Annotated in this window: 218 protein-coding genes, 2 tRNA genes and 1 pseudogene (1 of these 221 only partly in view); 106 read left to right on the plus strand and 115 right to left on the minus strand. The window is 57.9% G+C overall.

Annotated features, from left to right (window positions below; genetic code table 11):
- Positions 1–52: 52 nt before the first annotated feature.
- Positions 53–1,351: an FAD-binding oxidoreductase gene (locus tag R2A130_RS09225; protein ID WP_009464801.1), complete on the minus strand. Its 1,299-nt coding sequence runs from the start codon at positions 1,349–1,351 to the stop codon at positions 53–55.
- A gap of 31 nt (positions 1,352–1,382) precedes the next feature.
- The gene (locus R2A130_RS09230) at positions 1,383–2,780 is read right to left on the minus strand and encodes a glutamine synthetase family protein (protein ID WP_009464802.1); all 1,398 of its coding nucleotides are present in this window, start codon (positions 2,778–2,780) and stop codon (positions 1,383–1,385) included.
- A gap of 176 nt (positions 2,781–2,956) precedes the next feature.
- Between R2A130_RS09230 and R2A130_RS09235 the strand changes: the two genes are divergently transcribed.
- The 3 genes from R2A130_RS09235 (at position 2,957) to R2A130_RS09245 (ending at position 7,422) form a co-directional block, all read left to right on the plus strand.
- Positions 2,957–5,086 carry an ATP-binding protein gene (locus R2A130_RS09235; RefSeq protein WP_009464803.1) on the plus strand — a complete coding sequence of 710 codons (2,130 nt, stop codon included), beginning with the start codon at positions 2,957–2,959 and terminating at the stop codon, positions 5,084–5,086.
- A 105-nt stretch (positions 5,087–5,191) separates the two neighbouring features.
- Entirely contained in the window at positions 5,192–5,911 is a 720-nt protein-coding gene (locus tag R2A130_RS09240; protein WP_009464804.1) for a glutathione S-transferase family protein, read from the plus strand.
- 98 nt (positions 5,912–6,009) lie between these two features.
- Positions 6,010–7,422 (plus strand): HD-GYP domain-containing protein, encoded by a 1,413-nt coding sequence (locus tag R2A130_RS09245; RefSeq protein WP_009464805.1) that lies wholly within the window; start codon positions 6,010–6,012, stop codon positions 7,420–7,422.
- Positions 7,423–7,435: 13 nt separating this feature from the next.
- Here R2A130_RS09245 and R2A130_RS09250 read toward each other — a convergent pair whose 3' ends face one another.
- The 3 genes from R2A130_RS09250 to R2A130_RS09260 form a co-directional block, all read right to left on the minus strand.
- Positions 7,436–8,335, minus strand: a complete 900-nt coding sequence (locus tag R2A130_RS09250; RefSeq protein ID WP_009464806.1) for a DMT family transporter — start codon at positions 8,333–8,335, stop codon at positions 7,436–7,438.
- Positions 8,336–8,398: 63 nt separating this feature from the next.
- On the minus strand, positions 8,399–8,935 hold the full coding sequence (locus tag R2A130_RS09255; protein ID WP_040305582.1) for a cytochrome b/b6 domain-containing protein: 537 nt from the start codon (positions 8,933–8,935) through the stop codon (positions 8,399–8,401).
- A 23-nt stretch (positions 8,936–8,958) separates the two neighbouring features.
- The gene (locus R2A130_RS09260) at positions 8,959–10,191 is read right to left on the minus strand and encodes a bifunctional alpha/beta hydrolase/OsmC family protein (protein ID WP_040305584.1); all 1,233 of its coding nucleotides are present in this window, start codon (positions 10,189–10,191) and stop codon (positions 8,959–8,961) included.
- Positions 10,192–10,476: 285 nt separating this feature from the next.
- On the opposite strand from R2A130_RS09260, the gene R2A130_RS18685 reads away from it, so the two are divergent.
- Both R2A130_RS18685 and R2A130_RS09265 read left to right on the plus strand, forming a co-directional pair.
- Positions 10,477–10,653, plus strand: a complete 177-nt coding sequence (locus R2A130_RS18685) for a hypothetical protein (protein WP_198008691.1) — start codon at positions 10,477–10,479, stop codon at positions 10,651–10,653.
- Positions 10,654–10,967: 314 nt separating this feature from the next.
- On the plus strand, positions 10,968–11,849 hold the full coding sequence (locus R2A130_RS09265; RefSeq protein WP_198008692.1) for a DUF930 domain-containing protein: 882 nt from the start codon (positions 10,968–10,970) through the stop codon (positions 11,847–11,849).
- Between the two features lie 125 nt (positions 11,850–11,974).
- Here the strand turns inward: R2A130_RS09265 and R2A130_RS18810 are convergent, their stop codons facing one another.
- The gene (locus R2A130_RS18810; RefSeq protein WP_009464811.1) at positions 11,975–12,163 is read right to left on the minus strand and encodes a hypothetical protein; all 189 of its coding nucleotides are present in this window, start codon (positions 12,161–12,163) and stop codon (positions 11,975–11,977) included.
- The gene (locus R2A130_RS18815) at positions 12,160–12,432 is read right to left on the minus strand and encodes a hypothetical protein (protein WP_009464812.1); all 273 of its coding nucleotides are present in this window, start codon (positions 12,430–12,432) and stop codon (positions 12,160–12,162) included. Before R2A130_RS18815 ends, R2A130_RS18810 begins: the two co-directional genes overlap by 4 nt.
- A 335-nt stretch (positions 12,433–12,767) precedes the next feature.
- On the opposite strand from R2A130_RS18815, the gene R2A130_RS18105 reads away from it, so the two are divergent.
- Complete coding sequence (locus R2A130_RS18105; protein WP_009464813.1) at positions 12,768–13,130, plus strand: TIGR03643 family protein; 363 nt, start codon at positions 12,768–12,770, stop codon at positions 13,128–13,130.
- A 270-nt stretch (positions 13,131–13,400) separates the two neighbouring features.
- Here R2A130_RS18105 and R2A130_RS09280 read toward each other — a convergent pair whose 3' ends face one another.
- Together R2A130_RS09280 and R2A130_RS09285 are read right to left on the minus strand one after the other, a co-directional pair.
- A complete protein-coding gene (locus tag R2A130_RS09280; RefSeq protein WP_009464814.1) occupies positions 13,401–14,993 on the minus strand; it encodes an isocitrate lyase in 1,593 nt (530 codons plus the stop codon).
- Positions 14,994–15,124: 131 nt separating this feature from the next.
- Positions 15,125–15,376 carry a hypothetical protein gene (locus tag R2A130_RS09285; RefSeq protein ID WP_009464816.1) on the minus strand — a complete coding sequence of 84 codons (252 nt, stop codon included), beginning with the start codon at positions 15,374–15,376 and terminating at the stop codon, positions 15,125–15,127.
- Between the two features lie 218 nt (positions 15,377–15,594).
- Here R2A130_RS09285 and R2A130_RS09290 point away from each other — a divergent pair, with 218 nt between their 5' ends.
- From R2A130_RS09290 to R2A130_RS09335, 10 genes are all read left to right on the plus strand, one after another.
- A complete protein-coding gene (locus R2A130_RS09290) occupies positions 15,595–17,133 on the plus strand; it encodes a short-chain fatty acyl-CoA regulator family protein (protein WP_009464817.1) in 1,539 nt (512 codons plus the stop codon).
- Positions 17,134–17,145: 12 nt separating this feature from the next.
- Positions 17,146–17,934: an SDR family oxidoreductase gene (locus tag R2A130_RS09295; protein ID WP_009464818.1), complete on the plus strand. Its 789-nt coding sequence runs from the start codon at positions 17,146–17,148 to the stop codon at positions 17,932–17,934.
- Positions 17,935–18,273: 339 nt separating this feature from the next.
- Positions 18,274–19,092, plus strand: a complete 819-nt coding sequence (locus R2A130_RS09300; RefSeq protein ID WP_040305689.1) for a lytic transglycosylase domain-containing protein — start codon at positions 18,274–18,276, stop codon at positions 19,090–19,092.
- 168 nt (positions 19,093–19,260) lie between these two features.
- On the plus strand, positions 19,261–20,640 hold the full coding sequence (locus R2A130_RS09305; RefSeq protein WP_009464820.1) for a glutamine synthetase family protein: 1,380 nt from the start codon (positions 19,261–19,263) through the stop codon (positions 20,638–20,640).
- 121 nt (positions 20,641–20,761) lie between these two features.
- Positions 20,762–21,853 (plus strand): polyamine ABC transporter substrate-binding protein, encoded by a 1,092-nt coding sequence (locus R2A130_RS09310; protein ID WP_009464821.1) that lies wholly within the window; start codon positions 20,762–20,764, stop codon positions 21,851–21,853.
- Between the two features lie 29 nt (positions 21,854–21,882).
- A complete protein-coding gene (locus tag R2A130_RS09315) occupies positions 21,883–23,037 on the plus strand; it encodes an ABC transporter ATP-binding protein (RefSeq protein WP_009757774.1) in 1,155 nt (384 codons plus the stop codon).
- Positions 23,038–23,053: 16 nt separating this feature from the next.
- Positions 23,054–23,956 (plus strand): ABC transporter permease, encoded by a 903-nt coding sequence (locus tag R2A130_RS09320; RefSeq protein WP_009757775.1) that lies wholly within the window; start codon positions 23,054–23,056, stop codon positions 23,954–23,956.
- A gap of 46 nt (positions 23,957–24,002) precedes the next feature.
- On the plus strand, positions 24,003–24,818 hold the full coding sequence (locus R2A130_RS09325) for an ABC transporter permease (RefSeq protein ID WP_009757776.1): 816 nt from the start codon (positions 24,003–24,005) through the stop codon (positions 24,816–24,818).
- Between the two features lie 58 nt (positions 24,819–24,876).
- A complete protein-coding gene (locus tag R2A130_RS09330) occupies positions 24,877–25,923 on the plus strand; it encodes an adenylate/guanylate cyclase domain-containing protein (protein ID WP_009757777.1) in 1,047 nt (348 codons plus the stop codon).
- Between the two features lie 19 nt (positions 25,924–25,942).
- Positions 25,943–26,155, plus strand: coding sequence for a hypothetical protein (locus tag R2A130_RS09335; RefSeq protein WP_040305588.1), 213 nt, complete (start codon positions 25,943–25,945; stop codon positions 26,153–26,155).
- 1 nt (position 26,156) lies between these two features.
- Here the strand turns inward: R2A130_RS09335 and R2A130_RS09340 are convergent, their stop codons facing one another.
- Positions 26,157–27,956, minus strand: coding sequence for an AsmA family protein (locus R2A130_RS09340; protein WP_040305590.1), 1,800 nt, complete (start codon positions 27,954–27,956; stop codon positions 26,157–26,159).
- A 232-nt stretch (positions 27,957–28,188) separates the two neighbouring features.
- Between R2A130_RS09340 and R2A130_RS09345 the strand changes: the two genes are divergently transcribed.
- Positions 28,189–30,120, plus strand: coding sequence for an acetoacetate--CoA ligase (locus R2A130_RS09345; RefSeq protein ID WP_040305692.1), 1,932 nt, complete (start codon positions 28,189–28,191; stop codon positions 30,118–30,120).
- 402 nt (positions 30,121–30,522) lie between these two features.
- On the opposite strand, the gene R2A130_RS09350 is transcribed toward R2A130_RS09345, so the two are convergent.
- A complete protein-coding gene (locus R2A130_RS09350; protein WP_009757781.1) occupies positions 30,523–34,494 on the minus strand; it encodes a HAMP domain-containing sensor histidine kinase in 3,972 nt (1,323 codons plus the stop codon).
- 294 nt (positions 34,495–34,788) lie between these two features.
- On the opposite strand from R2A130_RS09350, the gene R2A130_RS09355 reads away from it, so the two are divergent.
- Positions 34,789–34,864 (plus strand) — tRNA-His (locus R2A130_RS09355).
- A 42-nt stretch (positions 34,865–34,906) separates the two neighbouring features.
- On the opposite strand, the gene R2A130_RS09360 is transcribed toward R2A130_RS09355, so the two are convergent.
- The 3 genes from R2A130_RS09360 to R2A130_RS09370 form a co-directional block, all read right to left on the minus strand.
- Positions 34,907–35,458: a GGDEF domain-containing protein gene (locus tag R2A130_RS09360; protein WP_009757782.1), complete on the minus strand. Its 552-nt coding sequence runs from the start codon at positions 35,456–35,458 to the stop codon at positions 34,907–34,909.
- Between the two features lie 148 nt (positions 35,459–35,606).
- Positions 35,607–37,283, minus strand: coding sequence for an exodeoxyribonuclease VII large subunit (gene xseA / locus R2A130_RS09365; RefSeq protein ID WP_009757783.1), 1,677 nt, complete (start codon positions 37,281–37,283; stop codon positions 35,607–35,609).
- Positions 37,284–37,286: 3 nt separating this feature from the next.
- Complete coding sequence (locus R2A130_RS09370; RefSeq protein WP_009757784.1) at positions 37,287–38,246, minus strand: LysR substrate-binding domain-containing protein; 960 nt, start codon at positions 38,244–38,246, stop codon at positions 37,287–37,289.
- A 142-nt stretch (positions 38,247–38,388) separates the two neighbouring features.
- Here R2A130_RS09370 and R2A130_RS09375 point away from each other — a divergent pair, with 142 nt between their 5' ends.
- Positions 38,389–38,676, plus strand: coding sequence for a hypothetical protein (locus R2A130_RS09375; RefSeq protein ID WP_009757785.1), 288 nt, complete (start codon positions 38,389–38,391; stop codon positions 38,674–38,676).
- Positions 38,677–38,713: 37 nt separating this feature from the next.
- The gene (locus R2A130_RS09380; RefSeq protein ID WP_009757786.1) at positions 38,714–39,664 is read left to right on the plus strand and encodes a DMT family transporter; all 951 of its coding nucleotides are present in this window, start codon (positions 38,714–38,716) and stop codon (positions 39,662–39,664) included.
- A 204-nt stretch (positions 39,665–39,868) separates the two neighbouring features.
- On the opposite strand, the gene R2A130_RS09385 is transcribed toward R2A130_RS09380, so the two are convergent.
- A complete protein-coding gene (locus R2A130_RS09385) occupies positions 39,869–40,810 on the minus strand; it encodes a DUF937 domain-containing protein (protein ID WP_009757787.1) in 942 nt (313 codons plus the stop codon).
- Positions 40,811–40,913: 103 nt separating this feature from the next.
- Here R2A130_RS09385 and R2A130_RS09390 point away from each other — a divergent pair, with 103 nt between their 5' ends.
- Positions 40,914–41,297 (plus strand): hypothetical protein, encoded by a 384-nt coding sequence (locus R2A130_RS09390; RefSeq protein WP_009757788.1) that lies wholly within the window; start codon positions 40,914–40,916, stop codon positions 41,295–41,297.
- A 50-nt stretch (positions 41,298–41,347) separates the two neighbouring features.
- On the opposite strand, the gene R2A130_RS09395 is transcribed toward R2A130_RS09390, so the two are convergent.
- On the minus strand, positions 41,348–42,709 hold the full coding sequence (locus tag R2A130_RS09395; RefSeq protein WP_009757789.1) for a glutamate--cysteine ligase: 1,362 nt from the start codon (positions 42,707–42,709) through the stop codon (positions 41,348–41,350).
- 109 nt (positions 42,710–42,818) lie between these two features.
- On the minus strand, positions 42,819–43,556 hold the full coding sequence (locus tag R2A130_RS09400; RefSeq protein ID WP_040305696.1) for a 16S rRNA (uracil(1498)-N(3))-methyltransferase: 738 nt from the start codon (positions 43,554–43,556) through the stop codon (positions 42,819–42,821).
- Positions 43,557–43,778: 222 nt separating this feature from the next.
- Here R2A130_RS09400 and R2A130_RS09405 point away from each other — a divergent pair, with 222 nt between their 5' ends.
- From R2A130_RS09405 to glcF, 5 genes are all read left to right on the plus strand, one after another.
- Positions 43,779–44,516: a hypothetical protein gene (locus R2A130_RS09405; protein ID WP_009757791.1), complete on the plus strand. Its 738-nt coding sequence runs from the start codon at positions 43,779–43,781 to the stop codon at positions 44,514–44,516.
- Between the two features lie 181 nt (positions 44,517–44,697).
- Positions 44,698–45,855, plus strand: coding sequence for an alpha-hydroxy acid oxidase (locus R2A130_RS09410; RefSeq protein ID WP_009757793.1), 1,158 nt, complete (start codon positions 44,698–44,700; stop codon positions 45,853–45,855).
- Positions 45,856–45,952: 97 nt separating this feature from the next.
- Complete coding sequence (locus R2A130_RS09415) at positions 45,953–47,449, plus strand: FAD-linked oxidase C-terminal domain-containing protein (protein ID WP_009757794.1); 1,497 nt, start codon at positions 45,953–45,955, stop codon at positions 47,447–47,449.
- Positions 47,449–48,654, plus strand: a complete 1,206-nt coding sequence (locus R2A130_RS09420) for an FAD-binding protein (protein WP_009757795.1) — start codon at positions 47,449–47,451, stop codon at positions 48,652–48,654. Before R2A130_RS09415 ends, R2A130_RS09420 begins: the two co-directional genes overlap by 1 nt.
- Positions 48,655–48,658: 4 nt before the next feature.
- Positions 48,659–49,987, plus strand: a complete 1,329-nt coding sequence (gene glcF, locus R2A130_RS09425) for a glycolate oxidase subunit GlcF (RefSeq protein ID WP_009757796.1) — start codon at positions 48,659–48,661, stop codon at positions 49,985–49,987.
- 79 nt (positions 49,988–50,066) lie between these two features.
- On the opposite strand, the gene R2A130_RS09430 is transcribed toward glcF, so the two are convergent.
- The 3 genes from R2A130_RS09430 to R2A130_RS09440 all read right to left on the minus strand — a co-directional run bounded on the left by R2A130_RS09430 (position 50,067) and on the right by R2A130_RS09440 (position 52,665).
- Entirely contained in the window at positions 50,067–50,732 is a 666-nt protein-coding gene (locus tag R2A130_RS09430; protein ID WP_009757797.1) for an outer membrane protein, read from the minus strand.
- A 182-nt stretch (positions 50,733–50,914) separates the two neighbouring features.
- Positions 50,915–51,733: a L,D-transpeptidase gene (locus R2A130_RS09435; RefSeq protein WP_009757798.1), complete on the minus strand. Its 819-nt coding sequence runs from the start codon at positions 51,731–51,733 to the stop codon at positions 50,915–50,917.
- 188 nt (positions 51,734–51,921) lie between these two features.
- A complete protein-coding gene (locus tag R2A130_RS09440) occupies positions 51,922–52,665 on the minus strand; it encodes a DUF2927 domain-containing protein (RefSeq protein ID WP_040305592.1) in 744 nt (247 codons plus the stop codon).
- 108 nt (positions 52,666–52,773) lie between these two features.
- Here R2A130_RS09440 and R2A130_RS09445 point away from each other — a divergent pair, with 108 nt between their 5' ends.
- Positions 52,774–53,424 carry a DNA-3-methyladenine glycosylase I gene (locus R2A130_RS09445; RefSeq protein WP_009757800.1) on the plus strand — a complete coding sequence of 217 codons (651 nt, stop codon included), beginning with the start codon at positions 52,774–52,776 and terminating at the stop codon, positions 53,422–53,424.
- On the opposite strand, the gene hisG is transcribed toward R2A130_RS09445, so the two are convergent.
- The 5 genes from hisG to R2A130_RS18110 form a co-directional block, all read right to left on the minus strand.
- Positions 53,413–54,117 carry an ATP phosphoribosyltransferase gene (gene hisG / locus R2A130_RS09450; protein WP_009757801.1) on the minus strand — a complete coding sequence of 235 codons (705 nt, stop codon included), beginning with the start codon at positions 54,115–54,117 and terminating at the stop codon, positions 53,413–53,415. The genes R2A130_RS09445 and hisG overlap by 12 nt on opposite strands.
- A complete protein-coding gene (locus R2A130_RS09455; RefSeq protein ID WP_009757802.1) occupies positions 54,114–55,181 on the minus strand; it encodes an ATP phosphoribosyltransferase regulatory subunit in 1,068 nt (355 codons plus the stop codon). Before R2A130_RS09455 ends, hisG begins: the two co-directional genes overlap by 4 nt.
- 2 nt (positions 55,182–55,183) lie before the next feature.
- Positions 55,184–56,911 carry a HisS family protein gene (locus R2A130_RS09460; RefSeq protein ID WP_009757803.1) on the minus strand — a complete coding sequence of 576 codons (1,728 nt, stop codon included), beginning with the start codon at positions 56,909–56,911 and terminating at the stop codon, positions 55,184–55,186.
- Between the two features lie 89 nt (positions 56,912–57,000).
- Entirely contained in the window at positions 57,001–57,474 is a 474-nt protein-coding gene (locus R2A130_RS09465) for a DUF427 domain-containing protein (protein WP_009757804.1), read from the minus strand.
- Between the two features lie 74 nt (positions 57,475–57,548).
- A complete protein-coding gene (locus R2A130_RS18110; protein ID WP_009757805.1) occupies positions 57,549–57,716 on the minus strand; it encodes a CsbD family protein in 168 nt (55 codons plus the stop codon).
- A 164-nt stretch (positions 57,717–57,880) separates the two neighbouring features.
- Between R2A130_RS18110 and R2A130_RS09470 the strand changes: the two genes are divergently transcribed.
- Positions 57,881–59,116, plus strand: a complete 1,236-nt coding sequence (locus tag R2A130_RS09470; RefSeq protein WP_009757806.1) for a glycerophosphodiester phosphodiesterase family protein — start codon at positions 57,881–57,883, stop codon at positions 59,114–59,116.
- A gap of 58 nt (positions 59,117–59,174) precedes the next feature.
- On the opposite strand, the gene R2A130_RS09475 is transcribed toward R2A130_RS09470, so the two are convergent.
- The 3 genes from R2A130_RS09475 to groES all read right to left on the minus strand — a co-directional run bounded on the left by R2A130_RS09475 (position 59,175) and on the right by groES (position 62,092).
- Positions 59,175–59,702: a DUF2306 domain-containing protein gene (locus R2A130_RS09475; protein WP_050786109.1), complete on the minus strand. Its 528-nt coding sequence runs from the start codon at positions 59,700–59,702 to the stop codon at positions 59,175–59,177.
- Between the two features lie 362 nt (positions 59,703–60,064).
- On the minus strand, positions 60,065–61,714 hold the full coding sequence (gene groL / locus R2A130_RS09480) for a chaperonin GroEL (RefSeq protein WP_009757808.1): 1,650 nt from the start codon (positions 61,712–61,714) through the stop codon (positions 60,065–60,067).
- A gap of 81 nt (positions 61,715–61,795) precedes the next feature.
- Positions 61,796–62,092, minus strand: coding sequence for a co-chaperone GroES (gene groES, locus R2A130_RS09485; protein WP_009757809.1), 297 nt, complete (start codon positions 62,090–62,092; stop codon positions 61,796–61,798).
- Positions 62,093–62,286: 194 nt separating this feature from the next.
- Between groES and R2A130_RS09490 the strand changes: the two genes are divergently transcribed.
- Positions 62,287–64,572 carry a pilus assembly protein TadG-related protein gene (locus R2A130_RS09490; RefSeq protein WP_156798466.1) on the plus strand — a complete coding sequence of 762 codons (2,286 nt, stop codon included), beginning with the start codon at positions 62,287–62,289 and terminating at the stop codon, positions 64,570–64,572.
- 105 nt (positions 64,573–64,677) lie between these two features.
- Here the strand turns inward: R2A130_RS09490 and R2A130_RS09495 are convergent, their stop codons facing one another.
- Positions 64,678–65,964, minus strand: coding sequence for an EAL domain-containing protein (locus R2A130_RS09495; protein WP_040305593.1), 1,287 nt, complete (start codon positions 65,962–65,964; stop codon positions 64,678–64,680).
- Between the two features lie 282 nt (positions 65,965–66,246).
- On the opposite strand from R2A130_RS09495, the gene R2A130_RS09500 reads away from it, so the two are divergent.
- The 6 genes from R2A130_RS09500 (at position 66,247) to R2A130_RS09525 (ending at position 73,708) form a co-directional block, all read left to right on the plus strand.
- Positions 66,247–67,125 (plus strand): TIGR01459 family HAD-type hydrolase, encoded by an 879-nt coding sequence (locus R2A130_RS09500; protein WP_050786110.1) that lies wholly within the window; start codon positions 66,247–66,249, stop codon positions 67,123–67,125.
- Positions 67,126–67,128: 3 nt separating this feature from the next.
- Positions 67,129–68,115: a bifunctional riboflavin kinase/FAD synthetase gene (locus tag R2A130_RS09505; protein ID WP_009757814.1), complete on the plus strand. Its 987-nt coding sequence runs from the start codon at positions 67,129–67,131 to the stop codon at positions 68,113–68,115.
- Positions 68,115–68,852 carry an SDR family oxidoreductase gene (locus R2A130_RS09510; protein ID WP_009757815.1) on the plus strand — a complete coding sequence of 246 codons (738 nt, stop codon included), beginning with the start codon at positions 68,115–68,117 and terminating at the stop codon, positions 68,850–68,852. The genes R2A130_RS09505 and R2A130_RS09510 overlap by 1 nt, the downstream gene beginning before the upstream one ends.
- Complete coding sequence (locus R2A130_RS09515) at positions 68,849–69,610, plus strand: SDR family oxidoreductase (RefSeq protein WP_009757816.1); 762 nt, start codon at positions 68,849–68,851, stop codon at positions 69,608–69,610. Before R2A130_RS09510 ends, R2A130_RS09515 begins: the two co-directional genes overlap by 4 nt.
- Before the next feature lie 202 nt (positions 69,611–69,812).
- On the plus strand, positions 69,813–72,821 hold the full coding sequence (gene ileS, locus R2A130_RS09520) for an isoleucine--tRNA ligase (protein ID WP_009757818.1): 3,009 nt from the start codon (positions 69,813–69,815) through the stop codon (positions 72,819–72,821).
- A gap of 218 nt (positions 72,822–73,039) precedes the next feature.
- Complete coding sequence (locus R2A130_RS09525) at positions 73,040–73,708, plus strand: hypothetical protein (RefSeq protein ID WP_156798467.1); 669 nt, start codon at positions 73,040–73,042, stop codon at positions 73,706–73,708.
- 6 nt (positions 73,709–73,714) lie between these two features.
- On the opposite strand, the gene R2A130_RS09530 is transcribed toward R2A130_RS09525, so the two are convergent.
- Positions 73,715–74,176: a nucleoside deaminase gene (locus R2A130_RS09530; protein ID WP_009757821.1), complete on the minus strand. Its 462-nt coding sequence runs from the start codon at positions 74,174–74,176 to the stop codon at positions 73,715–73,717.
- Between the two features lie 46 nt (positions 74,177–74,222).
- On the opposite strand from R2A130_RS09530, the gene R2A130_RS09535 reads away from it, so the two are divergent.
- The 4 genes from R2A130_RS09535 to R2A130_RS09550 all read left to right on the plus strand — a co-directional run bounded on the left by R2A130_RS09535 (position 74,223) and on the right by R2A130_RS09550 (position 78,695).
- On the plus strand, positions 74,223–75,257 hold the full coding sequence (locus R2A130_RS09535) for a pseudouridine synthase (RefSeq protein WP_009757822.1): 1,035 nt from the start codon (positions 74,223–74,225) through the stop codon (positions 75,255–75,257).
- The gene (gene rsmD / locus R2A130_RS09540) at positions 75,238–75,795 is read left to right on the plus strand and encodes a 16S rRNA (guanine(966)-N(2))-methyltransferase RsmD (protein ID WP_050786136.1); all 558 of its coding nucleotides are present in this window, start codon (positions 75,238–75,240) and stop codon (positions 75,793–75,795) included. Before R2A130_RS09535 ends, rsmD begins: the two co-directional genes overlap by 20 nt.
- A gap of 148 nt (positions 75,796–75,943) precedes the next feature.
- On the plus strand, positions 75,944–77,356 hold the full coding sequence (locus tag R2A130_RS09545; RefSeq protein WP_009757824.1) for a pitrilysin family protein: 1,413 nt from the start codon (positions 75,944–75,946) through the stop codon (positions 77,354–77,356).
- 4 nt (positions 77,357–77,360) lie between these two features.
- Positions 77,361–78,695: a pitrilysin family protein gene (locus tag R2A130_RS09550; RefSeq protein WP_009757825.1), complete on the plus strand. Its 1,335-nt coding sequence runs from the start codon at positions 77,361–77,363 to the stop codon at positions 78,693–78,695.
- An 18-nt stretch (positions 78,696–78,713) separates the two neighbouring features.
- On the opposite strand, the gene R2A130_RS09555 is transcribed toward R2A130_RS09550, so the two are convergent.
- The 3 genes from R2A130_RS09555 to R2A130_RS09565 are packed head-to-tail and all read right to left on the minus strand — an operon-like array spanning position 78,714 to position 82,559.
- Positions 78,714–80,201 carry an MATE family efflux transporter gene (locus tag R2A130_RS09555; RefSeq protein ID WP_009757826.1) on the minus strand — a complete coding sequence of 496 codons (1,488 nt, stop codon included), beginning with the start codon at positions 80,199–80,201 and terminating at the stop codon, positions 78,714–78,716.
- A 30-nt stretch (positions 80,202–80,231) separates the two neighbouring features.
- Positions 80,232–80,669, minus strand: coding sequence for a VOC family protein (locus tag R2A130_RS09560; protein ID WP_009757827.1), 438 nt, complete (start codon positions 80,667–80,669; stop codon positions 80,232–80,234).
- 21 nt (positions 80,670–80,690) lie between these two features.
- Entirely contained in the window at positions 80,691–82,559 is a 1,869-nt protein-coding gene (locus tag R2A130_RS09565) for a monovalent cation:proton antiporter-2 (CPA2) family protein (RefSeq protein ID WP_009757828.1), read from the minus strand.
- A gap of 139 nt (positions 82,560–82,698) precedes the next feature.
- On the opposite strand from R2A130_RS09565, the gene R2A130_RS09570 reads away from it, so the two are divergent.
- From R2A130_RS09570 to lpxK, 5 genes are all read left to right on the plus strand, one after another.
- Positions 82,699–84,042, plus strand: a complete 1,344-nt coding sequence (locus R2A130_RS09570; protein ID WP_009757829.1) for a TldD/PmbA family protein — start codon at positions 82,699–82,701, stop codon at positions 84,040–84,042.
- A complete protein-coding gene (locus R2A130_RS09575) occupies positions 84,029–84,853 on the plus strand; it encodes a 3'(2'),5'-bisphosphate nucleotidase CysQ (protein WP_009757830.1) in 825 nt (274 codons plus the stop codon). Before R2A130_RS09570 ends, R2A130_RS09575 begins: the two co-directional genes overlap by 14 nt.
- Positions 84,854–84,905: 52 nt before the next feature.
- The gene (locus tag R2A130_RS09580; RefSeq protein WP_009757831.1) at positions 84,906–85,142 is read left to right on the plus strand and encodes a DUF4170 domain-containing protein; all 237 of its coding nucleotides are present in this window, start codon (positions 84,906–84,908) and stop codon (positions 85,140–85,142) included.
- A gap of 124 nt (positions 85,143–85,266) precedes the next feature.
- Positions 85,267–86,637, plus strand: coding sequence for a 3-deoxy-D-manno-octulosonic acid transferase (locus R2A130_RS09585; protein ID WP_009757832.1), 1,371 nt, complete (start codon positions 85,267–85,269; stop codon positions 86,635–86,637).
- Positions 86,634–87,695 carry a tetraacyldisaccharide 4'-kinase gene (gene lpxK, locus R2A130_RS09590; protein WP_009757833.1) on the plus strand — a complete coding sequence of 354 codons (1,062 nt, stop codon included), beginning with the start codon at positions 86,634–86,636 and terminating at the stop codon, positions 87,693–87,695. Before R2A130_RS09585 ends, lpxK begins: the two co-directional genes overlap by 4 nt.
- A gap of 6 nt (positions 87,696–87,701) precedes the next feature.
- Here the strand turns inward: lpxK and R2A130_RS09595 are convergent, their stop codons facing one another.
- Entirely contained in the window at positions 87,702–87,923 is a 222-nt protein-coding gene (locus R2A130_RS09595) for a DUF2093 domain-containing protein (RefSeq protein ID WP_009757834.1), read from the minus strand.
- Between the two features lie 183 nt (positions 87,924–88,106).
- Complete coding sequence (gene mutL, locus R2A130_RS09600; RefSeq protein WP_009757835.1) at positions 88,107–89,969, minus strand: DNA mismatch repair endonuclease MutL; 1,863 nt, start codon at positions 89,967–89,969, stop codon at positions 88,107–88,109.
- 128 nt (positions 89,970–90,097) lie between these two features.
- Here mutL and R2A130_RS09605 point away from each other — a divergent pair, with 128 nt between their 5' ends.
- The 3 genes from R2A130_RS09605 (at position 90,098) to R2A130_RS09615 (ending at position 92,713) form a co-directional block, all read left to right on the plus strand.
- Positions 90,098–91,189: an isocitrate/isopropylmalate dehydrogenase family protein gene (locus tag R2A130_RS09605; protein ID WP_009757837.1), complete on the plus strand. Its 1,092-nt coding sequence runs from the start codon at positions 90,098–90,100 to the stop codon at positions 91,187–91,189.
- 74 nt (positions 91,190–91,263) lie between these two features.
- The gene (locus R2A130_RS09610; RefSeq protein ID WP_009757838.1) at positions 91,264–91,857 is read left to right on the plus strand and encodes a sigma-70 family RNA polymerase sigma factor; all 594 of its coding nucleotides are present in this window, start codon (positions 91,264–91,266) and stop codon (positions 91,855–91,857) included.
- 52 nt (positions 91,858–91,909) lie between these two features.
- Positions 91,910–92,713 (plus strand): anti-sigma factor domain-containing protein, encoded by an 804-nt coding sequence (locus tag R2A130_RS09615; protein WP_009757839.1) that lies wholly within the window; start codon positions 91,910–91,912, stop codon positions 92,711–92,713.
- 193 nt (positions 92,714–92,906) lie between these two features.
- Here R2A130_RS09615 and msrB read toward each other — a convergent pair whose 3' ends face one another.
- The 3 genes from msrB to R2A130_RS09630 all read right to left on the minus strand — a co-directional run bounded on the left by msrB (position 92,907) and on the right by R2A130_RS09630 (position 94,763).
- Positions 92,907–93,452 carry a peptide-methionine (R)-S-oxide reductase MsrB gene (msrB, locus tag R2A130_RS09620; RefSeq protein ID WP_009757840.1) on the minus strand — a complete coding sequence of 182 codons (546 nt, stop codon included), beginning with the start codon at positions 93,450–93,452 and terminating at the stop codon, positions 92,907–92,909.
- Between the two features lie 219 nt (positions 93,453–93,671).
- Entirely contained in the window at positions 93,672–94,214 is a 543-nt protein-coding gene (locus tag R2A130_RS09625; protein ID WP_009757841.1) for a fasciclin domain-containing protein, read from the minus strand.
- Between the two features lie 144 nt (positions 94,215–94,358).
- Positions 94,359–94,763, minus strand: coding sequence for a DUF2177 family protein (locus R2A130_RS09630; RefSeq protein ID WP_009757842.1), 405 nt, complete (start codon positions 94,761–94,763; stop codon positions 94,359–94,361).
- 136 nt (positions 94,764–94,899) lie between these two features.
- Here R2A130_RS09630 and R2A130_RS09635 point away from each other — a divergent pair, with 136 nt between their 5' ends.
- The 5 genes from R2A130_RS09635 to R2A130_RS09655 are packed head-to-tail and all read left to right on the plus strand — an operon-like array spanning position 94,900 to position 100,388.
- A complete protein-coding gene (locus R2A130_RS09635; RefSeq protein WP_009757843.1) occupies positions 94,900–95,811 on the plus strand; it encodes a 3-keto-5-aminohexanoate cleavage protein in 912 nt (303 codons plus the stop codon).
- A complete protein-coding gene (locus tag R2A130_RS09640) occupies positions 95,811–96,992 on the plus strand; it encodes an acyl-CoA dehydrogenase family protein (protein WP_009757844.1) in 1,182 nt (393 codons plus the stop codon). Before R2A130_RS09635 ends, R2A130_RS09640 begins: the two co-directional genes overlap by 1 nt.
- Positions 96,993–96,995: 3 nt before the next feature.
- Entirely contained in the window at positions 96,996–97,370 is a 375-nt protein-coding gene (locus R2A130_RS09645; RefSeq protein ID WP_156798468.1) for a hypothetical protein, read from the plus strand.
- A 4-nt stretch (positions 97,371–97,374) separates the two neighbouring features.
- Entirely contained in the window at positions 97,375–99,582 is a 2,208-nt protein-coding gene (locus R2A130_RS18690) for an acetate--CoA ligase family protein (RefSeq protein WP_009757846.1), read from the plus strand.
- Positions 99,579–100,388 (plus strand): carnitinyl-CoA dehydratase, encoded by an 810-nt coding sequence (locus R2A130_RS09655; protein WP_009757847.1) that lies wholly within the window; start codon positions 99,579–99,581, stop codon positions 100,386–100,388. The genes R2A130_RS18690 and R2A130_RS09655 overlap by 4 nt, the downstream gene beginning before the upstream one ends.
- Before the next feature lie 184 nt (positions 100,389–100,572).
- On the opposite strand, the gene R2A130_RS09660 is transcribed toward R2A130_RS09655, so the two are convergent.
- Complete coding sequence (locus R2A130_RS09660; protein WP_009757848.1) at positions 100,573–101,316, minus strand: TVP38/TMEM64 family protein; 744 nt, start codon at positions 101,314–101,316, stop codon at positions 100,573–100,575.
- A 128-nt stretch (positions 101,317–101,444) separates the two neighbouring features.
- Entirely contained in the window at positions 101,445–102,623 is a 1,179-nt protein-coding gene (locus R2A130_RS09665) for an acetyl-CoA C-acyltransferase (protein ID WP_040305596.1), read from the minus strand.
- 99 nt (positions 102,624–102,722) lie between these two features.
- Here R2A130_RS09665 and R2A130_RS09670 point away from each other — a divergent pair, with 99 nt between their 5' ends.
- The 4 genes from R2A130_RS09670 to R2A130_RS09680 all read left to right on the plus strand — a co-directional run bounded on the left by R2A130_RS09670 (position 102,723) and on the right by R2A130_RS09680 (position 106,775).
- The gene (locus R2A130_RS09670) at positions 102,723–103,025 is read left to right on the plus strand and encodes an SCP2 sterol-binding domain-containing protein (RefSeq protein ID WP_009757850.1); all 303 of its coding nucleotides are present in this window, start codon (positions 102,723–102,725) and stop codon (positions 103,023–103,025) included.
- Between the two features lie 507 nt (positions 103,026–103,532).
- Entirely contained in the window at positions 103,533–103,775 is a 243-nt protein-coding gene (locus R2A130_RS18470) for a hypothetical protein (RefSeq protein ID WP_156798469.1), read from the plus strand.
- Between the two features lie 864 nt (positions 103,776–104,639).
- On the plus strand, positions 104,640–105,851 hold the full coding sequence (locus tag R2A130_RS09675; protein WP_156798497.1) for an Mrp/NBP35 family ATP-binding protein: 1,212 nt from the start codon (positions 104,640–104,642) through the stop codon (positions 105,849–105,851).
- A complete protein-coding gene (locus R2A130_RS09680; RefSeq protein WP_009757854.1) occupies positions 105,852–106,775 on the plus strand; it encodes an ornithine cyclodeaminase family protein in 924 nt (307 codons plus the stop codon).
- 167 nt (positions 106,776–106,942) lie between these two features.
- Here R2A130_RS09680 and hisD read toward each other — a convergent pair whose 3' ends face one another.
- On the minus strand, positions 106,943–108,274 hold the full coding sequence (gene hisD, locus R2A130_RS09685) for a histidinol dehydrogenase (RefSeq protein ID WP_009757855.1): 1,332 nt from the start codon (positions 108,272–108,274) through the stop codon (positions 106,943–106,945).
- A gap of 138 nt (positions 108,275–108,412) precedes the next feature.
- On the opposite strand from hisD, the gene ggt reads away from it, so the two are divergent.
- From ggt to R2A130_RS09720, 7 genes are all read left to right on the plus strand, one after another.
- Complete coding sequence (ggt, locus tag R2A130_RS09690; RefSeq protein WP_009757856.1) at positions 108,413–110,008, plus strand: gamma-glutamyltransferase; 1,596 nt, start codon at positions 108,413–108,415, stop codon at positions 110,006–110,008.
- On the plus strand, positions 110,008–111,444 hold the full coding sequence (xylB, locus tag R2A130_RS09695) for a xylulokinase (RefSeq protein WP_009757857.1): 1,437 nt from the start codon (positions 110,008–110,010) through the stop codon (positions 111,442–111,444). Before ggt ends, xylB begins: the two co-directional genes overlap by 1 nt.
- Positions 111,441–112,628: a kynureninase gene (gene kynU, locus R2A130_RS09700; RefSeq protein ID WP_009757858.1), complete on the plus strand. Its 1,188-nt coding sequence runs from the start codon at positions 111,441–111,443 to the stop codon at positions 112,626–112,628. Before xylB ends, kynU begins: the two co-directional genes overlap by 4 nt.
- A gap of 81 nt (positions 112,629–112,709) precedes the next feature.
- Positions 112,710–113,684: a hydroxymethylbilane synthase gene (hemC, locus tag R2A130_RS09705; protein WP_009757859.1), complete on the plus strand. Its 975-nt coding sequence runs from the start codon at positions 112,710–112,712 to the stop codon at positions 113,682–113,684.
- Entirely contained in the window at positions 113,681–115,102 is a 1,422-nt protein-coding gene (locus R2A130_RS09710) for a YdiU family protein (protein ID WP_009757860.1), read from the plus strand. Before hemC ends, R2A130_RS09710 begins: the two co-directional genes overlap by 4 nt.
- 31 nt (positions 115,103–115,133) lie before the next feature.
- The gene (locus tag R2A130_RS09715) at positions 115,134–118,340 is read left to right on the plus strand and encodes a reductive dehalogenase (RefSeq protein ID WP_009757861.1); all 3,207 of its coding nucleotides are present in this window, start codon (positions 115,134–115,136) and stop codon (positions 118,338–118,340) included.
- Positions 118,337–118,819 carry an ureidoglycolate lyase gene (locus tag R2A130_RS09720; protein ID WP_009757862.1) on the plus strand — a complete coding sequence of 161 codons (483 nt, stop codon included), beginning with the start codon at positions 118,337–118,339 and terminating at the stop codon, positions 118,817–118,819. Before R2A130_RS09715 ends, R2A130_RS09720 begins: the two co-directional genes overlap by 4 nt.
- Here R2A130_RS09720 and modC read toward each other — a convergent pair.
- Genes modC through iolE form a run of 4 tightly spaced genes read right to left on the minus strand, consistent with a single transcriptional unit; the run spans position 118,816 to position 122,282 of the window.
- Positions 118,816–119,904 carry a molybdenum ABC transporter ATP-binding protein gene (gene modC / locus R2A130_RS09725; RefSeq protein WP_040305598.1) on the minus strand — a complete coding sequence of 363 codons (1,089 nt, stop codon included), beginning with the start codon at positions 119,902–119,904 and terminating at the stop codon, positions 118,816–118,818. The genes R2A130_RS09720 and modC overlap by 4 nt on opposite strands.
- Entirely contained in the window at positions 119,901–120,599 is a 699-nt protein-coding gene (gene modB / locus R2A130_RS09730) for a molybdate ABC transporter permease subunit (protein ID WP_009757864.1), read from the minus strand. Before modB ends, modC begins: the two co-directional genes overlap by 4 nt.
- Position 120,600: 1 nt before the next feature.
- A complete protein-coding gene (gene modA / locus R2A130_RS09735; RefSeq protein ID WP_009757865.1) occupies positions 120,601–121,368 on the minus strand; it encodes a molybdate ABC transporter substrate-binding protein in 768 nt (255 codons plus the stop codon).
- A 5-nt stretch (positions 121,369–121,373) separates the two neighbouring features.
- On the minus strand, positions 121,374–122,282 hold the full coding sequence (gene iolE / locus R2A130_RS09740) for a myo-inosose-2 dehydratase (protein WP_009757866.1): 909 nt from the start codon (positions 122,280–122,282) through the stop codon (positions 121,374–121,376).
- A 124-nt stretch (positions 122,283–122,406) separates the two neighbouring features.
- Here iolE and iolG point away from each other — a divergent pair, with 124 nt between their 5' ends.
- From iolG to R2A130_RS09755, 3 genes are all read left to right on the plus strand, one after another.
- Positions 122,407–123,414: an inositol 2-dehydrogenase gene (gene iolG, locus R2A130_RS09745; protein ID WP_009757867.1), complete on the plus strand. Its 1,008-nt coding sequence runs from the start codon at positions 122,407–122,409 to the stop codon at positions 123,412–123,414.
- Between the two features lie 441 nt (positions 123,415–123,855).
- A complete protein-coding gene (locus R2A130_RS09750; RefSeq protein WP_009757868.1) occupies positions 123,856–124,569 on the plus strand; it encodes an HAD family phosphatase in 714 nt (237 codons plus the stop codon).
- Positions 124,570–124,761: 192 nt separating this feature from the next.
- Positions 124,762–125,061, plus strand: a complete 300-nt coding sequence (locus tag R2A130_RS09755) for a hypothetical protein (RefSeq protein ID WP_009757869.1) — start codon at positions 124,762–124,764, stop codon at positions 125,059–125,061.
- Positions 125,062–125,065: 4 nt separating this feature from the next.
- Here R2A130_RS09755 and R2A130_RS09760 read toward each other — a convergent pair whose 3' ends face one another.
- Both R2A130_RS09760 and R2A130_RS09765 read right to left on the minus strand, forming a co-directional pair.
- Complete coding sequence (locus R2A130_RS09760) at positions 125,066–126,718, minus strand: FAD-binding dehydrogenase (RefSeq protein WP_009757870.1); 1,653 nt, start codon at positions 126,716–126,718, stop codon at positions 125,066–125,068.
- The gene (locus R2A130_RS09765) at positions 126,711–127,598 is read right to left on the minus strand and encodes a bile acid:sodium symporter family protein (protein ID WP_009757871.1); all 888 of its coding nucleotides are present in this window, start codon (positions 127,596–127,598) and stop codon (positions 126,711–126,713) included. The genes R2A130_RS09760 and R2A130_RS09765 overlap by 8 nt, the downstream gene beginning before the upstream one ends.
- A 150-nt stretch (positions 127,599–127,748) precedes the next feature.
- Between R2A130_RS09765 and R2A130_RS09770 the strand changes: the two genes are divergently transcribed.
- Complete coding sequence (locus R2A130_RS09770; RefSeq protein WP_009757872.1) at positions 127,749–128,684, plus strand: carbohydrate kinase; 936 nt, start codon at positions 127,749–127,751, stop codon at positions 128,682–128,684.
- A 21-nt stretch (positions 128,685–128,705) separates the two neighbouring features.
- On the opposite strand, the gene R2A130_RS09775 is transcribed toward R2A130_RS09770, so the two are convergent.
- Positions 128,706–131,132 carry an EAL domain-containing protein gene (locus R2A130_RS09775; RefSeq protein ID WP_009757873.1) on the minus strand — a complete coding sequence of 809 codons (2,427 nt, stop codon included), beginning with the start codon at positions 131,130–131,132 and terminating at the stop codon, positions 128,706–128,708.
- A gap of 266 nt (positions 131,133–131,398) precedes the next feature.
- Between R2A130_RS09775 and R2A130_RS09780 the strand changes: the two genes are divergently transcribed.
- The 3 genes from R2A130_RS09780 (at position 131,399) to R2A130_RS09790 (ending at position 135,016) form a co-directional block, all read left to right on the plus strand.
- The gene (locus R2A130_RS09780) at positions 131,399–132,532 is read left to right on the plus strand and encodes a mandelate racemase/muconate lactonizing enzyme family protein (protein ID WP_009757875.1); all 1,134 of its coding nucleotides are present in this window, start codon (positions 131,399–131,401) and stop codon (positions 132,530–132,532) included.
- 156 nt (positions 132,533–132,688) lie between these two features.
- Positions 132,689–134,440 carry an iron ABC transporter permease gene (locus tag R2A130_RS09785; protein ID WP_009757876.1) on the plus strand — a complete coding sequence of 584 codons (1,752 nt, stop codon included), beginning with the start codon at positions 132,689–132,691 and terminating at the stop codon, positions 134,438–134,440.
- Between the two features lie 99 nt (positions 134,441–134,539).
- Positions 134,540–135,016 (plus strand): Rrf2 family transcriptional regulator, encoded by a 477-nt coding sequence (locus R2A130_RS09790; RefSeq protein WP_009757877.1) that lies wholly within the window; start codon positions 134,540–134,542, stop codon positions 135,014–135,016.
- Positions 135,017–135,707: 691 nt separating this feature from the next.
- Here the strand turns inward: R2A130_RS09790 and R2A130_RS09800 are convergent.
- Positions 135,708–136,382 (minus strand): type 1 glutamine amidotransferase domain-containing protein, encoded by a 675-nt coding sequence (locus tag R2A130_RS09800; RefSeq protein WP_009757879.1) that lies wholly within the window; start codon positions 136,380–136,382, stop codon positions 135,708–135,710.
- 405 nt (positions 136,383–136,787) lie between these two features.
- Here R2A130_RS09800 and R2A130_RS09805 point away from each other — a divergent pair, with 405 nt between their 5' ends.
- Complete coding sequence (locus R2A130_RS09805) at positions 136,788–137,567, plus strand: Crp/Fnr family transcriptional regulator (protein ID WP_198008695.1); 780 nt, start codon at positions 136,788–136,790, stop codon at positions 137,565–137,567.
- 106 nt (positions 137,568–137,673) lie between these two features.
- Positions 137,674–138,651 carry a PAS domain-containing protein gene (locus tag R2A130_RS09810; RefSeq protein WP_009757882.1) on the plus strand — a complete coding sequence of 326 codons (978 nt, stop codon included), beginning with the start codon at positions 137,674–137,676 and terminating at the stop codon, positions 138,649–138,651.
- A gap of 44 nt (positions 138,652–138,695) precedes the next feature.
- Here the strand turns inward: R2A130_RS09810 and R2A130_RS18475 are convergent, their stop codons facing one another.
- Complete coding sequence (locus R2A130_RS18475) at positions 138,696–139,133, minus strand: hypothetical protein (protein WP_156798470.1); 438 nt, start codon at positions 139,131–139,133, stop codon at positions 138,696–138,698.
- Positions 139,134–139,139: 6 nt separating this feature from the next.
- Here R2A130_RS18475 and R2A130_RS18480 point away from each other — a divergent pair, with 6 nt between their 5' ends.
- The 4 genes from R2A130_RS18480 to R2A130_RS09830 are packed head-to-tail and all read left to right on the plus strand — an operon-like array spanning position 139,140 to position 141,625.
- A complete protein-coding gene (locus R2A130_RS18480) occupies positions 139,140–139,340 on the plus strand; it encodes a hypothetical protein (RefSeq protein ID WP_156798471.1) in 201 nt (66 codons plus the stop codon).
- 26 nt (positions 139,341–139,366) lie between these two features.
- The gene (locus R2A130_RS09820) at positions 139,367–139,741 is read left to right on the plus strand and encodes a phage holin family protein (protein WP_009757885.1); all 375 of its coding nucleotides are present in this window, start codon (positions 139,367–139,369) and stop codon (positions 139,739–139,741) included.
- 1 nt (position 139,742) lies between these two features.
- The gene (locus R2A130_RS09825; RefSeq protein ID WP_009757886.1) at positions 139,743–140,648 is read left to right on the plus strand and encodes a DUF3618 domain-containing protein; all 906 of its coding nucleotides are present in this window, start codon (positions 139,743–139,745) and stop codon (positions 140,646–140,648) included.
- A 20-nt stretch (positions 140,649–140,668) separates the two neighbouring features.
- Positions 140,669–141,625: a YihY/virulence factor BrkB family protein gene (locus tag R2A130_RS09830; protein WP_009757887.1), complete on the plus strand. Its 957-nt coding sequence runs from the start codon at positions 140,669–140,671 to the stop codon at positions 141,623–141,625.
- 217 nt (positions 141,626–141,842) lie between these two features.
- Here R2A130_RS09830 and R2A130_RS09835 read toward each other — a convergent pair whose 3' ends face one another.
- The 9 genes from R2A130_RS09835 to R2A130_RS09880 form a co-directional block, all read right to left on the minus strand.
- Positions 141,843–142,904: an AI-2E family transporter gene (locus tag R2A130_RS09835; protein ID WP_009757888.1), complete on the minus strand. Its 1,062-nt coding sequence runs from the start codon at positions 142,902–142,904 to the stop codon at positions 141,843–141,845.
- 130 nt (positions 142,905–143,034) lie between these two features.
- Complete coding sequence (locus R2A130_RS09840) at positions 143,035–144,276, minus strand: endonuclease/exonuclease/phosphatase family protein (RefSeq protein ID WP_009757889.1); 1,242 nt, start codon at positions 144,274–144,276, stop codon at positions 143,035–143,037.
- A gap of 835 nt (positions 144,277–145,111) precedes the next feature.
- Positions 145,112–145,186, minus strand: a tRNA-Phe gene (locus R2A130_RS09850).
- A 173-nt stretch (positions 145,187–145,359) separates the two neighbouring features.
- The gene (locus R2A130_RS09855; RefSeq protein ID WP_009757891.1) at positions 145,360–145,548 is read right to left on the minus strand and encodes a DNA gyrase inhibitor YacG; all 189 of its coding nucleotides are present in this window, start codon (positions 145,546–145,548) and stop codon (positions 145,360–145,362) included.
- 8 nt (positions 145,549–145,556) lie between these two features.
- On the minus strand, positions 145,557–146,183 hold the full coding sequence (locus tag R2A130_RS09860) for a Maf-like protein (RefSeq protein ID WP_009757892.1): 627 nt from the start codon (positions 146,181–146,183) through the stop codon (positions 145,557–145,559).
- A gap of 60 nt (positions 146,184–146,243) precedes the next feature.
- Complete coding sequence (gene infA, locus R2A130_RS09865; protein WP_009757893.1) at positions 146,244–146,462, minus strand: translation initiation factor IF-1; 219 nt, start codon at positions 146,460–146,462, stop codon at positions 146,244–146,246.
- A gap of 152 nt (positions 146,463–146,614) precedes the next feature.
- Positions 146,615–147,085, minus strand: coding sequence for an arsenate reductase ArsC (locus R2A130_RS09870; RefSeq protein ID WP_009757894.1), 471 nt, complete (start codon positions 147,083–147,085; stop codon positions 146,615–146,617).
- Positions 147,086–147,087: 2 nt separating this feature from the next.
- Entirely contained in the window at positions 147,088–147,585 is a 498-nt protein-coding gene (locus tag R2A130_RS09875; protein WP_009757895.1) for a UPF0262 family protein, read from the minus strand.
- On the minus strand, positions 147,582–148,034 hold the full coding sequence (locus R2A130_RS09880; RefSeq protein WP_009757896.1) for a DUF2948 family protein: 453 nt from the start codon (positions 148,032–148,034) through the stop codon (positions 147,582–147,584). Before R2A130_RS09880 ends, R2A130_RS09875 begins: the two co-directional genes overlap by 4 nt.
- Before the next feature lie 242 nt (positions 148,035–148,276).
- On the opposite strand from R2A130_RS09880, the gene R2A130_RS17570 reads away from it, so the two are divergent.
- On the plus strand, positions 148,277–149,545 hold the full coding sequence (locus tag R2A130_RS17570; RefSeq protein ID WP_211098040.1) for a polysaccharide deacetylase family protein: 1,269 nt from the start codon (positions 148,277–148,279) through the stop codon (positions 149,543–149,545).
- A 25-nt stretch (positions 149,546–149,570) separates the two neighbouring features.
- Here R2A130_RS17570 and R2A130_RS09890 read toward each other — a convergent pair whose 3' ends face one another.
- The 7 genes from R2A130_RS09890 to R2A130_RS18115 all read right to left on the minus strand — a co-directional run bounded on the left by R2A130_RS09890 (position 149,571) and on the right by R2A130_RS18115 (position 155,624).
- The gene (locus R2A130_RS09890; RefSeq protein ID WP_009757898.1) at positions 149,571–150,602 is read right to left on the minus strand and encodes a peptidoglycan -binding protein; all 1,032 of its coding nucleotides are present in this window, start codon (positions 150,600–150,602) and stop codon (positions 149,571–149,573) included.
- A 3-nt stretch (positions 150,603–150,605) separates the two neighbouring features.
- The gene (locus R2A130_RS09895) at positions 150,606–151,640 is read right to left on the minus strand and encodes a MotA/TolQ/ExbB proton channel family protein (RefSeq protein WP_009757899.1); all 1,035 of its coding nucleotides are present in this window, start codon (positions 151,638–151,640) and stop codon (positions 150,606–150,608) included.
- A 128-nt stretch (positions 151,641–151,768) separates the two neighbouring features.
- Complete coding sequence (locus tag R2A130_RS09900) at positions 151,769–152,662, minus strand: inositol monophosphatase family protein (RefSeq protein WP_009757900.1); 894 nt, start codon at positions 152,660–152,662, stop codon at positions 151,769–151,771.
- 267 nt (positions 152,663–152,929) lie between these two features.
- The gene (efp, locus tag R2A130_RS09905; protein WP_009757901.1) at positions 152,930–153,496 is read right to left on the minus strand and encodes an elongation factor P; all 567 of its coding nucleotides are present in this window, start codon (positions 153,494–153,496) and stop codon (positions 152,930–152,932) included.
- 106 nt (positions 153,497–153,602) lie between these two features.
- Entirely contained in the window at positions 153,603–154,673 is a 1,071-nt protein-coding gene (locus R2A130_RS09910) for an SEL1-like repeat protein (RefSeq protein WP_198008698.1), read from the minus strand.
- Positions 154,636–155,310 carry a thiamine phosphate synthase gene (locus tag R2A130_RS09915; RefSeq protein ID WP_009757903.1) on the minus strand — a complete coding sequence of 225 codons (675 nt, stop codon included), beginning with the start codon at positions 155,308–155,310 and terminating at the stop codon, positions 154,636–154,638. Before R2A130_RS09915 ends, R2A130_RS09910 begins: the two co-directional genes overlap by 38 nt.
- Positions 155,311–155,453: 143 nt before the next feature.
- On the minus strand, positions 155,454–155,624 hold the full coding sequence (locus R2A130_RS18115; protein ID WP_009757904.1) for a YdcH family protein: 171 nt from the start codon (positions 155,622–155,624) through the stop codon (positions 155,454–155,456).
- A 196-nt stretch (positions 155,625–155,820) separates the two neighbouring features.
- Between R2A130_RS18115 and R2A130_RS09925 the strand changes: the two genes are divergently transcribed.
- From R2A130_RS09925 to R2A130_RS09950, 5 genes are all read left to right on the plus strand, one after another.
- Complete coding sequence (locus R2A130_RS09925) at positions 155,821–156,027, plus strand: YdcH family protein (RefSeq protein ID WP_009757905.1); 207 nt, start codon at positions 155,821–155,823, stop codon at positions 156,025–156,027.
- Complete coding sequence (purE, locus tag R2A130_RS09930) at positions 156,024–156,521, plus strand: 5-(carboxyamino)imidazole ribonucleotide mutase (RefSeq protein WP_009757906.1); 498 nt, start codon at positions 156,024–156,026, stop codon at positions 156,519–156,521. Before R2A130_RS09925 ends, purE begins: the two co-directional genes overlap by 4 nt.
- The gene (locus R2A130_RS09935) at positions 156,514–157,608 is read left to right on the plus strand and encodes a 5-(carboxyamino)imidazole ribonucleotide synthase (protein WP_009757907.1); all 1,095 of its coding nucleotides are present in this window, start codon (positions 156,514–156,516) and stop codon (positions 157,606–157,608) included. Before purE ends, R2A130_RS09935 begins: the two co-directional genes overlap by 8 nt.
- 205 nt (positions 157,609–157,813) lie before the next feature.
- The gene (gene rpsU / locus R2A130_RS09940; RefSeq protein ID WP_247869263.1) at positions 157,814–158,044 is read left to right on the plus strand and encodes a 30S ribosomal protein S21; all 231 of its coding nucleotides are present in this window, start codon (positions 157,814–157,816) and stop codon (positions 158,042–158,044) included.
- Positions 158,045–158,257: 213 nt separating this feature from the next.
- Positions 158,258–159,136, plus strand: coding sequence for a tetratricopeptide repeat protein (locus R2A130_RS09950; protein WP_009757911.1), 879 nt, complete (start codon positions 158,258–158,260; stop codon positions 159,134–159,136).
- Positions 159,137–159,406: 270 nt separating this feature from the next.
- Here R2A130_RS09950 and R2A130_RS09955 read toward each other — a convergent pair whose 3' ends face one another.
- From R2A130_RS09955 to R2A130_RS09965, 3 genes are all read right to left on the minus strand, one after another.
- Positions 159,407–159,631 carry an aa3-type cytochrome c oxidase subunit IV gene (locus R2A130_RS09955; RefSeq protein WP_009757912.1) on the minus strand — a complete coding sequence of 75 codons (225 nt, stop codon included), beginning with the start codon at positions 159,629–159,631 and terminating at the stop codon, positions 159,407–159,409.
- Positions 159,632–159,791: 160 nt separating this feature from the next.
- The gene (locus tag R2A130_RS09960; RefSeq protein WP_156798473.1) at positions 159,792–160,223 is read right to left on the minus strand and encodes a hypothetical protein; all 432 of its coding nucleotides are present in this window, start codon (positions 160,221–160,223) and stop codon (positions 159,792–159,794) included.
- 89 nt (positions 160,224–160,312) lie between these two features.
- Complete coding sequence (locus R2A130_RS09965) at positions 160,313–162,121, minus strand: M3 family oligoendopeptidase (RefSeq protein WP_009757914.1); 1,809 nt, start codon at positions 162,119–162,121, stop codon at positions 160,313–160,315.
- A gap of 196 nt (positions 162,122–162,317) precedes the next feature.
- Between R2A130_RS09965 and R2A130_RS09970 the strand changes: the two genes are divergently transcribed.
- Both R2A130_RS09970 and R2A130_RS17575 read left to right on the plus strand, forming a co-directional pair.
- Positions 162,318–163,844: a sigma-54 dependent transcriptional regulator gene (locus tag R2A130_RS09970; RefSeq protein ID WP_009757915.1), complete on the plus strand. Its 1,527-nt coding sequence runs from the start codon at positions 162,318–162,320 to the stop codon at positions 163,842–163,844.
- 371 nt (positions 163,845–164,215) lie between these two features.
- On the plus strand, positions 164,216–166,141 hold the full coding sequence (locus R2A130_RS17575) for a DUF882 domain-containing protein (protein WP_009757917.1): 1,926 nt from the start codon (positions 164,216–164,218) through the stop codon (positions 166,139–166,141).
- A gap of 65 nt (positions 166,142–166,206) precedes the next feature.
- On the opposite strand, the gene R2A130_RS09980 is transcribed toward R2A130_RS17575, so the two are convergent.
- Positions 166,207–166,725, minus strand: a complete 519-nt coding sequence (locus tag R2A130_RS09980) for a DUF1465 family protein (RefSeq protein ID WP_009757918.1) — start codon at positions 166,723–166,725, stop codon at positions 166,207–166,209.
- A gap of 292 nt (positions 166,726–167,017) precedes the next feature.
- On the minus strand, positions 167,018–167,209 hold the full coding sequence (locus R2A130_RS09985) for a DUF1192 domain-containing protein (RefSeq protein ID WP_009757919.1): 192 nt from the start codon (positions 167,207–167,209) through the stop codon (positions 167,018–167,020).
- 218 nt (positions 167,210–167,427) lie between these two features.
- On the opposite strand from R2A130_RS09985, the gene R2A130_RS09990 reads away from it, so the two are divergent.
- A complete protein-coding gene (locus R2A130_RS09990) occupies positions 167,428–168,123 on the plus strand; it encodes a DUF1013 domain-containing protein (protein ID WP_009757920.1) in 696 nt (231 codons plus the stop codon).
- A 112-nt stretch (positions 168,124–168,235) separates the two neighbouring features.
- On the opposite strand, the gene R2A130_RS09995 is transcribed toward R2A130_RS09990, so the two are convergent.
- From R2A130_RS09995 to R2A130_RS10090, 20 genes and pseudogenes are all read right to left on the minus strand, one after another.
- Entirely contained in the window at positions 168,236–169,033 is a 798-nt protein-coding gene (locus tag R2A130_RS09995; RefSeq protein ID WP_009757921.1) for an SDR family NAD(P)-dependent oxidoreductase, read from the minus strand.
- Positions 169,034–169,062: 29 nt separating this feature from the next.
- A complete protein-coding gene (locus R2A130_RS10000; protein WP_009757922.1) occupies positions 169,063–170,088 on the minus strand; it encodes an aldose epimerase family protein in 1,026 nt (341 codons plus the stop codon).
- The gene (locus R2A130_RS10005; RefSeq protein ID WP_009757923.1) at positions 170,085–170,981 is read right to left on the minus strand and encodes a PfkB family carbohydrate kinase; all 897 of its coding nucleotides are present in this window, start codon (positions 170,979–170,981) and stop codon (positions 170,085–170,087) included. Before R2A130_RS10005 ends, R2A130_RS10000 begins: the two co-directional genes overlap by 4 nt.
- Positions 170,982–170,984: 3 nt before the next feature.
- A pseudogene (locus R2A130_RS10010) lies at positions 170,985–171,686 on the minus strand (ABC transporter permease); the annotation flags it as partial.
- Positions 171,683–172,351 carry an ABC transporter permease gene (locus R2A130_RS10015; protein ID WP_083804299.1) on the minus strand — a complete coding sequence of 223 codons (669 nt, stop codon included), beginning with the start codon at positions 172,349–172,351 and terminating at the stop codon, positions 171,683–171,685. The pseudogene R2A130_RS10010 and the gene R2A130_RS10015, both read right to left, overlap by 4 nt.
- 170 nt (positions 172,352–172,521) lie before the next feature.
- On the minus strand, positions 172,522–173,289 hold the full coding sequence (locus R2A130_RS10020; protein WP_009757926.1) for a transporter substrate-binding domain-containing protein: 768 nt from the start codon (positions 173,287–173,289) through the stop codon (positions 172,522–172,524).
- Positions 173,290–173,313: 24 nt separating this feature from the next.
- Complete coding sequence (locus R2A130_RS10025) at positions 173,314–174,123, minus strand: ABC transporter ATP-binding protein (protein WP_009757927.1); 810 nt, start codon at positions 174,121–174,123, stop codon at positions 173,314–173,316.
- Between the two features lie 118 nt (positions 174,124–174,241).
- On the minus strand, positions 174,242–174,856 hold the full coding sequence (gene ureG, locus R2A130_RS10030) for an urease accessory protein UreG (protein WP_009757928.1): 615 nt from the start codon (positions 174,854–174,856) through the stop codon (positions 174,242–174,244).
- Positions 174,853–175,503, minus strand: coding sequence for an urease accessory protein UreF (locus R2A130_RS10035; protein WP_009757929.1), 651 nt, complete (start codon positions 175,501–175,503; stop codon positions 174,853–174,855). The genes ureG and R2A130_RS10035 overlap by 4 nt, the downstream gene beginning before the upstream one ends.
- On the minus strand, positions 175,496–175,951 hold the full coding sequence (locus tag R2A130_RS10040; RefSeq protein WP_009757930.1) for an urease accessory protein UreE: 456 nt from the start codon (positions 175,949–175,951) through the stop codon (positions 175,496–175,498). Before R2A130_RS10040 ends, R2A130_RS10035 begins: the two co-directional genes overlap by 8 nt.
- The gene (locus tag R2A130_RS10045; protein ID WP_009757931.1) at positions 175,948–176,244 is read right to left on the minus strand and encodes a putative quinol monooxygenase; all 297 of its coding nucleotides are present in this window, start codon (positions 176,242–176,244) and stop codon (positions 175,948–175,950) included. The genes R2A130_RS10040 and R2A130_RS10045 overlap by 4 nt, the downstream gene beginning before the upstream one ends.
- Positions 176,241–176,711: a hypothetical protein gene (locus tag R2A130_RS17580; RefSeq protein ID WP_009757932.1), complete on the minus strand. Its 471-nt coding sequence runs from the start codon at positions 176,709–176,711 to the stop codon at positions 176,241–176,243. The genes R2A130_RS10045 and R2A130_RS17580 overlap by 4 nt, the downstream gene beginning before the upstream one ends.
- 93 nt (positions 176,712–176,804) lie before the next feature.
- The gene (locus R2A130_RS10055) at positions 176,805–177,716 is read right to left on the minus strand and encodes a hypothetical protein (protein WP_009757933.1); all 912 of its coding nucleotides are present in this window, start codon (positions 177,714–177,716) and stop codon (positions 176,805–176,807) included.
- Positions 177,717–177,725: 9 nt separating this feature from the next.
- A complete protein-coding gene (gene ureC / locus R2A130_RS10060; protein WP_009757934.1) occupies positions 177,726–179,438 on the minus strand; it encodes an urease subunit alpha in 1,713 nt (570 codons plus the stop codon).
- A 25-nt stretch (positions 179,439–179,463) separates the two neighbouring features.
- The gene (locus R2A130_RS10065) at positions 179,464–180,318 is read right to left on the minus strand and encodes a 1-acyl-sn-glycerol-3-phosphate acyltransferase (RefSeq protein ID WP_050786116.1); all 855 of its coding nucleotides are present in this window, start codon (positions 180,316–180,318) and stop codon (positions 179,464–179,466) included.
- On the minus strand, positions 180,315–180,740 hold the full coding sequence (locus tag R2A130_RS10070; RefSeq protein WP_009757936.1) for a lysozyme inhibitor LprI family protein: 426 nt from the start codon (positions 180,738–180,740) through the stop codon (positions 180,315–180,317). Before R2A130_RS10070 ends, R2A130_RS10065 begins: the two co-directional genes overlap by 4 nt.
- A complete protein-coding gene (locus tag R2A130_RS10075) occupies positions 180,737–181,042 on the minus strand; it encodes an urease subunit beta (protein WP_009757937.1) in 306 nt (101 codons plus the stop codon). The genes R2A130_RS10070 and R2A130_RS10075 overlap by 4 nt, the downstream gene beginning before the upstream one ends.
- 40 nt (positions 181,043–181,082) lie before the next feature.
- Positions 181,083–181,514, minus strand: coding sequence for a hypothetical protein (locus tag R2A130_RS10080; protein WP_009757938.1), 432 nt, complete (start codon positions 181,512–181,514; stop codon positions 181,083–181,085).
- 23 nt (positions 181,515–181,537) lie between these two features.
- The gene (locus R2A130_RS10085; protein ID WP_009757939.1) at positions 181,538–181,840 is read right to left on the minus strand and encodes an urease subunit gamma; all 303 of its coding nucleotides are present in this window, start codon (positions 181,838–181,840) and stop codon (positions 181,538–181,540) included.
- Positions 181,841–181,874: 34 nt separating this feature from the next.
- Positions 181,875–182,714, minus strand: a complete 840-nt coding sequence (locus R2A130_RS10090; RefSeq protein ID WP_009757940.1) for an urease accessory protein UreD — start codon at positions 182,712–182,714, stop codon at positions 181,875–181,877.
- 81 nt (positions 182,715–182,795) lie between these two features.
- Here R2A130_RS10090 and R2A130_RS10095 point away from each other — a divergent pair, with 81 nt between their 5' ends.
- From R2A130_RS10095 to R2A130_RS10115, 5 genes are all read left to right on the plus strand, one after another.
- The gene (locus R2A130_RS10095) at positions 182,796–183,959 is read left to right on the plus strand and encodes a Gfo/Idh/MocA family protein (protein ID WP_009757941.1); all 1,164 of its coding nucleotides are present in this window, start codon (positions 182,796–182,798) and stop codon (positions 183,957–183,959) included.
- Between the two features lie 190 nt (positions 183,960–184,149).
- Positions 184,150–185,061: a sugar ABC transporter substrate-binding protein gene (locus R2A130_RS10100; protein ID WP_009757943.1), complete on the plus strand. Its 912-nt coding sequence runs from the start codon at positions 184,150–184,152 to the stop codon at positions 185,059–185,061.
- 201 nt (positions 185,062–185,262) lie between these two features.
- The gene (locus tag R2A130_RS10105) at positions 185,263–186,402 is read left to right on the plus strand and encodes an ABC transporter permease (protein WP_009757944.1); all 1,140 of its coding nucleotides are present in this window, start codon (positions 185,263–185,265) and stop codon (positions 186,400–186,402) included.
- Position 186,403: 1 nt separating this feature from the next.
- Entirely contained in the window at positions 186,404–187,183 is a 780-nt protein-coding gene (locus tag R2A130_RS10110; protein WP_009757945.1) for an ATP-binding cassette domain-containing protein, read from the plus strand.
- A 100-nt stretch (positions 187,184–187,283) separates the two neighbouring features.
- Positions 187,284–187,841 carry a hypothetical protein gene (locus R2A130_RS10115; RefSeq protein WP_040305608.1) on the plus strand — a complete coding sequence of 186 codons (558 nt, stop codon included), beginning with the start codon at positions 187,284–187,286 and terminating at the stop codon, positions 187,839–187,841.
- Between the two features lie 741 nt (positions 187,842–188,582).
- Here R2A130_RS10115 and R2A130_RS10120 read toward each other — a convergent pair.
- The 4 genes from R2A130_RS10120 to R2A130_RS10135 form a co-directional block, all read right to left on the minus strand.
- On the minus strand, positions 188,583–189,527 hold the full coding sequence (locus tag R2A130_RS10120; protein ID WP_009757946.1) for an ABC transporter substrate-binding protein: 945 nt from the start codon (positions 189,525–189,527) through the stop codon (positions 188,583–188,585).
- Positions 189,528–189,557: 30 nt separating this feature from the next.
- Positions 189,558–190,406, minus strand: coding sequence for an ABC transporter permease (locus R2A130_RS10125; protein WP_009757947.1), 849 nt, complete (start codon positions 190,404–190,406; stop codon positions 189,558–189,560).
- A 306-nt stretch (positions 190,407–190,712) separates the two neighbouring features.
- Complete coding sequence (locus R2A130_RS17585) at positions 190,713–192,554, minus strand: hypothetical protein (RefSeq protein WP_009757948.1); 1,842 nt, start codon at positions 192,552–192,554, stop codon at positions 190,713–190,715.
- 127 nt (positions 192,555–192,681) lie between these two features.
- The gene (locus R2A130_RS10135) at positions 192,682–193,977 is read right to left on the minus strand and encodes an adenylosuccinate synthase (protein ID WP_009757949.1); all 1,296 of its coding nucleotides are present in this window, start codon (positions 193,975–193,977) and stop codon (positions 192,682–192,684) included.
- Between the two features lie 191 nt (positions 193,978–194,168).
- Here R2A130_RS10135 and R2A130_RS10140 point away from each other — a divergent pair, with 191 nt between their 5' ends.
- Together R2A130_RS10140 and R2A130_RS10145 are read left to right on the plus strand one after the other, a co-directional pair.
- Positions 194,169–195,068: a DMT family transporter gene (locus R2A130_RS10140; protein WP_009757950.1), complete on the plus strand. Its 900-nt coding sequence runs from the start codon at positions 194,169–194,171 to the stop codon at positions 195,066–195,068.
- A gap of 55 nt (positions 195,069–195,123) precedes the next feature.
- Positions 195,124–196,248 carry a carboxylate-amine ligase gene (locus R2A130_RS10145; RefSeq protein WP_009757951.1) on the plus strand — a complete coding sequence of 375 codons (1,125 nt, stop codon included), beginning with the start codon at positions 195,124–195,126 and terminating at the stop codon, positions 196,246–196,248.
- Between the two features lie 247 nt (positions 196,249–196,495).
- Here R2A130_RS10145 and rpoH read toward each other — a convergent pair whose 3' ends face one another.
- Both rpoH and R2A130_RS10155 read right to left on the minus strand, forming a co-directional pair.
- The gene (gene rpoH, locus R2A130_RS10150; RefSeq protein WP_009757952.1) at positions 196,496–197,398 is read right to left on the minus strand and encodes an RNA polymerase sigma factor RpoH; all 903 of its coding nucleotides are present in this window, start codon (positions 197,396–197,398) and stop codon (positions 196,496–196,498) included.
- Between the two features lie 192 nt (positions 197,399–197,590).
- Positions 197,591–199,108 (minus strand): cryptochrome/photolyase family protein, encoded by a 1,518-nt coding sequence (locus R2A130_RS10155; RefSeq protein WP_009757953.1) that lies wholly within the window; start codon positions 199,106–199,108, stop codon positions 197,591–197,593.
- A 128-nt stretch (positions 199,109–199,236) separates the two neighbouring features.
- On the opposite strand from R2A130_RS10155, the gene R2A130_RS10160 reads away from it, so the two are divergent.
- On the plus strand, positions 199,237–200,409 hold the full coding sequence (locus R2A130_RS10160; protein WP_009757955.1) for a M20 aminoacylase family protein: 1,173 nt from the start codon (positions 199,237–199,239) through the stop codon (positions 200,407–200,409).
- Here R2A130_RS10160 and R2A130_RS10165 read toward each other — a convergent pair.
- Positions 200,406–200,762, minus strand: coding sequence for a hypothetical protein (locus tag R2A130_RS10165; RefSeq protein ID WP_009757956.1), 357 nt, complete (start codon positions 200,760–200,762; stop codon positions 200,406–200,408). The two genes, R2A130_RS10160 and R2A130_RS10165, sit on opposite strands and share 4 nt — an antisense overlap.
- An 87-nt stretch (positions 200,763–200,849) precedes the next feature.
- Here R2A130_RS10165 and R2A130_RS10170 point away from each other — a divergent pair, with 87 nt between their 5' ends.
- Entirely contained in the window at positions 200,850–201,845 is a 996-nt protein-coding gene (locus R2A130_RS10170) for an RluA family pseudouridine synthase (protein ID WP_040305750.1), read from the plus strand.
- A gap of 3 nt (positions 201,846–201,848) precedes the next feature.
- Here R2A130_RS10170 and R2A130_RS10175 read toward each other — a convergent pair whose 3' ends face one another.
- Together R2A130_RS10175 and R2A130_RS18820 are read right to left on the minus strand one after the other, a co-directional pair.
- Positions 201,849–202,520 carry a hypothetical protein gene (locus R2A130_RS10175; RefSeq protein WP_009757958.1) on the minus strand — a complete coding sequence of 224 codons (672 nt, stop codon included), beginning with the start codon at positions 202,518–202,520 and terminating at the stop codon, positions 201,849–201,851.
- A gap of 96 nt (positions 202,521–202,616) precedes the next feature.
- Complete coding sequence (locus R2A130_RS18820; protein WP_156798474.1) at positions 202,617–202,727, minus strand: ABC transporter; 111 nt, start codon at positions 202,725–202,727, stop codon at positions 202,617–202,619.
- Between the two features lie 233 nt (positions 202,728–202,960).
- On the opposite strand from R2A130_RS18820, the gene R2A130_RS10180 reads away from it, so the two are divergent.
- Positions 202,961–203,464, plus strand: coding sequence for a L,D-transpeptidase (locus R2A130_RS10180; RefSeq protein WP_009757961.1), 504 nt, complete (start codon positions 202,961–202,963; stop codon positions 203,462–203,464).
- 15 nt (positions 203,465–203,479) lie between these two features.
- Here the strand turns inward: R2A130_RS10180 and tolB are convergent, their stop codons facing one another.
- The 7 genes from tolB to ruvA form a co-directional block, all read right to left on the minus strand.
- Positions 203,480–204,745, minus strand: a complete 1,266-nt coding sequence (tolB, locus tag R2A130_RS10185) for a Tol-Pal system beta propeller repeat protein TolB (RefSeq protein WP_050786138.1) — start codon at positions 204,743–204,745, stop codon at positions 203,480–203,482.
- A gap of 144 nt (positions 204,746–204,889) precedes the next feature.
- A complete protein-coding gene (locus R2A130_RS10190) occupies positions 204,890–205,921 on the minus strand; it encodes a hypothetical protein (protein ID WP_009757963.1) in 1,032 nt (343 codons plus the stop codon).
- Between the two features lies 1 nt (position 205,922).
- On the minus strand, positions 205,923–206,372 hold the full coding sequence (gene tolR, locus R2A130_RS10195) for a protein TolR (protein ID WP_040305613.1): 450 nt from the start codon (positions 206,370–206,372) through the stop codon (positions 205,923–205,925).
- Between the two features lie 12 nt (positions 206,373–206,384).
- Entirely contained in the window at positions 206,385–207,182 is a 798-nt protein-coding gene (tolQ, locus tag R2A130_RS10200; RefSeq protein ID WP_009757965.1) for a protein TolQ, read from the minus strand.
- A 181-nt stretch (positions 207,183–207,363) separates the two neighbouring features.
- Positions 207,364–207,807 carry a YbgC/FadM family acyl-CoA thioesterase gene (locus R2A130_RS10205; RefSeq protein WP_009757966.1) on the minus strand — a complete coding sequence of 148 codons (444 nt, stop codon included), beginning with the start codon at positions 207,805–207,807 and terminating at the stop codon, positions 207,364–207,366.
- Positions 207,804–208,856, minus strand: coding sequence for a Holliday junction branch migration DNA helicase RuvB (gene ruvB, locus R2A130_RS10210; RefSeq protein ID WP_009757967.1), 1,053 nt, complete (start codon positions 208,854–208,856; stop codon positions 207,804–207,806). The genes R2A130_RS10205 and ruvB overlap by 4 nt, the downstream gene beginning before the upstream one ends.
- The gene (ruvA, locus tag R2A130_RS10215) at positions 208,853–209,470 is read right to left on the minus strand and encodes a Holliday junction branch migration protein RuvA (RefSeq protein WP_009757968.1); all 618 of its coding nucleotides are present in this window, start codon (positions 209,468–209,470) and stop codon (positions 208,853–208,855) included. Before ruvA ends, ruvB begins: the two co-directional genes overlap by 4 nt.
- A 205-nt stretch (positions 209,471–209,675) precedes the next feature.
- Here ruvA and R2A130_RS10220 point away from each other — a divergent pair, with 205 nt between their 5' ends.
- From R2A130_RS10220 to R2A130_RS10230, 3 genes are read left to right on the plus strand one after another with little or no spacing between them, the layout of a single operon-like run.
- Positions 209,676–210,212, plus strand: a complete 537-nt coding sequence (locus R2A130_RS10220; RefSeq protein ID WP_009757969.1) for a GbsR/MarR family transcriptional regulator — start codon at positions 209,676–209,678, stop codon at positions 210,210–210,212.
- A 20-nt stretch (positions 210,213–210,232) separates the two neighbouring features.
- On the plus strand, positions 210,233–210,928 hold the full coding sequence (locus R2A130_RS10225; protein WP_009757970.1) for a DUF4166 domain-containing protein: 696 nt from the start codon (positions 210,233–210,235) through the stop codon (positions 210,926–210,928).
- Positions 210,921–212,048, plus strand: a complete 1,128-nt coding sequence (locus R2A130_RS10230) for a saccharopine dehydrogenase family protein (protein ID WP_009757971.1) — start codon at positions 210,921–210,923, stop codon at positions 212,046–212,048. Before R2A130_RS10225 ends, R2A130_RS10230 begins: the two co-directional genes overlap by 8 nt.
- Here R2A130_RS10230 and ruvC read toward each other — a convergent pair.
- On the minus strand, positions 212,045–212,554 hold the full coding sequence (ruvC, locus tag R2A130_RS10235; protein ID WP_009757972.1) for a crossover junction endodeoxyribonuclease RuvC: 510 nt from the start codon (positions 212,552–212,554) through the stop codon (positions 212,045–212,047). The two genes, R2A130_RS10230 and ruvC, sit on opposite strands and share 4 nt — an antisense overlap.
- A 65-nt stretch (positions 212,555–212,619) precedes the next feature.
- Between ruvC and R2A130_RS10240 the strand changes: the two genes are divergently transcribed.
- Positions 212,620–213,528, plus strand: a complete 909-nt coding sequence (locus tag R2A130_RS10240) for a branched-chain amino acid--2-keto-4-methylthiobutyrate aminotransferase (RefSeq protein ID WP_009757973.1) — start codon at positions 212,620–212,622, stop codon at positions 213,526–213,528.
- A gap of 122 nt (positions 213,529–213,650) precedes the next feature.
- A complete protein-coding gene (locus R2A130_RS10245) occupies positions 213,651–213,932 on the plus strand; it encodes a hypothetical protein (protein ID WP_009757974.1) in 282 nt (93 codons plus the stop codon).
- 18 nt (positions 213,933–213,950) lie between these two features.
- Here the strand turns inward: R2A130_RS10245 and R2A130_RS10250 are convergent, their stop codons facing one another.
- Together R2A130_RS10250 and R2A130_RS10255 are read right to left on the minus strand one after the other, a co-directional pair.
- Positions 213,951–214,721, minus strand: a complete 771-nt coding sequence (locus R2A130_RS10250) for a YebC/PmpR family DNA-binding transcriptional regulator (protein ID WP_009757975.1) — start codon at positions 214,719–214,721, stop codon at positions 213,951–213,953.
- 85 nt (positions 214,722–214,806) lie between these two features.
- A complete protein-coding gene (locus R2A130_RS10255) occupies positions 214,807–215,220 on the minus strand; it encodes a DUF1801 domain-containing protein (RefSeq protein ID WP_009757976.1) in 414 nt (137 codons plus the stop codon).
- Positions 215,221–215,354: 134 nt separating this feature from the next.
- Between R2A130_RS10255 and recQ the strand changes: the two genes are divergently transcribed.
- From recQ to R2A130_RS10270, 3 genes are all read left to right on the plus strand, one after another.
- The gene (gene recQ, locus R2A130_RS10260; RefSeq protein ID WP_040305760.1) at positions 215,355–217,226 is read left to right on the plus strand and encodes a DNA helicase RecQ; all 1,872 of its coding nucleotides are present in this window, start codon (positions 215,355–215,357) and stop codon (positions 217,224–217,226) included.
- A gap of 123 nt (positions 217,227–217,349) precedes the next feature.
- Positions 217,350–217,544, plus strand: a complete 195-nt coding sequence (locus R2A130_RS10265) for a hypothetical protein (protein WP_009757978.1) — start codon at positions 217,350–217,352, stop codon at positions 217,542–217,544.
- A gap of 113 nt (positions 217,545–217,657) precedes the next feature.
- On the plus strand, positions 217,658–218,116 hold the full coding sequence (locus tag R2A130_RS10270) for a GFA family protein (RefSeq protein WP_040305615.1): 459 nt from the start codon (positions 217,658–217,660) through the stop codon (positions 218,114–218,116).
- A 63-nt stretch (positions 218,117–218,179) separates the two neighbouring features.
- Here the strand turns inward: R2A130_RS10270 and R2A130_RS10275 are convergent, their stop codons facing one another.
- Positions 218,180–218,566 (minus strand): flagellar export protein FliJ, encoded by a 387-nt coding sequence (locus R2A130_RS10275; RefSeq protein WP_009757980.1) that lies wholly within the window; start codon positions 218,564–218,566, stop codon positions 218,180–218,182.
- A gap of 516 nt (positions 218,567–219,082) precedes the next feature.
- Between R2A130_RS10275 and ctrA the strand changes: the two genes are divergently transcribed.
- The 3 genes from ctrA to R2A130_RS10290 all read left to right on the plus strand — a co-directional run bounded on the left by ctrA (position 219,083) and on the right by R2A130_RS10290 (position 221,705).
- Positions 219,083–219,784 carry a response regulator transcription factor CtrA gene (gene ctrA, locus R2A130_RS10280; protein ID WP_040305762.1) on the plus strand — a complete coding sequence of 234 codons (702 nt, stop codon included), beginning with the start codon at positions 219,083–219,085 and terminating at the stop codon, positions 219,782–219,784.
- 309 nt (positions 219,785–220,093) lie between these two features.
- Positions 220,094–220,591: a DUF992 domain-containing protein gene (locus R2A130_RS10285; protein ID WP_009757982.1), complete on the plus strand. Its 498-nt coding sequence runs from the start codon at positions 220,094–220,096 to the stop codon at positions 220,589–220,591.
- Positions 220,592–220,715: 124 nt separating this feature from the next.
- Positions 220,716–221,705, plus strand: a complete 990-nt coding sequence (locus tag R2A130_RS10290) for an aldo/keto reductase (RefSeq protein WP_009757983.1) — start codon at positions 220,716–220,718, stop codon at positions 221,703–221,705.
- A 484-nt stretch (positions 221,706–222,189) separates the two neighbouring features.
- Here the strand turns inward: R2A130_RS10290 and R2A130_RS10300 are convergent, their stop codons facing one another.
- From R2A130_RS10300 to tilS, 4 genes are all read right to left on the minus strand, one after another.
- Positions 222,190–223,305, minus strand: a complete 1,116-nt coding sequence (locus R2A130_RS10300) for an NADH:flavin oxidoreductase/NADH oxidase (protein WP_009757985.1) — start codon at positions 223,303–223,305, stop codon at positions 222,190–222,192.
- 79 nt (positions 223,306–223,384) lie between these two features.
- Entirely contained in the window at positions 223,385–224,737 is a 1,353-nt protein-coding gene (gene glmM, locus R2A130_RS10305; protein WP_009757986.1) for a phosphoglucosamine mutase, read from the minus strand.
- Between the two features lie 291 nt (positions 224,738–225,028).
- Complete coding sequence (gene ftsH, locus R2A130_RS10310; protein ID WP_009757987.1) at positions 225,029–226,969, minus strand: ATP-dependent zinc metalloprotease FtsH; 1,941 nt, start codon at positions 226,967–226,969, stop codon at positions 225,029–225,031.
- Between the two features lie 187 nt (positions 226,970–227,156).
- Positions 227,157–227,295: the end of a tRNA lysidine(34) synthetase TilS gene (gene tilS, locus R2A130_RS17590; RefSeq protein WP_009757988.1), read on the minus strand. Its footprint extends 896 nt past the window's final position; only the last 139 of its 1,035 coding nucleotides appear in the window; the start codon falls outside the window, past its right edge — the gene reads right to left on this strand; it ends in the stop codon at positions 227,157–227,159.

The raw sequence follows: 227,295 nt of genomic DNA on the forward strand, positions 1-227,295 counted from the left end.
CCGGTGATATGGATGCGGTGAACACAGGTGTAATAGAGCAGCCCCGCGCCGCCTAAATCCTGTCCAGCATTGCGTACCATGTCAGTGCCAGCACTTTCAGCGGGTTGCGGAAGGCCAAGCCGCCGGGAAATGTTGGAACTTTCAAATCCTGTAGCAGTTTGATTGTGTCGCTATTGCCGAGCCACTGTTCGGCAATGAGGCGACCGGTATATTGCGCCATCATCACCCCGTGGCCGGAAAAGCCACCTGCGGTCCAAAGGCCCGGTTCAAGCTCGCGAACATAAGGCATACGCGGCATCGTGATGGCGACATTGCCGCCCCAGGCATGGGTCAATTCCACGTCTGCAAGGTCGGGGTAGATCTCGGTGATTTGGCGACGTATGGCGCGCTCGATGTCACCCGGAGTCGCCTTGCCGTAAGCCTCACGCCCGCCGAACAACAGGCGGTCATCAGCGGTTCTTCGGAAATAGCGCACCACGAAACGGCTGTCGTCCACGGCTTCTTTGCCCGGTAGAACCGGCGAGTTATGGCCCAGTGGTGCGGTCGCCCCGATAAAGGATTGAATGGGCATCACGTGGCTGTCGAGCGCGGGATGCAGCTTGGCGGCGTGGTAGCCGTTCACCGCGAGCAGGCATTTGTCAGCCACCACGGAACCGGTTGCGGTCTTCACCACTATGCGCCCGCTTTCCAACGCCACCTTCGTTGCGGCGGAATTTTCATAAAGCACCGCTCCGCATTTGGCGGCGGCTCGGGCCAGCCCGATGACGATTTTCATGGGGTGCACATGGCCCGTGCCGCTGTCCCGCGTGCCACCAAAATAATGGTTGCTACCAAGCGCTGAGGCCATGGCATCGCGGTCGAGATAGTCAATGTCGCTATAGCCGAAACGCTCATTCAGCACTTCGACCTCTTCGCGCGCTTCCGCCTCATAGCGCTTGCGGTGCATTGGCGTCAGTTGGCCGGGCAGGTAGTCGGTTTCATAACCGTGTTCTGCTGCCGTTTCATGCAACGAACGCTTGGCGTCTTCCGCCATATCCCACAGCGCCTTGGCGCGGTCGAAGCCAAGATCGGCTTCCAGTTCCAACACACCCGCCCGCTGGCCGGAACCCATCTGCCCACCATTGCGGCCAGACGCGCCGTCGCCGAAACGCGCTCCATCGAGCACAACGACATTGGTGCCGTTCTTGGCCAGTTCCAATGCCGCCGATAGTCCACAGAAACCACCGCCAATGATAACGACATCGCAGGAAACGTTGTCGTCTATGGCAGGGTATCTCGGACGGTCTCCGCAGCTGTTTTCGTACCAGGATACGCCCGGCGAGATGGGCGATTGGTAGGTTTCTTCGCTCACCGGTTCCGCCTTGGGAGTGTTAGCCCTGGCGTTAGACATTCAGCAGCAGGAACTCCCGCTCCCATGGCGAGATCACCTTCATGAAAGTCTCGTATTCCTCGCGCTTGATGGCGCAGAACACTCCGACGAATTCTTCGCCCAACAGATCGATCAGTTCCTCATTGCCTTCCAGCAAAGTGATGGAGCGCAGCAAGCCGCGCGGCAGATCATTGTCGCCTTCATTGGCGGTGGAGGAGACCGCTGATTGCGGCACGAGATTTTGCGTCAGGCCCAGATAGCCACAGGCGAGAGACGCGGCCATGGCAAGATATGGGTTGGCGTCTGAAGAGGGCAGGCGGTTTTCCACCCGCCTTGCCGCTGGTTCCGACGTCGGAATGCGCAGGCCGGTGGTGCGGTTATCGTAGCCCCAGCGCACGTTGACGGGGGCCGATGTGTTGGTGGTCAGCCGTCTGTAGCTGTTCACATAAGGGGCCATCAGCATCATCGCTTTGGGCAAATAATGCTGCATGCCACCAAGATAGGCGCGGAACAGATCGCTCTCGCCGCCTTCGCCATTGGTGAAGATGTTATCGCCGGTTTCGCCATCCACAATCGATTGGTGGATGTGCATCGCGGAACCCGGCTGCCCTTGAATGGGCTTGGCCATGAAGGTCGCGTACATGTCGTGTTTTAGCGCGGCCTCGCGGATGGTGCGTTTGAACAGGAAGACCTGATCGGCAAGCTCTACCGCGTCGCCATGGTTGAGGTTGATCTCAAGTTGTGCCGCGCCCTCTTCATGGATCAGCGTGTCGATATCCAAGCCCTGCGCACCGGAGAAATCGTAAACATCGTCGATAAATTCATCGAACTCGTTCACGCCAGCAATTGAATATCCGTTGCCGGATTTGATTGCCCGACCGGAGCGGCCCACCGGCGGTTCCAGCGGAATGTTGGGGTCGGGGTTCGTTCTGACAAGATAGAATTCGATTTCCGGCGCGACCACGGGTTTCCAGCCCTTCGTCTCGTATGCGGCCAGCACCTTCTTCAACACCGTGCGCGGTGTGTAGCTGACGGCGTTGCCCTGATAGTCGCTCATGTCGCAGATCACCTGCGCTGTTGGGTCAGTTTCCCATGGCACCGCGGACAGTGTCGATAGGTCAGGCACCAATCGCAGGTCGCCATCGTGTGGCGGGTACTCGAAATGATCGGTCTCTTCAGGCCAGTCGCCGGAGATCGTCTGCATGAAGATGGAGGACGGCAGCGCCAGCGTTCCCGTGGACAGGAATTTGGTCGACGGCATCATTTTGCCGCGTGCAACCCCTGCAATGTCGGGGGTGATGCATTCCACATCTTCGATGCCGCGCATCTGCAACCAGCGTGCAGCTTCTTCATAACTGGCGACGCCGCGCGCGGCAGCCCCCTGAAGTGGATCGGCGCTTAAGGCGGACATGGGAACCTGCAGAACTGTTAGAATATATTTCGGAACCTACCAGACAGGCGGGCCATGGCAACGCGCAATGCGGTTCTGCGATCCGCTATGGTTTCATGCCCGCCCACTCATCCTCCATTAACCATACGTGCTTACAATCGAAGGCTTGGGGCGAAATATGATGGCAGGTTGGCGCGATGAACAATGATGCATTGATGCGTAGGATTTCTGCAGCGACCGACGCTAAAAAGAAGGCGGCGACTGCATCGGCTTCTGACCAGAGTTCAAATGAAATCCGTTCCGACGGTTTAGCACGGCGACCGGCAGAGAATATCCCAAACCATCTGCGCCAGATGTTACAGCCCGGTGCTGCCCCCGCTGGTCAGCCCGCAGCACGCCCGCAACAGGCCGCACTGCAAGCCCGTCCAACAGCACCAGCGCCAGTCTCTAAGCCCGTTCAGCATGCACATGTCGCGGCACCAGCGATGACGACGCCACAACAACCGACTGTGCAACAACACGATGCACCGCGACCAGCAGTGCAAGCGCAGCCTGTTCAACCGTCCCAACAAATGGCCACGCCACAACAAGCGAATCCGTCTGCTGCGCCGGTTCCGCAGTCGGTAGCAGCCCTACAATCTGATAAGGGTTCAGGGCCGTTGATGAGTTTTCGTGCGCCTTCGCCTGAACAGGCTGCACCACAGGAAACGCCGCGCGAAAGCCGCATGGCGCGTGAAGATCGACCGGAAGCCTTCATCACCGATAGTGATGGCACCATGGCAACCGTTATGGGAGACACGCGCTGCGTCGATACCGTGACAGGTTTGGCTTGGGCGGTAGGGCGAATGTTGTCCATCGTTGTGGGCAAGAACCGCATCGTCGCCATGATTTGCAGCATCGAAATGCCTGATGGCGAACCCACCGAAGCGGGCCACAAGCCGTTGCGTTTCCGTGTGGAGATGCAAGGCGAAGTGCAGGACAGGGGTAACGGCGGCACCTCCTTCCAGAAGGGTATCTCGTCATACCCCGGCGCCGGATGTCCGGTTCACCAAATCAGGGCGGGCGATCTCGCTGCCATCTATGCGGCCACCGGTGATGCTAACGCAGTTGTGGGTGCGCTCAGCCAGGACGAGTCCATTCCTGCCTATGTTGATGTTCCTTCCATGCTGTCGAAACATTTTGCAGTGTTGGGCTCCACCGGTTGCGGCAAGTCGGCATCCGTCTCGCTGCTGCTGCACGCCTGTCAGGAAATGGTGCCTGACCTGCGCACCATCATTCTCGATCCACACAACGAGTATGGTCGCGCGTTTCCCGATGCTAACATTATCGAACAGCGCACCATGGATATCCCGTTTTGGATGTTCCAGCTGGAAGAATATGTGGAGTGCCTGTTTCGCGGCAAACCCATCGTCCACGAAGAGATCGATGCCCTGCGTGAGTTCATTCCAGAGGCAAAAATCAAATTCCGCGACGGTGAAGACCGCGTAAAATTGCGACCTGATAATTCCGGTGCCGCCATCACGGCAGATACCGCAGCGCCCTACCGGATTGCTGATTTGCTTTCGATGATCGATGAGGAAATGGGCCTGCTGGAATCCGGCTACAACCGCACCGACCTCAAGTCTCTGAAAGCGCGGATCAACTCCCACGCCACCGACCAGCGTTACGCTTTCATGTTCCGCCACCGCACCATCGAAGACATTGCGTGGCAGGTGGTGGCCAATTTCTTCAACTTCCATGACGGACCAGCTCGTACCACCATCATTGAAATGGCTGGCATGCCGGCGGAAGTCGTGAACGCTGTTGCGTCTGTTTTGTGCCGTTTGTCGTTTGAATTGGCCATCGCCGCCAAGGGCAACATGAAGGTGCTCGTGGTTTGTGAAGAGGCGCACAGATACGTGCCAGCCGGTCGTGATGGCTTTGAACCCACACGCCGCGCCATCGCCCGTATCGCCAAAGAGGGCCGCAAATATGGGTCGTTTATGGCCATTGTGTCCCAGCGACCTTCTGAACTCGATCCGACGATCCTGTCCCAGTGTTCCACGGTGTTTTCTCTGCGTCTGACGAACGATTTCGACCAAGACATCATCCGTCGGGCGATCTCGTCTTCATCGGCCAGCACCATTGCCTTCATCTCGTCACTGTCGAACCGCGAGTGCATTGCATTTGGTGAGGGCATGAGCACGGCCATGCGGATGAAGTTCCGCAATCTGCCGAAGGAATGGTTGCCGGGGGCTGAAACGGACGTGTTCGGCAATGCCGTGCCCATCGTCACCACGCAGCAGGCAGGGCCGGTGTTCCACCAGTGGAGAATGGGCGCGGGCTAACCGCATTTCGGGCGGCTGGAAATTTAATCTGGACCACCCCCTTGGAACCGATGCGAGGCTCCCCACATTCATCGTCTTGATACGATGAACCTCCCGGAGCCGATCATGGCCGAGACCCAGAAGAAGAAAACTCTCGCAGATTTTCCCATCACCGAACGCTGGACCCCCAAGAACCCGGACGTCTTGCAGCTGTTTTCCTTCCCGACACCCAACGGTGTGAAGGTTTCTATCGCGCTGGAAGAACTCGGCGTTCCTTACGAAGCGCACACGGTGAAGCTGAACGAAACCGAGACGTCGGAATTTTTGTCGCTCAACCCGAACAACAAAATTCCTGCAATCATCGACCCGACCGGCGCAAATGGCGAAGCCATGGGCCTGTGGGAATCCGGTGCGATCCTCATCTATCTGGCAGAAAAGCACGGCGGTCTTCTACCCACCGATCCCGCTGCCAAGGCCGAGACGATCCAGTGGTTGATGTTCCAGATGGGCGGAGTTGGTCCCATGTTCGGCCAGTTCGGTTTCTTTCACGCTTTTGCCGGTAAAGAGATCGACGACCCACGCCCCAAAGAGCGCTACCAGAACGAAGCCAAGCGCCTGCTCAAGGTTCTCGAACAACGCCTGCAAGGCCGCCAGTGGATCATGGACGACGATTACACCATCGCCGACATCGCCATCTTCCCGTGGATCCGTGGTGCGAAGATTTTCTACAAGGCCGAGGACGAGCTGGCGCTGAACAGCTTTCCTGCTGTTATGGCGTGGCTAGACCGCTGTGTTGCGCGTTCTGCGTCTAAGAAGGGGCTAACTGTTCCCGACCGCGACGGCTGACAAAAATACGTCGTCTCCCGCAAATTTTAGGGGGCCGACGGAAACCTGTTTTTCAGGCGCGGCGACGAGCATGGCGCTCCGTAATCCGGAGTTAGTTCATGCTCGTCGCCTTCGCCAACCGCCCCGTAAAATCGCCTAATCTTGAGCTGGCCGATCTCATCGGTCCCCTCAGTTACGCCCTCGATCTCACCGAAGGCCAGCCCAAGGACCACTGCATACGGTGCTGCTATATCGGTATGGCCCTTGGTCGAGCGCTGGGTCTGCCGGAGGCGGAACTGGCGGACCTGTTCTACACATTGCTGCTCAAAGACCTCGGCTGTTCCAGCAACGCTGCGCGCATCTGCGAACTGTTTCTTGCCGACGACATAGACTTCAAGCAGGGCTTCAAAACCATCGATCCGGGCTTCAACGCAGCGCTCAGTTTTGTGTTCAAACGCACGGGCCTTAAGGCAGGCCTCAGCGAACGCATTCGTGCGCTGGTGAAAATTTGCCGCGAGGGAGAACGAACGACCCAAGATATGATATCCACCCGCTGCCACCGCGGCGCCGATATCGCCGCCAAACTGCGTTTCTCTTCTGCTGTCCAAGAGGGGATTCGGTCGCTGGATGAACATTGGAACGGTAAGGGACAACCGTTTGGTCTGACGGGTAACGACATTCCCCGCGCATCCAGCATAGCATTGCTGGCGCAGGTGGTGGATGTCTTTCACAGCGAAGGCGGTCCCGGCGGTGTGGCGACTGAACTGCACAAGCGTCGCGGCAGTTGGTTCGATCCGCAACTTGTGGACGCCTTTGACGCGTTGAATGCATCGGAAGGCTTCTGGGAAATGCTTGCCTCGCCAGACATGCCGGACTGGCTGCTCGACACCGCGCCGTCCATCGCGGGACTGCCTGTGGATGAAGAATATCTCGACGATGTGGCACAGGCTTTTTCCGATGTGGTGGACGCCAAGAGCCCCTTCACCGCCGACCACAGCAACCGCGTCACGCTCTATGCCGACATGATCTCGGAAGAGTTGGGACTGGCCGACAATCACCGCCGCTGGATACGCCGCGCAGCTTTGCTGCACGATATCGGCAAGCTGGCCGTATCCAATCAGGTGCTCGACAAGCCGGGCAAGCTGGACGAGAACGAGTGGAAAGCTGTGCGCCTGCATCCGCTGATAAGCGAGAACATTCTCAAGCGTGTGCCCGCTTTCGCCGATATGGCGCAGGTTGCCGGTGCCCACCACGAACGGTTGGACGGTAAGGGATATCCCCACGGTTTGGCGGGTGACGACATCCCGCTTGAGGCGCGCATTCTCACCGTCGCTGATGTGTTCGACGCCCTGTCGGCAGAACGTCCCTATCGGGCGGCCATGCCAATCGAGAAGGCTCTGGCCATTCTCGATGAGGATACCGGCACCGCATTCGACGGCGAATGCGTAACGGCGCTTAAGCGCGGGTTAGAGCGGTTGTCGCAGGTCATCGAACAGCCGAAAATAGCGTCGAACCAAACGATCGCCGCCTGATTGCCGCCTATTGCTATTTTCTCAACGATCGTTCCCGCAACAGCGCGTAAATACCGGCGCCCACCACCACCAGTGAACCTATTGCCGTCGTGGTTTGCATCACTTCGCCCAGCACCAGCATTGCCAATATCGAGGCGAAGACCAACTGCAAATAGGTGAAGGGCTGGATGACACTGGCCTCCGCAATCGAATAGACGCGGGTGAGCATGTAGTGGCCCGCAGCCGACGTGCAGCACAGCATCGCCATGAACATCGCGTCCAGCGGCGTCATTGTTTGCCAGTGCCAAAGTCCGATGGGCGTAATGATGATGACCCCCACAATGCTGACCCAGAAAAACGACGTCTGCGGCCCGTCCACATGGGCGACGTGCCGTGTCAGCAGCGAATAGACGGCAAACATCATCGCGCCCACCACTGCCACCAGCGCATATGGCGAGAACACACCGAACCCCGGGCGCAGGATGATGAGCATCCCGATGAAGCCGATCCCGATGGCCGTCCACCGCCGCCAACCGACACGTTCGCCTAATATCGGGCCGGAAAGCGCCGCGATCACCAATGGCGTGGATGCAAAAATCGCATGCGCCTCGATCAATCCCAACAACACGAAGGCCGACACCATAACGCAGATCTGAGCCACGAGGAGAACGCCGCGCAGCAGCTGCAATTTCGGCGTGCCGGAGCGGATCGTTGCGCGAAACCCATCGGCATGACGCGCGGTCAAATACACCGCCAATGCAGCGAGCACCCAGTAGCGGATCGCCGTGACCATATAGACGTTATACGTGCCCGCCAGATGCTTCGACAGCATGTCCTGAAACGCGAAGATCAACATCGTCGCGCACATCAACCCCACGCCCAGCCGGTTGTTTTGCGGTTCGTGGAATGTGTCTTTGTTCGAAGGGGCGCTCAAGTGGGATCGTTCCGAAAGATGATCACCGCAGCGTTAGACCCGTCCGCGCCTCGCGTCCACACATCACAAATAACGGTGCAGCATCTTCGGCATCATTATTCGCAGCGCGTTGTCTCGCAGTTTGATGTGCCGCCAAATGTGGAAGCTGGCATGGGCGATGGCGACGGCAGCAAGTGCATAAAATTCTATCGAGTGTACGATGCCGATCCAGTCATTCGCCAAGGGCTTGTCCAGCGGCACGGCGATGGGAACCACGTCACCTGCAAACAATTGCCGCGAGGCTGTGAGGCCCAGCAGAAACCCCGTCACGGCCACCGCGAACATGCCCCACACCAGCGTGAGATGCAGCCTGCGATGCAGCCGCTTGCCCCAATCCGGCAGCTTCGGCCCCGGCCTTCCCGCCAGCCCGCGCCGCAAATAATCCGCCGTCCACAACAGCGCCAGCGACACGAACACCAGGCCGAACACCGAGTGCAATTCCACCCACCAATGCCCCCACCGCGCCACATCTCGCGGCTGCACCAATGTGAACCACGCAAACAACGGGACCATCGTCCAGTGAACGAGCTTGAGTGCGGAACGGCGTGTGAGGCGGGTCATGGATGAGTTACGGTTGGAACGGGCTAATCGTTTTCCACCCGCGTCACCACATTAGAACTGGCCTCCAACGTGCGGTGTACAGGGCACTTTCCCGCTATCTCGATAAGCTTGTCGTTGAACGCGGGGGCGACGCCGCCTGCGACGGAAATCACCCGCTCGAAACTGTCGATTCGGCCACCTTTGGCTTTCGTTGCGTCATCACATTCTGTGCAGTCCGTCGCGTGGATTTTCGCATGGGACACGTTCACCGATATGCGGCCAAGCTCTATTCCCTTGCGCTCGGCATACATGCGCAACGTCATGCCGGTGCAAGCGCCCAGCGCAATTGATAGAAAATCGTAGGGCGATGGGCCAGTGTCCAAGCCACCGTATGTTGCAGGCTCATCTGCCAAAAGCCGATGCTTGCCAGCGAAGACAGTTTGTTGAAATTTGCCCTCCAGCGTCTCGGTCACTTGTACCGTTTCAACTGGGCCTTCTGCCTGCGGCGTGTCTTCGGGAAGATAGCGCCCGGCCCATCTGGCGATCACCTGCGCTGCAAAACGGGCGTCTTCTTTACGCGTCAAAAGATGGTCTGCATTGTCGAGCGAGACAAAGCTTTTGGGGTGTTTTGCTGCGGTGAAAATTGCGCCAGCGTTTTCGACGCCAACAGTCTGATCGATGGGTGAATGCAGAACCATTAACGCCTTTTTCATGGTGCGCACCCGTTCCAGCAAACGTGTCGTCCGCGCATCTTCCACAAATTGCTGCTCGATGCGGAACGGGCGACCACCGAGAGAAACCTCTGCCTCACCGTCTTCTTCGATAGTGGCGAGGTCGGCGTGGAAATTGTGCAGAACATGCTCCACGTCTGATGGCGCGCCTATGGTCGCAACCGCTTTGACTTCCGGAATATCCGCCGCCACGGCCAAGACGGCTGCGCCGCCCAGTGAGTGGCCGATCAATATCGATGGTGCGCGATGGTTCGTCCGCAAATAGTCGGCGGCGATGAGCAAATCTTGCGCGTTGGATGAAAAATTGGTGGAGGAGAATTCTCCTTTGGATGACCCTAAACCGGTGAAGTCGAACCGCATCACCGCGATGCCGACACGGGCCAGTTCCACTGCAATGTTCTTGGCTGCCAGAATGTCCTTTGAACATGTGAAGCAGTGGGCAAATAGCGCAAACGCCCGAACTGGACCCGCAGGAATATCCAGCCGCGCCGCAAGACTATCACCCGTATGGCCTGGAAATTCGGTTCGTATGGTGGTGGCGTTCATGACGATGTTCCAGATGATGAGCGGCACGGAATCATATCGAACGTGGAAAAATATCTGAAATCAATTTGTTGTCGGTCAGCTTGAAAGTGGCAGGCTGATGACGTGGGCGGGGACGACAGCGGAGTGATGGGTTGCGGACGTGCAGAAATATCGACCCGCCTCACGACGTCCGAGCGGGGAACGAGGTGTCGCCGTTTGCCTTTGGCAAACGAAAGCGACCCCGTAAAAAGTGAGCCAGCGGGACGAAGAAGTCTGCCGTTAGCCTGTAGTCTCAGGCGAAAAGGCATGACACCTTCGCCCCGCTCGATCCTGCTGCGAGTGTGTCTCAACACCATTCCCGTCACCTCCCCGAACATGAACCGCGATAGTTTGCGGATCATCGGCCTTGCCTTCGGCCCGCCATTGCTGACGTTCGACGTCCGGTCCCGAAGCTGTTGTGGCAGCTCTGCCGGTGCAACATAGAGCTCCGCCCGATGCCGTTCGTTACACGGCCTGCGACGGAAGGATCGCAATCACGCAACGATCAGGACGGTCCGGACAACCGGCTCATGCGCGAAAGAACGGGCAGTATGAGGTGGGCACGGAGAGCGGGGATAAAAAATCTGCAAGTGAATTTCTATGCGTCTGTATGGCCGTACTTCGATCACCTTCGCTGTTTCTAGTGAGCGCTATGACTGAGTCCATCCACCCCCAGTATGCCGCAAAGTTTATCGGTGGTGCGATGATGTTGCGCTGTATTTCCGCCGCCTGCAGGCTAGTGTGATATGGCGTCTAAAATGCCGAACAGGTTTGCTTTGAAAGTCACATCAGGCAGCGTCATCTCAGCCATCATACACGGACTTGTGCTGATCGTTTTGACTGTTGACCCGTCGAATTCTAGGCCGGAGCCGCAAGAGCCAGAAGCCATTCAGGTCGAGCTGGTGCCGCCTGTGAAAAAGATCGACCCAAAGCCGTCGGAAAAACCGAAGCCTGTTGTTGAACAGGTGCCTGAGTCCAAGAAAACCAAGTTGGTTGAAAAGCCGAAAGTCAAACCTCCTGAGAGGCTTCGTCCAGTTTATAAGTTCGGCGAAGAGGATGCAGGCACTGAAGAACCGGTGAAAAATGAAACTCCTATCGAAGAGAAAATCGCCAAAGCCTTGCCCTCTGAGGCGGCGGCAACCCGGGACACAGAGCCGGAGCCTGCAGCAAGTAAACCGCCGGTCTCCGAAGCGGAACCGGTCCAAGCGGCCATTCTTAGACCAGCGACGCCGGTTTCCAGGCCCGTAAGACGGGCGAAGGCAGTAAGGAAGAACAAGCCGACAAGAAGCAGCCAGGGAAATCGTTCGCGATCCAAGACCAAGCGTTCTGTCGCAACCACCGCAAAGGGTAATCTAACGCGCAGCAAACGCGCGGGCAGCCTTTGCGTAACGGAGTTGCGCAATCAGTTGAACAACTCCGCCAGCCCCCGCTTTCCCGATCGCCTGCCAACCTATCGGTTGCCCAGTGGCACAGTATTGCAGGTCAACAAGGGGGCTTTTCGTGAGAACGCCCGCTGGATCAATCTGAAATTTCGGTGCGAAGTCGACAAAGCGGCAACTGTTGTCGTGTCCTTTAAGCTCGAAGTTGGCACCCCCATTCCACGCGCCCAGTGGCGAGCCCGTGGCTTGCCCGCTTCATAGGCGGTTTCCCAAACCCGAGGAGCCATGCGGGTACGCGATTTGTTCCTGTTGGATGTGGCTGGAGGCTTTTCTTGTCGTTCTCAAGTGGAAAAGCCGCCGCGATTTCCCGCGACGGCCTTCTTTCGTTAAAGCGCTTTGGTGAACGTCACTTTGTCGTCGCCTGCTTCCCAAAAGTCTTTGATACGGGCTTCTTCGGTGTAGCCTTTCGCTGCGTAGAATTTGCGGGTGGCTGCGAATGTGTCGGTGCCGGATGTGTCTGCAAGCAGCAGGCGGGCACCTTTTTCGTGCAACATATTTTCCAGATGCGCGGTCATCGCGCCGCCTGCGCCTTTGCCTTGGTGGGTGGGGAAACGCAGATTGCAAGCATATTCCATGCGCCGTCTGCCAGTTGTTCCGGCACGGTGTAGCACAGGCCGATGGGGTGGCTTTCGTGTTCGCAGGTCAGCCAGATGTCCTGCACCTCTTCGCCCGCCAGATAGTCTGCCGCCATGTCGGGCAGCATGTCGGAGGGGAAGAGTTCGGTATCATCGACGACGGTTTTCAGGGCGGCCAGATCGGCAGCCTTCATGGGTCTGATGTTCATTGTTGGTCTTTCGAAATCGGCAAAGTTCGCCGCGCGGCTATGCGCGTGCGAATGCTGTGCCATGCGTCCGGACTGTGTGGAGGGAAGCGGACGCAAAAAAGGTCTCGGACAATACCGTTGTGTGGGCTGTCCGTTGAGCAGTTATGTGCCTTCGACTGCATTTGAATAACCTGCCGCGCAGGTTTGTGCCAGCATCAAAAAAACCGCCGCAGTTTCCCGCGACGCCGCATGCGAGAAAGAGTGGTCAGAATGGGATCGTGCGGGAGTGCGGGGGTAGAACTCATTTAGAGCGAATAGCCGCTTCCGGCCGAGCTGAACTCGGGTACTAACGAGCATTGAGCCTGCGTCTTATTGCGCAGTTTTATCTGTCGAACATTGTGCCGAAAATGCGCACCAGCAGTTCATCAAAATTGACGGTTGCGACGATGCGTTCATTCCCTCCCGACTGGCCAACCAGTGTCAAAGATGTGCGACAATCCCCTAAAAAACCCAGCGATAGTGAAATCATTGAATTGGCTTGGTGTGACGACACCACTTTCGACAGCATTGAGTTCCAGACAGGCATGACCGAAGCTGAGGTTATCAAGCTGATGAGAACCAATTTGAAACCCAGCAGTTTCAGACTGTGGAGAAAGCGGGTCTCAGGACGAGCTGCAAAGCATGAAGCGAAATTGGTCGCGCCGTCGATCCGCAGTTAAGTGGGTGGCTAATCCAAATTTCTTTCATCAGCCGCCCACTAGCATTTCCGACATCAAGCAAGCCCACGATACGGTGTATGAGTGGTAGGCTCGGTTAGCAGATGTTGGTTGCTGCATGTTTGGTGCCGAGAGCTGGTAACGGTCAAGCGAGAACTCCTTCCCATTCCTGGTATAAAAAAGCCGCCGCAGTTTCCTGCGACGACTTAGCTTCAGATCGCCCCTGAAGTGTTTTTGGTGCTCGGCTTTAGCCGAGTTGGTTCCCCCTCGGCGTTAGCCGAACTGATTCATCGTGTTGTCCTCGCCGGATGCTTTCAGTGCAGCGTCGCCAGCAAAGTATTCCTTGTGGTCGTCGCCCATGTCGGAGCCGGCCATGTTCTGGTGCTTCACGCAGGCGATGCCTTGACGGATTTCCTTGCGCTGCACGCCTTCGACGTAGCCCAGCATCCCAGCGTCGCCGAAATACTCTTTGGCGAGGTTGTCTGTCGAAAGCGCTGCCGTGTGGTAGGTCGGCAGGGTGATGAGGTGGTGGAACACACCGGCGCGTTTGGCGGCATCGGCCTGGAACGTGCGGATGCGGTTGTCGGCTTCGGTGGAAAGCTCGCTCGTGTCGTAGCTTTCATCCATCAGCTTGGCGCGGTCGTAGTCGGCCAGATCGCGGCCCTCTTCGGTCCATGCGTCGAAAACCTGCTGGCGGAAGTTCAGCGTCCAGTTGAAGGATGGCGAGTTGTTGTAAACGAGCTTGGCGTTGGGGTGCACCTCTTTGATGCGGTCCACCATGGACGCGATCTGCTCCACGTGGGGCTTTTCGGTTTCGATCCACAGCAGGTCTGCGCCAGCATCCAGTGATGCGATGCAGTCCATCACGCAGCGGTCGGCACCCGTGCCTTCGCGGAACTGGAACAGGTTGGATGGCAGGCGTTTGGGGCGAACCAGTTTGCCGTCGCGCTTCATGATGACGTCGTTGGGGCCGACAGCGTCCAGCGACACTTCTTCAACGTCGAGATAGGAATTGTACTGGTCGCCAAGGTCGCCTTCTTCTTTGGACACGGCAATCTGCTTGGTGAGGCCGGCGCCCAGCGAGTCCGTGCGGGTGACGATGACACCGTCATCGACGCCGAGTTCAAGGAAGGCGTAACGCAGCGCACGAACCTTCGCGAGGAAGTCTTCGTGGGGCACCGTGACCTTGCCGTCCTGATGGCCGCACTGCTTTTCGTCCGACACCTGGTTTTCGATCTGCAGGCAGCAGGCACCGGCCTCAATCATCTGCTTGGCGAGAAGATACGTCGCTTCCGCGTTGCCGAAACCGGCATCGATGTCGGCAACGATTGGAACGACGTGTGTCTCGTGGTTCTCGATTTCCTTCTCGATGCGCTTGGCGGTGAGTTCGTCACCGGCGTCGCGGGCAGCGTCGAGTTCGCGGAACATGCCGCCAAGTTCACGGGCGTCGGCCTGTTTCAGGAAGGTGTAAAGCTCTTTGACGAGCTCCGGCACCGTGGTTTTTTCGTGCATGGACTGATCGGGCAGCGGGCCGAATTCGGAGCGCAGCGCGGCGACCATCCAACCGGACAGATACAGGTAGCTGCCCTTGGTGGTGCCAAAGTGCTTTTTGATGGAGATCATCTTCTGTTGTGCGATGAAACCGTGCCAGCAACCCAGCGACTGGGTGTATTTCGCGGGGTCGGCATCGTATGCCGCCATGTCTTCGCGCATCACGCCTGCGGTGTATTTTGCGATATCGAGGCCGGTGCGGAAGCGGTTCTGCGCGCGCATGCGGGCGGCGGAATCAGCATCGATATTGGCCCATGGCGCGCCGTTTTGGGTGATGAGCCCGGCGAGTTCGGATTTGTCTGATGTGTAGGTCATGGAGTTCTTTCAGGTGAAGTTCGGCTGGGAGGGGCCGGTAGGAAACGGGAGGCCGTAGCCGGTGGATGGTCCGGCTACGGCAATGTGGTTGGTGAAGCTTCGCGCTCCGTCCGGCGCAGCCGGACAGAACATCACCCTTTGACGATGACAGGCACCATCATGTCGCCCCAGTTGCCCTCGTGGTGATGGCGGGCGGAGCGGACGAGTTCGACAGAGACGCCGGCTTCCACGGCCTGCATGACAGCGTGGTTCAGGCGGTGCAGATCGTTGGCCAGCTGGCGAATTGCGTTCTGCTGGTCGGCATCCACAGAGCTTTCGCGCTCGGTGGAGATTTCGCTGGCGCGGGCCTTGGCGGCTTTGATGGGGGTGACTGCCTCGGTCATGGGGAGCTCCTGAGGTGTGGGTTGTGACAAGTTCAGTTTGTGACAAACCGGATTATCCGTCTGCCTTGCCCCCAACCAACACGCCACAAGCGCTGCCTGCACGGTAAAAATAGGTTTGTTGTAGTCTTTTCGAGTTGGTTTGTACGACTCTTCACGCAATGCTCTTGTCAGATTGTAAAAATTGTCACAATCTGACTTTGCTTTATGTGAGGTGCTGCATGGCCGACACGAAAATCTTTATCGGCCCGCGCATCCGCCGCATCCGCACGGGCCTATCGCTCACGCAAACCGCAATGGCGGAGCAGCTCGGCATATCTGCCAGCTATCTCAATCTCATCGAGCGCAACCAGCGCCCATTGACGGCACAACTCGTGATGAAGTTGGTCTCCACCTTCGATATCGATGTGACCGACCTGCAGCCCGGCAGCGAAGACGGTGGCGTTGCGGCGCTGAAGGAAGTTTTCGCCGATCCGTTGCTGTCCGGCGAATTGCCTGGCGATACGGAATTGGTGGAGCTTTCCGATGGCGCGCCCAACGCGGCCACCGCCGTGGTCAAACTGTACCGCGCCTACCGCGAGCAGCAGGAACGGCTGTCGGATCTGTCACGCATGATGGGCGAGGGGGCAAGCGGTGAAGCTGCTGAACAGGCGCAGCTTCCCGTCGATGCGGTGAACGCAATTCTGGAATCTGTGCCGTGGTGTTTTCCGGCTCTGGAACGGCTGGCGGACGATATTCTGAAAGACATGCAAGGCGAAGACGGTTCGCCCAACCTAGGCCACGCCGAGCGCATGTTCGCGGTGCAACGGGTGATGCTGCAAAACTACGGCATCACCACGCAGGTGTTGCCGGTGGAAACCATGCCCGTTTGGCGCAAGCGCTTTGATCGTCACACGCGGCGGCTTTTCCTGTCGGAGCGCCTTACGCCATCGCAGCGGGCGGAGCTGCTGGTGCAGGAATTGGTGACACTGCGGCACGGCAAGGAGCTCGATGCGGAACTCGACCTGCTGAAAATCACCGGCGATGAAGCCCGCCGCCTCGCCCGCTCGGAACTCGCCCGATACACGGCGTTGGCCGTGTTGATGCCTTACGACCGTTTTCTTCAAACCGCCCAACGCGTCAGCCATGACATGAACATTCTGGCGACACGCTTTTCCGTGGTTTTCAATCAGGTCGCGCAACGGCTGGTGTCGCTGCAGGACAAGAGCGGTAACCGCCGCGCTGGACTGTCGTTTTTCATGTTGGAGATCGACCAAGCCGGAAACGTGCTGCGGCGTCTGGGTGCCAAGGGTTTTCCCCGCGCTACGTTCGGCGGTGCCTGCCCGAAACTCGCCGTCCACACAGCGTTTTCGCGTCCGCGCGAGGTCATGTGCGAGCGGGTGGTCAATCAGGAAGGGCAGGTGTTCCTAACTCTCTGCGCGACGGCACCCGGCCCCCGCTCGCTGGCTGGAGAACGCCCCGCCCACACCGCCACGCTGTTGGGCATTGCTGACGCGCCAGCCACGGCAGTCCTTGCCGCCCAACAAGGGCAGGGGACGAAAGGCGGGCCTGTCGTCTTGTTGCGAGATGAGGCTGCGGGCCACGGCATCGTCCACGCCAAACAATTGGGCGACGTTCAGGTCGTCCCCCCCGTTCCCATCGGCCCCGCGTGCCGCTTATGCGAACGCAACGATTGCATCGCCCGCTCCGCCCCACCGGTCACACGTCCGCTTGGTTTGGACGATCTTGTTTCCGGCTTCGGACCGTATGGGCTCACGTAAGAAAGGCATCTCATGGCTGAACGATTGAACGGAAAACTATGCGTCATCACCGGCGCTGCACGTGGCATCGGCGAAGCGATTGCCCGCGCATATCTGGACGAGGGCGCTACCGTCATCGCCACGGATAAAGACGTGGCGACTGGTGCGACGTTGGCCGATGAATTGGGTTGCGAATTTCTGGAACTGGATGTGCGGGAAGAAGCTCACTGGCAAAAGCTGGCCAAGCAACACCCGCGCATCGACGTGCTGGTGAACAATGCGGGCGTAACGGGTTTCGAAGACGCTGTGGTCGCGCACGACCCTGAAAACGCTTCGCTGGAAGAATGGCGCGCCGTCCATGCCGTCAATCTCGACGGCACGTTTATGGGGTGTCGCTATGCCATCGGCGCTATGAAAGAGGCTGGAACGGGTTCGATCATCAACATCTCGTCCCGCTCCGGCCTCGTGGGCATTCCGGCAGCCGCTGCTTATGCCTCGTCGAAGGCAGCCGTCCGCAACCACACGAAAAGCGTCGCGCTTTACTGCGCTCAACTCGGCACGCAAATCCGCTGCAACTCCATCCACCCCGCCGCTGTTTTGACACCCATGTGGGAACCGATGCTGGGGCAGGGCGAGAATCGCGGGGCGAACATGGCCGCCTTCGTCGCCGACACACCGCTGAAACGCTTCGCCCAAGCCAGCGAAGTCGCCGCCATCTGCACTATGCTCGCCTCCGACGAGGCGAGTTACATCACCGGCACTGAAATCAATATCGACGGCGGCCTGCTGGCAGGCTCAGCCGCATCGCCTTCCAGTGGGTAGGCGCTCTCGAAATTTACGAGTGAGCAAAAGCAATCCGCGCACTTTGCGCGAATTGCGAGGCGGGAAAGCCCGCCCGGCGCTAGTTGCGCCGCGCCCGCGCAGCGAAGGCCACTTGTGGCCGACAGCGTGAGCACAAAAAATCCGAACACAGTGAGGTGTGACTTTTGACACGCAGTGGTCGGGTGAAACATGGTTAACGCCGTGTTAAGGGTCTGCCTGCCATGAAGTCTTCGCATTGTGCCGCAACGTGTTGTTTCGCAGGTCTGAATAACGGGCTTGGCAGAGTTTGGGGAAACGTCCGGCGGGGCCGCCGCGTTCAAAGATAGCAAGGGAATTTCGATGAAAGTTTCGATCACCGCCACCATTCTGGCGTCCGCCATGATTTTTGGAACACCGGCCGCCTACGCCGCCTGCTCCAACACATCGGCTGGTTTCAACCAGTTCAAGAAAAACTTCGCCGCCAAGGCCAAGCGCAACGGCATCGGCCGCAAGGGCGTGAAAGTGCTGATGGATGCGAAATACTCCAACAGCGTCATCAAGTTCGACCGCCGTCAGGCCAAGTTCTTCAAGTCTGCCGGTCGCTCGAAGACCAACTTCAACAGCTTCTATTCCAAGAAGACCAAAGGGCTCGCTCCCCGCGTGAAACGTGCGCTTTCCAAGAACAAGCGTCTGTTCCGTTCACTGGAGAAGAACTTCGGCGTTCAGAAGGAAGTTCTGGCCACGATTTGGGGCATGGAAACCAATTTTGGCGGCTACACCGGTAAGATCGATACGATGAACGCGCTGGCGACATTGACTCATGATTGCCGCCGCACCGGCCTGTTTTCCAAGAACCTGCTGGCCGCGATGAAGATCTACGACAAGGGCTGGATTTCCCGCGCTGCTATGAAGGGCGCAGGCCATGGCGAACTCGGCCAGATGCAGTTCATGGCTGAAAACTACCTGAAATATGCCATCGACTATAACAATGATGGCAAACGCGACCTCGTCCGTTCCCGCGCCGATGCGTTGGCTTCTGCGGCGAACTTTCTGGTCCGCAATGGCTGGCAGCGCATGGGTTCCTACCAGCCCGGTAGCAAGAACTTCCGCGTACTGAATTCGTGGAACGAATCCACGGCGTATCAGCAAACTATCGCTAAGTTTGCAGCTTCTCTTTAGCGCTCACGCTGTCGGGCTTCGCCCTTCGCTGCGCGGGCGCGCCGTATTAACGGCGGTCGCTCTTCGCTCCGGCAGACCTTTGGTCAGCATGGTTCGCTCGCACCGCTTCTAAGCGGAAGAAAAACATTCTAAGACCGGTATCGAACAACTTTCGATACCGGTCTTTTCATGTCCGACGCCCAAAACGAACAGCTTCAAACCTTTCTCGATGCCCATCCGGCGCTGGAAACTGTTGAACTCGTGCTGACGGACCCCAACGGCATCGCGCGGGGCAAATGGGCGCCGGTAGCCACGTTGAAGAAGGCCTTCGGGTCGGGCGTGAATTTTCCGCTCTCGCTGCACGGGCTCGATATCTGGGGCAGCGAGGTTTCCGAGACGGGACTGCACATCGAATCCGGAGACCGTGACGGCTTTTGCGTTGCGGTGCCTGAAACGCTGGCTGCGCTTCCATGGTCCGACGGCAGGTTGGTCGAACCGCACCAAGCCACCACCGCGCAGGTGATGTTGGAAACATTGACGCCGGAGGGCGAAGGCTTCGGTGGATGCGCCCGCACCGTGCTGCGTCGGGCCGTCGAACGGCTGGCCGCAGAGGGTCTGACCGCCGTCTGCGCTGTCGAGTTGGAATTTCATCTGTTGACCACAGACGCCCGCACCGGCGCGCCGTTCACGGTGGCAGAAACGGACGCGGCCTTCGATAACACTCACATGTACGACCTCGAGGCGCTGGCGGAAAAAGCCCCGGTCTTCGCCGCCATCCGCCGCGCGGCGGATTGGGCAGGTGTGCCCATCGACACGGTGGTCAAGGAGGCGGGGCCCGGCCAATACGAGGTGAACCTGACCCACCGCGCCGACCCGCTGCGCGCCGCAGATGATGCCGTGCAGCTTCGTCGTATCGTGACGGAAGCCGCGCGCAACTACGACATGGTCGCGACCTTCATGGCCAAGCCGTTTCCCGAACATCCCGGCAACGGCATGCACGTTCACATCAGCCTGTTGAACGATGCGGGCGACAACATTTTCGCTGCTGATGACGGCCTAGATCGCCAGCGTCACGCCGTCGCAAAACTGCTGGAAACCATGGCGGAAACTACCCTGATTTTCGTCAACACATGGAACGGTTTCCGCCGTATGGCACCGGGTTCCTACGCGCCCACCCGCGCCAACTGGGGCGACAACAACCGCTCCGTCGCACTTCGCTTGCCTGCTGCACAGCCAGTCGCACGCCGCATCGAGCACCGCGTGGCGGGCGCGGATGCCAACCCCTATTTGCTTCTCGCCGTGCTGCTGGAAGCCATGCGGCAAGGGTTGGACGAGCGCCGCGATCCGCCACCTGCACTTACCGGAAACGCCTACGATCGCGCCACGCCCAACCGTGGACCGCGCCTGCCGTCATCCATGGCCGAGGCGTTGGATGTGTTCGAAGACAGCGCCTTTGCGAAGGCCGCACTGGGCGAAGAAATGCACCGCATCATCTGCGCCGTGAAGGCTGCGGAACTGGCGACTTTCACAGCCCATGTCAGCGATTTCGAACGCACCACTTTCGTGTAGCCGGAACGAGTTCACCCCGTTGCCAATTTTGCATTTGCGTACCGAGCGCGGCCTGCCCTAGACTTTCCCCAACACGGTCCACTCAGACCAACAACGACTTCTTCGGACAAGGACTTAGCCCATGCGCAATTTCGTCAAATCCCTGATTCTAGGCACCGCCGCCGTCGCTCTCACCACGGCTGCACATGCGCAGGAGCGCACGGTCAATGTCTATAACTGGTCGGACTACATCGACGAAGAAGTGCTGAAGGAATTCACCGCCGAGACCGGCATCAAGGTCGTCTACGACGTCTTCGATTCCAACGAGGTTCTGGAAACAAAACTCCTTGCTGGTGGCACGGGCTACGACGTCGTCGTGCCATCCGCCACGTTCCTCTCCCGCCAGATTCAGGCAGGCGTCTTTCAGGAACTCGACAAGTCCAAGCTGCCCAACATGAAGAACATGTGGGACGTTGTTGAAAAGCGCACGGAGGTTTACGATCCGGGCCAGAAATACTCGATCAACTACATGTGGGGCACCACCGGCATCGGCTACAATGTGAAAGCAGCGCAGGAGCGTCTTGGTGGCCCTGTCACCGGTTGGGATGTTATTTTCGATCCTGAAAAACTGGCGAAGTTTAAAGATTGCGGCGTCCACATGCTGGATGCCCCGCAGGAAATGGTGCCCGCCGCGCTGAACTTCCTTGGCAAGGATCCAGACAGCAAGTCTGCCGAAGACCTCGCCGCTGCTGAAGAACTGCTGGTGAAAGCGCGCGAAAACATCCAGAAATTCAACTCGTCGGAATATATCAACGCGCTCGCCAATGGCGATATTTGCTTGGCTGTCGGCTGGTCCGGTGATGTGTTCCAGGCCCGCGACCGCGCTGCGGAAGCCGATGCCGGTGTCGAACTCGGCTACGCTATTCCAACCGAAGGCGCGTTGATGTGGTTCGACCAGATGGCCATTCCAGCAGACGCCAAAAACGTCGAAGAAGCCCACATTTTCCTCGACTACATCATGCGTGCTGAGGTGATCGCCAAAGCGTCGAACTATGTGTTCTACGCAAACGGTAACGCGGCCTCGCAGCCGCTGCTGGAAAAAGAAATCACAGAAGATCCAGCCGTGTACCCTGACCAGGCGACGCTGGACAAACTCTATGTCACCACGCCGTGGGGCGCCCGCGAACAGCGCAACCTAACCCGCGCTTGGACCAAGGTGAAGACCGGCCAATAAGGCCGCAGTAGATAATCGGGGCGGGCCAAATGGCAGCACCATCAGGCCCGCGCCGCACGTTCCAGCCTTGGCTGGCTGAAGGCTTGGAAGGCGCACCAACGCCCTTCATAGAGTTCCGCAACGTCACCAAACTCTACGGCGCGGTGACGGCAGTGGATGACCTGTCGCTCTCCATTTACGAGCGTGAATTCTTCGCGCTTCTTGGCCCGTCCGGCTGCGGCAAAACCACTTTGATGCGGATGCTCGCAGGCTTCGAAGAAGTGAGCGAAGGCTCTATCCATCTGGAAGGGCAAGATATTGTCGGCGTGCCGCCCTACCGCCGCCCTGTAAACATGATGTTCCAGTCCTACGCGCTTTTCCCGCATATGAGCGTAGCGAAAAATATAGGCTTCGGCTTGAAGCAGGATGGTATGGCGAAAGGCGACATCGACGCCAAGGTTGCCGAGATGTTGTCGCTGGTGAAGCTGGAAGATTACGGCAACCGCAAGCCCGACCAACTTTCCGGCGGCCAACGGCAGCGCGTGGCGCTGGCCCGTTCGCTCGCTAAACAACCCAAGCTGCTGCTTCTCGATGAGCCGCTCGGTGCGCTCGACCGTAAGCTGCGGGAAGAAACCCAATTCGAGTTGATCGACCTGCAAGAACGCCTCGGCATCACCTTCATGATCGTCACCCACGATCAGGAAGAAGCGATGACGGTGGCCGACCGTATTGCGGTTATGGACAGTGGCAAAATCGTGCAGGTGGACCCGCCATCGGTGATCTATGAAGAGCCCAACAGCCGTTACGTTGCGGACTTTTTGGGCGACATCAATTTGCTGGAAGGCAAGGTCACGGGCATCACCAAAGGCATCGCCACGCTGGAGCGGGCGGATGGCTCGGTGGTGAAAGTCGTGACCGACAAAACACCCTCCACCGGTAGCACCGCGTGGTTCGCCGCGCGGCCTGAAAAGCTGACGATTTCACGCAAGAAAACCGGTCTGAAAAACCCGTTGGCTGGCGAGGTATGGGACATCGCCTATCTTGGTGGGCGCACGCTCTACAAGGTGAAGTTGGACGGGACTGGCGATCAGTTTGTCCGTGTCGCGGTCCTCAATTCCCACGGTGACGAAGACGAAACCCTGACTTGGGAAGAGCGTGTCTGGATCGGCTGCGACCCGTCCGCCGCGCGGCTGCTGACCCGATGACCAACCCGCCGTCACCATGCTGAAGCGTCTCGGTAAGTCTGCCGTCATCTGGCTGCCCTATGCTTGGCTCGCCGTGTTCTTCCTCGCGCCATTTTTGCTGGTGGCAAAGCTGTCACTTTCGGCACCCGCCATCGCAATGCCGCCCTATATTCCGGCCTTCGATTTTGCCGATGGGATCGCTGGTTGGTGGAACGATATTCAGAAGTTTTCCATCGAGAATTTTGTCTTTCTCACCACCGATTCCCTCTATTGGAAAAGCTATCTGTCGAGCTTACAGATCGCGCTCATCTCGACATTTCTAACGCTTCTCATCGGCTACCCGCTGGCTTACGCCATGGCGCGTGCGCCACGAAATTGGCGACCCCTACTGTTGATGCTGGTGATCCTGCCGTTTTGGACATCTTTTCTCATCCGCGTTTATGCATGGATCGGCATCTTGAAAAAGGAAGGTCTGCTCAACCAGTTCTTGCTTTGGTTGGGCATCATTTCCGAACCGCTGACGATTATGAACACCGACTGGGCGGTCTATATCGGCATCGTTTACAGCTACCTGCCGTTCATGATCCTGCCGCTTTACGCGAATTTGGAGAAGCAATCACCGGACCTGCTGGAGGCTGCCGCCGACCTTGGCGCAACGCGGGTACGCGCCTTCTGGCAGGTCACCTGGCCGCTTTCCATGTCGGGCGTGGTGGCCGGTTGCCTGCTGGTTTTCATTCCGGCGGTGGGTGAGTTCGTTATCCCGAGCCTGCTGGGCGGTTCCGACACGTTGATGATCGGTCGCGTACTTTACGACGAATTCTTCTCCAACCGCGATTGGCCGGTATCGTCTGCCGTGGCGATCATTCTGCTGCTCATTTTGCTCATCCCCATCATGCTGTTTCAGCGCAGTGAGGCCCGCGCCAGAGAGGCTGGAACATGACCGCGCAGCGGAGCGAAGCAATAAATAAGAGCAGCGGAGCGAATCGATGAAGCGTGGTTTGACGCCCTTCAATATCACCGCGCTCGTGTTCGGCTTTTCGTTTCTCTACGTGCCGATCCTGCTGCTCATCATCTACTCGTTCAACGAGTCGCGGCTGGTGACGGTTTGGGCGGGTTTTTCGACAAAATGGTATGCCGAAGCGCTCTCCAATGAAGCGCTCATGGGCGCAGCGTGGGTCACGGCGCGGGTGGCATTCATCTCGGCCTGCGTTGCCACGGTTCTTGGCACTTGCGCGGCACTGGCGCTGGTCCGCTTCACCCGCTTTCGAGGGCGGTTTCTATTCTCAGGCATGATCTATGCACCCCTCGTCATGCCGGAGGTCATCACAGGCCTGTCGCTGCTTTTGCTTTTCGTGGCGGTGGGCATGGACCGTGGCATCACCACCGTAATCCTTGCCCACATCACCTTCTCCATGTGTTTCGTCGCCGTGGTGGTGCAATCGCGTCTGCTGTCCATCGACCCTTCGATGGAGGAGGCGGCGCAAGACCTCGGCGCGACACCTGCGCGGGCGTTTTTTTCCGTCACACTCCCCATCATCGCGCCTGCGGTCGCAGCCGGTTGGATGTTGGCATTCACCTTGTCGCTGGATGATCTCGTCATCGCGCAATTCAACTCTGGTCCCGGTGCTACAACGTTGCCCATGAAAATATTTTCGCAGGTGCGTTTGGGCGTGACGCCGGAGATCAATGCGGTGTGCACATTGCTTGTCGGTGTGGTTACTGCAGGGGTCATCATCGCGTCGCTTACGATGAAACGACAAGAGGTAAAACGTCAGCGTGATTTGGCGACATCTGCTGCTTGAAAAGCAGACCTTATATACCACATACAATCATCGGCAAAATACGATCAAAGGCGCAGATATGGCCGGACAAACCATCATCAATGAAATTGGCGAGTGGCTGATCGATCAGGCATTGGCGCAGCCGGATATTGTTGAAATGTTCGATGCTGCTTGTAACCGGCTTCATGCGGCAGGCGTTCCCATAACCCGCGCGCGGCTCACGTGGCCGACGCTGCACCCGCTATTTCAGGCGGAAACCATTTTGTGGAAAATCGGCGCTGATACCGAATTCGAGCAGTTCAAGCATCAGGACGAGGCGTCCGATGCGTGGCTTGCAAGTCCCATGCGCTATATCCTCGACAACGATCTCGACATGCTGCGCCGTAATTTAACCGGCCCGAACGAGTTGGTGGATTTCCCCATCCTCGAAGAGCTGAAAGAGATGGGCTACACGGATTATTTTCTAAAATCGACGCCCTTCAACGGTAAGACAGTGAAGCGTGGGGCGGCAGCGACAGGTATTCTCGTGACATGGTCGTGCGAAAAAGCGAACGGCTTTTCCGATGATAATCTTGAAGCGCTTGCGAAGATCCAGCGGCGTTTGGCGACAGCGGTTAAAAACGCCGTGCAACAGCGCATTGCCAACAACATTACCGAGACATATCTCGGCAAACAGGCCGGGCAACAGGTACTTGATGGTGCCATCAAGCTCGGCGACGGGCATGAGACGCAGGCAATCGTCTGGTATGCCGATATGCGTGACAGCACCGCGCTGGCCGACACGATGAAACCGGAAGATTTCCTCGACCTCCTCAACGCCTATTTCGAATGCACCGCCGGTCCACCTATCGAACTTGGTGGCGAGGTGTTGGATTTCATAGGTGATGCGGTGCTGGCCATCTTCCCCTTCCAGACGGACGAGGAACGTGGCAACGCCATTTGTGCCGCGACTTGTGCCATGGAGCGCACCGTTGCTCTCGCAGAACAGGTGAACGCCGAGCGCAAAAAAAGAAGGCAAGGCGCAGTTCCGCTTCGGTCTCGGCATCAATTGCGGAACGTTGATGTTCGGCAATATAGGAGTGGCCTCGCGACTGTCGTTCAGCGTTATTGGTCCGACGATCAATGAGGTCGAGCGCATCGAAACCATGACCAAAACATTCGATCCGCCCATTCTGGTAACTGCGCATATCGCCGAAGTTCAGCCGGAACGCTGGACCTCGGTCGGAGCGCATTGCCTTAAAGGTGTGGCGGAACGTTGCGAGTTGTTCGCGCCGGTATCATTGGGCGACGGCAGAGCTCCTGCAAAATCACTTGCCGAGATGGAAGCTGCATCGGACAACCCGCGCACCATGAACTGAGCTACTGGCTCTCGATGGTCTGCTGCTTGTCTGGCGCTGGCCCGGTTTTCTCAGCCGCAGGAGCAAGAGCATTCGGCAGAGGCACAATTAACGGAGCTGCTGACGTTCCACCTACAAAAATGGTCGCTGGTTTAAGGTCCGGCGTGGTTTTGGAGCGGGCTTCGCCACGAAGTGCCAGTGTGCCTTCACCGATGTTGATCCGCCCGCCGAAATTTAGGTCTGTCTCCGCGCTGGAAAACTGACCTTCACGCACATAGGCCGTGCCGCTAACGATGAAGAGTGCAAGCCGTCCCGTGTCGAATGCGGTGCTTCCGCCGGTCGTAACATTGTTGCCGTCACCGGCATTCAAAAGCGCCTCGGCATCCAAGCCGCGCAGTTCTCCCGGTCCAATTTCTAAAACAACATCTCCCCCAAGGCTTCCCATCATGGATTTAAGGTCCGATCCCTTCGCCTCGAGTTGAAAACTGGTGCGGCCCTTGCCGCTCAGACCGTAGGCGGTATCGGGCGATAACGCGCCAAACTCGGTTCCGGTAAGTGCCAGATTTGCGGTCACCGCCGCAAGTTTATCCGTAACTATGTCGGACGGGGTGAGCCTGATGCTGCCGGTCAGCTGCCCGGCCTGCATATCCGCCTGCGCGATATCGATGGTCGTCCGGCCATTTTGAACCAGCACAGCGGCAGCAATATCACTGACCGGCGCATTGCCTATCGTTGCACTGGCCGCCGAGATCCGAAGATCAAGATCGATATGTTTTGCGCCGTGCGGATGACCGAAGAGGTCTGCCCAAGGCTTGTCGACGATCATGGGATTGGGAAATGCCACTTGATTGAAGCCCAGTGTGCCCGATAGCAGCGCTGCACCCTCGCGGTTCCACTGAAAGTTGAGTTGACCGTTTCCGGTCTGTCCGTCGATATCCACACTCGCATCGGCAAGGTCGGCACGGGTTCCGTTGATGTCCAACTGGCCGCTCACCCGCGCCGGTCCGATAATGTCCAGTGCCGTTCGTGGCAGGCCGAACCATTCCCGAAAACGGATTATGGAGGTCGTTTCCATCGCAAGATTGCCGGAAAAACGGGTATCGTTTTCAGCGCCGGGTCGAACCATTTCTCCATTGAAAGACAATTGCGCCGGATTGGCAGACAGTGTGAAAGCCACATCGCTGGCTTTTCCGTCACGCATGGCATTCGGATCATCGATCTGCGCTGTTATGCGGAACGGTTCGCCGTTCCAGATGGCTCCGAAATTTGCACTTGCCGCTGATGAAGTGCGCGACCAGACGACCTCACCTTGCAAGCCGGTTAACTTGCGGGACGTTCTGGTGGTGGCATCGTCTTGAAGCGCGATGCCGTCCACGATCATCAACCGGCCCAGAGCGACCGAGCCGGTATTCTTACCCGCAAACCATTGTCCCAATTGGCCGTCTGCCGCTTGCCAATTGCCGGTGCCTTGGCCATCGCGCACCAGCCGTAGCACAGGGCGCACAAGGGTGAGTTCCGACAGGCGTGCATCACCGAACAGCGCAGCCGACAGTGTAAGCTTGGCGTCCAGCCGGTCCATGGTGAGCAACGGCATGGCGTCGCTATTTTGCCCGATAACAACATCGCTCCAGGACACGCCGAGATAAGGACGCAGAGACACTTGGCTTGATCCGTTGAGCTGTACCGGCAGGCCCAAAACATCGGAAAGTTGAGCGGCAACCCGTGCCTTCACAGTCGGCGTCGATAGCAATTTGGGAGCGGCCACCACAGCGACCACGATGAACAGGCAAAAGCCAATAGCGATTTTAAGCCACTTGTTCATGAAGGGTGACGCCGTCTCCTGTTGTCGTTGCGCACCGGTTTGTACGATCACGATACGCCCAATCCGCAGCTTTGAGAATATCACTCGCGATCAAAGGTTGGGAGAACGCTCCACTATTTTAAGCGAACGTTTTGCCTCTTGATTCTGGTCTTGCGAAGTTGGCAGCCCTATGGCGAAAGTGACGCTGCACCGTTGCGCCGCAAACACGCCTACAAATGGGACAGCCACCACCATGACAAGCCGAATACCTCTCTGGACACCATCACCCGACCGCATCGCGAGCGCACGTATGACGGAGTTTGCCGCGCAAAACGGATTTGGCGCGGATAATTATGATGCCTTTCATCGCTGGTCGGTGGAGAAACAGGAAGCGTTCTGGTCTGCCCTTTGGTCATATGGTGCCGTGATCGGAGACCAGGGCGCGCGCGTTCTGGAGAACCCTGATGCTATGCCGGGCGCGAACTATTTTCCGGACGCGAAGATCTCCTTTGCCGAAAATCTCATGCGCCGCACCGGCCCCGAACCGGCACTGATATTTCGTGGTGAAGACAAGGTCGCGATGACGTGGTCCTTCGATGATCTGCACGAGGCGGTCTCGAAACTGCAGCAGATGTTTCACGAAATGGGCATTGGCAAGGGTGACCGCATCGCTGCCATGATGCCGAACCTGCCGCATACGATTGCCTGTATGTTGGCTGCAAATTCCATCGGTGCGATCTGGTCGTCATGTTCGCCCGACTTTGGAGAGCAGGGCGTGTTGGATCGGTTCGGCCAGATTGAGCCATCCTTGTTTATCGCCTGCGACGGCTACTGGTACAATGGAAAGCCCATCGATGTGGGGGCGAAGGTCGAGTCGGTTGCTGTTCAACTGGGCTGCCCCGTTCTGCTCGTGCCGTATTTGGAAACAGGCGCATTGCCTGCGGGCAACATCCACGCTTGGCCGGATGTGATGGAGGCTCACACCGCCAAACAGATCACATTCGAGCGGCTGCCCTTCGACCATCCGCTCTACATTCTCTTTTCATCCGGCACGACGGGCATACCCAAATGTATTGTTCACGGGCAGGGCGGCCTGTTGTTGCAGCACATCAAGGAACAAGCGCTGCATTGCGATATGCGCCGTGGCGATCGCGTGTTCTATTTCACCACTTGTGGCTGGATGATGTGGAACTGGCTGGTCTCCGCGCTGGCGGTGGAAGCGACGGTAATGCTGTTCGACGGCTCGCCTTTTGCGCCAGGACCTGAGGTGCTGTTCGATTTCGCTGAACAGGAAGGCATCACGTTCTTCGGAACGTCTGCCAAATTTATCGACGCGCTTCGTAATCATGGCCTGCGGTCAACCGACAGTCATGATCTGAAAAGCCTGCGCACACTGGCCTCCACCGGCTCACCTCTGGCGCCGGAAAATTTTGCCTACGCTTACGACGCCATCAAACCCGAGATGCACTTGGCCTCAATTTCCGGTGGCACTGACATCGCCGCATGTTTCGTTGGCGGTGTCCCGTGGAAGCCTGTTTTCGACGGTGAAATTCAGGGCCCGATGCTGGCGATGGACACGCAGGTTTGGGATGATGATGGCCAGTCCGTTCAAGGTGAAAAAGGCGAGTTGGTGTGCGCCCGCCCTTTCCCGTCCATGCCAGTGGGTTTCTGGAACGATCCCGACGGCTCGAAATATCACGACGCATACTTTGCCCGTTTCGATAATGTCTGGTGCCACGGTGACTTTGCAGAATGGACGTCGCGCGGAGGCATGGTCATTCACGGTCGCTCCGACGCCACGCTGAATCCCGGCGGCGTGCGCATCGGCACAGCGGAAATCTACAATCAGGTCGAGCGCATGGTGGAGATCGAAGAGGCGTTGTGTATCGGCCAGCAATGGCAATCCGACACGCGCATCGTCTTGTTCGTCCGCCTCACCGGAGGTGTGAACCTCACTGATGAGCTGCAGGCAGAAATCCGCTCGCGCATCAAAATAGGCGCATCTCCCCGCCATGTTCCAGCCGTCATCGTGCCGGTTGCTGACATTCCACGCACGAAGTCCGGCAAAATTACCGAGCTTGCCGTGCGCGATATTGTGCATGGACGTGAGGTGAAGAACCGCGAGGCGCTGGCCAATCCGGAAGCTTTGGCGCTTTTTGCGCGGATTCCGGCGCTACAAACTTAAGGAACGGGCCTAACCGACAGGGTTAATGATTTATCTCGCAAAAGTTTACCTTGCGCCAAAACAAGCCCGTTTCGAACAAATGCGAACGTTTCCGGCAAGGATTTAGCAAGGTTTGACGTGCATTTTAGCTTCACACCGCGCAATCAGCCAACTTGAGCTACCGCGCAACAGAGATACGATCCGCCACTGCCCACAGCCAAATTAACTATTTTCAGCGCGGGCAGCGATGCCCGCGCTTTTTTTTGTCTGCGTTTCACGCCGATCACTCTTATGTACCGGCAGGTGTGTAACGCGGTGTTTCGAGAAAGCATCAAGGCGAGCAAGCCCGTCCGGCGCGAGCTGCGCCGCGCCCGCGCAGCGAAGGCCGTTAGGCCGACAGCGTGAGCGCAAACAAAAAGCGCGTTAGCGGTCCGCTAAAACCCGCTGCACGGGGAAATGAATTTCCACCAGCGTGCCTTCGTCGGGAGTGCTTTCAATGTGGAAGTCAGCGCGGTTCGCCTCCACCAATGCCTTGGTTAAAGGCAGACCGAGGCCCGTGCCTTTGGTTGCGCTAACGGCGGCTGATGCTGTCTGGCGGAAAGGTTGCAACGCCTGTTCCATTTCACTTGCGCTCATACCAACGCCAGTGTCGCGCACCCGCAGCACCACTTCGCCACTGTCTTCATAGACTGTCGAAACAATCACCTGTCCGCCGGACTTGGTGAACTTGATGGAGTTGGACACGAGGTTCAACACGATTTGCCGCATGCTGCGCTGGTCGGCCACGACCTTCGGCACCACTGTCGACAGGCTGGTGCGGATAATGATGCGGTCGGCATTTGCTTCTGCCTGAAGGATGGCGACGTTTTCAGAAACGGTGCGATTGAGATCAACCGCATCGAAGTCCATTTCCATCTTGCCGGCTTCGATTTTGGTGATGTCGAGCAGGTCGTTGACCAGGTCCAAAACGTGGGCGCCGGAGCGATTGATGTCGCGCAGATAACCACGATAGCGGTCGTTATCAATGCGGCCCAAGCGCTCTTCGATCATCATTTCCGAAAAGCCGATAATGGCGTTCAGCGGTGTGCGAATTTCGTGGCTGATCTTGGCGAGAAACTGCGTTTTGAGTTCGTTTGCGCCTTCTGCTGCGGCCTTGGTGGTCAGCAGTTCTTCTTCGGCTTTTTTCCAATGGGTGATGTCGCGCACGACCGCGCAGCAATCGTCGCTGTGCTGCAACTGGCCCACCGTCATGAACAGCGGAACCAGCCCGCCCTGCGAGGTTTTGCCCACGACTTCACGGCCATCGTTCAGCAGACTGGCAACGCCCGTCGCGCCCATATTGGCGAGATAATCGAGTGCGGTCCGGTGGCTTTCCGGCGCCAGCAGTCGTGTGATGGATCGGTGCGCGATGGCCTCGGCATCCACGTCGAACAAAGCTTCGGCAGAACGATTGATGTCGCGCACAACGCCTTCATTCGACACGATGATGACACCGTCGGTGGAAACGTCGAGAATCGCACGCAGATCATCCGCCTGCATACCGGTGAAGTGTGGGCTGGCTTCCCGCGTCGGGCTCGTTGTGTCGGAAGTCGACGGTGTTTCGCCATCTCCGCGTAAGTTCATGCGCTGACGCGCTTCTTCTACCTGCAAGCTCAAAATGTCGCGGGCGGCCACTTCAGGTGAAAGCGGGTTTTTTGACGTTGTGGCAGCGACTTCATCTTCAACGACATCGCTGCCCCGTGCGGCAAGACGTGGGAAAGGCATCACGTTGGTGCGGTCGGCCTCGCGCGGTTCACTGCGGCTGCCACGATCATTGCTGCTTGGAGCAGGAGCAGGGCCGTTGCCCTTTCCGCCCTCATCGCCGCCCCGGTCGTCGCTATTTCCATTTCCGGGTGGCGTGTGGCGCAGGGTTAGCAGCATCGCTTTTTCGCTGTCCCACGGCACACTTTGCAGATTGCCATGGAGGTTCAAATCGTGTCCGTCGCGGTGGCGGATTGGACTGGTGCCTTTAGCATCCGCGTCAGCAAACAACGCGGCGACACCGCCACGTTCGGCGAGTTCAGGCAGGTCGGCGTAACCGGTGGTGGAGAAGAATTCATCATTGCCGAACAGCAACTCGTCATCGCGATAGACGAGAACCGGAATCGGGAGACGTGACAGGATAGACGTGTCGACATTGGCACGATCAGTTTTCGGAACTGCTTTGGATTCACTGTCAGTCTCGGCGGATGAAGAGTTGTCCTCTTCTGTTTCCGGTTCGACATTTGGTTCAGCGATTGCGCGGTTTGCAAAGGCGGATGGCACGAAACTATCGGCAGCTGATTCCGCCTCTTCGTCATCGGTGGCCTTTGCTGCATTGTCTGTCAGGGTTTCGCCGATCTGGCGGAAATTGGACGTCTCGTCGCTGGATAGGACGCGGGTCGTCTCTGTATCGGAGGTGCTTGTTTCCGGCTCGTTGGCCTCATCAGTTTTTGTGTCTGAGGAAAACGGTTTCAGAAAACCGATTGGCGCGGTGACATTGCTGGCGATTTCATGATCAGCGTTTGCTTCATCATTTTCACCACCTTCGTAGTCGCTGCCCAACTGGCGAAGATCGTTATCCGTCTCGTCTTCGGCATCTTCAACAAGCGTATCGTCCACCATCGCATCGGCGGTGCGGATGATGCCGAAGCCGTTGAAGCCGCGAAATGATCGTGCGGTATCGTAAGACGGCAGGCCAGCCAGATCGACCGGAACGCGAAGATCGGTTCCGTCTACAGGCCATAGCACCGTGCGGTTGGACCAAGTGTCGCCTTTGTCCAATAATTCGTCGATCACATCCCCATTTTCAAAGCCGAGTTTTTCGGAAACCTGCGACCATTCCATGTCGTCGATTGCTGATGCGCGGGGTCCAACAGTGTTTGCCAGTTCAGCCGAGACGGCGCTGAACGCCTTGTCCGGCCCGGTTGCCCATGTGAAACGCACAGGACGCGCAGCGGATGCAAAGCGGAAACCATCGGCTTCTTTGTCTTCGGTGTCTGGTTCTAGGTCGGTTGCGATTGAAGCGGCAACCGGTTCTGCGTCTTCGATCTCGGCTTCTGGCTGTTTTGCAGAAACCTCATCATCAGGTTGCTCTTCTTCCGAGGCGTTCTCTTGGTCTTCATCCGATTCACTCGAAGCATCGACGAGCTCTGCATCACCTTCTTCAGCGTCGGTGTTGCTAGTCTCACCGGAGTCTGCGGGCTTTTCATCTAATTCAGGCTTAGCTGAGTCTGTGCTTGTCTCGTCAGCATCTTCAGCAACGAGCGCCATAGGCGGTGTAGGCTTGTGAACGGCACTGACCCTTTCCGGAGCAACGTCGCTTTCATTCTGAGTGTCTTCATCAGAAGCTGTCGTTTCGTCCGTCGAAACCTCTTCAGATGACGATGCAACTGCTGTGGCTGCTGCAGCCGCCGCAGCAGCCGTGACGGCAGCCGCGGTAACCGCGCCGATCGAGCTTTCTTGGCTTTCGTCGCTTTCAGCAGCGTCTTCCGCTTGTGTATCTGCTGGTGCGTCATCCGTTTCGTTCGCATCAGCCTTTGGAGCTTTGTAGTACCAGCGGCCCATGCCTTGCGTCGTGGAACGGCGGTTGGAAAATGCGCCGACGATGGGTGCGGCATCATCCTCTTCTTCCGCTGTATCGGGTGCTGCGTCTTCTTCGATGGCAGGTTCGGCCTCTGCTGCGGCAGGTGCTGCGTTCAATTCGCCGTCTCCATCACCATCAGCAACGATCAGCAGATGGCGGGCAGGGGAATCAGCCAGACGCGCCAGACCGATGGCAATGTCGCCGCCGGGTGTGGTCAGCATGCGCTTGATGAGCCGGTCATCTTCGCTGGCCATTTCATCGGTCAGGCTGGTCAGCTGTTCGGCAGAAAGGTCCAGCATGGCGAATTTGTCAGAGGCTGCGATGATTTCGCCTGTATTTCCGATGACCGCTGAAGCGTGACCGAAACCATCCAGACCTTCGACGGCGGCCTGCGCCATATCGGTTTCAGCGTAGCGGCGACCGTGCATTTCATCGCTCACCACCAGCACGGCGGTCTCGCCATTGCTAAGCGTCAGCGGCGTTAGCCCGAGCGCGACCAGTTGGGTTTTGAAGCCAAGGCGGGCGCGAACCATGGCCGCAGTCTCTTCGCGGTGGTCCAACTGGCTGGCGGCAGCCTGAATTTGCCGCATGATAGCGGGGTTTGCGTTACCTTCACCGTCCAGCAATTGCCGCAGTGATGATGCTCCCAACAGGCGTGCGCCATCGGCATTCGCCCAAAGAACATCGTGATTGTCGCGGGCGAGCAGCAGGGCAGCGCGACCGGACAGGACATACCCCCGCAGCGCGTCTTCGACGGACAGGTCGATATAGGAGAGACGGGACTGGACCATGCTTCACACTCGTTTCCGCCGGCCTGCTGCAAACCATATGGCAAGCCAACAGCACCGGTACTCAACCTTAACGAAACGTAAATACAGCCTTTTGCGGCTCCGTTCCACCGCTAGTGGTGCTGGAATCTGTCCTATTGTGGTTCACAGTTAATCCGGCGCGTGGTGGTTCAAGCTGCCAACCCATAGAAAAATCGCCGATTGGCGATCTTTGACTGCCGGTTTGGTCTTGCGCGGGCACCATCCTTGCCTCTATGAAGCGGGCGTTGCGCGATCCAATCTGGTTCTTGTGACTGTGCGGCTGTAGCTCAGCTGGTAGAGCGCTGGCTTGTGGAGCCAGATGTCGGGGGTTCGAGCCCCTCCAGCCGTACCATTCCTCGCCTTATGGCGCTGTTCTTGAAAAAACCAGGCCGAGTTAAAGCGTCCGCCTTGCGCGGGCGATGCTGTCCTGCGGGCCTTTATCATCGGGAATGATGGTGTCTGCAGCCATCCGAACGCCGAGGCGAACCATGCCACTGTCCAGCGTTATGGGCGTGCGGGACACGAGATCACGCAGCCGGTCGGTAAACAGCAGGGCGTGAGCCAAAGGCGTTTCCGGCAGCACGACCGCAAGTTCTGCAATGTCGTAGCGCGCTGGAATATCAATGCCGGTGCGGCTTGCCGCTTCGCACATGGTAGCGAGCGAGCACATTACTTTTTCCACCGCTTCTTCGCCGCGATTGGCGAGCAGGTGATCGTAGCCCCGAATGCGGATCATCACGACGGAAAGCGCATGGTCGAAGCGCACTGCACGGCGAAACTCTGCTCCATAACGCTCCAAAAACTGGGCACGGTTCGGCAATCCGGTGACGGGATCAAAAATCTCGCTCACCTTCAATTGCTCGCGTAACTGCTCCACTTCCCGTGAAAGGGAATCGTTTGTGTTGTCATTCTTCGGAATTCGGTCGGAATTCTGGGCAAACTGCATTGCTGCATCTCCTCGCATTACGTTTTGCCCGAACCCAACTGCGTGACTATGCAGCCGTAATCGTCAACCGATAATGAACTTGTGGCGAACCTGCGGCAGGGGGCTGTGGGTAACGCGCCGTTAGGCAAGCAGTTTACGTGTGCCGAACTTAAAACAGGTTGCCCTGATCTGTTGCCGGTGGCTTGGCGGCCTTCTTCGGCGTTTTCGGCTTTGATACAGTAGCGGACTGGGCGACCTTGGCTGGCGGAGCTGCGTTCGTGTCTGTCACATTCGCACCGAAAGAGCCGTCGCGCATTTCGACATGAATATTGTCGCCGACAGCCACGTTCGAAGCATTGTCCACCAGCGCACCTGCATCATCACGCAGCACAGCATAACCGCGTTGAATAACGGATTTATACGACAGGCTTTCGCGCATTCGCTCGGCCCGCTCGAAGCGCTCTTTCGCCTGCGCAAGCGAAGCCGTGGTCAAGCGGTCCACACGCGCGAAGGCTTTGTTGGAAGCATCGCGCCCTGCGCTCACACGTTGCACCAGCGGTTCGGGCCGCAATTTGTTTGCTGCTTGCGAAAGATTACGCTGCGCCATGCTGATCGGGCGGTTCAGCACGTCTGGTGACAACCGACCGGCACGATCATCGAAGCGCTGGCGTTTGCTGCGCGTTGCATTTCGCAGCGCACGCTGATGGTTCTCGATCTGTCGCGCCAGCAGTTCGCCACTCGCTGCCAACCGCTTTTCTAACAGCAGCGGGCGCAGGCCACCGGCGGCTCGTTCGTAGCTGAACGACGCCCGCTCGACCCGCTGAACGAGGTTGCGACCCAGTCCGGCAGCAGCCTCGTCAAAGGCGCGACGGGGCAGGGCGAGCAGATTGTCGAGCGATGGCAATCCGCGTGATGTGGCCCGCAGCGACGTGCGCCGTGTTTCCGCAACACGGCTTACGGCGGCGCGCAGACGGGCGGATAGATTGGCGAGATGGGCTTCCAGATCAGCCTTGATCGGCACCGCTTTTTCAGCAGCAGCCGTAGGCGTGGGCATCCGTAGATCGGCGGCATAATCCACCAGTGTCCAGTCGGTCTCATGGCCGACGGCAGAAATGACGGGAATGTCGGATGCAGCAACGGAGCGCACCAGCGCTTCATCGTTGAAACCCCAAAGGTCTTCCAGCGAACCACCGCCGCGCGCGACGATGATGAGGTCGGGCTTAGGCCAGTCGGTTCCGTCACCGAATCGGTTCAACTGATAGACGCCATTGGCCACTTCGCGCCCGGATGTCTCGCCCTGCACCCGCACGGGCCAGACGATCACATGGACCGGATAGCGGTCCATCAACCGGTGGAGAATATCGCGTATCACGGCGCCGGTGGGGGAGGTTACCACGCCGATGACGCGGGGCATGAAGGGGATGAGCTGCTTGCGCTCGTCGGCAAACAACCCTTCCGACGCCAACGCTTTCTTGCGTTGCTCCAGCAGGGCCATCAGCGCACCGGCACCGGCGGGTTCGATGTGGTCTATGACGATCTGGTAGCTGGACCGACCCGGATAGGTGGTCAGCTTGCCTGACGCGATAACCTCCAGCCCTTCTTCGGGCTTATGGGCCAGCTTCGCGTTCTGACCCTTCCAGATAATCGCGTCGATGCGAGCGCGATCGTCCTTCAGCGCAAAGTAGCTATGGCCGGAAGAATGTGGCCCTCGATAGCCTGAAATCTCACCGCGCACACGCACATGGCCGAACTGGTCTTCGACCGTCCGCTTCAGCTTGCCGGACAGTTCCGAGACGGAGACTTCCAGCGCGTTTGTGTCTTTTGATGCGTTCTTTGATTCGGGCATCCTTCAGCCTACCCCAAGAGACGCCCCCGGCTTAGAAAAATCGGGCATCGGTTTCGCGGCGAACGGGTCCATGGCGAATTCGATATAGCTGCCGTCGGGCCGCTGCGACATGGCGGGAAGAGATTGGATGCAGGTGCGAATGTGATCGGCCAATGCGCGCGATGAATCCGTCTTTTCCCGATGGCCATGCAACAGGCCGATTTCGCAATCGGGCAGTGGCGGGAAGCGATTGTGCGAATCCAGCACCCGCATTCCGGGGCGAAGTGCTGATTCCGGCAACACCGCAACGGCAAGTCCAGCCAACACTGCAGCGCCGACGACCGTCGCCGAATAGCTGGCATAAAGCAGCCGGTGTTCGACGCCTGCTTTCGTCAACGCTTCCAGTGCAGACATACGCCAGATGCAATGAGGCGACCCCAACGCCAGCGGCACCACCTTTGCGGTGTGCACGATGTGGCGGGACGATGTGACCCACAGCAACCGTTCGGTGCGGATGAGCTCGGAACGCCGCGCCACTTCATTGTGAGTGACGACTGCCATGTCCAATTCGCCAGCGCCGATACGTGCGTCCAGCTGGTAGGAGTTTTCGCAGTTGACATTCACCTCCACCAGCGGATGCGTTTGCGAAAAACCGGCCAGAATTGCGGGCAGCAACCGCTCCGCGTAATCATCTGCCGTGCCCAGATAGACCTGTCCGCGCAACGCAGTGTCGTCGAAAGCCGCCAGCGCTTCGGCGGACCGTTCAACGATGTCACGGGCGTAGGGTATCAGCCGCACGCCGTCTTCGCTGACAGTGATGCCTCGCCCCTCGCGCACGAAAAGCGGTCGCCCCACCATCTCCTCAAGCTTCTTCATCTGCATGGAAACGGCAGATTGAGTTTTCGCGACGCGGTCGCCCGCGCGGGTGAAGCTCTGGGTCTCTACCACGGCAAGGAATGTTCTTAGCTGGTCGATATCGAGCATTTTGGTGCCTCACGCATTCATCACGGTTCGTGATGAATGCTATCAGAAACATTCGTTGGATTGATAGTGCTTTCGAGCGCATATCAGTCGGGTCGCCAACGACAACACGGGTTGAAAGCCCCACGCTAAAAAGGACAAGACCATGACCTCTCCCTTCGCTCTCTTGCGCTCCCTGCAACTTCACATTCCGGCTCCCGCCACCGTTGCAATCAATCAGTTCGTGCGCCTTCGCACCACATGGACCGCCCGCAAGAAACACGCGGAGATCGAGGCTTTGCTCACCGCTCCTGATTTCGTGCTGCGCGATATTGGCGTGAGCCATGGCGACGTGGTGGAAGCTCTGTCGAAGCCGGTGGCTGACTCCGGTTTGCACCTGAAGGTTCTTGCTGCCAGACGGCGTTTTACCACCAGCACACGCGACCCGCTCTAGGGCGAATTTACCGAGACTCTTCCAATGACGTTCAAGCATGACGGCTGACTCTGTCACACCTGTAGCCGACCCGAGACTGGTCGATGCCAACCCTTCTGACCGGCGGCTCACCGCTGTCGATTATGTTCTTTACGTCGTGCTCGTCGCGTCGTGGAGCGGCAGTTGGTACGCGCTCGCGCTGCAGGTTGGTGAGGTGGCTGTTCAAACGTCTCTCTTCTGGCGCTTCGTTATTGCAGCGTCCGTGATGTGGGTTTGGACCCTCGGTACGAAACAGCGCGTGGCCTTTCCCATGCGTGCCCATCTCGCTTTTTGCGGGATGGGTTTTTTCATATTCTGCTTCAACTTCATGTTGTTCTACTACGGTTCGGCCTATCTGTTTTCCGGCCTGCTGTCGGTGGTCTTTTCTTTAGCCTCCGTCTTCAATCTGCTGCTCATTTTCGCGCTTTCTGGCAAAGCACCTCGCGCCCGCGTGGTCGCTGGGGCGCTGCTCGGCTTCGCTGGCATCGCGCTCATGTTCGCGCCGCAGATGGAGGGGCAGGACTGGACCGGCGGCACGATGTTTGGCCTCGGCCTGTGCGTGGCAGGCACGTTGTCATTTTGCGTTGGCAGCCAGATTTCTGCAGCACTTCAAAGAGCGAAAGTGCCGATTATTCCGACCTCCGCCTGGGGCATGAGCTATGGCGCATTGTTTGCGTTGCTGATGACACTGGCGCTTGGCAACAGCATCACGATTATCTGGACGCCCGTTTACATCGGATCGCTCGTCTTCCTCGCGCTCGTTTCTTCCGTGCTGGCCTTCTGGTCATATCTGACACTGATCGGCCGCATCGGCGCGGGCCGCGCGAGCTACGCGACAGTGCTGTTTCCCGTATTTGCGCTGCTCATCTCCGCAGTATTCGAAGGTTACGGCTTCCCGTTGCTCGCCATCGCAGGGTTGACCTGCGTGCTGGCGGGCAACATTTTGGTGTTGGGCAGCTCGAAGAAATAAGACCTACCGCTTGGATAATAAGGCGGCGAAGAGCCGCCCGGCGTCCCGGCAAGCGGAGCGGCGTATAAAGCGGCAAGCGGAGCGGCGTATAAAGCGGCAAGCGGAGCGGCGTATAAACAAGACCTGCCGCGCCCACGCAGCGGAGCGAAGTAACAAACATGCAGCGAAGGCCGCTAGGCCGACAGCGTGAGTGCAGAAGTAAAATCAGTTCCCTAGGAATTGATCGAACACGTCGCCTGTCTGTTTCTGGTACTGGCGGCTGGTATTTCCGCCCGGTTCCAGCATATCGCCAAAAATGTCGTTCAAGCCGCCACCGCTTGGTGGCGGTGTTTGGCGTGGACGGCTGGCCTGACGGCTCGGGCGCTGCTGGGTGCGTGGATCGGCCCGACGACGCTGCCGCGGCGTGCCGCCACCGCCCAAAATATCTTCAAGCAATCCACCAAGGCCACCACCGGGGTTGGCCCGCCGCTGCTGGCGTGGTGATGGTTGGCGCCGCGAACGGGGCAATTGTGCTCGGGGGGCTGGCGCACGTTGCTGCTGGCTACCGCCGAGCAATCCGCCCAACAGACCTTCCAAAGAATTCGGCAGTGCCTGACCGGAGCGTGAGCGACCGCGTGGCTGCTTGCTGCCGCCCAACATACCGCCTGCGACACCTTCGATCAGCGTGCCCAGCAGGCCACCACCGGCAGCCTTGCCCAGCGTGCGGCCGATGCCGCCGCCCATGTTGGAATAACCGCCGCCTGTGCCACCTTTGAGCAGCGCACCCATAACCATGGAGGCGATAGCAGGAAGCATAGACTTGATGAGGCTGGAACTGATGCCGGATGCAGCGGACGCATGAGACGCCACGCCGCGCGACACGTCTTTATTGCCGAACAGATGGCCCAAAATAGCTTGGCCTTCGCTCAACCCTTGTTCGGAAACCGCCATGCGCGGATCGCGGGCATATTGTGCGTGCTGGCCGGAAGCGAGTGCCTGAATAAGGCCGGCTGCAGAACCTGCGGAATTCGTCTGCCGTTTCAACCCTTCCGAAAATGCGGGAATGACCGCCCCCATCGCTTCCAGTGCCTGCTCTTCGGACAGGCCGAATTGCTGTGAAAGGGCATCAACATTCTTCTGCGTGACGAGAAGCTGTGTGAGGTTCATCTGGTGTTCTCCTTGCATCGCCGTATCGCATGACGACATATTTCATTTGACCGTTTCGAGGTCGCTTAGCATGATTAACGCATCTGCAATATGGAGTGTTCCCATGAGAACTCTACTACTCGCTCTCGCTATCTCTCTTTCGTTTGCTGGCTCTGCGCTTGCGCAAGACGCAAAGCCGGGTGCCAAAGCCGTACCTCCTGGCGTGATGGCGCAGGTGGTGCTGTCCGAACAATTGATCGCGCTAGGCACTGCGCGCAACGACGCGCACCTGTTACTCGCTGCCATGCGGCTCCGTTCAGATGTCTCCGATGAAATGCCCGCGATCGGTGGCGAGGTCACTAGCGATGAAGCCCTTGATGCGGCACTTGCAAAGGCAGTTGCTGGTAACGACGCGCTGACCGGGGTTGCGGAAGACGTGAAGGCCAGCCGCCCTCGCGCCTTCCACCCCAACTGCTTCATGTCAGGCGGTGTACGCGTCTGCTATTGATGTAAACCAAAACTCCGATGGTCCGCCAGGCGCGGTCCATCGGGTGGGCTTCAATACCCGTATTCTTCAAAAATATGGTCGATATCGCTATCCCAGTTGGAGCGGAATTGCTTGAGCAAGCGTTCGGCTTGCGTTTCCTTCAGCGCCACCACTTCGTCTAACGGGCCCAGAAAATGGGTTTCGTTAACGCCGGACTGGTTCAGGCGGTTGCGCGCGTTCAACCCGCGATGGGCTATAGCCATAGCGTCTTTGGCGACGTCGAGCACTGTGCGTTTGCCTGCCGGTGCAGCCAAGCCTTTGGCGGGCACTGCCTCGCGCATGGCGCGCACAGCGTCATAGTCGAGGTCGGCGCAGAGCGCCTCAGCCTCGTCCAGCGCTGCATCGTCATACAGCAGTCCGACCCAGAAAGCTGGCAGGGCGCAGATGCGCCGCCAAGGGCCACCATCGGCACCGCGCATTTCGATGAATTTCTTCAGCCGCACATCTGGGAACAGGGTGGAAATGTGATTCTGCCAATCACCTTCGTTCGGCACTTCGCCTTCCAGTGCACCGTCAAGAAATTGCTGGAACGTGATGTGGGTGCAATCGCGATACACGCCATCGCGGGAGATGAAATACATCGGGCAGGACAGCGCCCAGTCGACATATTTTGCAAAGCCGAAATCAGGTTCCAGAACGAACTCGTGCAATCCGGCGCGCTGGTTGTCCGTATCGCGCCAGATATCGGAGCGCCATGACAGCAATCCGTTGGGCTTGCCGTCGGTGAAGGGAGAGTTGGCGAACAGCGCGCTGGCGACGGCCTGCAGCTTCGTGGACACCTGCATTTTGCGGCGCATGTCGTCTTCGCTGCCAAAATCGAGGTTCACCTGAATGGTGCAGGTGCGATGCATCATGTCGAGGCCCTGCGTGCCGACCTTTGGCATATAGGCGCGCATGATGTCGTAGCGGGATTTCGGCATTTGCGGCGTTTCCGCAAAGGTCCATTTCGGGCTGCCGCCAAGGCCCAGAAACCCCATGCCAAGCTCGTCGGCGACTTCCTGCACCTGCCGTAAATGCTTGTTGGATTCGCGGCACGTCTCGTGGATGGTTTCCAACGGTGCGCCCGACAGTTCGAACTGCCCGCCCGGCTCCAGCGAGATCGCGCCCATACCGTCATGGGCAACAAGGCCGATGATGTTGCCAGCATCGACAATCGGCTCCCAACCTGTCTTGGCCTGCATACCTTCCAGCAACGCTTTGATGCCGCGATCGCCCTCATAGGGAACCGGCGAGAAATCCGACCGGTAATAGGCAAATTTCTCGTGTTCGGTGCCGATGCGCCATTCGTCTTTCGGCTTGCAGCCATCGGAGAGCGCGTGGACGAGCTGGTCGTAATTTTCCAGCGGCGTGTTGTCGGTGGTGTCGCGGGCCATGGGTCGGCTTTCGTCGCGTGTCTTTGTTATCTAAATCGCTAGACCCGTGAAGTGAGGCAGGCAAGGGGCAATGCAGATGACAAGCTCACGTTTGCGCGTTCGTCCGCTTTTATATCCAGTCGCCGCGGGCAGCCTGAACCAGCGCAAGTGCTGCAACCGCCGCCGTGTCAGCGCGTAAAATACGCGGGCCGAGAGGGATGGCGTGGACGTGAGACTGTGCGTGTAGCCATTCACGTTCCTCTGGCGAAAAGCCGCCTTCAGGGCCAATAAGAACAGCGAGCGGAGCGGTAATGGTAAGATCACGCAGAATATCCAGCGCGCCGCCGGTTCCCGCTTCCATTTCATCGCAGAAAATTACCGTGCCGCAATCGGCGACGGCATCCTGCATGGACAGGACATCATAAACTTGGGGCAGGGCCAGCACGCCGCATTGCTGTGCGGCTTCCACCACATGCGTCTCCATGCGCTCGATGTTCACCTTCCGCATTTGGGTGTAGGCGGTCATCACAGGTTGCAGATGGCCAGCGCCCATCTCCACTGCTTTTTGAATCATATATTCGAGACGTGCCTGTTTCAGCGGCGCAAACAGCAGTCGCAAAGTTGGAAGCTCTGGCTGAACCCGCGTCTGCTCGCCCAAAACAAACGTCGCTTTCTTGCGCCCCTCACGCTGAACGGTCGCCCGCCATTCTCCATCGCGTCCGTTGAACAGCAGCAGCGGATCACCATCGCCCATCCGTAGAACGTTCAGAACATGGTTGGCTTCCGCGCGCCCCGGTTCGATATGGCCGCCCGCGCCCAATGCCTCGGGCGTGAAAAAGCGACGTGTGGTGAAGTCGATGCGTGTCATGGCGCTGTGATGAAACGCTTCGCGCGGCAACTCAATACGCCCTTTGATCGCCCCACGAAATCTTGCCCCCTAAATCTCGTGTAACTGAAGCCTGCAAAATTTTAGCTTTTTCTTTTCGCTCCCGCATAACGGACCGCTCACCGCGCCAATGAGATTGAGATGACAAGCGCTGCCAGTTTGCTAGCGATAGACCACCCAAGGCAGGGCAACTGGAGCGGAATTATGAAATTTGCAGAACGCATGTGGAACTTCGTTGATAAGAATCTGGGCGCAGACCCGGAACTGAAAATGGCACTCGGCGATGCCATCAACTCATTCCTCGATGCAGCCGAGATCGGTGATCGTGGTGCAATGCGCGAAGCACGAAGTGAGGCCCGTGAGGCGCGCGATTCTATTCGTGAAGCCCGCAAGGAATATATCGACGCCTTCAAGGCGGTGCGCGACGATGCTAAAGAGGTTCGTAACGAGGCCAAGGAAGCCTTGAACGAAGCCCGCGCAGACGTTCGTGCCGCCCGCGATGAATTCCGCGAAGCCCGCAAATCCGGTGACGAAGACGCAATGGAAGCTGCTCGCGCCAAACTAGACGGGGCCCGCGAGGTTCGTGCCGAGGCCCGTGATGCGCTGGACGAAGCCCGTGAGATCGTCCGCGAAGCCCGCGACGACATTCGCGAAGCCCGTGATGCATGGCGCGATGGCGGCACTGAAGATCAGTCGGAAGAACCACCGGTTGATGACCCAGTTATGATCGACTTCCCCGTGGAAGAGCCGGTCGAGGAACCAGACGACCTGCCAAGCGATCTGCCATTCGATCCCTCCTTCTTCCAGCCACCAGTGTTGACGATGGAGAATTTCGAGCCTGTTGTGCAGTTCGACCAATTCGTCCATCCGGTTGAAGTTTTCGACTCCGTCATGGATGCCAAGGGCTTCGAAGCTGAATTCGATGCGGCGGAAGTGGCCTAAGCCGAAGCGACATGCAGAAAATCACGAAAGCCGGCGTTCTAATCAACGCCGGCTTTTTGTTGTCTGCGGTCCTCTGTGCTTGTGATCTGCAAAATTCAGTTTGCCGCATCGCCTTGGCCTTTTCAAACCGGTTGTGAAAAGGGCAATGTGCAAGTGGGAACTTAAAGCAGCGAGCCGACACATGACGCCGATCACCTCCATTGCCGACCTTCAGGAACTGGCCCGTCGTCGTGTGCCGAAGATGTTTTACGATTATGCCGATTCAGGCTCCTACACCGAAGGCACCTACCGCGATAACACCGACGCCTTTGGTCGCCACAAATTGCGCCAGCGGGTAGCGGTGAATATCGACAACCGGTCATTGAAGACCTCCATGGTTGGCCGCGAGGTTGCCATGCCGGTAGCGCTTGCGCCTGTTGGCATGACGGGGATGCAGCATGCCGATGGTGAGATTGCCGCCGCTCTGGCAGCCGAAGCTGCGGGCGTTCCCTTTACTCTGTCCACTATGAGCGTGTGCTCCATCGAAGCCGTGGCCGAAGCGACTACGAAACCCTTCTGGTTCCAGCTTTATGTCATGCGCGACCGGGGATTTATCGAGGCGCTTATCAAGCGGGCTTACGCAGCCAATTGCGAGGCGCTGGTGTTAACGCTCGATCTGCAAATTCTGGCCCAGCGCCACAAGGACGTTAAAAACGGCCTGTCCGCGCCACCCAAGCCAACGCTGGCCAATATTCTGAACGTTGGCACCAAACCACGCTGGTTGTGGAATATGGCGCAGACGAAAAACCGCACATTCGGCAATATTGTTGGCCACGCGCAGGGCGTTCAAGACATGAGTTCCCTGTCCGACTGGACCTCCGAACAGTTCGATCAGTCGCTCGATTGGTCGTCCATCGAATGGGTCAAGCAGCGATGGGACCGCAAGCTTATCCTCAAGGGAATCAATGATGTTGAGGATGCAAAGATTGCAGCCGATATCGGCGCAGACGCCATCATCGTATCCAACCATGGTGGGCGACAGTTGGATGGTGCGGCTGCGCCAATCGATTTGCTGGCGAAAATTGTGGATGCGGTGGGCGACCGTATCGAGGTCCATTTGGGCAGCGGCATTCGTTCTGGTCAGGACATTTTCAAGGCAATCGCGATTGGCGCGAAATCCACTTACATCGGCCGCGCCTATATCTACGGTTTGGGTGCCATGGGACAGGCAGGTGTAACCGCCGCACTTGATGTGATCCGCAAGGAACTCGATGTCACTATGGCCCTTTGCGGCGAGAGCAACATCAAGGACGTGGGTCGCCACAACCTGCTGGATTTTGAGGATAGGACCAACCGTTAGAGCATCCACCGCCTGCGCCAGAATTGCATCTGGTGAATGGCGGTCCCGACCTTTAGGGTCGGGCTTGTAACTTGCTGATACCAAACCAAGGTTTTCCATGTCCGGTCTCGTCATGCCTGCCCTCGACCAAAAGGTGCTCGCGCGCCGTGCGGCCATCGTCAAATCGCTGCAGGCCATCGTACCGGGCGAAGGTGTCGTGGCGGATGAAAGCGGCATGCGGGTTTTTGAGTCCGATGGTCTCACCGCCTACCGCGCATTGCCGCTGATCGTGGTGCTGCCGGAGACGGTGGATCAGGTGGCGCAGGTGCTGAAATATTGCCACGGCGAGGGCATCAAGGTCGTGCCGCGCGGTTCCGGTACATCGCTTTCCGGCGGCGCGTTGCCACTGGAGGACGGCGTGCTGCTGGTAATGAGCCGCTTCAATCGGATTTTGGATATCGACTACGACAACCGCTGCGCCGTGGTGCAGCCGGGTGTCACCAATCTTGGTATCACCCACGCCGTGCAGGGCGAAGGCTTCTACTACGCGCCCGATCCGTCTTCGCAGATCGCCTGCTCCATCGGCGGTAACGTGGCGGAAAACTCCGGCGGTGTTCACTGCCTGAAATACGGCCTGACCTCCAACAATGTATTGGGCATCGAGATGGTCACCATCGAGGGCGAACTCATCCGCCTTGGCGGCAAACATCTAGAAGCCGATCAATATGATCTGCTCGGCGTCATCACCGGTTCGGAAGGTCTGCTCGGCGTCGTTACCGAAGTGACCGTCCGCATTCTGCAATCGCCCGAAACCGCCCGTGCGCTGCTGATCGGCTTCCCGACATCGGAAGAGGGCGGCCAGTGCGTGGCCGATATCATCTCCGCCGGTATCATTCCCGGCGGCATGGAAATGATGGACTCGCTCGCCATTCAGGCCGCCGAGGATTTCGTCCACGCGGGCTACCCACTGGATGTGGAGGCGCTGCTGATCGTCGAGTTGGACGGACCTGAAGCCGAGGTCGACTACCTCATCGGGCGCGTCGAAGAGATCGCATCCAAGAATGGCTCCACCACATTGCGCGTGTCGAATACCGAAGAAGAGCGCATGTCATTCTGGGCGGGCCGCAAGGCTGCGTTCCCCGCCGTGGGTCGCATTTCGCCGGACTATTATTGTATGGATGGCACGATCCCCCGCAAGGAATTGCCCACAGTGCTGGCGCGGATGCGTGAGCTTTCCGACCACTACAATCTGCGCGTCGCCAACGTGTTTCACGCGGGCGACGGCAATTTGCATCCGCTCATTCTCTACGATGCGAACGTGCCGGGCGAATTGGAAAAGACCGAGGAATTCGGTGCTGAAATTCTCAAACTCTGCGTCGAAGTCGGCGGCGTTCTTACCGGCGAACACGGCGTCGGTGTCGAGAAGCGCGACCTGATGGAGCATATGTTCACCGAGGATGATCTCAAGCAGCAGCAGCGCGTGAAATGCGCCTTCGATGCCGACCATCTGCTCAACCCCGGCAAAGTGTTTCCGCAGCTTCACCGTTGTGCCGAACTTGGCCGGATGCACGTCCATAAAGGCAAGACCGCCTTTCCAGATCTGCCGAGATTCTGATGACCACGGATACGATGGACGCGGACCTTCATCCCAAAACCGCAGAAGATGTTCTGGCGGCAGTCCAGTGGGCTGCGGGCGAGCAGATTCCGATGGAAATCATCGGCCAAGGCACCAAACGTGCCATGGGTCGCCCCATGCAGACGGCGCATACGCTCGAGCTGTCCGGCATGTCCGGCGTTACACTTTTCGAACCTGAAGAGCTGGTGATGACTGCGAAGGCCGGAACTCCTCTGGCCGAAATTCACGCGCTGCTCGCCAAGCATGATCAGGAATTGCAATTCGAACCGGCAGACCTCGGCCCATTGCTTGGCAACGCCACAGGGCAGGGCACGTTGGGCGGAATGGTGAACACCAATTTCGCAGGCCCGCGCCGCCTCAAAGCAGGCTCCGCCCGTGACCACATTCTCGGCATAGCCGCCGTCTCGGGCCGCGGCGAAGTTTTCAAGTCCGGCGGGCGCGTGGTGAAGAATGTCACCGGCTACGACCTCTCCAAAGGCGTCACCGGCGCATGGGGAACGCTGGCCGTGCTTACCGACATCACCATGAAAGTTTTGCCCCGTGCGGAAACCGAAAAAACGGTTGCCTTCGAAGGCCTGTCCGATGCGGACGCCAGCTCGGCCATGGCAACGGCTATGGGCTCCGATTGCGAGGTTTCCAGCGCGGCCCATATGCCCGCACATGGAGGCGAACCCGCCCGCACATTGTTGCGCGTGGAAGGGTTCGAAGCCTCCGTCGCATACCGTGTCGAGAAACTCGCCAAGCTGCTGGCCGTTCACGGAAACGCCGATATTTCGGATGTCGATGCATCCCGCAAAATATGGGCAGATCTACGCGATGTGGCACCTTTCATTGGCGACACATCGCTGCCCGTCTGGCGCATTTCCTGCACGCCGTCGCACGGCCACGTCATCGCGGCAGCTATCGCTAACGAGACATCCATCTCGTGTTTTTACGATTGGCAGGGCGGCTTGATCTGGATGCAGATGGAAGATGGAGAGCCCATGGCCGATCTTGTTCGCGGCGCGGTAAATACCAATGGCGGCGGCCACGCTACACTCATCCGCGCTACCGCCGAACAGCGCTTGGCAACGCCGGTTTTCCACCCGCAGCCCGGCCCGCTCGCAGCACTATCCCGCCGCTACCGCGAGAATTTTGATCCACACGGGGTGCTGAACCCCGGTCGTATAAGCGTGGAGGGCTAATCAGGTGCAAACACATTTCTCCCTCGCGCAACTGGCCGATCCGGCGATCAAGGAGGCGGACTCGATCCTTCGCTCCTGCGTCCATTGTGGTTTCTGCACTGCGACGTGTCCGACCTATGTGACGCTGGGCAATGAGCTCGATAGCCCGCGCGGGCGCATTTATCTCATCAAGGATATGCTGGAAAACGACCGGCCTGCCGACGAGCAGGTGGTCACACATATCGACCGTTGCCTTTCGTGCCTGTCCTGCATGACGACCTGTCCGTCCGGCGTGCATTATATGCATCTGGTGGACCACGCCCGCGTGCATATCGAAAAGACCGGCAAGCGGCCTTTCGTCCAACAGCGTATTCGTGATCTGTTGGCGCAGGTGCTGCCCTATCGCGAGCGGTTTGCGGCAGCGACCTTTGCTGCGAAATTCGGCAAACCGTTTGCTGGCCTCTTCGGCATGGCATCTGCATTGAAGCCGCTGGAGGCCATGTTGAAGCTGGCCCCCGCTTCAACGAAGCGTACCGACAAGTTTACCAAGCCCGGTACCTTTAACGCCACCGGCGAAAAGCATGGCCGCGTTGCGCTTCTCACTGGCTGCGCCCAACCTGTTTTGGATGGCAACATCAACGAAGCCACCATCGAATTGCTCACCCGTGCTGGCGTCGAAGTGGTTTTGCCAGAAGGTGAGGCGTGTTGCGGTTCGCTCGTCCACCACATGGGCCGCGAAGACCAGGCCCACGGCTTTGCCAAACATATGATAGACGTGTGGACCCGCGAAATGCAGAAGGGTTTGGATGCTATCGTCATCACCACCTCCGGCTGCGGCACGACGATCAAGGATTACGGCCATATGTTCCGCAACGATGCGGACTATGCTGACAAGGCCGCTGCCGTTTCGGCCATCGCGCTGGACGTGACCGAGTATTGCGCCGAGCTGGATTTGGGCGAACCGCAGCGGCAGATGGATATGACCGTTGCCTACCATTCCGCCTGTTCGCTGCAACATGGCCAGCAGGTCAAGCGCGCGCCACGCCAATTGCTGGAAGCGGCAGGCTTCATGGTGAAAGACCCGCCGGAAGGCCATCTATGCTGCGGTTCTGCTGGTACCTACAACATTCTCCAACCTGAGATCGCGGCCAAGCTGCGCGACCGCAAGGTCGCGAATGTCGAAAGCACGAACCCAGACGTGATCGCGGCTGGCAACATCGGCTGTCTGACGCAGATCGGCACCGGCACAGACATTCCAACCGTTCACACGGTGAAACTGCTCAACTGGGCCTATGGCGGTGACATGCCGCCGGAACTGGCTTCCAGATCAGACGCGCGGCAAGCCGCAGAGTAGCGCCTTCGACAGCGAACAAACAATAGGGCCGGTTTCCAATGGAAACCGGCCCTTTTGTTTTCAATTCTGGTGCCTGCGATTAGAACAGTTTGTAGGTCACCCCGAAGATCACCTGATTGCTTATGATGTTGGTTTCCAGCGAACCGCCGCCCGTAAGGTCTGCATCAACCTGACCGTAGGTCGATTTGCCTTCAACGAAGAGCGACCAGTTGTCTGTCAGTTTGTAATCGACACCCACTAGCGCCTGCGCTGCAAAGCCTGTGACCTGATATTCTGAAGTCGAGTTGCCGCCTGCAAAATCAACTTCGACGTGCGGTATGGCGAGGCCCAAGCCGATACCGGCATAGGGCGTGAAACCGTTGTCCATCTGGTGACGGTATAGCGCATTAGCCGTCAGGAAGTTAATGCCGTCGGTGAACTCAAGCTTGGTGAAACCGGCAGGAACTGGATCAGCAATGACTTTGGCATGAGTGAAGTCGATGGCGATACCGACCGATGGCATCTGCTCGAGCCACCATGTTGCGCGAACGCCGTAATAGGGCGGCATTTCAAAGGATGCACCGTCCCAACCAACGTTTCGGCGGGTCAAAGGCTGGCCTGCTGCGGAGCGGGTTTTCACTGTGGAATGGGGCGAGAAATTCGCGCCGCCATAGACCGAAATTGTAGCTTCCGCCTGCGCTGCAACCGTGGTCAGCGCTGTAGAGGCTACAAGCGCTGCTGCGCCAATGATGAGGGTCTTGATCATACTATCCATTTCCGCGGTAAACGTGCCATCACCTGACGCCGTTCAATCTATGGTCACGCTGTAGCGCGATTCCGCCTGCGCTGTCGATCAACTGGACAGTGCAAACGGCCTTCCCGCATGACATTGTTGCGAAAAGGCCGCAGGCGTTGTTGCGAGACGACCGCATGCGCTGTTGCCGGTTTTTACAGCACCTTCACGCGCGCACCCACTGGAACGCGCTCGTAAAGGTCCATCACGTCTTCGTTCCGCATACGAATGCAGCCCGATGACACCGCTTTACCGATAGACCACGCCTGATTGGTGCCGTGAATGCGGTAGATAGAAGAACCGAGATAAAGCGCACGTGCGCCCATCGGGTTGTTCGGACCACCTTCCATGAAGGCCGGCAGATCGCGCCCGGATTCGCGCTTAACGCGGGCAATCATTTCTTTCGGCGGTGTCCAGGACGGCCATTCCATCTTGCGCGTCACCTTGTGAGAACCAGCCCATTCGAAGCCCGGCTTGCCCACACCAACCGCGTAGCGACGTGCCGAACCATCGCGACCGACAAGAAACAGTCTGCGCTGAACCGTATCAACGATAATCGTGCCGGGCTTTTCCGTACCGCTCCAGGACACTCGCGTTGGCAGCAATGCCGGGTCGATGCCTGCGTGGCTTGTCATGGGCTGCGTCGTGCGAAGCGAAGCTGTGGTGACGCCAGTGCGCGCAACGTTGGATGGTCTTGGCGCAGTGCTGCGCGCTTTGCGAATCTGTCTTTGGCGTTTTGCGCGGGTCCGCTGCGAAAGCGCACGGCGACGTGCATCACGACTGGCGCGGCTGCGCGGGGCCAGCTGCAATGTCCAAGGCGCTGAAAGGTCGGAGCTCAATGTCAGCGGCGGTGGTGTTGCATAGCGTTGGCCTGCGGTGGCTTCGCTGCTTGCAGCTTCGACGGCCAACAGCATGGCGCTGCCGCTGAAAGCTACGCCAAGCAGCGTCAATGATTTCGTGATGGAGAAGGGCATGGAGACGTCCTCGTTACATGTTCGGCTCGTGGTTCAGCCTTCAACATGCAGAGGAGTTCGCGACTCAAATATGAATCGAATTGTTCAGACGGTCGAAACCACCTGTTTACTTTTGCCTAGGGTGAAGAGCGCCCTAAAAGCTGTGGTTAACGCCCCAAAACAGCAAGCCGGTGTTAACCAAAACAGCGCTAACGGCGCGAAATATTGCGGATCGCGCGGCGTAAAAGCACTGGCAAAAGTGGCTCCACACTGGCCTTTGATTTGCCTGGCCGCAGCAGCGGATCGTACAACATGGCCATTATCAGTCGGTCGAAACGGCGAAAGCGGCGAAGCCTCGATGTATCGTTGAACATGCTGAAGCGAAGCGTTGCATCATCATTGAGCGGGCCGAGACCTTGCAAAATTTCCTCCCGCAAACACCGTTCAAACGTCGCCTGACCACGATCCGTCACCACGATGGCGTCTGAGCTTTCGATGCCGGAGGAGTTGTATTCCGCAACGACAAGGCACTGGCTGGTGGCTGGTGGCCTTCCGCCTTTTAGCACCTTGGTGGCGGTTGAACGAAAACTGCGCTTAGGCGTCAGGTGCACGATAAAATTGGCGTGGGACCGGTTCGTCGTGACGCTCAACCGCAAGCCCGGAATAAGGCCCGGCAGGCTGGACGCAAAATTCGCCACCGCCTGTCTCCGCGAAGGGGCGCGTGAAGCGTCGATATACATCAGCACCCGCTTGTCATATTTGCGAACGATGGCTGGGTTCAGCAGCCCGTAATATTCAGACCCGAAAACGGTGCGCCGAAAACCGTCGATCACCTGCGCGTTTGTGTAGGGCGCGCCGGGGTAGGGTCGCTGTTCGGCCTGCGCTACACTGCCGAACGTAAGCAGCGAAAACGCGACGAGTGCTGCAAATGCGTATCGCACAGTCCCCTTCATCGTTCCGCCCTTACATGCATATCGCTGACTGCTCACCGTGCCACTCTAGCCCGCGCCAGCGACAAATGTGTAACATCCTTAAAACGCCCCGCCGACCGGAACCGATCTATGACCAATAACGACACCCTTCCAAAAGGCCTCATCCGCAGCCCGTCTGACGGCAAGGTGCGCTGTAACTGGCACGACGACAAGGACGATTATCGCACCTATCACGATCGTGAATGGGGCCGTCCACAGGACGACGACATCAAGCTGTTCGAAAAGATCTGTCTGGAAGGTTTCCAGTCCGGCCTGTCATGGCTGACGATCCTGCGAAAGCGTGAGAATTTTCGCGCAGGCTTTGCCGGCTTCGACTACGCCAAAGTGGCGAAATTCGATGATGCGGACATCGAACGGTTGGTGAACGACGCGGGCATCGTGCGCCATCGTGGCAAGATCGTCTCCACCATCAACAACGCCGCACGTGCGTTGGAAATGGAAGCAATGGAAGGCAGCCTAGGCGCGTTTTTCTGGAGCTATTGTCCCGACACGCGCCCCGCCACCATAGACGCCGACGCAGCATTCACGCCCCACACTGTGGAGTCGACGGCCCTATCCAAAGAGTTGAAAAAGCGCGGTTGGAGTTTCGTCGGTCCCACGACGTGCTACGCCTTCATGCAAGCCATGGGCATGGTCAACGACCATATCGAAGGGTGCGAGTATCGCGATGTCGTGGAGGCGGAACGGCAGGCGTTCGTGGTGCCGGGTTCAGCCGCCTAGGCTTGCCAGCACCTTCGCCACTACATCATCGCGCGCAGCTTTTGCTGCATGACCCCAGTCAGCCCGCTTGCTTTCGATCAAAGTGGCCTGACTTTTCAAAATCACACCGTCATCCAACACTTTCAGATTGTTCGCGCGAATGGTGGAGCCGGTGCTTGTGATATCGACAATCGCGTCTGCGCTGCCCGCTGCCGGTGCACCTTCGGTTGCGCCCAGGCTTTCCACAATACGATAGACGCCGATTCCGTGTTGGCCGAACCAGTTCTGGGTCAGCTGCCAGTATTTCGTCGCCACCCGCAGGCGTCGGCCCGTGCGCTGGCGGTAGTGTGCGGCCACATCATCAAGGTCGGCCATCGTGTCCACGTCGATCCAAGCATCCGGCACGGCGACCACCACATCGGCATGGCCGAAGCCCAGCGGCGCGACGAAGGACACTGCCTCATCCACGCCCGCGATTTTTTCCCGCGCGAGGTCTTCGCCCGTTACCCCCAGATGCACGGAACCAGCGGCGAGTTCGCCTGCGATTTCCGACGCTGAAAGGAACGCGATCTCGATGTCATCGCGGCCTTCCACGGTGGTCTGGTAAGAGCGTTCATCGGCGGGCGGTACGATGGTCAGCCCGGCTTTGGCGAACACGTCCATCGTATCCTGCTTCAAGCGGCCTTTGGACGGAATGGCGATTATTAGGCTCATGCCGCGTCCTCCAGCCGGTCCAATGCGATGGAAAAACCGACGGCTGGGACGGTAGCGTCTGCGCCGAGCAGGCTGCACAGCCCGTCATAGCGGCCACCGCCACCGATCAACACGCCGCCACGTGAGGCTTCGAAAACCATGCCGGTGTAGTAACCTAGATTGCGCCCCAGCGAGGCGCGGTAGGTTAAGGTGGTGCCAGTGTCGCTGAGTTGTGCGGCGCGATCTGCAAAGGCGGATAGCGTGTCGCCAAAGTCGAGATTGTTCTTGGCACCGAATGCAGAAAGCTGATCTTTGGCTTCGCCCAACGGGCAACGCAGATTGAGGAACCCGCGCAATACGGAAAGCTGATCGGCCTCCAGCGAGAACCCGGCGATGGCGGCGCGCTCGATCATGCGGCGGGCGATGTCTTCCGGCGAGCGGCCCGCTTTGGGCGACAGGTTGGCGGCGGCCATGCGCTCGCGCACCAGCGCCTCGAGGGCGGCTTTATTGCCATCGCGGGCGAGGCGGTCTTCGTCGTTCTTGTTGCGGACGGGTGTTGCCGCGCTCAATTTATCCAACAGCGCAGCCAGTTGGTTCGGCGCGCCGAAGCTGCGGAGCAGGCGGTCGCCGACACCGGCGGGCAGGCCCAAACCTTCCACCACCACGGCGAATAGCGCCTGGTCGCCCAGTTCCACTTCATCCGCTGCGCGGCCCGCAGCGTCTAGCGCGGCCAGCATGTCGCGCAGGGCGTCGGCATCAGCGGCGGTGGTGTCGGTGCGGCCCAAATCTTCCATGCCCACTTGGCGGAATTCTGCAGCGCTGCCCCGTGATTGGCGAAACACCGTGCCGCCATAAGAGCAGCGCCGTGCGGCCTCGTCGGAGGCGACGAAATTCATGCAGATCGGAATCGTAAATTCCGGTCGCAGGCACAGCGTTTCGCCGGAACCTGATTCCGTTATGAAGATGCGGCGGCGCATGTCTTCGCCTGCCGTTTCCAAAAACGGATCAGCAGGTTGAAGAATTGCGACATCGACGGGCGACGCGACGGCGGCCAGATGGTCCGAAAGGGCGGTGAAGAGAGGCACGGTTAGGTCGCCGCAGCTTCTGCTTCGCGCTCGGCCTTTTGCTCTGCCAGCACGGCTTTCACGGTGTCCACCAAGTCCTCGCGCTTTACGGTGCGCTGGGCGGGGCGGGCGGCGCGCCATTCGGCGTTGTCGGTGATTTCTTCTGAAAGTCGCAGGCCTTCCACGAGGTCTTTGACCTGCACCTCGCCAGCTTCGCGTTCCTGCGAACCCTGAATGATCGCGATGGGGCTGCCGCGACGGTCTGCGTATTGTAGCTGCTTGCCGAACTGTTTCGGGTTGCCTTGATACATCTCGGCGCGAATGCCCGCTTGCCGCAGCTCCTGCACCATCTTCTGATAGCCCGCGAGCGCATCGGCATCGCGGTCCATCACGCCGACGATCACGGGTGCCAGCACCTCGTCCTCGTTCAGCTTGCCGAGGTTCTTCAACGCCGTCATCAAGCGCGACACGCCGATGGAAAAGCCGGTCGCCGGAATGTCCTGACCGGTGAACCGTTTGATAAGCCCATCATAACGACCGCCACCAGCGACGGAGCCGAACACGACCTCCTCGCCCTTCTCGTTCTTCACAGGGAAGGTGAGTTCACATTCGAAGACGGTGCCGGTGTAATATTCGAGACCACGGACGCATGTGAGATCAACAGCTATTTTTTCGCTACCGTACCCAACCTCTCGTAACATCAAAATTGTATCGAATAGATTTTCGTAGCCTCTCTTCAACTCGCTGCGAAACCGCTCATCAATCTCAGAATAGTCCAAATCTCTCAACGATTCGGACCCTGAGAAATTTGCACCGAAAGAAGTAATTACCTGAGGCAGTAGGAGGAGGCTTTCTTCAAAAAATTCATCTGGAGTTAGAGCTTCAGGCTCATCAACTGGAAGCCAATCAAGTTTGTATGAAAAGCCAACATTCTCGTCGTCCTCAACAACTACTCTTTGCAGCGAAAAAACCTTGTCAGGGCGTTTTTTTTCAGTGAAGGCTTTCTGCCAAGTTAGGAGATTAGAAAATTTTTCAATTTGTGAGCTCGTCAATTTGACGCCGTCAGTCCAATCGCCACTATCGTCTCTTCGTCCGGCCCCTAGTAGCTTCTGTACTTCTACTTCCCCAAGCCGGTCCAGCTTATCTAAGGCTCGGAGGACTCCCAATCGTCGCCCTTCATCTTCAGGATTCGATAGACCAATTACATTTAGGATGGCGTCAATTAGAATTCGACTGTTTACCTTGACTACATACTGACCTTTTAGGCCCAACGCCTCCATCGTGTCCGCCATCATCATGCACATTTCAGCATCGGCGCTCGCGTTCGGAGCGCCTACGATATCGGCATCGAATTGCGTGAACTGGCGGAAGCGGCCGGGGCCGGGCTTTTCGTTGCGGAACACCCAGCCGGCGCGATAGGTGCGGTAGGGCGTTTGCAGATCGTTGATGTTTTGGGCGAAGTGGCGGGCGAGCGGCGCGGTGAGATCGTAGCGCAGGCTCATCCATTTTTCGTCATCATCCTGCAGCGAAAACACGCCCGCGTTGGGACGGTCGGTGTCCGGCAGGAATTTGCCCAGCGCGTCGGTATATTCGAAAAATGGCGTCTCCACGGGGTCGAAACCGTAGAGTTCATAGACGCCCTTTATCTTCGCCATCATGGCGTCGGTGGCGCGAATATCGGCAGCGCTGCGGTCGCCAAAGCCACGCGGCTGCTGCGCCTTGAGACGCTGCGGTTTTTTCGGTTTCGCCATGGGAAAATCGTCCGGCAGGAGGGCAGGAATTTCGCGCTCTGCCTAAAGCCTTTGTGCCTCGGTTACAACTTGCCCACTGTACCGGACTTTCACCAATGTGTCGTGCCGGGCGCGCCTTTGACCGGGCCTTCGATATTCGGCGTCACCCAGCCGCCGTAGAAATTGCCGGGCTGGGGAATAACGTCCACCCCCGCCACAGTGCAGCGGTCCATCGGTTTGGCATAGATCGCGATCAGCCCCGCGATGGGGGCGAAGGTGGGCGTGGGATTGCGGTAGGTCCATGCGGCGGTTTCCACCACGCGGTCGCCCACCACGATGTCGAAATAGGCGGCTTGCCCCTTCCACTCGCACAGGCTGCGGCGCGGGTTGGCCACCAACACGCCATCGGCAAAGCTGGCGACAGGCAGATAATACGTCGGCGGGTGGTAGGTTTCCAATGCGCGCCAGTTTTGGCTCGAATCCGCGATCACCTTGCCACCGAACTCCACCGTCAGGCGTTTGTCGAAAGCCTCGCAAATGGCTGGGCGGGGGAAATCGAGCACGTTCTCGGTGGGCAGTGTCATGGTCGTCTCCGAATGCAAAAGGGCCGCTTTCACCATATGTGAAAGCGGCCCCTTCGGTACAATGTGTGCGGTGCTTAGAGCTTGTCTTTAACGTCGCCCCAGGTTTTCTGAACCTCACCTTCGGCTTGGTCCACTTGGCCCTCGGCCTCGGTTTCCTTGTCACCGGTCACTTTGCCCACGGCTTCCTTGATGGTGCCGACGATTTTTTTGCCCATGCCTTCGGACTGGTCTGTATTGGCCATTTCATGTCTCCTGCTTGGTTACGTTCATCAAGACAACGGCTTGTCCACAGAGAGGTTCCGTATGCGTCAACCTGTCATGGAAGCGTCATGTTTGTGTCTGCCAACTGTCATCCGGGGCTGGTGAAGGACAACCTGAACGCAGCACCCCATTTGGGAGAATGAACATGAAGCGCCTTTTGACCACCGCCATACTCGGCAGCCTCGCCTCCGCCGCCTTCCTGCCAGCAACGGCCTTTGCCGATGGCCATTCCAACGCCTCCATCCAACTCGGCCCGCGCCCGTTCTGGCTTGTGGACCAGATGGACGACAGCGAGTTGAAGACCAAACTGCAGGCCTGCAAGGCTGGGCCTTTCACGAAGTCGGACTGGTCGATCGGCCACCGCGGCGCACCGCTGCTGTTTCCCGAACACACGAAAGAAAGCTACACGGCTGCCGCCCGCATGGGTGCCGGTATCGTGGAATGTGACGTGACGTTCACCAAGGACAAGGAATTGGTTTGCCGTCACGCGCAGAACGATCTGCACACCACTACCAACATTCTGGCCACGCCATTGGCCGCGCAATGCACTGCAGGCTTCACCGCAGCTTCCGGCGACACGAAAGCCGCCGCTGAATGCCGCGCGAGCGACATCACACTGGCCGACTTCCGCACGCTGGGCGGCAAGATGGATGCAGCCGATAGCAGCGCCACCACGGTGGAAGCCTATATGGACGGCACCGCTGGTTTCCGCACCGATCTATATGCAGGTTCCGGCACGTTGATGACCCATGCGGAATCAATCGAACTGTTCAAAGGGCTGGGCGTAAAATTCACGCCGGAACTGAAATCACCATCGGTGGACATGCCCATGGACGGTTTCAGCCAGGCCGATTACGCGCAAAAAATGATTGACGAGTATAAGGCCGCCGGTGTTCCGGCTTCCGATGTGTGGGCGCAGAGCTTCAATCTGGAAGACGTTCTCTATTGGATCGAAAACGAGCCGGACTTCGGCAAGCAGGCCGTCTATCTCGATGATAGCTACGACATCGAAGGCTGGTCGCCGGAAGATGAGTCCACCTGGGATAACACCATGGCCAGCCTGAAGGAGCGCGGCGTCAACTACATAGCCCCGCCAATGTGGGTGCTGGTGAAGGTGACGGATGGCAAACTTGTGCCTTCGCTCTACGCCACCAAGGCGAGAGAAGCAGGCCTGCAGATCATCACCTGGACCGCAGAACGCTCCGGTCTGCTGACCGGTGGTGGCGGCTGGTACTTCCAGACATCGAACGACATCACCAAGAACGAAGGTGACGTCTATGAGCTGATGGATGTGCTGAATAAAGACGTCGGCGTGGTTGGTCTGTTCTCCGACTGGCCAGCAACGACGACGTTTTATGCGAATTGCATGGGCTTGAAATAGCGTCCTGATGCAAGGGTCACAACTCGAAAGGGCCGCGTCTGAAGGGACGCGGTCTTTTTCATCTATGGACGAATTGACGGACGTCGATCTTGCGGAAATGAGTTTGGAACATGAGCCACAATCCGCACACCGCAATGATCGCGACCAGCCCATAGTTGATCCACGGATAGCTCTCGCCAAAGGTTAGCCTGCCGAGTAACCGGTTGGGCATAAGCGTGAACGCCCCTGCAACCATTATGCCGGCTGCGTACAGGCCTTGCAGTGCATCGCGATGTCGCTCGATGGCTGCCGGTGTGCGTTTGCCAAATCTGATCGAGTAAACGCCGATCGCAATCGAAGACAATGTGTAGATCGAAAGCAGATGGATCGGGCTAAATCCGCCATCCATAATCTCGACTATCCAGAACGAACTGATAGCAACAACGGCCATCAGCACGACCCAGCAGCGCCCCCAAAGTTTGTGACGGCCATCCCCCTTACGCCGCCACAAAACGAACGCGCCGATAATGGCAGCCAGCAGAACGGCAATGAGATGGATCCATATCGGAAGCGTCATTTCGCCGATCAATTCGAGTCGTCGCTCCATGTCTTCCCCTGAATTTCCAATAAAGATCGAAAGACTAACCGCAGAAATGTTCGGCAGCAAAGAAGGCGCTTCTACAGGTAAACGGTGCCGCCCATGCCACCCATTCCGCCCGCGCAGCGAAGCAGAGCAACAAAAAATCATGGACCATACAGCCCAAACGCAAAGAGGCCGCCCGGTTATGGGCGGCCTCTGAACTTCGGTAGGCAACAGTGGCGTGATTTACATCATGCCGCCCATGCCACCCATTCCGCCCGCGCAGCGCAGCGAAGCAACAAAAAGTCATGGGCCATACAGCCCAAACGCAAAGAGGCCGCCCGGTTATGGGCGGCCTCTGAACTTCGGTAGGCAACAAGTGGCGTGATTTACATCATGCCGCCCATGCCACCCATTCCGCCCATGTCGGGCATTCCGCCGCCGCCACCAGCACCTTCTTTGGCTGGCTTTTCAGCAACCATAGCTTCGGTGGTGATGAGGAGCGATGCGATGGAGGCTGCGTCCTGGAGAGCGTGGCGAACCACTTTCACCGGGTCGATGATGCCCATGGCGACCATGTCGCCATATTCGCCGTTGGCTGCGTTGTAGCCGTAGGTTGCCGATTTCTGATCGAGGATCTTGCCCACGACCACGGAACCTTCGTCACCAGCGTTTTCAGCGATCTGACGGATCGGAGCCTGAAGCGCACGTTTGACGATTGCGACACCAGCTGCCTGGTCGGCGTTTTCGCCTTCGGTCTTCATGTTGTTGGAAGCGCGCAGTAGAGCCACACCACCACCGGCAACAATGCCTTCTTCAACGGCTGCGCGCGTAGCGTTTAGCGCATCGTCGACGCGGTCTTTTTTCTCTTTGACTTCAACTTCCGTTGCACCACCGATGGAGATGACGGCAACACCACCGGCGAGTTTCGCCAGACGTTCCTGCAGTTTCTCACGGTCGTAGTCGGAAGAGGTTTCGTCGATCTGCTTCTTGATCTGGGAAACGCGGCCTTCAACGTCTTTTTTCTTGCCAGCGCCGTCGACGAGCGTGGTTTCTTCTTTGGAGATCGAGACGCGCTTGGCGGTGCCGAGCATATCGAGCGTGACGCCTTCCAGCTTGATGCCGAGTTCTTCGGAGATCACGGAACCACCGGTCAGAACGGCGAGGTCTTCGAGCATCGCTTTACGACGGTCGCCGAAGCCCGGTGCTTTGACAGCAGAGACCTTGAGGCCACCGCGCAGCTTGTTGACCACGAGGGTCGCAAGAGCTTCGCCTTCGATGTCTTCTGCAATGATGAGAAGCGGCTTGCCGGTCTGAACAACAGCTTCGAGGATTGGCAGCATCGCCTGAAGCGAGGTCAGCTTTTTCTCGTGAAGAAGGATGTAAGGATCATCCAGTTCGCAGAGCATTTTTTCCGGGTTGGTCACGAAATATGGTGACAGGTAACCGCGGTCGAACTGCATGCCTTCGACGACGTCGAGGGTGGATTCCAGCGACTTGGCTTCTTCAACCGTGATGACGCCTTCGTTGCCGACGCGCTGCATGGCTTCAGCGATACGACCGCCGATTTCAGCTTCACCGTTTGCGGAGATCGTGCCGACCTGTGCGACTTCGTCGGAGGTCTTGATCTTCTTGGACATCTTTTTGAGCGATGCGACGACTTCATCGACCGCAGCGTCGATGCCGCGCTTCAGATCCATCGGGTTCATACCGGCAGCAACAGCTTTTGCGCCTTCGCGCACGATGGCCTGAGCCAAAACGGTTGCTGTGGTGGTGCCGTCACCGGCGATGTCGTTGGTCTTGGAAGCAACTTCCCGAACCATCTGTGCGCCCATGTTCTCGAACTTGTCTTCGAGTTCGATTTCCTTGGCAACGGAAACACCATCTTTGGTGATGCGCGGTGCGCCGAAGGATTTGTCGAGAATGACGTTGCGGCCTTTAGGACCGAGCGTGACTTTTACAGCGTCGGCAAGGATGTCCACACCGCGCATCATGCGGGTGCGGGCGTCGGAGCCGAATTTGACTTCTTTTGCAGCCATTTGGATTTTTCTCCTGTTAGACGCGGTTCATGGCGTCTGGAAAATTTCAGTTATTTGAAGTGCGAAAAAGGGTGACGGCGATTAGCCGATAATTCCCATAATGTCGGACTCTTTCATGATCAGCAGGTCTTCGCCGCCGATCTTCACTTCTGTTCCGGACCATTTGCCGAAGAGCACGCGGTCGCCGGCTTTGACGTCCAGCGGGACGAGCTTGCCAGCTTCGTCGCGGGCGCCGGAACCCACCGAGACGATTTCGCCTTCAGCTGGTTTTTCCTGTGCAGCGTCTGGAATAATGATGCCGCCGGCCGTTTTCGTATCGGCTTCCACGCGGCGCACTACGACGCGGTCGTGGAGCGGGCGAAATTTCGTTTTTGCCATGTTGTAGCAATCCTGTATTTCGTGGCGTCCTCCGGTTGAAGGTCGCCTGTTCTGTCGAAGATGGATGGATCGTTAGCACTCCCCTAAGATGAGTGCCAACGGACCCGGTTGAGATAGTGAGGCGGTCCGCCGTCGTCAAGAAGCGCTCGGAATTTTTCGACTCCTGGACGCTCTCAACTTGCCTTCAAAGCACCGTGTCGTGGTTACCAAAGCCTTCCTCAATACCCGGATGTTTAACCACTTCTCGAAACCGGGCGGAAACCCGGCGTGTGCATTATGGGTCTTCGACGGCAACGCCATCGGTGCGTCCAGCAACAAGTCTATCACGGGGATGTGAGGGCGGGGACGGATCGGACGAGCAGGGTGGCTGCCAGTTAGAATTAAGAAAGCGGAGCATGAAGATGTCCATCTCTACCCACAAAGCTAAATCGTTGGTGCAGCGCAGCCGGGCAGTGCTGTCGAACACGGTAAAACGGTTCCGTGATGATGAACGTGGCAACGTCTTCGTCTTCACGGCGCTTTCTTTGCCGGTGATGTTGATGGCCATTGGTGCTGGTGCAGATTATGCTGAACTTTACCGTGCCCGCGTAAATTTTCAGAGCGCTGTGGACGCGGGTGCGATCGCTGCTGCTAAAAACCTTGCTGCCACCGGTCAGGTGCAGACATCCAAGGACATCGGTGAAGAAGTCTTCCGTTCCAACCTTTCCCATCTGGGTGAAAAGGCTGTTCGTGAGGGCCAGATCAATTTTGACATGGGTGATGGCGATTGTGCAGTGCAGGGTGTCATCACCACTGCCACGCTTCCCCACGATCGTTTCTTCAGCCTGTCCTTTGTCGATCAATCCCAGCAAAAAGGGTTTGGTGCCAACAAAATCGTCAAGGGTCAGGAAGAGTTTATTCTCAGTGCGTCGTCCACGGTGGAGTGTGGTAACGATACGATCGAGATCGCACTCGTGCTCGACAATTCCGGTTCTATGCGCTGGAACGGCAAGATTGGTACTTTGAGACAGGCGTCAAACAGCCTTGTCGAAACGCTGCACACCACCATGGGTTCAGCCAACAAGGCTATCCAGTTCTCGGTTGTGCCATTCGCGGCCACCGTGAATGTCGGCACCAACAACCGCAACGAACCATGGATGGACACGCAGGGCCGTTCCAGCACCCACTGGGAAATGATTGATCCGTCTACATCTACTGATTTCTCGTTCTCGGGCGGCCGTTATCTTCAGTCCAACGGGCAGGCGCTCAGCCGATTCACGCTTTATGATAGCTTGCCGAACACAAGCTGGCAGGGCTGTGTCGAACAGCGCCCACATCCTTACCACACACAGGATGATACGCCGTCGATCTCTAACCCGGATACGCTGATCGTGCCGTCCTTCGCGCCGGATACACCGGACAACTGGGATAATGATTACAACAAGCGATTGAGCAACATCGTGGTTGGTGCGGATCCCCATTGCACGCGCTTCCAGGGTAGCAAAAACGGGCGTCGCACCATTCGCTATTGCAACCGTTGGAGCGATAATCGCCGCGGCCGCGAGCATTACACCAATCCTTCCTACCGCCCACACTGGGACGACCGGATTGAATACAACCGTGGCAATCTGATCCGCCCGACCAACACCCAGCAGGTGTGGGAAGACTACCAGCGCATCGACGAGAAGGATTTCCAGAACAACTATCTGGATGATGCGCATAATTTCGACGATAAAAATGGTGCTGATCACGTCAAGTCCGAAGCGAACACCGGCTACGCCAGTGGCAACCAGTACAAGCGTCAGGAGTGGATCAATAAATATTTCACCGATGACGGCGGCAATCGTCCAAGTGTTGGTAACAGCAACCCGCTGGGTATGGGCGCAGGTCCAAACAGCATGTGTTCTTCTGTTTCGGTCTCGGATCTGACGGACAACAAGAATACGACACAGGCCAAGCTAACCTCAATGCAGGCGTCTGGTGCGACCAACGTTCAAATGGGCGTGGCTTGGGGTTGGCGCACGCTTTCGCCGGGTGAACCCTTCACCGAGGGCCGCCCCTATGACGCCGAAGACAACAAGAAGATCATGATCATCATGACCGACGGTAACAACACGTATTACCCGACGAACATCTACGGCAATCAATATGCTCAGGATAACAAAAGCTTCTATGGTGGCCATGGTCACTCGGTGAAGGGCCGCATCTTTGATGGTTACGATGGTGAAGCCAACCCTGGTCACAACAGCCAGACCTTCACCAAAGCCATGGATGAACATCTTACGGAGACCTGCACGAACGCCAAGAACGCCGGGATCACGATCTATTCGATCGCCTTTGACGTTCCAAACGGTTCCAGCGTGAAAGCGACTTTGGAAGACTGTGCATCTTCAGACGTTGGTGGTGGCAAGCTCTACTTCGACGCTAACAACAATGCCGCTCTGATCGATACGTTCGAGAAGATCGCCGAGCGCCTCGCAGATCTGCGCATCAGCAAGTAATCGTTCTTGCAAGCCGGACGACAGGAGCCCGTCCCGACATCAGTCGGGGCGGGTTTTTGCATTTTGGTGCGAAATTCTGAGTGAGATTGAAGCAGTTGCCGAGAGCTACGAAGCTTTGCGCACTTCGGTCTCATCACTCGGCTGTGAACCTGCGCCGGAGCTATTCTCGAGCAACTCGCGCTTGACGGGGCGTGGCGGTGAAAACAGCACTCCACGTGCCAGCGATACATCGGTATCGATCACGCTGATAGCCTGATTTTCACGGTCCACCTGCGTGGCGATGACGGTAATGTCATGCTGCGCCATGCGTTGCGCCAGCCCGTGAGCGGGTACAAGGCCGTTGCCATCATCCATATCGCCATGCAGCAGGATCGCGGCCTGAACAGACAGATAACGGAAGCCTTGGGCGGCGATCACCGCGGGATCGACTGTGAGGTCGGCCACATCACCCAGCGACAATTCGTAACCCAACTCTGCCAACTGTCCGAGGCGGTCACGTTCGGCGCGCTTCATCTCGCGGTACCCATGCTGCGGCAATTCAAGAACGAGCGATTTTGTAAGACGACGATTGGCATCAAGAAAGTCGTAAATCTGAGAAAAGACCCGGCCGTCGGACAGCGTGTGGCGCGACAGGCTGCAAAGCAGGCCTGTGCTTTGCTGGTCGCCACCAAGGGCCTGCAGCATACGCACCGACATGAAGAGAACCTTCTTGTCGATCAGTGGCATCAATCCGCCGGTTTCGGCCATGCGCACGAATTCCGGCTGTGGCATATGCGACTCGCCCTGAGCGTCTGGTTTCGCCAAACGCAGGCGCATGGTGGCCTGGAAAAATCGTGGCGTTCTGTCGGAAAGTGTCACGATGGGTTGAAGGTGCAAACGCAGATCATCGTTGGACACGGCCACAGGAAGCGCGATGCCGGATGCGGAGTTAGATTCCGTTCTTTCTGCATCTGGTGCTTCGGTATCAGCCGCAACATCAGCAGATTGTTCGGTTTGGACAAGATGCGGCTTTGTTTTTTCGCCAGCAATCATCATGCGGCGAAGCTGGGCCATTTCGCCCTGCATATGGTCCAGCCGCGAAGACAAAACATCACTTTTGTCGGGTTGTCTCGTTGCGCTTTGTAACACGTCGATTTGCGCAGAAAGTTGTGACACGCGGCGGCTGATATCGCTTTCATAGCCGGCTTCATCACGCGATTGTTTGCGCAGCATCTGAAGACTGCGGCCCTGCGAAAAAAGCGTCACCGTCACCAGCACCGCAAAGACCAGTGCCGCGCATACAAGCAAGACGGAAAGTGCAGATATGCCGAGCAAACTTGTCGCGTAAAACCCGACCACAGCGATGATGAGCACTGCCGCCACCGCAAGAAGTATGCGTTTCACCAATGACATTTTGCCGTCCAAGCCCGATCCCCCAAGCCTTATCCATCAAGCAAGTCGATCCCGGCAGCGTTGAGCTTCCGGCGATCATGCGCGCAAGATTTTCAATGAAAACAGGCAGGCAATGGCACCTTGATAGCCTGCGACCTTCAAGGTGGAAAGGTTTCGTTTACCATGATGGGTGGCTGTCCAGTGTTCGTTGCCACTGTGTGCCCAACCTTGACCGGCTCGAAGGTTCATCCTACCGCGTCTTCATCCCACGCCCGCAGACAGAAATCAGGTAGATCGGTGACGATGACCACGTCTTTTCCAAAGATCAGCGACGGCCTTTCCGCCATTGCAAAAACCCACGACGCGCTGCTGTGCGACGTGTGGGGCGTGCTGCACAACGGCGTGAATGTTTATGTAGACGCTGCCGATGCCTTGCAGCGCTTCCGCGCGCAGGGCGGCAAGGTCGTGATGATCACCAATTCCCCGCGCCCCAGCCCAGGCGTCATCGCGCAGTTCGCTGAACTCGGTGTGCCGGATGGTGTGTGCGATGCGGTGGTGACGTCTGGCGACGTGACACGCACTTTGATCGAACAAGCAGAAGGCTCCGTTTGGCTTTTGGGGCCGGAACGCGATGAGCCACTATTCGATGGTCTTGCGGTAAAGCGCGGCGACGAAGCCTTCTGCAACACCATCGTTTGCACCGGCCTGTTCCACGACGAAGTCGAAACACCTGAAGATTACCGCACCCGGCTGACAGTGTTGGCCGCCCGCAAAGTACCGATGATCTGCGCCAACCCCGATCTCATCGTCGAGCGCGGCGACCGTATGATCCATTGCGCCGGATCGCTGGCAAAACTCTATGCAGAACTTGGCGGCGAGGTTCGCATCGCAGGCAAGCCCCACGCGCCGATCTATGCACTTGCGCGCAAGACGCTGGCGGAACTGCCGGGCGACGCCGTCGACCCATCGCGCATCATTGCAGTTGGCGACGGCATGCCGACAGACGTGAAAGGCGCGGTCGATAACGGCGTCGATCTTCTCTATATTTCCGCCGGCATTCATTCCGCAGAATACGGCCCGGCGGACAATCCCGATGCAGCAGCTCTTGAAGCGTTTATGGCAGCGCAGGGCGTGACGCCCACCGCATGGATGCCACGCCTCACATGGCAGCGAAACGGCTGAGCCATGAGCGCATTCCAGCTCCATAACCTGACGGAAAACGTACCCGACAGCCTAGCTGGCGGCGTTGTTGCCATCGGGAATTTCGACGGTGTCCATCGCGGCCATCAAGTCGTGCTGGGCCGCGCGTTGAATGAAGCCCGCAAGGCTGGTGTGCCCGCACTCGCACTCTCATTCGAGCCCCATCCGCGCACATTGTTCAAACCGCAATCCCCCGTCTTCCGCCTCACCGCAGAGCAGGACAAGGCGGGTATTGTGGAAGCCTTCGGCATGGACGGATTGCTGACATTGCCGTTCACCAAGGAACTTGCGGGCACGGAAGCGGAAGCCTTCGTTACCGACATTCTGCGCGGTCGTGCTGCCGCGTCGCACCTCGTTACCGGCTTCAATTTTCACTTCGGCAAGGGCCGCGCAGGTTCACCTGAATTCCTACAGGAGGTCGGACAGCGGGACGGTTTCGGCGTCACCACCGTGGAGGCTGAAGAAGAGGGCGGTGATGCGATTTCATCCTCCCGCATCCGCCGCCAGCTCGGGGCTGGCGATGTGGCCGCCGCAGCTGATCTACTCGGCTATCGCTGGCGCGTTGGCGGTACGGTCGTGAAAGGCGCGCAGCTTGGCCGCACGCTGGGCTACCCCACCGCCAACCTTGCATTGGCAGAAAACTGCCGCCTTGCCCACGGCATCTACGCCGTCCGCCTGCGCCGCGCCGATGGCTCCCTACACGATGGCGTCGCCAGCTTCGGACGTCGCCCGACTTTCGACAACGGGGCGCCGCTGCTGGAAACATTCGTCTTCGACTTTTCAGATGATCTCTACGGCGAGCGCATCGAGGTAAGCCTGTTCGAACATCTGCGCGGCGAGGAGAAATTCGATAGCGCAGAAGCACTGGTCGAGCAGATGGACCGCGACAGCGAAGCCGCCCGCAAGGCACTGGCTGCTGCCACCCCGCTTTCAAATCTGGACGAACGCCTGTCCTTCGACCGAAACGTCTGATGGCAAAGCCCGAACCGCGCCCCCACACGATCCTCGTCACCGGCGCTACCGATGGCATTGGCCTATGGCTTGCCAAATCCTATGCCGGTCGTGGTCACAAAGTGTTGGCAACCGGGCGGCAGGCCATAGCAGATGATGCCGCTTTTTTCGGCGCATCCAACATAGCTTACGTCCGCGCCGACCAGTCCGCGCCGGATGAGGCAGCAACTCGTATCGCCGCCGCGATGGCAGGCCTTGGCTGGCAGCAGTTGGACCTCGGAATTCTGAACGCCGGTCTCGGTTGGGCGGGCGATCCCGCAGATGAACCGGTGGCTGAAATCGAGCGCCAGATCGCGGTGAATTTCACTGCCAACGTGCTCATCACCAAGGCGCTGGCCCCGTGGCTTTTCATCGGCAAAGGCCGCCTCGCCATCATCGGTTCCACCGCTCACACGGGCGCGAAGGGCTTTGCCACCTATGCTGCGACCAAGGCCGCAATGGCGGGCTTTGCAAAATCGCTCCGCAGCGAGTGGCAGGGCAGGGCAGAGGTAACGCTGGTTCACCCCGGCCCAACGCGCACATCCATGCACCACAAAGCTGGTCTTTCGCTGGGCGCGGTGCGGGCCATGTTCATGTCCACCAAGCGCGCGGGCAAAAGCATCGAGAAATCCATCCGCAAGGGGGATGATACGCGCAAACTGTCCCGCACATTCGGTTGGCGCTCGGCCATGTCGAACCCCAAGGAGTTCCAACTGTGAGGGCGCTCGTCACAGGCGCGGCCCACGGCCTTGGCCGGTCGTTGATAGAGCAATTGCTGGCCGATGGTCACGACGTGATCGCCGTCGACCGTGACATCGACCCGTTGGAAGAACTGGTGGTTTCCAGCCGTGGCGCCTGCCGCGCATACCTCGTCGATATGGCGAACCCCGAAAGCATTTCCCGCTTCTTCGACCGCACCCGCGAGATGACATTCGATCTGGTGATCCTCAACGCAGGCATCAGCGCCACCGGTAAGTTTGAGGACATTCCGTCCGGCGCTTATGAACGCCTGATCGCGGTCAACGCCACCGCGCCCATCCGCTTGGCGGCGCAACTTGTGGGCGGTGGGCAAATGAACCCGAAAAGCCGCATCGTCTTCGTCTCTTCGCTGTCCCACGCCGTGGGCTACCCCGGTGCAAGCGTTTATGCGGCCACGAAGGACGCGATTGCGATCTACGCGAAATCCGTCCGCAAGCCGTTCAAGAAGCGCGGCACCCGAGTGCTGACAGTCTTCCCCGGCCCCATCCGCACCGACCATGCCGAAAAATATGCGCCAGCAGGTGCAAAAGCCTCCAAACGCATGGATCCCGAAAAGCTGGCTGCAATGATATTGAAAGCCGCCAAAAGCAAGTCGTGGGAGCTTTGGCCCGGCACCGCCGCGCAGTTGGCGAAGATGGCCGCGTCCATGGCACCCGGGCTCACGCTTTCCGCCATGCGAAAAGCGATATTCGATAAGTTGAACGGGCCTGTTTTTTAAGCTGCACCTTTGCTAGAAGCGCGCCATGTTGTGCCACACCATCATCATATGTTCGGGCCGAATTACAGGCCCGGTCCGGCAGCTTTTCACAAGCTGAACCGGCCCGGGCGTTTGCACTCGTTTTCAGGTTGGCGCAGTTCGCGCCGCCTTCATTTTTTGAAAATATCGAGCGGAAAAATTCCGCAGACACGGACCGAAGACTATGGCTGAACCACGCAATTACACCGACACATTGAATATGCCGCAGACGGATTTTCCCATGCGCGCGGGCCTTCCCAAGGCGGAACCAGAGCATGTGAAACGCTGGCAGGAAGACGGCCTGTACAAACAGCTGCGGGAAGACTCAAAAGGTCGCCCGAAATATGTGCTGCACGATGGCCCGCCCTACGCCAACGGCAATCTGCATATCGGCCACGCGCTGAACAAAATCTTGAAAGACATCATCACCCGCTCGTTTCAGATGCGCGGTTATGACAGCAATTACGTGCCCGGCTGGGACTGCCACGGCCTGCCCATCGAGTGGAAGATCGAAGAGCAATACCGCGCCAACAACCGCAACAAGGACGACGTGCCGATCAACGAATTCCGTCAGCAATGCCGTGAGTTTGCCAAAAAATGGGTCGACATCCAGTCCGAAGAATTCCTGCGCCTCGGCGTAACGGGCGACTTCGACAATCCGTATCTGACGATGAATTATCAGTCCGAAGCGATCATCGCCGACGAACTGATGAAATTCGCCAAGAGCGGCCAGCTTTACCGTGGCTCGAAACCGATCATGTGGAGCGTGGTCGAACGCACCGCGCTGGCAGAGGCCGAGATCGAATACGAGATCATGGAAAGCGACACGGTTTGGGTAAAGTTTCCTGTCGTGCCGCGTTTGGTCGATACCAAAGTTCAGCCGGGCAAACCGGTGGCTCAAGTCGATTTATCAGATCCGGAAATGACTGGATCAACTGTGGTCATCTGGACAACTACGCCATGGACAATACCTGCGAACCGGGCAGTCTGTTTTTCGCAGCGGGTCGAGTACGGTAACTACATGGTTATGAAAGCGGAAAATGATTTCGGGCCGCAGCCAGGCGAGTACTTTGTCGCTGCTAAAGCTTGTGTAAATGCGATGGCTGAAAAAGCGGCTATCGAAGTGCAGTGGATGGGTCAGGTTACGGCAGAGAAACTTGCAAATATGGTGCTGATGCACCCCCTTCGGAACATGGATGTCAACGGGTATGATTTCTTGATCCCGATGCTGGCAGGCGATCACGTCACGGATGAAGCCGGTACCGGCTTCGTCCATACCGCTCCCGGTCATGGCCGTGATGACTTCGAAATCTTCGTCAACTCGCGCGAACATATCGAAGCGCTCGGTATCGATGCTTCCATCCCGTTCTGCGTGGATGACGGTGGCTACTACACCGAAGACGCGCCCGGCTTCGGACCGGACACCGATAAGCCAGCCCGCGTCATCGATGACAAGGGCAAGAAGGGCGATGCTAACCAGCGCGTCATCACCGCTCTCATCGGCACCAACAACCTGTTCGCCCGTGGCCGCGTGAAGCATGAATATCCGCATTCATGGCGCTCGAAAAAACCCATCATCTTCCGCAACACGCCCCAGTGGTTCGTCCACATGGACAAGGAAGGTGTGCTTGGCGGCGCAGGTTCCAACCACGGCACGTTGCGCCAAACGGCGCTTGCGGCCATCGAAGAGACCCGTTTCGTCCCGCCGCGCGGCGAGGCTCGCCTGCACGGCATGATCGCGGATCGCCCCGACTGGGTGCTGTCGCGCCAGCGCGCATGGGGCGTGCCGATCTCCGTCTTCCGCAATGAAGAAACCGGTCAGGTCGCGCCCGGCCCGGACTTCGATAGCTCCGACGAACTGGCCGCAAAAATCAAAACCGCCTTCGCCGCAGAAGGCGCTGACGCCTGGTATGCAGAGGGCGCAAAGGAACGCTTCCTCAGCGGCTTCGTGGACGATCTCGACGGCTGGCAGAAGGTCGATGACATTCTCGACGTGTGGTTCGATTCTGGCTCCACTCACGCCTTTTGCCTGCAGCAACGCGACGATCTGAAATGGCCCGCCGATCTTTATCTCGAAGGCTCCGACCAGCATCGCGGCTGGTTCCACTCTTCGCTGCTGGAAAGCTGCGGCACACGTGGTCGCGCGCCTTATGATGCGGTGCTGACCCACGGTTTCGTCATGGCCGAAGACGGCACCAAGATGTCGAAATCCAAAGGCAACACCGTCACGCCGCAAGATGTCATCAAACAATCGGGCGCTGATATTCTGCGCCTGTGGGTGTCGTCTGCCGATTATTCCGAAGACCTGCGTCTCGGCAAAACCATCCTGCAAACCAACATCGATGCCTACCGCAAATTGCGGAACACGCTGCGCTGGATGCTCGGCACATTGGCGCACGACAAAGGCGCAGACGTCGCCCACGCCGACATGCCGGAACTCGAACGCCTTATGCTTCACCGCCTGTCGGAACTCGATGTGGTGGTGCGCGAAGGCTACGACGCCTTCGACTTCAAGCGCATCTTCGCAGCGCTTTCCAACTTCATGAACCTTGAACTTTCGGCCTTCTATTTCGATATCCGCAAGGACGCGCTTTATTGCGATGGTGACGATAGCGTGCGCCGCCAGTCCGCCATGCGTGTCGTCTCCCACCTGTTCGATTGTCTGGTGAAATGGATGGCCCCGATGCTGGCCTTCACCATGGAAGAAGCGTGGCTGTCGCGTCACCCCGATGGTCGCTCGGTCCACCGTGAGCAGTTTCCTGACATTCCCGCCGAATGGAATCAGCCGGAACTGGCCGCACGCTGGAAGAAGGTTCGCTCCGTGCGCCGTGTCATCAACGGCGCGCTGGAGGTCGAACGTAGCCTGGACAAAGAAGACCCACGCCACATCGGCAAGTCGCTGGAAGCCGCACCGCAGGTGTTCATCGTAGATGTTGATTTGCTGGCAGCCGTCGAAGGTCTTCCGATGGAAGACATCGCGATTACCAGCGCTATCGAAATCGTGCAGGGTGAGGGTCCGGCAGACGCTTTCCGTCTGAACGAAGTGCCGGGCGTTGCCGTGGTCAACCGCCGCGCAGAAGGCACACGCTGCGCTCGTTCGTGGCGTGTTCTGCCTGAAGTCGGCAGCGACCCGGACTACCCGGATCTGTCGCTCCGCGATGCCGCCGTTATGCGGACCATCGACGCGGCCTGAACCGAGCCTGTGGCGCAGCACTTGTAGTTGCGCCACACATCTTAACCAAATGCCGCAATCCTGTTTCCTGTGATTGTCAGGCAACAGGCCACGGGTTAGTTTGGTCAAAGCCAAGATGCAGCAGATTCCGGCCACATTTATGTGGCGAGCCATTTGCATGCGCCCGTTCCTGCATCAGCATGTGCTGGCACAGGTCCGTTTGGGGAAGGATGATGATGATGAAAATGTTCACAACCGCCACGATGTTACTGGCCGCCGCCGCGCTGGCAGGCTGCACAGGTGCCTCCACATACGGCACCGGTAAGAACCAGAGCGCTGAAACGTTGACCGGCATCACTGATATGCTGAGCATCGGCGCACCTGGCCGGACCAAAACTGTGATCGATTATTCTGCTCGTCCGAAACTGGTGAAAGCGCCTTCTGATGGATCGCTGCCTACACCTGCTGAGACAGTGTCGACCTCCGATGGTTATTTTCCGGTAGATCCTGAAGCTCGACGCGCTCGTTTGCGTGCAGAAGCTGCAGAAGGTGGTGCCCAAGCCGCCGATGGAGATTCGCCTGAACTGCTTCAGATGAAAGCCGAAGCTCGTGAGCGCGCCAAACTGGACAACCGCCCCGACTACAACATGATTGTTGATGACCGCTACAATTCGGAACCCTATTCGGAAATCGTGAAGAAGCGTGAGGCACGCGGCAAGCGGCAGGCAGAACTGGCCAAGCTTGGTGCTGCGCCTAAGGCGCGCAAATATCTTACTCAACCGCCGACGGAATACCGTGTGCCGTCTGACACAGCTCCGATCGGCGAATTGGGTGAAGAAGAAGTCGATCCAAATCGTAAGGCAAAGCGCAACAAATCCGGCGCATTCCGCGATATTTTCGGCGGCTAAGCCCGCCTAGCGCCGCGCGGCGAAAAAGCTGCGAAGCAATTCTCCCGCCTCCACCTCGCACATGCCGGAATAGACTTCCGGTTCATGGTGGCACGTGGGTTGGTCAAAAAACCGCACGCCATTGGTAACCGCGCCGCCCTTCGCGTCGTCAGCTGCAAAATACACGCGGCGGATGCGGGCAAATGAGATGGCGGTCGCGCACAACGTGCAGGGCTCCAGCGTGACGTAGAGATCGCAGTCCGGCAGCCGCTGGCTTTTCGCAGCCGCGCAGGCTTGGCGGATGACCAGCAGCTCAGCGTGGGCGCTGGGGTCATGCAGTTCCAGTGTCCGGTTTCCAGCTTTCGCTACCACCTCGCCATCACGCACCAGCACTGCCCCCACAGGCACTTCGCCACGTTCAGCAGCGGCCCGTGCTTCCACCAATGCCTGCTCCATGAAACTTGCCACGTCGTAATTGTCCTTCGTCATTTGCTTCCAGCAGTTGTGCGACGGCACGGCAGTGATAGGAAGGGCCATGACCACATCTTCTTCCTCCGCACCCACCTCTGACGAGAAACCCGCAGACGCCGAGCGCATCGCTAAACGCATGGCCCGCGCGGGCCTGTGCTCGCGCCGCGATGCCGAACGCTGGATCGAGGCGGGGCGCGTAAAAGTGAATGGCAAGTTGCTCACCACACCGGCCCATACCGTTACGCCCCGCGACCGCATCGAGGTGGATGATAAACTTCTGGGCGGGCCTGAGCGCACACGACTTTGGCTGCTGAACAAGCGGTCCGGTCTCGTCACAACCAACAAAGACCCGGAAGGCCGCACCACGATTTTCGAGCGCCTGCCGGATGATCTGCCGCGCGTGTTGTCCGTAGGCCGTCTCGACATCAACACCGAAGGGCTGCTGTTGTTGACCAACGATGGCGGTTTGGCACGCGTGTTGGAACTGCCCACAACCGGCTGGCTGCGTCGTTACCGTGTGCGCGCCCACGGCCAGACCACGCAGGAAGAGTTGGATAAGCTCGCCGACGGTATCGCTGTGGATGGCGTCCTTTACGGTGCCATCGAAGCCGAACTGGAGCGACAACAAGGCACCAATGTATGGCTGACATTTGCCATGCGCGAAGGCAAAAACCGCGAGGTGAAAAACGTCCTGTCAGCGCTGGGTTTGGAAGTGAACCGCCTGATCCGCATTTCATATGGACCGTTCCAGCTTGGTGATCTTGCCAGCGGCGAGGTTCAGGAGGTGCGTGGCCGCATGTTGCGCCAGCAATTGGGTGCAAAACTTATCTCAGCCTCTGGTGCCGACTTCGATGCGCCGCTGGCTGCGACCGCGCCAAAGAATAATCCGGTCGGTGAAAAGATCGAAAAAGCGCGGCCCAACAAACGTGGCACCAACACACCACGTAAGGCTGATCCGTTGGAACGCCTTACAACACAGAAGCCCACCCAAAAACCTGGTACGAAACCCAGTGACGGTCGAGGCAGGGGAGCAAAAGACAAATCTTCGAACAAGCCCGGCAACAAACAAGGTGGACGCGGTGCGGATCGTCGGCGGTGATTTAAAAGGCCGCCGCCTCGCTACCCCGAAGACCGACGCCACCCGCCCCACAACCGATCGTAACCGCGAGATGTTGTTCAACATTCTCGCCCACGCTTATACTGAACAGTTGCGCGGCAACGTACTGGATCTGTTTGCAGGCACAGGCGCGCTGGGTTGTGAAGCGCTTTCCCGCGGTGCGCGCTCTTGCGCGTTTGTGGAAAACACCGCTGCAGGCCGCGCCCTGTTGCACGAGAATATCGAACAATTGGGCCTCGCCGGTCGCGCCCATATTTTGCGCCGCGATGCCACCAAACTCGGCTCCCGCGACAGCCTTCCAACTGCGACCTTGGCGTTTGCTGACCCTCCTTATGGCAAAGGCCTCGGCGAGTTGGCTGCTGCTAGTCTGACTGCCCACGACTGGCTCAGTCCGGGCGGCCTTTTTGTGCTGGAGGAGCGCGCATCATCCTTGCCGCAAAGTCTGCCCGGCTTCACCTTCCAGCAACGGCGGGAAGCGGGCGAGGGCGCCTTCGGTTTCTTCTTGCGCGACGCCGCATGAACAGGCCTGATGCGGCAGTAATAGTGCGGCCAAGTGGCAGATGACGAAATTGTAAGATGCGCTGCCCCGCTGCTGCCCCATATGAAACCAACAGTTCTTCACCGACGTTTTTATACCAACGCCCCAGCTGAGAGATACGAACCGCCCCATGATGATGCGCCACGCCACTCCGGCCCGCCTTCTCACCGCTTGCCTTCTTTTGGGCACTGCATTTTCCGCTCCCTCGTTTGCTGAAACGACCAAGCCTGCCACGCAAGCCAGTGCGTCTGAAAAAGCGGGGCCACAGGTTACGGCGTTCACGCTCGATAACGGCATGAAAGTGGTCATCATTCCAGACCGTCGCGCGCCGGTCGTCACGCATATGGTGTGGTATAAGGCGGGTGCGGCTGATGAGCCGCCCGGAGTTTCTGGCATCGCGCATTATCTCGAACACTTGATGTTCAAAGGAACAAAGACGGTAGAGAGCGGCGAGTTTTCCGCCAAGGTTGCTGAGATCGGCGGACAGGAAAATGCCTTCACCAGCCAGGATTACACAGCCTACTTCCAGCGCGTAACACCAGAAGTGTTGCCGGAAATGATGCGGTTGGAAGCCGACCGGATGGAAAATCTGGTGCTGGAACAAGCCAAAATTCTGGCCGAACGTGACGTGGTGATCGAAGAGCGTAACGCCCGCACCGAGAACAACCCAGGGTCATTACTGCGCGAGGCAATGGCCGCCACGCTTTACAAGAACCACCCTTACGGAATTCCCGTCATCGGTTGGGCGCATGAGGTTGATGCGTTGACGAAAGATGACGCCATCGCCTTCTACGATAAGTTCTACACCCCAAATAACGCGATCCTTGTCGTCGCTGGTGACGTGGAGCCGGACGCCGTGAAGGCACTGGCTGAAGAGACATATGGCAAGGTGAAACGCCGTGCCGAACCCGGTGTCCGCAAGCGCCCAACCGAGCCGGAACCGCGCGCGGCTCGCCGCGTGGATATGGCGGACCACCGTGTCCGCACACCGTCTTTCCAGCGGCTTTACCTCACACCATCTTACAACACCGATGAAAACGGCGAAGCCGAAGCGCTGGAAGTGCTGTCGGAAATCCTTGGCTCTTCCACTGGCCGCATCTATCGCTCGTTGGTAATCGACCAAAAAGTCGCTGTATCCGCCGGTGCATGGTATCAGGGCGGCTCTCTCGACAGCACGGAATTCGGTTTTTTCGCCAGCCCTGCACAGGGCAAAACTCTGGCCGAAGTAGAAGCTGCGACAAACGCTGAAATCGAAAAGCTGGTGAAAGATGGCGTAACTTCCGAAGAGGTGACCCGCGCCAGCAGCCGCCTTGTGCGCTCGGCTGTATTTTCGCAGGACAGCCAGTCTTCGCTGGGCCGCATCTATGGCGGGTCGCTCTCGTTGGGCGCGACCATCGAGGACATTGAACAATGGCCGGAACGCATCAGCGCGGTGACGCCAGAAGCGGTGAATAAAGCTGCCCGCACCTACCTTAAAATGCGTCGCTCGGTAACGGGGACACTGGTTCCCGGCCCGAACCTAGACACCCAGAAAGAGGGTTGATCCGATGACGACTTACCTCACGAAAACGGCCCTGCGCGGTGCCGCAACACTGTTTGCCATATTGGCATTCGTTACCCACGCCTTCGCCGTAGATATTAAAACGGTGACCAGCGACAAGGGCATCACAGCGCTGCTGGTGGAAGATTACACCGTGCCGCTGGTGGCCATGTCCTACAGCTTCAAGGGCGGTTCCACGCAAGACGTGGTGGGCAAAGAAGGCACGTCTGAATTGCTGACGAACACGCTGGATGAGGGTGCAGGCGACATCACCAGTCAAGACTTTCAGGAGCGCTTGTCCGATAACGGCATGAGTTACTCGTTCAACTCTGGCTACGAAGATTTTTCCGGTTCCATCAAAGCGCTGGCCGCAGAAAAAGACGAGGCCTTCGAACTGCTTCGCCTGATGCTCAATGAGCCACGCTTTGACGAAGAGCCGGTTGGCCGCATGAAGGCATCCCGCCTGAACGGCCTGAAGCGGCAGGAAACCAACCCTCAGGCGATTGCAGGCAAAGCGTTCCGCGAAAATGTGTTTGCCGACCACCCCTACAGCCGTCCCTCGGAAGGCACGTTGGAAACCATGCCCGCGATCACGGGTGAAGATCTTGAATCCTACCGCAAGCGCGTTTTTGCCCGCGATAATCTCGTCATTGGGGTCGTTGGCGCGATTTCGCCAGACGAGTTGAAAGCTGCATTGGACAAGATTTTCGGCGATCTGCCTGAAAAAGCGCAACTGGAAGAAGTCGCTCCGCTTGCTATTTCAACGGGTGAAACCATCCATATCGACCTGGCTACCCCGCAGACCAACATCCGTCTCGCTCTGCCCGGTATCAAGCGCGATGATCCGGATTTCTTCACCGCCTATCTGGTGAACTACGTGTTGGGTGGCGGTTCATTTTCCTCGCGTCTTTATGATGAAGTGCGTGAAAAACGTGGCCTTGCCTACGGTGTCTATTCCTATCTGGGCACCTATGATGTTGGGGGTATTATAGGTGCAGGCTCTGCCACGCGCTCCGATCGTGCGCAGACCACGGTGGATATTATTCTGGCCGAAATGAAGCGTATGGCCGAAGAGGGGCCGACGGCGGAAGAGCTTGAAAAAGCCCGTAAATACATCACGGGCAGCTATGCGATTGCCAACCTCGATACATCGAGCAAGATCGCCAGCGTGTTGGTGGCCATCCAGCAATCCGACCTCGGCATCGATTATATCGACCGCCGCAAGGACTATTTGGCAGCCGTTACGCTGGAAGATGCAAAGCGCGTTGCAAAGCGTCTTTACGGTGGGAAGCCAACGGTTATCACCGTGGGTCAAAAGCCAAAGAAACCTGACGCTGGCTAAGCGTCCTGAACGGCGGGACTAACTGTCCCGCCGGTCCCTGTCACTGTCAGAATTGCCGCTATTGGAATTGATACCAAATATGGCGCCTTTTCCCGATGTGAATGCGGAATTGGCAGTGGGTGGCAAGGGAGGTCTGTCCTCGTCGACTGAACGTTCAGCCTCCCGTGCGGGTAGCGTTCCGATCAGGCGGAACGCCATCACCATCGCAGCTATGCCGAAGACAACCGCGCCTGCGCCCCAGCCAATCATCACGCCGCTGGAGCCCCAAGTTTTCCCAAAATAAACGAAGGGAATGACTCCCAGCGTTGCACGACCCCAGTTGAAGATCGTGGCGTAAAACGGAAAGCCAAGATTGTTGAAGGCCGCATTGGCAACAAACAGCGCTCCGTTGAACAGGAACGAACCGGCGACGATAAGGCAGAACAGGCGCACCAGTTCCGCAGCCTCGCCCGTCGCACCGAACAGGCCGACGATCCAAGGGTTCGCAATCGCCAGCAGTGCCCAGACAGCCAGACAATATATCAGCGTGAAGGTGAGAGCATCCCGCATGGTGGCCATTACGCGATCGTAGAGTTTCGCACCAAGATTTTGCGACAGAATCGGACCTACCGCACCCGATAGCGCGAAGATTACGCCGAACGCGACCGGCAAAAGGCGTCCGACAATTGCCCAGCCCGCAACCGCATCATCACCGAATTCTGCAATCGCGCTGGTGACGTAGGCGTTGCCCACGGGCGTGGCCAATTGGGTGGCGATGGCGGGCAGGGCGATGGTCATGAAAGGCGCAACGCTGGCGCGAATCTCGTCCACATGTGGCGCGCCCAACATGCGGTGCACTTTGTGGACACCGTGCAAGCCGACGATCACAAGGATTGCGCGAACGCAGACGGTCGCGGTTGCAGCGCCCATAATGCCCATGTCGAGGCCGAAGATAAAAATTGGGTCCAGCACCAAAGCAGCCGCGCCACCGGACAGCGTGACGAACATCGCCCGCTTGGGATCACCCTTCGCTCGCAGCAATGCGCCCAGCACCATGCCCATGCCGAGGAGCGGGATGGAAGGCACGACGATCTGCATAAAATCGAGCGCCATCTCCAGCGTCTCGCCCCTCGCGCCCAGCAGTTCTAAACACCATCGCAGCGAGGGATAAAGAAGAGCGGCAAACAGCGAACTGAGTAGAACGAGATAGACCAACGAAGCTGTCGCCATGCGTTTTGCACGTTCGTCCTCACCAGCACCAAGCGCTCGTCCCACCAGTGCTGCAGCAGCGATTGCGATGCCGATGCACAGTGAGATCGAGAAGAACATTATCGTCGCCGCATAGCCGATGGCAGCGGCGAGTTCCTGCTGACCGAGCAGTGAGATGTAGAACAGATTGAGCGCGTCCACCGCGAAAATAGACACCAGCCCCACCGACGACGTTGCCGTCATAACGACGACGTGGCGCATGGTAGAGCCGGTGGTGAAGACGGCTGGTTTCTTGGAAGCTGTGGCGGTTTCCGTCAAAATTTGGCGATCATTTGGAAAATACCGGCTTTATTTCGCAAACAATGACGACATGTCGGCGAAAGCTTTGAATTCCAGGGCGTTGCCTGAAGGATCGAGCAGAAAGAACGTCGCCTGTTCGCCGGGTTCACCTTTGAAGCGGACGCGTGGCTCAATCACCCAGCGGGTGTCGTCACGGGTTTTCAGGCGGGCGCTCATGGCGTTCCATTGGTCCATGGTCAGCACCACGCCGAAATGCGGAACCGGCACCTCGTCGCCATCCACCGCGTTGGAATGGACCACGCCTGTCTCCATACCTTCTTTGTAATGCGCCACAATCTGGTGGCCGTGGAGATCGAAATCGATCCAATGGTCACTCTCGCGCCCCGTGCCGCAGCCTAGGCCGTTTGTGTAAAAGTCACGGGCTTCTTCGAGATCGTGGACAGGGAAGGCCAAGTGGAAAGGCGTGATGTCGGGCATTGTGGTCATGGTTTTTTCCGTATCGTGAGGTCAGTCTTTTGCGGGAGGCACATCGGCGTCCGGCGGTTCGTTACCGTCAGCTTCTTCCATCCCGGGAACGGTGTCCACCGAATGATCTTTGCGGCTGTGGCGCGGTTGAACCAACGGTTCGGGAACAGGCTTGGTGTGCAGCGTTTCGCGCCCTGCCATTATGCCTTCCTTGATCTGAAGTTCGAGGCGGGCAAGGTCGCGGTGGCGCACATCATCGACCACTGCATGCGCATCGCTTTCGTTCATGCCTGTGCCTATCAGCAGTGCACCTCCCAGCTTCAGAGCGCTCTCGAAGGTCTCGCGGACCTGCCAAATGTCCGGACGTTGTAACAGGTCGATGGCATGGCCACGGTCGTAGCTGCGTACAAAAAGCTTCGCATGCGGATATTCAGACGCGATCAGCTCGACGATTTTATCGGTCGTCTCGCGGTCGCGGGTACAGACGGCGACAATTTTCGCCTTCTCGATACCGGCAGCCCGCAGCACATCCTTGCGGGTGCCATCGCCGAAATAGATACGGAAGCCGAAGCGTTCGGCTTGCCGCATACGGTCTGCAGAATTGTCGATCACGGTAACGTCGCAGCCACCGGCCAGCAGTGTTTGCGAGGCGATTTGGCCCATACGGGAAAACCCGACCATAAGAACACTGGAGCCTGCGCCCTCGAAGTCCTCGTCCATTTCTTCCTTTTCAGCGCTTTTCAAAAACCGCTGACCCAGCATGACGGTCAGCGGCGTTAGCGCCATGGACAGCGTCACGCCTGCGATAAGGAAGGATGACAGTTCACGGTCCAGCAAGCCTGCAGCGACGGCTGCGGAGAACAGCACAAAACCGAACTCACCATGTTGCGGCAGCAAGGCTGCCATCCGCACGGAATCGTTATGATCGCTGCCAAAAAGGCGCGCAGCCGCATAGATGACAGCAGCCTTAAGCGCCAAAGCCGCAGGGACCAGAAGTGCGATCCACAGCAGATTATCCCAGACGATTTGCAGATCGACCGACAGGCCCACCGCGATGAAGAACAGACCGAGCAGAATGCCACGGAAGGGTTCGATGTCGGCTTCCAGCTCATGCCGGTAACTGGATTCAGCCAGCAACACGCCCGCGATGAACGCCCCCATCGCCATGGAAAGCCCCGCATATTGCATCAACACCGCTGACCCGATGACGATGAAAAGCGCTGCCGCAATCATAGCTTCGCGCGCGCCCGTGGCGGCGATAATGCCAAAGAGCGGGTTCATGAGATAAAGACCCGCAAGCACAAGCGCTACCACCGCGCTGATGGCGATCGCGACTTGCCAGAGGCCGCCTGCCGTGACTTCCATCGTGCCTGCCGCCAACAGCGGCACGGCAACCAGCAGCGGTGCGATGGCAAGGTCTTGAAACAGCAGGATTGAAAACGCTTTCTTGCCCCACCGCGTGCGGTCGTCGCCTTCTTCTTCCAATATTTGCAGCGCAAAAGCGGTGGACGAAAGCGCAAGACCGAAGCCGATAACAAAGGACGTGGCAGCGCCAAAACCGGCCACCATGGCGCAAACCATCAACAACAGGCCAGACGCGATAACCTGTGTTGCACCGAGGCCGAAAATCTCCTTGCGCATGCTCCACAGCAGAGCAGGTTTAAGCTCCAACCCAACGAGAAACAGCAGCATGACGACGCCGAGTTCGGCCACATGCAGCACATCTTCACCGTCGCCGGTAAAGCTTAGAACCAGACCGAACACGGAGTAGAGAACCGGGCCGAGTAAAACGCCGACCGCCAAATAGCCAAGCACGGTGCCTAGCCCGATTCGTTTGAAAAGCGGTGCCGCAACGGCAGCGCCCCCCAACAAAACAACAGCTTCCAGAAAGACATTTGGGCCATCAGCCATGGGCAGGAATCCGTGCGTGTGCTTTCATCACCATGTAGGCCGCCCGAAGTGACGCCTGCAACCTCGCCTATCGACTTGTGAAGCGCAGCAGCCCTGCTTACACCCGTAGCGACACTCACTTTCCCCGAATTGCAATTCCATGCCCACCGCGCCAGACCTCGACCACCTGCAAAGCCGTGCCGCAGACCTTGTGACGGCTGCGAAAAAAGCCGGTGCCGATGCAGCAGACGCGGTGGTGGCGATCTCGTCTTCCACCGGTGTGTCTGTGCGCGAGGGCAAGGTGGAGGACACGGAAAGCGCGCAGAACAATGCTTTCTCGCTGCGCGTCTTCGTCGGTGATCGTGTGGCGTCTGTTTCCGCCAATCAGAGCGACGCTATCGACGATCTCGCTGCCCGCGCGGTGGCCATGGCGAAGGTCGCCCCGCCAGACCCGCATACCGGCCTTGCGCCACCGGATCGCTTGGCGAAAAACTGGCCCGATCTCGATTTGCTGGACGAAGCGGAACCGGATTTCGACATGATGCGCGATCTGGCACTGGCCTGCGAAGAGGCTGCGCTCGCGGTCGATGGCGTATCGAAATCCAGTGGTGCCGGTTTCGGTTACGGCCTCGGAGGCAGCGTATTGGCAACGAGCGACGGTTTCAGCGGTGCTTACAGCGCCAGCCGGTTTTCGCTGTCGGTATCCGCCGTGTCCGGTGAGGGCGCCGGCATGGAGCGTGACTACGATTTCGATAGCCAGCGCCATTTCAAAGATTTGCGCTCGCCGCAATCCATCGGAGCAGAAGCTGGCAGGCGCGCCGCACGCCGTCACGCCCCGCGCACAGTGCCAACCGGCACCGTGGCCTGCCTGTTCGAGCCCCGCATGGCCCGCAGCCTCGTTGGCCATCTGGCAGGAGCGTTGAACGGCGCATCCGTCGTGCGCGGCACCAGTTTCCTGCGTGAGAAAATGGGAGAGCAGATTTTTGCATCCGGTTTGAAAATCACCGACGACCCTCACATCATGCGTGGCACAGCGTCTCGTCCCTTCGATGGCGAAGGCGTTGGCGGCGCGGCTTTCGATCTTGTGGAAGACGGACGCATCGCAAGCTGGTTGCTGGACAGCACCAACGCAAAGCAGTTGGGCATGGAAACCAACGGTCGTGCCAGCCGTGGTGGGTCCTCCACCAGCCCGTCATCATCGAACCTCATCCTGCATCCCGGCAGCCGCTCGCCGGACGATATGATGAAGGCGATGGGCACGGGCCTGCTGGTCACGGAACTGATCGGGCAGGGCGTGTCCCTCGTCACCGGCGACTATTCACGAGGTGCATCCGGCTTTTGGGTCGTGAACGGCGAGATCGCTTTTCCGGTGTCGGAAATCACCATCGCATCGAACCTCACCGCTATGTTCGCGGCAATGGAACCGGCAAATGATATCGACTACCGCCAGTCCATCGCGACGCCCAGCATTTTGATCGAAGGCATGACCCTTGCAGGAAAATAGTGGGCAGGACGATAGTGACGATCAAGCACTGCTGGAGCGATTGGGCCGCGAAGCGGGCCAACTGGCCATGCGCTGGTTCGGACCAGCCGCCGCCGACAGCCCCGAAGTTTGGATGAAGGAAGGCGACAGCCCCGTCAGCCAGGCCGATTTTGCGGTGGATGAATTCCTCAAACGCGAGTTGCTTGCCGCCAGACCAGACTACGGTTGGCTTTCGGAAGAGACCGAAGATGATGGCTCGCGACGCGACGCAAAGCGAACATTCGTCATCGACCCCATCGACGGCACACGCGGTTTCCTCAACCACATGCGCCAATGGTGCGTCAGCCTCGCGGTGGTGGAGAACAATCGCCCAATCGCCGCCGTTCTGGAATGCCCTGCGCTGGGCGAAACGCTGACCGCAACCTACGATGGTCCGGCCTTATTGAACGGCGAACCGATAGAAGCCTGCGCCTTCAGCGACGGCACAACACTGCGTGTCACCGGCCCCCGCGCGACCCAAACCGCGCTGATGAAATTGGAGCCGCATACGGTGGAGCGCATGGATTTCGTGCCCTCGCTTGCCTACCGCATCGCCATGGTTGCCATGGGCCGTGCCGACCTGATCGTGGCGCGCGGCTCCGCCAAGGATTGGGATCTCGCCGCCGCCGATCTGATCTGTCATCGCGCCGGTGGCAAGTTGACGGATCGTGAGGGGCGCACACTTTCCTATAATTGCAGCGATGTGCGCCACGGCCAGCTGGTCGCGTCATGCGCCACGCGCCATGATGAAATGCTTGATCTCGCAAGGCGGGCCATTGATAAGGCGTCCTAAGCGCCAGCACTAAACAGTCTTTGCGGCAGCACCACATAAGAAGGAGCCTGTCATGGCCATCGAAACAGAAAACAAGCAGCTTCTTCATCTCGTCTTCGGCGGTGAGCTGGAATCGCTCGAAGGCGTCACGTTCCGCGATCTCGAAAAGCTTGATATCGTGGGTATCTACCCCAATTACGAGACGGCCCGCGCGGCCTGGAAAGCCAAGGCGCAAGCCTCGGTCGACAACGCCCACATGCGCTATTTCTGCGTCCACCTGCACCGCTTTCTCGAGCCTGAAAACGCATAAGGCGCAAACACTGCAGGTATCGACGTGCGTTTCCGTCTCTTCAAAATGCCGCAATGGCAGCCCATCACACTGGCCCGTCGCAGGGTTTGCGGCGCTGCAGTTCCACATGTGAAACGGGCGATAGATGTCTGACGTTTGGGCAAACACAACCTTGCGCCTTTACCGCGGCGTCGGCTCCGCGCTTTACCCGTTTGCCGGTCCGTTTTTGCGCGCCCGCGCAAGGCGCGGCAAGGAAGATCGCGACCGCCGCGCTGAACGTTACGGCTATGCGGCGTGGGAGCGCCCCGCCGGCCCATTGGTCTGGCTGCACGCTGCAAGCGTCGGCGAGGCGCTGGCGATCATGCCGCTCATCGAACGGTTGGACACGTTTTCGATCAACGTCGTCCTCACCACCGGTACGGTCACATCTGCTGAAATCGCCAGTGCAAAATTGCCCAAGGGCGTCATCCATCAATATGTGCCGCTCGACATGAAGCGCGCTGCCGGTCGCTTCCTCGACCATTGGATGCCGGACCTTGCGATCTTCGCCGAGTCGGAACTTTGGCCCACTACCATGACCGAGCTTCAGGCGCGAAAAATTCCACAGGTTCTGGTCAACGCCCGCGTGTCGGATCGTTCCAACACCCGTTGGTCCAAACGCCCGCGATTGGCCCGTGCGATCTTTTCCAAACTGTCTGCAGTCTTCGCCCAATCCACCGTCGATGCAGACCGGTTCCGCGCTTTGGGAACGGCCAATGTGTCCGTCATGGGCAACCTGAAACTCGACACGTCGCCACCCGCATATGACGCAGCAGCCGTTGCCGTGTTGAAGCAGCAGATCGGCGACCGGCCCGTGTGGGTGGCGGTGTCCACCCACGACGGTGAAGAGCAGACCGTCGCCCGCGTGCACCGCGCCTTGTTGAAGCATTTGCCCGATCTGCTGACCGTTATCGTTCCCCGCCACCCGGACCGGGGCGATGCGTTGTCATCAATGCTGGCTGCGGAAAACCTGTCTTGCGCGAGACGTTCCAAAGACGAAGAGATCGTGCCCGATACAGCCATTTTGCTGGGCGACACGATCGGTGAAATGGGCCTCTATCTTGCTCTGGCCCGCGTGGCGTTCATGGGCAAGTCCCTCAGCGAAACCGGCGGGCAGGGCGGGCAGAACCCCATCGAACCCGTCATGGCAGGCCTTGCCGTTTTGTCTGGTCGTTACGTGCAGAATTTCCGCGACACCTATCAAGCGCTTGTCGATGCAGGCGGGGTAAAGCTGGTGCGTGATGAGGCCATGCTGGCCTCCCACGTCGCTTATCTTTTGCAGCATGATGAAGTTGTGCAAACAATGCAGCAGTCTGGCCAGAAAGCCGTAACATCGCTGGCCGGTGCATTGGACAAATGCGTGGCCGGTCTCGACCCCTACATCACCCCGCTGCGCCTGCGCGCCGGTCTTGATCGTCGGGCAGAGATGGCAGCAAAGGCCCTGGCCGAGAAGCAATTGCTGGATCAACAGAAATGAGCGACGCCCCATCATGGTGGTACCGCCCCGGCGGGGTCGCGGCATGGGCGCTGTCACCGTTTTCGGCCATTTTCGGACATATCGGCGCAATGCGAATGGCCGCGCCGCCCAAGGCTGTCAGTCGTCTTCCGGTTCTCTGTGTCGGTAATTTCGTGGCCGGTGGTGCGGGCAAAACACCGACTGCAATCGCTATAGCAAAGCAAGTGCGCGCCATGGGCCTTCGCCCCGGTTTTCTGTCGCGTGGCTATGGCAGCAACGCAAAAGGCGCGGTGCTGGTGGATGTGAAGGTCCATAACTCGCGCGACGTCGGCGACGAACCGATGATACTTGCGCTCTACGCCACGACGGTGGTTTGCGCAGATCGGGTGGCCGGTGCTGCACTTCTGCAAAGTTGCGATGTGGACTTCATCATCATGGATGACGGGTTTCAAAATCCGACGCTGCGGAAGGACATGAATGTCGTCGTTGTGGATGGTGGCCGTGGTGTCGGCAACGGATTTCCCATGCCGTCCGGTCCGTTGCGCGCAACCCTTGCCAAGCAAATGACCATGGCAGACCGCATCCTGCTCATCGGCAGCGGCGCAGCCAGTGGTGATGTCGTGCGCCGCGCAGCACGAATGGCGAAGCCCATCATGCAGGCCGATATCGCGGTGCGGCAGGGCGAGCGTTTCGATGGCAGCAAGGTCATGGCCTTTTGCGGCTTGGCCGACCCTGAGAAATTTTTCGCAACGCTGAAAGCGCTGGGCGCAGATGTGGTGGAAGAGCAGGCTTTCGGCGACCACCACGCCTATTCCGCCGGTGAGTGCCGTGAGTTGATGAGCCGCGCGTCGGAACTTGGAATGCCGCTGGTGACCACGCAAAAAGACGAGGTCCGCCTCGTCCGTGCCGGTGAAGCGCAGGCTGAACTGCGCAAGGCCATCGACGTGTTGGTGATAGACCTGTTGTTCGAAACCGAGCGCACCGTCACGTCGCTGATCGAAGACACACGTAAACGCGCTGCAACATATAGATTGAAAAATCCCGCAAATATCGCAGATGCGGCACAGCCCGAAAGCTAGGTCGTTTTAAGCCAGCCGACCCGCTTTACGTTCGGCTTCGACGGAGGCTTCCACATCGACATAGGCTTCCTGTCGGGCGAAGCTCCAATACTTCAACTCATCGAGCGGGATGTTGTCGCCGGTAATCGCGCAGACCACATGGGTGCCGGGGGCCAGAACCGTATAATCCGCCTCTGCGTAACGCAGGGTGGCGGCTTGAGGCACGGCGATGTTGACGCGATTTAGCATTTCAGCTCCCAAATGATGCAACATTTGTCATAACCATCGCTGCCGCTCACGTCCAGTTGAACAGATCCATAAAGAGCGGTTCAAGCTTTGCTTGAACTGCGAAGCGATCAAGTATCCCTCGGCACTTACGTGCCGCCCACGCGGAGCGAAGGCTGTTGAGCCGACAGCGTGAGCGCAAAAACTTCAGCTTCTGCCGAAAAGCCGCTCGATATCGCTAAGCTTCAGTTCCACATAGGTCGGACGACCATGGTTGCATTGGCCGGAATTCGGCGTCGCTTCCATATCGCGCAACAGTGCGTCCATTTCTTGCGGGCGCAAGCGGCGACCGGAGCGCACCGAACCGTGACAGGCCATGGTCGCGGCCACATGGTCGATGCGTTCGCGCACCGTTGTTGCTGTGCCCCATTCTGCGATTTCATCGGCAAGGTCTTGCAGCAAAGCGGCAGCGTTCACTTCGCCCAACAACGTAGGCGTCTCCCGCACGGCCAATGTACCGGGGCCGAATTCTTCAAAACACAGGCCCAGTTGCGCGAGTTCGACGCTGTGATCGAGCAAGCGCGCGGCGTCATCTTCGGCTAGATCGACGATCTGCGGAATGAGCAACATCTGCGCTTCGACGCCCTTTTCCGCGATCTGCGCTTTCATGCGCTCATAGACTAGCCGCTCGTGAGCTGCGTGTTGATCGACGATGACGAGACCGCCCTCCGTCTGCGCGATGATATAATTCTCGTGCACCTGCGCCCGCGCAGCGCCCAGTGGGTTGGCGAGATAGGTGTCGGTATTTTCTGAAGGACGCTGATCTGCTGATGGCGCGCCGGTCATGTCGAAAGTGGCCGGCGCTTCCTGCAAGCCTATCGGGCCGGCTTGAACGGGTCGGTTCGGCGATTGCTGCCAATCGTGGTTGGCGTTGCCCGGCGAAGTGTATCCCGTCTGGTCGAAATGGCCCGCAGCGTTTTCTGCAAGGCCACCAGCCGCTGCCCGCACCGCCTGTTCACCGAGTCCGCCCGGCGTGAAGGCTGCCATCATATCGACGCCGCCTCGGCTCGATGCGCGGTGTCCCGCAGCTTCGATGGCCTGACGCAATGCACCGACGATCAGCCCGCGCACGAGGCCGGGGTCACGAAACCGCACTTCGGACTTTGCAGGGTGAACATTCACGTCCACCAGCTCCGGTTCGATGGCGATATCGAGGCTGACCATCGGGTGCCGCCCCCGCGCGAGGTGGTCCATGTATGCACCACGAATGGCACCGGTGAGCTGGCGATCTTTCACGGATCGTCCGTTCACGGTAACGAACTGCGACAGGGCATTGCCTCTGTTGAAGGTCGGCAGCGCCGCCAGCCCCGTCAGCCGGACGCCCTCGCGTTCAGCATCTATCGTCAGCGCGTTCTCTGCAAAATCTACCCCCAACACCTGCCGCGCACGGTGCAGCCAGGCATCGTCCCCCTGCGCTGCCGGGTGGTCCACCGGCTGCCTGTCCGGCCCGCCGAGCGAGAAGTGAATTTCCGGATGGGCCAGCGCCGCGCGGCGCAGCACGTCCAATATCGCGGTGGTTTCCGCCCGTTCGGTTTTCAGGAATTTCAGCCGCGCGGGCGTGGCGTAAAACAGGTCCGCGACTTCGACCACCGTGCCGCGATTGAAAGCGGCGGGCCGCACCTGCGTGATCTTGCCGCCATCGACAGAAATCTCGTAGCCGCTATCAGAACCGTCTTGCCGTGTGCGAATGGTCAACCGCGATACGGACCCGATGGATGGCAGCGCCTCGCCTCGAAAACCCAGCGTGTGAATATCCAGCAGATCGTCGGTCAGCTTCGATGTGCAATGACGCTCCACCGCGAGTGCCAGATCGTCTGCATCCATGCCACGACCATCATCCGTTACCCGTATCAATCCTTTGCCACCACTTGCGATGACGAGATCGATACGCTTCGCGCCCGCATCGATTGCATTGTCCAACAGCTCGCGCACAACGCTGGCGGGCCGCTCTACGACCTCACCGGCGGCGATCTGGTTGACGATGGTCTCGTGGAGACGGCGAACGGGCATGGGAACAACAGGTTGAAGGAATCAATTCCTTCTTCTGCCCGACAATCGGCTCTGCATAAAGGCAATGCTGGACACCGCCCCCAACGCTACCGATAAAGCGGTGGACTTCATCAATTTCGGATCGCACCATGACACAAGCACTTCAACTCGCCATCCTTCCCGGAGACGGTATCGGTGAGGAAATCACCCGACCATGCGTCGAGCTTGTTCAACAGGCGCTGCGTCAGGTGGGTGAGCCTGAAGCGGTGGAAAACTGGCTGGAAGCCGGTGCTGGCACCTACACCAAAACGGGCAATGCCCTGCCGGATGAGACAATCGCCGGATGCCGCTCGGCGGACGCTATTTTGCTCGCCGCGATGGGCGATCCGAACGTGCGCTATGAAGATGGCACGGAAATCGTGCCGCAGATCGAACTGCGCTTTATCCTCGATCTCTATGCAGGCATGCGCCCCGCGCGGTCCGTGCCGGGTGTGGCCGGTCCGCTGGCAGACCCGCGCGGCAACGAGTTGGATATCGTGCTCATCCGCGAATCCACCGAAGGCCTGTTCGACCCGTCCGAACCCGGAACGCGGGATGCTGATCGCGCTACAGACACTCAGATCATCACCCGCAAAGGCACAGCCCGCGTCAGCGAATTCGCGTTCAAACTGGCACAGCAGCGCAAGGCCAAGGGCTATCGGGGGCATGTCACGAGCGTTGATAAAGCCAACGTTTTCAAATCCATGGCTTTCTGGCGCGATGTGTTCGATGAGGCTGCCGCGAACCACCCCGACATCGAAAAGGGCTACGGCTATATCGATGCTGTCGCCATGGAGATGGTGCGCCGCCCTTGGATCTACGACGTGATGGTCACCGAAAATATGTATGGTGACATTCTTTCAGACCTTGCAGCCGGTCTGATCGGAGGGCTTGGCTATGCGCCATCCGCCGATATTGGCGACGACCACGCGGTGTTCCAGCCGTGCCACGGCTCCGCGCCGGATATTGCTGGCAAAGGCATCGCCAACCCCACGGCCATGTTCCTGTCCGGCGCGATGATGCTGGATTGGCTGGCGGTGGAAAAGAGCAACGACAACTATGCCAAGGCCGCTGCGCTTCTGACGAAGGCGGTGGATGATGCTTTCCGTGATGGCACGCTGGTCTCCACCGAGCGTGGCGGCGATGCGGGTGTCGAAGCGATCACGTCCGCGGTTCAGACGGCCTTGTCGTCGCAGGCTTAACCTCACCGGCAAGCGTCACTGGTACCGCCACAAATGGCTTGCTAGAATAAGTTTCAAGGGAGCCTGCGTAGCGGGTGAAAAGTGAGGCATCGCCGATGGTGGCGCAAAAGACAGCCGGACGAGCGGGTGACGAAGTAACGCTGGAAAGCCTGATGGCGGCTACCGCTGCGGGCGACCGCGCGGCATTCCGCACATTATACGAACGAACGAGCGCGAAACTCTTCGGCGTGGTGCTGCGTATCTTGCGTAACAGGTCGAAAGCGGAAGACGCCCTCCAAGACGTTTACGTGAAGATTTGGCAGAAGGCCGGGCAGTACGACTCCAAGCAGGGCAGGCCGATCACCTGGATGGCCACGGTGGCGCGCAACCGCGCTATCGACATCGTTCGTGCCACGCGGCCCGAACAGACTGTGGACGAGCCGGGTGATGAAGAAGAGATTTTTCGTCTCGGTGGTTCGGCCAACGAACAGGTGGATGTGACGGAGCTCGAAACGCTTCGCACCTGCCTGAGCGAAATGAAGGAAGACGACCGGAACTACGTTTTGCTGGCCTATTATGAGGGCTGGTCGCGCGATGAACTGGCGGAACGGTTCGCCATTCCATCGGGAACGGTAAAAACCAGATTGCGACGCGGGCTTATTCAGCTTCGTACCTGTTTGGAGAATTAAGGCCCACCGCATTGCACACGCGAACAGGGTTCAGAGGGAAGACGAGGCAGGCATGGACGACGACACCATGACAAAAGACGAGCGCAGCGCCACCGCTGCCGAATATGTAATGGGCACGCTGCCGGTCGGTGAACGCAAGGCCGTGCGTCTTGCGCTGGAAACCGACGAGGCGCTGCTTGATGAGGTTCACACGTGGGAACGCCATTTCGGCGCGCTCAACGCATCCATCGCACCAGAAATTCCCCCGCCCTCCTTGTGGGACCGTATCGAGCGGTCGCTGCCGGAAGCGGAAACCGCCGTGGGCTCGACACCCGTGGTCACTGCTGCACCCGCTGCTGCAAATGACAACGCGCTGCGCCGCAGCCGCAACCGCTGGCGCTTGGGTACGATGGCAGCTGCATTAGCTGCTGCCTTGTTCGGTGCAATCGTGGTGCAGGATGCGCCCGGCGGTATTTCAGGTGTTGGCCAGAAAGTCGCTGGTCTGTTCCAAAGCGGCGATCCCTATGCGCCTGCCGCACTCGATGGCCGTCAATTCGTAGCCGTTGTGAACGCAGATGGTGGTGCATCGCCATCGCTGGTGGTTTCCGTGGATGGTGCAACTGGCGAAGTGAAAGTTCGCAGCCTCGGCGTCACGCGCCCGGACGGGAAAAGCCTCGAAGTCTGGTATGTGCCGGATGGCGAAAAAGCTGTGTCTGTCGGCCTGTTGGGCGAAGGTGAGATCGACCTGAAGACACTGGAAGCGAAGAACGGCGATTTGTTTGCCATCTCGCTTGAACCGTCCGGTGGCTCACCCACAGGAACGGCAACGGGTCCGGTAATTTACAGTGGTAAGTTGGTGGAAGAGCCGACGGAGTAGCGTTCGAGCGCTTCCACTACCACCGCTGTCATCCCCGCGCAGGCGGGGACCCACTTCTCAACAAACTCCACTCTTTGTAGCTCATTTCGATGCTACAATGTCGCCCTATTATGCCCACTTCATCATTCGACTGATAAGTGGGTCCTCGCCTGCGCGGGGATGACAGTGGAGTGAGTGTCTAGCGAGGAAGCCCCTAAGCCACATCCGGCTTGAACGTCATCGCCACACCGTTGATGCAATGCCTATTCCCCGTCGGCTTAGGCCCATCGGTGAAGATGTGACCCTGATGGCCTTCGCAACGGATGCAATGTACTTCGATGCGCGGCAGAAAGAGGCCGAAGTCCTTCTTCGTGGCTACAGCGCCTTTGATGGCTTCGTAAAATGACGGCCAGCCGGTGCGGGAATCAAACTTCGTTTCCGAACGGTAGAGCGGCAGATCGCAGCCTGCACAGTGGAATGTCCCAGTGCGTTTTTCATTGTCCAGTGGGCTCGTGAACGGACGTTCCGTCGCTTCCTGGCGCAACACGGCGAACTGCAATTCGTTCAATTCCGCCTGCCATTCCGCCGGTGTTTTAACCACCTTCTCGATGGTGTCGGGCATTAGGTCGTGGCCATAGGTGGTCGCGGTGGCGAGTGGCCCTGTGGAGGCCACAGCAACGCCTTGGCGACCAGCGGCGGCAAAGACCAGCGCGCCGGTTGCTGCGGCTGTTCCCAAAAGAAAAGTACGACGGTTCAACATGGTGGACGCTCCTGAATGTCTTGTCTTGAACACATATAAGCGTTCGGCCTGCCTCTTGTGAGGCATATTGATGAATTCGGCGACAGGTTGCACTCACAAACACTGCACGTTCGCGTGAGCACAAAAGCACAAGGCCGAAAGCGTTTTCACACTTCCGGCCTTCGCAGCGCGTCGCCCCGCGCTAGTCAGACATTCGCGTCTGATGGGTTACCCGTCGGTTTACTTGGGCAGCAGCACTTTATCGATCACGTGAATAACGCCGTTCGAGGCTGCAACATCTGTGGACACAACATTGATGACGTTCTGCGACTCATCGAACATGTAAACTTTGCCCGATGGCGTGGCGCGTGCGGTGACGGTGTCGCCGGACACCATGGTCACATTGACGTAGCCGTGGCCTTTTTTGATGAGGCCGGTCAGCGTTGCTGCATCAACCTTGCCTGCAACGACGTGCGAGGTGAGGATTTTGACCAGCTGGTCTTTGTTTTCGGGCTTCAAAAGCGTTTCCACTGTGCCTTCCGGCAAGGCAGCGAATGCATCGTTGGTCGGCGCGAAAACGGTGAACGGGCCATCACCGGACAATGTCTTTGCCAGATCACCCGCTTTCACAGCAGCGACCAGCGTGGAGAATGTGTCGTTACCGGCGGCAACTTCAACGATGTTCTTGCTGTGACCATCAGCAAAGGCGGACGTGGCTGGTGCGGAGACAGCAAGTGCAAGTGCGGTCGCGCCAGCGGCGAGAATGGTTTTGATACGGGTCATGGGGAAGTCCTACTAAGAAAAGTGCCTTTGATCAGGCTAACCCTTCTATCTACGGACCTTACCGCGATCCGGTTTGGGGTGCGGCGATTGTGTCGCACCCCAAGTCTGAAGCGGCTTGGTGTTAGCTGGTTATTTTCCCAAGGCTTAGCCGGTGATCTTCATTGTGATCCACGTCCCCAAGAACGCAGACGTACCCGTCAGGAACGTGCCCCAAGCGAGGTCCACCAACGCGACGGTGGTGGTGTAGCCCTTCAGCGTAGCAAGGTTTGTGAAGTCGTAGGTCGCGTAACAGAAGAAGCCGAACAGCGCGCCATACAGCGCGGCCTTGCCCACCGACCCCGCTTCCAACGCCGGGTTCACGGCAAAGAAGATCAGGCCGATGATATAAACAAGATAGAACACCACCGCGACGGTCACGTTGAACTCGTCTAGCAGCAGCGGCCCTATTTGTCCCTGATAGAAGTCCTTGGCGACAGTGCCGAGCCAAACGAAGTCGATAGCGAAGAAAACGATGACGGTAGCGATATATGCAATAATGAGTTTGGTCATGAGGTGCTTCTGAGCCTGAAATGATGGTCGATTGTGAAAGAAACGCGCCGACCCCGCAATCGGTTCGCCACATCGCTTGCATGCGGCAAAAAATGCCGCCAGCGTCGGTCAGCTGAATCACTCGTCAGGCCCCACCATGCCGTTAGAAATGAACCGTGACGTTTTCATCACCTGCGCCGTCACCGGCTCCGGTGCCACGCAAGACCGTAGCCCCCACGTGCCGCGTTCGCCAAAGCAGATAGCCGACAGCGCGATTGCCGCCGCCAAGGCAGGCGCCGCTGTAGTCCACTGCCATGTGCGTGACCCTGAAACCGGTGTGCCGTCGCGTGATCCCAAAATGTTCCGCGAGGTCACCGACCGCATCCGTGATGCCGACGTCGATGTGGTGCTGAACCTCACCGCCGGCATGGGTGGTGACATGGTGTTCGGCGACACCGAAAACCCGCTGCCGGTGAACGAATTCGGCACCGACATGGCCGGCGCCACCGAGCGCGTGGCACATGTTGCCGAATGCCGCCCGGAAATCTGCACGCTGGATTGCGGCACCATGAATTTCGCAGAGGCCGACTACGTGATGACCAACACACCCGGCATGTTGCGCGCCATGGGCACGATGATGACGGAGCTTGGCGTGAAGCCCGAAATCGAAGCCTTCGACACCGGCCACCTGTGGTTCGCCAAGGAGTTGGTGAAGGAGGGTGTGTTGGAGAAGAACGCCCTCGTGCAGCTGTGCATGGGCGTGCCGTGGGGCGCACCGGACGACCTGAACACCTTCATGGCCATGGTCAATAATGTGCCGGATACGTGGACATGGAGCGCCTTCGCACTTGGCCGCAACCAGATGCCGTTCGTCGCAGCGTCCGTCCTGGCAGGCGGCAACGTGCGTGTCGGGCTGGAAGACAATCTCATGTTGGGCAAAGGCAACCTCGCCACGAACGAGCAGCTTGTGACCCACGCCAAAGGCATCATCGAAAGCCTTGGTGCGAGTGTGATTGGACCTAATGCGGTGCGGGAGAAACTGGGCCTGAAGAAGCAGGCTGCGGTCTGATGAACTTCGATCTCACCGAAGAACAATCCGCCGTTGTCGAAACGACCCGCGCCTTTGTCGAAAACGAACTCTATCCGCACGAGGCGGAGGTTGAACGCACCGGCCATCTCGACATGGATCTCGTTCGCGAAATCCAACAGAAAGCAATGGAGGCAGGCCTCTACGCGGCCAACATTCCGGAAGAATTCGGCGGCGGTGGCCTCGATACGCTGACTTGGCTGCTCTACGAAAAAGAGCTGGGTCGCGCCAACTACGCCCTGCACTGGACTGCCGTTGCCCGCCCGTCGAACATCCTGTGTGCGGGCACCGAGGACCAGCGCAAACGCTATCTCGAACCATGTCTAAAAGGTGAGACATGGGACTGCCTCGCCATGACCGAACCCGGCGCGGGGTCCGATCTGCGCGGCATGAAGGCGACCGCAAAGCAGGATGGCACCGACTGGATCCTCAACGGCACCAAACATTTCATCAGCCACGCCGATATCGCGGGCTTTGCCATCTGCTTCATGAAATCCGGCGAGGTGGAAACCCCACGCGGCACGAAGGCTGAAATTACCGCGTTTTTCGTCGACAAGTTTGCTGAAGGCGGGGGGACAACGCCGGGTTTCACCGTACGCGATGGCTATAACAACGTTTCCCACCGCGGCTACACCAACGCCGTGCTGGAATTCGACGATTGCCGCGTGCCTGCTGAAAACGTTTTGGGCGAAGTGGGCAAGGGGTTCGAGGTTGCCAACGACTGGCTGGGCGCGACCCGCCTGCAGGTCGCCGCCACCTGCCTTGGCCGCGCCGACCGCGCCTTCCAGCACGCGCTGTCCTTCGCCACCGAGCGCAAACAGTTCGGCCAACAGATCGGCAAGTTTCAGGGCATCTCGTTCAAACTCGCCGACATGGCGATGGAGTTAAAGGCGGCTGAATTGCTGACATGGGAAGCCGGCAGCAAGTTCGACACCGGCGGCTGCACCGACATGGATATGGCCATGGCGAAACTGAAAGCGTCCGAAGTGCTCGCGATGATCGCCGACGAAGCACTGCAAATCCACGGCGGCATGGGGCTGATGGACGAGCTGCCGCTGGAGCGCATCTGGCGCGACGCCCGCATCGAACGCATCTGGGAAGGCACCAGCGAAATCCAACGCCACATCATCAGCCGCGCCCTGCTGCGGCCACTAGGAGGATAAATCTTGTCCCAAATGCTCACCACCACCGACGGTCTTGCCGCTCTCATCGTCCTCGTCATTTTCCCGCTGCTGCTCATCGCTTTCGCGATCTGGATGGAGCTTTCACGTTCCTCCGGCACTCGCGGTGGGGCGGTGGAAATGGTGGTGGGGGAAGCCGTGCGAACGCTGTTGCTCGTCGTGCTGCTGTCCATATTGCCATCGCTGGTGAACGGCCTGTCCAGTATCATCCAGCTTGGTTTCCGGCCTGATGGCGGCGGCTGGTTCGTGTTCCCGAACCTGACATTTCTCATCGGTCCGCTGGCATGGCTTACCATCGTCGCGCTGGTGGTGCGCAGGGTGATCGCCATCAACCGCTGGCTGAAAATCCTGCGCGGCTGAATCCGTGCCTGATCCGTCACGCCTGCTGCGTCTTATTCGTCCGCGTACCATCACCGTGATAGGCGGCAAGGAATGTGAGCGCGTGGTGGAGCAATGCGATCGCTTGGGCTTCGACGGCACGATCTGGCCCGTCCACCCGACGCGCGAAACGCTGGGCGGGCGCAAGTGCTTCCGCTCCATCGCAGACCTGCCCGAAGCACCGGATGCAGCCTATGTCGCGGTGAACCGCGAACGCACGATCTCCGTTGTCGCCGACTTGGCAATGCGCGGTGCGGGTGGCGCAATCTGCTACGCGGCAGGGTTTGCCGAAGCCAGTGCGGAAGACGCGGCTAGCGCCAATCTGCAAACGCGTCTCGTCGAAGCCGCAGGCGACATGCCCATCGTCGGCCCCAACTGCTACGGCCTAATCAACGCACTGGATGGGGCCGCGCTCTGGCCGGACCAGCATGGCGCAGCCCGAGTGGAAAACGGCGTGGCGATCATCACGCAATCGTCGAACATCGCCATCAATATGACGATGCAAAAGCGCGGCTTGCCGATTGCGATGGTCCTGACCGCAGGCAATCAGGCGCAGCTCGGCCTGTCCGATCTCGGTGCGGCGATCATCGAAGACGAACGCATCACCGCGCTTGGCCTGCATATCGAAGGGCTGGACGACGTCCATGCTTTCGAGCGCCTCGCGCTACGTGCCCGTGAATTGGGAAAGCCCATTGTGGCCATCAAGGTCGGGCGGTCGGAACAGGCGCAGGCGGCAACGATCACCCACACGGCATCTCTCGCCGGAAGTGATGCCGCCCACGATGCATTGTTCACCCGCCTCGGCATCGCCCGCGTGGATGATATCGCGACCTTTCTGGAAACGCTAAAACTGCTGCACGTCCACGGCGCGTTGCCCGGCGGTGATGTGTTGTCACTATCCTGCTCCGGCGGCGAGGCGTCGTTGATGGCTGACACTGCTCTGCCCACAGGTCTGGACTGGCGGAGGTTCACGGAAGCAGAAACGGGCGCGCTCCGCACTGAACTTGGCCCGATGATCGGCATCGCTAATCCGCTCGACTACAACACCTTCATCTGGGGCGATTGGCCCGCGATGATCCGCATGTACGAGGCGGCGCTCGCACCCGATTTCGACCTCGCCATGCTGGTAATTGACATTCCCCCCGCCGACCGTTGCGACCCGGCAGACTGGTTGGGGGCAACGAACGCGTTCATCGCCGCGATGAAGCAAACCGGCGCTCGTGCCGCAGTGGTGTCCAGCCTGTCTGAGACGATGCCGGAGGAATTGGCGCAAGATTTGATGGCGAAGGGAATAGCGCCGTTGTGCGGGTTGGATGCTGCGGTGAGGGCGGCAGACGCAGCGAGATTTATCGGGGAAGTGTGGTCGCGGCCTTTGCCACTTCCCTTACTCCAAACTTCCCCCACACCCAGCTGTCATCCCCGCGCAGGCGAGGACCCACTCATCAACGAAACGGATGATGCTTTTATTTCTGCGTCTGACAATATGAGTGGCACCACCTCGCAGCCAACACCTAGTGGAGCGCCCTCAGAAGTGGGTCCCCGCCTGCGCGGGGATGACAACTGTGATGATGAGATGCTGGACGAATATAGGTCGAAGTACGAACTCGCGGCCTATGGTTTGATCGTTCCGAAGGGCATCAATTTATCTGCTGATGAGGCGGTGAACTTCGGCGACCTCACCCAGCCCTTCGCGCTCAAAGCCCTCGGTATCGCTCATAAATCCGAAGCCGGTGCCGTGCGTCTGAATCTGACTACAAACGCCGAAGTCGAAGCCGCCCGCAATGACATGGCTGACCTCTCCAGCCGTTTCCTACTCGAAGAAATGGCCCCCAAGCCACTCGCCGAGCTCCTCGTGGGCATCACCCGCGACCCCACGGTTGGCCTCATGCTAACCATCGGTGCAGGCGGGGTACTGACGGAACTGCTGGACGATGTGGCGAACCTTCTTCTACCCGTCACCGAGGCGGATATTCGCCGCGCCTTGGGTGGCCTAAAAATCGGTCGCCTGCTCGACGGCTACCGCGATAGCGATGCGACTGATATCGACGCACTCATCGCCAACATCATCTGCATCGCCCGCTACGCCGAAGCCCACGCAGATACGCTGGAAGAGCTGGACGTGAACCCGCTTTTCGCCACGCAATACGGGTCGGTGGCGGTGGATGCACTCATTATCAAACGGAGACCGCAATGACCGATATTCTCGACCGAGACGAACAACCCATCCGCACCCGCCGCGATGGTGGTGTGCTGCTTGTCACCATCGACCGGCCCAAGGCCAACGCCATCAACCTCGCCACCAGCCGCATCATGGGCGATGTGTTTGCAGCCTTCCGCGACGACCCCGATCTGCGCGTGGCAATCCTCACCAGCACAGGCGAAAAATTCTTTTGCCCCGGTTGGGATTTGAAAGCCGCATCAGGTGACGATGGCGACGCGGTGGATGGCGACTACGGCGTCGGCGGCTTCGGTGGGCTGCAGGAATTGCCGCGTATGAACAAGCCGGTCATCTGCGCGGTGAACGGCATCTGCTGCGGCGGTGGGCTGGAAATCGCCCTGTCCTGCGACATCATTCTGGCCGCCGATCACGCCAGTTTCGCCCTACCGGAAATCCGCTCCGGCACGGTGGCGGATGCGGCGAGCGTGAAACTGCCCAAGCGCATTCCCTACCACATCGCCATGGAAATGCTGCTCACAGGCCGCTGGCTGGACGCCGAGGAAGCCAACCGCTGGGGCATGATAAACCACGTTCACCCGACCGCTGATCTGATGGACAAAGCCTGGGAAACCGCACGCCTGCTGGAGACCGGCCCGCCGCTCGTTTACGCCGCTATCAAAGAGGTCGTGCGCGATGCCGAGGACAGCCGTTTTCAGGACGCCATGAACCGCATCACCACCCGCCAGCTACCCACCGTCGACACGCTCTACGGCAGCGACGACATGATGGAAGGCTTCAATGCCTTCGCGGAAAAGCGCGATCCGGTTTGGAAGGGGAAGTAGGCAAACTAACTTCACCCTCCGCTGTCATCCCCGCGCAGGCGGGGACCCACTTATGAATGTGACGGATGCTTGTTTTTGAGATGAGCTGGCAGCCAAGGGCGGCTTCGCATTACACACTGTAAATGTTGGAATGCTTTGCGAAGTGGGTCCCCGCCTGCGCGGGGATGACAGCGGGGTGCGGGGCTTACTCCCCCTCGAACTCCGCCATCTTCGCCTTCGCCTTGCGCGTCACGATCACCGTCACCACCAGCGTCGCCACAATACCCACGCCCAGCACGATCCATTTCGCGAAGCCCGCATCGTCGCCACCGGCAGCCGCGCTGCCGCCTGCGGAACCGAGCAGCACGTAGAGCAACGTGCCGGGCATGATGCCGAAGAAGGTTGCAATTTGGGCGGGCCAGAAATTCACCGGCGTGATGCCGAGGAACCAGTTCTGCAGCGAGAAGGGCAGGGCGGGCGATAGACGTAGCAGCCCCACGACCCTCCAACCTTCATCGCGGATGGCCTCGTTCACCGCGCGGAATTTCGGATACTCGGCGACCTTTGTTTGCACCTTGTCGTGGAAGGCGTAGCGGGCCGCGAGGAACGACATGGCCGAACCGAGCGTCGCTCCGAGAATGACCAGCGGAAATCCGCCCAAGCCCCACACGGCACCGGCGGCCAGTGTCATGAACGATCCCGGCACCAGCACGAACGACGTCACCGCATAGACCGCGATGAAGATCACCCAGCCCAGCGGTCCGTAACCCTGCACCCATTCCTGAAAGCCCTGCACCCATTCGGAAATCGGCAGGAAGCGGTAGGCGACGAAAAGCGCCACCGCGCCCAGTGCGATGGCAGCCCATTTCACCCAGGCAGGTTTGGTCTTGGTGGCGGGTTCATCACTCATGGGAGCGTCCGGGTTCGTCATCATGTTGGCGTCGCTCATAGCATATCTGTGCACCGTGTGTGTTCAACACGATGACAGTTAGAGACCGAACGGTCCGCCTGATACCCACCCTCGCGCAGCCGTGATGAAGTGTCAGCACGGCTGCGTTTTTCGTGATGAAATCGTTACTACAGAACTTCGAACAAGCCTGCCGCGCCCATGCCGCCGCCGACGCACATGGTGCAGACGACATACTTCACGCCTTGGCGTTTGCCTTCGATCAGCGCGTGGCCGACCATGCGTGCGCCGGACATGCCGTAGGGGTGGCCGACGGAAATTGCGCCGCCGTTCACGTTCAGCTTTTCATCGGGAATGCCCAGCACATCGGCGCAATGCAGCACCTGCACGGCAAATGCCTCGTTCAATTCCCACAAGCCGATATCGTCCATTTTCAGGTTGAACCGCTCCAGCAATTTCGGGATGGCGTAGATCGGGCCGATGCCCATTTCGTCCGGCGCAAGACCGGCCACCGACATGCCGCGATAAGCGCCCAGCGGGGTGATGCCGCGGCGTTCCGCTTCCTTTGCTTCCATCACGACAGACGCCGATGCGCCATCCGAAAGCTGCGAGGCATTACCGGCGGTGATCGTCTTGTCCGGGCCGACAACGGGCTTCAAACCCTGCAAGCCTTCCAACGTGGTGGAGGGGCGGTTGCCTTCGTCTTTATCCAGCGTGACCTCGTGTTCGGAAACCTCTTTGGTTTCCTTGTTCATCATTTTCATGGTGCTGGTCAGCGGCACGATTTCATCGTCGAACTTGCCCGCTTCCTGTGCAGCCGCCGTCCGCATCTGCGAGCGGTAGGCGTAGTCGTCCATGCGGTCGCGGGAGATGCCGTAGCGGTCTGCCACAACTTCAGCCGTGTTCAACATCGGCATGTGAATGTCAGGGTGCATTTCCATCAGGGTCGGATCGACGCCCACGCGCATGTCCGGCGTCTGTACCATGGAGATCGATTCCACCCCGCCACCGACGCAGATCGGCATGTGGTCGTGCACCACCTGTTTGGCGGCAGTGGCAATCGCCATCATGCCGGACGCGCATTGGCGGTCCATCGTCATGCCGGAAACGTTGGTGGGCAAGCCGCCGCGAAGCGCTGCCTGACGGGCGATGTTCACCGCCTGCACGCCCTGCTGCATGGCGCAGCCGATCAACACATCGTCGATCTCACCGCCTTCGATACCGGCGCGCTTTACCGCGTGCTCGATAGCGTGGCCGGCCAGTGTGGCGGACGGCGTGGCGTTGAACGCCCCGCGATAGGCTTTGCCGATGGGGGTGCGGGCGGTGGAAACGATGACGGCTTCGCGCATGATGATGTCTCTTGAAATATGAGTGTGCGGGTTTGTGCCACCATGCACCTTACGTTAAGGGAAGACAACGAACGCACTCACTCACTTAGGAACAATTCCATGACCCTCGAAGAACTCACCACCAACATGCAGGCCCGCGTCGCAGAAAAAGGCGGCATCGACGGCAAGGTCGTCAAATTCGACCTCACCGATGATGGCGTCATCACCATCGATGGCACCGCAACGCCTGCCACCGTCACCAACGAAGACGGCGAAGCAGACTGCACCGTGAGCCTGACCAAAGACACATTCGAAGCCGTAGCCTCCGGCGAAGAAAACGCCCAGATGGCCTTCATGTCCGGCAAACTGAAAGTCGACGGCGACATGGGCATCGCCATGCAGCTCGGTTCGATCCTCGGCTAACGCCGAGCATCGCGCGAGCTGCTTTTGGTTCGCGCTCACGCTGTCGGGCTTCGCCCTACGCTCCGCATTTTTGTTGCTTCGCTGCGCGGGGCGGCTGGATTGCTCGTCAAACGGCTCTTCGCCGTCTGACCATCCCGCAAGGGCGGGGTGGTCTCTTGCAAAGAATTTGCAGTGGTATTTTAGAACGAAACGGTCCTGCGGGACCGTCTTTTTTTAGCTGAAGTCATTAAGCAGTTATGTGAGTTTTTGAACATTGGTTCGAAGCCGATATAAGAATGTTCCATATATTCAATTATGCGACTTTGTAGGTTGCTTGGAGCCCAAGCTGGGCGTTGGTCTTGTCCTCGCGTAGATATTTGCAATATCATTTCGACTATTTTAGAACTAGGAGTAGAGTGAAAAGTCACATTCATTCATAGTGGGTTCATGCAGCTTGTTGTTAGTTCGCTATGTATTTTTGCTATTCAACATTAAGCGCCTGCGCGCACTCAGACAAAGGACAGAACAATGCGTATAGAATTCAAAATTGTAATGACCGCAATCTTATTTGCAGGCTTTATTTTGCCAACACAATCTTTTGCTGAAGGCGATCCTCCTACGCCTGTGGCTTACACTCCACCTCCTGCACATATTGCCACAGTTCAGAAAAAAATTGTTTGCAAAGCGGGCGACAAAAAGTGTTTGAAGAGGGCTCGTTCTTCTGGTCCCAAAAAAAATAATCGCGCAACTTCTGTTCTTGTTAAAAAGTAATAATTATTAAAATCAATTTTTAAAATTAATTGCGTGCCTTGATCGTTGAGTGAAAGTCCTGTGTTTAATTTTTAGAACTGTCGCAAAAACCATCGTTTTCGCAACGCCAATCGACAGTGAACGAGTTCAGTGGGTTAGGCGTCGCAAAAATTGGTCGCAGAACTCTCACGGCTTTCCTGCTAAGGCTCGAAGCCATTATTCGCTTAAGCGTAAACAATCTCTCCCCGCCTTCTCCACCTCCCGTATTCTGCATCTTCTTTCGCGCATGAGCCGGTCGTCCGGACCGACCTGATGACTGCGCGATTGCGATCCTTCCGTCGCTGACCGTGTAACGAACGGCAGAATTTAGACAGCGGGCGGAGCGTTGGAACGCCACACGCCAAACGCCACCAATCAGGCGGTTAACAGGGTAGTGTCGCGGCACCAGCAATGGTGCGGCCCTGTCGATGCAGGGTCGGGATGGTTCACACTGAACCATTGCCGCGGATGGGTGCCGGCTTGCGAGGCGGAAAACACTCGTGCAGCAGGATCGAGCGGGGCGAAGGCGTGTGCCTTTTCGCCTGAGACTACAGGCTAACGGCAGACTTCTTCGTCCCGCTGGCTCATTTTTTTGGTCGCGGTCGCTTACGTCCAAACGGCGTTTGGACGACGACAGCTTGCTCCTCAATCGGACGCGGTAACGCGGGTCGATGCTTTCGCACGTCGTAAATCCAAAACCCGTTGTCATCCCCACGAAAGCGGGGACCCATTTCGCAACGAAACGAAATTGATGGCGGCCTCCGCCTAAATCCGGCACTCCACCACTTCCCACCGTATTGCAAATCCCTTACTCCACGAAAGGAATTTTCAAGACGGGCACGACCAATCATGAGCATCACGAGCGAACAGGTTTTGGCGGCGCTTTCCGCCATCAGGCTTCCCAACAGCGAAGAGAACATCGTGTCGCTGAAAATGGTGTCGGACCCTTTCATTTCGGAAGGGGATGCCGGTTCCAAGATCATGCTGTCGCTCACCGTGCCGGCTGATCTGGCGCAACAGCTGGAGCCGGTCCGCGCGCAGGCACAGGGTGCGTTGGAAGCGTTACCGGGGGTCGCGTCCGCCATGGTTGCCATGACGGCAGAGCGTAAATTGGGACAGGGCGTGTCCAGCGCAGGCATGGCCCCGCCACCGCCGCCCAGAATGAACCCGACCGCAAAAGTCGGACCTGCCGCTACCAAAGCCCCACCCGCGCAGCCCGGCCCGCCGCCTCAGGCCGCGCCTCCCAAACCCAACCACGTCGAGGGCGTGAAGCACATCATCGCCGTCGCATCCGGCAAGGGTGGCGTCGGCAAGTCCACCACCGCGATCAACCTCGCGCTGGGCCTCGTCAATCAGGGGTTGAAGGTCGGCGTATTGGACGCTGATATTTACGGCCCGTCCGTACCGCGCCTCGTGGGCAGCAACGTGAAACCTGAAGCAGAAGGCCGCGTGTTGCAGCCCATCGAAGCCCACGGGTTGAAGGTCATGTCTATCGGCTTTCTGGTGGCCGAAGACTCCCCGATGATCTGGCGCGGTCCCATGGTCATTTCCGCGCTCACCCAACTGTTGCGCGAAGTGGCGTGGGGCACGACGGAAAACCCGCTCGACGTGCTGGTGGTCGACATGCCGCCGGGCACCGGCGACGCGCAGCTGACCATGGCGCAACAGGTGCCGCTGGCAGGCGCGGTGATCGTATCCACCCCGCAGGATCTCGCCCTCATCGACGCCCGCAAGGGCATCTCGATGTTCAACAAAGTGTCCGTGCCGATCCTCGGCGTGGTGGAAAACATGTCCACCTTCATCTGCCCCAAATGCGGTGAACGGTCGGATATTTTCGGCCATGGCGGAGCGGAAGAAGAAGCCAAACGCATCGGCGCGCCGTTCCTCGGTGCAGTGCCGCTGCACATGGACATCCGCAGCCAGTCGGACGCCGGAACGCCCGTCACGGTATCCGCGCCGGACGGCCCCCATGCTAAGATTTACAACGAGATAGGCGCGAAGATCGCCACCGCCTTGTCAGCAGACCAACCGTCCGGTCCGAAGATCGTGTTCGAGTAAATGACCCTCACGCTTTCCGCAGATGATGTGAACCGGCTGGCCGATTGGCCAGGCCTCATCGAAGCGTTGCGCGCAGGCCATCGCGGGCCGAAAGCGTCCATTGGCGACTCGTTTGTCCACGCTCGCGATAACACCATGTTGGTGCGCTCCGCATGGGTGCCCGGTCTTGCCGCTGGCGTGAAAGCTGCAACCGTTGTGCCGGAAAATCGCGACCGCGATCTGCCGAGCATACACGCGCAGATCATGTTGTTCGATGACGCGACAGGCCAACTGACGGCCTTGGTGGATGGCACCGCCGTCACCGCGTGGAAGACGGCTGCCGACAGCGCGCTGGGCTGCGACCTGCTGGCGCGAAAAGATGCCAAGACTTTGCTGATGGTCGGTGCTGGCGCGATGGCTGCGCCCCTCATCGCCGCGCACCGCACCGCCCGCCCCGGCATCGAACGCGTGCTGATCTGGAACCGCACGGCGGCCAATGCCGAAGCGCTAGCGCAGACCGACGCGATTTTTGAAGTCGCGAGTGACCTGCCCGCCGCGATGGCGCAGGCTGACATCATCTGCTGCGCTACGATGAGCAGCGAACCGGTGATACAGGGCGCAAACGTCCGCCCAGGAACCCATGTCGATCTGGTCGGGGCCTACCGAATCGACATGCGTGAGGCCGATGACGAATTACATCGGCGGGGAACGTGGTTCGTGGATTCGTTCGATACGACGCTCGACCACATCGGCGAACTGGCGATCCCGTTGAAGGACGGCACGATCACCCGCGATGCCGTGAAGGGCGACCTTCATGCGCTGGTTGATGGAGTAGTGGGACGGCAGTCGGACGAGGAAATCACGGTGTTCAAGAATGGCGGTGGAGCGCATCTCGATGTGATGATCGCAATGGCTCTGTGCGAGAAGGCGCGGGCTGAAGGGTAACTGTCACTCAAATTCGATTGTCATCCCCGCGCAGGCGGGGAACCACTTATCCGCGTATGATGAAATTGCGGTAGGGTGAAGCTGACAACAAAAGCAGTTAAAAGCGTCTGTTGAAAAGTGGGTCCCCGCCTGCGCGGGGATGACAACCGAAGGTGTTATCAGCGTCCCTAACTATTCCGCCGCAGCGCCTTCGCCCGTTTTTCACCCACCGCAGCCGCGTGGGCATCGAACCCTTCATACGTTGCAAACACCGCCGTTTTTGGTGCCATTTCGTCATAGCCCTCGCGGGTCAATTCACCCACCGAACACGACTTCATGAAGTTCAACACGCCCAGCGGTGAGCGTGTTCGCGCCGCAGCGGACGTCGGTAGCACGCAGTTCGGGCCCATCATGTAGTTGGCGATGGAGCCGGGGGTGTCGTGGCCCAGTAGAATTTCCGATGCGTTGCGGATGCGGCGCGCGTGGCCGTGCGGATCGTCGGACAGGATTTGCAGATGTTCCGGCGCGTAGTCGTTGATGAAATCATAGGCCTGCTCTTCGCTGGCAGACAGCACCACACCGCCGCGCTTGGAGTTCAACACGGTGGATGAATAACCCCGCCGCTCGTCGCTCATATCTGCCCAGTATTCGGGAATTTTTGCCCGCGCGGCCTCGGCGACTTCCGCAGAAGTGGTGACGAGGAACACGGAGGAATCATCCCCGTGCTCACTCTCGATGATAGTGTCGAGGGCGGCGATATCAGCGTTTGCGGTTTCGTCGGCAAAGACGATGGCCTCGCTCGGCCCAGCGGGCATTCCGGGGTCGATGCGGTTGGCGAGCATCACTTTTGCCGCCGCCAGCCAAGGCGAACCTGGGCCTTCGATTTTCATGCAGCAGGGTATGGTCTGCGTGCCGTACGCTGCAGCGGCCACGGCCTGCGCGCCACCGGCTTTGAACACGCGGCGGCAACCCGCAATGTCAGCCGCCACCAGCGTTGCGGCATCCACCTTGCCGTCGGGGCCGGGAGGCGTGAGCACGATGAGGTCCGGCACGCCAGCCACCACGGCAGGCACGACGCTCATCAACGTGACGGAGGGGAAGGAGCCTTTGCCACGGGGCGAATAAACAGCGACGGAATCGATAGGCGACCAGCGCTCGCCCACATGGGCACCGGGGCGGATTTCCATGGTCCACTCGTCCTGAGGCAGCTGCACCTCGTGGAAACGGCGGATGTTGTCGGCAGCGTAGCGCAGCACTTCGATCATCTCGTCGTCGAGTTCTGCATAGGCCGCATCGAAATCCGCGTCGGTTGCGGCGATGGCATCGGCGGTCAGATCTGCGGCCTTGTCGAATTCCCGCCCAAACCGGGCCAAGGCCTCGTCGCCCTCTTTGCGCACAGCGTCGATGATGGGCGTGATCTTGGCCATCAGCGGCTGCAGGTCGTCTTCGGCACGCAGCAGAAGTTCGGAGCGTTCGGATTCGCTCATTTTGGAAAGATCGTGAAGGGCGACTTGAGACATGAAACAGCTTGGGGAGAGAGTTCGCTTGTGCGCCCTATGCACTTTCGCAGAGTGCAAATCAAAGCCTGCCCTTGCAGCAAACGTCGCACTCGGCGTAGCAATGCCGACACGTCAGACCAGTCGAACAGGCACACAACTATGCGCGATCTCGAACGCCCCGGACGCTCCCCCGTCATGTCCACCAATGGTATGGCGGCAACGTCCCATCCGCTGTCGTCCCAAGTGGCCATTGATATTTTGAAAGCGGGCGGCAATGCGCTGGATGCCGCTATCGCTGCGTGCGCCATGCAATGCGTGGTGGAACCGGGATCGACCGGCATCGGCGGCGATTGCTTCGCCATGTACGCGCCAGCTGCTCGAACGAAAGACGTGATCTGCTTCAACGGTTCAGGCCGTGCGCCTGCCGCTGCAACACGCGAAAAACTGGCAGAACTGGGCGTGACCGAATTTACTCGGACTTCCGCACATTCCGTCATCATTCCAGGCGCGATCGATGCCTGGGCAACGCTGAACGCCGATCACGGCAAACTGCCGCTGGCCGATCTGCTGCAACCGGCCATTGATGCAGCGCGCAACGGCTACCCGATTTCGCAGCGCGTCCATGCTGATTTTGAGAAGAACGCAGACCATCTTGATAGTGATGAAAACCTGAAGGCCATCTATAAACCGGGCGGTAAAATTCCCCCGCTGGGTTCCGTCCACAAGAACCCGAAACTAGCCGAGGCCATGGCGAAAATCGCTGCCGGTGGGCGTGATGCTTTCTACACCGGCGCATTGGCGCAGGAGATGGTGGACACGCTGCAAGCCAAAGGTGGTCTGCACACGATGGAAGATTTCGCCAGCGCGAAAGGCACTTACGAAACGCCGATCAGCACGCAATATGAGGGCAAAACTGTCTTGGAGTGCCCGCCACAGGGACAGGGCGTCATCGCGCTGTTGATGCTCAATATGGCGTCAAGCACAACGCTTGGTTCCGAAGTTCTGTCAGCGGACCGCATCCATAACGAGCTTGAAATCTGCCGTCGCGGCTACGCTTCACGCGGCATTTATCTGGCCGATCCCGCGCAGGCGGATGTGCCCGTCGATGGGTTGCTGTCGGCAGAATACGCCCGACAGCTCGTCGATGATATCGACCCCGTCCAAGCCAAACATCTCAGCGATGCGTTGAACCTGAAGCCCCACCACGACACGGTTTACATCACAGTGGTGGACAAGGATCGCAACGTCGCGTCCTTCATCAACACGCTTTTCTGGGGCTTCGGCAGTGGCATCACCACGCCGGAACACGGCATCATTCTCACCAACCGTGGCGAAGGGTTCGTGCTGGAAGAGGGCCACCCCAACTGCATCGCGCCGGGCAAGCGTCCGCTGCACACGATCATTCCGGGCATGGTCGCGGATGGCGATAAAATCTCCATGGGCTTCGGCGTCATGGGCGGTGAGTATCAGGCCATGGGCCATCTGCAATTTCTTAGCCGCACCTTGCATGACGGTATGGACGTGCAGGAAGCGCAGGACTGGCCGCGCTGGATGGTCGATCCCTATACCGGCGAAGTGGAAATCGAAGGCGCGGTTCCTCAAGATGTGTTCGAGGAACTTCAAAAGCGCGGCCACAACATCGCCCGCGCTACCGGCCCAATCGGCGGTTCGCAGGCCGTGGAAATCGACTGGGAAAACGGCGTGTTGATCGGTGGGTCCGACCCTCGCAAAGACGGTTGTGCGATAGGTTACTGATGTATCTCGCACTTGATATCGGCACGTCCGGCCTAAAGGCTCTGCTGGTTGATGACGGACAGGCCATTGTGGCTGAAACAACGGCGCCGCTTTCCGTTCAGCGCCCGCATGCGGGATGGTCGGAACAAAATCCGGCTGATTGGATCGTGGCCTGTGAAACGGTTCTGGACAGCCTCAAGGCATCGCATCCCGGCGGACTTTCCGCTGTCCGCGCCATCGGTCTGTCGGGCCAGATGCACGGCGCGACCTTGCTGGGCGAACGCGATGAAGTTCTGCGCCCTTGCATGTTGTGGAACGACACCCGCAGCCATGCGCAGGCAGCAAAACTCGACGCCGATCCTTGCTTCCGCGCCATTTCCGGCAACATCGTCTTCCCCGGCTTCACCGCGCCGAAACTGCAATGGATGCGCGAAAACGAACCGGAAATTTTTGCCCGCACGAAACGCGTTCTGCTGCCCAAGGATTACCTGCGCCTTTGGCTTTCTGGTGAGGCGATGTCCGATATGTCGGACGCTGCGGGCACCGGCTGGCTGGATGTGGCGAAGCGCGAATGGTCGCCGGATTTGCTGGCCGCCACCGGCTTCGACATCTCGCACATGCCGATATTGGCAGAGGGCAGCGAAGCCGCGGGGCGCATGCGACCGGAACTGGCAAGCCGCTGGGGAATGAAGTCCTGCATCATCGCGGGCGGGGCAGGCGATAATGCCGCCTCCGCCATCGGACTTGGCGCGGTGTCCGGTGGCCAAGGCTTCGTGTCGCTCGGCACATCTGGCGTCTTGTTCGCAGCCACCGACAGCTATCTGCCGAAGCCGCAAAGCGCCGTCCACGCTTTCTGCCATGCCGTGCCTGATACGTGGCACCAGATGGGCGTGTTCCTGTCCGCCACCGACAGCCTGAACTGGTGGGCGGGCGTGGCAGGTGCCGACGTTGCAACGCTGGTGGCCGAAGCGGAAGCTGCACCCACGGCCGATACACCGACTTTCCTGCCCTACCTCGCCGGTGAACGAACGCCCCACAACGACGCTTCCATACGCGGCGGTTTTATCGATCTCGACCACGCCCATGACCGTGCGGCGATGACGAACGCCGTATTGAGCGGCGTCGCTTTCGCGTTGCGCGACAGTCTCGATGCGCTTACCGCCGCGGGCACCCTCTTAGAGAGCGTGCTGGCGGTCGGCGGGGGAACGCGGTCGGATCACTGGTTGCAAATCATCGCAGACGCTTTGGACATACCGGTCGAACTGCCCGCCAGCGGAGAGCTGGGCGCAGCCTTCGGTGCGGCCCGTTTGGCGATGATGGCGGATGGCGCAGGCGCACCTGAAACCATCGCCACCACTCCTGCCGTCGCCAAACGCTTCGAACCAAAATCGGATATGAGCGCCCAGCTATCACGCTACCGCGCGCTCTATCCTGCCCTGAAAGGCATCACACCATGAGCGGCCATTTTCGCGATCTGTTCCAGCTGCCCGGTGGCATAGTTTATCTCGATGGAAATTCTCTCGGTCCGTTGCCGAAATCCGTACCTGCTGCACTCGAGCGTGTGGCGCGGGACGAATGGGGTACGATGGCGATCGGCGGCTGGAACCGCGCCGGTTGGATGGCGCAGCCTTCTTCGCTGGGCGATGAAATCGGCAAGTTGATCGGCGCGCCCGCAGGCAGCGTTGTCACCGGCGACACGCTGTCGATCAAGGTCTATCAGGCGCTTGCGACGGCGCTTTCACTGCAGCCGGAACGGCGTGTGGTCTTGTCCGATAATGGCAACTTTCCAACCGACCTATATATGGCTGACGGCCTGCTCCGAAGCCTCGACAAAAGCCACGAATTGCGGATCGTTTCGCCCGAAGATGTGTTGGATACCATCACGGAAGACGCCGCTGTTGTGATGCTGACGCAAGTGGATTATCGCACTGGTCGCATGCACGACATGGCGGCCATCACGGCCAAAGCGCACGCCTGTAGCGCGTTGGTGATATGGGACCTCGCCCATTCAGCCGGTGCCGTGCCGGTGGATCTGGCAGGCTGCGAGGCCGATTTTGCGGTGGGCTGCACCTACAAATATCTCAACGGCGGCCCCGGCGCGCCGGCCTTTATTTTCGTCCGTTCCGACCACGCGGAAAAGGCCCAACCGGCGCTGGCAGGTTGGCTCGGTCACGAAGCCCCCTTTGCTTTCGATCTCGATTATCGCCCCGGCGCAGGTATCGAGCGTTTCCGCGTCGGCACACCATCCGTGTTGCAGATGGCGGCGCTTCAGGCGTCGATGGATATCTGGGCGCAAGCGGACATGGTGGATTTGCGCGAGCAATCCATCGCTTTGTCACAACATTTCATTGCGCTGGTGGAGGCGGATTCCCCCGATTTGAAACTGACCAGCCCGCGCGACCCAGCGCAGCGCGGCAGCCAGGTGTCGTTTGCCTTCGAGCATGGCTACGCGGTCATGCAAGCGCTGATTGCGCGGGGTGTGGTGGGCGATTTCCGTGCGCCAAATCTTATCCGCTTCGGTTTTGCGCCGCTCTACAACACGATGGGCGATGTCGACCTTGCGGCGGACACGCTCGCTGACATTATGAAGAGCGCCGCTTGGGACAGGCCGGAATTTCACCAGCGCCAGAAGGTGACGTGACTTCCCCCATGCTGCCAATCTGGTAAGACAGCATCACGCGGGCCGCACACCCGCATCCGAATTCTTGAGGGGCCACGCAGAGTGACACAATTTCTTATCGCCACGCGCAAAAGTAAAATGGCGCTCGCGCAGGCCAATCATGTTGCCGATCTTCTGCGCGAAGCCGTGCCGGGCCTCGATGTCGATCTGGCGGAAAATAACCCGCGTGGTGATCGTGATCAGATTTCCAAACTCGACCGCCACGGCGGCAAGGGCGGTGCCTTCGTGGCTGAAATCCGTGCCGATATCGTCGCCGGTCGCAGCCAGGTTGCCATGCATTCGCTAAAGGATATGCCGGGCAACGAAGAGACGCCCGGTCTCGTTATCGGCGCGTATCTCACCCGCGATGACCCCACCGATAGCCTCGTGCTGCGCGATGGTATCACCATGGACCAGATGCGCGAAACGCAAGGCGATGGCTTGAAACTCGGCACCAATTCCGTGCGCCGCGCCGCCTTCCTGCGCAATCTGTTTCCCAACGCCGAGATCATCCATTTTCGCGGTGCCGCCGATAGCCGCATCGAGAAACTCGATAAGGGTCTGATGCAGCAGCTCGTCGATGGTGGCGAGGTCGGCCCTGCTGATGGCATTTTGCTGGCGACTTCCGGCATGGCCCGCGTTGGTGTGTCGGATCGCATTTCCCACACGTTCACGACGTCCGAAATGTTGCCCGCTGTCGGCCAAGGCATCGTGGCGGTGGAGTGCGGTTCAAGCGACTGGCAGACCCGCGAATGGTTGGCCCGCATCGATGATGCCAACGCCCGCGCCTGCGCCGAAGCCGAGCGCGAGGTGCTGTGGGTGCTGGACGGCCACTGCAACTCTCCCATCGCCGCGCACTCGGTGATCGAGGGTGACACGATGACGATGGAATCTGCCGTGATGGAGATCGATGGCGACAAGATCATCCGCCACACCGCATCCGGACCAGCGGAATATCCGCGCGAATTGGGCCGCACGGTTGGCCTCGCATTGGTGGCAAAAGGCGCACAGGCGATCATCGAGGCCACGCGGGTTTGAGCAACCAGAATAAAATAAGGTTCGACAATTCCTACGCGCGCCTGCCAGACGCCTTCCACGCCAAATTATCGCCTGAGCCGGTGGCAGAACCATCGTGGTTGGCCTGGAACGGCGAGCTTGCCAGAGGGCTTGGGCTGGACGGTTGGGGGCAGGATGATGCGACCCTCGCGGTTCTGTCGGGCAATGAAATTGCGGAAGGGTCCGAACCGTTGGCCGCCGCTTATGCGGGCCAGCAATTCGGAAACTGGTCGCCGCAACTTGGCGATGGTCGCGCTCATTTGCTGGGCGAAGTGATCGCAAACGATGGCCTGCGCTACGACGTTCAGTTGAAGGGCTCCGGCCCCACACCGTTCTCTCGCGGTGGCGATGGACGGGCATGGCTTGGCCCTGTGCTGCGCGAATACCTCGTATCCGAATTCATGGCGGCCTGCGGCGTACCGACCACACGGGCGCTGGCTGCCATCGCCACCGGCGAGCGCGTGTTGCGTGAAGCGGTATTTCCCGGAGCGGTGTTGACGCGAATTGCCCGCAGCCATTTGCGCGTGGGTACGGCGCAGTTTTTCTCCATCCGCAAAGATACGGACAATCTGCGGTTGCTCGTAGATTATACCATCGGCCGACTGTATCCCGACCTTGCCGAACACGCCAACAAACCGCTGGCGCTGCTGGAACGTGTGGTCGACCGGCAAGCTGGCCTGATCGCAAAATGGATGGGCCTCGGTTTCATCCACGGTGTGATGAACACCGACAATGTCGCGCTGTCCGGCGAAACAATCGACTACGGCCCATGCGCTTTCATGGACGAGTTCAAGAACGACAAAGTGTTCTCATCCATCGACCATGGCGGGCGTTACGCCTACGGCGGCCAACCCCATGTCGGCCACTGGAACATGGTGCAATTCGCGCAATCCCTGCTGCCGTTGATCGATGATGACGAGGACCGCGCCGTGGAACTGGCGCAAGGCGTGGTGAACGATTTCCCGAAGATCTATGCGCGCCATCACAAGACGATTGCGAACGCAAAGCTGGGACTTGTGGTGGACCGCGAAGAAGGGCCGCAACTGCCGGCCGATATGTTGACCGCGATGCAGACGGCAGGATCGGATTTCACGAACAGCTTCGTAGCGCTGGAAGAACAGCGTTTCGACCAGCTGCCTGCTGGCGACTGGCAGGCGGATTTGCGAGATGTTTGGGAGCGGCAAGGTGGCCCGGAATTCACGCGCTCCAACCCGCAGATCATCCCTCGCAATCACCGCATTGAAGAAGCAATCGCTGCAGCACTCGAAGGTGATATGGCACCGTTCGAAACGCTGCGGCTTGCTCTTGCCGACCCTTTTGAAGTTGCGCCTGACCATCAGCATCTCACGGCACCACCGGCTGAAAACGAAGCCGTGCTTCAAACGTTCTGCGGCACCTGACCGGAAGGCTTTCGCCTGCTAGGCTTCGACCATGCGTTTCTTTTCTGACAAAGACCGACCGGTTCATCTTGGCCCATATCCGCTGGAGCGGCTGGAACGGCGTGATGATCTCGACCTGAGCAATGTGCCGGAGTTCGACCCCGTTTCGTTCTCCCGCCCCGAGCATCCGCTGTCCATCATCAACGCCATGGCCCCGCATCAGGCTATGCTGGACGCCATCCGCGATGGGTTGGTGAACAAAGCTGTTGCTGAATGTCCCACCGATCCGGTCGCCCGGGCGAACCATCTCAAGGGTTTCGGCTATTTTAGCGACGCCTCCATGGTCGGCATCTGCAAAATTCCCGCAGAAGCGCATCTGCGTGAGGCTGTTCGCAACCCTGACATTGACGCGCTGGCGGAAGACCTTCGCACCCGTCAGACCACGACGTTGGCGGCCGGTATCGATCTTATCATGGCCGATCTGCGCGAAAGCATGGACACGCCGCCCGCCACAATCGACGGCCACACCCATGCACTGGTGTTTCTCGTGGAATATCCACGCGATCCAAAGGCGGACGAGCCCGGTGGCGAGTGGCTGCAAGATGCACAAGCGCAGCGGGCCTGTTTGCGGGCCAGCGAAACGGCGGTGGTGATCGCCAATTACATCCGCATTCTGGGCCACGACGCCCGCGCCCATACCGGCACCACCAGCGAGGTAAATCTGCACACTCTCACGGTCGCCGCTGGGTTGGCTACGGTGGAAGACGGCGTGCTGGTGAACCCATATCTAGGCACCCGTTTTGGCGTAGCGGTGGTGACTACGGCGTTCGAAATCGCGCCTGACCGCCCGCTTGTGCCGCTGGCCGAACAGCCGCGAACCCGCACCCATGGCGTCGCGTGGCAGGTGGGCAAGGGATTTGCGAAAAACGCCTTCAACCGTGAGCCGTTTGCCAAGCGCCGCTACGTCGACGGCGCTCACCCGTTCGAAACATTGAAGCGCGTGGATGAACCCACAACCTATATCGACGAGGAGCGCGTGGCCCGCGTGCCGAAGCGCGCCGATATGTTCGCCCGCGCGCAGTTCGGCGACATGGGCAAGACAAATCAGGCGGCGGCAACCGCTGGCAAATATGTTCGCAAGGCCGCGCCATCTTCCGCCCAGCGCCGCGCATTGGGTGCCTTTGTTCTGCTCCAGGGTGGGGAAGGTGAAGGCGCGAAAGCAACACCGGAGCCGCAGAACCACGCTGACGCTATCAAGGCGGCCAGCTACTTTCTTGGCGCCGATGCTGTGGCCATGTCGCGTTGTCCGGATTGGACCTGGTACAGTCACAACGCGCTGGGTGAAGAGATCAATCCGCCCCACGATCAAGCCATTTCCATGATTATCGACCAGGGTTACGAGACCATGGAAGGCGCATCTGGCGACGATTGGATTTCGGTTGCCCAGTCCATGCGCGCCTATCTGCGCTTCTCGATGCTGGGCGGTATCATCGCCCGCCAGATCCGCAACCTGGGTTATCCGGCCAAGGCCCATAGCGTGATGGATGGTGAGGTTTTGCAGCCACCGCTTCTGCTGTTGTCCGGTCTTGGCGAAGTGTCGCGTATCGGTGAGGTCATTCTCAATCCGTTTCTCGGGCCACGCCTGAAGTCCGGCGCGGTCACCACCACGCTGCCGTTGGCGCACGACAAGCCAATCGATTTTGGCATGCAGAAATTCTGCAACTCTTGCCTCAAATGCGCCCGCGAATGTCCGTCCGGTGCGATCACCGCCGGGCCGAAGCTGATGTTCAACGGCTACGAAATCTGGAAGTCCGACAGCCAAAAATGCGCTACCTATCGCATCACCACCAAGGGCGGCTCCATGTGCGGGCGTTGCATGAAAACCTGCCCGTGGAACCTGGAAGGCCTGTTTGCCGAAAAACCGTTTCGTTGGGCAGCCATGAACGTGCCAGCTGCCGCACCCTATCTAGCGAAACTGGACGACATGGTGGGCAATGGTAGGCTGAACCTCACCAAAAAGTGGTGGTGGGATTTGGAGTTGGAAGACGATGGCGGCTACCGTCCGACCAAACACCCGCTCAACGAGCGCGATCTGCAACGCGACCTAGACCTGAAATATGAAGATCAAACACTCGCCGTATATCCCGCACCGCTGGCCCCGCACCCGTGGCCGTTCCCGTTTCCAATGGATCGCGAGAAGGGCATCGAAGCCTATCAGGCGATGGTCACTGCACAGGAATACAAGGCTGCAATCGCGCGGGGCGATGAGGCAGATGTCGTCCACGAATATCGTATAGATGGCGACGCGCCCGTCATCCGTGTCGAGGTGGTGAAAGCCGAACCCATGGCTGATGGTGTGACGAAATATGAGTTCGCTTCGCTGGACGGTTCACCGCTGCCAGCATGGCAGGCGGGCGCGCATCTCGATATCGTTGTCGCGCCGGAATTCTTGCGGCAATACTCCATGAGTGGTGATCCGGCAGACCGTAGCCGCTATCAGATCGGGGTGTTGCGCGAGGACGAGGGGCGGGGCGGGTCTGCGCTGCTGCACCGGATTTTTACCAAGGGCCGCAAGGTTTTCATCTCACGCCCGATCAATCATTTTCCGCTGCATGGTGAAGCCACGAAGACGTTTCTCATGGGTGGCGGTATCGGCATCACGCCGATGATCGCAATGGCCCATGAGGCCCACGCTAAGGGCATGAATTTCGAGGTTCACTACTCCATGCGGTCGCGCCGTTCGGCGGGTTATCTCGATGATCTCGCGAGCATGCCATGGGCTGACCGCATTCATCTGCATGTCTCCGACGAAGGCAGCCGCGCCGATTTCAACGCGCTGTTTACGGGCGCGGAGGAGGGCGCTCACGTCTATACCTGCGGTCCTGATATCTACATGGGCGCGGTGATGGATGCAGCCGAACGGGCGGGCGTGTCAGAAGATAATCGACATCTCGAATATTTCTCCGTGCCAGAACAGCCGGACTACGAGAACAATGATTTCGAGCTGAAGCTCGCCCGCAGCGGCAAGACGCTTACGGTGCCAGCTGATCGTGTGGCGACCGATGTTTTGGCCGAGGCAGGCATTCATCTGGACGTGAAATGTGCCGATGGCATTTGCGGTGTCTGCCGCTGCGGTCTTGTGTCGGGCGAGGTCGAGCATCGCGATTTCGTGCTGTCGAAAAAGCAGCGGGAAACCTCCGTCATCCTGTGCCAATCCCGCGCTGCGAAAGCGGGCGGAACCATCGAGGTGGACCTATGAAGACGATCATCGCGCAGCCGCTAACCGCAGAGGCTTTCCAGCCGTTCGGCGAAGTTATCGAATTGGATGCCAGCGAGCAGATCGCAATCAATCGCGGCAAATGCATCCGTCACCACAGGCTTGCGACAGCGGATGTGGAAGGCGATGTAGGCCTGTCGATCTTCGCAGGCCAACCCTACGCGCTGCCCCATACGGTCGATCTGGTAGAGCGTCATCCATTGGGTTCGCAGGCATTCTATCCGCTAGGCCAACACGATTGGCTGGTGGTTGTGTGTGAAGATGACGTCGGGCAGCCCACGCGTCCGCAGGCTTTTTTGGCGACAACTGGGCAGGGCGTGAACATCGCCCGTAACGTCTGGCACGGTGTGCTGACACCGCTTTATGAACCGTCGAATTTTATCGTGATGGATCGGGTCAGCGATGGACGCAATCTTGAAGAGTTCGACCTGCCGGAACCGTTCGCGGTGGCGTTACCCTAGTCGCGTTCAACCACATATGCGCGGGGCAGGCTGGTGAATTTGATGATGGCGTAAGCAACCGTGTCCGGCTTCAATTCCAACGCTACCGCCGCGCGCTTTGTGACGCGTGCCAACAGGCGTTCATCGCCAAGCCGAAGCGAAACCATCACTTCACCATCGGGTCGTTCGATCACCTGGTCCACGACAGTCGACAGAATGTTCTGCGCTGAAAGGCCTGTTGGTTTAGCAGTCGCCAAAATAACGTCGCTGGCCTTGATCCGCAGTCGCACCTTGGTTCCATGCGGTGCATCCATCTTGCCAAGTTGCAACTCGTGCCCACCAACATCGATTGCGGTCACGGCGTTGTCGTTTCGGGAGACCGTACCGTTCAGAACCGCACCTGCTTCTTCCGCACCCAACATTCCAGCAAGGTCTGGATTGGCGAAAATGTCTCTCGCTGCGCCGCTATGCTCGACGCTGCCATTGGCCAACAACACCAGCGTATCGGCAAGCAGCGCTACCTCGCTGACGGAATGGCTAATGTGGATCATGGGCAGTGCGGCACGGTCACGAAGTCTTTCTAGTGCCTGCAATATTTGCTCTCGCCGTGCGCCGTCGAGACCGGTGAGCGGTTCGTCTAGAACCAACAGGCGAGGAGCTGACAAAAGTGCGCGACCGATAGCAACGCGCTGTTTCTCACCGCCCGAAAGATCACGTGGGCGACGTTTCAATAGCGGTTGAAGATCGAGAAGATCGACGGTTTCGTCGAAGCTCAATTGCGGTGTGCGACCGCCTAAAAAGCGGCTTGCAAAATTGAGATTGGCGGTCACATCATAATGGGGGAACAGCCGTGCTTCCTGAAAAACCACGCCGATATTGCGCTGGTGCGGCGCGGTGTTCGCTCCGCCTGTAGTGTCTAGGAGAACGTCGCCATCAACCACGATACGCCCTTGCTTCACTTTGCGAAGACCCGCGATGCTTTGCGCTATCGTTGTCTTGCCGGCACCCGAACGTCCGAACAACGAGATGCAGCCCGATGGCGCGTCGAAGGAAACGTCTAGCGTAAAGTCGCCAAAGGAACCTTTGAGATCGACCTCGACACTCATCGGCCTGATACCCGTCGCGCGGCCCATTGCGACACCCATTCGGAGATGGCGAGCGCCACAACGGCGATGACCACAGAGATGATGACGAGCCGCATGGCTGCTTCATCGCCGCCGGGCACCTGCAGGAAAGCGTAAATGGCAGACGGTAGCGTTTGCGTTTCGCCGGGAATGTTGGACACGAACGTGATGGTCGCGCCAAATTCCGCCATGGCTTTGGCGAAGCCGAGAATAGCGCCGACGATGACGCCCGGCGCGATGAGCGGGCCGGTGACGAGGATGAACCGCCACGGGCCATTCGCGCCAAGCGTGGCGGCGGCGTCTTCCAGATCGCGATCCACCGCTTCCACCGCCAGCCGGATAGCGCGCACCATGAGCGGGAAACCCATGATGGCCCCGGCGATGGCAGCGCCCGTCCATCGGAACGCTATGGTAATGCCGAACCAGTCGTAGAGAAATTCACCAACGACGCCCTTGCGCCCGAAGACCATCAGGAGCGCAAAGCCCGTCACCACAGGCGGCAAAATCAACGGCATATGCACGACCCAGTCGAGCAGTTGGCGACCGTAAAATTTTCCACGCGCCAGTGCAAAAGCTACCGCCACTGCCACCGGTAGGCTGAAGATCGTGGCGACGCTGGCGACCTTGAGCGACAGCCATACCGCTTGCCATTCGGCGGGGGACAGCCAGTCGGTCATGCTAGTTGGCAGGCGGGATTGGGGTGAAGCCGTAGGCGGCGAAGATGGCGGACGATGCTGCAAGATAAGCCACAAATGCGTGTGCCGTTTGTTGCTTGCTGCTCTCCTTCACAGGGGCTGCGAGATAAAGAATGGGCTTGTGCAGGGCAGGGTCGATACGCCCGCGAACCGTTACGCGCGGTTCTGCGGCGGCGTCCGAATTATAGACGATGCCCCACTCGGCTTCGCCGCGAGCCACCAAAACGAGTGCGGCGCGAACATTGTCGGCCTGCGCCAATCGCGGGCGCAGCGCCTCCAGCGCACCGAGCGTTTTCAGCGCGTCGGCGGCGTAGAGGCCTGCAGGCACGGAATCGATCAGCCCAACTGCAATGCGTCCGTCGCCGATGAGATTCAGCATGTCTGTGCCGTCGGCAATGGCAACATCTTCGCCTTTATCAGCGCTGACGAGAACCAAAGTGTTGCTGGCAATGTCCATCACATCAGCGCGCGCCACCGCACCGTCGTCTACAATCCAGTCCATCCAATCAGTATTAGCGGACAGGAACACATCTGCGGGTGCGCCTTGCGAAATTTGTCTTGCCAAAGTTCCGCTGGAGGCTGGCGTGAAGACGACTTCATGCCCGGTTTTTTCCGTAAAACCCTTGGCCACCTCTTCCAGCAAATTACGCAGGCTGGCTGCTGCAAACACATTGATGCGTTCAGCCTGCGCTGGCCCGGTAAAAGGGCTTGCGATGAGGCTTGCAAGAAGGACAAGGGCGAAGCGTAGCATATCGGTTATGCCGCTTTGCCAGCGTAGGTGTAGCCCGCTTTATCGAGCGCATCGGTGAGCGCGGCATAGCCGATCTTGGCGTATTCTAATGGGTTTGCCTTGGCCGGGTCCTGCTCGGCTTCCACGACGAACCAGCCTTCATAGGATTGGTCGGCCAATGCTTGCACGATGGCTACGAAGTCCAGTGACCCATCACCGGGTACGGTGAATGCGCCCTTGAGGACAGCGTCGAGAAAGCTCTCCGATGATCTGTCGAGATCGTTGATGATGTCCATCCGCACATCTTTCGTGTGAACGTGGCGGATACGTTTACCATGGTCGGCTACCATACGTAGCGGGTCGCCGCTGGCGAAGGCGAGGTGGCCGGGGTCGAACAACAGGCCGACAGCTTCGCCAGTCGCATTCATCAGCGCATCGACTTCGTGGTGGGTTTCGATGGCCGTGCCCATGTGGTGGTGGTGGGCGATCGGCATGCCTTCTTCAGCGCAAAATTCTGCGAACGCCGTCAGTTTGCGGCCATACTCGCGGATTTGCTCGTCATCCAAAACGCGGCGTGTGGAGAGCGGGCGAGACTGGATGTTTTGAATGGTGCCTGCCGTTTCGCCATAAACGAGGCAGGGGCTGTTCACGCCGATGAACAGGTCGAGCTGCGCCCGCACCTGATCCTTCTCAGCTTCCAGATCATTGTCGAGCAACGTGCCGGAATACCAGCCGGAACACAGCGTCAGGTCATGGGCGGAGAGAACCGCGTTCAACGCATCAGCTTCGCGCGGAAATTTACCGCCCAATTCCACGCCTGCAAATCCTGCTTCGCGCGATTCGGACAGACAGGTTTCCAGCGGTGTTTCGCCACCGAGCTGTGGAAGGTCGTCATTCGACCAGGCGATGGGGGCGATGCCGAGTTTTGCGTGCATGACGAGGTCCGTTGGCTGGAATACGGTAAGTGTTGATGAGCCTTTATTGACAGTGACGGCATGACGCAATCAAGTCCGCTCAACGGCGCGCGATGGCGCATTTTGAATTTCGAAGGCAATCACCATGATCACAATCTCCGTCCTTGGCACAGGCCGTATCGGCACCATGCATGCTGATGCCATTGCAGCCCATCCGCGAGCACAGCTTGGTCCGGTCTTCGACACGCACCAACCGTCTGCACAGACCGTGGCCGACCGTCTCGGCGTGGCGGTTTCGACACCGGAAGCGATTTTTGCCAATAGCGATGTCGATGCCGTTTTGGTGGCCAGCGCCACGCCGACCCATGCCGATTTCATCGAACAGGCCGTGGCTGCAGGAAAACCTATCCTGTGCGAAAAACCCATAGATTTGTCGCTGGAACGGGTGAACGCCTGCGCCAAGGCAATCGCGGGCAGCGATGTGCCGGTGCAGATCGGCTTCAACCGTCGTTTCGACCCCGGTCATCGCGCGGCGTACAACGCTGTGCGCGAAGGCCGCGTGGGCGATGTGCATCAGGTCATCATCACATCGCGTGATCCTGAGTTGCCGCCACGCTCTTACATGGAAGCGGCGGGCGGTTTTTTGCGCGACATGACCATCCACGATTTCGACGTTGCCCGGTGGATTTTGAGTGAGGAGCCGGTGGAGGTTTTCGCCTCCGTCAACGCCAAAGGCGACCCAGCTCTGCTGGCAGAGTTGAACGAAGTCGACACCGCGATGATCATCATGCGCACGGCGTCCGGCAAGCAGTGCCACATCAACAATTCCCGCTCCGCTACCTACGGCTACGACCAGCGCATCGAAGTGTTGGGCGATAAGGGCATGGTGACATCCGGCAATCGCAAGCCGCACGAAATGCAGTTTCACGATGGCAACGCGGTCGAGGTAAGCGCGCCCTATCTCGATTTCTTCATCGAGCGATACCGGGAAGCCTTCATCAACGAAATCCATGCCTTTGTGGACACCGTGGAAAACGGTGTGCCGGTGAAAGCCAGTTTCGAAGACGGGCATCGCGCACTTATTTTGGCAGAGGCTGCCTACCGCTCCATCGCTGAAAAGCGTTTGGTGCAGGTGTCTGAAATCACTGGATAAGAGCCGCGCGGATCGGTTTTCGACCACGCCGATAGCATTCCATTATCGACTGTTGGCGACCGGATGTCGCGCTACCACACGTTCCTTTTCGGGAACCGGAGCGGGGCCGTGCCGTTATTCCAGCTGAAATGCGCTGTTGCAGACACACCGCTCCAGCGACCGGCTTTCACTTCATGTGAAATAGGTTCCACACACTGAAATCGTGGGCATAACAGCAGAAGGAATACCTCTATGGATAGCTCTTCCCTCATCCCAATGCTCGCAGTTGGAACTTTTGCCGTGGCCATTGCTTTTGCAGGCTTCACATTCTTCCGAAACCGTTCGAAGCGTCAGGATTAAGCGCCAAATTACGATGATACAGTGCGCTGACATTCGGTCGGCCCACAAACGATCTCAAGCGCTGACAGCTAAATATCAGCCGATAGCCAAGGACACTTCGTCATGACACTTTCAGCAATCCTCTTTGGTTCTATCGGCACGCTTGTCGAAACGTCCGAACACCAGCGGGCGGCATTCAACCGTGCCTTCCGCGATAGCGGCTTGGACTGGAACTGGGATCAAAATACTTACCGTGAATTGCTCTCTTCATCGGGCGGAGCGCAGCGCATTACATCTTACGCAAAGACGCGCGGTGAAGAAGTTGATGCAAATGAGGTCCATCGCCTGAAAACCCAGCACTTTAATTCCGGTATGGAAATTGGTGGGCTGAAACCGCGACCAGGCGTTTTGGAAATCATGCGGTGGGCTGCAAAAGAAGGCGTAAAAACAGCTTTTGTGACATCCACATCGCGTGACAATATCGAGATCACCTTCAAGGCGCTTGGCAATACATTGACCGAAAGCGACTTCAATCTCGTCACTAACGCTGCGATGACCGCAGCGCCCAAGCCAGCTCCGGATATCTATAATCTTGCGCTTGAGAAACTCGGCATTAGCGCTTCGGAAGCTGTGGCCGTCGAAGACACTGCAACTTCGCTTCAGTCGCCGCTTGCTGCCCAAATCGCCACTGTTGCCTTTCCCGGCGCAAACAGTCTTGGCCAGAATTACGGACATGCAGCCGCAGTCGTAGATCGGTTATCCGTGGAGGTGATCACATCTATTTTGCTCTCAGGCGACGCTGCTGGCGCAGATGATCGGCGTGTGGCAGCTGGATAAGGCTGCTGAGTGTAAATGTGCGAAGCGATTTTTTATTGCTCTGAATTAGCGCAGAATGTCGCAGGCGAAATTCATTGGAACGACGAGTTGCCACATGTCGTTATCCCATCACTGAGGCTATCTTAGCTGACCGAAAAGCAGTGATGCAATTTTGAAGCATGCACCGCGCATATGACTTGGATGGGAACTCAAATGGCCCACACGAAGGCACTGCTTCTTCGCAATCGCGAATGTATCGATGAATCATCAGGCCAGATCAGTGGCATTGACCGCGTTGCCCGTGCATTTCTCTCCTTAAAATCGTCGGAGAGATTGGCGGTTACTATCTTGGCGGTATTGGGTCTGTTTGCTCTTTGCGGGCTTGCCGCTTCTGTCGCTCATGGATTTTCCATGCCGGTAGCCACCGGTGCACTTGGGGTGTTGCTGGGTGCCCCGGGTATCGCTTTGTCGTTCTTTGATCGCAATGCCACTTCGGATTGCGACGAAAGCTAACTGTTTAAGCTATATTCTTTGACCGGCCAGCGTTGCGGCCGGAAAAAATACAGCCTCCCAAAAACGTGCCTTCCAGCGAATTGTATCCGTGGTATCCGCCGCCGCCGAAGCCTGCCGCTTCGCCTGCTGCAAACAGGCCTTTTATGACATTGCCCGATGCGTCGAGCGCACGGCTTTCAAGGTCGGTCTGAAGCCCGCCAAGCGTTTTGCGCGTTATGACATGCAATTTCACAGCGATGAGTGGACCATTATTCGGGTCAAGAAATTTGTGCGGCTTTGCTGTGCGAATAAGCTTGTCACCGCGATAGTTTCGCGCTGCATGGATCGCCATGATTTGTGCATCTTTGGAAAACGGATTGTCCACCTGCATGTCGCGGGCAGCGATCTGCCCATGAAGCCTGTCGTGATCGATCAAGCCACCACCGGCAACTTGGTTCATGCCTGCCACAAGTTGTTGAAGATCGTTGGCGACGATGAAGTCTTCGCCTTTTTGTTTGAAGGCTTCCACCGCATCGGTCGCACCTTTGCCAAGGCGGCTGCGAATCACTTCGAGCCACTTCTTCGACGTAAGGTCAGGGTTCTGTTCGGAGCCGGATAGCGCGAACTCCTTTTCGATCACCTTCTGCGTCAGCACGAACCAGCTGTAATCGTAGCCGGTGGCAAGGATCTGCTTCAGCGAACCTATCGTGTCGAAACCGGGGAGGGCAGGCGGGTTGAGACGATCTCCGGTCGCGGAAAACCACATAGAGGACGGGCCTGGCAGAATGCGGATGCCGTGATTGGGCCAGATAGGGTCCCAGTTTTTCACACCTTCCGTGTAGTGCCACATGCGGTCTTTGTTGATGAGGTTGGCACCAGCTGCGCGCGCAATGTCGATACCTCGCCCATCCACATGGGCCGGTACACCGCAGACTATATCGTTGGGTGCAGGTCCAAGCCGTTCGACCGGCCACAGTTCACGCACCTTATCGATATTACCACCGACGCCGCCGGTGGTGACGAAGACGCTTGGGGCGGAAAGATCGAAATCAGCCACGACGTCGCGGCTGCTCGCCTGTCCGCGTTCTTTCACGTCATCGGCCAGAACTTCGCCGGTTACGCCTGTGACTGCTCCGTTGGAGATGGTGATGTCGTTCATCCGGTGGCGAAACCGCAGATCGACCAAGCCGTTGGCCACATGCTCTTTCACGCGCCTTACAAACGGCTCGATGGAGCCGGGACCGGTTCCCCATGTGATATGAAAACGCGGTACGGAATTGCCGTGGCCGTTGGCAAAAGACCCACCGCGTTCTGCCCATCCGACAACGGGGAACCAGCGCATGCCTTGTTCGTAGAGCCAGCTGCGCATCTCGCCAGCGGCAAAATCGACATAGGCCTCAGCCCATTTGCGGGGCCATGCGTCTTCCGGGCGATCAAATTGTGCTGATCCCATCCAGTCATTCAGGGCCAGTTCGCGGCTATCGCGTATGCCCATACGGCGCTGTTCCGGCGTATCCACAAGGCATAGGCCGCCGAGAGACCAGAAAGCTTGTCCGCCAAGATAATTTTCAGGTTCCTGATCGAGAAGTATGACCTTCTTGCCACGGTCTCCCAACTCAGCGGCTGCCGCTAATCCAGCAAGCCCGCCACCCACGATAATGACATCTGCATCAGCCATCGTTCAGCGCCTCCCCGCGTGAAGCGTGTCGGAACCATGCCACAACCGGCAGTGTCACCACATACATGGTCAGCCCATAGGCGGCTGCGGGAAGCGCGAACGCGGAAAATCCAGCAGCGCCCGATCCGGCAAGGATAGCACCTAAAGTGATGCCGACTGTTGAATTCTGAACGCCAGCTTCGATAGCAATTGTTCGACGCTCCTGCGGCGACAGGCCCAAAACCAACGCCAGAACAAAACCTGTGATGATCAGAACGATGTTGAGCGAAATGACTGCGGGACCGAGCTTTGGAAGTTGGGAGATAAACAGAGTCCAGTTCGTCGCCAGCGCTGCAACAACGATGACGACGAACAGAATGAAAGAAAAACGAGTTGCAACGGTCTCGACATTTGCAACAAAGCCAGGCGCAAAATGGCGGACGGCTACGCCAATCAAAACCGGTACGGCGGTAATGAGAAACATCGAAATTGCTATGCTGGTCACGTCTACTGGTGGCGCGCTTGATCCCATGAAGTGATCAACCGAAAAGGCAATTGCAAAAGGTACTGTGAAGATAGTGATGAGGCTGACGACGGCTGTAAGCGAAACGGACAGGGCCACATCACCACGGGCGATCTTTGACATCATGTTGCTGGTAACGCCGCCGGGGCAGAGCGACAAAATCATCAGGCCAACCGAGAGTTCCGGCGACAATCCGGCAAGCTGCGCTATCCCAAATGCTGCAATTGGCACAACGATAACCTGCGCTATGAACCCAACCCCAAATGCTTTGGGGCGTATCGCGACGCGCTTGAAATCAGCCAGAGTGAGCCCCAAGCCCAACGTCAGCATTATGATGGCAAGTGCGAGCGGTAATCCGACCGAAATCAGCAGGCCCATTTTTCGATTCCTCTTGTGAAGACTGCGACAGGTTAGGCCATGCTGCGGTTCGGCGATAGGGAAGGGTCTACATGTTATTTAGGAGTTGGATCATACCCTTAGGTCGCGCTAAACGTCAGAAAGTGCGAATTCTCAAATACAGGTCTGACCGTGATTATCAGCTGCGGTGAAGCGCTTATCGATATGTTGCCACGCCAATCGGCCAGCGGCGAAGACGTGTTCCTTCCTGTTGCCGGTGGGGCCTTGTTCAACACGGCCATTGCCTTGGGGCGCTTGGGCGAAGATGCGGGTTTCGTGTCGGGCATTTCTACCGACATGTTTGGCCGACAGCTCATTGATGCGCTTGCTGCCTCGAAGGTGGACACAAGCCACTGCATTCGCAGCGCACGCCCAACAACACTGGCCTTCGTGCAGTTGACAGACGGGCAAGCGAAATATGCTTTTTTCGATGAAAATACGGCAGGCTCTGGCCTTCAGCCCGATGACTTGCCGACATTGCCATCGGATGTGGACGCCTTGCACTTCGGTGGCATCAGTCTGATCCCTGAGCCGGGCGCAAAGGCATATGAGAGCTTGCTGGCTCAAATGAGCGACAAAACCGTCATCAGTATTGATCCCAATATCCGGCCCGGCTTCATCAGCGATGAGGCGGGTTACCGCGCTCGTATTGGTCGCATGATCGGGCAGTCCGACATCGTCAAAGTGTCTGATGATGATCTCGATTGGTTGGCGCAAAGTGATAGTGCAGGCGCTGACCCGGAAGGTATGGCGAGGCAATGGTTACAGTCCGGCGTTGCGCTGGTCATCATCACGCGTGGTTCAGACGGCGCACAATTGCTGCGCAACAGTGGGGAGCTCACGGCTCCTGTAAAGCCGGCTCAGGTCGTGGACACCATTGGCGCGGGTGACACCTTTAACGCGGGGTTTCTTGCCGGTCTGCGTCGGGTTGGGTGCCTGAACAAAACAGCTATCAGGCAAGCGAGCGATGAAAATCTGCTTGAAGCCCTCGACCTCGCCAATCGCGTAGCCGCAGTCACTGTCTCACGCGCCGGTGCTAATCCGCCGTGGCAGAACGAGCTTTCGTAGGCCCCATTGTTGGAGGTTGAGTTACGCTGCCAACAACGCCTTACGAACGGTTTCGAGTTGTCTGTGCTGCGGGGTGCAGGATTGCTCCCTCAGCCACGCCTTCAGATTTTCGAGCGGGAGTGGGCGTGAGAAGTGGTATCCCTGCAATCCGTCGGCACCGGCTGCGGTCGCCATGGCAACTTCGGCTTGGGTTTCGACCCCTTCAACAATGACGGCTGATCCCAGCGAGTGCGACATTGAAATAACGGATGCCATGATGGTGTGCAGACGTGGGCTGCCCACGGCTTCGCTAACCAATGAGCGGTCAATTTTGATGACATCAACCGGAATGCTGGCCAGACGAGAAAGGTTCGAGAAGCCTTTGCCGAAATCGTCGATAGCAACAGTAAAGCCTTGCTCCTGAACGGCTTGAACCGTTCTGGAAAATGCCTCTCGTGAAGCGCCCATCACATCTTCTGTAACCTCGACCTGCAAACGGGAAGGCGCAAAACCTGCATCGGCACACTGCTTCTTTAGCTGCTTGCTGAAGCTGGGAGCAGAGAAGTGCTCCGCACCGATATTCACCGCAACGTTGAGGTGAAAACCTGAGGCATCCATGGCCTGCATGTCTCGGATTGCTCTGCGAACAACCCAGTCTCCCAGGTTTTCCATAGCGTGTGTCTGTTGTATGGCGGGCAGAAACATGTTCGGTGGAATCTGGCCCAATGTCGGGTGTTTCCAGCGAACCAAAGCTTCAACGGAAGTGACGCGATTTTTGGTAAGGCAATATTTCGGCTGGTACTCAAGAACCAACTGATCGTCTTCGATCGCCGTTTTTACAGCAGCCAGAATTTCGCTTTTACCGCCTAAAGCATGTTTGGGATTGTAGATTTCAAACCGCCCCTTGCCGTTGGCTTTTGCCAGATAGAGCGCCACATCGGCCCTGCGCAACAAGTCCTCAATCGCGGTTCCGTGCTCTGGATATGTCGCGCCACCTGAAGAGCTTCCGCAGGGTATGGAGATGCCATTCACGCTAACACTGTTTGGGAGTTCGAGGCGCAAACGTTCGCACAATACACGCACATCATCGATTGCGTCCGGTATCGGAAGTAGAATTGCGAACTCGTCACCGCCAATACGGCCTATAATTGGGTGAGCACCAACCACGCCCCGAAATTCACGGTCCATGAAGCGTTTGGTTGCAGGATAAAGTCCCTTTGCGAATGCCTGTAGGTAAGCATCGCCGACTGCATGGCCTTGCGTGTCGTTGATTTCCTTGAACCCATCAAGATCGACGAAGATCAACACACCCCGTTTGCTTAGCGCCATACGCTGCCCGATCTGCGTGGTTCCAGCCTGCTGAAAGTAATTTCGGTTACCGATGCCGGTAACGCTGTCTTGCACCGACAGCTCTTCCAGCTTTCGGGCGTCGTCCTGCACTGTCATTGCCAACTCGTTGTAGGCCTGAACGATGTTCTGCAGCTCGTAGAAACTTGTATTGGTTGTAGCCGGTGGAACGGCCGCCGGCATGCCTGCTTTGGATTGCGCTTGCAGATGGCGGGTCATGTTTTCTAACGGCTTTGCCAGCCAAGTGATGAACCCTTTGATAAGTGCCAGCGCAACAAGCGCTGCAACCAGCAGCCCTAGAATGATTGGTTTCAGGTTCTCGAAAGCCTTGGCGTGAAGCTCTTTAACAGGCTGTGGGATCATAACGCCCCAGCCGGGGCCGCGTACGGATGTCAGTCCTGCGATCATGTCGCCTTTAAGCGCTGGCGAATAGAATTGTTCGATGCCGGTTTCACCGTTCATCATTCTTTTTACGGCTGAGATTTTTGAGATGTTCTTGCGAGCGGCAACCCATGATGGAAGCGGGTGGGCGAGTACGTTACCGGCTTGATCAACGATTGCGGCGTGGCCTTGATCACCAAAGGCAATTTGCTTGCCCAGTTCCTGAAAGTAGCCTGTGCCCATACGAGCAATCACCAAGTATCCGTTGATACGGCCAACGATAGGCATGAAGTTGCCGGTCTTGCTTTGGATTGCAGGCAAAAACCGCAGGCCTTTGCGAGACCCTTGAATTTTTGCCGCTTTCAATAGCTCCGGATTAGCTATTTCCGGCGCGAGCTCTGTTTTGCCCGTCACAAATGCAATGATCCGCCCAGTCGTTGGATCGACGATGCTAACGCATTCGATCCTCATGGCTTCCAGCATAGGGCTTGTACCGGAATTGTTGCGGGAATCTGCCAGCATGGTTGCAACTGAAGCAATGGTTGCACGAACATCTTTTTCATAGCGCGACAGAGCGGCGGAAAGGTTCTGCGCCAAAAGCAAATGGCGGTCTTGCACCTCATCGAATTCCCGCTCCAAAGTGCGCTGGTAGGAGAACCAGGTAAAGCCGGCCAGTGGTAACAAACCGATCACCAGCAGCGCGGTAATGAATGCGGTTCTGATACGGATTTTAAAATCCATGGTTTTGCGCGCCTCTCGCAAACAGCCATCAATTGGTTTTGGTGGCTTTGTAGAGCAGCACAATCGCAGGTGCGGTTTCGTGTCGGGTTAACCCCTGTGACATCCTTCAGAATTGGTAAATGAAAGCACACTGGGCTTCCCGTTAATTTTTAGTATCTCGTCATCTTGAAATTCAGGCCTATAGCAATCGCGCCTTCGCCGGTGGACCCGGCCCTGCAGAGCGCGGTACTCTCCCTTCATAAACTGAAGCGCAGGCATGATCTAAAATGAAAATCACAAACGTCACCGCGCACTGCCTGACGCAAAAACTTGACGGTAATAATCGTTTCGACAGCGCGTTTTCCACCTTTACCGAGCGTGCCGCATGTCTGGTGGAGATCGAGACGGACACTGGCCTCATCGGATGGGGTGAATGCCTCGGTCCCAACAAGGTGAATGCTGCCATCGTTGAAGCCATGACGCCGGCTTTAATCGGTCGCGATCCTCTCGACATCGAGCCCATCTGGTTCGACCTTTATTCGGCATGGCGCGATCAGGGACAGCGCGGCGTAACGATGACTGCACAATCGGGTATCGACATTGCGTTGTGGGATATCGCGGGCAAGCATTTCGGTGTGCCGGTTTACCGCTTGCTCGGCGGCGCTCACCGCACATCCGTTCCCGCATATGCCACAGGCGGCTTCCGCCCCCGTGACAAAGACCGGTTGGAACGATTGGTAGAAGAAACGGCCGCCTATATGGCTGATGGCTTCACCGCGACGAAGATTAAGATCGGTTTTGGCGTCGATGAAGATGAGGCAGTCATCCGTGCTGTGCGCGATGCAATTGGTGATGATGCGGAGCTGATGATCGATGCCAACCATGGTTATGATGCCATCGAAGCCATCGAACTGGGCCGCCGTATTGCCGATTGCAGGATCGGTTGGTTCGAAGAACCTGTCGTTCCAGAACAGTTGAACGCGTACCGTCGTGTCCGCGAAGGCCAGCCAATACCGGTGGCGGGTGGTGAAACCTGGCACGGTCGCCTTGCCCACCGACAAGCTATCGAAGCAGATGCCATCGATATTCTCCAACCGGACGTTGCCGGTTGTGGCGGCATCACCGAGATGCGCAAGATCATCGCACACGCTGAAACCTCTGGAATTCGGGTCGTGCCTCACGTCTGGGGAACCGGTGTAAATGTTGCTGCATCACTTCACATGCTGGCCACTATTCCACCCCAGCCTGGGCGTCATTCGAGCCGCGATCCATGGTTGGAATTCGACCAGACGCCACACGCCTACCGCATGGCAGTGCTGCAGGATCCGATTACACAAACCGCTGGCCGCGTTGCTGTTCCAGACAAGCCGGGACTGGGTGTCGAAATCGACCGGCATGTCTTGGAAGAGTTCCGCGCCTAAGCGGCCTTAAGCCACACAATCAATTCACTTTGATCGCGTTTCTTAAACTGGACAAATTATGTCCGGTATTGCATCTCCACAGAACACCTTGTTCCGTCCGGCCATAATCCGGCGATATTGCCTGTCTCCAGGCAGTTGGAGATCACACCTTCCCCCATGGCTAGCGCGTCGAGTTCATTGCTGAGGGTGTTCTGGCCCGACCGCCTGGGACGGTTTGGGCGCGCTAACGGCAAGCGGTTGAAGCGCTCTACCACGCATGTGGACGCGTTTTCTGGTTTTGGCCGCAAGCTTATCGCTGGCTTGTCCTATGCGGTTGCACTGCTCTGCGCCTTGCCGCTTCTGGCCGTCATTATCGAAGCCCTTTCAGGTTCGTTTGAAGCGACTGCACGTCTTGGTACGTCACTCCTGCCGGGTTATGCGCTAACGACAGTTGCCATCATGGTAATGGTTGGTGCCGGCACGCTTGTCATTGGCACTGGAACGGCGTGGTTGGTAACGGCTTGCGAGTTTACCGGGCGGCGCTGGCTAGAGGTTGCCTTGGTGCTGCCATTGGCTTTCCCTGCTTACGTCTTGGCCTATGCCTATACCGACTTGCTGGACCATCCAGGCCTCGTTCAATCGACTCTGCGAAACCTTTTTGGCTGGGGGCCACGCGACTATTGGTTCCCAGAGGTTCGGTCCGTCGGTGGTGCGGGATTGATGCTCACGCTGGTGCTTTATCCTTACGTTTATCTGCTGGCCCGCGCCGCATTCCTGATGCAGGGACTGGCGCCATTCGTTGTAGCGCGCAGTCTCGGCTGTCCTCCTTTCAAGGCCTTTCGGAAGGTTGCCATGCCTTTGGTCGCCCCAGCTGTTGCTGCCGGTGTGTTGCTGGTGCTCATGGAAGCGATTGCAGACTTTGGAACAGTGTCTCACTTCGGCGTGCAGACCTTGGCCACAGGCATATACACCACATGGTTCACGTTGGGAGATCGCGTGGCTTCCGCCCAGCTTGCACTGGGGCTGCTTGCCATCGCGCTTCTGCTTTTGGGGTTGGAACATATCCGTTCGCGCGGTGAATTGGCTTTGGCGCAGGACGCTAATCGTGGTCGCTGGCCACGCATGCGCTTGAAGGGCTGGCAGGCTGTTGCAGCGTTTATCGGCTGCACACTGCCCGTGCTTTTCGGGGCGATCATTCCTATCATCATGCTCATTTCGCTTGCCCGTGGGGCAGAGCAAAATTGGCTGAGTGAACGCTATCTTGGCTTTCTCACCAACTCGCTCATTCTCGCCGCTGTTGCTGCCATCATTACGTTGACCGCGGCCATAATCCTAAGCACCAACCGCAGGCTGGGGCAGAGCGGTTCTTCTAAAGCGGCAGTCGGCATTGCGCGCATGGGATATGCGGTGCCCGGCGGTGTGATTGCGATTGGACTTTTCGTGCCGGTTGCAGGTTTGGATAATGCTGTGGATGCTTGGGCGCGGGTCAATCTTGGCTTTTCCACCGGCCTGTTCTTTTCAGGTTCCATCGCCTTGCTGGTAATGGCTTATATGATCCGCTTCCTTGCCGCAGCTTTAGGTGCGTGGCGGGCAGGTGAGGTGACGGTTACCCGCGATTTAGACCGCGCTGCATCGGGACTGGGGGCTAACACCACGACGGTTCTGCGACGCATCCACATTCCCATGCTGCGACCGGCAGCGCTTACCGCGATGTTGTTGGTCTTTGTCGATACGATCAAGGAATTGCCCGCCACACTCATCATCCGTCCCTTTGGATGGGACACGCTGGCCGTTCAGGCCTATCGCCTTGCAGCAGATGAGCGGTTGGAGGGAGCAGCAGTGCCCAGCCTCGTGATCGTCGCCATCGGGCTGGTTCCCGTCATCATCCTGTGCCGAAGACTGAACACCGGTCCAAGAAGCGTGATGTGACGCCTTCTAACACATTAGAATCATTCTATTTTATATAATAACGTTAGAAATCAAATACTTCTGCTTGAACAACGCGCAAAATTAACCCATTGTCATGTTATGCAGATCACCAAACAGACCAATTACGCTCTTAGAATGCTGATGTATTGCGCAGCCCACGAAGGCTCGGTGCGGTTGAGCGATGTCGCGACTTTCTACGGGCTGTCACAATCGTTCATGCACAAAGTGTTGCAGACGACGAGCAAGGCAGGCTTCGTAAAAACAATGCGCGGTCGCAGTGGTGGTCTGATGTTGGCACGCCCGCCGGAAGAGATCACAGTTGGTGAGGTCGTGCGTGCGGTGGAAGACCGGTTCGAAATGGCCGAGTGCTTTCGTGAAGACACAACCTGCCCATTGGAGCAATCCTGCGGCTTAAATGGCGCTTTTCACGAGGCGTTGGATGCGTTTCTCACTGTGCTTGATAAGCATACGATTGCCGACATCACCAACGAACGTGCCAACATCAACGTGCTGGCAACGCTGGAAGCGATGACACGCTTACCGCTCGACAACGATAGTGCTTTCGCAAAACAATAGATCCGGGCTTGTGTAGTCGGCCTCCGGCGCGTTGGCCGTACATCAGCACCCTAACTTTACTGTCAGTTTTCATGCGATGATTGAAGCGTGTCTGTTTGCTGGAGCCGGTACTATCTGTCGACCGTATTTGATGACTTATCGCGCTATGTGGTGGCATATAAGTTGTGCAGCACCATGAAGGACGACGACATGGTTGGCACTATGGATTTGGCCTTGCCTGCTTTCGGGTCCGATCAGGTGAAGTTTCGTCACAAACCTCGCCTGTTGTCGAACAACGATGCCAATTAAAGCTAAGGCAAGCTTGCCAACTGGCCCACGTTCGCGACGTACCATCTGCAGACATTAGGCAAATTGAGCGTTAGCCCCCCGAAATCTGAAGAACACGTTCCTGCCTAGAGACCTCAACCCAAGCATCGAGCACTACAATCACCACCGTTACCACGTGGGCCTGCGGAACCTGACACCTGCCGACGTCTACTTCGGACGCGGCCAGACCATTCTACTCGAACGAGACACGTCCAAACAGCGGCGTTTGCAACACCGCAATCAAGCCGCATAAAATCAACCGACCGATGAGCCAATCTCTCGCTTAATCTAAGCAGCAATCAATCCCAACAACCCTGATGACGGACACATCAATATCCATGGTTGGCATAGGGCGGCTTGGTTGAAGCCGCCCTATGCAATGGCGCTACATGAGACCTAGCAGCTGCTCGGCGGCTTCCCGGGATGAAGCAGGGTTCTGTCCCGTAACTAGCTTACCATCGGTAACGACAAACGATGCCCAGTCATCGCCCTTTTGGTAGTCACCACCATTTGCTTTAAGCATGTCTTCTACGAGAAATGGCACCACGTCCGTCAAGCCAACGGCCTCTTCCTCGGTATTGGTGAAACCTGTAATTTTGCGCCCGGAAACCAGTGGTTTTCCATCCGAACCTTTAGTGTGTTTAAACACGCCTGGTGCATGGCAGACTGCGCCGACAGGTCGGTCATTAGCGGCGAAGGCTTCAATCAGCGAATTGCTTTCCGGGCTTTCAGCAAGATCCCACAGAGGACCATGCCCACCAGGATAGAATATCGCGTCAAAACCGTCAGCTGATATGGATTTCAACACGGATGTATCCGAAAGAGCTTTCTGCGCTGCAGCATCATCCTTAAAGCGTTTCGTTGCCTCTGTCTGGGCATCGTCAGTGTCGCTGGAAGGATCAAGCGGGGGCTGCCCGCCTTTGGGCGAGGCCAGTGTGACATCAGCGCCTGCATCTTTGAAAACGTAGTAAGGCGCTGCAAACTCTTCCAGCCAGAATCCAGTCTTCTTGCCGGTGCTGCCGAGCTCATCGTGAGAAGTGAGAACCATGAGGATTTTCATGTTGGGTGTTTCCGATCGTTTTTTTGGGTGTATCGGCGGAGTTGGTGGTGCGATGCCCACCATTTTTAGCCGTCGGTACATGAACGAGATCGGTCGAAACTCGTTCCCGTTGCCCGGTTATTTCTCGGAGTATTGCCGTGCAAATCGATAGACCCTCGGGGTCGCTACACTGATCCTTCAACGGTATGACCCACTACCCCGGTTCGGAGATTGACAGTGTCTAAAGACCTCACTCGTCAGCCTCGCTGAGGAATGATGCGCCCGTCTTATATGTCGCAGGCGTCTTCGCAAATGTGGCGTTGCAATCATATTTGACAGTCACAGTTGCTGTAAGAAGCCGACGGATACCGCTGCTAGCAGACGTGTCCTTGTGTTCGGCATTCCTCTTCAATGCGGGCCGAGACGATGCTGGACATCAACTTAAAAAACGAAACCAAACCGTTCTTCGAGCAGTTGGGCATTGCGTGTGCAGCAGCACGTTTCGAGCACTATCTTCCAGAACATCTCGATTCTCTCGATAGCCTAATTGCGGTTGAACTCACGCCGAACAGCTACGCGTCATTCGATAATGTCTGGCGAGAGGGCCAAGTTGCAACCGTCTGGGGTATCGTCGAAAGCGGCGTTTTCGGAACATATTCGTACTTGCCGGATGGTACTCGTCACATCACAGACGTGCACTTACCAGGTGATATTTTCGGCCTCGACCACATGTTTTGGCCGACGGCAAAGGATAATATGGTCGCGCTTATACCGAGCTCGGCAGTGGCTAGCGATGTTACAAGTGCGAAGAGGCTTTACGAGGCGGAACACAAATTTTCGCAGATGTTTTCCGCCTCTCAAGCCATAGATCGTCTGGTCCTCACAGAACGCATCAAGGCAATGGGGCGTCTTAGCTCATATAATTGTTTATCCTATCTTTTGGCAGAATTGGCGAGCCGCAGCAGCCTCTCGTCTAAGGCTATCGAGCGCTTTGACATTCCTGTCAGCCACGATGTGCTGGCTGATATTCTGGGTCTGTCGTCGGTGCATGTCAGTCGCCAATTGGCTATCTTGCAATCCAAAGGTTTTGTGAAAACCGGTAGAGGCAAGATCACAATTCTCGATGCTGCATCGCTGCAAAAAGCTGGTCAGTTCAGGGGCCGAAATGTTTTTGTGGAGCACCGGCTTCTAGCTTCGGTGATGTGAATTCTACTTAACAATTATCAACGACGTATTTCACGTTGAAAGCTACAACGCGCTTTTACGGGGTTTTTCTGTGTCAGCGTCACATCACAACACTTTACCAGCAGACTTGTCCGCCTCGAAAGTGCTGCTGAGCAGCGCGTTGGCTTGCACAATCAGCGACCCAAACCTGCCCGACAGTCCGTTGGTCTTTGTGAACCGCGCCTTTGAAAAAACCACGGGCTATATGGCGTCTTATGCCATTGGGAAGAACTGCCGGTTCCTCCAGGGCGAGGGTACCTCTCCAGAGCACGTAACCCTTATTCGCGAGGGTATCCGACATCAGCGCGACGTCGAGGTGGTGTTGAAGAACTACCGGGCCAACGGCCGGTCGTTTTGGAACCAGCTAAGCCTGTCGCCCATTTTTGATGATGACGGTAAGCTTACATACTACATCGGCGTCCAGCAGGAGGTGCCTGCGCCTGAGGGCCGGACTGAGGACTCCGTTTCGATAGATGTGAAGCTTCAAGAGATGCAGCACCGCGTGAAGAACCACTTGGCGATGTTGGTCAGCCTCATCAGGATGCAGTCCCGCAAGAAAGAGCACGACCCACTAAAGGACTACGAAAGCCTGGCGCGTAGAGTGGAGAGTCTCGCTCTTCTGTATGATCAAGTTCATGCACGCAGCAAAGATGACGATCAGGTCGAGTTGGGTGAATATCTCGAGCGTATTGTCCATAGCATCCAAAGCTTCTCATCACCGGATAACGTACAGATCACTCTAAAAGCTGATGATATAACAGCGCCGTTGGAGCGCGGTGTCCAATTGGGTTTGATCGTCACCGAGATCGTCACCAATGCGTTGAAACATGCATTCCCCGATCAGCAAGACGGCCTAATTTCCATAGCGATGAGACAACTACCCGACCACAAGATTGAAGTCTCCGTCGGCGACAACGGTGTCGGCTTCGATGTGGATCAAGCCGATACAAAGCCAGACAGTTTTGGAAACAAAATTATCAAAAGCATGTTGGCCAGCTCAGACGGAGAGGCAAAGACGTTGAGCTCGGAATTCGGAACGGTCGTAGAAATAACCGTACCCAGTTGAGTTATAGCGTGATGGTCTGTGTTTTGGTTATCGGATTTGAAAGTCTAATTGATCTCATCAGCGCTGACGGGGAACAATCTCCAGCCTATCGCTGACGCCTTAGCCGCAACACTGCCGAGATTCTCAAGAAATTGGAACATTTGCTGCTCTAGCGTGTTGGTGCCGTGAAACCCGCGCAAAATATGCAGGAGATGAAAATGGCCAGTGGTTCGACCGCTAAAATTCATAATTCCAGACAAACGGCACAATCGACTTTGAAGAAGGTTGAGGATGTTGCTGCGTCCACCGCAAAAAAGGTGAGCAGAAACGCGAAAGGGGCCGCAGCTGAAGTAGTTGGTCAGGCTGAAAGTCTGGCTGAAGAAGCTGTAAGTGCGGCCAAATCCCGCGCCGATGAGGTTGTTCAGGTTGGAAAGAGCCGCACCGAAAACGTCGTCCGCTCCCTGAGCCGCGCAATGGAGGCGGGCAGCAATAGTCTGGCGCAAGATGGCATGACCGGTACAGCAGGCTACGTTCGTGCCGCAGCCGATGGCCTGACCAGCGCAGCCGATGAAGTGGACGGCTTCCAGCCCGGTGCTCTGACGCACCGCGTAGAGAATTTCGTCCGTGAGCGCCCGATGCTGACCGTTGGCGCGCTAGCGCTTGCCGGGTTTGCGCTCGCCAGCGCACTGAAACCTCCACGCAAGTCGTAAACCGACACTAAGATTAGGATCGACCTATGAGCACTAACATTACAGATACCGTCCGCGCGCTGGTTTCAGACGCAACACTGCTGGTGAAGCAGGAAGTGTCACTAGCCAAGGCAGAAGCAGAAGAGAAGTTTGAGCAGGTGCAGACGGGCCTAATCGCCATCGTCTCCGGCCTTTTAATCGCATTCGTAGCGCTTCTGGTGCTGGTAGAAGCGCTAGTAGTAGCGCTGGCCAATATTATGCCGCCATCACTTGCTGCCCTTCTCGTTGGCGTAATTTTGGCCGTTGTCGCTTTCTTCGCCGTGAAGAAAGGTCAGGACAATTTGAGCGTTAAAAACCTGAAACCGCGCCGGACAATGAATGCAGTTCGCGAAGACGCGGAAACGTTGAAGGAAGCTGTTTGAGATGACCGATCACCGCAACACTGAAATGATCGAAGACGAAATCGACCGCACACGTGCCCGCATCGAAGCGCGTCTGACAGACATCGGAAACGACTTGTCGCCATCAAGACTGCTGGGCAATGCTGTTGGCCTCGACGCCGAAACATCGTCCAGAGCTCTTAGCACTGTTGTGGCGAAGTCGAGGGAAAATCCACTGTCAGCGTTGATGGTTGGTATTGGAGTTGCTGGCTTTCTATTCGGTCGACAACGCAATCCAGCCGCTACATCCAGCGCACATACGACGCAGCCTGCAGCCCCGGTATCAGCTGATCCATCGCAACGGTTTGCAGAAAACGCTGCTGCGTTGAAGGAGCAGGTAAGTGATGGAGCATATGATCTGGCCGCCAGTGCTTTAGAGGTTCGGCAGGACGTGGCATCTGTAGCCCGGGAAACAACCAATCGAGCGTCCGAGTATGTCAGCGAGACGGCTCAAGAATTTAGTGACAGCGTCCGCCGCACACCTGTCATGGCCCGCTCGGTCACTGACGATGCCATGGGCTGGGTGAAGGAAAACCCGGTTCCCGCAGGTCTGTTTGCTATCGCTGCAGGTGCGGTGGTTGCGTCTTTGGTTTCCGCCAAAAAACCAACATCGCGCCTAAGTGCTAGTCGCGCGCTGCACAAAGCATCTGAAGAAGAAGTCCCTGAAAAATCAGCAGCAGCTTCAGCAGCGGTTTTTAAGGACGCTGGCGCTATTGCTCCGACTACAACAAAATCGAAAACTGCGAAAAAGCGTGCGCCCGCTAAAATCAAAGCTTCTAACGCGAAGGATGCGACGGTGCCTGAGCAGGTTTCTCCACGCGCTAAACAAGTGCGGAAATCTGGCGTACAAATGCCACTCACGGATACAACGGCACCCAAGCCCGCATAACCGAGCAAAAGAGATCGTATATGAAACATGAGCTGGCAGGACGGTACGCCGTCCGCCCCCGCGATATTCCTTGGGCGGGTTGGAAGAGCATCTTAAAACGCGCTTTCAAAACTATCAGCAGTACGGATATGTCCCTGCGCTGTGCCGGTGTTGCGTTCTACAGTTTTCTGTCGATCTTTCCCGTGCTGGCTTGTTTCGTGCTGGTATATGGCTTGGTGGCCGATGGCGGCAAGCTGCAAGACCAGATGGCGTCGATGGAAGAGTTTCTTCCGGAAGCCGTTCAGGCTGTGGTCTATGAAAGGCTCGATGCCTTGTTGTCCCAACCCCAAGTTGGCCTCGGTATCGGACTCATAGTCTCATTTGCCGTTGCATTGTGGAGCGGTTCGCGCGGCACCAACGCTCTCGTTGCAACCATAAGCAGGATTTACCGCGAAACCGACGACCGTGGCTTCCTTGCAAGCGCAGCATTATCTCTAAGCCTGACTCTTGGAGCGCTGGTTTTTCTGACAGCCTCGTTGCTTGCGATTGCAGCCGTACCTATTGCTGTCAATTTGTTGCCCTTACCTTCATGGATGGAGACAGCAGCACTTTGGGTGCGTTGGCCACTTCTGGCGATATTGGTCTATGCCGCGATCCTCATCTTGTTCCGGCTTGCCCCGGACCGTGAAGATGCAAAGTGGCGATGGATTTCTCTAGGCGCCGCAGTTTCAGCTGTTTTGTGGCTCGCGCTCTCGTCGCTGTTTTCTTTCTACGTCAAGGAATTCGGCAACTACAGCGCGACGTTCGGCTCGCTTTCCGTAGCCGTAATTTTGATGCTCTGGATCTATTATTCGACAATGATCGTGTCGCTTGGGGCAGCGTTAAATGCGGAAATTGAGCATCAGACGAAAGTAGATACTACTACGGGTCCAAACGCGCCTATGGGCGAAAGAGGCGCTTATGTTGCCGACAATTTGCCGGAACAATCTTCCGCATAGTGCGTTGTATTTTCACTGGAACAAACAGGAGAACCTTCCATGCGAAATGTCTTTTACCTTATCGGTGTTGTCGTGGTCGTACTCGCAATCCTGCGATTTGCAGGCATTGCATAACCACCAACTGAGACCATCATCAGTTTTGAAAAGCCGTAGTTCCTAGAAGGAGCTGCGGCTTTTTCATGAGCGCATTAAAGTAATATCACATCGGTTCGATGGATCACTCACTCTCTTTTGTGACTTCACCGCCACTCAGGAAATTGCCCAACGTTCCCAACCCAGGAAAATGATCGCAGGTGGTTTTCAAGATCACCAAAAGCGGCACCGCAATCAGCGCACCCACAATGCCCCAAAGCCAGGCCCAGAAAGCGACGGATATGAACACCGCGACAGCATTCAACTCCAAACGTCGGCCAACGACGGTCGGCGTTATGAACTGCCCCTCAATGAACGTGCAAGAGAAGTAGAACGCCGCAATAGTCAGTGCCGGAGCAAGAGTGTCAAAAGAGACCACCGCCACAGCAGTCGCTGCACCCAAACCTAAAATCGCTCCGACATAGGGCATGAAATTTGCCAGTCCGGCGACAGCCCCCCAAATATAAGGCGTGGGCATTCCCAAAAGATACAGACCAATCGCTATCACAACACCGAGAGAGGCGTTGATGATGGCAATTGTGAACAGATAGCGCGAGACGTCGCGCTCCATGTCATGGGCGATCCGCAAGGCGCGTTTTTTGTCCTTCATGCTATCGAAGGCCTGAACAAGCTTGGCGTAAAACATGTCGCCGGAAGCCAACAAAAACGTAAGCAATACCAACGTGATGACCAGCATGGTTATGCCAGCCAAGACGCTGCTCGCCGCATATGCAAAAAAGCCTGGTCCTTCGACCGCTACCTTTTGAACAGCCCTGCCTTCACCTGCGGTCGCTGCTTCGACCTCTTTCTGCGCTTCCTGTACCGCCTGAAGAGACGGCTTAAGCGCGGCAAGCTTTTCCTTGAGCTGGTTACCAATTTCCGGAGCACGTTCAATCCAGTCGGCCATCGGAATAACCAGCGTGTAGATGGCAAGCACACCAAATCCGACAAGTATGAGAACAAGCACGAAAGCTGTAACCGGCGACGGCACGCCACGGCGTGTGAAGAACCGTATGACCGGGCTCATCGTCAGCGCGAAGACGACAGCAACAGCTATGGGCAGAAAGAAACCACGCGCCAGGTAAAGCGCAGCCGTAAAGAGAATGATGAACGTTCCCACCACTGAAAACCGGACAGCGGAGTTCATTGCATCGGCCTTACAGCGCTGCAGAACGGCAGTTTGTTATGTTGAGAGAACAACTGGAAAGTCTTTCAAAAGAGGCTTTGCACAGACGTAACGCCTGGCTGACTACAATCGTTGCCGTCGCCGTTCAGAACTACGACTCCTTGGGCTCCCAATCCACCCCGATTGGCCGTCTGTCACGATCGCTTTCGATGTCGACAAGGTCTTTCGCTTCTTCGATATCTTCGGATGTAGCATCATCCACCTCACGCCGACCCTGCTCGTTCGTGGTCAATGCCAACCGATAAAACATCGGAAAATGATCGGACCCTACGAAGGGCATGCGCTTCATCGAAACCAGTTGAAACTGGGGTGAATGGAAGATGTGGTCCAGCGGCCAACGCAGAAAAGGATAGCGGGCATCAAAAGTGTTAAACTGGCCTCGCCCTTCTCTCGGGTCAAGCATGCCCGATATGCGCAAAAAACGTCGGGTGGTGCGCGACCATGCAACATCGTTGAGGTCGCCCGTCACCATCGCCGGACGGTCTTCATTACGAACAATCTGCCCAACCAGCGCGATTTCTGCGTCCCTACCTATCGTATCATCGTAAACGACCGGTGGTTCGGGGTGCACGGCAATCAAACGAATATCGCGCCCTTCTTCCAACGTGAGCGTCAGATGAAAGCTCGGCACTTCATCGTTAAGCAAAAACCGTGTCTCTTCTTCTGAAATGGGAAAGCGGGAATAGAGGAGCAGCCCATATGCATTGTCCATCGGGCAAGCCATGCGATGCGGGTACGACGCTCCGACTTTGTCCAGCGCATCAATCCATTTCTGATCCGTCTCCATGAAGATCGCCAAATCAGGTTCGACTGTCTGAAACAAATCGCACAGGCGCACGTACTCGCGATTTCCCTGTTTAACATTGCACACGAGAACATTGATGATTGGCGTGTCGGCTGGATTACCTTTGAATTGGGCTGAACGCCTTCTCCAGAACGGAGAAAATCGAGCGATGTAAACCAGTTGGATGGCGATGACAGCCACCAACGCCCCGATGATGAGCTGCACAAGTAAGTCCTGCACAGGCAAAACCAGTAGAGCTAACACGAGACACCCAAAGGCGATGACAGCAATCTGAGTCCGTGGAAACTCGAAGACCCGAAACACGCCGTGAGCCATCGGGACGAAGGGCAATAGCGTGGTTATGAGACAAAGAACCGTTAGTGTTCCAATCCCCAAATACCACATCAAACTACTCTCTAGGGTTAGGCTTCTCGGATGAAGTTTAAGGGGGCTGGAGCGTTGAAATCGCCACTCATCGCGATCATCAAAACCGATTAACTCGATTAGTGACACATACCACAAACCATCTCGAGGCTGAGAAGTTCCCATTCAGAGCTACTGCGGAAATGTGTGCGACAAACATTCATCTTCGGCACAGACACTCGACAGAAACCGACGATAATCATGAGCTTCTTAAGCTCAGGACGCATTCACTGTGCGGTGTCAACATGAAGAGGTAGCGCGGACCACTTGGGGTCGAGCCTAAATCTACCACAACCGCTTCTCCTTCGACGCGTAAAGCGTGCACATTGCCTGATCCGAATTGTGGTAGCTTTGAACGGCTAGCGTAAACCTGATGCAGTACGGACGAACCAGACGCTTCGCTGATCGGCGTCTCTACGACGATCGTGAATTTATGATTCCATTCCGTTACGGGAACTTCGCAACCTGCAAAGACGAGCGTCACCACCATGGCCGCGACGGAATAAAGGCTGTTCTGCCGTATGCCGATCATTTCTATGCCCACGAACTAATTACGCAGGACGCGATGAACCTATTATTATACCGGAACATGAAGCCGCTTTAGCTTCTATGTGGACCTTGTCATTAAATATTTGGGAAGGGCGTAGATCTGTACTTTCGGATCTATGCTGCCCTTCGCAGTCGCATAATTAAATTTATAGAACATCTGTAATCGGGCTTGCGACTTCGAGATCTAACATTTGTTAACAGCCAATACCAATACGTCGCTTTGAGGCATACCTTGACTCGACAGCTCAATTTGACGGTCTGCCCACGCAAAAGTGGTTCGATTGCTTAGTGGAGGATAACTGGTTGAAGGCCAGCCATCCCTTCCACGCTATTGGGGGGGCCTATGTACACATCCAGGGGCTGGAGTTACCAGGCAGAAAATGACAGCTAAGTCATTGAAATAAAAAATAAATGGTGCCCGGGGGCGGAATCGAACCACCGACACGCGGATTTTCAATCCGCTGCTCTACCCCTGAGCTACCCGGGCAACCGGTCGGCCTGTGGCTGTAGCAGCCTGACCTGGGGTATATCGTCCATCACAAATTGCGTGTGCGAATTGCTCTGGAACTCGGCTGGTATAGTCACCCTAAACGGGGGTGTCTATCCACTATCTTATGCTTTTACGATGTTCGTTGTTCAAGGCCTGAAAGTCGGTGAAATCTAGCTGTTGCCATCGGGTGGAACATCGGTTGAATCTCCCGAAATTGCGTAGCCACCGGACAACCATGCACCCAGATCAAGCTGGGCGCAGCGGCGCGAGCAGAAAGGGTATGTGTCGCGGGTGCTTTGTTTTTTGCACTGAGGGCAGGGCACTTGTTTGCGCAATGGCGTGACGGTGTCTTTCGTCATTATGCGCCTCAGCCGCTGGCCGACAGCCAGTTGTAGTGCACCGGATAACCCTCGCCTTCGAGCAAATTGGCTGTCTCGAATAGCGGCAGGCCCACAACATTGGTGTAGGAGCCAATAAGTTTCACCACGAAGGCACCCGCGATGCCCTGAATGGCATAACCGCCAGCCTTGCCGCGCCATTCGCCGGAAGCAAGATAACTTTCAAATTCGTCGTTCGACAGCTTTTTGAAGCGTACCCGCGTTTCCACCAGTCGTTGGCGAAAGACGCCCTTGGGCGTGATAAGCGCAACGCCTGTATAGACCTTGTGGGCACGGCCGGAGAGCAGGCGCAAACAACCTGCAGCCTCGTCCAGTAGCTCTGCCTTGGGCAGAATGCGGCGACCAACAGCCACGACGGTGTCAGCTGCAAGAATGTAGCTGCCGTTGTCTTCACCACGGCGTTTGATGTTCTCAGCTGCCATCTCCGCCTTCACCTTGCACAGGCGTTTGGCGAGTGAGCGGGCCGCTTCTGATTTCAACGGCGTCTCGTCAGCATCCACCGGCGCCAATTCGTCCGGCTGAATGCCGATCTGGTCCAACAGGGCGAGCCTGCGGGGCGAACCGGATGCAAGGATGAGCTTTGCGGAAGGTGCCATCAGCGGGCGGCCTTGCTGGGCAGCGTCATTGGCGGCGCATGACGCACACCAAGCGACTGCTTACTTGAAACGATAGGTGATACGACCCTTGGTCAGGTCGTAGGGCGTCATTTCCACCAGCACCTGGTCACCGGCGAGAACGCGAATGCGGTTCTTGCGCATACGGCCAGCCGTGTGGGCGATAATTTCGTGATCATTTTCCAGCTTCACGCGAAATGTTGCATTGGGCAGCAATTCGCTAACGGTGCCTGGAAATTCGAGAACTTCTTCTTTTGCCATAGGCGTGGTCTGTTCCTTGAACGGGTCAAATATCAATGTTTGGTCTGCGCAGGCGGTTCCCACACATGAAAGTCTAAGTCGGATTAGCGGTTTCCTAAACCGAACGGACGGCTTTGTGAACCATAAGGTTATTGCCACCTTCTGGCTTTGGGTCAGCTTGCGGTGAACAGCGCTTCAATCCGCTCCGCTAACCTGTCGCGCACATCGCGGTAGGCGTCCATCTTTGCTTCGCGGGCGCCGGTCACAACAGTGGGGTCGGCAGACGGCCAATAGACCACTTCAGTCGCGTCCACCACGGCTCGCTCCAGCGCCACGTGGTGCGCGGTAGGCGACAGGGTGACCACGAGATCGAAATAGCCTTCGTCCAAATCTTCCAGCGCCTTGGGCTCGTGATCGCCCATATCAACGCCCATTTCTGCCATCACCGCATCCACGAATGGATCGGTCTCGCCGATGCGAATGCCGGCACTTGCTGTGAACACATGGTTGCCGTGGCGTTGGCGCATCAGCGCTTCGCCCATAGGTGAGCGGATAGAATTGTGGTTGCACACGAATAAAACCGAGCCCGGGTTCTTGGTGGGTTCCACCGGCAACAGTTCGGGAATGTCGGGCAGATCGCTCAAGCTCAACCCCGCCAATGCAACACGCATATCAGCGTGAACAGGCGGCGTGCCGTGTTATGATCCACCTCGATCTTGCCGGAAAGTCGCTCTTTCAGCGTCTCGGACCCATCATTGTGCAGGCCGCGTCGCGCCATATCTATGGCTTCGATCTGGCTTGGTGTCGCGGAGCGGATAGCCTCGTAATAGCTTTCGCAAATCTGATAATATTCACGCACGGTACGCCGGAAGGGTGACAGCGACAGAATATGGGTCGCAATATCCGTGTCATCGCAATCGGTGATGGAAAACACCAACCGTTGCTCGATCAGGCCCAGCTTCAATTTGTAATCGTGCGGAACGCCATCGACATCATGTCCCACGGGCCAGAAGTGGTTTTGTTCGATGAGATCGAAAATCGCGACGGCGCGTTCGTGTTCCACATCGGCATTGGCGCGGCCAATCGTTGCGTCGTCGAGAACGACGTCGATCAGCTTTGCATCACTTGGCGCTTCGCCACTCATGCGACGCCATGCCGGGGCCGGGCGCGGGCGCGCCATGCAGCACCAAGGTCGGTCAGTTGTGCTTCAAGATCGTCGGCGTGAATGCGCATTGCGGCATCATCGGCGAAGGTCAGGCGCACGACAACACCTTCATCGTGGCCTTCTTCCAGCGTGATGGCCAGCAGGACCAGAACACCTTTGCCATCGTTCGGGAAATTGCGGCGTTCCACGCGCGAAACGCGGGTGAAGCGCAGGGCGGCTAGGTGGCGTTCATAGCTTGGGAACCAGCGGCGGCGCGCAGAAGGCAATTCCCACGCGAAACGGTGCATGGTCAGCACCAGCTGGCGTTCGCCAGCAAGCCACGTCATATCAGAAGGTTTGACGGTCGCGTCCTGACAGGCGGCAGAAATCGCCGTTAGATCGTCGCCATCTAGGGCCATTAGTTTCAAGGTGCTGGTGTCGCGGGCCATGGAATATGCTGGGCTTCTACTGCTCTGCCAGCCCCGCACGGAAGCGCGATTAGCTGGATGGGTTATATGTGAAACGAGTAGGAGCAATGCCGGTTTCGTGCAACCCGGCCAAAGGGCGATCAACGCATTGCGATAGCTCAGTGCCGACCATCACGCTCCATTAACCCTAGCGGTTTACCCTTCATTTGGCATGGCGAGTTTTTGTCATGCACCCGTTTTGTTTTGCGTATGGGTGTTCAGTTTTGCGTATTTCCCTTTGGCCGGCTCTGCTGGCTCCGGTACTAACATGTGCTGTCTTCTGGTCCGCCGTTCCGTCTTCCGCCCATGCTGCAAGCTGTGGCGCAGGGAAACTCGGCACGCACCGCACCATGAAAGTGTCCACCGACAAGTTCCGCGACATTCAGGGCTTTGAAAAAAGCTTCGGTCTTCGTCGTGGTGAAGTGGTGCTGACCTTTGACGATGGTCCGATTGCCGGAAAAACACCTCGCATTCTGCAGGCCTTGAAGGCCCATTGTGCCAAGGCGACATTCTTTAGCGTCGGTCGCATGGCCAAAGCCTATCCGCGCCTGACGCGGCGTATCGTGCGTGAGGGTCATACGCTGGCTCATCACACCCACGCTCATAATCGCATGACGGCCTATGGACCGACCCGTCGCGGGCAGTTGATTGATCGCGGCATCGCAACGGTGGAACGCATCGCCTACGGTTCGGCTAAAAGCACCCCGCGCGTGCCGTTCTTCCGCTATCCCTATCTCGCCCGCAGCAAGGCAACCGATAAAACGTTGCGCCAGCGTGGTCTGATTTCGTTTGGGGCCAATATTGATTCCCGTGATTGGGAAAGCGTGTCCGCTAACACAGTTCATGACCGTGTGATGAAACGCCTGCGCCAAAGCGGCAAAGGCATTATTTTGCTGCACGACATCCAAAGCCGCACTGCAAAAATGCTGCCGCGCTTGCTGAATAGCTTGAAGGCTGAGGGCTATAAGCTGGTTCACATCGTGCCCGGCACCGGTGCACCGAAACACGATATCGGCCCAGAGGTCGACGAGCAAATCGTCATGGCGGCCGCCGAAGCCGAACCAACGCCTGAGAAGCAGGTCGCAAAGGTTGATCGCACCAAACGAACCGTCAGCCAGAGTGTCGTCGCAATCGCGCTTGCTGAACATGATGCAAGTGAACGCGAACGCCAGCTCGCCGGTGGTGTAACCGTTGCTGAAGTTCCTGCAAAACAAACACGCGCAACAGCACCGCAACCTAAAAGCGTTGCAACCAAGTCTGATCCTATCGTCACCGCAGTACTGCCTGATGACAAGGTGAGCGACCGCGTTGTGACGACGGCTAAACTGTCTCCCAAAGTGCAAAGCATCATCGCCAACCGCCGCAAGGCGACGATTGTGAAAAGCACTGAGCGTAAAAAGCAGCGCGCGTCCAAACGCAGCAAAAGCAGCAAATTTGCCCGCGTTGCGAATGCGAAATGGAAGTTGCGTCGCTCCCAGTGGATCATGAACTGATCCACTGAAGAAGTAGGCAGTGCGCCTACTTCTCGGTCAGTTTCAACTCGATACGACGGTTGCGGTCCCGTGCTTCCTGTGTGTCGACATCTTCCAGCGGTTGGAACTCGCCAAAGCCCGCCGCGACCAAACGCTCTGCCGGAACGCCCTGTGTGATGAGATATTTCACCACAGACGTCGCGCGGCCTGATGATAATTCCCAGTTGTCCGCGTAGCGCCCACTGCCGGACAGCGGAATGTTGTCGGTATGGCCATCCACACGCAGCACCCAGTCGATTTCATCAGGAATTTCTTCGCCCAACTCGATCAGCGCATTGGCAAGTTTCGCCATTTCGCCCAAGCCCGCTTCGTTCAAAGTTGCGCCGCCCGAAGGAAACAGCACTTCTGATTGAAAAACGAAGCGGTCGCCAACGACGCGAATGTCATCGCGCGCACCCAAAATATCGCGCAACCGTCCGAAGAAGTCTGAACGGAAGCGGTTCAATTCCTGCACCCGCTGGGCAAGTGCCACGTTCAAACGCCGTCCCAGATCGGCGATCTTGGTAGAGGATTCACGGTCGCGGGTTTCCGATACGTCCAGCGCATCTTCCAGCGATGCGATCTGTTTGCGCAACGCCGAGATCTGTTGGTTCAGCAGCGCAACCTGAGACATGGCGCGACGGGAAACCTTGCGCTCTTCGTCCAGCGTTTCCGACAGGCCGGATGCCCGCGTTTCGGCTTCCTCTGCAACGCCGCTGCCGCTCGACAGCAACTCCTGCAACCGTGAGCGCTCGCTCTCTGCGGTGCTGAGGCCTGAAGACAAAGTCGCGATCTGATCCTCAAGATCCTGTTTGGCGGATTGTTCCAGGGCAAGCAGTTGGGTGAGCTCGTTGATCTGACTGTTCAGCCGGTTCAGCACCGTGTCCTTGCCGGAAATCTCCTGGCTCAGCAGGAACTGCGCCAGCACAAAAACCGACAGCAGGAACATGATCGCGAGCAGCAAGGTCGACAGGGCGTCAACGAAGCCCGGCCAGTAGCTGACGCTGTCACTACCGCGCCTGCGGGAGCGGGTTGCCATGGTCTAGAACCCGTCTTTCGGATCGCCACCATCAGTCTTGGTAGGGCGACGCGATGCGCCGCCAGTGGCTCGGGCCATGGTGGCGTTGAGCTGTTTCAGTTCGGCATGAATCTGCGCGTTGATCTTCGACTGCGCTTCCATATTGGTCTTCATGTTCTGCTGGTCGGCACGCATGTTGCGTACGAGGCCTTGAATACCTTCCGCAAGGCTGGCCATCGCTGCCGTCGTGCGTTGGCCGCCGCCACCTTCTTTTACTTGTGCTGCGATGCGGTCGATGGCGTTCGTGACGTCGGCGCCATTTGCGGCGGCAGCCTGCGAGAAGTCGGAATTCACGTCAGTGACGGTGGAGAGCCAGTTTTCCAGTTCCAGATAAAACCGGTTCTGCGCCTGTCCCGATTGTAGGTCGAGAAAGCCCAGCACCAGCGATCCGGCTAGACCGAAAAGCGATGACGAGAACGCCGTGCCCATACCGTCCAGCGGCGCCTGCAACCCGCTCTTGAGCGAATCCAGAACATCGCTCGTGTCGCCGGAAGCGGGGTCGAGTGAGCCGATGGTGTCGCCGATAGAGCCGATGGTTGCGAGCAGCCCCCAGAAGGTGCCGAGAAGGCCGAGGAAGACCAGAAGCGAAATCAGATAGCGCGAAATATCGCGTCGTTCGTCCAGCCGGTTACCAATGGATTCAAGGATCGATTGGGTCGAGGCGGTGGAGAGAGCAACGTCGGATTGCCCCTTCAACATCGCCTGCATGGGGGCCAGCAACACTGGGTCACGCTTGGCGTCGTCTGCATTGCCTTCGCGGAATGAGTTCACCCAGCGCACCTCCGGCATGATGCGGATGACCTGCATGAAGGCCAGAAGAATGCCGACCACCAGCACACCAACGATCAGCCCGTTCAGCCCGGGATTGGTGGCGAAGGCCGACATGACTTGCCGGTTGAGGATGAAGACGAGAAAGCCCACCAGCGCAATAAAGATGAGCATCGCCAGCAGATAAACGCGCGGCGAAGACAGTTTGTAGGGATCGAACTTACGGGCCATCTAATCGTGTGTTCCTGCCGTAAAACCGGAACGATGCCGGTAACATGCACCGACTTTCACCGAAAAATTGCGACAGTGGAAGGGCGAAGGCCAGAAAGCGCGTTAAAACTCCCGATCAGCGCTATCGTTTACCGTCTCTCGGTCTGTTTTTCCTTAGCGTGCAGCGTCGCTTCCGCAATCGCTTTTTCGGTGTTCGATGTTTTTGGTGACTTCTTTTCGCGGGTCATGCCAGTTGGCAAATCGCGGTTCAGGATTTCGCGCAGGTTGCGGTGAACGGCTTCGTTACCGGCCACGATGCGGCCTGTTTCGTAGATCGAGGCTTTCGGGTCGGGTTCGGACACGTAGCCGCCGGCCTCGCGCACCATCAACATGCCTGCTGCAATGTCCCATGGTTCAAGACCGGATTCCCAGTAGCCGTCGAATCGACCGGCAGCCGTGTAGGCAAGGTTTAGCGCAGCCGAGCCTGTGGCACGAATGCCTGCAACGCCGGTCATGATGTTGCGCTGCTCCCAAAGTGCAACGCCGTGGCCTCTGCGGTTCAGCGCGGGAATACCTGAACAAATCAGGCACTCATCCATCGCCGTGCGGACAGCAACGCGCATGCGCCGATCATTGACGAAGGAACCACGCCCTTTTTCAGCGGTGAACAGCTCTTCGGTGATCGGGTTGTAGATAACGCCCGCCACCAACTCGCCACGGCTTTCCAGCGCCAGCGATACCGCAAACATTGGGTTGCCGTGCAGGAAGTTTGTTGTGCCGTCGAGCGGATCAATGATCCAGCGGTGCTCGGAGCCATTGTCGATGGTGCCGCCTTCTTCCATCAGGAAGGAGTAGCCGGGTCGCGCTTTGTTAAGCGCATCGCGCAGAGTTTTCTCGGCTTTGATGTCAGCGGCAGAAACGAAATCCCCCGGCCCTTTCAGCGAAATCTGAAGGTTTTCGATCTCACCAAAATCGCGCGTGAGCGAACGCCCGGCCTTGGTAACGGCGGTGACCATGACATTGAGAAGGGCGGAACGTGCCATAGGGCAAACTTTCTATCGGGAGGGCAGGCGATGAGGGACTTCAGGTCAGGAACTGGCAAACAATCTAGCGGCAGGCAAGGCCGGGAACGAGAAGCCCACTCATCCAAGGCAAGTTAACATCAGCCTTTGGAGCGGGTACAACGAAGAACTAGAACCGAGCAACGTGAGCCAACCAGCTCACCGGAGCGAAGAGCGACCGGCGCTAATGCGCAGCCCTCTTGGAGCGCAGGCCGAAGGCCGACAGCGTGAAAGCGAACTAAAGCCGCCCTAGCTCTCAGCCCGCTTCACATAAGTAATCTCGTTCGTTTCCACGATGATCCGTTCACCCGCATCGATAAATGGCGGCACCATAACCTTGATACCGTTTTCCATGATCGCGGGCTTGTAGGATGAGGATACCGTCTGGCCTTTGACCACGGGATCGGCTTCGGTGATTTCCAGCGTTACGAAGTCTGGCAGGCGGATGCCGATGGGCCGCTCTTCGTGCATTTCTACGGTCACTTTCATGCCGTCCTGCAAGAATGCAGCGCGGTCGCCCACCCAGTCGGTTTGCAGTTCAAGCTGCTCGTAGGTTTCCAGATCCATGAAGACGAGCATCTCGCCTTCGGAATAGAGATACTGGAAGTCTTTCTGTTCGAGACGGATCTTTTCGACGGTTTCGGACGCGCGAAAGCGTTCGTTCAGCTTGGTGCCGTCGATCAGGTTTTTCAGTTCCACCTGATTAAACGCGCCACCCTTGCCGGGTTTCACAGCGTTGGTTTTCACCGCTGCCCACAGGCCGCCTTTGTGCTCGATCACATTGCCGGGCTTTATCTCGTTACCGTTGACTTTCATCTCATCCGTCCGCTTTTGGTTCGCCCGAAGTGTTCATGGTGTGGGCGTTGGCGGCTCTTGACCACAATTCGGGTCGCTTCTCAACCTTAGTGAGGCGGTAACGGCTTCAACCGCGTGTTCGGATAGACGCTTTTGCGGTCTTGATGCGCTGTGAAAGCTGATCGGCAGCCTCCAATGCACGCTTTTTGTCGATGGTGGAAAGCGACTGGAACAGACGGTCCATTTCAGGGTCGCTGTAGCCCGCACGGCTTGCGAGAACGTGCCATGCGCTGGCGGTAATCGGGTCTGCCGTTTTACCGATACCGAAGGCGTTCATGCGGGCGAGGCGGTTCTGCGCTAAAACATTGCCCTTTGCTGCTGCCTGCGCGAACCAGCGGCCAGCGCCGTCTTCATCTTTCGGACCACCGCGACCATTGGCCATCCAGACGCCCAGTTCAACCTGTGCAGCTTCAAGTCCGTTGCGAGCGGAACGGGCGAGCCATTTGCGGGCTATCTTGTCGTCATTATACGGTACGCCCTGCGCCTCGGCATGGATATTGGCCATGGCATATTGGGCGTCGGCAATCCCTGCTTCTGCCGCTTTTTCGTACAGCGGCAGCGCACGTTTGAAGCCTGCCCATGTTGGCCGGCGCGCGGTCAGGATTTGGGCCAGATTGAAGTTGGCGCGGGCATGGCCCTTCTTGGCTGCCTTTTTCATCAACTCTTCGCCAGCGGCTTTGTCTTTTTCTACTTCATCGCCGGACAGCAACAGATTGCCGAGAAAGAACTGCGCCTGCGGATTTCCCGCATCAGCGGCAAAACGATACCACTCCACCGCCTTTTTACGGTCGCGGGCAACGCCAAGGCCATTCCAGTAAATTTCTGCGATCAATGTTTGTGCCGCCGGATCACCCGCGTCTGCACGGGGCAGGGCGAGTTGCAGTGCGGTGAGGTAATAGCCGCGCTGAAAGGCACCATAGGCTGAACCTGCACCGACATCGGGCGCGGGCTGCCCGTCTGTACCTTTCGACAAAGGCGTGGCGAGCGTCGGGCCTTCGATGGGCTTTGTGTAGGTTTTAGTTTCAGTCTGGTTTTGCGTTTGGGTCTGTCCGGATGCGGCAAAGGCAAACGTTAGCCCCGCAACGGCGAGCAGCTTGAAATTAGCTGTTTTCAGCATCGAAACGAGGGGCATGTTCATCCAGCAACTGGTTTGCGCGAGCGATCGCATCTCCCATGGCAGAAGGCTGCGGCGCAATCGTGGCATCATCTGATGGCACGCCATCGAGCGCTGCATCCAGTGCCACGAACTCAACCCCTGCTTTCGCAACGTCCAACACACTGTCCGCCGATGCACCACCCAGCACGATGCAGGGCAGCTCGACCAGTTTGCTCCACCAGTCACCCAGCGCCACGTTTTTCGGGTTGGCCTCGTCGCGTATGTCGCTGCCGGTTTTGCCAAACATAATGTAGTCGGGTTGAATTTCGCCGAGCACCAGCGCGTTGTGACGGGTCTTCACATTGGCTGCCCCCACCATCATAGCCGGTGTCAGACGCGATACAGCATCGGCAAGATCCGCAGGGTCTTGGCCCAACTGAAGTCCATCTGCGCCCAACCGACCGGCAACGCGGGAATGGTGTTCGATAATCACGGCAATACCAGCCGCTTGCGCTACCGGAACAAGCGGCTCGACAATCGTCTGAAAAGCGGTCTCGTCCATGATGCCATCTGCCGAGACCGGCGATAGGATGAGGCTCGCCACATCGCCGCATGACAAAGCCTTTGCCAGATCGTCTGCAGTCAATCGGGCAAGCGCATCACCATGGCGAACCAGCACCAGGCGGCATCGGTTATCGGGTGAAACGTCGGGTTTGTTTTGCGAACTTGTATCCATAAGCGCGTGATAGGGCGCTCACGCCTGCCTCACAAGAGGCAAGATGTGACACGACAACTCGCATAAACGTGCAGATGAGTTGGCAGCTAGCCGATGGCGCGTAAGCGCTCGATCTCGTCCTTCAAACGCAGCTTTTCCAATTTCACGGTTTTTCGTTTTTCGTCAGGAACCGAAGGCCCTGCATCCAGCTCAGCAAGCTGGCTTTCGAGCGACTGGTGGCGTTGCTCCAGGGTTTGGATGTGCGCGTTGATGGACATTCAAGTCTCCTCAGTTGTGCTTTCCCAATGTCATTAGCCTGTCACGGAACCATGGGCCTGTCGAGATTCTGGAAACGACATCGGTGGACCGTTTTCCGACAAGCAGAACCTGCACTTGGCGTTCGGATAGAGAGCGGCTAAGACCACGTTTTGGCGGGCCGCAAACCTAGCGTTGCCCGGGTTTGGGGCAGCGTTCATGGCCGACGATCAACACGAAGCCGAAAGAAAAATGCGTGTCGGCCAGTGGAAGCTGGAACACGAAGACCTGAAAGCGGCCATCGAGGCGATGCAGAAAGTCGGTGGCGACCCGATTCGCATCCAGCGTTTCAAGAAAAAGAAACTTGAGCTGAAGGATCGCATCGAAACCGCGTCGTCCGACATCATTCCGGACATCATCGCATGAGCGCTCCTGCTAAAGTCGCCGTCATCATGGGCAGCCAGTCCGATTGGGAAACCATGCGCCACGGCGTTGAAATTCTCGACGAACTCGGCATCGCCAACAGCGTAAAAATCGTCTCCGCCCATCGCACGCCGGACCGGTTGGTAGCGTTCGCCAAGGCTGCGAAGGCTGAGGGCTTTCACATCGTGATCGCAGGAGCCGGTGGCGCGGCTCATCTGCCGGGCATGGTAGCTGCCATGACGCCACTTCCGGTTTTCGGTGTGCCGGTGCAGTCCGCCGCGCTTTCCGGCCAAGACAGCCTGCTCTCCATCGTGCAGATGCCAGCTGGCGTACCAGTGGGAACGCTGGCGATCGGTAAGGCCGGCGCTGCTAATGCTGCACTACTCGCTGCTGCCGTTCTTGCGCTTTCCGATGATGATCTCGCCGTCCGCCTCGACGCATGGCGCACCGCCCGCACCGCAGCTGTTACCGAAGAACCGGTTCGCGACGGTGGCTGATGCTCTACCGCCAAACGCCACCATCGGCATTATCGGTGGTGGTCAACTGGGCCGCATGCTGGCAGTCGCCGCCGCGCAACTGGGCTACTGCACCGTTGTGCTTGAGCCGCAAGAAGATTGTCCCACATCGCAGGTCGCCAACCACCAGATCGTTGCTGCCTATGATGATGAAGCCGGTCTCGCGCAACTTTGCAAAATCAGCGATGTCATCACATACGAATTCGAAAACGTACCGCTCACTTCCGCTGCATATGTAGAAGCGCATGGTGCTCTTTATCCACCAGCCCGTGCGCTGGAAGTGGCGCAAGACCGCATCACCGAAAAGACGTTTCTGCAATCCGCCGGTGTTCCCACCGCTGAATTTACCGCCGTCGACGGCTTGGATGATCTACAAGCAGCGCTTGCCCGTTTTGATGGTCGCGGTGTGCTGAAGACCCGTCGCTTCGGCTACGACGGCAAGGGCCAGCATGTATTTGCGAGCGGCGCTGGCGATGATGTGTCGGCTGTTTTCGACACGCTGCAATCTTCCGCCAATGGTGCCGGACTGATTCTGGAATCGCTCGTTCCGTTCCAAAGCGAATTCTCCATCATCGCTGCGCGCAGCAAGTCCGGCGAAGTGCGGTCTTATACGCCCGCCGCAAACACCCATGCCGACGGTATCTTGCGTCGCAGCATCGTGCCCGCCACCGGATTGACCGAGAGCCAACTTGCCGACGCTGCCCGCCATGCTGACGCCGTGCTCACGGCGCTTGATTATGTTGGCGTCATTGGCATCGAATTCTTCGCGGTAGGTGATGGCGTTATCGCAAACGAAATCGCGCCGCGCGTTCACAACACCGGTCATTGGACGGCGGAGGCCTGCGATTGCGGGCAGTTCGAGCAACACATTCGCGCTATCGCCGGTCTGCCGTTGGGCTCCACTGAACTGCTGTCGCACCGCTGGGAGATGGACAATCTTCTGGGCAGCGAAATCGATCAAGTGCCGGAGCTTTTGCAGCAGGCAGGGTCGACCGTCACGCTCTACGGTAAGCAGGACGCTAAACCGGGCCGCAAAATGGGCCACGTTACCCGCCGTATTTCCACTTGAAGATGCCCACAAACAGGCGTTTTAGGGTGGACAGGCAGCAGATGTTGGGGTAATTCCGCCATCAATCGGTGCCGCTTGCGGTGCCGGGGCGGTTGTTTGCGTCCCGCTGTCATCGTTTTGATGAGGCTGCTGCAAACCGGTCGTTCCCGAAAATCCGACAGTCGAAATCACCCAGCCGGTCGCTCCGGTGCAGTTATAATGGAATTTGCCCGTGCAAGTCGTCGTTCGTGACAACAATGTAGATCAGGCCCTCCGCGCCCTGAAAAAGAAATTGCAGCGTGAAGGCGTGTTTCGCGAAATGAAACTTCGCAATTTTCACGAGAAGCCTTCTGAAAAGCGCGCTCGCGAAAAAGCTGAAGCTGTTCGTCGCGCCCGCAAGCTGGCCCGTAAACGCGCCCAGCGCGAAGGCCTCATCCCCGGTGCAAAACCCCGCTAAACAATTGATGGTCGAACGGCTTCCGCCGTCGGCCTTTCATTTGTTTCGACGTGATTCCACCGGGCATCACGTTCTAGCTGGTTTGGCCCGACGCCCAACTGTCGCCACCAAGCTGCGCTTCTGGTACCAGAAGCTGCCGGGCGCTAGTCTGCGCATATCGCTTTTGGCTGTTGCAAGCTGGAAGTTTCAATTGGCCAGACAGGTTGACCGAACATGACCGTATTCCAGCGCTCTACCGCTACACGTTTCCCCGCGTCTAATGTTCGTTTGTCTAAACTTTGCGTGTCCCAGGGTCGCGCGGTGCTGGTTGCTGCCGCACTGCTCGGGCTAGCCGCTTGCACACCTTCTTCGCCGACATCAGGTCTGACGCTGAACAAGGCGCAGGGTTCTTCGGAAAATATCGCTTCGCTCACGCAAGTGGTTCGTTCCAATCCGCGCGATCCGCAGGCTTACAACGTGCGTGGTGCCGCTTACGGCAAGGCTGGGCGCTTTTCTGCAGCAAAGGCTGATTTCGATCAGGCGCTCGCGTTGAACCCGCAATTCTATCAAGCCTATTCCAACCGTGCGCTGCTCTACAGCTCGCAAGGTGACCTTGCGCGTGCTCAGGCGGACTACAATGCGGCACTGCGGATAAACCCCAATTTTTCAGAAGCTTATGTCGGACGCGGTGATGTCTATCGTCTCGCCGGTCGCAACCAGCAGGCGAAGTCGGACTACGACCGCGCTATCCAAATCGGCACAACCGATCCGCGCGCTTATTATGGCCGTGGCCTCCTTTTCCAGCGTGCCCGCCAACATGGCCCGGCCATTGAAGACTTTTCCAAGGCTCTTTCATTCGAGGACAAGCAGCCCCAGCCCTACAACGCCCGTGGCCTTTCCTACATGGCGCAAAACCAGATGCAGAATGCGCTGGATGACGTGAACACGGCGCTGAAGCTGGACGCGGATTATGCAGAAGCATGGACCAATCAGGCGCTGATTTATGAAAACCGTGGCGATAAAAAACGCGCGTTCAAAAGCTACGCCCGCGCTGCTTCGCTAAAGCCGAGTTATGCGCCCGCTAAAGAAGGCATGAGCCGCACGCGCGGTTGATGGGTTCAAGTATCGATTTGGGGCTGCGTGACTAACCAGACGATCATCATCACAAAAGATCTGTCATCCCCGCATATGTGGTGAACCACTCATCCGTATATGATGAGCTTGGCTTTGGGTTGAAAACGGGTGGTAAGCCGAGTTCCAACACAAAATTTCAAGATCTTTTAAAAATGGTTCCCAGCCTTCGCGGGGGTGATAGCATCACATCTTTTTCCGGGTGCTATAGCAGCTGGAAAAGCATGCCTTGCTGAAGCCAAAGTAGCTGCCTCAGGCAACGATCTTAGCTGCAATCATCAACACGATGAAGGTGAGCAGGCCGCCCAAAAAACCGCCGCCCATGAAAAAGCCCACGGCCATAGCGAGCAAGAGCGCCACGTTGAACAGGATGCCCCACTTGGTCATCAGCAGGAACATTGAATATGTTTCTTCATGCTGCGGATAATCCATCGGAGCACCGTTTTTATGATCGACGTCGTAGTTTTCAGTGGCCATTCGATCCTCATGAATTCTGCTAAGCGGTTCGTGAAGCGAACCGGACGCGCGACGTTTACGCACAGTCAACGGCTACCCTATCCACGCGGTTCCACGCAAGAGTAATGCGCAGCGACCATGGTATCAATTCCCGTCACCGTTCGTTCGGTGGCGGGGAAAATTAGGCCTGTGTCTTACGCAGTTGCACTTGCGTGCCGTCTTGTGTCTGGCAATCCATCACGGCAGGGCTGGTCAACGTGCACGCAACCTTCACGTCCTGCTTTCGCGCAGCACTGTAGTAAGTGATGTTGGCACCGTTTGCGGTGGCGATATAGGTGCCGATAGCCAGCGTGTTTTTGCCGTCCGGTGGGTAGGCCGCATAGGTGCCGGATTTGAATTCGCTATAGCCATAAGCTGGCTGACCATTGCTGTAGGGTTTCCAACGGCCTGAAACCGCAGCGACCTGTGGTTCGGGCGCTGGGGTCAGGCTTGGCGCGACCGAACCCCGTGATGTATTGCCGCCGCTCTGGCAACCGGCCAGCGCCAACGGCAAGGCCACTGCGAATGCTACGAGTTTGAGACGTTCTGCTGTCATGGTTTTCTTGGCGATCATGGTGATCATCCCTTCTTTCGTGCCGCCCGCGTGCGCAGAGCAGCCTACTTTTGAGGCACTTTAACGAACAGTGTCGCAACCCGCAAAGGTTAAGCAGCGTCCAACGCTTCCAATTCGTCGATTAGGCCTTCGATTACAGCCAAACCCTTGCCCCAAAATGCCGGATCGCTCGCATCCAGACCAAAAGGTGCCAGCAATTCGCTGTGGTGCTTGGTGCCACCGGCTTTCAGCATCTCGAAATATTTGTCCTGAAACCCGTCTTCGGCGTTTTGATAGACCGCGTAGAGCGAGTTCACGAGGCAGTCGCCAAACGCATAGGCGTAAACGTAAAACGGCGAGTGGATGAAGTGCGGAACGTAGGTCCAGAAGCGCTCGTAGCCTTCGCCAAGCTTCACCGACGGGCCAAGGCTCGATTCCTGAACCGACATCCACGCCGCGTTGATCTGATCTGTGGTCAACTCGCCGTTGCGCCGCTCTTCATGCACCTTGCGTTCGAACATGTAGAACGCGATCTGTCGTACCACGGTATTGATCATGTCTTCCACCTTGGCTGCCAGCATGGCCTTGCGCTCGGTGGGGCTTTTGGCCTGTTCCAGCAGCGAACGGAACGTCAGCATTTCGCCGAACACGCTGGCGGTTTCTGCCAGTGTTAGCGGCGTGGACGCCATCAGCGCACCCTGCCGACCGGCCAGCACCTGATGGACACCGTGGCCGAGTTCATGGGCCAGCGTCATCACATCACGCGGTTTGCCCTGATAGTTGAGCAGCACGTAGGGGTGTGCGGACGGCACAGTGGGGTGGGCAAATGCACCCGGTGATTTGCCGGGACGCACCGGCGCGTCGATCCAATTGTGATCGAAGAAATCGGCCGCAATCGTCGCCATTTCCGGCGCAAAACCACGATAGGCGTCCAACACGGTGTCGCGGGCCTCGTCCCATTTGATCGAGCGGGTGGAGGCGATGGGCAGTGGCGCGTTGCGGTCCCAGTGGTTCAGCTGGTCCATGCCCATCCATTTCGCCTTCATGGCGTAATAGCGGTGGGAAATGCGCGGGAAGGCGTCTTCGACGGCGTCCACAAGCGCGCCCACCACCTGACGTTCCACGCGGTTGGCAAGGTGGCGACCGTCGGCCACGTCTTCGAACCCGCGCCACGTGTCGCCGATTTGTTTGTCCTTGGCGAGTGTGTTGGTGATGAGCGTGAACAGCCGGATATTGTCGCCGAATGTTTTTGCCAGCGCGTCGGACGCTGCCTTGCGCATGGTGCCATCTTTGTCCTGCAACAGGTTCAGCGTTGGTTCGATAGCCAACTCTTCGCCCTTCACGTCGAAGCGCAGCGCAGACATGGTTTCATCGAACAGCCGGTTGAAGGCACCCGCGCCGGTGGATGATTTTTCCAGAAACAACTGCTCCAGCTTGGCGTCCAACTGGTAGGGCTTGTCGAGGCGTAGGTCGGTCAACCATGGGCGGTAATGCGCCAAGGCTGCCGAACCGGCGAGCGCCTTTTCCATGTGGGCTTCTTTGATGGCGTTCAGCTCCAACCCGAAAAACAGCAGGTGGCCGCCCGCCATCGTAAGTCGTTCCTGAACATCGCCGTAAAATTTCGCATTAGCCGGATCGGACGAATCGCCCGCATAGATCAGTCCCGCATAGGAAATGACGCGGCCCAGCCGTTCTTCCAATTGCTCGTAGGCCGCCAGCGCCTCTGCCAGTTCATCACCGGACAATGCGGCCAGCTTGTCTTTGTATTGGGCCTCGAAACCTTGCGCGTCGGGCACCGCAGCATCGAAATCCAGCTTGAACTCCACCGACTGCATACCGGGATAGAGGTCGTTCAGGTTCCACTCGGGCAGGTTGCCCAGCTCGGTCTTCACGGAGGATGCGGTGTTGGCAGATGACATGTTACGGTCTCGAAATGGTGCGAATGTGATGTGTGGCGGGGCTGTCGTTAAGGAAATCTTTACGTGCGCGCTTGATGGATGATTAACGACCTGCCCCAGATCGGGAAAGTCCGAACATCCGTTCGCTTTCGCTTTGTGCCGCTTGGTCGCAACCGCGCAACAGCGCGACTGTTTAGTGATGCAGGCGGAATAGCATATGACACCGACGATTTTGATCGCAGACGATGAACCGGTTCAACGCCGCATTCTGGAAAACACGATATTGAAGTTGGGCTATCGCTGTCAGCAAGTAGAAGATGGCGAGGCCGCGCTGGCCCATCTTGCGTCGCCACAGGGTGCCAATGTCGCCGCCGTCATTCTCGATCTCGTCATGCCCGGCCTCGATGGCATGGGTGTGTTGGCGCGGATGCGCGAGCAGGGGCTATCGCAACCCGTCATCGTGCAAACGTCACAAGGTTCAATCGATGCCGTCGTCTCCGCCATGCGCGCAGGGGCATGTGATTTTTGCGTCAAGCCCGTTTCCTTCGAGCGCCTCAAAGTCTCCATCGCCAACGCGCTGAAATTCGATGCCATGGAAAGCGCAGTCCGCCGTGTCGAGCGCGCTGGCACCGGCACTTTTACATTCGCCGATATGATCGCCTCCAGCCCCGCCATGGATCGCGCTATGGATTTGGGCAGGCGCGCTGCAGCTTCCACCATTCCTGTGCTGATCGAAGGCGAATCGGGTGTCGGTAAAGAAGTAATCGCCCGCGCAATTCAGGGCGAAAGCGCCAAACGGGGAAAACCCTTTATCACGGTCAATTGTGGTGCACTGCCGGAAAATCTGGCTGAAAGCATTTTGTTCGGCCACGAAAAAGGTGCGTTCACCGGTGCCGATCGCGCCCATGTGGGTAAGTTCAAACAGGCCGATGGCGGTACGCTGTTTCTTGATGAAGTCGGCGAACTCAGCCTCGAACTTCAGGTCAAATTGCTGCGCGCCATTCAGGAAGGAGAGATCGACCCCGTCGGTTCCCGCAAACCGGTGAAGACGGACGTCCGGCTAATCTCAGCCACCAACCGCGATATGATCGCTCAGGTGAAAGCGGGTGAATTCCGCGAAGATCTCTATTACCGCCTCAACGTTTTTCCGCTCACCGTACCGCCATTGCGAAAGCGCGTGGAAGACATCGCGCCGCTTGCCCAACATTTTGCCGCTCGCATCGCGCTCGAAGAAGGGCGTCGCGGCATTCAGGGTCTCAGCCGTGAGGCTATTGCTTTACTCGGTGAATACGATTGGCCGGGCAATGTGCGACAGCTGGAAAACGCCATCTTCCGCGCTGTCGTTTTGTGCGATGGGGCGGAGCTGACCCCCACCGAATTCCCGCAAATACTGGCCGCATTGGGCAAAGATGTGCCTCTTCCCTTGCCGTCGTCGATGGCAAGTAAACCGCGAACTGTCGTGGATGCGGTGGTGTCAATCGCGCCGGAACTGCCCGTCATGCAAGCATCATCCGAACCGGTCCAGCACTACGGCAGCGCACGACTTCTTAACGATGAAGGCGCTGTTCGCGCACTGGAAGAAGTCGAAGCCGACGCGATCCGCTTTGCGATCGACCACCACCGGGGTCGAATGACCCGCGTTGCCCGTTCGCTTCGCATCGGTCGCTCAACACTCTATCGTCGCTTGAAAGAGCTGGGACTAGGCCCGGCGGCCAGCGAGGAAGAGTTGGAACAGACTGAATAGCGCTGTTCCAAAACAGTGAAATTCCCGTTTTCAGATGACTCCGGATAGCCGTAATCAACCGTTCCTTAACCACGTCGGCGCAAGGTGTTGGCAATTCGATATGTTGCCAACAATTGGCCGCAAATCACCGTCATCTATCCTCACGGTTTCGCGTTGGGGCATTATCGGCGCAAACAAGACGAGGACGGGGCTGTTTTCCGCAGAATTTGGAAATCCCAGTTTCGACAAACAGACTTAAACCGTGTACCGTGCCGCATGCACTTTCAAAATGTCGGCGGCACGACTGACGCGCTAAATCCAACCGATCATCGGAAATCGTCCGATGTCCCAAAGGATAGAGAAAACTGTTCATGATCAGGTCGTCGCGTACCATGTCCAGATTCCTAGCTTTCCCGCTCGCTTTTATTCCAGCGATGGCGCTTGCGCTCGTTGTGCTGACCGGTTGGACCGCTGCATTCACCACGCAGGCATCTGCTGAAACGCGCACGCTGAAAATGTATTTCACGCATACCCGTGAAAGCGCGACGATCACGTTCAAGAAAAACGGCAAGTATATTCCGTCCGGTTTGCGTCAGGCCAACCGCTTTTTGCGCGATTGGCGTCGCAAAGAACCCACAAAAATGGATCCGGCACTGCTAGATCTCGTCTGGGAAGTTTACCAGAAGTCCGGTGGTCGCAAGGGCATTCACGTCATTTCCGCTTATCGCTCGCCGCGCACAAACAAGATGCTGCGTCGCCGTGGCCGCAACGTTGCAAAAACCAGCCAGCACACACGCGGCAAGGCGATGGATTTCGCCATTCCCGGTGTGTCGGTCAATAAAATCCGTGCGCTGGGTCTTAAGGCTCACCGCGGTGGTGTCGGTTTCTATCGCGGTGCATTCGTGCACCTCGATACAGGTCGCGTCCGCCATTGGCCGCGCATGAACCGTCGCCAATTGGCTAAGGTGTTCCCGCGCGGCAAGACGATCCACGTGCCATCGAATGGCAAGCCTCTTAAAGGTTATAAGGTCGCAGCAGCTAACTTGAAAAAGGGCCGTAACGCTGACGGTTCGCGCCGCAAGACCACAGTATCTCGCAGCCTGCTAGCCCGTATCTTTGCGCCCGGTCCTGATGGGGATGAGGATGAAGGCGCAGCTGACGTCAAACCAGTGAAAAAAGCACCGGCAGCTAAGCCGAAGCCCAAGCCAGCGCCTGTTGCTGTGGCTTCTGCCCGCCCACCGGCATTGTCCCCCAACGCTGCTGCCAACGATCCATTCGCAAAACGACCTGCGCCAACGCCTGCGGCTAAGCCGGTTGAAGCTGTAGCACTTGCTAATTCTGAAGCTGAATCCACCGCCCAGCGTGCCGCTGCAGCACTGGCAGAAGGTACAGTTGCCGACCCGCAGCCTGAAACGATCACGCTTGCCAGCATGGAGCCTGCGCGTATCGCGGTGCCACGCTTCTCGCCGCGTGCTGCAATCCCCGCACCACAACCGCAGCCTGAAACTGTTGTGGCGGCACTTACCCCTCAAAACGGCACGTCTGTACTTGAGCGCGCCCGTTCAGAAACTTACGGAACGCCAACCGGCCTAGCGGCTGGCCTGCGCCCCCGTGCAGATATTCCTAATGGCGTCGCAACCACCGCGCCCGCACAGCCTGAGCCTCTCATCCGCACAGCCTCGCTTCCGCCTCAGCTTGCGCCTGCCACCGTGCCACTGCCGACGGCTGTTGAAACTCCGGTGACCTTGCCGTCCACGGCGTTGCGTCAGCCTATCGCTGCACCTGAAGATGTGGCCGCTTTGAAAGAGCGCATAACCGCTACTTTATCGCGTGGCGGTCCGTCGGCCACGATTGCCCGCGCTGCAAAAATTCAGAAAGAAGCACTCGCCAAACCGCAGCAGATCGCTTCGCTTGCAGATCGCACGGCTGATAGCCTGTCGCGCCCAAGCGCCCGTCCTGTTTCACAACCTGATGCGATCACGACGCCACGTCAGGCGCAGCGTCCAATTCCGCTTCCTGCCAAACCGAAAGTCGGGACTCGTGACATCACACGGGTTGCAGGCGGTGCGCCCACAGAAGCCGAACTGGCGCTGGGTAATCTCGATGGTTACGACGTGAAAGTCTGGGCCGTGGCCGCCTCCACCCGCGTCGGTCCCGTCGCCACTTTAAAGGCGCCGAACTACCGCAAGGGTCCACGCCGTATCCTGCCAGCAGCAGTTTACACCGCAGGTTTCTCAAGCGGTAAGCGCGTCCCACGCGACACTGGCTTTAAAGGTGGCGTACTGACACGCGTCGCTTTCGCAGATATCAACCGCTGATTTGAATGGCTCCAACGGGGCCGTTCATTCTGAAAATTTCAAATTCTCTACCTAGCGTAATCGCATTAGCGACCGTCGTTCCAAAACGCCGAACGCAGGAAAGACTGCTGCGCTGCCACCGCGTTTTCGCGGATGATTGGCGGTGCTGGGTTGCCGGCATTCGAAAACGCCATCAGTGACTGCTGAATTCCGATCGACCGGTCAATCAACTCACGCAGACCCAAGGGCAGCGTGTTGAAGCTTGGGCTGTTGCGCGGAGCCGGTAGCTTGTCGAGCCGAAGCGTCGCTTTTTCGCGCATTGCTTGTGTGTCATCAATTTCGTCTTCCGTCCACGAGCGGTGGATCAACAACCATGACGCCATACGCATCAAACGTGTCGTCAGCGCCATCGCCTGCGAACCGTATTGACCCGCCAGTTCGCGCGGCAGATCGCGGGCCGTCTCGCGGCCTTCGCCGTCAAGATAGAGCGATGTTTCTTCCACCAGCGCCATGCCGCGTTCGAACAACCGGTCGAAATCCCGCTCCGGCAGGGCAAGCGTAATCACGCTGCTGCTTTCCTGTTCGGTGTTGGTGGGCTTTTCCATGGTGCGTCCGTGGCGATCATTGTCGCACAGTTTTCAGCATGGGGTGATGGTCCCTCGCAAGGGCGTATTGCCTTCACCCCACAGCCATGAACGAGGCTGGGGAAAAGGTTGGATATGTTCACTGAAATTTGGACAAAAAGAGAGCCGCAAAAGCGGCTCTTGAAGTTCAGAACAGCCGGGAGCTGGGATCATGATGATCACAACGGGGCTGTGTTCATGATGAATCAGCACAATTAAGAAATGATGAAGCGGTTAATACGCCGCCCCAAAATTAGCTAGACATTGAATGATTCTAGCTTTTGAAGAAGGACTGCGCGGCATCCAGATGCCCCGCTTTGCGCGCGCGTTCATCCTTCAGGCGGACGATCTCCGCTTCCAGCAGCGCGACCCGTTCATCAATGTCTTCCAGCGAAAATGTCGACAGTTCACAGCCCAGCTGAATGTCACTGGCCTTCTTCGTCTTCGGCTCCAGATCATCGAACATAGGTGTCGTCCTCGGTTTTGGGGCCGCTTTTGTGCAACGCATACTTTCGCGGCCATTGTGCACGATTGCAATGGTGCACCACGATCCCTATAGCAGATGGGTACCCCGACATCGTGGCAAGCCACGGTTCACCCGGAAACGGAGTGAGCGAACGGGAAAGGTCCATTCGCCCGCATGCCAGCAAGGCCTGTACCGGGCACCGTCGAGAGGAATGAACAATGGCAATCGCACTATTGATGCCCAAGGCCACCGCAGTCTGGTTGGTGGACAACACCGCCCTTTCTTTCGAACAGATCGGCGCGCTGTGCAGTCTGCACACGCTGGAAGTGAAATCGATTGCCGATGGTGATTCCGCACAGGGTATCAAAGGTCTCGACCCCATTCAGACCGGGCAGTTGAACCGTGAGCAGATCACGGAAGCCGAGGGCGACCCGGCCGTTCGCCTGAAGCTGCTGGAACCAAAGGTGAAGGTGCCGGAGCTTAAGAAAAAAGGCCCGCGCTACACACCGGTATCACGTCGCCAGGATCGCCCCAACGCCATCCAGTGGCTGGTGCGCCATCACCCTGAGTTGAAGGATTCGCAGATCATCAAACTGGTGGGCACCACAAAAAGCACCATCGGCAACATCCGCGACCGCTCCCATTGGAACTCCGCAAACCTCCAGCCCATCGATCCGGTGACGCTGGGCATTTGCAGCCAGATCGACCTCGACTTCGAAGTCGCAAAAGCCGCAAAGGACCGTCCGCAGCCTATCGAAGGTGCCGAAGACGGTCTGCTGCCAGCGTCTGAAACCGAGATCATGCAGCCAGAGGCGGAACCGGAAAAGCGCGAAAACATGGACGCCGACAGCGTCTTCGCCAACTTCGCCTCACTTGGCGATTCCGTATCGGACAAGAACTCCGACGAAAGCTAGAGGCGACGCCGCGTTCCGCAATTAGCGGAACGCTATGCTGCGAAATGCAGCCCGGCGCTTATGCGCCGCACTGCAAAGCGAAGGCCGTGAGGCCGACAGCGTGAGCGCAAAATTAAGTCTCGTCCGCTTCGACCTTGTCGATTGTGAAGGCGAGGCCCAACCGGCCACCATCTGCGTAGATGGTTTGGCCGGTGATATAGCCGGAGTCGTTGCTTGCCAAAAACGCAGCGATTCCGGCGATCTCTTCCGGTTCGCCGACACGGCCCAAAGGTGTGCGAGACAGCACCCGCTGTTTGGCTTTCATGTCATCGTTCACGCTGTCCATCATATCGGTGGCGATAGAGCCGGGCCCGATGGCATTCACGCGGATACCGTATTCGGCGAGCGCTTGCGCGGTGACATTGGTGAGCTGTTTCAACCCCGCCTTCGACACGCAGTAAGCCAACTGTTCCGGCAGGGCCAGCTTATCGAACACCGATGAAATGTTGATGATGGTGCCGGGCGGGCCGTCAGCTTCCACCCGCGCAACCATCTGTTTGGCAACGGCTTGCGAGCACAGAAATGCCCCCTTCAGGTTCACCCGCATGACAGCGTCGAACTCGGATTCTTTCATCGTCAAAAAATCTTTGCCACTTGCGATGCCCGCGTTGTTGACCAGAATATCGATATCACCGAATGCGTTTTTAGTGGCGGCCACGAGATTGTGGACGTCCAGCCGTTCGCCCACGTCGGTGGACACGAATTCCACATCACCAAGGTCGGCCAAGTCTTCCACCGCTTTTGTGCCAAGATCATCATCGGAATCGGCAATGACCACCCGCGCACCTTCGCGCAAAAAGCGGCGTACGATGGCATAACCGATACCCTTGCCGCCGCCGGTGACGATGGCCGTTTTGCCGGAAAGTTTCATCGCGTTCGCCTCTTGGATTCGTGTTTGGCCTAGCGGTTCAGCTTGAAGCGATATTGCGTGACCTGCCGAAGCGTCTCGTCCGGCTGCAATATCGAATTCGGGTAGCCGGGCTGGTTCGGTGCGTCCGGCCAAACCTGCGTTTCGAAACAGAAGCCTGCATATGCACCGTATTTCGCGTTGCTCAAACCCGCCACCGGCGTGTCCACCTTGTGTCCTGCGTAAAATTGTAGGCCCGGTTCTGTGGTATGAACTTCCATCGTAACCGCGCCATCGCCGCCGGTTGCGGTGGCGACATGGCGCTGGTTGTGGCGGGCATCAGCAAGACACCAGTTGTGATCGTAGATCAGGCCATCTTCGATATCTTCGCCAACGCGCTTTGCTGTACGAAAATCGAAAGCCGTGCCCTCAACCGATGCAGGCGCGCCCACGGGGATCAACTCGTCATCGACAGCGAGATAATGGTCCGCTTCGATCTGCACCATGTGGTCGCGGCAGTCTGTGGAGCCATCGAGATTGAAATATGAATGGTGAGCGAGGCTCACCGGCGTCGCGGCATCGGTGCGGGCGCTATAGGCCACCTGCAATGTGCCGTCATCCTTCAGCATATAGCTGCAGGTCAGTTCCACGTTGCCAGGAAAACCCATCCAACCGTCAGGGTCGGTAAGTGTGAGGTCGACATGGGATGTGCCCAGATCAGCGATTGTCCAGTTGCGTTTACCAGTCCCCTGCCGCCCTCCATGCAATGTGTGCTTGTCGAGAAAATTCGCGTCGAGGTGATGGGTCTTGCCGTCCAACTCAAACTGCGCACCACCGATGCGGTTGGCAAACCGTCCAGGTGTTGCGCCAAAATAGGGCGAGTGGTCGAGATAATGCTGGAAGTCGTTGAAACCCAGAACGAGCGGATGCCCGTGCCCTTCGAGGCGCAAGTCCTGCAGCACTCCGCCCCAAGTGAGAACATGCGCGGTCAGTCCGCCGCCCGTCAGCGTGACACGATAGACGGACCGCCCGTCCGGATCGGTGCCGAAAATCTCGCGTGAATCGTGGCTCTGGCTCATCTTTGTTCCTCCATGAAGGCCAGGGTTTCTCCCCGGCTCGGTGCGCCGTCTCGCCCACCGGGGCGACTGCATTTAAGGCTTGCTGCACTGTTGGCGAAACGAATGGCGGCGTCCACCGCAATACCTTCGGCGAGTTGCAACGCAAACGCTCCGTGCCAGACATCGCCAGCGCCTAACGTATCCACCACATCCACTGCAGGGCAGGGTGTCCAGATGGCCTCACCAGCTTCGATACGGATGGTTCCGTTCGGCCCATCCGTCACCAGCACCATGCCATCCAGCATTTTAGAGGCTGCAAGTGCGGCTTCCTCGGCGTCTTCCTTACCGGTGAAATCGGTAGCGCCTTGTGCAGAAAACGCGACATGGCTTGCCCGTTCGATACCTTCTATCGCCTCACGCACCGGCGCTTCTGCGTCCATGATGCCGGGAACACCGTGGGCGCGAGCCGCGTCCATTGCAGCCGCCGCACCCTGCGGCCAGCGCGTGTCGGCCAGCGTGGCGCCTATGCCGCTGTGATCCATATTCACTAACCAGTCCGCGTCCATCGTGATCGACATATCGCGAAAATTCATGATCTGCCTTTCGCCTGCAGCGTCCACATAGATCGAAGAAAATGAAGATCGCCGGTCGGCAAAGCGCTGCACTGCATCAGTGTTCACGCCCTCCGCCTGCAAGCCTTCAAGAATGAGCCCGGCGACCGCATCATCACCCAATCGTGCTGCAAGGCGGGCGTCGCCGCCCAGCCGTGCAATCGCGACAGCCGCGTTTGCAGCATTGCCTCCGCCCACGATGGAAGCGCCATCGGCGCGATATTTCTCAGCCGTGCGCGGCATGTCTTTCATTTGAAAAACAAAGTCGAGAACGGCAACACCGGCCACAAGAACTCGGGTCATTGCTCAGGCCCTGTTCGCAGAGGGCACACGGTTTTCCAACCATCGGAACAGCACCACCAGCACGGCGGTGATGAGCAGATAGATGAAGCCAACGAAAATCAACGGTTCGTAAATCCGGTAGGTCTCTTGCCGCACGATGCCCCCAACGCCGAACACATCGAAGATGGTGATCGTGGAGGCCAGCGGAACGCTCTTCAGTGTCAGCACAGCTTCACCGGCCAGTGTCGGCAACACGTTCTGGATCGCGCGGGGCAGCCAGATGCGGCGCAGCACGGTGAAGCGACCCATGCCCATGGCCCGTGCAGCTTCCAACTCGCCTTTTGGTACGGAGGCGAACGCCCCACGCATGATGTGGCCTTCGTAGGCCGCCACCGAGAGGATGAAAGCGAAGGCCGCGTAGGGAAACGCCTCTCGCAGGATGGGCCAGATGAAGGAGTTCCGCAGTTCCGGAAAATACGGGAACAACGAACCCAGTCCGTAATAGAGCAGCCAAAGCTGGATGAGCAGCGGTGTGCCGCGGATCATGGTGCAGTAACCGCGCGCAATTGCGCCCAGCCAACGCGGCCCCGTGACCTGCACAAGCCCAATGGGGATCGCCAGCAGAAAGCCGAAGAAGAGCGCGATGCCCAGTAGCTCCAGCGTGACCCAAATACCTTCGACGAAGCGCCAGCCGTAGTCCGGCAGCCAATACCACTCACCCATCACGCACCACCTGATGCGAGCGATTTGCGCCCGCGCGTGACGCGGTTTTCCGCCAGCTTGAACAGTTGGTTCGAGACCAGTGTGACTGCGAGATAGATTGCGCCAGCGACGATGTAGGCTTCCAGATAATAGCGCGTGGCACCGGCAGCCTGTCGCGTCACAAGCGCTAGTTCTTCATAGCCCACCACGGCCAGAAGCGCGGTGTCTTTGGTGATGATAAGCCATAGGTTCGCCAGCCCCGGCAGCGCCAGTGGCAGCATGGCGGGGATCATGATGCGGTGAAAAATCTTGAACGACCCCATGCCGAAACTGGCACCGGCTTCGACTTCGCCCTTGGGAATAGCAAGAATTGCGCCACGCATAACCTCGGTGGAATAAGCGCCTTGCACAAAACCGAGGACGGCAATACCGGCAGCAAGCCCCGATATATCGACACGCCCATAGCCCATTGCCATGAAGGCCTGCGACAGCAGTTGCGTACCTGCAAAATAGAGCAGCAATATCAGCACCAGTTCCGGCACGGCACGGATAAGCGTGGTGTAGATTTCCAGCGACCACTTGAGCACCGGTCCGCCGTAAATTTTGCCAAGCGCACCGGACACGCCGATCAACAGGCCAAGAATATAACCACCGACAGCGATCTGCAGCGAAGCCGCCAGACCCCCCATCAAATTCGGCCCCCATTCGCTTATCAGCTCATAGATATTGGCGAAGAAGGTCACGCGGCGACGGTCCGTTTTGTCTGGTGTTCAAAAGAAAACGCTCCCCCGACCCGCTTCCATATTGGAAAGGGCAGGGGGAGCGTAAGGGTCATGACGCTATACGTCCCGACCGGCGTTTAGTTGGCGCCGCCGTAGATGTCGAAAGCGAAGTATTTTTTCGCGATCTCGTCATAGGTGCCGTCTTCCAGAATCTGGGCGATGGCTTTGTTGAATTTGTCTTTCAACTCGGTGTCTGCCTTGCGGACACCGGCACCGACACCCAGACCAAAAATTGCTTCGTCTTTCAGCGTCAGCTTCACTTCCATGCCTTCGCCTTCCTTCGATTTCAGGAAAGGCTCGAGCGCCAGCGAGTCGGCCACGATGGCGTCAACGCGACCGGCGAAGAGGTCCTGGTTGTGCTCGTTAAAGTCCTGATAGGTCTTCACGGTTGCGCCGGGAATTTTTGCTTCTGCAAAGTTCGCGTGCGTGGTGGAAACCTGCACACCGACGGTCTTGCCTTTCAGGTCGTCCAGCGACTTGATTTCGGAAGCTTTGGGCGCGATTAGCGCGGCTGGCGTGTTGTAGTATTTGTTGGAAAAATCGATCGTCTTCATGCGCTCTTCGGTGATCGACATGGATGCGACGATGGCGTCGATCTTGTTCGATGTGAGCGCGGGAATGATGCCGTCCCAGGCGATTGGCACCCAAACGCATTCTTCGTTCATGGCTTTGCACAGTGCTTCACCGACTTCGATTTCAAAGCCTTTCCACTCACCACCGGCGGTGCGGGCGTAGAACGGCTCGTAAGGTGCAGAATCAAGGCCGAGGCGCAATTCAGCCTGTGCGGTGGACATGGCAGCAGCGGACAGCACGGCGGCTGCGATGATGGATTTGATGATCTTCATGGGAAGAACTCCTGTTGGTTTTCGTTAGTTGTGGATTGATGAAACGAACGCTCGTGTGCGTTCGCTTGAAGGATTGCGGAACACCTGTTCCGGTGGCCCTTCTTCTTCCACCAGTCCTTGGTGGAGATACATGATCTTGCTCGACACGTCGCGGGCAAAGGCCATTTCGTGGGTGACGAGGATCATCGTTCGCCCCTCATCTGCGATGGAGCGAATGACTTTCAGCACTTCGCCGACCAGTTCGGGATCGAGCGCTGACGTGGGCTCGTCGAACAACATGGCGCGGGGTTCGATGGCGAGCGCACGGGCGATGGCTGCGCGCTGCTGCTGACCGCCTGAAAGGAACGCCGGAAACTGGTCGCGTTTTTCGTAAAGGCCAACGCGCTCCAGCATGGCTTCGGCCTTTTCGCGCGCTTCTGCCTTCGTTTGGCCCAGCACCTGAACCGGTGCTTCCATCACGTTTTGCAACACGCTCATATGGCCCCAGAGATTGAAGCTCTGGAACACCATGGCGAGATCGGTGCGGAGCCGCTGTACTTGCTTGCGGTCAGCGGGGTGCATCTCGTTGTTCTTCGGCGCGTTGAATTTGATCGCCTCACCGGCAATGGAAATTGCGCCTGAGGTGGGCAACTCCAGCAAATTGATGCAACGCAAAAAAGTGGATTTGCCGGAGCCGGATGCGCCGATGATCGACACCACATCGCCTTCTGCGGCATCCATCGACACGCCTTTCAGCACTTCGAGGTCGCCAAAGCTCTTGTGCAGATCATCGACTTTGATGGCGCTGGTCGCGCTTTCAGCGACGGCGGAAGAGGCGGTGAGGGTCGCCGACATCAACGAATCCAGGCCGGTTGGACGGACATGATACTGAAAGACTGGCCTGTCACGCGGGTCGCTTCGCTTTGTGATATTCGTTGAACAGAACGCAGTGTTGCACCTCGCCAACCCTGCATCAAGACGGGAAACCGCCTGTTTCCATAATGAAATCGACAATTGCCTCAACGCCGTCGCCGCCCCGCAGATCGGCGAATATCGTTGGCCTATCGCCCCGCGCTTTAGCCGCATCCGCCCGCATCCGGTCGAGATCGGCGCCCACGTAAGGCGCAAGATCGGTCTTGTTGACGATTAAAAGATCGGAGCGGGTGATGGCCGGCCCGCCCTTACGGGGAATATCGTCGCCTTGCGCAACCGACACGACATAGATCGAAAGATCAGCCAGATCGGGTGAGAAAGTAGCGGCAAGATTGTCGCCACCCGACTCGATGAAGACGATATCGAGATCGCTGTGGCGCACGTTCAACTCGTCGATGGCGCGCAGATTGATCGAGGCATCTTCGCGGATTGCCGTGTGCGGGCAGCCGCCGGTTTCCACGCCGATAATGCGGTCTGACATTAGCGCCTGCGACCGCACCAGAGCCTCGGCGTCTTCTTTCGTATAAATATCATTGGTCACCACCGCGATGGAAAATCGCTCCCGCATCGCCTTGCAAAGGCGGTCCGTCAGCGTGGTTTTGCCGGAACCGACTGGTCCGCCGATACCGATACGAAGAGGGCCGTTTTGGCTCATGAGCGGAAAATCCGTGAGGGCAAATCGCGATGCTGCATGGCGGCAATATCCATCGCGAAGGTGGATGTGGACAGATCGTCGATAGTCGCGTTTTGGGCGGCCACCGCGCAAGCGGAAATCGCGTCGCTGCACTCGGCAAGACATTCGACACCTGCCGTTTGCCCCAGAGGCATCAACCGCAGCGCTGCCTGAATTTGTGCAGAAATGAGGTGGTGGGAAAACGCCTGCAACACTGTTGTCGCCGGTAATGAAAGCCCGCCCGCAAGCTGCGCGAAAGCGACCGGATAGGTTTTAGCGGCAACATTCTCGTCACCAGCCCAAGGCCGCGCTGCCCGCACAAACGCATCGCCCATGCCCAGCAATTCCGCCTCCCGCTCGGGTGTTGTCGCCATTGAGAGCAGGGCGTCATCCACGTCTTCAGATTGGTCAGGGTTGGCCAGAAGAGCCGCCACCGCATATGTATCCAATCGTGCCGTGCCGAACGAAAGAGACGTCGCCAACCATTGGTCCAGCGCGTCACGATCCGTCACCAGTCCATTCGCCACCGCCGCCTCCAAACCGCCGGACCAAGCGAACCCACCCACCGGGAATGCAGGCGAAAGCCACGTCATAAGTGTGGTGATGTCCTTAGCGGTCGCGTCAGCCATGAGAGTGCGAATGATACGCCCCGCGTTGGGGCGAAAACGGTTCGGTCACCTCAGCCACCTGTGCGCCCAACCCTACCAACATTTCCGCAATCACGCGGTCGCGCAGAATGAGAATGCGGTCCTCTTCCACCTGCGCGGCGAGGTGGCGGTTGCCTATATGCCAGGCCAGTTCGATCAGGTGCGCCGTATCGCGTCCGCGCACATCCAGCAGTTTTTCGTCCATCGCAATCACCTCCACCTGTTCGCCATTGTCCAACCGCAACCGGTCACGGCCTTGCAGGTGGATGGCTTGGGGCAGGTCGAAGGCCAGCTTCATGTCGTGTTGGCTGGTCAGCACCTTGCGGCGCAGGTGGCGCTCGTTATGGGGCAGAGAAATGATGTCCACCGGAACGGCGTCACCATCACGTTTTGGGCCGACGTCAACCACCCGCAGCACGGCTGCGCTCACAGCGTTTTGACGTTGGCCGGTTCTATAATTTCGATCGTGCGGTCAAGGAAGAATTTCGAACCCGCCTCGCGCCATGCGAGGAAATGCGGCTCGACGAAATGGTTGTCGATTGCCGCCTGATCTTCCCAGCGTTCCACGAACACGATTGTGTCTTCATCGGTGGTGGACTGGAACAGATCGTAGGAAATGTTGCCGGGCTCGTTGCGCGTACCAGCGATGCAATCGGCCACCGCCTCGTTGATTGCAGGCAGGCTGCCGGGTTTGATTTTCAAAGTTGCGACGAGATAAATCATGTGCGCTTCCGCAAGCCATCGATGGAATAGCGGTCACCATGGCGCAGCAGGAACAGCGCCACAAGCGCACCGAGCGTAGCAACGGACGTCCACAACAGATTTGCAGGAAAATTCACGTAACCGATTTCGAAGTTGCCAGTGGACAGAGCCTTGATGAGCCCACCCTTGAACAGCAAAGAGCCCGACAGCAGCGCGCCGATAATACCGGTGGCGTGCATGGCCGTGATGAAGGCGTAAACCGGCGTGCGAAACAGCCCCAGCAGGAACAGCAGCACGATGGCCATCTGCAACCCGCCCACCGCATAGGCATAGTCAGCCGTAACCCAGTCCAGCCCATAAGTGCCCTTGAAAACGTTGACCATCCATTCGGGGCGCAGGAATTTCAGCGACGCCCAAACGAACAGAAAAGCGCCGGTGGTAAGGCGGATGATGAGCAAGGAGATGGCTAGGGTGCGGGGTGTGGGCATGGGATCACAATGTTGAGAATATTTAAGCCGTAACTTAGCCCGCAATGTTCGGTCAGATGAAATCAACAATCTGAGAATACCCTGACAATGCTCTTAAACCTTGGAGGCAGCCTGATCTAACGTATTTTTAAGACGTTCAACAAGGATCGACACCAGTTGGACTAGGTAGCCGACGTCCTCTGTAACTGTCGGGTATATCGGAACCGGTTGACTGTTGGCATCTTGCACCATCAGACACTGGAATGAGCCCAAGTTATCCAGACGGCTTTTGAAACTCTCTGCAATCTTTTCCAGCTTTTCGATCTCCTCCTCTGGATGCTTTTGGCTCAGCGCTGCGATGTGATCAGCAGACGCCTTTTGCCAATCAGTCAATAAAATTGATCTCGCTTTTGCACCGTCTTCGTCTACGACAGACGGCGGCACGGAAAGTGGAATTCTATGAGCACCAGAGTCGCGCCTAAGTTTCAGGCCTTTTTCCCAGTTTTTAAATTCAGGAACGACCTCGTTTAACCACGACAATTTTGGAAGCTTTGCAAACTTTTTGCTAAAAATACCGATATCGTTTGGATGGGTGCTATCAACTTTTTCTGGATGAAGCGCATAGAGCATGCCCCAGGCAAAATTGTCCAAAAGCCCCCGGCTCTGTATATAGATATCATTCAAAGCCCTATCGACATCGAAGGGCTCTTCCCCTGTCAAGGGTGCTGTTCTGTTCGGCGGAGCAATAGAATAAAATTCGCGGTATGCGCTCCAGATTATGCGACTACGTTTTACCGCGCCATAGAGTAGGTGATTTTTCGCTTTCTCGTCGTTTATTTCATATTGCAAATCTAAAATGGGGAACTGCAAATTCATCAGCGGATCAACAACATTGAGATAGTGCATTTCATGCGCTTGTTGACGGAAATATTTATCGCTTTCGACGTTTCCGCCAAAAACTCCCATTCGATCGTAGTGCTCGAAATGCGATGAGTACCTAAGATCATCAAAGTTCGCCAAAATCATACGATTGCCTCAAAACAGAAAATACCGTTGCGCCATCGGCAACACTTCGGCTGGTTCGCAGGTCAGCAATTCGCCGTCGGCCCGTACCTCGTAGGTCTCCGGGTTCACCTCCACCTCCGGCGTAGCGTCGTTGAGTTTCATCGAGGCTTTCGAGATACCGCCGCGGGTGTTTTCCACGGCTACGAAATCTTTCTCCACGCCCAGCTTTTCATGCAAGCGCCCTTCGGCTGCGGCTCCTGATACGAAGGTAACGGATGAGTTGGTCATCGCCTTGCCGAAAGCACCGAACATGGGGCGCATGTGCACAGGTTGCGGGGTGGGAATGGACGCATTCGGGTCGCCCATGGGGGCCGCCGCAATCATGCCGCCGATCATCACCAGCGCGGGTTTGACGCCAAAAAACGCCGGGTCCCATAGGCATAAGTCAGCGCGTTTGCCCTCTTCGATAGAACCGATTTCGTGGCTGATGCCGTGGGCGATCGCAGGGTTGATCGTCACCTTGGCGATGTAGCGGCGCACGCGGAAATTGTCGTTGTCGCCGGTCTCTTCCGCCAGCGGCCCACGTTGTTTTTTCATCTTGTCCGCCGTCTGCCATGTGCGGATCAACACCTCGCCCACGCGGCCCATGGCCTGACTGTCGGACGCGATGATGGAGAACGCGCCGATGTCATGCAAAATGTCTTCCGCCGCTATAGTCTCCTTGCGGATGCGTGACTCCGCAAACGCGATGTCCTCGGGGATCGATTTATCGAGGTGGTGGCACACCATCAGCATGTCGAGATGCTCTTCCAGCGTGTTCACCGTGTAGGGGCGCGTGGGGTTGGTGGAGGACGGCAACACGTTGGACAGTCCGCAAATCTTGATGATGTCCGGCGCGTGGCCGCCACCGGCCCCTTCGGTGTGGAAGGCGTGGATGGTGCGGCCTTCGAAGGCGGCCACAGTGTCTTCCACGAAGCCGCTTTCGTTCAGCGTATCGGTGTGAATCATCACCTGCACGTCGTAGTCGTCGGCGACCGACAGACAGGTGCGGATGGCCTGCGGGGTGGTGCCCCAGTCCTCGTGCAGTTTCAGCGCACAGGCGCCGCTTTCCACCATTTCCACCAGCGCGCCGGGCTGGGATGCGTTGCCCTTGCCTGACAGGCCAAGATTCATCGGAAAGGCATCGAAGGACTGTATCATTCGCCCGATATGCCACGGCCCCGGCGTGCAGGTGGTGGCCAGCGTGCCGTGGGCGGGGCCGGTGCCGCCGCCCAACATGGTGGTCACGCCGGAATGCAGCGCCTCTTCGATCTGCTGCGGGCAGATGAAATGGATGTGGCTGTCGAACCCGCCAGCGGTGAGGATTTTGCCTTCCCCGGCAATGGCCTCCGTGCCGGGGCCGATGATGATGTCGACGCCGGGTTGTGTGTCCGGATTGCCTGCCTTGCCGATCTTCACAATGCGCCCGCCGCGCAGGCCGACATCGGCCTTATAGATGCCGGTGTGATCGACAATCAGCGCATTGGTAATGACGGTGTCCACGGCACCATCTGCCCGCGTGGCTTGGCTCTGCCCCATCCCGTCGCGGATAACCTTGCCGCCGCCGAACTTCACCTCCTCACCGTAAGTGGTGAGATCGCGTTCCACCTCGATGATGAGATCAGTGTCCGCCAACCTCACCCTATCGCCGGTGGTGGGGCCGTACATGGCGGCATAATCGGCGCGGGAAAGTGTGGCGGGCATTGCGGGTGCTTTCTGCTATGGGCGCTTATTCGGCAGCTTTGGAAATGGGATCGTCGTCGCGAGGCGCGGGAACGCCACGGTCGAAGTCTTTGTCGAAGACCAGCAAGCGATGTTCGGGTATCTCGAAATCGTCCGGCAGTAAGGCTAGCGAAGCGGTCTCGATCCGCTCTTCAAGCAGCGCCATGAACTCGTCTTTTTCCAAGCCTGGCTGGATGGGTTCTAGAAACTCCACGATACCGGTGCCGGCGGTGAATTGATCGAAGGTCATGTGCGGCCAGTAGAGGCCTAGATTGGTGGCAACGGGAATGACGGGCTCCTGATAAGCCTCGTACATGTGAAAAATGCCCTTCTTATATTCGAAGTGATAGCCGGGTTCACCCAGCCGTCCTTCGGGATAGATCAGGATTTTGCGATTGGCCGCCCGCGCACGCGACAGGTCTTCTGTGACCAATTTTTGTTGGGCTGTCGCACCGCCGCAACTGTCCACCACCACGGCTTGCATCTTTTTCAGCACGAGGCCGACGAGGGGGATTTTTTCCAGATGGTCGCCGGTGACGATAGCGAGGTCGTTCACCTTGGCAAACATCGAATAGCCATCGCCCCAGCTCTGGTGTTTGGGCGCGATGATGCACGGCCCGTCGGGCAGGTTTTCACGGCCGCGATATTCGATGTCGACGCCGACGATCACCCGCATCCAGCATTTCATCACGCGGGCATAGCGCTGCAACCAGATCATCAGCCACTTGCGTCCGGGGATCATCAGCAACGGCAACGCGATGATGACGGTGAGGATGGATGTGGTCCAATACAGCGCCTGAAAAACATGGGCGCGCCACATGGGAACGGGCGGTCCGATTTTTTGGCGTATCTCCGTGCTCATCGTCCGGCACCTGCATATTCGCGCAGGTCGGCGGTGCGCTGTTCGGTCAGTTTTGTCAGGCAGAGCGTGCCGAGCAACGGTTGCAACGTGCCACCATAGGCCATGGTGGCTTGGGCGTCGCAGGCGGCGTCGCGATAGGTGATCCATTTCCGCTGGGCGTCGCGCAGCAGGTCGGCACGGGCGGGCAGGCCTTGCGGCAACCAATCGGCGTCATCACGTCGAGCGCCTGCCATGGCCTGCTTCCACGCTGCGTTGAGATCAGCATCGGCACGGTCGAGCTCTTTCGCGGCGCAGAATTTCATCTCAACCGTGGATCCGGCAGTGTTGCAATCCACATCTTGCGCGTGGGCTCCGCCGACCAATATGGCGGTAGCAACCGTGACGACGACCGCCGCCAACATGGCTTTGAATATATCGTTCATAGCGTGCCCATAACCTTGCCGTTGAAACCAAACACTTTGCGGTCGCCGCCGATTGGCACCAACAACACGTCGCGCCGTTGGCCGGGTTCGAAGCGCACGGCGGTGCCTGCAGCTATGTCCAACCGCATGCCGTGTGCCTGCTCGCGATCAAAATCCAGCGCAGGGTTGGTTTCGGCAAAGTGGTAATGGCTGCCCACCTGCACGGGACGGTCGCCGGTGTTCGCCACTTGCAGCGTCACCGCCTCGCGCTCGGCGTTCAGTGTTATGTCGCCATCGGCGGTTAGGATTTCTCCGGGGATCATTATCGTGTTCCTCTCGGGCTGCTTCGCGTTACACTTTCCATCACACCATGAGAACGACAAAGCCATTGTCTTGCAAGGCCGCTTTCAGCGTCTTCAGGTCGGGCTGGCAGTGGGGCGGCAGATCGATGGCCGTGCCGCCCATCATCTTCATCTGAACATCGGCCCCGCCATCCACCTTTTTTATCTCGACCCGCTCGATCAGGGGGCGCGGCACGGCTTTTTTCGACCGTCCGGCGTGAAAATGCAGATTGCCTTCCGTGATTTTCATTCCACAGGTGCGTTTCGACGAAATCCACCACACCAATAGTGCCGCAATGGGTGTGATGAGAAGCAACGGCAAAACCGCCTCGGGGTCTTGGAACGCAAGAAAGATCGCCGACACGATCAACACGATGATGATGGCGCCGAACGGCCCACGGTCGTGCCGCACATATTCATACAGCGCCGGTTTGTCTGGTTTGAAAAAGAGCATGGGGTCTGAAAACTACCGCTCTATCATCGAACAGGCTCATGGACGGTTACCAGTTTGGTGCCGTCTGGAAACGTCGCTTCCACCTGCACGTCGTGGATCATTTCAGCGATGCCATCCATCACCTGATCGCGGGTCACGACGCTGGCGCCGGCCTGCATGAGGTCGGCGACGGAGCGGCCGTCGCGTGCGCCTTCCACGACGAAATCGGTGATGAGCGCGATGGTTTCCGGGTGGTTCAACTTCACGCCGCGCTCCAGCCGCTTGCGGGCGACTTGGGCGGCCATCGCCACAAGGAGCTTGTCTTTTTCGCGGGGTGTCAGCTGCATTGGAAATCCATTTGCTTGCCAGAAAAATAATGCGTCACGTGTTCCAGACTTTCGGCAAATCCCGCCCGTCGCGCAAGGTCCGAAGCACCGGCGTGATCGCCGCGCGCAAATCGTAACCATCACGGGCAAGGCAGCGGACGACGATACGGTCATCGAACAGCGCAATGCCTATGGTCGATGAGGCGTGTTGGCGAACGGTTTCGTGCAACGCTTCCGCCTTCGGACTGGCGAACAATATGGTCGCTGCCGCCCGTGCTTCGCCCGCGACCATCGCGCTGGCGAGTTTGCTTTCCACATCGCCTTCCAGATCGAGCGCTTCACGGTGGATCAACCGTCCGTCGCGCCGAATATCCCAGCGGTCTCGCAGGCTGCCTTCGCGCATTTGCTCATCCATCGCCATGCGCCCGAATAGAAGCGGCTCAACGATAAGCACTTCAGCGTCGTCTTGAAGGTCGACGGTCAGCTTCCGATTCAACCGACCCCCATCGAACATGATCGTTTCCTGAGGCACCCAATCCAACCGCGCACCGTCTTCTACAGTCAGCGTCGTGTTCAGCCGCGCAGGGTCGCCGTTACAGCGATAGACGCGCTCGCAAGCTTGGGTGGAGATGGTGAGATGCGTGCTTTTGCCAGCCGTCATGTGCCAGCGCAGATCGTCTTCCGCCGTCATGCCACCGCTGGAATTGATGAGCACGACTTCCTGCCCGTCGCTTCGCCGGTCCGGCAGGCGAATCTTGCAGCAGCCCTGTTGGTAGAGGTCAGCCAGCCGCGTCACGCCATCCCGCGCCACAACAGCAACGCGGCCTTCACCTTTTGCCCGTTGGTGAGGAGCGCGTGCAAATGTCGTGGGTGCTTGTGCGATTGCGCTTGCCATCGTCACCTTCTGGTTTACAGCGGCGGGCAACACAAGCTCACGTTTGGGCGGCGTGAATGAACGCAGGTTTGGGAGGCCGTGATGGCGAAATTAAATTGGGGAATGATCGGCGGCGGCGAGGGCTCGCAGATTGGACCAGCACACCGTCTCGGCGCGGTTATCGATGGACATTATGATTTTGTAGCGGGCGCGCTGGATTTCGTGCCGGAAAAAGGCCGCGCCTTTGCTGCCCAACTCGGCATCGCAGGCGACCGCGCTTATGGCGACTGGAAGGAAATGCTGGCCGGTGAAAAAGACCGCCCTGCTGGCGAGCGCCTCGATCTCGTCACCATCGCCACACCGAACTCCACCCATTTCGAAATCGCCGAAGCGTTCCTTCAGGAAGGCTTCAACCTGCTGATCGAAAAACCCATGACCATGGCTGTTGAAGAGGGTGAACGCCTTTTTGCGCTGGAGAAGGAAAAGGGCTGCCGCGTTGCGGTCAATTACGGTTATTCCGGCTACGCCATGGTGCGCCACATGCGGGCCATGGTGGCCCGTGGCGACCTTGGTAAAGTGCGCGTCGTGGTGGCGGAATTCGCCCACGGCCACCACTCCGATGCGGCAGATGCCGACAACCCGCGTATCCGCTGGCGCTACGATCCGGCTCAAGCCGGTGTCTCATCTATCGTGGCCGATTGTGGCATCCACTGCCTGCATATGGCGTCTTTCGTTGCTGGCCAGAATATCGAAAAACTGTCGGCGGATTTCGCCTCCACGATTTCATCGCGTGAACTCGAAGACGACGCCTTGATCGCCTTCCGCATGGATGGTGGCACCGTTGGTCGTTGCTGGACGTCTGCCGTGGCGCTTGGTCGTCAGCACGGTTTGCGCCTGCAGGTCTTCGGTGAAACCGGCGGCATGGCGTGGGAGCAGGAGCATCCCAATCAGATCAAATGGACACCGCTGGGCGGCAACACGGAAATTCTCGAACGCGGGCAGGCAGGTCTTTCGCCGGAAGCCGACCGCGCATCCCGCGTCACTCAAGGCCACGCAGAAGGCATGCCGCTGGCCTTCGCCAATCTCTACAGCGACCTGTCGGAACTCATCCGCGCAGATGCCGAAGGCCGGACGCCGGACGCCGCCGCCGATTTGGTGCCAGATGCAGAAGCTGGTTTGCGATCTGTTGCGCTGGTTCATGCTGCAGTGAAGTCGGCGGCTGATGATGGGGTGTGGACAAACTGCGTCCCACCTTCACTCGCGTAAAAATTGAAGCTGAAGCGTCAAAAATTGAGACTGGAATTCCTAAAAATCAATCAAATCGTTTGAAAATTGCAAGACAACCGGTTGGCTTCCGCGAAATGCTGGTCTAGCCTTTCGACCTACCAGCGTATCGGGAGCGCGCTGGGAGGAAGTCTCGCTCCCGAATTTTAGACTGTTTCGGGAGGAAACACCTTTGAAAAAGATTCTACTCGCGGCTGCTGCCGTACTTGCCATGTCCACCTCGGCTCTCGCCGAGCGCTATGTGATGATCACCCACACCCAGGGTACCGACCCATTCTGGCCCGTCGTTGAAAAAGGCGGCAAGGATGCAGCCAAAGCCCTCGGCGTTGAGCTCGAATACAACTACGCCGCTTCCGGCGACATGGCCGACATGGCCAAGCTCATCGAAGCTGCAACCGCGACACAGCCAGACGGTCTGATCGTTTCCCTGCCAGACGCTGCAGCGCTTGGCCCGGCAATCAAGGCTGCTGCTGATGCTGGCGTGCCTGTTGTGACCATCAACTCCGGTCTCGAAGCTTCCAAAGAAGTAGGCGCGCTGATGCATGTCGGTCAGCCAGAAAAACTGGCCGGTACATCGGCTGGCGAACGCGCAAAAGCTGAAGGCGTGACCAAAGGTCTTTGCCTCAACCAAGAATCCTTCAACACCGCACTCGTCGACCGTTGCCAGGGTTATGCCGATGGTCTCGGTGAAGCGCTGAACCAGATCGACACGTCCAACGACGTTGCGCAGATCAAGACACGTACTGCTGCTGCTCTTGAGTCCGACAAGGACATCAACGGCGTCATGGCCGCTGGCCCTCACGTCTGTGCAGCCGCTGCCGAAGCGATCAAGGAAGTCGGTGCTGAAATTCACCTCTCCTGCTTCGACATGACACCAGAAGTGATCTCGCTCATCAAATCCGGTGAAGTGAAATACACCATCGACCAGCAGCAGCGCCTGCAGGGCTACATGCCAGTCGTCGTGCTGCACCTTTACAACAGCAACGCCGGCATGCTGCCGGGCGCAAACATCCCATCGGGCCCAGGCTTCGTGGATGCGTCTAACGCTGCAAACGTTGAAAAGCAGGCTGGCGTAAACCGCTAAGCCACGCACTCTGCCGGGTCTTCCCGGCGGCGTACACTTGCGAGAGGCCGGGCGCGTATCTTGGGGTCGCGCCCGGCCTTTTTGCTTCGTAAAAAGGTGATCGAAACGACCTTTTTCTTATCATTCGCCGAATGGAACGGGTGATGTGAAAAAGGCCGGTAGTGGCTAGCAGAAATTCAAAGACAATCCGGGGGGATTATTATGTCCGATGCGGCAAACGCCGATCTTGTAGAACGCAGCGAGGCCGACCGGCTTCAAAAGGGCGGCATCATCGCCCAACTGGTCAAACGGCCGGAGATCGGTGCCTTTGTCGGCATGATCGTCATCATCGTGTTGCTCGGTTGGGCATCCGAATGGCGGGTCTATAATGCGCTGGGTTTGAAGAACAACTTGTCCATTATCGGTCAGCTTGGCATCATCGCGGTGGGCGCTTGCCTTCTCATGATTGCGGGTGAATTCGACCTCTCCATCGGCTCCATGATCGGCTTTGCCGGCATGTCCATAGCGATGATGTTGAAGTGGGGCTTGCCGTTTGGAATGGGTGAAGCAACGCCGGTATCGGCCTTTTTCCTGACCCTGATGATGACGCTGACGCTGGGGTGGATCATCGGTAATATCGTAGTCCGATCAGGGCTGTCCTCCTTTATCGTGACGTTGGGCTTCCTGTTCTTCCTGCGCGGCGCAACGGAAGTTTCCTTCCGCATTTTCAACGAAGGCTCGACCCAGATTTCCGGCCTTCAGGATTTCAAGGAAACAAGCTGGTTCGCCTCAATCTTCGGTGGTGAAACCTTCACGTGGGCCTACGATCTCGCGTTCCAACTGGGCTTCAACCTCAACCGCAAGGGCGAACAGTGGGTCACTGGCCTCGATGCCCGCGTGGCGTGGTGGCTGCTGCTGACATTCCTCGCCTACATCGTTTTGTCGCGCACACAGCTCGGCAACTGGATTTTTGCAACTGGCGACAATTCCGAATCAGCCCGTGCCAACGGTGTGCCGGTCAATAAGGTCCGCATCGGCCTGTTCATGTTCACCGCCTTCTGCGCCACGCTATTTGCCGCCTGCCAGGTCTTCGACACCAACACGGCAGACGCGGCCAAAGGTAACCTGAAAGAACTGGAGGCCATCGCCGTCGCGGTGGTGGGAGGCACGCTCATGACGGGCGGCTTCGGCTCGGTCATCGGCATCATGTTCGGTGCCGTGATTTTCGGCCTCGTGCAAAACGCGGTGTTCTTCATCCCGTCGATTGATGGCTCCTACTTCCGCGTCTTCGTCGGCACAGTGCTGCTGGTGGCAGCCTTTGCCAACGAGAACATTCGCAAGCGCATCACGGGGGGGATCTAGCATGGAACCGCTTATCCGCCTTGAAGGTATCAAGAAAACCTTCGGCCCTTTCACCGCGCTCAACGGCGTCGACCTTTCGGTCAACAAAGGCGAAGTGCTTGCGCTGCTCGGCGATAACGGCGCGGGCAAATCAACCCTCATCAAGGTCATGTCCGGTGTTCACCAGCCCAACGGCGGCACTATCTATGTCGATGGCAAGGCGCAGAAATTCGAAAGCCCGCGCGATGCGGCGGGCGCCGGTATCGGCACCGTCTATCAGGATCTGGCGCTCAACCCGCTCATTTCGGTGACGCGGAACTTCTTCATGGGCCGCGAGCTTACCCGCGGTTTCGGCCCCTTCGGCCTGCTCCGCATGGACGAGATGGACCGCATCACCCACGATGAAATGATCAAGATCGGCATCGATATTTCCGACCCCAGCCAGGCGGTCGGCACAATGTCGGGCGGTCAGCGGCAAACGCTTGCGATTGCCCGCGCCATCTATTTCGGTGCCCGCGTGTTGATCCTCGACGAGCCGACATCGGCGCTCGGCCAGAAGCAGCAGATGGAAGTGTTGAAGACGATCAAGAAGGTGCGCTCCATGGGCGACATCGCGGTCATCCTCATCACCCACAACGAAATCCACGCCCAACTCGTGGCCGACCGTTTCGTGTTCCTGTCGCTAGGACAGGTCATCGGCGGCGGCATGACGAGCGAGTTGCAGGGACCGGAGATTAGACGCTTGATGTCCGGCGGCGCGGAGATTGCGGACTTGGAGCAGGAGTTGGAAGCGATCGGGTAGCTTCGGACGAAGGCCCCGACTGTCATCCTTTGCGGGCTGGCAGCTCTGCGGACAAAGTGCATACATTTCTTGATTGATGCTGGGTGGAAGGCAGGTGTGAATGAACATTCACAAAGCAGCGGGACTTTGCCTGATTGGGACTGGTTTGTTCGCCGTTACGGGATTCTTGCTGCATCCTCATGAATCAACATCAAGCAATCAAATTGCGTGGTTGATAGGACACAGTCTTATTTTCATCGCTCTCGTTTTGAACCTATTGGGTTTAGCTTGGATACTCGCTGCTGAAAGTGAGCAACTAGGAGTTGGCGGCTGGGTTGGTTTTGCCTTGTCGACTCTCGGGTTGAGCATGTACATTGGGAAGCTCTACTGGTCGGGACTGTTCTATCCGCTCGTCCTCGAGGCTAGTCCCGACTTAATTTCAAGTGTTGGATTAAGTCCCGGCTCCTCGCCAAATGCACTTACAATCAAGTCTGCCTTTTTTGCTGGAGCAATTTCATTCGCTGTAGGGCATTTGATATTGGGTATAACAATGCTGCGTTCACAGAGATTTCAATCAAAACCAGTTTGGTGGTTGATGTCAGGCGCGTTCATGGTTGGGATTTGGCCTTTGATGCCAGATATTGTGCAAATGTTGAGTGTAGGCGTCTCGGCAGTTTAGGCCATCGGAGTGATCTGGTTAGGCTCAACATTGGTCCGACGATGAAGTCGCAATCTCTGCACTAAAGGCTGCCCGGCTATATCGTTTTAGGGTTTATGCAAACCTCGCTTTTGACCGCGTAGCATCTCAAAATTTTATCCCCGCCTTCTCCACTTCTCGTATCCTACCCATTCTTTCGCGCATGAGCCGACGGTCCGGACCGTCCTGATCGTTGCGTGGAGGCGATCCTTCCGTCGCAGGCCGTGTAACGAACGGCATCGGGCGGAGCTCTATGTCGCACCGGCAGGGCTGCCACAACAGCTTCGGGACCGGACGTCGAACGTCAGCAATGGCGGGCCGAAGGCAAGGCCGATGAAGCGCAAGTTTCATGTTCGGGGAGGTGACGGGAATGGTGTTGAGACACATCTGCAGCAGGATCGAGCGGGGCGAAGGTGTCATGCCTTTTCGCCTGAGACTACAGGCTAACGGCAGACTTCTTCGTCCCGCTGGCTCATTTTTTACGGGGTCGCTTTCGTTTGCCAAAGGCAAACGGCGACACCTTGCTCCCCGTTCGGACGCTGGAAGGCGGGTCGATGCTTTGTCATGCGCGGGGAAACGGGCGTGCTCCGCACGGCTTTCTGCTGGGTCCCGGGTCAGGCCCGGGATGACAAGGGAGAAGAAGCGAAAACCCTTGCCCCACCCCCACTGTCATCCCGGCCTTGAGCCGGGACCCAGCAAACACTTCGCGCGAAGTGCGTCCGGCTACTTCAATTCCACCGCATAGCTTTCCAGCGGTGCGATCTCTTTGATCAGTTCCGCATCCTTCATGAACTGCGCGAAGCGGTTGTAGCGGTTTGTGTCCAGCGCGGCGGGGCGCTTGGCGAAGCGGGGCAGGGTGTCCACCCATGCGCGGCGGTTCAACTCGTTATCGAGGTCTGGATATTCCTTCAGGAACTGCGCCAGTGCGTCGTCGGAATGATTGGTGAGGTACAGTGTTGCTTTCTCCACCGCATCCATGAAGGGGCGGAAGCGCGGGTCGTCGGCACGGTCGGATTTCGCGATGAAGATCAACTCGTCATAGACCGGGACCCCGTTCTCTTCGGGGTAGAAGGCAAGACCCGGACGCTTCTCGATATCCAACTGGTTCAATTCGAAATTGCGGAATGCGCCGATCACAGCGTCAACCGCGCCGGTGATGAGCGACGGGGAAAGCGAGAAGTTGATGTTGATGAGTTCGACATCGGAAAGCGAAAGACCTTCCTGCTTCAGCATCGCGGCCAGCAGTGCATCTTCGAAACCTCCGACCGAGAAGCCGACTTTTTTGCCCTTCAGGTCCGCGATGGATTTGATCGGCCCATCCTTCAAAACCACCAAGGCGTTGAGCGGAGTTTCGACGATGGTGCCGATGCGGGTGAGGGGCAGACCTTCTGCCACCTGCACATGCAGCTGCGGCTGGTAGGAAATCGCAATGTCGCCCTGACCGGCAGCGATGAGGCGCGGCGGTGCGGAAGGGTCGGACGGGGCGATCAATTCGACATCGAGACCGGCATCTGCGAAATAGCCCTGTGTCTTGGCAATCACCAACGGCGCGTGGTCGGGGTTCACAAACCAGTCGAGATAGACGGTCAGTTTCTCCGCAGCATGGGCCTGCCATGTTAGGCTCAGGGTGAGGGCAAATGCCGCCAATAGGCGGGTGATAATCTTCATTTCATATTCCTTTTTCAGAAGGTGCAGTGGTTAGAAGGTTTGAGTTCGGGGTGCCCAATGGACCAAGCGGTCCAAGGCAAAATCGACCGCAGCGCGCAGCGCCACGACCATGATCATCAGCAGCACGAGACCGGCGAAAACCGTGTCCGTCTGCATGCGGGCATTGGCTTGGTTGATGACGAAACCGATGCCGCCAGCCGCGCCCACCCATTCGCCAACGACCGCGCCGATGGGTGCAATGGTGGCGGCGACCCGCAAGCCGGAAGCCAACGACGGCATGGCGGCGGGCAGGCGAAAGCGGGTGAGGGTCTGCCAAGGTGAAGCGCCCCACAAGCGGGCAAGATCGATCAAATGGCCCTGTGCGCGGGTGAGCCCATCGTTCAGGGCAGACGCTACGGGGAAGTAAATAATGAGCGTGGCCATGGCGATTTTAGACCCGAGGCCAAGCCCGAACCACAGGATCAACAGCGGCGCGATGGCGAAAACGGGCAGCGCCTGAGAGGCCATGACGACGGGCATGACGAAGCGGCGACCGGCAGGAAATGCGTTCACCGCAAGCGCTGTCGCGATGCCCAGAACCGAACCGAGAATGAGGCCGAGGATGATCTCCGTCAGCGTGATGCCCGCATGCCAGAGCAGATACGGCCCCTGTTCGAAAAGCGTGGTGGCCACGGCAACCGGTCCGGGCAGAATGAACGGTGCGGGCTGAAAGATCGCGACGCCCGCCCACCAGATCGCCACCAACACGGCGATTACCGCAAGTGCACGGCCAGCGCCGAGAGTAGCGTGAGTAAATGCTGACGGCGATGTGGCGGACTTATCCCCGCCGGTAACGCGCAGGTCTATGGTGCCTCGTTCTGAAGAGATGTGGCTATCCACGGCTCTGATCCGACTTCCCTGACGCACACCGCATCTCGCGGTGGATCGGGCAACCGAATACGGGAGTTCTGGCGATGAGAAAATGGATGCGGTTTCGCCGCTTGCACGGACCGGTTTCCCGGCATGTGCTTTTGTCCTGTCCCTTCGCCGGCATGACCCGGATCAGGTTCCCGATCGTTTGAAACGATCAAGGGTCCGGTGTTGCCACCATCTCAGCCAGCCAAATCAAATTTGGCGCGACACCCCTTGGAACTTGTCCCATGTGTGCGGCAGGCAGGAGAGAAAGGCAAGTGGCGGTGTTTGCGGTTAGCCTTGAGCTTCAGCCCACGCGGCGAAAACGTCTTTGAAGACCTTGTCGCCGGGAATGCCTTTTTCCAGCGTGATGAGCGCGCGACGGCCGGTGCGGTACTGCATAGGAATGTCGATCCAGCCGCGCTGCTGGAGCAATGTTTCGTTCTGCGCCACAGCAGCTTCAAGGTTGTTCAATGCGATAAGGAAAATGCCATCGGCAATTTTCGCAGGCACACCAACGAGACCTTCGCCACGGCCCTGTTCGCTATCTTTCAGCACAAAGCGGTTGATCTCTTCGATAGCACCGCCGGAAAAGTCATCGGGCACTGCGAAAATCAGTTCGATCAGATGGCTGGCGGGCAGTGCTTCATCGGCGTTGCGTTTCAGCGTCATGATGAGGACGAGATTTCGATCAGGAACCTCAGCGCGCGCGCGAATTGCCGGTTCTTGTTTGCCGTTCACATCTTCTTGCACAACGCTCCAGATAACGCGGCCCTGATCTAGCGAGTTGTCGGCGGGCGATCCGCCTTCTTCGTACAGGATTGCACTTTGCGAAACTGCGGGCGTTGCAGGGGGCTCTGTAGCAGCAGGAGCTTCCGGTGTGGTTTCGGCGGCCTCTTCGGCAGTCGGTGGCAGAACAGGGTCTGGTCCGGACACTTCGCCGTTTTCGGTCAGCCGTGTTTCGGATTTTACCGGCTCTTCGACAGGTGGAGCTACAGGCTCTGCTTCTGCAACGGGTTCGGGGTCCGGTGCGATTGGAATTGTCTTGACCGGTGTTGGTGTAACCGTATCGCTCAACATTGCATCAAGGCCGGTAACCTCCATCAAGGAGTCCTTGTTCAACCATGCAAGAATGCCGCCGCCGATCAAAACGCCGATCATGAGAAGCCAGATCAAGGCTTTCAGAGCACCACCGCTCTTGCGCTTCGCCGTTGCTGGCCGCAGCCCGGCAGCAGGTGGAATGGTTACCTCTTCTGTGTCGGCATCTGGAAAGTCGATGTTCGCAGCTTCCACCACGGGGGCGATATCTGCTGCAGGGTCGTTTTCGTAAACTGGCGTAAAGTCTGCGGTTGCGTCGTCGTAAGGGTCGACAACAGCTGCAGTGGTGGCGCTGGAAACATCAACTTCTGGCCGTGGCGTTCCCGCAATGGGTGGTGTCTCGGTGGAAGCGGCAGCTGTCTCTTGAGAAGAGAGAAATTCGCTGGCCCAATCATCCAAAGCATCGCGTTCAGCAGGCTGTTGTGGTGCAGGAACCGGCTCGGCAGCTTCAACGATCTCGTTGGGAATATGTGGCGCTTCGGACAGTGTATCGATTTCATCATAAGCTGCGTCGCGTCCCACGGTCGGCAACTCGTCTGCCGGTTCGGGAATGGCGTCCACCTGCTCGTGAAAGGCGGCAGCAACTTCTTCGGGCACCTGGTCGAGCGGGGCGAGAAGCGCTGAATCAGCTTCCTGCGCAGCGTCGAACACTGCTTGTTCGGCTGCTTCTGCTGGCAACGGTGCGAGGGGAACGTCAACCTCAGGCTCCGCAAATGGCGCAGCTATAACAGCGTCTGCAGGTTGAAGCGTTGGCTCTTCGGTTGCGGCATAAACCTGCCCGGCAGCATGTTCTTCGACGATGGGAGCAGCAGGTTCTGCTGCGGCATTTGTTTCGTAGCCGCCTTCAATCGAGGTGATCGCTTCTTCAAGCTTATCCAACTCGCCCTTAAGCGTGGCGTCATCCACGGCGGGAGTGCGTGCCTTCAACTGGCGCTCGATGGTGCTGCGCGCGCGCTCGTACAGCTTCTCGCGCAACTGCGGCTTGGGGTCGGAGAAACCGGAAAGCGTGCGTTGCAGCACTGCGTGATAGTCAGCCATGTAATTCCCTGTCCGTTGCCTGCCCAAGCCAAGGCGTTTTGCAAAGCCTTGCTGCCCGCAGGCAAATCCTGATTGCCCGCGATTGTCTCAATACATCCACGGGCTTCAAGAGAGTGTTAACCTCACGTTAGTCCTCAAAAGGGTCCGCAACAAGGATGGTGTCGTCACGTTCCGGGCTTGTCGACAACATCGCGACCGGTGCACCGATCAATTCTTCCACGCGGCGCACGTATTTGATGGCTTGTGCGGGCAAATCCGCCCAGCTGCGCGCGCCGACGGTCGGTTCGTGCCAGCCCTCTAGGGTTTCATAAACGGGTACGACGCGGGCCTGCGCACCTTGGGCGGCGGGCAGGTGGTCCATCGGTTCACCGTCCAGCGTGTAGCCGGTGCAGATTTTGATTTCGTCCATGCCGTCGAGAACGTCGAGCTTGGTAAGCGCGATGCCGGTGATGCCGTTGACTGAAACCGACTGGCGAACCAGCGCCGCATCGAACCAGCCGCAACGGCGTTTGCGGCCTGTAACGGTGCCGAATTCGTGGCCTTTCTCGCCAAGGAACTGCCCGATCTCGTTTTCCTGCTCGGTCGGGAAGGGACCTTCGCCAACGCGGGTCGTGTAGGCCTTGGTAATGCCGAGCACAAAGTTGAGCGAACCGGGACCGAGACCGGAACCGGCGGATGCCTGACCAGCTACGGTGTTGGACGAGGTGACGAAAGGATAGGTGCCGTGGTCGATGTCCAACAGCGTGCCCTGCGCGCCTTCGAACAAAATGCGCTTGCCGGCGCGGCGTTTGTCATCAAGCAATTTCCATACGGTCTCGCGGAAGGGCAGAATATCGTCACGCACCGCCATCAACTCGTCGAAAATGGTGTCGACAGAAATTTCTGCTTCACCCAAGCCTTTGCGAAGCGCGTTGTGGTGGGTGAGCACGCGCTCGATCTTGCCGCGCAATGTGTCGGTGTTCACGAGGTCCATCACGCGGATAGCGCGGCGGCCGACTTTGTCTTCATAGGCCGGGCCGATGCCGCGGCGGGTGGTGCCGATCTTGGTGCCGGTGGAAGCTGCGTCTTCACGAAGGCCGTCCAACTCGCGGTGCAGCGACAGGATCAGCGTGGCGTTGTCGGCGATACGCAGATTGTCCGGTGTGATCGGCACACCTTGTTCGGCCAGACGACCGATTTCTGCCACCAGCGCGTGAGGGTCGATGACGACACCGTTGCCGATGACGCCCATCTTGCCCTTGCGGACAACGCCGGACGGCAGCAGCGACAGCTTGTACGACACGCCGTCGATAACCAGCGTGTGGCCCGCATTGTGGCCACCCTGAAACCGCACCACCAGATCGGCACGTTCCGACAGCCAATCGACGATCTTGCCCTTGCCTTCATCGCCCCACTGGGAGCCGACCACCACAACATTTGCCACGAGTAATCCACCTAGAAACGTGCAGCGATACGCTGCGAGATTTTCGCTTCACGATGTGCGGAAATGGCGGCGCAGGGTCAAGGGGTGTGGCACTGCATCCACGGCGGAACGGCCCAATCAATCCTCCCGCTATGAGTATGCGCTAGGCTCTGCCATAAGCCGATTCCAACATCGAAACCTTCGAGCAATCCGTGACCGCTCTTTTCAGATCGCCCTATATGTGGCTCGCGCTTACCACGCTCATCTGGGGCGGCAACGCGGTGGCGGGCAAATTTGCGGTGGGCCACATCTCGCCCATGGTGCTGACGCTTATGCGCTGGGGCATTGCGCTGGCGATCATCGGATTCATCGCAAAAGACCGTGTGCGGGAAGACTGGCCGACCATCAAGGCCAACTGGTTTTATCTGCTGGCAATGGGCGGCATCGGCTACACGCTTTTCAATTTTGCGCTCTACAGTGCGTTGCAAACTATCTCCGCCATTAACGTGACGTTGTACCAATCTGCCATGCCGGTGGTGATTTTCGTGGTGAACCTCATCCTCTACCGCATCGGCATCCGCTGGTTGCAGGTGGTGGGCTATCTGCTCACGCTGGTGGGGGTTGCCGTGACTGTGACAGGTGGCGATCCGATGGCGCTGTTTTCCGGCGAAGGCGCCGGTTGGGCGGCGGGCGATCTGTTCATGCTCATCGCTGCACTCGCCTATGGCGGCTACTCCGCCGTGCTGCGTTCCAAGCCGAAAATGCACTGGCAGAGTTTTCTCACCGCACTCGTCGCAGCGGCTCTGCTGTTTGCCATGGTGGGCGCTGCCATCGAACACTCCCAAGGCGCAGCACTATGGCCGGTGACGCTGCAAGGATGGCTCGTCGCTTTTTACGCGGGCATCTTCCCGTCACTGGTGAGCCAGGGTCTTTTCATCAAAGGCGTCGAAGCTCTCGGCGCAAACCTAGCCGGATTGTTCATCAACATGGTGCCGGTTTGGGGCGCGATCTTGTCCGTGCTGCTGCTGGGCGAGGGGTTGTATTTGTACCATGCCGTCGCGTTTGCGCTGGTGGTGACGGGGATAACAATCGCTCAGCGCAAGGCTGCGTAATCAGGAGGGAGATAGCCCGCTCGACGGATGCAACCACATCACCTAGGCTTTCACGATGAGTGATGAAAATGAACCCGTTTTCTCTTATGGCATCGAGGAAGAATATCTCCTCGTCGATGTAGAAACCCGCGACCTCGTGCGCGAAGTTCCCGACGCATTGCTTACAGCGTGTGGCGAACAGCTAGGCGAGGGGGTGACGCGGGAATATCTGCGCTGTCAGGTGGAGATTGGAACCAAGGTTTGCACGACGCCGCAACAGGCGCGGGACGACTTGACCCGATGCCGCAGGGCGGTGGTGGATACGGCCCGGGACCACGGCATGGCACCCATCGCTGCATCCATCCATCCGTTCGCCAACTGGCGCGACCAGGCACGCACTGACCGCGAGCGCTATCGCGAGTTGGAGCAGGAACACCGCTCGGTCGCCGAACGCATGTTGATCTGCGGCATGCATGTTCACATCGGTATCGATGACCCAGAACACCGCATCGATACGATGAACCAACTGTCCTATTTTCTGCCGCACCTGCTTGCGCTGACCACGTCATCCCCGTTCTGGGAGGGGCATGATACCGGGTTGGCATCCCACCGGCTCACAGTCTTCGACGCCATGCCGCGCACCGGCCTGCCGCCGCAATTCGATTCATGGGCGGCCTATCGCAATTCTGTCGATGCGCTTGTGGAAGCGGGGGTTTTGGACGATGCAACCAAGATCTGGTGGGACATGCGCCCGTCGGACAAATACCCCACCATCGAAATCCGTATTTGCGATGTGTGCCCCAAGGTCGATGATGCGCTTGCCGTTGCCAGCCTCATCCGCTGTCTTGCGCGCATGATTCACCGCCTGCGCCAGCACAACCAGCGTTGGCGGCAATACGACCGCTTTCTTGTCGACGAAAACCGTTGGCGCGCCCAGCGTTACGGCGTGGGCAACGGGTTGATGGATATCGGTATCCGCAAGCTCGTGCCGTTCGCCGATCTGGTGGACGAGATGATCGAACTGGTGGCGGAAGATGCTGCGTTCTTTGGATGCAAGAGTGAAATCGGGCATTTGCGAAACATCGTGCAAGGCGGCACGTCGGCTGATCGGCAGCGGGCTACGTTTGAGAATTCGCAGGGTGGTGATGAAGGACTTCGTGCTGTGGTTGATGCGCTGGTTGATGAGACGCGGACTTTGTAAAAATTCGACACGAACGACACTCCATTGTCATCCCCGCGAAGGCGGGGACCCACTTCTAAGCAGGCTCCATATTTTCCATTGAGAATGACGCCTTCGAGATTTCTCCCCATCCTCCAGGCGCGTGTCATCATCGAAATGGGTCCCCGCCTTCGTGGGGATGACAGTCGGGGTGGATGGAAATGAAACGCACAAACGAAAAAAGCCGAAGCGTTTCCGCTCCGGCCTCTTTTAAGTCTCGTCACATCGTTCAGTGCGCGGTGAGCTGCGGTGCAGGTTTTGCCAACTCTTTATTGGCCGTCACCATCGCCTTCTGCACCTTTTCAAAAGCGCGCACTTCGATCTGGCGCACGCGCTCGCGGGAGATGTCGAACTCGCCGGACAGAACTTCCAGCGTCAACGGGTCTTCTTCAAGGCGACGCGCCATGAAGATGCGTTTTTCGCGGTCGTTCAACACGTCCATTGCTTCGGCCAGCATGTCGCGGCGTACATCCAGCTCGTCCTGCTTGATGAGCATCTGCTCCTGGCTTTCACTGTCGTCCACCAGCCAGTCCTGCCACTGCCCGCTCTCACCTTCAGCCGCCTTGATCGGGGCATTGAGCGAGGCGTCGCCGGACAGGCGCTGGTTCATGGAGCGCACTTCATCGTGGGACACACCCAGGGTCGATGCGATCTTCTCAACATTTTCCTGCTTCAGCTCGCCTTCTTCCAGTGCCTTCAGCTTACCTTTCAGCTTGCGAAGGTTGAAGAAAAGCCGCTTCTGGTTGGCCGTGGTGCCCATTTTCACAAGCGACCATGAGCGCAGAACGTATTCCTGAATGGAGGCTTTGATCCACCACATGGCGTAGGTCGCCAGACGGAAGCCCTTTTCGGGGTCGAACTTCTTCACCGCCTGCATGAGGCCGACATTGCCTTCCGAAATAACCTCGGAAACCGGTAGGCCATAGCCGCGATAGCCCATGGCGATTTTGGCGACCAAACGCAGATGGCTCGTCACCATCTTATGGGCGGCTTCGGTATCATCATGTTCGGAATAACGCTTGCCCAGCATGTATTCTTCATCGGGCTTCAGCATCGGGAATTTGCGGATTTCTTCCATGTAACGCTGCAAGCCATTACCGGACGCGGAAATCGAAGGGAGTGTATTAGCCATCTGAGTTTCTCCTCACCTGTTGCAACCCCGCTAGACGCGGCAGCTGCCGGGGATATCCACCTAACCGGTGGGCTCTCCCTTAGTTCCCATATAGGTATTCAAAACAGGAATTCATCGTTTAATTACGATTAACGATGATAAATCGAATATCCCATTGAAATTGATAGAATTTTACGATGCGATTTTTCTTCGTTACGCCGCTTCCCCCGTCATTTTTCGCAAAAACGCCGCAGCTTTATCCCTATGAGCCTGCATCTTTGTGTCATCCATGCGGCGGGCTGTGGCGACCATCATGGACCATCGCGGGTTCTTGGCGAGCTCGTCGGCGTGCATGTCGATCCACCGCCAGTAGAGTGCATCCCATGTCTCGGCCCATTCACCGCCGTCTTCTTTGCCGGTCCAGTCGGACATTTTCTTCACGTAATTGGAGCCTGAGAAGTAGGGTTTCGTGGTGATGTTCCCGCCGCCCGCGTTCTGGCTCATGGCATAGGCGTTGGGCACCATGACCCAGTCATAAGCGTCGATGAACATTTCCATGAACCAGCGATAGATGTCGTCAGGGTCGAATTCGCACAGGAACATGAAGCCGCCGAGCACCATCAACCGCTCGATGTGGTGGGCATAAGCGGTATCGTTGATGCGGTGGATTGCATCATCGATGGGGCCGATGCCGGTGGTGCCATCGTAGAAAGAGTGCGGAATTTTGCGGGTGTGCTTCCAGTGGTTCGTCGTCCGCATTTCGACGCCGAGATCGGCATAGGTGGCGGCCATGAATTCCCGCCAGCCGATGATTTGGCGGATGAAGCCTTCCAGCGAGTTGATCGGCACATCGTGCTTGTCGGCAAAGGCCAGCGTCTCGTTGACGATCTGGCGCGGTGTCAGCAGGCCGACGTTCAACATTGGCGTCAGCACCCCGTGCCAAAGCCAGCTTTCACCCTTCACGATGGCATCTTCATAAGGGCCGAAAAGGTGGAAGCGTTGTTCGAGGAAAGTGTTCAACCATTCGGCAGCGCCCTCATGGTCGATAGGGAACCACAATGTCTCCGCGGACCCGTAATTGCCGCTAAAATGCTTTTCCACCCATTGCCGCGCATCCTGTTCGTATGGCGTGGCGTTGCGCGGGTGGAGTTGCGGGATTTCCGCCATCTTCGCCTTCGGCACTTTCTTGCGGTTGTCGTCGTCGAAGCTCCATTGGCCGCCCTGTGGGTTGTCACCATCCATAAGAATATCGAGGCGCTTGCGCTGGAACTTGTAGAAATCCGCCATGAACCAGCGCTTCTTGCCCTCACGATATTCGCGGTTCAGTTGCGGCGTGTTGATGAAGGCGGGCGTGTCGAGTTCTTCGTGCTCGATTTCTGCGTCGGACAATGCGGTGTGAAGGCGTTTTTCCAACGTAAAGTCGTGCGGGTGCGCGAAGATAATGCGGTCGATCCCCTCTTCCTTCAAACGGCGAACGGTTTTTGCCAGCAGCGATGTGTCATGTTCGTAGTCCGCCCGCTCGACGGTATGACCGTCACTCTCCAGCCGCTTCGCATAGGCGGAAATCGTGGCGCGGTGATACGACAGCCGCATCTTGTGAAATTTGGCAGGGTATTGCGGATCGCAGAAAAACAACGGTTCTTCGACAATGACCACACGGTCCAACGTCTCTTCAAAACCGGGATGCTCGGCAAAAAGCTGGTGCGGGAAAATCAGCAGGGCAGTGGTCATGGCAGTCTCCGAATGCAGAAGGTGCTGTCTGCGGCTTTGTTGCTTGTCGCACCAGCCCGCGAACGGTCGCATCACCGCCGCGTTTGCAGTATCGTGTTGGCAACATCTGCCACAGTGAGCCCGTTCCCATGCCCGTGAATAATCGTATCAGCGCCTTTCATAATGAGATCACCGAGTGGAGACAGACCATCCATCAACACCCCGGTCTGCTTTACGACGTGGAGGAAACCGCTGCACTCGTGGCATCGAAGCTGCGCGAATTTGGCGTCGATGAGGTTGTCGAAGGTATCGGTCGCACCGGCGTCGTCGCCGTTATCAAAGGGCGACAGAACGGTTCCGGCCGCACTATTGGCATGCGCGCAGACATGGATGCGCTGCCGATTCACGAGAAAAACGACGGCCCGTATAAATCGAAATATGATGGCAAGATGCACGCCTGCGGCCACGACGGTCACACGGCGATGCTGCTGGGCGCTGCAAAATATCTGGCAGAGACCCGCAACTTCGACGGCACTGCGGTGGTTATTTTCCAGCCGGCAGAAGAGGGCGGGGCAGGCGGCAAGGCCATGGTGGACGACGGTATGATGGAGCGGTTCGGCGTGGACGAGGTCTATGGTCTGCACAATTTGCCAGGCCTGCCGGTGGGTGAATTTGCCATCAATGATGGTGCGATGATGGCCGGTACGGACGAATTCACCATCACGCTGGAAGGCGCAGGCGCACACGCAGCCATGCCTCATATGGGCCGCGACCCCATCATGGTGGCCAGCCAGATGGTGCAGGCGTTGCAGTCCATCGTTTCGCGCAATGTCGATCCGCTGTCGTCTGCCGTGCTGACGGTGACGGCCATTCACGCCGGTAAAGCCTACAATGTGATTCCGCAGGACGCGAAGTTCTGGGGCACCGTCCGTACGTTGAACGATGAAGTGCGCGAACAGGTGTTTGCCCGCATGAAGACCTTGCTGGAGGGCATCGCAGCCGCGCACGAAATGACCGTGAAGATCGAGATCAACGCTGGCTATCCCGTCACCGTGAACCACACCGAGCAAGCCAGATTCGCCGCAGACGTTGCCCGCGACGTCGTGGGCATGGAACGCGTCGATGCGGACCGGTTGCCGGTTATGGGCGGCGAGGATTTCTCCTACATGCTGCTCGAACGTCCCGGCGCTTTCATCTTCATGGGCAATGGCGACTCAGCAGGCCTGCACCACGAGGAATACGACTTCAACGACGACGCTATTCCCGTGGGAGCGAGCTATTGGGCGAAGCTGGTGGAAAAGGCGATGCCTGCGGCGGCTTAGTCAGCGCTTTCCAGCCGCCACCTCGCAATGACGGTGCCGTTGGCATCGTGCCGCTGGATGATTGTCGTGCCGTCCGCGAGTTTCAACGTCACCAGCAAGCCGTTACCAGCGGGCGCTGTGCCAAGCCACTGCGAACCCTGCGGCACAGCAATCGTCCGAGCTTCATCCGGTGCGATTGCAATCGCCACGTCGCTGGCTGAATTGATCTTATAGACAATCGCGCCAAACACCGCGAGAAAGCCCAGCAACATGATGCCGCCCGACACCATCAACAGGCGCACGAGTTTCTGGCGGATTATTTCGACCTTCGGGTCCAGTGGTTCGTCGTCTTTATTATCGTGGTGGTCGGACATCGCGGCATTTCCAAAAAGGGTATTCACATGAGTGAGGCGTCTGATAGCCGTCCCGAACCGCAGACGGAAGCGGCAAGCGAAGGCGTGATGGAAGTTCTCATCGTGTCTCACGTCGATGATGGCAAGCGCGTGGACAAATTCATCTCGGCAAACGCGCCGGATGATCTGTCTCGCGCCCGTGTGCAGGCACTTGTTCGACAGGGCAATGTGACGATCAATGGCGAACTGCCGCGCGGCACCAGCACGAAAATTTCTAACGGTGATGTGGTGCGTTTCCTCATGCCGCCGCCGGAAGACGCGATACCCCAGCCGGAAAATATCCCGCTCGATATTCTGCACGAGGACGACGATCTCATCGTGCTCATCAAGCCTGCCGGCATGGTTGTGCACCCGGCACCTGGCAACTGGTCCGGTACGCTGGTCAACGCGCTGCTGCACCATTGCGATGGCAACCTGTCCGGCATCGGTGGCGTGAAGCGCCCCGGCATCGTGCATCGCTTGGACAAGGATACATCCGGCGTCATGGTGGTGGCCAAAAGCTACCGCGCACACATCGATCTGCAGGAACAGTTCGCCGACCATGGCCGCACAGGCCCGCTGGAACGCGCTTATTGGGCGCTGGCATGGGGCGCACCGCCTCGCATGAAGGGCAAGGTGGACACGCTGATCGGCCGCCATCCCACCCGCCGCGTGCAACGTGCCGTGGTGGAAGAGGGCGCGCCGGACGCCAAGCACGCGATCACCCATTACGAGGTGGTGAAGCGCTTCGAAGATGCCGAACGGTCCGGCGAGGCGATGGCGTCATTGATCGAATGTAAGCTGGAAACGGGCCGCACCCACCAGATCCGCGTTCATCTCACCCATCTGGGAAATCCGCTTCTGGGCGATCCTGAATATGGCCGCGCCTATGCCAACCGTATCGTTCGGTTGCCCCACAAGGCGCAGTCACTGTTTGCAGAATTCAACCGGCAGGCCTTACACGCACGCACGCTGGGCTTCCGCCATCCGGCCACCGGCGAAACGATGCGTTTCACCGCAGAACCAACGTCGGACATGCAGGCATTGATCGACTCTATCGGTTAGACGTTACGAGTTGGGGCGGCTTGGTTCGTTAATGCGTTTCAGCTTGCGAACAAAACTCTCCGGCAAGTGCCGTGTAAGCGGAGTTTTGAGGCCCATATCTTCAGCAACGCGACGCAGATAGGTGACGCAGGAGTTCAGCGGGCCGTTCCAGTAATGGGTGCCAGCTTTGCGAACCTTCATAATGCGAACGAGTTTCTTGAACTCGATGTGGGTCAAGTTAATGCGGTAGCGGGCCAGAACATAGGCCTCTTCGTCATCGCCATCGCTCGGGCCGGTGGTGCCGAAGACCGGAACGAAATGGCCCGCACTGTAAACGGCAGTCACGTCGGATGCAGGCGCGAGGCCTGAAATCTCGATAGCGCCAGGTTTCAGATCGCCATTTTTGAGGCGTGGCACACCACCGCGCGAATCGAGTTTGCCGAAGGCCACCGATGCGTGGCCGTAGCTCAAAGCATTTCGAGCGCGGAATTCTATGAAATGTGTTTTACCATCGGAGAGCGCAGGGCGCTGCAATCCATTGGGGAACACCGGATCCGCCGTTCCATAAACGCCGCCGAAGCCAGCGGTATAGACCGACGAAAATTTGCTTTTCGACGCGTAGGGTGAGGTCTTTTGGCACCCTGCTGCAACCAGCGGAAGGATGATGACCAGAGCTAAAAGTCTAATAAAAGCCACGGCTTGAACCCTAGACGAAAAAAAGCCGCGAACGGCTCTTGGAACATAGATAGTGAAATGAGCGACGGGATGTAGCCACCCCGTCGCTCAGAAGCTTTAGCCGGAAACTGTAACCGGTGCTTTGCCTTTGCCTTTGCCGATGCCTTCGCAAGCGGTGAGGCCGAAAAGGGCAAGGCATGCCAGAGAAGCGATGAAAATCTTTTTCATGGGGGGATCCTGATGGTTGGGTGTTTTTGGGGTTGCCGGCGTTCTGCAAGCCGACAACATCTGAGTAGTTTAGGACGTCAGCAGTTAAGAAATATGTTCAACAGGGCCTTAAGTTTTTATTTGATGGCAGCGTTGCAAAACCGCACCATTAACCTCTCAGCGAAAATTGATACGCAACCCGTTGCAGGTTTGATAAGTTGCGGTTTCGATATTCGAAGAGACCGGAGCATCTTATGCGCCTTCTGAAAATTGCTACTGCTGCCATCTTTGCTACAGCAGCATTTGCTGTTGCTACACCAGCCTCGGCCCGTTCTGTCGTTGCTGCTGATGTACCTCGCGGCACAATCCTCGTGGATACCAGCCAGCGCCGTCTCTATCTCGGCCTCGGTCGTGGGCAAGCGCTGTCCTATACGGTGGCTGTTGGTCGTGCTGGTAAGCAGTGGACGGGAACCACCCGTATTCGCTCAAAACGCTGGAAACCGGCATGGTCCCCGACGGCAGAGATTATCCGCGAGAACCCCGGTATTCAGCGCGTAATCCCGTCAATGGCAGCCAACAACCCTATGGGCGTTGCAGCGCTTGTGTTGGGTAAGAAGCAATATGCCATCCATGGCACGAACCGCCCGTCGAAGATCGGCAAGGCCGTTTCATACGGGTGCATTCGGATGCGGAACGCGGATATCGCCGACCTTTATAAGCGTGTTGGCTGGGGCACCCGCGTTATCGTTCAGCGCTAGGCGCGCGGTGCAACTCTAGTCGAGAAGCGGGCTCCACGCAGGGTCGCTGGCGAATGTCTTGGTAGGCACCTGCTGCTCGTTTCGTCCGGTTAGATCGATGCTGTAAAGCTTCGGTCCACCACCCGCGCCGGGTGTTTCGCGGAAGAACATCAGCAGGCGACCGTTGGGGGCCCATGTGGGGCCTTCATTGTGATAGCCTTCGGTCAAGATGCGCTCACCCTTACCGTCCGGACGCATGACCCCGATAAGGAAGTTACCGCCAGACCGTTTGGTAAACGCGATCAAATCTCCGCGCGGCGACCAGACCGGCGTCGAATAACTGCCCGTGCCAAACGAAATACGCGTTGGCGACGATCCATCAGCACCCATGACGTAAAGCTGCTGGCGGCCACCACGGTCACTTTCAAACACGATACGACGACCGTCTGGCGAGAAGGATGGTGATGTGTCGATGGCCGGTGTGTTGGTCAGCCGTGTGGTGCTGCGCGAGCGCAAGTCCATCGAATAGATATTGGCATTACCATCCTGCTGCAGGCTCATGACGATGCGTTGACCGTCCGGCGAAAAGCGCGGTGAAAACGTCATGGAGGGGAAGTTCCCCACCACTTCGCGCTGGCCGGTTTCAATCTGTAAAAGATAAACCCGTGGCTCGCCACCAGCGAAAGACATGTAGGTGATTTCCTGACGCGATGGCGAAAAGCGCGGCGTCAAAACAAGGTCGGAACCGTTGGTCAGCATGCGGTTGTTGAAACCATCCTGATCCATGATCGCGAGTTGCTTCACACGTTTGTTCTTCGGCCCACTCTCGGCAACGTAAACGACACGGGTATCGAAATAGCCCTTCTCACCGGTAAGCGCTTTGTAGATGGCATCGGCAATGATGTGGCCAACACGGCGCGCGTTTTGCGGGTTAGTGGAATATTGCGACCCCACCAACTGCTCGCCGCCATAGGTGTCCCACAGGCGAAATTCTGTGCGAAAACGTCCGCCACCTTCGGAGACTACACGACCGGTCACGAGCGCTTGCGCCTTGATGGCGGTCCAGCTCTGAAAGTTCGGCTGTGCGTTGGTGTCGCTTATGTTCTCAATGAACGCTGCCGGATCTATCGGAGCAAACAGGCCCGACCGCTTAAGGTCAGAGGTTACTACTCCCGCGATTTCAGCGCCCAACCCGCCTTCTCCAAGAAAAGATGTGATGGCAATGGGCAGCGGTTCGACATTACCGCGCGTGACATCAATCTCCACACGCGCCTGCGCTGTGAAGGTCGCCATGACGATCATTGCGAACGCCGAGATCAATGCTGCGGTCAAGCGGGTGAGTGAGGTGCGGGGCATGGCAGAAATCATCATTTTTGAATTCGCGGTTCAGGCTGGAGCGCGGAAGGCGCTGGAATTTCGGTTCAGGTGCTTGGCAGCAGCTTGCGGCTACAACATGTCGGCAAGGGAGAAATTCACGGTGAACTCTTTCCAAGTGTCATATTTATCGGCGGGCAGATTGTAGGGCGCGCAGGACTCAATTGCAGAACGAACAGCGACGGCGAGAATGGCGCGTGTCGGACCATCCGTGCCGGAGGTCTTGGGTCGAACCCGACCATCAATAGTCCCGTCACGGTTCAGCTTGAAGTCCACGGTAGCACGCATCTTAGCAGCATCAGGGTGTCCGGAAAGAGCTGCAACATTCCAGCAACCGCTCAAGCGACCGCGCACGGCATCAATGGTGCTCTGCGAGAGTTTCCCGGATGTCGCACCTTTTTTGGTGCCCAAGCCCGCTTTTTCTTTGGTCGATGCCTTTGCACCACCGCCTGATGTCTCAGCCTTGTTCACCGTCGCCTTTTTAGTTGCATCAGTTTCCTTGGCAGGTGCGGCTTCAGGTGCTGGCCGCGTTGGACGCGCTTTCGGCGCTGCTACCTGATCAGGCAATTTCAGCACGTCAGGGTCGGCCTGCGTTTCGGTCGGTTCTGCGACCGGCTGGTTCTCTTTCAGCAACATTGCGATGTCTGTTTTCGGTTCCGGCTTAGGCGGCTCCGGTTCAGCCTCGGCGGCCTTAGGCTCCGGTGGGGCGGGTTCCGGCGGCTTGGGTTCGGGTTTCGCCTTAGGCGGCTCGGGCTCTTTTACCGGCTCCGGTTTTGGCGTCGGCGTGGGTGCTTCAGTTTTTTCTACCGGCGGCGCAGGCGCTTCTTTTTCTGCCTGAACTTCGGTGTCCTTGGCCGCATCGCCTACGGTGCGCGCAGCGGGCAGGCTTACCTGACGCTGCGTTTCCTTTGGAGCAGGCGGATTCTCGTTCGTTGCCTTGCGGTCGCCCTTCACATTGCGCGTGAACTCCGAGATGGAAACAAGCTCGATGGGCAGCGCTTCAACCTCAAGCGCAGGCAGCGGTTTTGGCGCGCCGATGGAAACCATGGCGAAACCCAAAATGGCCGCATGCGCTACCGAGGATAGGACGACACCGGTTTTCATATCAGTTGGACTGCTCCTGCAGGGTCACGAGGCCGATTTTCTTGTATCCGGCAGCATTCAGCGCACCCATAATGCGCATGACAGTGCCGTAATCCGTGGCCCTGTCGCCGCGTACATAAAGACGCTCTTCATAACCGTTCTTGGCGATAGCCGTCAGCTTTGGCACAATTTCGGCGGGGTCGATTTCGGTTTCCTGCAAAAACACCTTGCCGTCTTCACGGACAGAAATCGTGATCGGCTGGGTTTCGGAGTTCAGCTGTTTGGCCTGACTTTCCGGCAGATCGATGGGCACACCCACCGTCAACAACGGCGCCGCCACCATAAAGATGATGAGCAGCACCAGCATCACGTCCACGAAGGGCGTGACGTTGATCTCGCTCATCGGCGCGTGGCGACGCGAGCGTCTGCGACGACCGCCCGACACTCCACTATTTCCTACGGACATGCCCATTAAACAGACTCCTTAAGCCGCAGACTTCTCATCAACCTGTCGCGATAATATGGCGGAGAATTCGTCGGCGAAGCCTTCCATGCGGTTGCCTATCTTGCCCGCATCAGCCGAAAGCTTGTTGTAGGCGATAACGGCAGGAATGGCGGCCAGCAGGCCGAGTGCGGTGGCCAGCAGCGCTTCCGCGATGCCCGGTGCGACGACGGCGAGATTGGTAGATTTCGATCCTGCAATCGCCTGAAACGATGTCATGATGCCCACCACAGTGCCAAACAGACCCACGAATGGTGCGGCTGAACCCAGTGTTGCAAGGAACAGAAGTCGCTTCTCCAGCGTCTCCATTTCCTTCGACATGGCGACATCAAGTTGTTTGTCGATGCGTGTTTGCAATCCGATTGGAGAGCGCGCGTTGCGCTCGAATGAGCGTTTCCATTCGCCCATGGCGGCCACGAAAAGTGCGGCCATCCCCGTCTGCTGCTGCATGGAAAGTGTTTGATAAAGTTGTTCCAACGACTGACCTGACCAGAACACCTGCTCGAATTGATCGATCTGGCGTTTCACCCGTCCGAACAACAACATCTTGTCCACGATGATCGCCCAGCACCAGATGGATGCAACGATCAGCCCGATCATGACGATTTTCACCACCAGGCCCGCTTCGAGGAACAGCCCGATCAGGGACGTGTCCACCGTGGGCGCGGCAAGCCCTTCGCGGGTAACCTCCTGCGCAAAGGCTGGCGCGAAAGATGCGGCTGCAAGAATGGTGAGAAGCACTGCGGCGAGGGCCGTCAGGCGCGGGGAAATGGCGCTCATGAAGTCTTATCCGAAACGTTTGGGCGTGACCGGTGCCATTGCAGGCGGGGCGTGTCGTCTTTCCGGTATGGCGTTAAATAGGGTGGAAACATGACCGTCACCGATCCCCGTTGCAGGCTGACCCGCTCAATCGCAGGCCGACTCCGCACCATCGCCCGTTATGGTTAACGATTCCTTGCCGTTAGCTGCTTTGGATGCCCAGCAGTTCCTGCAGCTCGGCAGGGTAACGCCGCGGCTTACCCTCACGGTTGATGAGAACAACGGTCACGACCGCAGCGATGAGAACGTCGTCCTTGCAGGTGATCGACTGCTTGAAGGTCAACCGCAGCCCCTTCAACACACCGCGATGGGTGGTGACCGTCAGCACATCGTCGATGCGCGCTGCGCCTTTGTAGTCGATTTCCATCCGGTGAACCGCAAACGCCAGTGGCTCACCGAACCGTCCCGCATCCATCTCACTGTGATGCACGCCCAGCATCCGCACATAGTCCGAGCGGCCATGCTCCAAAAAATCTAGATACCGCCCGTGATAAACCACGCCGGAAAAATCCGTGTGCTCGAAATACACCCGTTCGGTGCGGGTGTGGTGGTTTTCGTAAACTTTACCGGTATCGGGTGCTGTCATGCGTCATCGCCTTCTTCGAACAGCGTGGCCTGACGGCTTTCCAACCCGCCTGGTACGGCGAGGCCCATGTGGTCGAAGGCGCGGGGTGTCATCATGCGGCCTCTTGGCGTGCGCTGGATGAAGCCCTGTTGGATGAGGTAGGGCTCGATGATGTCTTCGATGGCGTCGCGCGGTTCCGAGAGAGAAGCGGCGATGGTTTCGATACCCACCGGCCCGCCGCCGAAATTCATGCCGATCACGTCGAGATAGCGCCGGTCGAGTTCATCCAATCCGGACGGGTCGACGCCGAGTTGGTTCAGCGCGTTGTCGGCGATGGTGCGGGTGATCTTGTCGCCACCTGCCACAATGGCGAAATCACGAACGCGGCGCAGCAAACGGCCTGCGATACGAGGCGTGCCGCGCGCCCGTTTTGCAATTTCCAGCGCGCCTGCATCTTCGATGCCAATCCCAAAAATTCGTGCGCCGCGTCTCACGATGAGTTCGAGTTCCGGCACGGTGTAGAATTGCAGGCGGATGGGAATGCCGAAACGATCCCGCAGCGGTGTGGTCAGCAGGCCAAGCCGAGTTGTGGCTGCCACCAGCGTGAACTTGGCAAGATCGATCTTTACCGAACGCGCAGCCGGGCCTTCCCCGATGATAAGGTCGAGCTGATAGTCTTCCATCGCGGGATAGAGGATCTCTTCAACGGCAGGGTTCAGCCGGTGGATTTCATCAATGAACAGCACATCGCGATCTTCAAGGTTGGTCAGCAGTGCTGCCAGATCGCCCGCCTTGGCAATGACAGGGCCAGAGGTGGAGCGGAAGTTGACGCCCAACTCCTTTGCCATGATCTGCGCCAGCGTCGTTTTGCCCAATCCAGGCGGGCCGACGAACAGCACGTGGTCCAGCGCCTCACCGCGCTGCTTGGCGGCTTCGATGAACACCGAAAGGTTAGCCCGCGCCTGTTCTTGCCCGGTAAAGTCCGACAGGCGGTCGGGACGGATCGAAGCGTCATGATCTTCTGTCTTCCGCTCGCCGTCGATGATGCGGTCTTCGTTCTCGTCGCTCACGAACTCAATTCCTTCAGACCCATCCGGATCAACGTCGCGCTTGGTGCATCATCGCCCGCTTTATCGAGCGCCAATTTCACGGCGGCACTCGCCTGCTGGCTGCTGTAGCCAAGGTTGGTGAGGGCGGAGACAGCGTCCTGCACTGCGCTACTGGCGGCACCCGCGCCGAGTTCCTGTTGCAGACCGATTGTGCCGGTGGCATCGCCGGAAAGGGCAGGGGCCTTGTCTTTCAATTCTGCCACGATGCGCTGCGCTACCTTGGGGCCGACGCCTGGGGCGCGAGCGACGGTCGCTTTGTCTTGCAATGCGATGGCCGACGCGATTTCGCCCGGCGTCAAAGTGCCAAGGATGGCCAGTGCCACCCGCGCGCCCACGCCCTGCACGTTTTGCAACAGACGGAACCAGTTGCGCTCGAGATCGGCGGTGAAGCCATAAAGTTTAATTTCCGTTTCGCGCACATGAGTCTCGATCGCCAACTGCGCAGCTTCTCCTGCGGCGGGCAGAGTGCCCATGGTCCGCGTCGAGCAATGCACCTGATAGCCAACCCCCTGCACATCGAGGATCACCCAATCTTCGCCGAATGAATCCACGGTGCCTTTGAGTTTGCCGATCATAGAATGTGAATCCGGTGTGTCCTGTTTGTTCTCAACTATCTTATGGCTGTAGCGAACGGAAGGGAGTGGGTAGCTGGAGGTGTGTGTTCATTTAACCATAGCAGTGGATGCGACCCGCTAGAGTCCCGTTCGGCAAATGATGAGCTTGCATATTTTTCAAATATCTCTAATTTCTTTTTAGACAGAAATAACAGGCATTACGATTATGAATGAATTGCCGGTCGCCATCGATACCTTCATTCTCCAATGGGGAGATATGGGCGCACGTTGGGGTGTGAACCGCTCGGTCGCACAAATCCATGCCTATCTCTATTTGGCCGAAGAACCTGTGACCGCTGAAGACGTGACGGAGGCATTGGGCATGGCGCGGTCCAACGTGTCGAATTCGCTGAAGGAGTTGCTGGCGTGGAAACTCGTCCACCGCGTGCCGGTTAGGGGCGACCGGCGGGAGCATTTTGCAGCTGAAACCGATGTTTGGGAAATTGCTGCAAAAATCGCGGAAGGGCGAAAACTGCGTGAACTCGATCCGGCCATCACCGCACTGGAAGACAGTGTGGCCCACGCTGCAGGCGACGGTGACGTGTCCAAAATCCAACGCGACCGCTTGAAGGCGATGCTCGATTTCACTCGTACCGCAGACCGCTTCTACGCACAGATGCTGGGCCTTTCGACACCCAAGCGAAAGGCGTTGCTGAAAATGGGGGCAAAGATTTCAAACCTCTTGCCTGCTGCCAAAGACTAAAATTTCAAGGGAGAGAGATCATGAAACCTGCAGCCCGCATTCATCCTGACGCGGCCCCGCACCACATAGCTCGTAACGACAATTCGTTGATCGATCTTCGGTTCAGGGCATTGCTTGCAAAGGATGAATGGGACGCATTGCCCACCGGCACCCGCAGGCGTTTTGCCAAGCGGGTGAGTGATGGGCGGGCCGTTGTTTATGTTGGCCGGTTGACGAAAATGCACCTCAGCCGTGCAGGCCGCTGGCTCGCACACGGCCTGCGCATCATCGGTGCACCACTGCCCATCAATGAAGATGTAAATGTGCCAAGCGTCGTGGCGGTTACTGAGGATGTCGCCAATGGCGGGCAGGTTTGGACGCGGGTCTATGCCAACAACAAGCGATTTCCCCAAGTCATTCATTCGGCCAAACGCTTTAGCGGGCCAACTGGCTTGGAAGAATATGTCGGCTGCGGTGTCGCGATGGCGCTGAACGTGCGGGTGGAAAACGCCGTGCTGCTGTTTGAAAGCGCCGGTTACTATTTGCGCTTCGGCAAACGCCGCCTGCGGCTGCCGCGTTTTTTGATGCCGGGCGATCTACGCGTGAGCCATCGCGATTTGTGCGATACCGACGAAGGCCGTTTCGAGTTCGGCCTGAAATTACACCACCCGTGGCTCGGTACGCTGCTGGAACAGGTTGGTGTGTTCGAAGAGCAGAAGGAGCCTGTCCATGGCTGACGCCCCACGAACGATCCTCATCATTGGCGCGACCGGAATATTCGGAACGCGGCTTTCCCTGCATCTTTCTAAAACGGCTGGCCTGCAACTTGTATTAGCCTCTCGCAGTGCAGCGAAGGCTAAGGCATTGGTCGCAACGCTGACGAGCGAAGGTGCGGTGGCAGAATTGTTGCCGGTCCCATTGGACGTAACGAAGGCTTTGAAACAAAGTCTGCATCACTTGCAGCCTTTCGCCGTGATCGATTGTTCCGGCCCGTTTCAGGGGGCTGGGTATCACGCCGCGCAGGCCGTTATCGAAAGCGGTGCGCATTTCATCGACCTTGCCGATGCCCGCGATTACCTCGCTGGCTTTCCCACTGCGTTGAACGATCAGGCCAAGGCCAATGGTGTTACTGTGATCGCAGGCGCGAGTTCCACGCCAAGCCTTTCCGGCTGCGTGGTGGATGAATTGGTTGCCGGTTGGCAAAGCGTGGACAACATCGACATTGCAATCAGCCCGGCCGGTCGCAGTGAGGTCGGGCAAGCTGTCATCGAAGCCATCATGTCTTATGTCGGCAAGCCTGTGGCCGTTTGGAAAGATGGACGTTTGGGCGAAGCGACCGGATGGGTCGACCGATGGACGATGCCTATGCCCGGCTTGGGCGAGCGTCGCGTTGCAGCAACCGAAACTTTCGATGCGGAGCGCTTGGGTAAGCGGCACAGCGTGACAGGACGGGTCAGCTTTGGTGCCGGTCTTGAATCGGCCATCGAACAACTCGGCATCGAAACCATGGCGAGACTGCGCAGTCGCGGCCTGTTGTTCGATCCTGCGCCCCTTGCGCCATGGTTCATTCGCGCCCGCAAACTTACCCGCGTGACCACCGGCAAAAGCGGTGGCATGGTGGTGGTTGTTGAAGGGCACGATGGCGATGGAAACCAACTTCGCCGCCAGTGGTCACTGTTGGCCGAACACGACGATGGTCCCTATGTGCCGGTTATGGCAACGGCTGCTGCGTTGCGGAAGCTGCTGATTGGTAACGTCGCTACTGGCGCCCATCTGGGTGCAGACATTCTCGAACTTGATGAGATCGAAGCGGAAATGGCTCCCTATTCCATCACCACGAAGATTGAAACGCTTTAGCTTGCGGCAGCAATGCGCGCTGCTCCTCCACCGCGATGGTGGGCGTGGCATATGGCGATGGCCAATCCGTCTGCGGCGTCTTCGGTATCCCACACGGCTTTGGGCAGCAACATGCCGACCATGAGCGCGATCTGCTTCTTGTCACCATGGCCGACGCCGATGACGGCTTTCTTCACGGCGTTGGGCGCGTATTCGGCCACGGGCAAACCCGCAAGCGCCGGCACCACCATGGCGATGCCGCGGGCCTGACCGAGCTTCAGCGTGGCGGTGGCGTCCTTGTTGACGAAGGTGTTTTCCACTGCTGCTTCGTCGGGTGATTGCGCCCGCAAAACGTCCTGCAAACCGTCGTGCAACTCGCGCAATCGCGTGGCGAGGTCAGCCTTCGCGTTGCTCTTCACCGTACCAGCCGCGATGAACCGCAGCCGCGAGCCTTCGCTTTCCACCACGCCCCAGCCGGTGAAGCGCAGGCCCGGGTCGATGCCCAAAATGCGAACGGTGTGGTTCATGTTGCTTGCGAATCCTGCTGCTTCATCGGTAGCCTCATTTAAACGAAGTGAGCGGGAACGATGCAATGGGGAAGACTGACTGGAGCGCTGGTGTCGCGTGGATGCGCGGCGAGATCATGCCCATCGGACAGGCGGCCATTCCTGTTACCGATTGGGGGCTCACCCATTCCGACATCACCTATGACGTGGTGCATGTGTGGGACGGCAAGTTCTTCCGCATCGACGACTATCTGGAGCGTTTCGAGGAAAGCCTGCGGAAATGTCGTTTGTCGGTGCCGCAATCGCGCGATGACATGAAGGACGTTCTTCACGCGATTGTCGCCCGTTCCGGCTTTCGCGAAAGCTACGTGTCGGTCGTCGCCTCACGCGGCCAGCCCCGCACCGCTGGCAGCCGCGATCCGCGCGATTGCGAAAACCATTTCTACGCATGGTGCGTGCCATTCGTCTGGGTGTTCCCGCAGGACGTTATGGCCCGTGGCGTGCGCCTTTATGTGCCGGACGATGTGCACCGCATCGCCAGCGACAGCGTCGACCCCACGGCGAAGAACTACCACTGGGGAGACTTCACCCAGGGTCTGATTACGGCAAAGGAAACCGGTTTCGACAACACGCTGTTGCTGGACGTTGACGGGTTGGTGACGGAAGGCCCTGGCTTCAACGTTTTCATGGTGAAGGACGGCGCGGTCCGAACCCCTTGCAAAGGCGTTCTAGGCGGCATCACGCGCAAGGTCGCGATGGAGATCGCGGTATCTCATGGAATGCAAGTCGAGGAGACCGATATTCCACTCGCCGAATATCTTGAAGCCGACGAACTCTTCGCCACCACCACCAGCGGCGGTATCGTTGCGATCACGCAGGTGGGCGAGCGCGTGTTTTCAAACGGCGTGATCGGCGAAGCGACTAAGCGTATGCAACAGACCTATTGGGATTGGCACGATGATTCGAAGATGAGTGAGCCGGTTAGGTATGAGTGAGGGGTAAGTTCAACACCGGCGAAAATACCAAGCGGGACTTTAACCGTGATTTTACACCGGTATCCGAAGCTGGCCGTTATTGCAGCGGCGTATTCGTCCAAACACGTACTTAGGAGCAACCGATGGTGGAAGGAACGGTATTCCTTTTAGCAATACTGGGCATCCCGTCCGTGTTGGCCCTGTTGGTTGCTGGTGGTCAGTGGCGAGCGATTTTATACGCTTGGATGGTCTGGTTGGGGCTTCTGTTTCTGGTTTTCGGTTTGGGTGCGTCGCGCCTCGACGACGTGCTTCACGGTGTTTTGCTTTATATATTTTTCTTCAGCGTGATCGTCGTGCCCGTGCTCACAATGTTCATGCGTTTAGCCATGTGGGCAAAGTCTCGCTTTAAACCGCAGCCTAGCTGACGACTACCGCTGGAGCTTCTACCCCTGCAGCTTCGCCATCGTTTCATCATCCATCTCGAAATTCGAATAGACGTTCTGCACGTCGTCATCGTCTTCCAGCGTGTCGATGAGTTTCATCAGCGTGCCGCCTTTGTCTTCATCCACCGGTACCGTGTTCTGCGGTTTCCAGATGATGTTGACGCTGGCCGGTTCGCCCAGCGCGCTTTCCAACTCGGCAGCAACTGCGCCGAGGTCTTCGAAACCGGTGATGATGGTGTGGCCCCCGGCTTCGTTGAAGTCATCCTCTTCCAGATCGGAAGATGCGTCTTCGGCTCCGGCTTCGATGGCGGCTTCCATTACCGTGTCTTCGTCGCCGGCAGCTGCTGGATATTTGATCTCGCCCACGCGGTCGAACATGAAACCGACCGAGCCGGTCTCGCCCATCTGCCCACCATTCTTGGTGAAGGCTGCGCGGATGTTGCTGGCGGAACGGTTCTTGTTGTCGGTCAACGCTTCCACGATGACAGCGACGCCGCCGGGGCCATAGCCCTCGTAACGGATCTCGAACATCTCTTCCATGTCGCCGCCGGCGCCCTTGTCGACGGCGCGTTTGATGTTGTCCTTGGGCATCGACAGGCCCTTGGCGTTCGCGATGGCGAGGCGCAGACGCGGGTTGCCGTCAGCGTCCGGTCCGCCCAATTTCGAGGCGACCGTGATCTCCTTCGACAATTTGGCAAACTGCTTGGAACGCACGGCGTCCTGCCGGCCCTTACGGTGCATAATGTTCTTGAATTTGGAATGGCCGGCCATGATGCGCCCGATTATGTGGTCGAAACTGCTGCGCTTTTAGGAAAAACCGTCCGTCTCGTCCAGCCGGACGCAGCATCGTGCCGCTCTATTTGCGTTTGCGAAGTTTCGAGGTCAGCGCCAGTGCGATGATATGGCGAAGCTCGTCGCGACATTCGGCAAGATCACGTTTCAGCGTTAGCGTTCTGGTGCCGTGATATGTGAACGTGTCGGGATAGATTTCGCGGAATTCATCCATCAGCCCCGACGTGCAGATGAAGAACATGCCGATCTCGTTGGTATTTTTCACTGGAGCGATTCTTATCGTGCTGCCGATATTGGCGCGCTTGGACAGGTAGGATGGCACGCCCCATTTCAGCGTTTCTTCCAGCTCTCCGATTTCAGGGTGTGCCTTGATCGTCTCGATAACTTCGTTGCGAAATGCGTCGGCGCTCTTGCGCAACTCGGGCGCGAAACTGCCGTAAGCGGCAGCAACATCGGGCGGAATAATGGTGTTCGGCATGGGAAGCCTCCTGCGACAGCTTTGCACAGCTTGGCAATAAGTGTCGAACTTCGGGTAGGGCGGGGTGCCGAAAGCGCGGTTGCGCCGTTAGGTTGGGCCAACCGATTCGCACGTTCCCCGAGCCGACCAACTTCATGTCCGACGCCGCCCTAGCTACAGCTCCTCCCGTTCGGGCAAACGTTGCCGACAAGCACACGGTGCTGAAGGACGTGTTCGGCTACGATAAATTTCGCCCCGGGCAGGAAGAGATTATCGACACGTTGCTGGACGGCACATCGGTGCTGGCCGTCATGCCCACGGGCGCAGGCAAGTCGCTTTGCTTTCAAGTGCCCGCCTTGGCGATGGACGGGTTGTGCATTGTGGTGTCGCCGCTGGTGGCGTTGATGCAGGATCAGGTTTCTGCGCTTCGGCTGGCGGGTGTAGCGGCAGACGCGATCCACTCCAATCAGGACCGGCAGGACAATGTCGATGCTTGGTATCGCGTTACCGGCGGCGAAACGCGCATTCTCTATATGGCGCCGGAGCGGTTGATGACGGAGCGCATGTTGGGCGCAATAGCCAACCTGCCGATCAGCCTGTTCGCCATCGACGAAGCCCATTGTATGAGCCAGTGGGGGCCAAGCTTCCGGCCCGAATATGCAAGCCTTGGCGAACTGTCGAAACGCTTTCCCACCGTGCCGATTGCGGCCATGACGGCCACCGCAGATGAAGCGACACGCCGCGACATCGAACTGCAATTGTTCGACGGCAACCACCGCACATTCGTGTCGTCGTTCGACCGCCCCAACATCACGCTCAACGTCGCGCCCAAAGGCGGCTGGAAAAACCAGCTGCTGGACTATGTGGGCAGCCGCAAGGGCGAGAGCGGTATTGTCTATTGCCTATCGCGCAAGAAAACCGAGGAAGCCGCCGAAGCCATGCGCGAAGCGGGCATCAACGCCACGGCCTATCATGCAGGGCTTGAGCGCGAGGAGCGCGCCGAACGGCAAAACCGTTTTGTCACTGAAGATGATCTGGTGGTCGCCGCTACAATCGCTTTTGGCATGGGCATCGACAAACCGGATGTGCGCTTCGTCTTCCACACCGATCTGCCGGGCAGCGTGGAAGCCTATTATCAGGAGATCGGCCGCGCAGGCCGCGATGGTGATCCAGCGGATTCCATGATGATTTTCGGCGCTGGTGATATTCGTTTGCGCCGCCAGTTCATCGAACAGGCCGACGGGGCTGACGACGACCACAAGCGCCGCGAGGTCTCCCGCCTCAACGCGCTCATTACCTATGCGGAGGCGCAAAGCTGCCGCCGACAGACGTTGCTGGCCTATTTCGGCGATGAATCGCAACCTTGCGGCAATTGCGACAATTGCAAAAATCCGGTCGAGTTGAAGGACGCCACCACCGAGGCAGAACTGGTGTTCGGCGCGATTATCGAGACGGGCGAGCGTTACGGGCAGGCCCATATCATCGACGTGTTATGCGGTGCGGAGACCGAAAAGGTTGTCAAAGTGCGCCATGACCGACTGGAATGCCACGGCACCGGCGAGCGCCATTCCAAACCAATGTGGCAGTCGATCATCCGCCAAATGTGTGCGGCTCAACTTCTGGAAGTCGATGTAGCGGGCTATTCGAGCCTGCTCATCACCAAGCAGGGCAACGCCTTGTCGCGAGGGCAGGGCGAATTCCGCATTCGCATGGACCCGCTCGCTGGCACCGGTGGCAAAGGCAGCAAGGCGAAATCATCCAACAGCGGAAGCTGGGGCAACGCGCAACCGGCCATCAACCTGTCCGAGCGTGATCGTGAGCTTCTCACGTCTTTGAAAAAGAAACGTTTGGAACTGGCGAAAGAACGCGGTGTGCCCGCTTACGTCATCTTCCCCGACAAGACCCTCACCGATATGGCACAGCGCCGCCCCACTGATGCCGAGGAATTTTCGCAGGTGAAGGGCGTTGGCAAAAGCAAACTCGACCAATTCGGCGAGATGTTCATGGATGTCGTGCGCGCTGCTTAGAAGGTGGGCTAACCCGCCGATATAAACACAACACACAATGTGTGATGTACCGTCCCCTATTTCCGCCTTGCGGCTGACCCATATTTCTCTTGTGGCCTGGGCAGCAACGGAACGGAGAACATCATGTTTCAACGCATCACAGCCAGCGCGGCGCTCATTGCAGCAGCCCTCACACTGACGGCTTGCAACGATTCAGACACGACGCAGAATTCGGCAGATCCCAGCGCACCGCCGGTGACAACGGATCAGACAATTACGAATTCAACGGATGTCGAGCCAGCGCCTGATCAGCCTGCTGATGGCACGCAGGCGAATTAATACCTGCTAACTAGCCTTATCAATCAGACAGGGCGTTACGACATCGCCCTGTCACTCTCACACTATCCATGGCAACTTGAAGCGGGAAGAATCTCGTTTTCAGGTTGGCATATATGAGTTCGACTGAATTGAATCTGCCGCTAACAGGCGGCTGCCAATGCGGCCAATTGCGTTATCGCGTGACGGTTCAACCGCTCACGCTTTACTGTTGCCATTGCACCGAATGTCAGGGGCAATCATCGTCCGCATTCGGCATGTCTTTGCGAGTGCCAGCCGATGGCGTCCAGCTTGAGGGCCGCACCGCTTCCTATCATCGTGACGCTGAAAATCCGCTGGCAGTGGAAGGCGTATTCTGCCCTGATTGCGGAACGCGCGTGATCCATCGCGGGCGCGGCGCTGATAGCGGCTCCAGCATCAAAGCGGGAACTCTGGACGATAAAAGCTGGCTCAAGCCCGTTGGCCACATCTGGACATCTTCAGCACAACCATGGGTCAAACTGGATGGTTTGCTCTACGACAAACAACCGGACGACAGTTACGCCGCGTTGATAGCCGCGTTCAGCAGGAGCTGAAAACGCCGAATGGGCCGCTAGCTGGAATGCTAGCCGCCCTTCCGGAGCAAACAGTTTTCGGTGTTAACCGATCATGCCGGCTTGTTCGTAGGCGCTTGGGCCTTCGGGCTCGGCTACTTTGCCATCGCGCTGTTCCAGCGCTTCTGCCTTCGCAAGCTCTTCTTCGACCTCTACAAGCGCTGCCTTGGCGGCACCGTGTTGGTCGTTGAGGTCACCAATAGAAGTCTGCAGGTTCTCGCGACGTGAGCGTGCAGCCTTGGCAAATGTGGAATAGGCGAAATGCTCGGTATCGGTGATGCCGGATTTCTTTTCCTCATACGCAATCTGCGCATCGAGGTCGTTGGCCATGCCTTCGAACTGCGAGACCATGGTCTCGATCTGTTTTACCTGGCGGGCTTTTTCCTGGACCTGAAAACGTTTCAGGCGAAGGACACTATCACGCGATTTCATACTCAATACTCCGGCGAACGGCGTGTTACGCACCAGCCCGACCCGAGAAACACAAACGGAGGGCTGCACCGACCAGATACGCAGTCGGTTTTTCCAAACTAGAGGCCAATTGTTAAAATTGTGTCCAGTTCGTGTTCAATTGCAAAACGTTACTTTTCAACGCTTTAAGGCATCGGACGGTAAGGCTTTATTCATCTGCATTGCCAAATACTTTCGCGTTAACCCACCGTTTACCCAGACGCGTAACTATAAGGCGTTCTCAAAGCGCAAGGGCGCGGTGGTCGAGGCTCATATGAGCTAAAAATCGCCAAACCTTAACAAAATTGGGAATTCGAAATCAGATGATTTCGAGCGCAACTTCAAAGGGTTGACTGAAAAAGCTTCGATTTCGCAATAAGAGCTTGCTTAGCGGAATCATACTTTGTTAACCATATTGAACCAGTGTTGCGTTCGGGTAGAGAAAATTTAACGCGAACCAGCACGTCAAGGGTGGGTCGCAGCCTTAAGGGGTCTATGATGCGAGTCCTGCTGATTGAAGATGATAGCGCCACAGCGCAGTCCATCGAATTGATGCTGAAGTCCGAGAGCTTCAACGTTTATACAACGGATCTGGGAGAAGAGGGCGTCGATCTCGGCAAACTCTACGACTACGATATTATCCTGTTGGATCTGAATCTCCCCGATATGTCGGGTTATGAGGTTCTTCGCACGCTTCGCCTCTCCAAGGTAAAAACGCCTATCCTCATTCTTTCCGGTCTCGCCGGTATCGAAGACAAGGTACGCGGTCTCGGCTTCGGCGCTGACGATTACATGACCAAGCCCTTCCATAAAGATGAGCTTGTAGCCCGCATTCAGGCCATCGTGCGCCGCTCCAAGGGTCATGCCGAATCGATCATCACCACCGGTGATCTCAAGGTGAACCTTGATGCCAAGACCGTGGAAGTCGCCGGCCAGCGCGTCCACCTTACCGGCAAAGAGTACCAGATGCTGGAGCTGCTTTCGCTTCGCAAAGGCACCACGCTCACCAAGGAAATGTTCCTCAACCACCTTTATGGCGGTATGGATGAGCCCGAATTGAAGATCATCGACGTCTTCATCTGCAAGCTGCGTAAAAAGCTTGCCTCCGCCACCGGCGGCACCAATTTCATCGAAACCGTCTGGGGCCGTGGCTACGTGCTGCGCGAGCCTGAAGGCGCGGAACTGGCAGAAGCCAGCTAATTCGCAAACGAACACTGCATTGCAGGGGGCGAAATCCCTGTTTGGCAGAGCGGTAAGAGAACCCTCCCATCTCAAACCAATCCTGCCCTAACCCTGCTCACGGACACTCTGTGGGCGGGGTTTTTTATTACGATTACGATCTTGTGAGGCGGCCCGCAGTTTCAAGGGCTACTTATTGTGATGCAACGGTTCCTCACGTCGGGCGTATACTAAGTGCAGACCAACAGGCGCGGTCGATACATAAAGCGCCCGATAAAGTCCGTTCGACCCGAAAGGGTAGGGATGGCCGACCCTCGAAAGGGAACACTCATGAAAAATTTCCGCAAAACAGCTTCGCTGGCTATTGCCGCTGCAATGAGCACCGCAATGCTCGCTTCCGTCGTACCTGCTCAGGCAGAAGTGACCGGCACCCGCCTTGGTGTGCTGACCTGCGACGTCGAAGGCGGCCTAGGCCTGCTCATTGGCTCCAGCAAAGAAGCCATCTGCGCGTTCGAACTGAACGATGGCGGCGTGGAAGAATATACTGGCACTCTAGGCAAACTGGGCCTGGATATCGGCGTTTCCGGTGAATCCGTCATTCAGTGGATCGTGTATACGCCGCAAGGTCAGGAAACCGGCCAATATGCGCTTGCAGGTACCTATGTCGGCGTCTCTGCCGGTGGTGCAATCGGTATCGGCCTCGGTGCCAATGCGCTCGTCGGCGGCTCGACCAAGAAGATTGGCCTTCAGCCATTCTCCATCGAAGGAAAAACCGGCATCAACATCTCTGCCGGTTTGGCACGCTTGTCGCTGGAAGCAGCCAAATAAGCCAACGTCCCAGAGATTTTGCAGCGGGCCGCCCAACAGGGCGGCCCGTTTCGCGTTGTGCTTCCCTTCTTAGGCGTCCCGCGTCAACATGCGGTTTCGAATAACGACGGGTAGGTGGCGGACAATGGACAAGCGCAAACTGGGAACCGATGGCCCAATGGTGTCGGAGATCGGCTTGGGGTGCTGGTCCTTCGCCGGATCGTATGGCCCTACCGATAAAGCGGAAAGCTTCGATACGCTTCGCACTTGCCAGGATTTGGGCATCGATTTCCTCGACACGGCCAAAGCCTATGGCAACGGCCTTTCAGAAGAGATCATCGGCGAGTTCATGGACACCCACGACAATGACTTCGTCGTGGCCTCCAAAGGCGGTATTTATCGTGATCCGGATAGCGGTGCGCGCGGCTTTCGCAATGACGAAGAATATCTACGCGACTGCCTAGAGGGTTCATTGAAGCGCCTGCGGATGGAGCAGATCCCACTCTATTACGTCCACAAGCGCGACGACCGACCCATCGAAGATGTGATGTGCACGATGCTGAAATTTCAGCAGGAGGGAAAAATTGCGCACATCGCATTCTGCGAGATTTCCCCAGCCAGCCTGCGCACAATCTCCGAAATGGGAAAGGTTGCCGCTGTCCAAAGCGAATACTCACTTTGGACCCGCTATCACGATCTCGGAATGATCGAGACCTGCAAAGAGTTGGATGTGGCTTTCGTTCCGTTCTCGCCACTTGGTCGAGGCATCTTTGCGACGCAGGCACCTGATCCTGCGACTTTCGGGGAGGGCGACTTCAGAACGGGCACGCCGCGTTTTGCGCAGCCTAATCTGGCTAGAAACCTTGCTTACGTGGAGCGCTTCAAAGCCCTGGCACAGGATATGGGAACGACGTCGCCAACTCTGGCCGTAGCGTGGTGTTTGGCCCGTGGAGAGCATCTGCTGCCGATACCGGGAACGCGATCTACCGCACATTTGCAGGAACTCGCTGCTGCGAGCACGCTAAAACTGACCGACGAGAATATGATGCAGATCGAAGCAATTCTGCCCGTCGGCTGGGCGGCTGGTGACAGGTATAGCCGCTCCCAATGGGCCGGCGTTGAAGGCTACTGCTAGCCAAATTTCTGCTGCAATGCGTGGGTGTCGATTTCAACAAAAATCAAATGCTACCCAGGGTTGTAATTTTCGCTCCGGTTAACCACTCGTTAACCATAAACCGGAATATTGGGGGAGAAAATACAACCATAGAGAGCAATGCATTCAACGCACATGAATGCTAATCGACTATCAGGGGATGAATTGATGATCAGAAAGACTAAATGCGAGAAACGTCTGACAGGCCGCGAAGTTATTGCTTGGGGCAGTTATGTTTGGGTCGTGGGCTCTGTACTGTTTTTGGGGACGACCTTTGCTGCGCATAAGGTTGGGTCATTGGCAAAGGTTCTCATCGCATAAAAAGCCTCTTGGCACCGAGCAAAATGAATTGTTCGGTTCGGCTTTTCTCAATGCCTGCGAAGCTAGTGTTTGCAGGGTGTAAATTCGAGATCGCCGCTCTTTACTCGGCATAGTAGCGAACTCGTCACTTGCATGCCGGCTTCTGTCAGTCCGCCGCCTTGGGCGGATTTCCGGGAATCGGCTCGCCTCGCAATGCGGGGCTGGAGCGCGCATATTGCGGCGGAAACGTTGCCTGTTCGCCAAGCTTTTCAGCCGCACGCCACGCCCAACGCGGGTCCAGCAACATGCCACGGGCGAGCGCCACCATATCAGCCTGGCCTGTCGCCAATATCGTTTCTGCCTGAATTGCGTTGGTGATTTTGCCAACCGCCATAACCGGTAATCCGGTCGCTTCGCGCACCGCTTGGGCGAAACCCGTTTGGTAACCAGGACCGGTTGAAATCTTCTGCTGCGGACTATTGCCAGCAGACGACACGTCGATGAAATCGCACCCTCGCGCCTTTAGCTCAGTGCAAAAGACGTTTGATTCCTGAATGGTCCATGAGCTGTCGGCAACCCAATCAGATGCAGAAATGCGAACGCCTAACGGGGTATCACCTGCCGCGATTCGCATGGCTTCAAACACTTCCAGCGGAAACGCCATACGACCCGCGAGATGACCACCGAACGCGTCGCTTCGTTGGTTTGAGATTGGCGACAAGAATTGATGCATCAGATAGCCGTGGGCCGCGTGCAATTCGATCACGTCAAAACCGGCAGCAACGGCCCGATGGGTCGAATCCACGAAGGCTGTTTTTAACTGAGCAAGGTCGTTGCCCGAAAGCGCATGCGGCGTGTGCCAGCCATCGGCATAGGGTAGGGCAGACGCCGAAACGGTGCGCCACGCGCCGTCATTTTCAGCAAGCGGCGTGCCTCCATCCCACGGGACATTAGCTGAAGCCTTGCGTCCGGCATGAGCAATCTGGATACCGATTTTTGCGGCACCATAATTGCGGAAAAACGAGATGATCCGCTCCCACTCGGCTTGTTGTTTGTCATTGTGAAGCCCAGGGCAGCCAGGTGTGATGCGCCCTTCCGGTTCAACCGCGGTGGCTTCGGTGAACACCAAACCTGCACCGCCCACAGCGTATTGACCCAGATGCATGAGATGCCAGTCGTTCGGCACCCCATCGATGGCAGAATACTGGCACATGGGTGCGACGACCACGCGGTTGGCAAGCGTCAGCCCGCGCAGCGTGATGGGTGAAAACAGATGAGACATGATGAGTTCCGGCAATAATTTTCAGCCGGAACGTTAGGCATTTTTGGTGGACGGCGAAAGCGGTCCGTTCGGCGATGTACTAGGCAGCAACCTTGCGCAGCGTATCGCAAATATCGTCGACAACGTTGCGCACCAATCCGGCGTCATCACCTTCTGCCATAACGCGGATAAGTGGTTCGGTGCCGGACTTGCGGATGACGAGGCGACCCTGATTGGCAAGACGGTGGCGACCATCATCAATCGAGGCCACAACAGCCTTGTCCTTGAGCGGCTCGCCTTCGCTATAGCGCACGTTTTTCAGCACTTGCGGCACTGGCGTGAAGCAGTTGCAGACCTCGGAAACCTGCTTGTCGGATTCCTGAACAACAGCGAGCACCTGAAGTGCTGCCACTAGGCCGTCGCCGGTGGTGGAGTGGTCCGACATCACGATATGGCCGGATTGTTCACCGCCAACATTGTAGCCATGCTTGCGCATGTGTTCGACCACGTAACGGTCGCCAACAGCCGTACGCGCGAGGTTAAGGCCCTGTGCCTGCATGCAGCGTTCGAGGCCGAGATTGGACATGATGGTGGCAACGATACCGCCACCGGTCAGCAGTTCTTTCTTGCGGTAGGAGCCTGCCACCAGTGCCATGAGCTGATCGCCATCTACTACATTGGATTTTTCATCCACGATGATGACGCGGTCCGCGTCGCCATCCAGCGCGATACCGATATCGGCACGGACCTCGTTGACCTTACGCACCAGTGCGCCGGTTGAGGTCGAACCGCATTCAGAATTGATATTTGTGCCGTTGGGGCTGGTGCCGATTTCCACGACTTCCGCGCCCAATTCCCACAACACTTTAGGCGCGACCTTATAGGCCGCGCCATTGGCGCAATCGATCACCACGCGCAGACCAGACAGCGAAAGATTGCGGGGCAGGGTGCGCTTGGCAAACTCGATATAGCGGTCATCGACGCCATCCACGCGGCTGGCGCGGCCAATATCAGGGCCACCGGCAAGCTGCGGTGTCAGGTCTTCGTCGATGAGACGCTCAATCTCCAGTTCGATTTCGTCCGACAGTTTGAACCCGTCGGGGCCGAACAGCTTGATGCCGTTGTCGTGGTAAGCGTTGTGAGACGCTGAAATCATCACGCCGATATCAGCGCGCATGGAACGGGTCAGCATGGCGACGGCGGGGGTTGGCACGGGACCAAGTTGAAAAACGTCCATACCAGCTGCGGTGAAACCAGCAACCAATGCGTTTTCGATCATATAGCCTGAAAGACGGGTGTCTTTACCCACCACGACGCGGTGACGGTGGTTGCCCTGTTTGAAGGCAACGCCTGCGGCCATGCCGACCTTCATCGCGGTCTCAGCGGTCATGGGCGAACGGTTGGCGTAGCCGCGAATACCGTCGGTGCCGAAATATTTGCGTTTCGTGGACATGCTCTTCCCCTTCAAGCCGAAGTGTGGACCTTGCCACTGCATCGGTATCGTTTGGTGCGTCAGCCTGCTTGCCCTCAGGTTAACCACGGAAATCTGATTGCCGATCTGCAGATATGATTCCGGCTCGACCTATGACCTGCTTCATAGCAAACCCGCGCAAAAATCAGATTCACGAATTATGACGAGGCGTTACGGCGAAACCGGTTGCAAAAGTGCAAACGGGGCGCTGCCTGTGGCAACACCCCGTCTGTGTAACGTCAACGCAGTTGCGACCGCGTTAATATCAACCAGTTAGCTCGGTTGTGGTTCAAGACCATCGGCATCAGGCTCATCGCCCTTTTCGCCTTTGCCGGAAGCTTTTGCACCGGATTTTGGAACTGCACTGCCACGCGTTGGCGGAGTATCGTCGCCCATATCGCGCGATGGTGGTTTACCGTCCATCAACTCGTCGATTTCCTTACCCGTCAGCGTTTCATATTCAAGCAGGCCCTGTGCCAGCGCTTCTAGATCTTTCTTGCGCTTGGTCAGAATTTTCTTGGCCGTAGCAAAGCCTTCATCCACCAGACGACGAACCTCATCATCGATGATCTGCGCAGTTTCTTCCGACACGCTTTTCGATCCCCCAATGGACTGGCCCATGAAGACCTGCTGCTGATCTTCTCCATATGCGACCTTGCCGAGTTTGTCGGAAAAGCCCCACTGCGTGACCATCGCGCGGGCAAGTTTCGTTGCCTGATCGATATCGGAAGATGCGCCAGACGTAACATTCTTCTTGCCGAATGTTAGCTCTTCCGCGACTCGACCCGCCATCATGACGGCCAGACGCGATGTCATTTCTTCGTATGACATGGAAATCTGGTCGCGTTCCGGCAGCTGCATCACCATGCCCAGCGCACGGCCACGGGGAATGATCGTGGCCTTATGAACTGGGTGGGATGACGGCACCGAGATAGCCACCAGCGCATGACCAGCTTCGTGATAGGCGGTGTTGCGCTTTTCTTCTTCCGACATGACCATGGAACGACGTTCTGCGCCCATCATCACCTTGTCTTTTGCGTCGTCAAATTCCGCAGCTGTAACAAGACGTTTCTCGCGACGGGCGGCCAAAAGAGCAGCTTCGTTTACGAGATTCATCAGGTCTGCACCGGAGAAGCCGGGCGTACCGCGAGCTACGACTTTCAGATCAACGTTAGGAGCAAGCGGAACGTTCTTAACGTGAACTTTCAGGATGGCTTCGCGGCCCATGATGTCCGGATTGGACACGACGACCTGACGGTCGAAACGGCCCGGACGCAGAAGGGCAGGGTCCAACACGTCGGGACGGTTGGTTGCCGCGATCAGGATGATACCTTCATTAGTTTCGAAGCCGTCCATCTCAACCAGCAGCGCGTTCAATGTCTGCTCACGCTCATCATTGCCGCCGCCCATGCCCGTGCCACGGTGACGTCCGACAGCGTCGATCTCATCGATGAAGACGATGCAGGGCGCATTCTTTTTGGCTTGCTCGAACATATCGCGGACACGGCTTGCACCGACGCCAACGAACATCTCGACAAAATCCGAACCTGATATTGTAAAGAACGGCACACCAGCTTCACCGGCAACGGCACGGGCTGTCAGCGTTTTACCTGTGCCGGGAGGGCCAACGAGCAGCACGCCGTGGGGCATCTTGCCACCAAGCCGCTGGAATTTCTGCGGGTCGCGCAGGAAATCCACTATCTCAACGAGGTCTTCCTTGGCTTCATCTACGCCTGCCACATCAGCAAAGGTTACTTTGCCTTCGTGTTGGGTCATCAATTTGGCTTTTGATTTGCCGAAGCCCATCGCTTTGCCCTGACCGGACTGCATCTGGCGCATAAAGAAAATCCACACACCCAGCAGCAGCAGCAGTGGCAACCACTGAAGGAACATGCCGCCCAACGTGGAACGGCCATCGGTTGCAGGCTTTGCAGTAATTTCTACGTTCTGAGCCTGCAACGTTTTCACCAACTCCGGATCGTAAGGAGTAAATGTGGTGAACCCTGTCGAAGAGTCGTTGTAGCGACCAGAAATCCTGTCTCCAGAAATCGTCACGGACTGCACGCGCTTCTTTTCAACCGCGGTCAAAAAGCTCGAATAGGCGATGTCAGTCGTCGGAGAGTTATCCGAGGGTGACTGAAACAATTGGAAAAGCGCCACGAGCAGAAGGGCGATAAGGCCCCAAAGTGCGACATTGCGAAGGTTCTGGTTCATACAAAGGTCCAGCGTTTGGTGCCAACCCCATCCGGGAGCGAAGAGGGCATTTGCCGACGATCCTAATGTCAGACCGTCTTTGGTTATATACCAAGATAGGAGCGTGAGGCGCGACTGCCAAGGCGCGATCACGACAATGCGTCAATTGAGCAGGGTGTTTGTGCCAGTATGATGAAGACGTGTTGAGCTAAAGTGGTTCTGCAAGAACACGCTCCAGCGCTTCCGCGATCGGGTCATCAGCTGATGAGCGAAACCTGTAGAGACCGTTACTGGCTGATTCTGTGGTTGGTTTTGACGGTTTCTCGTTGCGACGCAGTCCTTCGCGG

It is taken from the genome of Ahrensia sp. R2A130 (genome assembly GCF_000179775.1).
Lineage (GTDB): Bacteria > Pseudomonadota > Alphaproteobacteria > Rhizobiales > Rhizobiaceae > Pseudahrensia.

What these genes read in the sequence shown, in the direction of transcription:
- R2A130_RS09420 (WP_009757795.1), top strand. Translation starts at nt 47,449, where the DNA reads ATGACCACGGATACGATGGACGCGGACCTTCATCCCAAAACCGCAGAA.
- ureC (WP_009757934.1), bottom strand. Translation starts at nt 179,438, where the DNA reads ATGCCCGCCACACTTTCCCGCGCCGATTATGCCGCCATGTACGGCCCC.
- R2A130_RS09585 (WP_009757832.1), top strand. Translation starts at nt 85,267, where the DNA reads ATGTCTGACGTTTGGGCAAACACAACCTTGCGCCTTTACCGCGGCGTC.
- R2A130_RS09965 (WP_009757914.1), bottom strand. Translation starts at nt 162,121, where the DNA reads ATGTCATCTGCCAACACCGCATCCTCCGTGAAGACCGAGCTGGGCAAC.
- R2A130_RS09535 (WP_009757822.1), top strand. Translation starts at nt 74,223, where the DNA reads ATGACCACATCTTCTTCCTCCGCACCCACCTCTGACGAGAAACCCGCA.
- R2A130_RS10225 (WP_009757970.1), top strand. Translation starts at nt 210,233, where the DNA reads ATGAAACCTGCAGCCCGCATTCATCCTGACGCGGCCCCGCACCACATA.
- R2A130_RS09980 (WP_009757918.1), bottom strand. Translation starts at nt 166,725, where the DNA reads ATGGAAAAGCCCACCAACACCGAACAGGAAAGCAGCAGCGTGATTACG.
- purE (WP_009757906.1), top strand. Translation starts at nt 156,024, where the DNA reads ATGAGCGCTCCTGCTAAAGTCGCCGTCATCATGGGCAGCCAGTCCGAT.
- R2A130_RS09670 (WP_009757850.1), top strand. Translation starts at nt 102,723, where the DNA reads ATGACCCTCGAAGAACTCACCACCAACATGCAGGCCCGCGTCGCAGAA.
- R2A130_RS09415 (WP_009757794.1), top strand. Translation starts at nt 45,953, where the DNA reads ATGTCCGGTCTCGTCATGCCTGCCCTCGACCAAAAGGTGCTCGCGCGC.
- R2A130_RS09375 (WP_009757785.1), top strand. Translation starts at nt 38,389, where the DNA reads ATGACCTCTCCCTTCGCTCTCTTGCGCTCCCTGCAACTTCACATTCCG.
- R2A130_RS09390 (WP_009757788.1), top strand. Translation starts at nt 40,914, where the DNA reads ATGAGAACTCTACTACTCGCTCTCGCTATCTCTCTTTCGTTTGCTGGC.
- R2A130_RS09625 (WP_009757841.1), bottom strand. Translation starts at nt 94,214, where the DNA reads ATGACCCGTATCAAAACCATTCTCGCCGCTGGCGCGACCGCACTTGCA.
- R2A130_RS18820 (WP_156798474.1), bottom strand. Translation starts at nt 202,727, where the DNA reads ATGAAAAAGATTTTCATCGCTTCTCTGGCATGCCTTGCCCTTTTCGGC.
- ileS (WP_009757818.1), top strand. Translation starts at nt 69,813, where the DNA reads ATGGCTGAACCACGCAATTACACCGACACATTGAATATGCCGCAGACG.
- R2A130_RS09925 (WP_009757905.1), top strand. Translation starts at nt 155,821, where the DNA reads ATGGCCGACGATCAACACGAAGCCGAAAGAAAAATGCGTGTCGGCCAG.
- R2A130_RS09370 (WP_009757784.1), bottom strand. Translation starts at nt 38,246, where the DNA reads ATGCTCGATATCGACCAGCTAAGAACATTCCTTGCCGTGGTAGAGACC.
- tolB (WP_050786138.1), bottom strand. Translation starts at nt 204,745, where the DNA reads ATGATCGTCATGGCGACCTTCACAGCGCAGGCGCGTGTGGAGATTGAT.
- tolQ (WP_009757965.1), bottom strand. Translation starts at nt 207,182, where the DNA reads ATGAGCGCCATTTCCCCGCGCCTGACGGCCCTCGCCGCAGTGCTTCTC.
- R2A130_RS09385 (WP_009757787.1), bottom strand. Translation starts at nt 40,810, where the DNA reads ATGAACCTCACACAGCTTCTCGTCACGCAGAAGAATGTTGATGCCCTT.
- R2A130_RS10105 (WP_009757944.1), top strand. Translation starts at nt 185,263, where the DNA reads ATGTCCGATGCGGCAAACGCCGATCTTGTAGAACGCAGCGAGGCCGAC.
- R2A130_RS17575 (WP_009757917.1), top strand. Translation starts at nt 164,216, where the DNA reads ATGTCCAGATTCCTAGCTTTCCCGCTCGCTTTTATTCCAGCGATGGCG.
- R2A130_RS09680 (WP_009757854.1), top strand. Translation starts at nt 105,852, where the DNA reads ATGACCCTCACGCTTTCCGCAGATGATGTGAACCGGCTGGCCGATTGG.
- tolR (WP_040305613.1), bottom strand. Translation starts at nt 206,372, where the DNA reads ATGGGCATGTCCGTAGGAAATAGTGGAGTGTCGGGCGGTCGTCGCAGA.
- R2A130_RS09615 (WP_009757839.1), top strand. Translation starts at nt 91,910, where the DNA reads ATGGACGACGACACCATGACAAAAGACGAGCGCAGCGCCACCGCTGCC.
- R2A130_RS09530 (WP_009757821.1), bottom strand. Translation starts at nt 74,176, where the DNA reads ATGACGAAGGACAATTACGACGTGGCAAGTTTCATGGAGCAGGCATTG.
- R2A130_RS09500 (WP_050786110.1), top strand. Translation starts at nt 66,247, where the DNA reads ATGACCACGTCTTTTCCAAAGATCAGCGACGGCCTTTCCGCCATTGCA.
- R2A130_RS09970 (WP_009757915.1), top strand. Translation starts at nt 162,318, where the DNA reads ATGACACCGACGATTTTGATCGCAGACGATGAACCGGTTCAACGCCGC.
- R2A130_RS09395 (WP_009757789.1), bottom strand. Translation starts at nt 42,709, where the DNA reads ATGGCCCGCGACACCACCGACAACACGCCGCTGGAAAATTACGACCAG.
- R2A130_RS09235 (WP_009464803.1), top strand. Translation starts at nt 2,957, where the DNA reads ATGAACAATGATGCATTGATGCGTAGGATTTCTGCAGCGACCGACGCT.
- R2A130_RS10085 (WP_009757939.1), bottom strand. Translation starts at nt 181,840, where the DNA reads ATGCAGCTGACACCCCGCGAAAAAGACAAGCTCCTTGTGGCGATGGCC.
- rpoH (WP_009757952.1), bottom strand. Translation starts at nt 197,398, where the DNA reads ATGGCTAATACACTCCCTTCGATTTCCGCGTCCGGTAATGGCTTGCAG.
- R2A130_RS09950 (WP_009757911.1), top strand. Translation starts at nt 158,258, where the DNA reads ATGACCGTATTCCAGCGCTCTACCGCTACACGTTTCCCCGCGTCTAAT.
- R2A130_RS09405 (WP_009757791.1), top strand. Translation starts at nt 43,779, where the DNA reads ATGAAATTTGCAGAACGCATGTGGAACTTCGTTGATAAGAATCTGGGC.
- R2A130_RS10110 (WP_009757945.1), top strand. Translation starts at nt 186,404, where the DNA reads ATGGAACCGCTTATCCGCCTTGAAGGTATCAAGAAAACCTTCGGCCCT.
- R2A130_RS09430 (WP_009757797.1), bottom strand. Translation starts at nt 50,732, where the DNA reads ATGATCAAGACCCTCATCATTGGCGCAGCAGCGCTTGTAGCCTCTACA.
- R2A130_RS09955 (WP_009757912.1), bottom strand. Translation starts at nt 159,631, where the DNA reads ATGGCCACTGAAAACTACGACGTCGATCATAAAAACGGTGCTCCGATG.
- R2A130_RS09595 (WP_009757834.1), bottom strand. Translation starts at nt 87,923, where the DNA reads ATGCTAAATCGCGTCAACATCGCCGTGCCTCAAGCCGCCACCCTGCGT.
- R2A130_RS09325 (WP_009757776.1), top strand. Translation starts at nt 24,003, where the DNA reads ATGAAGCGTGGTTTGACGCCCTTCAATATCACCGCGCTCGTGTTCGGC.
- R2A130_RS09560 (WP_009757827.1), bottom strand. Translation starts at nt 80,669, where the DNA reads ATGACCACAATGCCCGACATCACGCCTTTCCACTTGGCCTTCCCTGTC.
- R2A130_RS09360 (WP_009757782.1), bottom strand. Translation starts at nt 35,458, where the DNA reads ATGCAGTTTGCCCAGAATTCCGACCGAATTCCGAAGAATGACAACACA.
- R2A130_RS09230 (WP_009464802.1), bottom strand. Translation starts at nt 2,780, where the DNA reads ATGTCCGCCTTAAGCGCCGATCCACTTCAGGGGGCTGCCGCGCGCGGC.
- R2A130_RS09525 (WP_156798467.1), top strand. Translation starts at nt 73,040, where the DNA reads ATGAAAATGTTCACAACCGCCACGATGTTACTGGCCGCCGCCGCGCTG.
- R2A130_RS09990 (WP_009757920.1), top strand. Translation starts at nt 167,428, where the DNA reads ATGGCAATCGCACTATTGATGCCCAAGGCCACCGCAGTCTGGTTGGTG.
- ggt (WP_009757856.1), top strand. Translation starts at nt 108,413, where the DNA reads ATGCGCGATCTCGAACGCCCCGGACGCTCCCCCGTCATGTCCACCAAT.
- R2A130_RS09830 (WP_009757887.1), top strand. Translation starts at nt 140,669, where the DNA reads ATGAAACATGAGCTGGCAGGACGGTACGCCGTCCGCCCCCGCGATATT.
- R2A130_RS10020 (WP_009757926.1), bottom strand. Translation starts at nt 173,289, where the DNA reads ATGAAGATCATCAAATCCATCATCGCAGCCGCCGTGCTGTCCGCTGCT.
- modA (WP_009757865.1), bottom strand. Translation starts at nt 121,368, where the DNA reads ATGCTACGCTTCGCCCTTGTCCTTCTTGCAAGCCTCATCGCAAGCCCT.
- R2A130_RS09665 (WP_040305596.1), bottom strand. Translation starts at nt 102,623, where the DNA reads ATGCGCGAAGCCGTCATCGTTTCCACCGCCCGCACCCCCATCGGCAAA.
- R2A130_RS10160 (WP_009757955.1), top strand. Translation starts at nt 199,237, where the DNA reads ATGCCCGTGAATAATCGTATCAGCGCCTTTCATAATGAGATCACCGAG.
- R2A130_RS18685 (WP_198008691.1), top strand. Translation starts at nt 10,477, where the DNA reads ATGACACCTTCGCCCCGCTCGATCCTGCTGCGAGTGTGTCTCAACACC.
- R2A130_RS10005 (WP_009757923.1), bottom strand. Translation starts at nt 170,981, where the DNA reads ATGACCCGAGTTCTTGTGGCCGGTGTTGCCGTTCTCGACTTTGTTTTT.
- R2A130_RS10230 (WP_009757971.1), top strand. Translation starts at nt 210,921, where the DNA reads ATGGCTGACGCCCCACGAACGATCCTCATCATTGGCGCGACCGGAATA.
- R2A130_RS10080 (WP_009757938.1), bottom strand. Translation starts at nt 181,514, where the DNA reads ATGCTCTTTTTCAAACCAGACAAACCGGCGCTGTATGAATATGTGCGG.
- R2A130_RS18115 (WP_009757904.1), bottom strand. Translation starts at nt 155,624, where the DNA reads ATGTCCATCAACGCGCACATCCAAACCCTGGAGCAACGCCACCAGTCG.
- ruvA (WP_009757968.1), bottom strand. Translation starts at nt 209,470, where the DNA reads ATGATCGGCAAACTCAAAGGCACCGTGGATTCATTCGGCGAAGATTGG.
- R2A130_RS09895 (WP_009757899.1), bottom strand. Translation starts at nt 151,640, where the DNA reads ATGGCCCGTAAGTTCGATCCCTACAAACTGTCTTCGCCGCGCGTTTAT.
- R2A130_RS09380 (WP_009757786.1), top strand. Translation starts at nt 38,714, where the DNA reads ATGACGGCTGACTCTGTCACACCTGTAGCCGACCCGAGACTGGTCGAT.
- R2A130_RS09825 (WP_009757886.1), top strand. Translation starts at nt 139,743, where the DNA reads ATGACCGATCACCGCAACACTGAAATGATCGAAGACGAAATCGACCGC.
- R2A130_RS09245 (WP_009464805.1), top strand. Translation starts at nt 6,010, where the DNA reads ATGCTCGTCGCCTTCGCCAACCGCCCCGTAAAATCGCCTAATCTTGAG.
- R2A130_RS10205 (WP_009757966.1), bottom strand. Translation starts at nt 207,807, where the DNA reads ATGACAGCACCCGATACCGGTAAAGTTTACGAAAACCACCACACCCGC.
- R2A130_RS09635 (WP_009757843.1), top strand. Translation starts at nt 94,900, where the DNA reads ATGCCGTTAGAAATGAACCGTGACGTTTTCATCACCTGCGCCGTCACC.
- iolE (WP_009757866.1), bottom strand. Translation starts at nt 122,282, where the DNA reads ATGCACGCAAAACTCGGCATCGCCCCCATCGCCTGGTCGAATGACGAC.
- iolG (WP_009757867.1), top strand. Translation starts at nt 122,407, where the DNA reads ATGATCACAATCTCCGTCCTTGGCACAGGCCGTATCGGCACCATGCAT.
- groES (WP_009757809.1), bottom strand. Translation starts at nt 62,092, where the DNA reads ATGGCAAAAACGAAATTTCGCCCGCTCCACGACCGCGTCGTAGTGCGC.
- R2A130_RS10120 (WP_009757946.1), bottom strand. Translation starts at nt 189,527, where the DNA reads ATGAAGATTATCACCCGCCTATTGGCGGCATTTGCCCTCACCCTGAGC.
- R2A130_RS09720 (WP_009757862.1), top strand. Translation starts at nt 118,337, where the DNA reads ATGAAGACGATCATCGCGCAGCCGCTAACCGCAGAGGCTTTCCAGCCG.
- R2A130_RS09840 (WP_009757889.1), bottom strand. Translation starts at nt 144,276, where the DNA reads ATGGGAACTTCTCAGCCTCGAGATGGTTTGTGGTATGTGTCACTAATC.
- msrB (WP_009757840.1), bottom strand. Translation starts at nt 93,452, where the DNA reads ATGTTGAACCGTCGTACTTTTCTTTTGGGAACAGCCGCAGCAACCGGC.
- R2A130_RS10250 (WP_009757975.1), bottom strand. Translation starts at nt 214,721, where the DNA reads ATGGCCGGCCATTCCAAATTCAAGAACATTATGCACCGTAAGGGCCGG.
- R2A130_RS09460 (WP_009757803.1), bottom strand. Translation starts at nt 56,911, where the DNA reads ATGGCGAAACCGAAAAAACCGCAGCGTCTCAAGGCGCAGCAGCCGCGT.
- R2A130_RS09755 (WP_009757869.1), top strand. Translation starts at nt 124,762, where the DNA reads ATGGCCCACACGAAGGCACTGCTTCTTCGCAATCGCGAATGTATCGAT.
- R2A130_RS09655 (WP_009757847.1), top strand. Translation starts at nt 99,579, where the DNA reads ATGACCGATATTCTCGACCGAGACGAACAACCCATCCGCACCCGCCGC.
- lpxK (WP_009757833.1), top strand. Translation starts at nt 86,634, where the DNA reads ATGAGCGACGCCCCATCATGGTGGTACCGCCCCGGCGGGGTCGCGGCA.
- R2A130_RS10285 (WP_009757982.1), top strand. Translation starts at nt 220,094, where the DNA reads ATGAAAAATTTCCGCAAAACAGCTTCGCTGGCTATTGCCGCTGCAATG.
- R2A130_RS10270 (WP_040305615.1), top strand. Translation starts at nt 217,658, where the DNA reads ATGAGTTCGACTGAATTGAATCTGCCGCTAACAGGCGGCTGCCAATGC.
- R2A130_RS09785 (WP_009757876.1), top strand. Translation starts at nt 132,689, where the DNA reads ATGGCTAGCGCGTCGAGTTCATTGCTGAGGGTGTTCTGGCCCGACCGC.
- R2A130_RS10045 (WP_009757931.1), bottom strand. Translation starts at nt 176,244, where the DNA reads ATGATTTATCTCGTCGCAACTTTGAAAATCAAACCCGGCAGCCTGCCT.
- R2A130_RS17585 (WP_009757948.1), bottom strand. Translation starts at nt 192,554, where the DNA reads ATGGCTGACTATCACGCAGTGCTGCAACGCACGCTTTCCGGTTTCTCC.
- R2A130_RS09790 (WP_009757877.1), top strand. Translation starts at nt 134,540, where the DNA reads ATGCAGATCACCAAACAGACCAATTACGCTCTTAGAATGCTGATGTAT.
- R2A130_RS09260 (WP_040305584.1), bottom strand. Translation starts at nt 10,191, where the DNA reads ATGAACGCCACCACCATACGAACCGAATTTCCAGGCCATACGGGTGAT.
- R2A130_RS09900 (WP_009757900.1), bottom strand. Translation starts at nt 152,662, where the DNA reads ATGGCACGTTCCGCCCTTCTCAATGTCATGGTCACCGCCGTTACCAAG.
- ctrA (WP_040305762.1), top strand. Translation starts at nt 219,083, where the DNA reads ATGCGAGTCCTGCTGATTGAAGATGATAGCGCCACAGCGCAGTCCATC.
- R2A130_RS09345 (WP_040305692.1), top strand. Translation starts at nt 28,189, where the DNA reads ATGACAAGCCGAATACCTCTCTGGACACCATCACCCGACCGCATCGCG.
- R2A130_RS09315 (WP_009757774.1), top strand. Translation starts at nt 21,883, where the DNA reads ATGGCAGCACCATCAGGCCCGCGCCGCACGTTCCAGCCTTGGCTGGCT.
- ureG (WP_009757928.1), bottom strand. Translation starts at nt 174,856, where the DNA reads ATGAGCCAAAACGGCCCTCTTCGTATCGGTATCGGCGGACCAGTCGGT.
- R2A130_RS09470 (WP_009757806.1), top strand. Translation starts at nt 57,881, where the DNA reads ATGAAGCGCCTTTTGACCACCGCCATACTCGGCAGCCTCGCCTCCGCC.
- R2A130_RS10190 (WP_009757963.1), bottom strand. Translation starts at nt 205,921, where the DNA reads ATGAAAACCGGTGTCGTCCTATCCTCGGTAGCGCATGCGGCCATTTTG.
- R2A130_RS09240 (WP_009464804.1), top strand. Translation starts at nt 5,192, where the DNA reads ATGGCCGAGACCCAGAAGAAGAAAACTCTCGCAGATTTTCCCATCACC.
- R2A130_RS09750 (WP_009757868.1), top strand. Translation starts at nt 123,856, where the DNA reads ATGACACTTTCAGCAATCCTCTTTGGTTCTATCGGCACGCTTGTCGAA.
- R2A130_RS09910 (WP_198008698.1), bottom strand. Translation starts at nt 154,673, where the DNA reads ATGAACATGCCCCTCGTTTCGATGCTGAAAACAGCTAATTTCAAGCTG.
- R2A130_RS09320 (WP_009757775.1), top strand. Translation starts at nt 23,054, where the DNA reads ATGCTGAAGCGTCTCGGTAAGTCTGCCGTCATCTGGCTGCCCTATGCT.
- R2A130_RS09305 (WP_009464820.1), top strand. Translation starts at nt 19,261, where the DNA reads ATGTCCGACGCCCAAAACGAACAGCTTCAAACCTTTCTCGATGCCCAT.
- xseA (WP_009757783.1), bottom strand. Translation starts at nt 37,283, where the DNA reads ATGCCCGAATCAAAGAACGCATCAAAAGACACAAACGCGCTGGAAGTC.
- R2A130_RS10240 (WP_009757973.1), top strand. Translation starts at nt 212,620, where the DNA reads ATGGGGAAGACTGACTGGAGCGCTGGTGTCGCGTGGATGCGCGGCGAG.
- R2A130_RS09880 (WP_009757896.1), bottom strand. Translation starts at nt 148,034, where the DNA reads ATGGCCCGCGACACCAGCACCTTGAAACTAATGGCCCTAGATGGCGAC.
- recQ (WP_040305760.1), top strand. Translation starts at nt 215,355, where the DNA reads ATGTCCGACGCCGCCCTAGCTACAGCTCCTCCCGTTCGGGCAAACGTT.
- glmM (WP_009757986.1), bottom strand. Translation starts at nt 224,737, where the DNA reads ATGTCCACGAAACGCAAATATTTCGGCACCGACGGTATTCGCGGCTAC.
- R2A130_RS10300 (WP_009757985.1), bottom strand. Translation starts at nt 223,305, where the DNA reads ATGTCTCATCTGTTTTCACCCATCACGCTGCGCGGGCTGACGCTTGCC.
- R2A130_RS09835 (WP_009757888.1), bottom strand. Translation starts at nt 142,904, where the DNA reads ATGAACTCCGCTGTCCGGTTTTCAGTGGTGGGAACGTTCATCATTCTC.
- R2A130_RS10245 (WP_009757974.1), top strand. Translation starts at nt 213,651, where the DNA reads ATGGTGGAAGGAACGGTATTCCTTTTAGCAATACTGGGCATCCCGTCC.
- groL (WP_009757808.1), bottom strand. Translation starts at nt 61,714, where the DNA reads ATGGCTGCAAAAGAAGTCAAATTCGGCTCCGACGCCCGCACCCGCATG.
- R2A130_RS09800 (WP_009757879.1), bottom strand. Translation starts at nt 136,382, where the DNA reads ATGAAAATCCTCATGGTTCTCACTTCTCACGATGAGCTCGGCAGCACC.
- R2A130_RS09285 (WP_009464816.1), bottom strand. Translation starts at nt 15,376, where the DNA reads ATGACCGAGGCAGTCACCCCCATCAAAGCCGCCAAGGCCCGCGCCAGC.
- R2A130_RS10170 (WP_040305750.1), top strand. Translation starts at nt 200,850, where the DNA reads ATGGAAGTTCTCATCGTGTCTCACGTCGATGATGGCAAGCGCGTGGAC.
- R2A130_RS09445 (WP_009757800.1), top strand. Translation starts at nt 52,774, where the DNA reads ATGACCAATAACGACACCCTTCCAAAAGGCCTCATCCGCAGCCCGTCT.
- R2A130_RS09875 (WP_009757895.1), bottom strand. Translation starts at nt 147,585, where the DNA reads ATGAGTGGCGAAGCGCCAAGTGATGCAAAGCTGATCGACGTCGTTCTC.
- R2A130_RS09580 (WP_009757831.1), top strand. Translation starts at nt 84,906, where the DNA reads ATGGCCATCGAAACAGAAAACAAGCAGCTTCTTCATCTCGTCTTCGGC.
- R2A130_RS09435 (WP_009757798.1), bottom strand. Translation starts at nt 51,733, where the DNA reads ATGCCCTTCTCCATCACGAAATCATTGACGCTGCTTGGCGTAGCTTTC.
- R2A130_RS10070 (WP_009757936.1), bottom strand. Translation starts at nt 180,740, where the DNA reads ATGAACGATATATTCAAAGCCATGTTGGCGGCGGTCGTCGTCACGGTT.
- R2A130_RS10090 (WP_009757940.1), bottom strand. Translation starts at nt 182,714, where the DNA reads ATGGCAAGCGCAATCGCACAAGCACCCACGACATTTGCACGCGCTCCT.
- R2A130_RS09350 (WP_009757781.1), bottom strand. Translation starts at nt 34,494, where the DNA reads ATGGTCCAGTCCCGTCTCTCCTATATCGACCTGTCCGTCGAAGACGCG.
- R2A130_RS10115 (WP_040305608.1), top strand. Translation starts at nt 187,284, where the DNA reads ATGAACATTCACAAAGCAGCGGGACTTTGCCTGATTGGGACTGGTTTG.
- R2A130_RS10095 (WP_009757941.1), top strand. Translation starts at nt 182,796, where the DNA reads ATGGCGAAATTAAATTGGGGAATGATCGGCGGCGGCGAGGGCTCGCAG.
- R2A130_RS09440 (WP_040305592.1), bottom strand. Translation starts at nt 52,665, where the DNA reads ATGAAGGGGACTGTGCGATACGCATTTGCAGCACTCGTCGCGTTTTCG.
- R2A130_RS09775 (WP_009757873.1), bottom strand. Translation starts at nt 131,132, where the DNA reads ATGGATTTTAAAATCCGTATCAGAACCGCATTCATTACCGCGCTGCTG.
- R2A130_RS09550 (WP_009757825.1), top strand. Translation starts at nt 77,361, where the DNA reads ATGACGACTTACCTCACGAAAACGGCCCTGCGCGGTGCCGCAACACTG.
- R2A130_RS10255 (WP_009757976.1), bottom strand. Translation starts at nt 215,220, where the DNA reads ATGCCGAACACCATTATTCCGCCCGATGTTGCTGCCGCTTACGGCAGT.
- R2A130_RS09545 (WP_009757824.1), top strand. Translation starts at nt 75,944, where the DNA reads ATGATGATGCGCCACGCCACTCCGGCCCGCCTTCTCACCGCTTGCCTT.
- R2A130_RS09295 (WP_009464818.1), top strand. Translation starts at nt 17,146, where the DNA reads ATGGCTGAACGATTGAACGGAAAACTATGCGTCATCACCGGCGCTGCA.
- R2A130_RS09780 (WP_009757875.1), top strand. Translation starts at nt 131,399, where the DNA reads ATGAAAATCACAAACGTCACCGCGCACTGCCTGACGCAAAAACTTGAC.
- R2A130_RS10035 (WP_009757929.1), bottom strand. Translation starts at nt 175,503, where the DNA reads ATGGCTGACGCGACCGCTAAGGACATCACCACACTTATGACGTGGCTT.
- R2A130_RS10015 (WP_083804299.1), bottom strand. Translation starts at nt 172,351, where the DNA reads ATGGGGGGTCTGGCGGCTTCGCTGCAGATCGCTGTCGGTGGTTATATT.
- modB (WP_009757864.1), bottom strand. Translation starts at nt 120,599, where the DNA reads ATGACCGACTGGCTGTCCCCCGCCGAATGGCAAGCGGTATGGCTGTCG.
- R2A130_RS09605 (WP_009757837.1), top strand. Translation starts at nt 90,098, where the DNA reads ATGACACAAGCACTTCAACTCGCCATCCTTCCCGGAGACGGTATCGGT.
- R2A130_RS09400 (WP_040305696.1), bottom strand. Translation starts at nt 43,556, where the DNA reads ATGACACGCATCGACTTCACCACACGTCGCTTTTTCACGCCCGAGGCA.
- R2A130_RS09640 (WP_009757844.1), top strand. Translation starts at nt 95,811, where the DNA reads ATGAACTTCGATCTCACCGAAGAACAATCCGCCGTTGTCGAAACGACC.
- R2A130_RS18480 (WP_156798471.1), top strand. Translation starts at nt 139,140, where the DNA reads ATGACCGGTACAGCAGGCTACGTTCGTGCCGCAGCCGATGGCCTGACC.
- efp (WP_009757901.1), bottom strand. Translation starts at nt 153,496, where the DNA reads ATGAAAGTCAACGGTAACGAGATAAAGCCCGGCAATGTGATCGAGCAC.
- R2A130_RS18810 (WP_009464811.1), bottom strand. Translation starts at nt 12,163, where the DNA reads ATGACCGCGCATCTGGAAAATATGTTGCACGAAAAAGGTGCCCGCCTG.
- R2A130_RS10055 (WP_009757933.1), bottom strand. Translation starts at nt 177,716, where the DNA reads ATGATTTTGGCGAACTTTGATGATCTTAGGTACTCATCGCATTTCGAG.
- R2A130_RS09330 (WP_009757777.1), top strand. Translation starts at nt 24,877, where the DNA reads ATGGCCGGACAAACCATCATCAATGAAATTGGCGAGTGGCTGATCGAT.
- R2A130_RS09570 (WP_009757829.1), top strand. Translation starts at nt 82,699, where the DNA reads ATGCCCACCGCGCCAGACCTCGACCACCTGCAAAGCCGTGCCGCAGAC.
- infA (WP_009757893.1), bottom strand. Translation starts at nt 146,462, where the DNA reads ATGGCAAAAGAAGAAGTTCTCGAATTTCCAGGCACCGTTAGCGAATTG.
- R2A130_RS09565 (WP_009757828.1), bottom strand. Translation starts at nt 82,559, where the DNA reads ATGGCTGATGGCCCAAATGTCTTTCTGGAAGCTGTTGTTTTGTTGGGG.
- kynU (WP_009757858.1), top strand. Translation starts at nt 111,441, where the DNA reads ATGAGCGGCCATTTTCGCGATCTGTTCCAGCTGCCCGGTGGCATAGTT.
- xylB (WP_009757857.1), top strand. Translation starts at nt 110,008, where the DNA reads ATGTATCTCGCACTTGATATCGGCACGTCCGGCCTAAAGGCTCTGCTG.
- R2A130_RS09855 (WP_009757891.1), bottom strand. Translation starts at nt 145,548, where the DNA reads ATGACGAAAGACACCGTCACGCCATTGCGCAAACAAGTGCCCTGCCCT.
- R2A130_RS10155 (WP_009757953.1), bottom strand. Translation starts at nt 199,108, where the DNA reads ATGACCACTGCCCTGCTGATTTTCCCGCACCAGCTTTTTGCCGAGCAT.
- R2A130_RS09960 (WP_156798473.1), bottom strand. Translation starts at nt 160,223, where the DNA reads ATGATCGCCAAGAAAACCATGACAGCAGAACGTCTCAAACTCGTAGCA.
- hisD (WP_009757855.1), bottom strand. Translation starts at nt 108,274, where the DNA reads ATGTCTCAAGTCGCCCTTCACGATCTTTCCAAAATGAGCGAATCCGAA.
- R2A130_RS09410 (WP_009757793.1), top strand. Translation starts at nt 44,698, where the DNA reads ATGACGCCGATCACCTCCATTGCCGACCTTCAGGAACTGGCCCGTCGT.
- R2A130_RS10265 (WP_009757978.1), top strand. Translation starts at nt 217,350, where the DNA reads ATGTTTCAACGCATCACAGCCAGCGCGGCGCTCATTGCAGCAGCCCTC.
- R2A130_RS09300 (WP_040305689.1), top strand. Translation starts at nt 18,274, where the DNA reads ATGAAAGTTTCGATCACCGCCACCATTCTGGCGTCCGCCATGATTTTT.
- R2A130_RS10290 (WP_009757983.1), top strand. Translation starts at nt 220,716, where the DNA reads ATGGACAAGCGCAAACTGGGAACCGATGGCCCAATGGTGTCGGAGATC.
- R2A130_RS09765 (WP_009757871.1), bottom strand. Translation starts at nt 127,598, where the DNA reads ATGGGCCTGCTGATTTCGGTCGGATTACCGCTCGCACTTGCCATCATA.
- R2A130_RS17580 (WP_009757932.1), bottom strand. Translation starts at nt 176,711, where the DNA reads ATGCCCACACCCCGCACCCTAGCCATCTCCTTGCTCATCATCCGCCTT.
- R2A130_RS09465 (WP_009757804.1), bottom strand. Translation starts at nt 57,474, where the DNA reads ATGACACTGCCCACCGAGAACGTGCTCGATTTCCCCCGCCCAGCCATT.
- R2A130_RS09860 (WP_009757892.1), bottom strand. Translation starts at nt 146,183, where the DNA reads ATGGCACCTTCCGCAAAGCTCATCCTTGCATCCGGTTCGCCCCGCAGG.
- R2A130_RS09805 (WP_198008695.1), top strand. Translation starts at nt 136,788, where the DNA reads ATGCTGGACATCAACTTAAAAAACGAAACCAAACCGTTCTTCGAGCAG.
- R2A130_RS09310 (WP_009464821.1), top strand. Translation starts at nt 20,762, where the DNA reads ATGCGCAATTTCGTCAAATCCCTGATTCTAGGCACCGCCGCCGTCGCT.
- R2A130_RS09890 (WP_009757898.1), bottom strand. Translation starts at nt 150,602, where the DNA reads ATGGCAACCCGCTCCCGCAGGCGCGGTAGTGACAGCGTCAGCTACTGG.
- R2A130_RS09995 (WP_009757921.1), bottom strand. Translation starts at nt 169,033, where the DNA reads ATGAAACTTTCCGGCAAAACGGCCATCGTCACCGGCGGCGGCAAGGGT.
- R2A130_RS10145 (WP_009757951.1), top strand. Translation starts at nt 195,124, where the DNA reads ATGAGTGATGAAAATGAACCCGTTTTCTCTTATGGCATCGAGGAAGAA.
- R2A130_RS10165 (WP_009757956.1), bottom strand. Translation starts at nt 200,762, where the DNA reads ATGTCCGACCACCACGATAATAAAGACGACGAACCACTGGACCCGAAG.
- R2A130_RS09630 (WP_009757842.1), bottom strand. Translation starts at nt 94,763, where the DNA reads ATGACCAAACTCATTATTGCATATATCGCTACCGTCATCGTTTTCTTC.
- R2A130_RS09290 (WP_009464817.1), top strand. Translation starts at nt 15,595, where the DNA reads ATGGCCGACACGAAAATCTTTATCGGCCCGCGCATCCGCCGCATCCGC.
- R2A130_RS09255 (WP_040305582.1), bottom strand. Translation starts at nt 8,935, where the DNA reads ATGACCCGCCTCACACGCCGTTCCGCACTCAAGCTCGTTCACTGGACG.
- R2A130_RS10180 (WP_009757961.1), top strand. Translation starts at nt 202,961, where the DNA reads ATGCGCCTTCTGAAAATTGCTACTGCTGCCATCTTTGCTACAGCAGCA.
- modC (WP_040305598.1), bottom strand. Translation starts at nt 119,904, where the DNA reads ATGAGTGTCGAGGTCGATCTCAAAGGTTCCTTTGGCGACTTTACGCTA.
- R2A130_RS18815 (WP_009464812.1), bottom strand. Translation starts at nt 12,432, where the DNA reads ATGAACATCAGACCCATGAAGGCTGCCGATCTGGCCGCCCTGAAAACC.
- R2A130_RS09340 (WP_040305590.1), bottom strand. Translation starts at nt 27,956, where the DNA reads ATGAACAAGTGGCTTAAAATCGCTATTGGCTTTTGCCTGTTCATCGTG.
- R2A130_RS10275 (WP_009757980.1), bottom strand. Translation starts at nt 218,566, where the DNA reads ATGAAATCGCGTGATAGTGTCCTTCGCCTGAAACGTTTTCAGGTCCAG.
- R2A130_RS10075 (WP_009757937.1), bottom strand. Translation starts at nt 181,042, where the DNA reads ATGATCCCCGGAGAAATCCTAACCGCCGATGGCGACATAACACTGAAC.
- ftsH (WP_009757987.1), bottom strand. Translation starts at nt 226,969, where the DNA reads ATGAACCAGAACCTTCGCAATGTCGCACTTTGGGGCCTTATCGCCCTT.
- R2A130_RS18470 (WP_156798469.1), top strand. Translation starts at nt 103,533, where the DNA reads ATGCGTATAGAATTCAAAATTGTAATGACCGCAATCTTATTTGCAGGC.
- R2A130_RS09475 (WP_050786109.1), bottom strand. Translation starts at nt 59,702, where the DNA reads ATGGAGCGACGACTCGAATTGATCGGCGAAATGACGCTTCCGATATGG.
- R2A130_RS10000 (WP_009757922.1), bottom strand. Translation starts at nt 170,088, where the DNA reads ATGAGCCAGAGCCACGATTCACGCGAGATTTTCGGCACCGATCCGGAC.
- hisG (WP_009757801.1), bottom strand. Translation starts at nt 54,117, where the DNA reads ATGAGCCTAATAATCGCCATTCCGTCCAAAGGCCGCTTGAAGCAGGAT.
- R2A130_RS09985 (WP_009757919.1), bottom strand. Translation starts at nt 167,209, where the DNA reads ATGTTCGATGATCTGGAGCCGAAGACGAAGAAGGCCAGTGACATTCAG.
- R2A130_RS09265 (WP_198008692.1), top strand. Translation starts at nt 10,968, where the DNA reads ATGCCGAACAGGTTTGCTTTGAAAGTCACATCAGGCAGCGTCATCTCA.
- R2A130_RS09495 (WP_040305593.1), bottom strand. Translation starts at nt 65,964, where the DNA reads ATGTCATTGGTGAAACGCATACTTCTTGCGGTGGCGGCAGTGCTCATC.
- ruvC (WP_009757972.1), bottom strand. Translation starts at nt 212,554, where the DNA reads ATGAACCACACCGTTCGCATTTTGGGCATCGACCCGGGCCTGCGCTTC.
- R2A130_RS09820 (WP_009757885.1), top strand. Translation starts at nt 139,367, where the DNA reads ATGAGCACTAACATTACAGATACCGTCCGCGCGCTGGTTTCAGACGCA.
- R2A130_RS09505 (WP_009757814.1), top strand. Translation starts at nt 67,129, where the DNA reads ATGAGCGCATTCCAGCTCCATAACCTGACGGAAAACGTACCCGACAGC.
- R2A130_RS09660 (WP_009757848.1), bottom strand. Translation starts at nt 101,316, where the DNA reads ATGAGCGACGCCAACATGATGACGAACCCGGACGCTCCCATGAGTGAT.
- R2A130_RS10025 (WP_009757927.1), bottom strand. Translation starts at nt 174,123, where the DNA reads ATGTCGGCGACCCTCACCGCCTCTTCCGCCGTCGCTGAAAGCGCGACC.
- R2A130_RS09280 (WP_009464814.1), bottom strand. Translation starts at nt 14,993, where the DNA reads ATGACCTACACATCAGACAAATCCGAACTCGCCGGGCTCATCACCCAA.
- R2A130_RS09335 (WP_040305588.1), top strand. Translation starts at nt 25,943, where the DNA reads ATGACCAAAACATTCGATCCGCCCATTCTGGTAACTGCGCATATCGCC.
- mutL (WP_009757835.1), bottom strand. Translation starts at nt 89,969, where the DNA reads ATGCCCGTTCGCCGTCTCCACGAGACCATCGTCAACCAGATCGCCGCC.
- R2A130_RS10065 (WP_050786116.1), bottom strand. Translation starts at nt 180,318, where the DNA reads ATGAGCACGGAGATACGCCAAAAAATCGGACCGCCCGTTCCCATGTGG.
- R2A130_RS09760 (WP_009757870.1), bottom strand. Translation starts at nt 126,718, where the DNA reads ATGGCTGATGCAGATGTCATTATCGTGGGTGGCGGGCTTGCTGGATTA.
- R2A130_RS18110 (WP_009757805.1), bottom strand. Translation starts at nt 57,716, where the DNA reads ATGGCCAATACAGACCAGTCCGAAGGCATGGGCAAAAAAATCGTCGGC.
- R2A130_RS09715 (WP_009757861.1), top strand. Translation starts at nt 115,134, where the DNA reads ATGCGTTTCTTTTCTGACAAAGACCGACCGGTTCATCTTGGCCCATAT.
- R2A130_RS10220 (WP_009757969.1), top strand. Translation starts at nt 209,676, where the DNA reads ATGAATGAATTGCCGGTCGCCATCGATACCTTCATTCTCCAATGGGGA.
- R2A130_RS09510 (WP_009757815.1), top strand. Translation starts at nt 68,115, where the DNA reads ATGGCAAAGCCCGAACCGCGCCCCCACACGATCCTCGTCACCGGCGCT.